This is a genomic window from Pseudomonas coronafaciens pv. oryzae str. 1_6 (assembly GCF_000156995.2).
Classification (GTDB): domain Bacteria; phylum Pseudomonadota; class Gammaproteobacteria; order Pseudomonadales; family Pseudomonadaceae; genus Aquipseudomonas; species Aquipseudomonas tremae.
In genome coordinates this window covers 4,088,763-4,318,878 of record NZ_CP046035.1, presented here as the reverse complement: position 1 = coordinate 4,318,878, position 230,116 = coordinate 4,088,763, and the positions used below count along the sequence as shown (strand labels likewise).

The 230,116-nt window shown below is 58.1% G+C and carries 209 protein-coding genes, 2 pseudogenes and 1 riboswitch (1 of these 212 running past the window's edge); of the genes and pseudogenes, 94 read left to right on the top strand and 117 right to left on the bottom strand.

Annotation, left to right across the window (positions count from 1 at the left end):
- Nucleotides 1–136 precede the first annotated feature (136 nt).
- Both POR16_RS19355 and POR16_RS19350 read right to left on the bottom strand, forming a co-directional pair.
- Nucleotides 137–970 (bottom strand): amino acid ABC transporter permease, encoded by an 834-nt coding sequence (locus POR16_RS19355; protein WP_005891217.1) that lies wholly within the window; start codon nt 968–970, stop codon nt 137–139.
- Nucleotides 967–1,788 carry an ABC transporter substrate-binding protein gene (locus POR16_RS19350; RefSeq protein WP_005891219.1) on the bottom strand — a complete coding sequence of 274 codons (822 nt, stop codon included), beginning with the start codon at nt 1,786–1,788 and terminating at the stop codon, nt 967–969. Before POR16_RS19350 ends, POR16_RS19355 begins: the two co-directional genes overlap by 4 nt.
- A gap of 110 nt (nt 1,789–1,898) precedes the next feature.
- On the opposite strand from POR16_RS19350, the gene POR16_RS19345 reads away from it, so the two are divergent.
- Nucleotides 1,899–2,795: a homocysteine S-methyltransferase family protein gene (locus POR16_RS19345; protein WP_005891220.1), complete on the top strand. Its 897-nt coding sequence runs from the start codon at nt 1,899–1,901 to the stop codon at nt 2,793–2,795.
- Between the two features lie 79 nt (nt 2,796–2,874).
- Here the strand turns inward: POR16_RS19345 and mqo are convergent, their stop codons facing one another.
- Both mqo and POR16_RS19335 read right to left on the bottom strand, forming a co-directional pair.
- Nucleotides 2,875–4,428, bottom strand: a complete 1,554-nt coding sequence (gene mqo, locus POR16_RS19340) for a malate dehydrogenase (quinone) (protein WP_005891221.1) — start codon at nt 4,426–4,428, stop codon at nt 2,875–2,877.
- Nucleotides 4,429–5,148: 720 nt separating this feature from the next.
- Nucleotides 5,149–5,382, bottom strand: coding sequence for a hypothetical protein (locus POR16_RS19335; protein ID WP_005891223.1), 234 nt, complete (start codon nt 5,380–5,382; stop codon nt 5,149–5,151).
- A gap of 204 nt (nt 5,383–5,586) precedes the next feature.
- Here POR16_RS19335 and POR16_RS19330 point away from each other — a divergent pair, with 204 nt between their 5' ends.
- Complete coding sequence (locus POR16_RS19330; protein ID WP_005891224.1) at nt 5,587–6,168, top strand: YajG family lipoprotein; 582 nt, start codon at nt 5,587–5,589, stop codon at nt 6,166–6,168.
- Nucleotides 6,169–6,241: 73 nt separating this feature from the next.
- Here POR16_RS19330 and POR16_RS19325 read toward each other — a convergent pair whose 3' ends face one another.
- Both POR16_RS19325 and POR16_RS19320 read right to left on the bottom strand, forming a co-directional pair.
- A complete protein-coding gene (locus POR16_RS19325; RefSeq protein WP_005891226.1) occupies nt 6,242–6,448 on the bottom strand; it encodes a hypothetical protein in 207 nt (68 codons plus the stop codon).
- 197 nt (nt 6,449–6,645) lie between these two features.
- Nucleotides 6,646–7,812 carry a 1-acyl-sn-glycerol-3-phosphate acyltransferase gene (locus POR16_RS19320; RefSeq protein ID WP_032618611.1) on the bottom strand — a complete coding sequence of 389 codons (1,167 nt, stop codon included), beginning with the start codon at nt 7,810–7,812 and terminating at the stop codon, nt 6,646–6,648.
- A gap of 105 nt (nt 7,813–7,917) precedes the next feature.
- Here POR16_RS19320 and POR16_RS19315 point away from each other — a divergent pair, with 105 nt between their 5' ends.
- The 4 genes from POR16_RS19315 to POR16_RS19300 all read left to right on the top strand — a co-directional run bounded on the left by POR16_RS19315 (nt 7,918) and on the right by POR16_RS19300 (nt 10,022).
- Nucleotides 7,918–8,100, top strand: a complete 183-nt coding sequence (locus tag POR16_RS19315) for a CPXCG motif-containing cysteine-rich protein (RefSeq protein ID WP_005891229.1) — start codon at nt 7,918–7,920, stop codon at nt 8,098–8,100.
- Nucleotides 8,100–8,360, top strand: a complete 261-nt coding sequence (locus tag POR16_RS19310) for a putative signal transducing protein (RefSeq protein WP_005891231.1) — start codon at nt 8,100–8,102, stop codon at nt 8,358–8,360. Before POR16_RS19315 ends, POR16_RS19310 begins: the two co-directional genes overlap by 1 nt.
- Before the next feature lie 29 nt (nt 8,361–8,389).
- Entirely contained in the window at nt 8,390–9,019 is a 630-nt protein-coding gene (locus POR16_RS19305) for an SOS response-associated peptidase (protein WP_005891232.1), read from the top strand.
- Between the two features lie 184 nt (nt 9,020–9,203).
- On the top strand, nt 9,204–10,022 hold the full coding sequence (locus POR16_RS19300; RefSeq protein ID WP_005891233.1) for a M48 family metallopeptidase: 819 nt from the start codon (nt 9,204–9,206) through the stop codon (nt 10,020–10,022).
- 53 nt (nt 10,023–10,075) lie between these two features.
- Here the strand turns inward: POR16_RS19300 and POR16_RS19295 are convergent, their stop codons facing one another.
- Together POR16_RS19295 and POR16_RS19290 are read right to left on the bottom strand one after the other, a co-directional pair.
- Nucleotides 10,076–10,660, bottom strand: coding sequence for a TMEM165/GDT1 family protein (locus POR16_RS19295; RefSeq protein WP_005891234.1), 585 nt, complete (start codon nt 10,658–10,660; stop codon nt 10,076–10,078).
- Nucleotides 10,661–10,729: 69 nt separating this feature from the next.
- Nucleotides 10,730–10,868, bottom strand: a riboswitch (yybP-ykoY riboswitch).
- Nucleotides 10,869–10,907: 39 nt separating this feature from the next.
- Nucleotides 10,908–11,906: a class I SAM-dependent methyltransferase gene (locus POR16_RS19290; protein ID WP_005891235.1), complete on the bottom strand. Its 999-nt coding sequence runs from the start codon at nt 11,904–11,906 to the stop codon at nt 10,908–10,910.
- Nucleotides 11,907–12,167: 261 nt separating this feature from the next.
- On the opposite strand from POR16_RS19290, the gene POR16_RS19285 reads away from it, so the two are divergent.
- From POR16_RS19285 to POR16_RS19265, 5 genes are all read left to right on the top strand, one after another.
- Complete coding sequence (locus POR16_RS19285; protein WP_005891236.1) at nt 12,168–12,800, top strand: LysE family translocator; 633 nt, start codon at nt 12,168–12,170, stop codon at nt 12,798–12,800.
- Between the two features lie 193 nt (nt 12,801–12,993).
- Nucleotides 12,994–14,676 (top strand): fatty acid--CoA ligase, encoded by a 1,683-nt coding sequence (locus tag POR16_RS19280; RefSeq protein ID WP_005891237.1) that lies wholly within the window; start codon nt 12,994–12,996, stop codon nt 14,674–14,676.
- Between the two features lie 308 nt (nt 14,677–14,984).
- Entirely contained in the window at nt 14,985–16,922 is a 1,938-nt protein-coding gene (locus POR16_RS19275) for a DUF1302 domain-containing protein (RefSeq protein WP_005891238.1), read from the top strand.
- 27 nt (nt 16,923–16,949) lie between these two features.
- Entirely contained in the window at nt 16,950–18,314 is a 1,365-nt protein-coding gene (locus tag POR16_RS19270) for a DUF1329 domain-containing protein (RefSeq protein WP_005891239.1), read from the top strand.
- A gap of 221 nt (nt 18,315–18,535) precedes the next feature.
- On the top strand, nt 18,536–21,268 hold the full coding sequence (locus POR16_RS19265) for a winged helix-turn-helix domain-containing protein (protein ID WP_122381135.1): 2,733 nt from the start codon (nt 18,536–18,538) through the stop codon (nt 21,266–21,268).
- 12 nt (nt 21,269–21,280) lie between these two features.
- Here POR16_RS19265 and POR16_RS19260 read toward each other — a convergent pair whose 3' ends face one another.
- Nucleotides 21,281–22,477, bottom strand: coding sequence for a cyclic di-GMP phosphodiesterase (locus POR16_RS19260; protein ID WP_005891243.1), 1,197 nt, complete (start codon nt 22,475–22,477; stop codon nt 21,281–21,283).
- Nucleotides 22,478–22,926: 449 nt separating this feature from the next.
- On the opposite strand from POR16_RS19260, the gene POR16_RS19255 reads away from it, so the two are divergent.
- The gene (locus POR16_RS19255) at nt 22,927–23,616 is read left to right on the top strand and encodes a YiaD family glycine zipper/OmpA-like lipoprotein (protein WP_024670446.1); all 690 of its coding nucleotides are present in this window, start codon (nt 22,927–22,929) and stop codon (nt 23,614–23,616) included.
- Nucleotides 23,617–23,737: 121 nt separating this feature from the next.
- On the opposite strand, the gene POR16_RS19250 is transcribed toward POR16_RS19255, so the two are convergent.
- Together POR16_RS19250 and pta are read right to left on the bottom strand one after the other, a co-directional pair.
- The gene (locus POR16_RS19250) at nt 23,738–24,655 is read right to left on the bottom strand and encodes an acyltransferase (protein ID WP_005891246.1); all 918 of its coding nucleotides are present in this window, start codon (nt 24,653–24,655) and stop codon (nt 23,738–23,740) included.
- A 62-nt stretch (nt 24,656–24,717) separates the two neighbouring features.
- Nucleotides 24,718–26,808 (bottom strand): phosphate acetyltransferase, encoded by a 2,091-nt coding sequence (pta, locus tag POR16_RS19245; RefSeq protein ID WP_005891247.1) that lies wholly within the window; start codon nt 26,806–26,808, stop codon nt 24,718–24,720.
- 80 nt (nt 26,809–26,888) lie between these two features.
- Here pta and POR16_RS19240 point away from each other — a divergent pair, with 80 nt between their 5' ends.
- The 4 genes from POR16_RS19240 (at nt 26,889) to POR16_RS19225 (ending at nt 29,596) form a co-directional block, all read left to right on the top strand.
- Nucleotides 26,889–27,053 carry a hypothetical protein gene (locus POR16_RS19240; protein WP_005891248.1) on the top strand — a complete coding sequence of 55 codons (165 nt, stop codon included), beginning with the start codon at nt 26,889–26,891 and terminating at the stop codon, nt 27,051–27,053.
- A gap of 149 nt (nt 27,054–27,202) precedes the next feature.
- Complete coding sequence (locus tag POR16_RS19235; RefSeq protein WP_005891250.1) at nt 27,203–27,688, top strand: FKBP-type peptidyl-prolyl cis-trans isomerase; 486 nt, start codon at nt 27,203–27,205, stop codon at nt 27,686–27,688.
- 129 nt (nt 27,689–27,817) lie between these two features.
- Nucleotides 27,818–28,306: a glutathione peroxidase gene (locus POR16_RS19230; RefSeq protein ID WP_005891254.1), complete on the top strand. Its 489-nt coding sequence runs from the start codon at nt 27,818–27,820 to the stop codon at nt 28,304–28,306.
- Between the two features lie 186 nt (nt 28,307–28,492).
- Nucleotides 28,493–29,596 (top strand): NADH:flavin oxidoreductase, encoded by a 1,104-nt coding sequence (locus tag POR16_RS19225; RefSeq protein WP_005891256.1) that lies wholly within the window; start codon nt 28,493–28,495, stop codon nt 29,594–29,596.
- Here the strand turns inward: POR16_RS19225 and POR16_RS19220 are convergent.
- Nucleotides 29,565–30,776, bottom strand: a complete 1,212-nt coding sequence (locus POR16_RS19220) for a glycosyltransferase family 4 protein (protein WP_005891257.1) — start codon at nt 30,774–30,776, stop codon at nt 29,565–29,567. The genes POR16_RS19225 and POR16_RS19220 overlap by 32 nt on opposite strands.
- 344 nt (nt 30,777–31,120) lie before the next feature.
- Here POR16_RS19220 and POR16_RS19215 point away from each other — a divergent pair, with 344 nt between their 5' ends.
- A complete protein-coding gene (locus POR16_RS19215) occupies nt 31,121–31,543 on the top strand; it encodes a flagellar protein FlhE (protein ID WP_234887615.1) in 423 nt (140 codons plus the stop codon).
- A gap of 43 nt (nt 31,544–31,586) precedes the next feature.
- On the opposite strand, the gene POR16_RS19210 is transcribed toward POR16_RS19215, so the two are convergent.
- Together POR16_RS19210 and POR16_RS19205 are read right to left on the bottom strand one after the other, a co-directional pair.
- Nucleotides 31,587–32,084, bottom strand: coding sequence for a hypothetical protein (locus POR16_RS19210; protein WP_005891260.1), 498 nt, complete (start codon nt 32,082–32,084; stop codon nt 31,587–31,589).
- Nucleotides 32,081–32,389: a hypothetical protein gene (locus tag POR16_RS19205; RefSeq protein ID WP_005891262.1), complete on the bottom strand. Its 309-nt coding sequence runs from the start codon at nt 32,387–32,389 to the stop codon at nt 32,081–32,083. The genes POR16_RS19210 and POR16_RS19205 overlap by 4 nt, the downstream gene beginning before the upstream one ends.
- Nucleotides 32,390–32,708: 319 nt before the next feature.
- Between POR16_RS19205 and POR16_RS19200 the strand changes: the two genes are divergently transcribed.
- Nucleotides 32,709–33,305 (top strand): hypothetical protein, encoded by a 597-nt coding sequence (locus POR16_RS19200; RefSeq protein WP_005891263.1) that lies wholly within the window; start codon nt 32,709–32,711, stop codon nt 33,303–33,305.
- Between the two features lie 97 nt (nt 33,306–33,402).
- Here the strand turns inward: POR16_RS19200 and POR16_RS19195 are convergent, their stop codons facing one another.
- Both POR16_RS19195 and cysZ read right to left on the bottom strand, forming a co-directional pair.
- Nucleotides 33,403–33,747, bottom strand: a complete 345-nt coding sequence (locus tag POR16_RS19195) for a hypothetical protein (RefSeq protein WP_005891264.1) — start codon at nt 33,745–33,747, stop codon at nt 33,403–33,405.
- A gap of 187 nt (nt 33,748–33,934) precedes the next feature.
- Complete coding sequence (gene cysZ / locus POR16_RS19190; protein WP_005891265.1) at nt 33,935–34,696, bottom strand: sulfate transporter CysZ; 762 nt, start codon at nt 34,694–34,696, stop codon at nt 33,935–33,937.
- 363 nt (nt 34,697–35,059) lie between these two features.
- Here cysZ and trxB point away from each other — a divergent pair, with 363 nt between their 5' ends.
- Complete coding sequence (trxB, locus tag POR16_RS19185; protein WP_005891266.1) at nt 35,060–36,022, top strand: thioredoxin-disulfide reductase; 963 nt, start codon at nt 35,060–35,062, stop codon at nt 36,020–36,022.
- 152 nt (nt 36,023–36,174) lie between these two features.
- Here the strand turns inward: trxB and POR16_RS19180 are convergent, their stop codons facing one another.
- The 8 genes from POR16_RS19180 to POR16_RS26825 form a co-directional block, all read right to left on the bottom strand.
- Complete coding sequence (locus POR16_RS19180; RefSeq protein WP_005891267.1) at nt 36,175–36,516, bottom strand: HopJ type III effector protein; 342 nt, start codon at nt 36,514–36,516, stop codon at nt 36,175–36,177.
- Nucleotides 36,509–36,805 (bottom strand): DUF1244 domain-containing protein, encoded by a 297-nt coding sequence (locus POR16_RS19175; RefSeq protein WP_005891268.1) that lies wholly within the window; start codon nt 36,803–36,805, stop codon nt 36,509–36,511. The genes POR16_RS19180 and POR16_RS19175 overlap by 8 nt, the downstream gene beginning before the upstream one ends.
- Before the next feature lie 43 nt (nt 36,806–36,848).
- Nucleotides 36,849–37,220 (bottom strand): dihydroneopterin triphosphate 2'-epimerase, encoded by a 372-nt coding sequence (gene folX / locus POR16_RS19170; RefSeq protein ID WP_005891269.1) that lies wholly within the window; start codon nt 37,218–37,220, stop codon nt 36,849–36,851.
- On the bottom strand, nt 37,220–37,783 hold the full coding sequence (gene folE, locus POR16_RS19165; protein WP_005891270.1) for a GTP cyclohydrolase I FolE: 564 nt from the start codon (nt 37,781–37,783) through the stop codon (nt 37,220–37,222). Before folE ends, folX begins: the two co-directional genes overlap by 1 nt.
- Before the next feature lie 20 nt (nt 37,784–37,803).
- Nucleotides 37,804–38,514, bottom strand: a complete 711-nt coding sequence (folM, locus tag POR16_RS19160; protein ID WP_005891271.1) for a dihydromonapterin reductase — start codon at nt 38,512–38,514, stop codon at nt 37,804–37,806.
- 237 nt (nt 38,515–38,751) lie between these two features.
- Nucleotides 38,752–39,321, bottom strand: coding sequence for a putative antibiotic biosynthesis monooxygenase (locus POR16_RS19155; protein ID WP_005891273.1), 570 nt, complete (start codon nt 39,319–39,321; stop codon nt 38,752–38,754).
- 149 nt (nt 39,322–39,470) lie between these two features.
- Complete coding sequence (locus tag POR16_RS19150) at nt 39,471–40,076, bottom strand: hypothetical protein (protein ID WP_005891275.1); 606 nt, start codon at nt 40,074–40,076, stop codon at nt 39,471–39,473.
- 58 nt (nt 40,077–40,134) lie between these two features.
- A complete protein-coding gene (locus POR16_RS26825) occupies nt 40,135–40,263 on the bottom strand; it encodes a hypothetical protein (protein ID WP_005891277.1) in 129 nt (42 codons plus the stop codon).
- Between POR16_RS26825 and POR16_RS19145 the strand changes: the two genes are divergently transcribed.
- On the top strand, nt 40,262–40,714 hold the full coding sequence (locus tag POR16_RS19145) for a flavodoxin (protein ID WP_005891278.1): 453 nt from the start codon (nt 40,262–40,264) through the stop codon (nt 40,712–40,714). The genes POR16_RS26825 and POR16_RS19145 overlap by 2 nt on opposite strands.
- Before the next feature lie 287 nt (nt 40,715–41,001).
- Nucleotides 41,002–41,559: a hypothetical protein gene (locus POR16_RS19140; protein WP_005891280.1), complete on the top strand. Its 558-nt coding sequence runs from the start codon at nt 41,002–41,004 to the stop codon at nt 41,557–41,559.
- Nucleotides 41,560–41,781: 222 nt separating this feature from the next.
- Here POR16_RS19140 and POR16_RS19135 read toward each other — a convergent pair whose 3' ends face one another.
- The 8 genes from POR16_RS19135 to POR16_RS19100 form a co-directional block, all read right to left on the bottom strand.
- Nucleotides 41,782–42,285 (bottom strand): MEKHLA domain-containing protein, encoded by a 504-nt coding sequence (locus POR16_RS19135; protein WP_005891283.1) that lies wholly within the window; start codon nt 42,283–42,285, stop codon nt 41,782–41,784.
- Nucleotides 42,286–42,424: 139 nt separating this feature from the next.
- Nucleotides 42,425–43,228, bottom strand: a complete 804-nt coding sequence (locus tag POR16_RS19130; protein ID WP_005891285.1) for a SirB1 family protein — start codon at nt 43,226–43,228, stop codon at nt 42,425–42,427.
- Nucleotides 43,229–43,314: 86 nt separating this feature from the next.
- Nucleotides 43,315–44,187, bottom strand: a complete 873-nt coding sequence (locus POR16_RS19125) for an alpha-amylase family protein (protein WP_005891287.1) — start codon at nt 44,185–44,187, stop codon at nt 43,315–43,317.
- Between the two features lie 31 nt (nt 44,188–44,218).
- A complete protein-coding gene (locus POR16_RS19120; protein ID WP_005891288.1) occupies nt 44,219–46,183 on the bottom strand; it encodes a bacteriophage N4 adsorption protein A in 1,965 nt (654 codons plus the stop codon).
- Complete coding sequence (locus POR16_RS19115; RefSeq protein ID WP_005891290.1) at nt 46,180–48,300, bottom strand: glycosyl transferase family protein; 2,121 nt, start codon at nt 48,298–48,300, stop codon at nt 46,180–46,182. The genes POR16_RS19120 and POR16_RS19115 overlap by 4 nt, the downstream gene beginning before the upstream one ends.
- Nucleotides 48,301–48,312: 12 nt before the next feature.
- A complete protein-coding gene (locus POR16_RS19110; protein WP_042932355.1) occupies nt 48,313–50,526 on the bottom strand; it encodes a cellulose biosynthesis cyclic di-GMP-binding regulatory protein BcsB in 2,214 nt (737 codons plus the stop codon).
- Between the two features lie 171 nt (nt 50,527–50,697).
- Nucleotides 50,698–51,948, bottom strand: coding sequence for a non-hydrolyzing UDP-N-acetylglucosamine 2-epimerase (gene wecB / locus POR16_RS19105; RefSeq protein ID WP_005891293.1), 1,251 nt, complete (start codon nt 51,946–51,948; stop codon nt 50,698–50,700).
- Between the two features lie 707 nt (nt 51,949–52,655).
- Nucleotides 52,656–52,922, bottom strand: coding sequence for a YebG family protein (locus tag POR16_RS19100; RefSeq protein ID WP_005891294.1), 267 nt, complete (start codon nt 52,920–52,922; stop codon nt 52,656–52,658).
- Between the two features lie 399 nt (nt 52,923–53,321).
- On the opposite strand from POR16_RS19100, the gene POR16_RS19095 reads away from it, so the two are divergent.
- The gene (locus POR16_RS19095; protein ID WP_005891296.1) at nt 53,322–53,810 is read left to right on the top strand and encodes a phosphate-starvation-inducible protein PsiE; all 489 of its coding nucleotides are present in this window, start codon (nt 53,322–53,324) and stop codon (nt 53,808–53,810) included.
- Nucleotides 53,811–53,871: 61 nt separating this feature from the next.
- Here POR16_RS19095 and POR16_RS19090 read toward each other — a convergent pair whose 3' ends face one another.
- A complete protein-coding gene (locus POR16_RS19090) occupies nt 53,872–54,204 on the bottom strand; it encodes a YXWGXW repeat-containing protein (protein WP_005891297.1) in 333 nt (110 codons plus the stop codon).
- Nucleotides 54,205–54,447: 243 nt separating this feature from the next.
- Between POR16_RS19090 and POR16_RS26650 the strand changes: the two are divergent.
- Nucleotides 54,448–54,567, top strand: a pseudogene (locus tag POR16_RS26650) (sel1 repeat family protein); the annotation flags it as partial.
- 19 nt (nt 54,568–54,586) lie between these two features.
- On the opposite strand, the gene POR16_RS19085 reads toward POR16_RS26650, so the two are convergent.
- On the bottom strand, nt 54,587–54,919 hold the full coding sequence (locus POR16_RS19085) for a DUF3509 domain-containing protein (RefSeq protein ID WP_005891299.1): 333 nt from the start codon (nt 54,917–54,919) through the stop codon (nt 54,587–54,589).
- A 164-nt stretch (nt 54,920–55,083) separates the two neighbouring features.
- On the opposite strand from POR16_RS19085, the gene POR16_RS19080 reads away from it, so the two are divergent.
- The gene (locus POR16_RS19080) at nt 55,084–55,626 is read left to right on the top strand and encodes a sigma-70 family RNA polymerase sigma factor (protein WP_005891300.1); all 543 of its coding nucleotides are present in this window, start codon (nt 55,084–55,086) and stop codon (nt 55,624–55,626) included.
- On the top strand, nt 55,623–56,585 hold the full coding sequence (locus POR16_RS19075) for a FecR family protein (protein WP_005891302.1): 963 nt from the start codon (nt 55,623–55,625) through the stop codon (nt 56,583–56,585). The genes POR16_RS19080 and POR16_RS19075 overlap by 4 nt, the downstream gene beginning before the upstream one ends.
- Before the next feature lie 84 nt (nt 56,586–56,669).
- Here the strand turns inward: POR16_RS19075 and POR16_RS19070 are convergent, their stop codons facing one another.
- Nucleotides 56,670–57,098: an HPF/RaiA family ribosome-associated protein gene (locus POR16_RS19070; protein ID WP_005891304.1), complete on the bottom strand. Its 429-nt coding sequence runs from the start codon at nt 57,096–57,098 to the stop codon at nt 56,670–56,672.
- A gap of 245 nt (nt 57,099–57,343) precedes the next feature.
- Between POR16_RS19070 and POR16_RS19065 the strand changes: the two genes are divergently transcribed.
- Nucleotides 57,344–59,845 (top strand): TonB-dependent siderophore receptor, encoded by a 2,502-nt coding sequence (locus POR16_RS19065; RefSeq protein ID WP_005891306.1) that lies wholly within the window; start codon nt 57,344–57,346, stop codon nt 59,843–59,845.
- A 208-nt stretch (nt 59,846–60,053) separates the two neighbouring features.
- Here the strand turns inward: POR16_RS19065 and fecA are convergent, their stop codons facing one another.
- From fecA to POR16_RS19040, 4 genes are all read right to left on the bottom strand, one after another.
- A complete protein-coding gene (gene fecA, locus POR16_RS19055; RefSeq protein WP_005891308.1) occupies nt 60,054–62,402 on the bottom strand; it encodes a TonB-dependent Fe(3+) dicitrate receptor FecA in 2,349 nt (782 codons plus the stop codon).
- Nucleotides 62,403–62,621: 219 nt separating this feature from the next.
- Nucleotides 62,622–63,599: a FecR domain-containing protein gene (locus POR16_RS19050; protein WP_005891310.1), complete on the bottom strand. Its 978-nt coding sequence runs from the start codon at nt 63,597–63,599 to the stop codon at nt 62,622–62,624.
- The gene (locus POR16_RS19045; RefSeq protein WP_005891311.1) at nt 63,596–64,099 is read right to left on the bottom strand and encodes a sigma-70 family RNA polymerase sigma factor; all 504 of its coding nucleotides are present in this window, start codon (nt 64,097–64,099) and stop codon (nt 63,596–63,598) included. Before POR16_RS19045 ends, POR16_RS19050 begins: the two co-directional genes overlap by 4 nt.
- Before the next feature lie 88 nt (nt 64,100–64,187).
- Nucleotides 64,188–65,084 carry a helix-turn-helix domain-containing protein gene (locus POR16_RS19040; protein ID WP_005891312.1) on the bottom strand — a complete coding sequence of 299 codons (897 nt, stop codon included), beginning with the start codon at nt 65,082–65,084 and terminating at the stop codon, nt 64,188–64,190.
- A gap of 136 nt (nt 65,085–65,220) precedes the next feature.
- Here POR16_RS19040 and POR16_RS19035 point away from each other — a divergent pair, with 136 nt between their 5' ends.
- Nucleotides 65,221–66,135: a DMT family transporter gene (locus tag POR16_RS19035; protein ID WP_005891313.1), complete on the top strand. Its 915-nt coding sequence runs from the start codon at nt 65,221–65,223 to the stop codon at nt 66,133–66,135.
- Between the two features lie 167 nt (nt 66,136–66,302).
- Nucleotides 66,303–69,557: a TagA domain-containing protein gene (locus tag POR16_RS26160; RefSeq protein WP_005891314.1), complete on the top strand. Its 3,255-nt coding sequence runs from the start codon at nt 66,303–66,305 to the stop codon at nt 69,555–69,557.
- Between the two features lie 50 nt (nt 69,558–69,607).
- Here the strand turns inward: POR16_RS26160 and POR16_RS19025 are convergent, their stop codons facing one another.
- On the bottom strand, nt 69,608–70,582 hold the full coding sequence (locus tag POR16_RS19025; protein ID WP_005891315.1) for a 2-hydroxyacid dehydrogenase: 975 nt from the start codon (nt 70,580–70,582) through the stop codon (nt 69,608–69,610).
- An 87-nt stretch (nt 70,583–70,669) separates the two neighbouring features.
- Nucleotides 70,670–71,617, bottom strand: coding sequence for a LysR family transcriptional regulator (locus tag POR16_RS19020; protein WP_005891316.1), 948 nt, complete (start codon nt 71,615–71,617; stop codon nt 70,670–70,672).
- A gap of 199 nt (nt 71,618–71,816) precedes the next feature.
- Here POR16_RS19020 and POR16_RS19015 point away from each other — a divergent pair, with 199 nt between their 5' ends.
- The 4 genes from POR16_RS19015 to POR16_RS19000 are packed head-to-tail and all read left to right on the top strand — an operon-like array spanning nt 71,817 to nt 76,539.
- Nucleotides 71,817–73,283 (top strand): efflux transporter outer membrane subunit, encoded by a 1,467-nt coding sequence (locus POR16_RS19015; RefSeq protein WP_005891317.1) that lies wholly within the window; start codon nt 71,817–71,819, stop codon nt 73,281–73,283.
- On the top strand, nt 73,280–75,466 hold the full coding sequence (locus tag POR16_RS19010; RefSeq protein ID WP_005891318.1) for an FUSC family protein: 2,187 nt from the start codon (nt 73,280–73,282) through the stop codon (nt 75,464–75,466). The genes POR16_RS19015 and POR16_RS19010 overlap by 4 nt, the downstream gene beginning before the upstream one ends.
- A complete protein-coding gene (locus tag POR16_RS19005; RefSeq protein WP_005891319.1) occupies nt 75,456–75,656 on the top strand; it encodes a DUF1656 domain-containing protein in 201 nt (66 codons plus the stop codon). The genes POR16_RS19010 and POR16_RS19005 overlap by 11 nt, the downstream gene beginning before the upstream one ends.
- Before the next feature lie 22 nt (nt 75,657–75,678).
- A complete protein-coding gene (locus tag POR16_RS19000) occupies nt 75,679–76,539 on the top strand; it encodes an efflux RND transporter periplasmic adaptor subunit (protein ID WP_005891320.1) in 861 nt (286 codons plus the stop codon).
- Between the two features lie 50 nt (nt 76,540–76,589).
- Here POR16_RS19000 and POR16_RS18995 read toward each other — a convergent pair whose 3' ends face one another.
- The 16 genes from POR16_RS18995 to yaaA form a co-directional block, all read right to left on the bottom strand.
- A complete protein-coding gene (locus POR16_RS18995; protein ID WP_053931913.1) occupies nt 76,590–77,408 on the bottom strand; it encodes an SDR family oxidoreductase in 819 nt (272 codons plus the stop codon).
- 18 nt (nt 77,409–77,426) lie between these two features.
- The gene (locus tag POR16_RS18990) at nt 77,427–77,891 is read right to left on the bottom strand and encodes a hypothetical protein (RefSeq protein WP_024671352.1); all 465 of its coding nucleotides are present in this window, start codon (nt 77,889–77,891) and stop codon (nt 77,427–77,429) included.
- A gap of 134 nt (nt 77,892–78,025) precedes the next feature.
- The gene (locus POR16_RS18985) at nt 78,026–78,379 is read right to left on the bottom strand and encodes a hypothetical protein (RefSeq protein WP_005891328.1); all 354 of its coding nucleotides are present in this window, start codon (nt 78,377–78,379) and stop codon (nt 78,026–78,028) included.
- Between the two features lie 268 nt (nt 78,380–78,647).
- Nucleotides 78,648–80,099 carry a mannose-1-phosphate guanylyltransferase/mannose-6-phosphate isomerase gene (locus POR16_RS18980; RefSeq protein WP_122381134.1) on the bottom strand — a complete coding sequence of 484 codons (1,452 nt, stop codon included), beginning with the start codon at nt 80,097–80,099 and terminating at the stop codon, nt 78,648–78,650.
- 119 nt (nt 80,100–80,218) lie between these two features.
- Entirely contained in the window at nt 80,219–80,887 is a 669-nt protein-coding gene (locus tag POR16_RS18975; RefSeq protein ID WP_005891331.1) for an alginate O-acetyltransferase AlgF, read from the bottom strand.
- Between the two features lie 12 nt (nt 80,888–80,899).
- Nucleotides 80,900–82,075: an alginate O-acetyltransferase gene (locus POR16_RS18970; protein WP_005891333.1), complete on the bottom strand. Its 1,176-nt coding sequence runs from the start codon at nt 82,073–82,075 to the stop codon at nt 80,900–80,902.
- A gap of 10 nt (nt 82,076–82,085) precedes the next feature.
- Nucleotides 82,086–83,642 carry an MBOAT family O-acyltransferase gene (locus POR16_RS18965; RefSeq protein ID WP_005891335.1) on the bottom strand — a complete coding sequence of 519 codons (1,557 nt, stop codon included), beginning with the start codon at nt 83,640–83,642 and terminating at the stop codon, nt 82,086–82,088.
- 187 nt (nt 83,643–83,829) lie between these two features.
- Nucleotides 83,830–84,966, bottom strand: a complete 1,137-nt coding sequence (locus POR16_RS18960; protein ID WP_005891336.1) for a mannuronate-specific alginate lyase — start codon at nt 84,964–84,966, stop codon at nt 83,830–83,832.
- An 8-nt stretch (nt 84,967–84,974) separates the two neighbouring features.
- Nucleotides 84,975–86,414: an alginate O-acetyltransferase AlgX-related protein gene (locus POR16_RS18955; protein ID WP_005891338.1), complete on the bottom strand. Its 1,440-nt coding sequence runs from the start codon at nt 86,412–86,414 to the stop codon at nt 84,975–84,977.
- A 14-nt stretch (nt 86,415–86,428) separates the two neighbouring features.
- Nucleotides 86,429–88,036 (bottom strand): mannuronan 5-epimerase AlgG, encoded by a 1,608-nt coding sequence (gene algG, locus POR16_RS18950; RefSeq protein ID WP_054990409.1) that lies wholly within the window; start codon nt 88,034–88,036, stop codon nt 86,429–86,431.
- 26 nt (nt 88,037–88,062) lie between these two features.
- Complete coding sequence (locus tag POR16_RS18945) at nt 88,063–89,544, bottom strand: alginate export family protein (RefSeq protein WP_005891342.1); 1,482 nt, start codon at nt 89,542–89,544, stop codon at nt 88,063–88,065.
- Nucleotides 89,541–90,953, bottom strand: coding sequence for an alginate biosynthesis TPR repeat lipoprotein AlgK (gene algK / locus POR16_RS18940; RefSeq protein WP_005891343.1), 1,413 nt, complete (start codon nt 90,951–90,953; stop codon nt 89,541–89,543). Before algK ends, POR16_RS18945 begins: the two co-directional genes overlap by 4 nt.
- Nucleotides 90,954–90,955: 2 nt before the next feature.
- On the bottom strand, nt 90,956–92,128 hold the full coding sequence (locus POR16_RS18935) for an alginate biosynthesis protein Alg44 (protein WP_005891344.1): 1,173 nt from the start codon (nt 92,126–92,128) through the stop codon (nt 90,956–90,958).
- Nucleotides 92,129–92,168: 40 nt separating this feature from the next.
- Nucleotides 92,169–93,650 (bottom strand): mannuronan synthase, encoded by a 1,482-nt coding sequence (gene alg8, locus POR16_RS18930; RefSeq protein WP_005891345.1) that lies wholly within the window; start codon nt 93,648–93,650, stop codon nt 92,169–92,171.
- 101 nt (nt 93,651–93,751) lie between these two features.
- Complete coding sequence (locus POR16_RS18925; protein WP_005891346.1) at nt 93,752–95,068, bottom strand: nucleotide sugar dehydrogenase; 1,317 nt, start codon at nt 95,066–95,068, stop codon at nt 93,752–93,754.
- Between the two features lie 806 nt (nt 95,069–95,874).
- Complete coding sequence (gene yaaA / locus POR16_RS18920; protein ID WP_005891347.1) at nt 95,875–96,654, bottom strand: peroxide stress protein YaaA; 780 nt, start codon at nt 96,652–96,654, stop codon at nt 95,875–95,877.
- A gap of 203 nt (nt 96,655–96,857) precedes the next feature.
- On the opposite strand from yaaA, the gene POR16_RS18915 reads away from it, so the two are divergent.
- From POR16_RS18915 to moaE, 5 genes are all read left to right on the top strand, one after another.
- Nucleotides 96,858–98,036, top strand: coding sequence for a polysaccharide deacetylase family protein (locus POR16_RS18915; RefSeq protein WP_005891348.1), 1,179 nt, complete (start codon nt 96,858–96,860; stop codon nt 98,034–98,036).
- Between the two features lie 294 nt (nt 98,037–98,330).
- On the top strand, nt 98,331–99,725 hold the full coding sequence (locus POR16_RS18910; RefSeq protein ID WP_005891349.1) for a PhoH family protein: 1,395 nt from the start codon (nt 98,331–98,333) through the stop codon (nt 99,723–99,725).
- Between the two features lie 251 nt (nt 99,726–99,976).
- Nucleotides 99,977–100,462 carry a cyclic pyranopterin monophosphate synthase MoaC gene (gene moaC, locus POR16_RS18905; RefSeq protein ID WP_005891351.1) on the top strand — a complete coding sequence of 162 codons (486 nt, stop codon included), beginning with the start codon at nt 99,977–99,979 and terminating at the stop codon, nt 100,460–100,462.
- On the top strand, nt 100,459–100,704 hold the full coding sequence (gene moaD / locus POR16_RS18900) for a molybdopterin converting factor subunit 1 (RefSeq protein WP_005891353.1): 246 nt from the start codon (nt 100,459–100,461) through the stop codon (nt 100,702–100,704). Before moaC ends, moaD begins: the two co-directional genes overlap by 4 nt.
- Nucleotides 100,705–100,706: 2 nt before the next feature.
- Nucleotides 100,707–101,156, top strand: coding sequence for a molybdopterin synthase catalytic subunit MoaE (gene moaE, locus POR16_RS18895; RefSeq protein WP_005891354.1), 450 nt, complete (start codon nt 100,707–100,709; stop codon nt 101,154–101,156).
- Between the two features lie 3 nt (nt 101,157–101,159).
- Here moaE and rhlB read toward each other — a convergent pair whose 3' ends face one another.
- Both rhlB and POR16_RS18885 read right to left on the bottom strand, forming a co-directional pair.
- The gene (rhlB, locus tag POR16_RS18890; protein WP_162010105.1) at nt 101,160–102,620 is read right to left on the bottom strand and encodes an ATP-dependent RNA helicase RhlB; all 1,461 of its coding nucleotides are present in this window, start codon (nt 102,618–102,620) and stop codon (nt 101,160–101,162) included.
- Nucleotides 102,621–102,735: 115 nt separating this feature from the next.
- Complete coding sequence (locus POR16_RS18885) at nt 102,736–103,395, bottom strand: alpha/beta hydrolase (protein WP_005891356.1); 660 nt, start codon at nt 103,393–103,395, stop codon at nt 102,736–102,738.
- A gap of 483 nt (nt 103,396–103,878) precedes the next feature.
- On the opposite strand from POR16_RS18885, the gene POR16_RS18880 reads away from it, so the two are divergent.
- The 8 genes from POR16_RS18880 (at nt 103,879) to POR16_RS18840 (ending at nt 111,333) form a co-directional block, all read left to right on the top strand.
- A complete protein-coding gene (locus POR16_RS18880; protein ID WP_024671340.1) occupies nt 103,879–104,907 on the top strand; it encodes an amino acid ABC transporter substrate-binding protein in 1,029 nt (342 codons plus the stop codon).
- A gap of 70 nt (nt 104,908–104,977) precedes the next feature.
- Entirely contained in the window at nt 104,978–106,159 is a 1,182-nt protein-coding gene (locus POR16_RS18875) for an amino acid ABC transporter permease (protein WP_005891358.1), read from the top strand.
- A 10-nt stretch (nt 106,160–106,169) separates the two neighbouring features.
- Nucleotides 106,170–107,267 (top strand): amino acid ABC transporter permease, encoded by a 1,098-nt coding sequence (locus tag POR16_RS18870; RefSeq protein WP_005891360.1) that lies wholly within the window; start codon nt 106,170–106,172, stop codon nt 107,265–107,267.
- Between the two features lie 10 nt (nt 107,268–107,277).
- Nucleotides 107,278–108,042 (top strand): amino acid ABC transporter ATP-binding protein, encoded by a 765-nt coding sequence (locus POR16_RS18865; protein WP_005891362.1) that lies wholly within the window; start codon nt 107,278–107,280, stop codon nt 108,040–108,042.
- A 166-nt stretch (nt 108,043–108,208) separates the two neighbouring features.
- Nucleotides 108,209–109,438, top strand: coding sequence for a CynX/NimT family MFS transporter (locus POR16_RS18855; RefSeq protein WP_005891364.1), 1,230 nt, complete (start codon nt 108,209–108,211; stop codon nt 109,436–109,438).
- A gap of 73 nt (nt 109,439–109,511) precedes the next feature.
- Nucleotides 109,512–110,003 carry a nuclear transport factor 2 family protein gene (locus POR16_RS18850; RefSeq protein ID WP_005891366.1) on the top strand — a complete coding sequence of 164 codons (492 nt, stop codon included), beginning with the start codon at nt 109,512–109,514 and terminating at the stop codon, nt 110,001–110,003.
- Complete coding sequence (locus tag POR16_RS18845) at nt 109,996–110,337, top strand: GIY-YIG nuclease family protein (protein ID WP_005891369.1); 342 nt, start codon at nt 109,996–109,998, stop codon at nt 110,335–110,337. Before POR16_RS18850 ends, POR16_RS18845 begins: the two co-directional genes overlap by 8 nt.
- Nucleotides 110,338–110,400: 63 nt before the next feature.
- Nucleotides 110,401–111,333, top strand: coding sequence for a glutathione S-transferase family protein (locus POR16_RS18840; protein WP_122311940.1), 933 nt, complete (start codon nt 110,401–110,403; stop codon nt 111,331–111,333).
- Nucleotides 111,334–111,390: 57 nt separating this feature from the next.
- Here the strand turns inward: POR16_RS18840 and POR16_RS18835 are convergent, their stop codons facing one another.
- Both POR16_RS18835 and yejK read right to left on the bottom strand, forming a co-directional pair.
- The gene (locus POR16_RS18835) at nt 111,391–111,741 is read right to left on the bottom strand and encodes a glutaredoxin family protein (RefSeq protein WP_005891375.1); all 351 of its coding nucleotides are present in this window, start codon (nt 111,739–111,741) and stop codon (nt 111,391–111,393) included.
- A 5-nt stretch (nt 111,742–111,746) separates the two neighbouring features.
- Nucleotides 111,747–112,748 (bottom strand): nucleoid-associated protein YejK, encoded by a 1,002-nt coding sequence (gene yejK / locus POR16_RS18830; protein WP_005891376.1) that lies wholly within the window; start codon nt 112,746–112,748, stop codon nt 111,747–111,749.
- Nucleotides 112,749–113,140: 392 nt separating this feature from the next.
- Here yejK and POR16_RS18825 point away from each other — a divergent pair, with 392 nt between their 5' ends.
- Nucleotides 113,141–113,422 carry an HU family DNA-binding protein gene (locus POR16_RS18825; RefSeq protein ID WP_002552279.1) on the top strand — a complete coding sequence of 94 codons (282 nt, stop codon included), beginning with the start codon at nt 113,141–113,143 and terminating at the stop codon, nt 113,420–113,422.
- A gap of 135 nt (nt 113,423–113,557) precedes the next feature.
- On the opposite strand, the gene rlmF is transcribed toward POR16_RS18825, so the two are convergent.
- Together rlmF and POR16_RS18815 are read right to left on the bottom strand one after the other, a co-directional pair.
- A complete protein-coding gene (gene rlmF / locus POR16_RS18820; protein WP_005891377.1) occupies nt 113,558–114,544 on the bottom strand; it encodes a 23S rRNA (adenine(1618)-N(6))-methyltransferase RlmF in 987 nt (328 codons plus the stop codon).
- 145 nt (nt 114,545–114,689) lie between these two features.
- Nucleotides 114,690–117,536 carry a valine--tRNA ligase gene (locus tag POR16_RS18815; protein WP_005891378.1) on the bottom strand — a complete coding sequence of 949 codons (2,847 nt, stop codon included), beginning with the start codon at nt 117,534–117,536 and terminating at the stop codon, nt 114,690–114,692.
- A gap of 168 nt (nt 117,537–117,704) precedes the next feature.
- Here POR16_RS18815 and POR16_RS18810 point away from each other — a divergent pair, with 168 nt between their 5' ends.
- Complete coding sequence (locus POR16_RS18810) at nt 117,705–118,772, top strand: RHS repeat-associated core domain-containing protein (RefSeq protein ID WP_005891379.1); 1,068 nt, start codon at nt 117,705–117,707, stop codon at nt 118,770–118,772.
- A 43-nt stretch (nt 118,773–118,815) separates the two neighbouring features.
- Here POR16_RS18810 and POR16_RS18805 read toward each other — a convergent pair whose 3' ends face one another.
- From POR16_RS18805 to POR16_RS18795, 3 genes are read right to left on the bottom strand one after another with little or no spacing between them, the layout of a single operon-like run.
- A complete protein-coding gene (locus POR16_RS18805; protein WP_005891380.1) occupies nt 118,816–119,268 on the bottom strand; it encodes a hypothetical protein in 453 nt (150 codons plus the stop codon).
- A gap of 7 nt (nt 119,269–119,275) precedes the next feature.
- Nucleotides 119,276–119,704 carry a DNA polymerase III subunit chi gene (locus POR16_RS18800; RefSeq protein WP_005891381.1) on the bottom strand — a complete coding sequence of 143 codons (429 nt, stop codon included), beginning with the start codon at nt 119,702–119,704 and terminating at the stop codon, nt 119,276–119,278.
- A 59-nt stretch (nt 119,705–119,763) separates the two neighbouring features.
- Nucleotides 119,764–121,254 (bottom strand): leucyl aminopeptidase, encoded by a 1,491-nt coding sequence (locus tag POR16_RS18795; RefSeq protein WP_005891382.1) that lies wholly within the window; start codon nt 121,252–121,254, stop codon nt 119,764–119,766.
- 317 nt (nt 121,255–121,571) lie between these two features.
- Here POR16_RS18795 and lptF point away from each other — a divergent pair, with 317 nt between their 5' ends.
- Both lptF and lptG read left to right on the top strand, forming a co-directional pair.
- Nucleotides 121,572–122,699: an LPS export ABC transporter permease LptF gene (gene lptF / locus POR16_RS18790; protein WP_005891384.1), complete on the top strand. Its 1,128-nt coding sequence runs from the start codon at nt 121,572–121,574 to the stop codon at nt 122,697–122,699.
- Nucleotides 122,686–123,747, top strand: a complete 1,062-nt coding sequence (lptG, locus tag POR16_RS18785; protein WP_005891385.1) for an LPS export ABC transporter permease LptG — start codon at nt 122,686–122,688, stop codon at nt 123,745–123,747. The genes lptF and lptG overlap by 14 nt, the downstream gene beginning before the upstream one ends.
- Nucleotides 123,748–123,889: 142 nt before the next feature.
- Here the strand turns inward: lptG and POR16_RS18780 are convergent, their stop codons facing one another.
- The 11 genes from POR16_RS18780 to gap form a co-directional block, all read right to left on the bottom strand.
- Nucleotides 123,890–124,102 carry a cold-shock protein gene (locus tag POR16_RS18780; RefSeq protein WP_005891387.1) on the bottom strand — a complete coding sequence of 71 codons (213 nt, stop codon included), beginning with the start codon at nt 124,100–124,102 and terminating at the stop codon, nt 123,890–123,892.
- Nucleotides 124,103–124,506: 404 nt separating this feature from the next.
- A complete protein-coding gene (gene gcvT, locus POR16_RS18775) occupies nt 124,507–125,631 on the bottom strand; it encodes a glycine cleavage system aminomethyltransferase GcvT (protein ID WP_005891389.1) in 1,125 nt (374 codons plus the stop codon).
- A gap of 97 nt (nt 125,632–125,728) precedes the next feature.
- On the bottom strand, nt 125,729–128,593 hold the full coding sequence (gcvP, locus tag POR16_RS18770) for an aminomethyl-transferring glycine dehydrogenase (protein WP_122381133.1): 2,865 nt from the start codon (nt 128,591–128,593) through the stop codon (nt 125,729–125,731).
- Between the two features lie 10 nt (nt 128,594–128,603).
- Complete coding sequence (gene gcvH / locus POR16_RS18765) at nt 128,604–128,987, bottom strand: glycine cleavage system protein GcvH (RefSeq protein WP_005891392.1); 384 nt, start codon at nt 128,985–128,987, stop codon at nt 128,604–128,606.
- Between the two features lie 308 nt (nt 128,988–129,295).
- Complete coding sequence (locus POR16_RS18760; RefSeq protein ID WP_024691771.1) at nt 129,296–131,413, bottom strand: putative bifunctional diguanylate cyclase/phosphodiesterase; 2,118 nt, start codon at nt 131,411–131,413, stop codon at nt 129,296–129,298.
- A gap of 9 nt (nt 131,414–131,422) precedes the next feature.
- A complete protein-coding gene (locus tag POR16_RS18755) occupies nt 131,423–131,809 on the bottom strand; it encodes a response regulator (RefSeq protein ID WP_005891398.1) in 387 nt (128 codons plus the stop codon).
- Nucleotides 131,794–133,524, bottom strand: a complete 1,731-nt coding sequence (locus POR16_RS18750; protein WP_005891401.1) for a PAS domain-containing sensor histidine kinase — start codon at nt 133,522–133,524, stop codon at nt 131,794–131,796. The genes POR16_RS18755 and POR16_RS18750 overlap by 16 nt, the downstream gene beginning before the upstream one ends.
- 174 nt (nt 133,525–133,698) lie before the next feature.
- A complete protein-coding gene (locus tag POR16_RS18745; protein WP_005891402.1) occupies nt 133,699–135,207 on the bottom strand; it encodes a sigma-54-dependent transcriptional regulator in 1,509 nt (502 codons plus the stop codon).
- Nucleotides 135,208–135,450: 243 nt separating this feature from the next.
- Nucleotides 135,451–135,807, bottom strand: a complete 357-nt coding sequence (locus tag POR16_RS18735; RefSeq protein WP_005891403.1) for a DUF5064 family protein — start codon at nt 135,805–135,807, stop codon at nt 135,451–135,453.
- 104 nt (nt 135,808–135,911) lie between these two features.
- Nucleotides 135,912–136,370 (bottom strand): YbaN family protein, encoded by a 459-nt coding sequence (locus tag POR16_RS18730; RefSeq protein WP_042932423.1) that lies wholly within the window; start codon nt 136,368–136,370, stop codon nt 135,912–135,914.
- 233 nt (nt 136,371–136,603) lie between these two features.
- Entirely contained in the window at nt 136,604–137,605 is a 1,002-nt protein-coding gene (gap, locus tag POR16_RS18720; RefSeq protein ID WP_005891405.1) for a type I glyceraldehyde-3-phosphate dehydrogenase, read from the bottom strand.
- 219 nt (nt 137,606–137,824) lie between these two features.
- On the opposite strand from gap, the gene edd reads away from it, so the two are divergent.
- From edd to POR16_RS18665, 10 genes are all read left to right on the top strand, one after another.
- Entirely contained in the window at nt 137,825–139,651 is a 1,827-nt protein-coding gene (gene edd, locus POR16_RS18715) for a phosphogluconate dehydratase (protein ID WP_005891406.1), read from the top strand.
- Entirely contained in the window at nt 139,648–140,613 is a 966-nt protein-coding gene (locus POR16_RS18710; RefSeq protein ID WP_005891407.1) for a glucokinase, read from the top strand. The genes edd and POR16_RS18710 overlap by 4 nt, the downstream gene beginning before the upstream one ends.
- A gap of 50 nt (nt 140,614–140,663) precedes the next feature.
- Nucleotides 140,664–141,401, top strand: a complete 738-nt coding sequence (locus POR16_RS18705) for a response regulator (protein WP_005891408.1) — start codon at nt 140,664–140,666, stop codon at nt 141,399–141,401.
- 61 nt (nt 141,402–141,462) lie between these two features.
- Entirely contained in the window at nt 141,463–142,869 is a 1,407-nt protein-coding gene (locus POR16_RS18700) for an ATP-binding protein (protein WP_005891409.1), read from the top strand.
- A gap of 170 nt (nt 142,870–143,039) precedes the next feature.
- Nucleotides 143,040–144,326, top strand: coding sequence for an ABC transporter substrate-binding protein (locus POR16_RS18695; RefSeq protein WP_024671320.1), 1,287 nt, complete (start codon nt 143,040–143,042; stop codon nt 144,324–144,326).
- Nucleotides 144,327–144,425: 99 nt separating this feature from the next.
- Nucleotides 144,426–145,334, top strand: coding sequence for a carbohydrate ABC transporter permease (locus tag POR16_RS18690; RefSeq protein WP_005891414.1), 909 nt, complete (start codon nt 144,426–144,428; stop codon nt 145,332–145,334).
- Nucleotides 145,327–146,172, top strand: coding sequence for a carbohydrate ABC transporter permease (locus tag POR16_RS18685; protein WP_005891416.1), 846 nt, complete (start codon nt 145,327–145,329; stop codon nt 146,170–146,172). Before POR16_RS18690 ends, POR16_RS18685 begins: the two co-directional genes overlap by 8 nt.
- A gap of 2 nt (nt 146,173–146,174) precedes the next feature.
- On the top strand, nt 146,175–147,335 hold the full coding sequence (locus POR16_RS18680; RefSeq protein WP_005891418.1) for an ABC transporter ATP-binding protein: 1,161 nt from the start codon (nt 146,175–146,177) through the stop codon (nt 147,333–147,335).
- Between the two features lie 132 nt (nt 147,336–147,467).
- Nucleotides 147,468–148,829, top strand: coding sequence for a carbohydrate porin (locus POR16_RS18675; RefSeq protein WP_005891420.1), 1,362 nt, complete (start codon nt 147,468–147,470; stop codon nt 148,827–148,829).
- A 109-nt stretch (nt 148,830–148,938) separates the two neighbouring features.
- Nucleotides 148,939–149,814, top strand: coding sequence for a D-hexose-6-phosphate mutarotase (locus tag POR16_RS18665; protein WP_005891423.1), 876 nt, complete (start codon nt 148,939–148,941; stop codon nt 149,812–149,814).
- 158 nt (nt 149,815–149,972) lie between these two features.
- Here the strand turns inward: POR16_RS18665 and POR16_RS18660 are convergent, their stop codons facing one another.
- Nucleotides 149,973–150,830, bottom strand: a complete 858-nt coding sequence (locus tag POR16_RS18660) for a MurR/RpiR family transcriptional regulator (protein WP_174518517.1) — start codon at nt 150,828–150,830, stop codon at nt 149,973–149,975.
- A gap of 227 nt (nt 150,831–151,057) precedes the next feature.
- Here POR16_RS18660 and zwf point away from each other — a divergent pair, with 227 nt between their 5' ends.
- Genes zwf through POR16_RS18645 form a run of 3 tightly spaced genes read left to right on the top strand, consistent with a single transcriptional unit; the run spans nt 151,058 to nt 153,919 of the window.
- Nucleotides 151,058–152,527, top strand: a complete 1,470-nt coding sequence (zwf, locus tag POR16_RS18655) for a glucose-6-phosphate dehydrogenase (RefSeq protein WP_005891426.1) — start codon at nt 151,058–151,060, stop codon at nt 152,525–152,527.
- Nucleotides 152,514–153,227: a 6-phosphogluconolactonase gene (pgl, locus tag POR16_RS18650; protein WP_005891427.1), complete on the top strand. Its 714-nt coding sequence runs from the start codon at nt 152,514–152,516 to the stop codon at nt 153,225–153,227. The genes zwf and pgl overlap by 14 nt, the downstream gene beginning before the upstream one ends.
- Nucleotides 153,228–153,244: 17 nt before the next feature.
- The gene (locus tag POR16_RS18645) at nt 153,245–153,919 is read left to right on the top strand and encodes a bifunctional 4-hydroxy-2-oxoglutarate aldolase/2-dehydro-3-deoxy-phosphogluconate aldolase (protein ID WP_005891428.1); all 675 of its coding nucleotides are present in this window, start codon (nt 153,245–153,247) and stop codon (nt 153,917–153,919) included.
- 133 nt (nt 153,920–154,052) lie between these two features.
- Here the strand turns inward: POR16_RS18645 and POR16_RS18640 are convergent, their stop codons facing one another.
- Nucleotides 154,053–154,292 (bottom strand): DUF3820 family protein, encoded by a 240-nt coding sequence (locus tag POR16_RS18640; RefSeq protein WP_007248394.1) that lies wholly within the window; start codon nt 154,290–154,292, stop codon nt 154,053–154,055.
- A 219-nt stretch (nt 154,293–154,511) separates the two neighbouring features.
- Here POR16_RS18640 and POR16_RS18635 point away from each other — a divergent pair, with 219 nt between their 5' ends.
- Entirely contained in the window at nt 154,512–154,982 is a 471-nt protein-coding gene (locus POR16_RS18635; RefSeq protein ID WP_005891432.1) for a PA2169 family four-helix-bundle protein, read from the top strand.
- A gap of 68 nt (nt 154,983–155,050) precedes the next feature.
- Here the strand turns inward: POR16_RS18635 and POR16_RS18630 are convergent, their stop codons facing one another.
- The 5 genes from POR16_RS18630 to POR16_RS18610 form a co-directional block, all read right to left on the bottom strand.
- Nucleotides 155,051–156,583, bottom strand: coding sequence for a sensor domain-containing diguanylate cyclase (locus POR16_RS18630; RefSeq protein WP_122381132.1), 1,533 nt, complete (start codon nt 156,581–156,583; stop codon nt 155,051–155,053).
- Nucleotides 156,584–156,732: 149 nt separating this feature from the next.
- The gene (locus POR16_RS18625; protein WP_005891435.1) at nt 156,733–158,097 is read right to left on the bottom strand and encodes a heavy metal sensor histidine kinase; all 1,365 of its coding nucleotides are present in this window, start codon (nt 158,095–158,097) and stop codon (nt 156,733–156,735) included.
- Nucleotides 158,087–158,764: a heavy metal response regulator transcription factor gene (locus POR16_RS18620; protein ID WP_024691763.1), complete on the bottom strand. Its 678-nt coding sequence runs from the start codon at nt 158,762–158,764 to the stop codon at nt 158,087–158,089. The genes POR16_RS18625 and POR16_RS18620 overlap by 11 nt, the downstream gene beginning before the upstream one ends.
- 10 nt (nt 158,765–158,774) lie before the next feature.
- Entirely contained in the window at nt 158,775–161,882 is a 3,108-nt protein-coding gene (locus POR16_RS18615) for a multidrug efflux RND transporter permease subunit (protein WP_024691762.1), read from the bottom strand.
- Nucleotides 161,879–163,045, bottom strand: coding sequence for an efflux RND transporter periplasmic adaptor subunit (locus POR16_RS18610; RefSeq protein ID WP_055004063.1), 1,167 nt, complete (start codon nt 163,043–163,045; stop codon nt 161,879–161,881). Before POR16_RS18610 ends, POR16_RS18615 begins: the two co-directional genes overlap by 4 nt.
- 290 nt (nt 163,046–163,335) lie before the next feature.
- Here POR16_RS18610 and POR16_RS18605 point away from each other — a divergent pair, with 290 nt between their 5' ends.
- The 7 genes from POR16_RS18605 to POR16_RS18575 all read left to right on the top strand — a co-directional run bounded on the left by POR16_RS18605 (nt 163,336) and on the right by POR16_RS18575 (nt 170,253).
- The gene (locus tag POR16_RS18605) at nt 163,336–163,716 is read left to right on the top strand and encodes a hypothetical protein (RefSeq protein ID WP_005891439.1); all 381 of its coding nucleotides are present in this window, start codon (nt 163,336–163,338) and stop codon (nt 163,714–163,716) included.
- Between the two features lie 361 nt (nt 163,717–164,077).
- Nucleotides 164,078–164,662 (top strand): fimbrial protein, encoded by a 585-nt coding sequence (locus tag POR16_RS18600; protein ID WP_024671310.1) that lies wholly within the window; start codon nt 164,078–164,080, stop codon nt 164,660–164,662.
- A gap of 62 nt (nt 164,663–164,724) precedes the next feature.
- The gene (locus POR16_RS18595; protein ID WP_024691760.1) at nt 164,725–165,477 is read left to right on the top strand and encodes a fimbrial biogenesis chaperone; all 753 of its coding nucleotides are present in this window, start codon (nt 164,725–164,727) and stop codon (nt 165,475–165,477) included.
- 130 nt (nt 165,478–165,607) lie between these two features.
- On the top strand, nt 165,608–168,151 hold the full coding sequence (locus tag POR16_RS18590; protein ID WP_080268265.1) for a fimbria/pilus outer membrane usher protein: 2,544 nt from the start codon (nt 165,608–165,610) through the stop codon (nt 168,149–168,151).
- Nucleotides 168,148–168,930 carry a fimbrial biogenesis chaperone gene (locus POR16_RS18585; RefSeq protein WP_005891452.1) on the top strand — a complete coding sequence of 261 codons (783 nt, stop codon included), beginning with the start codon at nt 168,148–168,150 and terminating at the stop codon, nt 168,928–168,930. The genes POR16_RS18590 and POR16_RS18585 overlap by 4 nt, the downstream gene beginning before the upstream one ends.
- Nucleotide 168,931: 1 nt before the next feature.
- Nucleotides 168,932–169,924 carry a fimbrial protein gene (locus POR16_RS18580; protein ID WP_005891454.1) on the top strand — a complete coding sequence of 331 codons (993 nt, stop codon included), beginning with the start codon at nt 168,932–168,934 and terminating at the stop codon, nt 169,922–169,924.
- Between the two features lie 104 nt (nt 169,925–170,028).
- A complete protein-coding gene (locus tag POR16_RS18575) occupies nt 170,029–170,253 on the top strand; it encodes a hypothetical protein (RefSeq protein ID WP_005891455.1) in 225 nt (74 codons plus the stop codon).
- 17 nt (nt 170,254–170,270) lie between these two features.
- On the opposite strand, the gene POR16_RS18570 is transcribed toward POR16_RS18575, so the two are convergent.
- The 3 genes from POR16_RS18570 to POR16_RS18560 form a co-directional block, all read right to left on the bottom strand.
- The gene (locus tag POR16_RS18570) at nt 170,271–171,023 is read right to left on the bottom strand and encodes a YkgJ family cysteine cluster protein (protein WP_024671306.1); all 753 of its coding nucleotides are present in this window, start codon (nt 171,021–171,023) and stop codon (nt 170,271–170,273) included.
- Nucleotides 171,024–171,137: 114 nt separating this feature from the next.
- A complete protein-coding gene (locus POR16_RS18565; RefSeq protein ID WP_042932424.1) occupies nt 171,138–171,611 on the bottom strand; it encodes a GNAT family N-acetyltransferase in 474 nt (157 codons plus the stop codon).
- A gap of 65 nt (nt 171,612–171,676) precedes the next feature.
- Nucleotides 171,677–172,573, bottom strand: a complete 897-nt coding sequence (locus POR16_RS18560) for a chemotaxis protein (RefSeq protein WP_024671304.1) — start codon at nt 172,571–172,573, stop codon at nt 171,677–171,679.
- A gap of 566 nt (nt 172,574–173,139) precedes the next feature.
- Here POR16_RS18560 and POR16_RS18555 point away from each other — a divergent pair.
- The 9 genes from POR16_RS18555 (at nt 173,140) to POR16_RS18515 (ending at nt 181,927) form a co-directional block, all read left to right on the top strand.
- Complete coding sequence (locus POR16_RS18555; protein ID WP_005891461.1) at nt 173,140–173,649, top strand: disulfide bond formation protein B; 510 nt, start codon at nt 173,140–173,142, stop codon at nt 173,647–173,649.
- 463 nt (nt 173,650–174,112) lie between these two features.
- Complete coding sequence (gene cyoA, locus POR16_RS18550) at nt 174,113–175,054, top strand: ubiquinol oxidase subunit II (protein ID WP_024671303.1); 942 nt, start codon at nt 174,113–174,115, stop codon at nt 175,052–175,054.
- A gap of 3 nt (nt 175,055–175,057) precedes the next feature.
- Entirely contained in the window at nt 175,058–177,070 is a 2,013-nt protein-coding gene (gene cyoB, locus POR16_RS18545; RefSeq protein ID WP_005891464.1) for a cytochrome o ubiquinol oxidase subunit I, read from the top strand.
- A 2-nt stretch (nt 177,071–177,072) separates the two neighbouring features.
- On the top strand, nt 177,073–177,705 hold the full coding sequence (locus tag POR16_RS18540) for a cytochrome o ubiquinol oxidase subunit III (protein ID WP_024671302.1): 633 nt from the start codon (nt 177,073–177,075) through the stop codon (nt 177,703–177,705).
- Nucleotides 177,705–178,037, top strand: a complete 333-nt coding sequence (gene cyoD, locus POR16_RS18535; RefSeq protein ID WP_002552345.1) for a cytochrome o ubiquinol oxidase subunit IV — start codon at nt 177,705–177,707, stop codon at nt 178,035–178,037. The genes POR16_RS18540 and cyoD overlap by 1 nt, the downstream gene beginning before the upstream one ends.
- A gap of 10 nt (nt 178,038–178,047) precedes the next feature.
- Nucleotides 178,048–178,935, top strand: coding sequence for a heme o synthase (gene cyoE, locus POR16_RS18530; protein ID WP_005891467.1), 888 nt, complete (start codon nt 178,048–178,050; stop codon nt 178,933–178,935).
- Nucleotides 178,936–179,188: 253 nt separating this feature from the next.
- Nucleotides 179,189–180,073, top strand: coding sequence for a glycosyltransferase family 2 protein (locus POR16_RS18525; RefSeq protein ID WP_024671300.1), 885 nt, complete (start codon nt 179,189–179,191; stop codon nt 180,071–180,073).
- A gap of 41 nt (nt 180,074–180,114) precedes the next feature.
- Nucleotides 180,115–180,756: a CatB-related O-acetyltransferase gene (locus tag POR16_RS18520; RefSeq protein ID WP_005891473.1), complete on the top strand. Its 642-nt coding sequence runs from the start codon at nt 180,115–180,117 to the stop codon at nt 180,754–180,756.
- A gap of 151 nt (nt 180,757–180,907) precedes the next feature.
- Entirely contained in the window at nt 180,908–181,927 is a 1,020-nt protein-coding gene (locus POR16_RS18515) for a branched-chain amino acid aminotransferase (protein WP_005891474.1), read from the top strand.
- An 88-nt stretch (nt 181,928–182,015) separates the two neighbouring features.
- Here the strand turns inward: POR16_RS18515 and POR16_RS18510 are convergent, their stop codons facing one another.
- Both POR16_RS18510 and POR16_RS18505 read right to left on the bottom strand, forming a co-directional pair.
- The gene (locus POR16_RS18510; RefSeq protein WP_005891476.1) at nt 182,016–182,996 is read right to left on the bottom strand and encodes a hypothetical protein; all 981 of its coding nucleotides are present in this window, start codon (nt 182,994–182,996) and stop codon (nt 182,016–182,018) included.
- A gap of 116 nt (nt 182,997–183,112) precedes the next feature.
- On the bottom strand, nt 183,113–183,901 hold the full coding sequence (locus POR16_RS18505; RefSeq protein WP_005891478.1) for a transporter substrate-binding domain-containing protein: 789 nt from the start codon (nt 183,899–183,901) through the stop codon (nt 183,113–183,115).
- Between the two features lie 144 nt (nt 183,902–184,045).
- Between POR16_RS18505 and POR16_RS18500 the strand changes: the two genes are divergently transcribed.
- The 3 genes from POR16_RS18500 (at nt 184,046) to sodC (ending at nt 186,195) form a co-directional block, all read left to right on the top strand.
- Nucleotides 184,046–184,354: an ArsR/SmtB family transcription factor gene (locus tag POR16_RS18500; protein ID WP_080268074.1), complete on the top strand. Its 309-nt coding sequence runs from the start codon at nt 184,046–184,048 to the stop codon at nt 184,352–184,354.
- 56 nt (nt 184,355–184,410) lie between these two features.
- Nucleotides 184,411–185,421 carry a zinc-dependent alcohol dehydrogenase family protein gene (locus tag POR16_RS18495; protein ID WP_005891482.1) on the top strand — a complete coding sequence of 337 codons (1,011 nt, stop codon included), beginning with the start codon at nt 184,411–184,413 and terminating at the stop codon, nt 185,419–185,421.
- 255 nt (nt 185,422–185,676) lie between these two features.
- Nucleotides 185,677–186,195, top strand: coding sequence for a superoxide dismutase family protein (sodC, locus tag POR16_RS18490; protein ID WP_005891483.1), 519 nt, complete (start codon nt 185,677–185,679; stop codon nt 186,193–186,195).
- A 122-nt stretch (nt 186,196–186,317) separates the two neighbouring features.
- On the opposite strand, the gene POR16_RS18485 is transcribed toward sodC, so the two are convergent.
- Nucleotides 186,318–186,527, bottom strand: a complete 210-nt coding sequence (locus tag POR16_RS18485) for a hypervirulence associated TUDOR domain-containing protein (protein ID WP_005891484.1) — start codon at nt 186,525–186,527, stop codon at nt 186,318–186,320.
- A 153-nt stretch (nt 186,528–186,680) separates the two neighbouring features.
- Here POR16_RS18485 and POR16_RS18480 point away from each other — a divergent pair, with 153 nt between their 5' ends.
- A complete protein-coding gene (locus POR16_RS18480; RefSeq protein ID WP_122381131.1) occupies nt 186,681–187,106 on the top strand; it encodes a GNAT family N-acetyltransferase in 426 nt (141 codons plus the stop codon).
- Between the two features lie 93 nt (nt 187,107–187,199).
- On the opposite strand, the gene POR16_RS18475 is transcribed toward POR16_RS18480, so the two are convergent.
- Both POR16_RS18475 and POR16_RS18470 read right to left on the bottom strand, forming a co-directional pair.
- Nucleotides 187,200–188,174, bottom strand: a complete 975-nt coding sequence (locus tag POR16_RS18475; RefSeq protein WP_005891487.1) for a DUF6508 domain-containing protein — start codon at nt 188,172–188,174, stop codon at nt 187,200–187,202.
- A gap of 77 nt (nt 188,175–188,251) precedes the next feature.
- Nucleotides 188,252–189,232, bottom strand: coding sequence for a YiiG family protein (locus POR16_RS18470; protein ID WP_024691748.1), 981 nt, complete (start codon nt 189,230–189,232; stop codon nt 188,252–188,254).
- Nucleotides 189,233–189,517: 285 nt separating this feature from the next.
- Here POR16_RS18470 and POR16_RS18465 point away from each other — a divergent pair, with 285 nt between their 5' ends.
- Both POR16_RS18465 and POR16_RS18460 read left to right on the top strand, forming a co-directional pair.
- Nucleotides 189,518–191,257, top strand: coding sequence for a dipeptidase (locus POR16_RS18465; protein ID WP_005891489.1), 1,740 nt, complete (start codon nt 189,518–189,520; stop codon nt 191,255–191,257).
- 153 nt (nt 191,258–191,410) lie between these two features.
- Nucleotides 191,411–192,430, top strand: coding sequence for an SMP-30/gluconolactonase/LRE family protein (locus tag POR16_RS18460; RefSeq protein WP_005891491.1), 1,020 nt, complete (start codon nt 191,411–191,413; stop codon nt 192,428–192,430).
- 33 nt (nt 192,431–192,463) lie between these two features.
- Here the strand turns inward: POR16_RS18460 and POR16_RS18455 are convergent, their stop codons facing one another.
- Entirely contained in the window at nt 192,464–193,729 is a 1,266-nt protein-coding gene (locus POR16_RS18455) for a sensor domain-containing diguanylate cyclase (RefSeq protein WP_005891492.1), read from the bottom strand.
- A gap of 364 nt (nt 193,730–194,093) precedes the next feature.
- Here POR16_RS18455 and POR16_RS18450 point away from each other — a divergent pair, with 364 nt between their 5' ends.
- On the top strand, nt 194,094–195,464 hold the full coding sequence (locus POR16_RS18450; protein WP_005891494.1) for a GntT/GntP/DsdX family permease: 1,371 nt from the start codon (nt 194,094–194,096) through the stop codon (nt 195,462–195,464).
- 106 nt (nt 195,465–195,570) lie between these two features.
- Here POR16_RS18450 and POR16_RS18445 read toward each other — a convergent pair whose 3' ends face one another.
- The 13 genes from POR16_RS18445 to POR16_RS18385 all read right to left on the bottom strand — a co-directional run bounded on the left by POR16_RS18445 (nt 195,571) and on the right by POR16_RS18385 (nt 210,236).
- Nucleotides 195,571–197,814, bottom strand: coding sequence for a putative bifunctional diguanylate cyclase/phosphodiesterase (locus POR16_RS18445; protein WP_005891496.1), 2,244 nt, complete (start codon nt 197,812–197,814; stop codon nt 195,571–195,573).
- Nucleotides 197,815–198,178: 364 nt separating this feature from the next.
- Entirely contained in the window at nt 198,179–198,865 is a 687-nt protein-coding gene (locus POR16_RS18440; RefSeq protein ID WP_005891498.1) for a GntR family transcriptional regulator, read from the bottom strand.
- Nucleotides 198,862–199,257 carry an oxalurate catabolism protein HpxZ gene (hpxZ, locus tag POR16_RS18435; RefSeq protein ID WP_005891500.1) on the bottom strand — a complete coding sequence of 132 codons (396 nt, stop codon included), beginning with the start codon at nt 199,255–199,257 and terminating at the stop codon, nt 198,862–198,864. Before hpxZ ends, POR16_RS18440 begins: the two co-directional genes overlap by 4 nt.
- Entirely contained in the window at nt 199,257–199,934 is a 678-nt protein-coding gene (locus POR16_RS18430) for a cysteine hydrolase family protein (protein ID WP_005891502.1), read from the bottom strand. The genes hpxZ and POR16_RS18430 overlap by 1 nt, the downstream gene beginning before the upstream one ends.
- Complete coding sequence (locus POR16_RS18425; protein WP_005891504.1) at nt 199,931–201,463, bottom strand: ABC transporter ATP-binding protein; 1,533 nt, start codon at nt 201,461–201,463, stop codon at nt 199,931–199,933. Before POR16_RS18425 ends, POR16_RS18430 begins: the two co-directional genes overlap by 4 nt.
- Before the next feature lie 2 nt (nt 201,464–201,465).
- On the bottom strand, nt 201,466–202,152 hold the full coding sequence (biuH, locus tag POR16_RS18420; RefSeq protein WP_024671285.1) for a biuret amidohydrolase: 687 nt from the start codon (nt 202,150–202,152) through the stop codon (nt 201,466–201,468).
- 5 nt (nt 202,153–202,157) lie between these two features.
- A complete protein-coding gene (locus POR16_RS18415) occupies nt 202,158–203,174 on the bottom strand; it encodes a formamidase (RefSeq protein WP_122381130.1) in 1,017 nt (338 codons plus the stop codon).
- A gap of 25 nt (nt 203,175–203,199) precedes the next feature.
- A complete protein-coding gene (locus POR16_RS18410) occupies nt 203,200–204,120 on the bottom strand; it encodes an ABC transporter permease (protein ID WP_122311927.1) in 921 nt (306 codons plus the stop codon).
- Nucleotides 204,113–205,225: an ABC transporter permease gene (locus POR16_RS18405; protein ID WP_005891510.1), complete on the bottom strand. Its 1,113-nt coding sequence runs from the start codon at nt 205,223–205,225 to the stop codon at nt 204,113–204,115. The genes POR16_RS18410 and POR16_RS18405 overlap by 8 nt, the downstream gene beginning before the upstream one ends.
- A 9-nt stretch (nt 205,226–205,234) precedes the next feature.
- A complete protein-coding gene (locus tag POR16_RS18400; RefSeq protein WP_024691737.1) occupies nt 205,235–206,344 on the bottom strand; it encodes a BMP family ABC transporter substrate-binding protein in 1,110 nt (369 codons plus the stop codon).
- Between the two features lie 15 nt (nt 206,345–206,359).
- Complete coding sequence (atzF, locus tag POR16_RS18395) at nt 206,360–208,165, bottom strand: allophanate hydrolase (RefSeq protein ID WP_005891513.1); 1,806 nt, start codon at nt 208,163–208,165, stop codon at nt 206,360–206,362.
- A gap of 228 nt (nt 208,166–208,393) precedes the next feature.
- On the bottom strand, nt 208,394–208,774 hold the full coding sequence (locus POR16_RS18390; RefSeq protein ID WP_005891514.1) for a glyoxalase superfamily protein: 381 nt from the start codon (nt 208,772–208,774) through the stop codon (nt 208,394–208,396).
- A gap of 37 nt (nt 208,775–208,811) precedes the next feature.
- The gene (locus POR16_RS18385; protein ID WP_005891516.1) at nt 208,812–210,236 is read right to left on the bottom strand and encodes a sugar porter family MFS transporter; all 1,425 of its coding nucleotides are present in this window, start codon (nt 210,234–210,236) and stop codon (nt 208,812–208,814) included.
- A 139-nt stretch (nt 210,237–210,375) separates the two neighbouring features.
- On the opposite strand from POR16_RS18385, the pseudogene POR16_RS18380 reads away from it, so the two are divergent.
- The 3 genes and pseudogenes from POR16_RS18380 to POR16_RS18370 all read left to right on the top strand — a co-directional run.
- Nucleotides 210,376–210,579, top strand: a pseudogene (locus POR16_RS18380) (ester cyclase); the annotation flags it as partial.
- 106 nt (nt 210,580–210,685) lie between these two features.
- Nucleotides 210,686–211,312 carry a glutathione S-transferase family protein gene (locus tag POR16_RS18375; protein ID WP_005891518.1) on the top strand — a complete coding sequence of 209 codons (627 nt, stop codon included), beginning with the start codon at nt 210,686–210,688 and terminating at the stop codon, nt 211,310–211,312.
- Nucleotides 211,313–211,458: 146 nt separating this feature from the next.
- The gene (locus POR16_RS18370) at nt 211,459–211,905 is read left to right on the top strand and encodes a GNAT family N-acetyltransferase (protein ID WP_005891520.1); all 447 of its coding nucleotides are present in this window, start codon (nt 211,459–211,461) and stop codon (nt 211,903–211,905) included.
- Between the two features lie 66 nt (nt 211,906–211,971).
- Here POR16_RS18370 and POR16_RS18365 read toward each other — a convergent pair whose 3' ends face one another.
- The 8 genes from POR16_RS18365 to POR16_RS18330 form a co-directional block, all read right to left on the bottom strand.
- Nucleotides 211,972–212,133 carry a DUF2986 domain-containing protein gene (locus POR16_RS18365; RefSeq protein WP_005891522.1) on the bottom strand — a complete coding sequence of 54 codons (162 nt, stop codon included), beginning with the start codon at nt 212,131–212,133 and terminating at the stop codon, nt 211,972–211,974.
- A gap of 106 nt (nt 212,134–212,239) precedes the next feature.
- Complete coding sequence (locus tag POR16_RS18360) at nt 212,240–212,725, bottom strand: P-loop nucleotide/nucleoside kinase family protein (protein ID WP_005891523.1); 486 nt, start codon at nt 212,723–212,725, stop codon at nt 212,240–212,242.
- 86 nt (nt 212,726–212,811) lie between these two features.
- Nucleotides 212,812–213,099: a YceK/YidQ family lipoprotein gene (locus POR16_RS18355; protein ID WP_024691733.1), complete on the bottom strand. Its 288-nt coding sequence runs from the start codon at nt 213,097–213,099 to the stop codon at nt 212,812–212,814.
- Nucleotides 213,100–213,234: 135 nt separating this feature from the next.
- Nucleotides 213,235–214,194 (bottom strand): alpha/beta hydrolase, encoded by a 960-nt coding sequence (locus tag POR16_RS18350; protein ID WP_005891527.1) that lies wholly within the window; start codon nt 214,192–214,194, stop codon nt 213,235–213,237.
- A 47-nt stretch (nt 214,195–214,241) separates the two neighbouring features.
- Nucleotides 214,242–215,261 (bottom strand): transketolase family protein, encoded by a 1,020-nt coding sequence (locus POR16_RS18345; RefSeq protein WP_005891529.1) that lies wholly within the window; start codon nt 215,259–215,261, stop codon nt 214,242–214,244.
- Entirely contained in the window at nt 215,258–216,106 is an 849-nt protein-coding gene (locus POR16_RS18340; RefSeq protein WP_024691731.1) for a transketolase, read from the bottom strand. Before POR16_RS18340 ends, POR16_RS18345 begins: the two co-directional genes overlap by 4 nt.
- 18 nt (nt 216,107–216,124) lie before the next feature.
- Complete coding sequence (locus POR16_RS18335) at nt 216,125–217,426, bottom strand: MFS transporter (protein WP_005891533.1); 1,302 nt, start codon at nt 217,424–217,426, stop codon at nt 216,125–216,127.
- A gap of 100 nt (nt 217,427–217,526) precedes the next feature.
- Nucleotides 217,527–218,276, bottom strand: a complete 750-nt coding sequence (locus POR16_RS18330; protein WP_005891534.1) for an SDR family NAD(P)-dependent oxidoreductase — start codon at nt 218,274–218,276, stop codon at nt 217,527–217,529.
- A 186-nt stretch (nt 218,277–218,462) separates the two neighbouring features.
- Here POR16_RS18330 and POR16_RS18325 point away from each other — a divergent pair, with 186 nt between their 5' ends.
- Nucleotides 218,463–219,380: a LysR substrate-binding domain-containing protein gene (locus POR16_RS18325; protein ID WP_024671272.1), complete on the top strand. Its 918-nt coding sequence runs from the start codon at nt 218,463–218,465 to the stop codon at nt 219,378–219,380.
- Nucleotides 219,381–219,502: 122 nt separating this feature from the next.
- Here the strand turns inward: POR16_RS18325 and POR16_RS18320 are convergent, their stop codons facing one another.
- Nucleotides 219,503–220,447: a bestrophin family protein gene (locus tag POR16_RS18320; protein ID WP_005891536.1), complete on the bottom strand. Its 945-nt coding sequence runs from the start codon at nt 220,445–220,447 to the stop codon at nt 219,503–219,505.
- A 352-nt stretch (nt 220,448–220,799) separates the two neighbouring features.
- Here POR16_RS18320 and POR16_RS18315 point away from each other — a divergent pair, with 352 nt between their 5' ends.
- A complete protein-coding gene (locus POR16_RS18315; protein ID WP_024671270.1) occupies nt 220,800–222,260 on the top strand; it encodes a hypothetical protein in 1,461 nt (486 codons plus the stop codon).
- Between the two features lie 93 nt (nt 222,261–222,353).
- Here POR16_RS18315 and POR16_RS18310 read toward each other — a convergent pair whose 3' ends face one another.
- On the bottom strand, nt 222,354–223,217 hold the full coding sequence (locus POR16_RS18310; protein WP_053931939.1) for a hypothetical protein: 864 nt from the start codon (nt 223,215–223,217) through the stop codon (nt 222,354–222,356).
- Between the two features lie 295 nt (nt 223,218–223,512).
- Here POR16_RS18310 and POR16_RS18305 point away from each other — a divergent pair, with 295 nt between their 5' ends.
- The 3 genes from POR16_RS18305 (at nt 223,513) to POR16_RS18295 (ending at nt 226,716) form a co-directional block, all read left to right on the top strand.
- Nucleotides 223,513–224,013: a CesT family type III secretion system chaperone gene (locus POR16_RS18305; RefSeq protein WP_005891539.1), complete on the top strand. Its 501-nt coding sequence runs from the start codon at nt 223,513–223,515 to the stop codon at nt 224,011–224,013.
- 32 nt (nt 224,014–224,045) lie between these two features.
- The gene (locus tag POR16_RS18300; protein WP_005891540.1) at nt 224,046–226,247 is read left to right on the top strand and encodes a hypothetical protein; all 2,202 of its coding nucleotides are present in this window, start codon (nt 224,046–224,048) and stop codon (nt 226,245–226,247) included.
- A 79-nt stretch (nt 226,248–226,326) separates the two neighbouring features.
- Entirely contained in the window at nt 226,327–226,716 is a 390-nt protein-coding gene (locus POR16_RS18295; protein WP_005891541.1) for a type III secretion system chaperone, read from the top strand.
- A gap of 60 nt (nt 226,717–226,776) precedes the next feature.
- On the opposite strand, the gene POR16_RS18290 is transcribed toward POR16_RS18295, so the two are convergent.
- Nucleotides 226,777–230,116, bottom strand: the 3' portion of a protein-coding gene (locus tag POR16_RS18290; protein ID WP_420376867.1) for an AvrE-family type 3 secretion system effector. The gene runs 1,886 nt beyond the window's last position; the window shows 3,340 of its 5,226 coding nt (coding positions 1,887–5,226); its start codon lies beyond the right edge, outside the window; the stop codon is at nt 226,777–226,779.

Below are 230,116 nucleotides of genomic sequence, written 5' to 3'. Positions count from 1 at the left end.
CTTGTCCACGATCTGTCGGGAACCGGCAGTAAAACCAGTGCATACGATACATCAGGTATAACCGAAGTCACCGGTTTCAGGGGTTGTTCAAAGGCACTTGGCCCCCACACCCCCGCTGGCAGAAGCCTACCTTTGCTTACTTGCGCGCCTGATATGCCTTGCCGTAATGCCTCTCCAGCCTGGACTGCAATAGTTCCAGGCCGATCGACATGATCCAGTAGAGCACCGCAGCGGTGGTCAGCATTTCGATGTAGCGATAGCTGGACCGGCCATACGATTGCGCCAGAAACATCACTTCCCAGACCCCCATCACTGAGATCAGCGACGAGTCCTTGAGCATGGAAATGAACTGGTTGGTGGTCGGCGGGATGATGGTGCGCATCGCCTGAGGCAGGGTTACCCGCCAGAAGATCTGTGCCGGACGCAGGGCCAGGGCCAGGGCAGCTTCACGCTGCCCGGCAGCAACGCCAATGATGCCGGCGCGGAAGATCTCGCTCAGGTAAGCCCCGTAGTTGAGTGACAGGGCTATCACCCCGGCCATGATCGCGCCCGGCACGATTCCCACCTGCGGTAACCCCAGGTAAATCAGCAGAATCTGGATCAGCAAGGGTGTACCGCGAAAGAATGACGCGTAAAAGCTGGCGATACCGAATGCCACTGCGCTGCTGGACAGTCTCGCCAGCGCTGTGACAAAGCCCAGCACCACCGACACGATGATCGAACACAGCGACACAAACAGCGTCAGTGCTGCCCCCTGAAGAAACCCGTTGGGCGCAAGATGCAGGCCGATCAGGTTCGGCAGCTTGTCGAGGATGATCGACAGCTTCAGATCGAAGCTCAGGAAAAACCCGGCGAACAGCACAAACATGACCAGCCAGGTCAGGTAAAGCCGTGTGCGGAACCCTAAGATGCGCTTGAGCACGCTTTGATCGGCCTGCTCGGGTGGACGTTGCGGCTCGAAGGAAGTCATTTGCTGATGTCAGCACCGATCCACTTTTGCGACAGCTTGCTCAAGGTGCCGTCTTTCTTGAGTTCAGCAAAGACTTCACGCACTTTGGCATCCCATTCCGGGTCATCTTTCTCGATCGCCACCGAGTTGGGCTCTTCGTAAAGCGACTCGTCCGCCAGCTTGAAACGTTTGTCTTGGTCCAGGCGCGGTTTTGCCGTCACCAGGTTGGTCAGTATCGCGTCCAGACGCTTGCCCGCGCCCAGCCCGAGGTCCTGAAACGCTACGTTGTCGTTGTCGTAAGGGGCGATCTGCACGTCTTCGAACGGGTATTGCAACGGCTTGTCTTCCGCGCCGTCGATCACCAGGTTCTTGTTCAGGTAGCTTTCGTAGCTTGATGCGCTGGTCAGGCCGACCTTTTTACCGCTCAGGTCCTTGGCCGAGTGAATGCGGTCATCCGTAGCGTTGACCACGATCACCGCTGGCGATGCGTAGTACTCGACCGGAAAACTGAAGACTTCAGCGCGGGCCTTGCTTGGGGTCATTGAGCAGACGCAGATGTCATAGCGCCCACTCCAGTGGCCTGCAGCGATCACGTCCCAGGAAGGTGTCTCAAGGCGCAGCTTGACGCCGAGTTTTTGCGCCACGGCCTTGGCGACGTCCACATCGAAGCCGTCCAGTTCGTTCTTGTCATTCAGGAAGGAGAAGGGCGGGTAACTTTCCATGAGGACGTTAACCAGCTCTTTGTTTTTCTGCACGCGGTCCAGCGTAGCGCCAGCCAGGGCTTGAGTCGAGGCAGCCAGAGTCACAAGGCCAATGCCCAGCAGAGCGCGATAGTTCACAGATATCCCCCGAAAAAGTGTTTGTAGTTTGATGTAAGGGCCGTATTAAATACGTTATACAAGACTGACTCATAATGAGTTTTTTTCATATACATATAAGCAGATCACCTATGACCCAAGGCACCACTGTAATTCTCGATGGCGGCATGGGCCGCGAGCTACAGCGTCGCGGCGCGCCTTTTCGTCAGCCCGAATGGTCGGCACTGGCGTTGAGCGAGGCGCCTGAGGCGGTCAGTGCGGTACACACCGCTTATATCGACAGCGGCGCGCAGGTCATCACCAGTAACAGTTACGCGGTTGTTCCGTTTCATATCGGTGAAGAGCGTTTCGCCCGCGAAGGTCAGGCACTGGCTGCGCTGGCCGGGCAACTGGCGCGTGCGGCAGCCGATGCGTCGGGCGGCCGCGCGCGGGTGGCGGGTTCCATTCCACCGCTGTTCGGCTCCTATCGTCCTGACCTCTACAAGCCTGAACAGGCGGCCGACGTGCTCAAGCCGTTGGTGGCAGGGCTCTCGCCCCACGTCGATCTGTGGCTGGCCGAGACCCAGAGCTGCATTCTGGAAGCGCAGACCATTCGTGCCGGTCTGCCTGCCGATGGTAAACCGTTCTGGCTGTCGTTCACCCTTCAGGATGAAGACACCGATGAAGTCCCGCGCCTGCGTTCCGGCGAGCCGGTTGCCGACGCCGCCAAGGCTGCTGTCGAGATGGGTGTTGCAACGTTGTTGTTCAATTGCAGCCAGCCTGAAGTGATCGGTGGCGCGATCGATGCGGCGCGTGAGGTGTTTGAAGCGTTGGGCGTCGATATCGCTATCGGCGCCTACGCCAATGCCTTTCCCCCGCAACCCAAGGACGCCAAGGCGAACGACGGTCTGGATGAATTGCGTGAAGACCTCGACCCTGAGGGTTATCAGCAGTGGGCGGCGGACTGGGTGAAGCGCGGTGCCACGCACATTGGTGGTTGCTGCGGAATTGGCCCGGAGCACATTGCGGTGCTGTCGCGAAGTCTCTGATCCCGGCAAGCAACCGGCAAACAAAAAGCCCCGTGACTCGCCAGGTGTCACGGGGCTTTTTGTGGGCAGGCCTGGTGATTTACGGCGTATTCAGCTTGTGCCGCTCGTCGATGTGCCCCTCAGTCGTGGAGAAACTCTGCACCTGGCTGCTTTTATCCAACAGTTCCAGGGCTTCGTCGTTCCGGGTGCTGACACGCTCATACAGCTGCGCATCGGTTTCCAGAATCTTTTCCCGGGCCGGGAAAATCTCGTCGAGCTTGCCAGCCCATTCAGTGCGGGTTTTTTCCGGGAAGCAGCGTTCCAGAAGTTCGAGCATGATCGACACGGTCACCGAGGCGCCAGGTGAAGCGCCGAGCAGGGCGGCCAGCGAACCGTCGCTTGCAGAAACCAGCTCTGTACCGAATTGCAGCACACCGCCCTTTTTCGGGTCTTTCTTGATGATCTGCACCCGCTGGCCAGCTACTTCCAGGCGCCAGTCTTCAGCCTTGGCTTCCGGGTAGAAGCGCCGCAGCGATTCGAGGCGTTGCTCCATCGACTGCATCACTTCGCTGACCAGGTATTTGGTCAGGTCCATGTTGTCGCGAGCGACTGCCAGCATCGGCTTGATGTTGGCGATGCGAACCGAGAGCGGCAGGTCGAGGAACGAGCCGTGCTTGAGGAATTTGGTGGTGAAACCGGCATAAGGTCCGAACAACAGGGACTTCTTGCCGTCGACCACGCGAGTGTCCAGATGCGGAACCGACATCGGCGGCGAACCGACGGCTGCCTGGCTGTAGACCTTGGCCTGATGGTGCTTTACCACTTCCGGGTTGTCGCATCGCAGCCACTGGCCGCTGACCGGAAAACCGCCGAAGCCTTTGCTCTCTTCGATGCCTGACATCTGCAGCAAGGGCAGCGCTGCACCGCCGGCACCGAGGAACACGAACTTTGCGTCGATCTCACGCGTGCCGCCGCCGTTCACGTCCTTGACGGTCACTGTCCAGCCAGCACCCTTGCGGGTCAGGTTGGTGACTCGGCTGCGGTACTTGATTTGCGCGTCCGGCGCGCGTGAGAGGTGATCAAGCAACTGGTTGGTCAGCGCGCCGAAATTGACGTCCGTGCCGTTCATCATGCGCGTTGCGGCGACTTTCTCGTCTGCCGGGCGGCCGGGCATCATCAGCGGCATCCACTCAGCCAGTTTCGCCTTGTCCTCGGTGTACTCCATCGAAGAAAACGCGTGATGCCTGCTCATCGCTTCAAAACGGGTCTTGAGGAAGGAGATGCCTTTTTCACCCTGTACGAAGCTCAGGTGAGGGACCGGATTGATGAATGATTTTGCCGAACCGAACGTGCCTTTGCGCATCAGGTGAGCCCAGAACTGTTTCGAGACCTCGAACTGGGTATTGATGTGCACCGCTTTCTTGATGTCGATGGAGCCATCTGCCGCAGGTGGCGTGTAGTTCAACTCGCACAGACCAGCGTGACCGGTGCCGGCGTTGTTCCAGGGGTTGGAACTCTCTGCAGCACCGGAATCCATCAGCTCAACGACTTCCAGCTTGAGGCCGGGGTCGAGCTCTTTGAGCAATACCGCCAGAGTGGCACTCATGATGCCGGCTCCGACCAGTACTACGTCGACTGCTTCGTTATGCGCCATTAACGCGTCTCCAAAATCTGCAGCACCAAATTGACGGCATACGATCCTGAGGCTGTTTGCCAGGTGTCGGGGCTTGAATCAAGGTAGTGCCCTCGTTTTCCTGGCCAGGATCGCCTGACCGATTCTTCGCAATTTTTCGCATCTAAAGCGCAGGTCCCGGTCAGGTTCGTTGATGGTTCATTATTAGCTCATGAACGCATTTTCAAGCCTGCAAGGCCATTCGACCAACGTCAGGGAGCCTGTCGCAAGACGGGCCCGCGACTAGGACGTCAGGCGCCGGACATGGAGGCGCAGTCGCGGCCGGTCCCGTTCAAAAAGGCCGGTTCAGACGCTGATGGTGCATGTTCAACCGCATACCTATTCATTTGCTCGCCACACTCTTGTGAAGTAGTGAAACTCGTTTTTCACGTCCTTTTGGGAACGTGAACCAAACCTCAAAATGGCTGCGATGACAGCGCTGGCAGGTCAGGTGCATAAAGAGTGAGGCGCTGGCAGGTGAGAAAGGTTCGATATGATTCGAGCATTCTTCACCTTTCATCGAGCACACTCGTGCGCAAATGACCTGTGTGGGCGGCTCTCTGTGGGCGATACGGAGGTGCTAATACAGTGATTAGCGATGCTGCGAGGCCCGATCAGGAGACGTCCTTATAATCGGGGGAAGATTATAGCGATGAAATGACAGGAATTGATCGGTTTAAATGACTTTTATTCGCCGTCGGGTCAGGCGGTGAGCAACTGACCGCGAGTTGAACGCGCGCTACGCTGCGCAACGCGTGCGCTGGCGGGCAGTGGCTGATTCAGCCAGCTCAGTCGCTGCTCGGTCACTTCGACCCACTCGATGCCGGATGGACGCTGGGCGCAGTGTTTGAACGCGCGGCAGATGCCAGCCTGGTCGATGTGGGCATAGTGGCGATGCTGACGACGGGCAGTGAACAGAGAACGGAACAGATTCATGGCGCAGCTCCTGTGACGTGGATGAACGTCTGTGCGATGAGGGCGAGTCTGCCGCGCGCATGTTACGCCCTGATTACATCGTGAGGCTTCGACCAGCAGCGGCTTGCGGCAATCCGGGCTTACCCGTCAGAGGCCACTGGTGAGTGCAGTGCGCACGCCGCTATACTGCTGCACATTCAGTGTCTGGCCCATGGAGAAATGAGCATGCTGCGTCGCATTTTGTTCGGTTTGCTTGCTGTAAGCAGTTTGACCCTGGTGGGGTGTGCCCACAGTCCGCAACAATTGAGTCCTACCCCCAAGATCAATGCTCAGCTTGCGGCCGTAGGTCGCGGCCAGCCTGTGGTGGTGCGCGTGGTCGACGGCCGTCCAGGTCCGACCCTGGGCACGCGTGGCGGGATGTACCCGGAAACCAGCGCTATCAGCGTCAACGGCGCGGACATCGTGCCCAAGTTGCAGGCCCAGGCCGAAGCAGCCGTACGTCTGCTGGGCTTCACGCCAACCCAGGGTGGCAGTGCTCCACAGTTGACGGTGACCCTGGCGGACCTGAAATATCAGTCGCCTAAAGAGGGGCTGTACGTGACCGAGGCGACCATCAGTTCGACTTTCCGCGCTGACGTGCGCAACAACGGTCGTACCTACAGCGGTCGCTACGCAGCGTCCCTGGACCAGCGTTTCGGCATGGCGCCGAATCAGGAAACCAACACGAAGCTGGTCAGTGACGTGTTGAGCGACGCGCTGACTCGCGTGTTCCAGGACCCGACCATCGGTTCGACCCTGTCGCAGTAAGCGTCGGCGCTAAAAAGGCGCTAAACAAAAAGCCCGGCCCTTGTAGAAAGGGCCGGGCTTTTTGGTTTCTGGTTCAAGCCGCCTGCTGGTAAAAATCCAGAAAGCTGAAGCCGGTGTCCTGATCCAGATCCGGCAGATCATGATGAACGTGCCCACCCAGAGCGCAATAGACCAGCCAGTGGCGATCCTGAACGTTGAAGGCCAGACCATCGATCAACTCCTGCTGCTCATCGCTCTGGGCAATGAGGTACAGGCGGTCCTGATTGTTTGCATGCAGCATGACAAGCTCCAAAAAGAGTGAAGTCCGTTTCTCGAGGAGCCACACAATGCAGCCGCCGCGTTACGCTTCGGTGACAGCGGCAGAGAATTTTCATGCAGGATATTTCCGAGAGGCGTTCAAGATCGGACGCAGAGCGTCCAGAACAGCATGCCCACGCTGGAGCATGGGCACGATAGGCGATCTTTTGGGCATCTATCTTATGGCAGCGCCAGCCCGGCCTTGACGCGGTACTGGTTGCGGACCGGCGTTGCATATTGCTGGATAAGGTAAGGGCGGTGCTCAGGAGGCACACCTGCCAGTCGGCCGTCCCACTCGTCTCGGGCGCGCTCCAGCTCATCGGCCGGGAATAGAGCCTCTGCCTTTGGCACCTCTATCGCCGGATCGGCATCGTTCCATTGTGCGTAAGCCAGGTAATGCACCGGAAAGAGTCGGTAGCCGCCGAGAATTTGCCGGTCCATTTCGATGGCCAATTGCTTGGTGTCCTCGAAATGCTCGGTTATCGGCGGTGCGAAGTTCACGTGTACCCGGCCCTTGTAGCCCGTGATTCCCAGCGCGATGCTGACATCGTCTTCGCCGGGCGTCTTGGCGTAGGAACCCGTCGTCGCCCGAATATAAAGCTCGCGGGCCTTGGCGCTGTCGCACGGATCGTACTCGTAGCTGATCGATACCGGGATCAGGTTAAGAGAGCGAATCACGTCGCCAAATGGTTCTTCCTTGCGGCTCATGTGGAACATCTTGAGGATCGCCGATTCGGTTCGGTCATCTCCGTCCTTCGCCCGCCCCTCAGCCTGAGCGATCCAGATCGACTGGCAATCCTTGGTGATCGAATGGTTGATGTAGGCCGACAACAGCTGGTAGGCCGCCATCTTCTCGCGGCGCCCGATGATTGAGCGATGCACGATGAAACTCTTGTTCAGGCGCATCAGGTCGCTGACAAACGGCTTTTGCAGCAGGTTGTCGCCAATCGCAATACGCGGTGTAGGCAAGCCTGCGTGGTACACGGCATAGTTGACGAACGCCGGGTCCATCACGATATCGCGGTGGTTGGCCAGAAACAGATAGGCACAACCGGACTTGAGCTGCTCCACGCCGGTATAGGTCACGCCGTCGGTAGCGCGTTCGATGGTGTGGTCGACATAGTATTCGACCTTGTCCTGCAGGGAGGCGACCGAGTCGATACCTGCGAACTCACGGCGCAGCTTGCGCGCCAGGGTGGGTTGCAGGATCCAGCCGAGTGCGCCCGCGAGGCGGGGGAAGCGGAATTTGGTCAGAATTGCGAGAAAGGCTTTGTCGCTCAGCAGGCGTGCCAAGACGGCGGGGACTTCTGCATCGTTGTAAGGTCGAATGGCATCGAATTCGCCCATCATGCTCTCTTGTCGGAAACGTGTAGGGTAAAAGAAGACAGTTTTGTTAAAACAGCCGTCTGAAGAATAGGCCAATTATACGCATAACTGATCCCGGAGACCCTGATGCAGGAATTACAGAGCTACGACTGCCCTTATTGCGGCGAACCTGTCGAGGCCGTGCTGGACTTGTCGGGTGGTGATCAGCAGTACATCGAGGACTGCCCGGTGTGTTGCCGCCCGATCATTTTCGATCTGCAGACCGATGGCCAGGACTGGAATCTGGATGTTCGCAGCGAGAACGAATGATGCAGAAAATCTACGAGCCCGAGAACCTGATGGAGGCCGAATTGCTGCAGACAATGCTCGCCAGTGAGGGCATCAGGGCGCATCTGGCCGGCCGTGACCTGCTCGGTGCGATGGGCGAGCTGCCAGGGCTTGGGCTTCTGGCAATCAAGGTGGAAGATGCGCAGGTCGAACGGGCGCGTGAGCTGATCACTGCGTACAATAGCGCTTCGCCCGTGTCTGGCGATGAGCCGGATGATTTTCCCGATGTACTGGTGTGCTGAGCACCCTCAAAAGAGTCTGATTAGCCCCCATGTGTGGACGCTTCGCCCTGTTTCGCTGGACCCCTGCCTTTGCTGCCTTGCCCGGTTTTCCGGCTGACCAGAAGGCGCAATGGAACATTTCGCCAGCGGACTGGGTGTTGATCATGCGCGCTGCCGAAAACGATCAGGGGATAGAACTGGTTCGAGCCCGTTGGGGTTTGACCCCGGCCTGGCTCACCGACTTGTCGAAAACTCCCGCTCATGCGCGTGCCGAAACCGTCGCCGAGCAGCCGATGTTTCGCGACGCATTTGCCCACCGCCGCTGCCTGCTCCCGGCCAATGGCTTTTACGAGTGGCGTGGCACAGTGCGCAAGCGCCCGTTCTGGCTGACGCCGGGCGAGGGCGCCGCGTTGTTTTTTGCTGCTATCTGGGAAGCATATCCGGTGCAGGGGCACACGTATCTGAGTGTGGCTGTGGTCACCCAGGCCGCCGCGACCCAGCGCCGTCCGCTGATCCTGGATGCCAAAGGCCAGAAAGACTGGCTGGCTGCCGACACTCCGCTCCCGACCCTTCAGGCGTTGCTGGCCGCGCCGCAGCTTGCCCTCAGAGAACGTCCCTTGGCGAACCTGGTCAACGACCCCAAGCTCGACGCCCCCGAATGCCTGACTCCCTTGAGTTAGGCGAGCAGGGCTAAAAGCGGCGAATAAAACAAATCCGATATCCGCCTCGAAGCGCATCTGATACAAACGTGCACACACGTCCGGGAACCTTCCACCTCTCTCGAAACCGAACATGCCATTTGGTCTGTATCTGGCGCGGAGGTCTGCCCCGGGAATGACCGTTTCACAAACAAGGAGATTCACCATGCGTCAGTCATTTGCCCTCTGTGCCTTGAGCGCTGCGTTGCTGCTCGGCGGGTGCCAGGCAGTCAATACCACCAGTGGCGACTCGGTCGGTGTGGAGCGCAAACAGTACATGTTCAGCATGCTTTCCACCGATGAAGTCAACAAGATGTACGCTCAGTCCTATCAGCAGACGGTGGGTGAGGCGACCAGCAAAGGTATCCTCGATACCACCAGCGCCAACGCCAAACGTGTCCACGCCATTGCGGATCGGCTGATTGCCCAGGCCCCGAAACTGCGGCCCGACTCGGCGCAATGGAAGTGGGAAGTCAACCTGATCAAAAGTGACGAGCTGAACGCCAACTGCGGCCCTGGTGGCAAGATCTTCGTTTACACCGGTCTTATCGACACCCTGAAACTGACTGACGATGAACTTGCGGCTGTCATGGGCCACGAGATTGCTCATGCCCTGCGCGAGCATGGCCGCGAAGCGATGTCCAAGGCATACGGTGTGGCGATGGCCAAGCAGGGTGCTGGCGCCTTGTTGGGGCTTGGTCAGGACAGCCTGGCGCTGGCCGACACCGTGGTGAACTACAGCCTGACGCTGCCCAACAGCCGCAGTAACGAAAACGAAGCCGACCTGATTGGTCTGGAGCTGGCCGCGCGTGCCGGTTACAACCCTAACGCCGCCATTACCCTGTGGCAGAAAATGACTCAGAACTCAGGCGGTTCGCAGCCCGAATTCATGAGCACTCACCCGGCGTCGGAAAGTCGTATTTCTTCACTGCAGGCGGCGATCCCCAAAGTGATGCCGCTGTATCAGCAGGCTGCCAAGTCCTGATTGAATGATTGTCCTGCGCTGCGGCATTCGCCGCAGCGTCCTTGCAGTGCCGATCAAACCCAGCCGCTGACCTGCATCGCCTTGTAGACAGCCACCAGTGCCAATACGAAAAACGCGCACGCCGCCAGACGGCGGATCAGCGTCAGCGGCAACTTGTCGGCTGCAAAATTACCCGCCAGAACTACCGGGACATTGGCCAGCAGCATGCCGATGGTGGTGCCGAGAATGACCAGCCACAGGTGCGAATATTGCGCCGCCAGCATGACGGTGGCGATCTGCGTCTTGTCGCCTATCTCGGCGATGAAGAACGTTATCAGCGTGGTCATGAACGGGCCGAATTTTCGCGCTGTGCTGGCCTCGTCATCGTCCATCTTGTCCGGGACCAGTGTCCACAGCGCCGTGGCGGTAAAGCTGGCGGCAAGAATCCAGTGCAGGACTGCGTCGGAAAGGAACGTGCTGAACCAGGCGCCCACAGCGCCAGCTGCCGCATGATTGGCCAGTGTCGCGGCGACAATGCCGGCGATGATCGGCCAGGGTTTGCGAAAGCGTGCGGCGAGAACAAGCGCTAGCAGCTGCGTCTTGTCACCGATTTCGGCGAGTGCGACGACAGCGGTGGGGACCAAAAATGATTCCAGCATCAGGATTCCTTGGGGGCGGGTCGACACGGCTATGACACGTACAGCCTTCCCGCCCCGGGTAAGGTGTTCGTGTCATAGGTCTGGTCAAACCACTGATCCGTCTGAGCGGATTCCGGGTCGCACGTACCATGGTCTGAGGACCAAGTATGTTGATACGTGCCGGACGAGCATGGCGCTCGTGGGAGACTACTCCCCTAGGACGGAGCGGATTCTGCCTTCGCGAATACGTTTGGGCAAGCGCTTATTTTCAAGAGCGTTTGGCGCTGTAGATCTTGAAACCATTGCCTTGAGCCTTGACGTGGCAGAACCCTACATGCTCTTCGATCAGTGGCTGATAACGCAGAAAGTTATTCGCAACCACGCGCAGTTCGCCACCTGATTTCAGATGTTGGCGTGCTTTTCTCAGCAGGTTTTCTGTTGCCATGTAGTCGGTATGCACCCCGACATGGAACGGTGGATTGCTCAAAATGGTGTTCAAATCCATCGGTGCGGCATCGATTCCGTCCCCGGTCAGGACTTGTGCTTCCAGGCCATTGGCGGCAAGGGTCAAGCGCACACTGGCGGTGGCGAATGCATCCACGTCGAGCATGATCACTTCGTTGTGCGGGTAGCGGCGCTTGACCGCTGCGCCGAGCACGCCGGCGCCACAACCGAAGTCGAGCAGGTTGCCACTGGGCAGTTTGTCGATGTTTTCCAGCAAGAGCGCCGAGCCACGATCAAGACGACCATGACTGAACACGCCCGGCAGGCTGACGACTGTCAAAGGGCCATCCTGCAGTTCGATATGGTAGGGCTTGGCGAGGCTTTCCAGTGCAACGGCTTGCGGGGCGTGTTCGACGGTGACCTGCCAGAGCTGGCAGTGGCGGGCGCTGTCGAGTTTGCGCGCGCGTCCGAAGGGGCTGAGTTGTTTGGCGGCGGCTTCGATCCCGCCACGTTTTTCACCGACCAGAAACAATTCACGTCCGTCGAGGCGGGCGGCTAGCGCGTTAAGCAGGTAATCGGTCAGGTCACGGGCTTTGGGCAGAAACAGTACGGCGGCATCAAAAGCAGCCTGTGGAACCTCGACGCCGAAATCGACGCGCCCCTCGAAACGCGCGTCCAGCGCAGCTTGATCGCCCGCATGCCAGCACCATCCACGCGCATCCGGCAGTTTTCCGAGCAGGTCGTCGGCGGGCAAGCCGACCAGCAACAGCGGGCCTTGAAACAGCTCGGGCTGACGGAGTAACACTTCACTGCGCGGGTCCATGGACTGGCTCCTGAAAAAGCGCGCAGTCTAACAGGATACGGCGGGGCAAACGCAGAGCGTCCAGAACGGCATGCCGACGCTTAGCGTCACACGACAGGCGTCCGAAATAACGTCGCACGATAGTAGAGGTTATCGTTCCTCACGCTCAGCGGGGGAATACCGTTCACGACGCTCTGCGTCGCAAAAAGGCTGGCACCTTTTAGGCAGGCATCAGACAGCGTAATCTGCCGAGTCAGACTTGAACCCTCCAGGAGGTCCCACATGTATTTGGCAGAATTTCTCACCGTCGCGCTAATCCACCTGCTGGCCGTCGCCAGTCCCGGCCCCGACTTCGCGGTCGTGGTGCGGGAAAGCGTGACGCACGGGCGCAAGGCGGGCACCTGGGCGGCGCTTGGCGTTGGCTCGGCCATCTTCCTGCATGTGGGTTATTCGTTGCTGGGCATCGGGATTATCGTTTCCCAGTCCATCGTGCTGTTCAACGCTCTGAAGTGGGCTGCCGCCGCGTACCTGCTGTACATCGGCATCAAGGCCCTGCGCGCCAAACCGGCTGCGGCGAATGACGAGGCGTTGACCAAGGCCGTCCTTGGCGAGCGCACCGCTCGCGGCGCCTACATCAGTGGCTTTGTCACCAATGGCCTGAACCCCAAGGCGACGCTGTTTTTTCTGTCGCTGTTTACCGTGGTGATCAACCCGCACACGCCGCTGCTGGTGCAGGGCGGCTATGGCGTTTACCTCGCGATAGCAACGGCCTTCTGGTTCTGCCTTGTGGCGCGGCTGTTCAGTCAGGCGCGGGTGCGTGCCGGTTTCGCGCGCATGGGGCACTGGTTCGACCGAATCATGGGCGGTGTACTGGTCGCGCTGGGGATCAAGCTGGCACTCACCGAGGTGCATTGAAACGTACAGGCCAGAGGGCCTTCGTCTCTCGGGGCGCAGGCCGGGCCGCTGCGCCCGAAGGCCCATTCGAGGCAGCATAAAGTCAGGTCGATGCTCTTCAAAAAATCATACCTTTGAGCGATTCCGATGGCAGCCGACGGCTCTAGAGTCCATATTTCCAGCCTTGCCCGTGGACTTTGAAAAAGGTACCCATATGTTACAGACTCGCGTTCTTCCGCCAGCCGATGGCGCTTACCAGTACCCTCTGTTGATCAAACGCCTGTTGTTGTCCGGCAGCCGTTATGAAAAGACGCGTGAAATTGTCTACCGTGATTCCGTTCGCTACACCTATGCGACGCTCAACGAGCGCATCTGCCGCCTGGCCAACGCACTGACTGCCGCAGGTGTCAAAGCCGGCGATACGGTGGGCGTCATGGACTGGGACAGCCACCGTTATCTGGAGTGCATGTTCGCGATTCCGATGATTGGTGCGGTGATTCATACCGTCAACGTTCGGCTCTCTGCGGAGCAAATCGCCTACACCATCAATCATGCTGATGACCGCCTGTTGCTGATCAACAGTGAGTTCGTGGGGCTTTACCAGGCGATGTCTGGACACCTGAGCACCGTCGAAAAGACCCTGTTGCTGACCGATCAGCCGGAAAAGACCGCCGAGCTGCCCAATCTGATTGGCGAGTATGAAGCGTTACTGGCTGCAGCCAGCCCCACCTACGAATTCGAGGATTTCGACGAGCATTCGGTCGCGACCACGTTTTATACCACTGGCACCACCGGCAATCCCAAGGGCGTCTATTTCACCCACCGCCAACTGGTCCTGCACACGCTGGGCGTGGCAACCATCATGGGTTGCATCGACAGCACCCGGCTGCTCGGCACCGATGATGTCTACATGCCCATTACGCCGATGTTCCACGTGCATGCCTGGGGCATTCCGTATGCAGCGACCATGCTGGGCCTCAAACAGGTCTACCCAGGCCGTTATGAGCCTGAGTTGCTGGTAGAGCTGTGGCGCCGAGAGAAAGTCACTTTTTCGCATTGTGTGCCGACCATCCTGCAAATGCTGCTCAACGCCAAGTCTGCTCAGGACGTCGATTTCGGCGGCTGGAAAATCGTCATTGGCGGCAGCTCACTGAACCGCGGCCTGTATCAGGCGGCCAAGGCCAAGGGCATTCAGCTCACTGCCGCCTATGGCATGTCGGAAACCGGCCCCCTGATTTCAGTGGCGCACATCAACGAAGAGCTGAAGGCCGGCAGTGAAGACGAGCAGATAACCTACCGAATCAAGGCTGGCGTTCCGGGGATGCTGGTAGATGCTGCGATCATCGATCAGCAAGGTAATTTTCTCCCGGCCGATGGCGAAACCCAGGGCGAACTGGTGCTGCGCGCACCGTGGCTGACCGAAAGCTATTTCCGTGAACCCGAGAAAGGTGCCGAACTGTGGGCGGGCGGATGGTTGCGCACGGGCGATGTGGCCACGCTGGACGGCATGGGGTTCATCGATATTCGAGATCGTATCAAGGACGTTATCAAGACCGGAGGCGAGTGGATCTCTTCTCTGGAACTCGAGGATTTGTGCAGCCGACATCCTGCGGTTCGCGAGGTCGCGGTGGTGGGAATAGCCGATCCGCAATGGGGCGAACGACCCTTCGCCTTGCTGGTGATTCGTGACGGTCATCAGCTGGATGCCAAGGGGCTGAAAGAGCATCTCAAGCCTTTTGTCGAGCAAGGTCACATCAATAAGTGGGCCATTCCCGGCCAGATCGCGCTTGTTACGGAAATTCCCAAGACCAGCGTCGGCAAGCTTGATAAAAAGCGCATGCGTCTGGATATCGCAGACTGGCAAAATAACAACAGCGCGTTTCTTTCCAGCCTTTGACGCCGGTGTCAGCCGTAGCTGCTGGTGCGGCGCGTGTCTGCGCCGCAGGTTCTGATCGGTGACTTGCCAAATTTTCAATTTCAGCCATCCTCCCCGCCATACGCTTTGCGTGCCTTCCCGGAAACGGGCGGGCCAGACGCGCTGGTCCTGCAAATCACACTTTAGAGTGATCTAGTGGCCAGCCCTGCTGGCTATAGTCGGCACAGGGAACGAGCAAGAGCGGACCTGGCAACGTGAGTTGATTCGATGACCGAGTCGGTTTTGAGTTATCCCACGGCCATAACAATAAAACACACGGAGTAGCGTCGATGACAACCACATACCCCTTCTGGCGCCGGGCAAAACTGCCGCTGGCCGTTAGCCTTGCTTCGTCACTGGCCGGCCCGGCGTTCGGCGTGACATTCAACGTTGGCGAGATCGAAGGCAGCTTTGACTCCTCGCTGTCGGTGGGCGCCAGCTGGTCGACCGAAAACGCCAACAAAAACCTGATTGGTGCCAACAATGGCGGGCGTGGGTTGTCGCAGACCTCCGATGATGGTCACTTGAATTTCAAGCGTGGAGAGACGTTTTCGAAGATATTCAAGGGTATTCATGATCTGGAACTGAAATACGGCGATACCGGTGTGTTTCTGCGCGGTAAGTACTGGTATGACTTCGAGCTTAAGGATGAAAATCGCGAGTTCAAGGACATCAGCGATTCAGGCCGTAAAGAGGGTGCCAAGTCCTCCGGGTTCCAGCTGCTCGACGCTTTTGTGTATCACAACTATTCGATCGCGGATCAACCGGGCGCCGTGCGTTTCGGCAAGCAGGTCATCAGTTGGGGCGAAAGTACCTTCATCCAGGGGGGGATCAACAGCGTCAACCCGGTCGATGTCTCGGCCTTTCGGCGTCCAGGTTCGGAAATCAAGGAAGGCCTGATTCCGGTCAACATGTTCTACCTGTCCCAGAGCTTGACCGACAACCTGTCGGCCGAAGGCTTTTATCAGCTGGAATGGGACCAGACGGTCGTCGACAACTGCGGCACCTTCTTCTCGCAGCCGGACGTGATCGCCGATGGCTGCAACAACAACCTCGCGGTACTGCGCAGCCGCAGCGGCCTGAACAGTTCGTTGAGTGCCGCCGGACTGCCGGCGGGTGCGCGTGGTGCAGTGTTCAACTCGCTGTCGCAGCAGGGCGTGGTGTTCGGCAACCCGGATGAAGGCGCCGTCGTGCGCCGTGGCCCTGACCGCGATGCGCGAGACAGTGGCCAGTTCGGGTTTGCCTTGCGTTATAACTACGAACCGCTGGACACCGAGTTCGGTGCCTACATGATGAACTACCACAGCCGCGCGCCGATTTTCAGTGGACGCGGTGGCTCGGCTGCATCGTTCAGCCCGCAAGGGCTGGTCGGCTCGCTGGTGCGCAACGGTCTGCCTGCAAGCACTGCTGCAGCGCTTGCCCCGACCCTGCTGCCGGTGGTGGTGGCGGGCAACTCCAGCTACTACGTCGAATACCCTGAAGACATCCGTTTGTACGGTTTGAGCTTCTCGACCACCTTGCCTACCGGCACCGCGTGGAGCGGCGAGATCAGCTACCGCCCGAACGCACCGATTCAGGTCAATACCACCGACATCCTGTATTCCGGCATTTCCCCACTCAACCCGAATGTATCGCTGCTGAACGGGCAACCGAATACCGATCAGCCCGGCTACCGGCGCAAGGAAATCACCCAGCTGCAGACCACGTTCACCCAGTTTTTCGATCAGGTCATGGGCGCAGAGCGTCTGACCCTGGTGGGCGAAGTGGGCTGGACTCACGTCGGTGGCCTCGAAAGCACCTCGAAAATCCGCTACGGCCGCGACCCTGTCTATGGGCCGGGTCCATTGCCTGGCGGCCAGTGCGCAACCCTGAACGCGGGTACGCTGACTGGTGCCGAGCAGAACAACCTGACCCGTTACTGCGAAGACGACGGCTTCACCACGTCCAACTCCTGGGGTTATCGCGGGCGCGCCATCTGGGATTACAACAGCGTTTTTGCCGGGGTCAACCTCAAGCCCAGTGTTGCCTGGTCACATGATGTGAAGGGTTATTCGCCCGGCCCTGGTGGCAACTTCGAAGAAGGACGCAAGGCCGTCAGCCTCGGCCTTGACGCCGAGTACCAGAACACCTACACCGCGAACCTCTCCTACACCAACTTCTTTGACGGCAAATACACCACCGTCGATGACCGGGACTTCGTGGCGCTCAGCTTTGGCATGAACTTCTAAGCACATGTTTTCAGGATGACGACGAACATGAAAATAACAAAAAATCTGTTGCAAGCCGGTGTATTGGGGCTGTCATTGCTGGCCACCGGGGTGATGGCGGCGGTGTCCGCATCGGACGCGGCAAAGCTGGGTACAACCCTGACACCCATGGGGGCGGAAAAGGCCGGTAACGCCGCCAATACGATTTCAGCCTGGAGCCCGATGCCGAAAAACGCCGGGGCGGTCGATAGCCGCGGTTTTCTTGCCAACCCTTACGCCAGTGAAAAACCGTTGTTCATCATCACGGCGGCCAACGTCGAGCAATACAAGGACAAGCTGGCGCCTGGCCAATACGCCATGTTCAAACGTTACCCGGACAGCTACCGTATCCCGGTTTATCCGACTCATCGCGGTGCCACAGTGCCGGATGAAGTGTTTGCTGCGATCAAGAGAAACGCCACCACCAGCAAGCTGGTCGGTGGCGGCAGTGGTCTCGAGAATTTCGATACGGCTGTTCCGTTCCCGATTCCTGCCAGCGGTGTCGAAGTCATCTGGAACCACATTACCCGTTACCGCGGCGGCAGCGTGAAGCGTCTGGTTACCCAGGCTACTCCGCAGCCGAACGGCTCCTACAGCCTGGTGTACTTCTCCGACCAGTTCGTGTTCCGCGACAAGATGAGGGATTTCGATCCGAAAAATCCAGGCAACGTGTTGTTCTACTTCAAGCAGGAAGTGACTGCCCCGGCACGTCTGGCCGGTGGTGTGCTGCTGGTACACGAAACCCTGGATCAGGTGGCCGAACCTCGCTCGGCCTGGCTGTACAACGCCGGTCAGCGACGTGTGCGCCGCGCGCCGCAGGTGTCCTACGATGGGCCGGGCACGGCGTCCGACGGGTTGCGGACCTCCGATAATCTGGACATGTACAACGGTGCCCCTGACCGCTACGACTGGAAGCTGATTGGCAAGCAGGAAATGTACATCGCAGCCAACAGCCACAAGCTGGACGACCCGACGCTCAAGTATGCCGACATCATCAAGGCCGGCCATATCAACCAAGACCTGACACGCTATGAACTGCGCCGCGTCTGGCACGTGACCGCCACCCTCAAGGAAGGTCAGCGGCATATCTATGCCAAGCGTGACTTCTTCATCGACGAAGACACCTGGCAGGCTGCAGTCATCGACCATTACGATGGGCGAGGTCAGCTATGGCGCGTGGCTGAAGCGCACTCCGAAAACTACTACGACAAGCAGGTGCCGTGGTACGCGATCGAGACCCTGTATGACCTGCAGTCCGGTCGCTACGTGGCGCTGGGCATGAAAAACGAAGAGAAGAAGGCCTATGAGTTCGGCTTCACGGCCGGTACCAGCGACTTCACCCCCAACGCACTGCGTCAGGAAGGCGTGCGTTGAGCAGAGGGTTGTAACGCAGGTCGATACAGGCCGCAGGCCGATCAGTGACCGATACACAGGAAAGCCCCTTGAGTGGGGCTTTTTTGCGCATGTGTATCGGCCTTATAAGCTGTAGGAATTTTGTTACAGTCTTTTCGGTGATGAACTTTCAAAAGTGCAGATTTAACCGCTAGTCTCCGAACACCGCGATGCCGAAACACTGATCCCCACACGAGCCGGCCATGACTGATCTGTCCCGAATGCAAGGGTTCACAGACAGCGCGATTCCTGCGTTGGAGGGGCGTTTTTTTCGCCCACCACTTCCCGAAGGTTACGTTCCCCGTTCCCGCCTGTGCCAGCGCCTCGACGAGGGGCTGGGCGGTCGGTTGCTGCTGGTGTGCGCCCCGGCCGGCTTTGGCAAGAGTTCGCTGGCAGTCGAGTTCTGTGAGGGGCTGCCGGGTAAATGGCAAACCGTGTGGCTCGGACTGAGCGCACGCGACAGCGACCCTGGCCGTTTTCTGGAGCGGCTTCTGGCTAGCCTTCAGCAGTTGTTTCCACAGTTGGGCGCCCAGGCGATGGGGCTGTTGAAGATGCGTCAGCGTCATCAGCCGTTCGCATTCGAAGAATGGCTCGACAGCCTGCTCGACGAGCTGGCCCTGCATTTGCTGTTGAGCAAACCGCTGTTGCTGGTGCTGGATGATTACCACCTGGCTCAAGGCCCGGTGCTTGACCGCTGTTTGCAGTTCTTCCTCACCCACCTGCCGGTCGGCCTGGTTGTGATGGTCACCAGTCGGCAGCGTCCGGAGTGGCACCTTGCACGTTTGCGTCTGACCCGGCAGTTGCTTGAAATCAATGAACAGGACCTGCGCCTGACCCATGCGGAGTCCGTTGCCGTGCTGGCCCGGCCAGGTCGTTCGCTGGACGGCGAGGCGCTGCAAAGCCTCATTCAGCGCAGCGAAGGCTGGGTGGCCGGTTTGCGATTCTGGTTGCTGGCAGCTTCCGAAGCTGACGACGAAAGCGCCTTGTCGCAGGCGCTGCGTGGCAGTGAGGTATTGATTCGCGAGTACTTGCTTGAAGAAGTGATCGACTGCCTGCCAGCCGATGTTCAGGCTTTTTTGTACGACACTGCCTGTCTGGAGCGTTTTTGCGCCGAGCTGTGCAATGCGACGCGGGACACTCATGACAGCGGCGAAATGCTGCGCTACCTGCAGGCGCATCAAGTGTTTCTCGTGCCGCTGGACGAGCAGGGCCACTGGTTTCGCTATCACCACCTGTTTTCCGATCTTTTGCGCGCGCGACAGGCAGCAGGCCCGCAGCCCACTCGTCTGCACCTGAATGCCTGCCGCTGGTTCAGTGCTCAGGGCCTGCTCGACGAGGCGGTCGAACAGGCCCTGCGCGCAGGGCATCTGGACGTTGCGGCCAATCTGGTGCAGAACCTTTCCGAAGAACAACTGCTGGCCGAGCAGAATGTCGGCATGTTACTGCGTTGGAAAATGGACCTGCCGGATGAGCTGCTGACCAGTACCCCGCGCTTGATCGTCCTTTACGCATGGGCGCTGGGGCTGGCCTGTCAACTGGATGCTGCCGAGGAACTGGCCAATCAACTGAGCCGGTTTCTACCTGCGCCTTCGGCAACTGCTCAAAAATCGATGCTCGCTCAATGGCTGGCCCTCAGCGGTGTCATTGCGCGGGGACGCGGCGACAGTGAGCAGGCCGGACGCTATTGCGCCGAAGCCTTGCTGAGCCTGCCTGAAAAACGTTACGGACAGCGATTGGTCTGTCTTTCGACGTTGGCCAACCTGGCGGTTGCAGAGGGCGACCTGTGGCGAGCGAGGGTGCTGAACCGAGATGCGCTCGAGCTGGCCCAGAGGGTCGCCAATCCGCTGTTCGAAGCCCTGGCGCATTATGACCGCGCCAGAGTCCTGCAGGCCCGGGGCGAGGTACTTCGCGCGCTGGAAGAAGTTCGGCGCGGTCTGCAGCGCCTCAAAGGGCTTTCCACTGTGCGCTTGTATGCCGTGCGTGCACGCCTGACGCTGTATGAAGGCTATTTATCGACACTGCGTCTGCAGGTCAGCGAAGGGCGGGTATTGTTATTGGCCGGGCTGGCCGAAGCGCGTGCCTGTCGAGACATCAGTGTGCTGATAGGGCACTGCGTGATTGCCACAATGGACGGTTGCGATGGCCGGTTTTCCGAAGCGTTCGCCGAACTGGCCGAGGCCGAGCGGCTGATGCACATTTGGGATGTGCCGCCTGTCTACTACCTGGCCATGATCACGCTGGTCAAATGCGAGCTGTGGTTGCTGCAGGGACGTAGTGACTTGGCCGAGGCGTGGCTGCTGCGTCTGACCCAGACCTATAACGGCGGCCTGGGTGTCGCAGCCCCGGAGTGTCATCCGCAGTTGCCGCAACACATTGAACTGCAGCGTGCCGTGCTGGAGCGAACGCAGGGCGATAGCGTTACCAGCGAACAGCGCTTGCAGGCACTTGAGCAGCGTGCGCGGTGCGTGGGTGCGCAACTGCTCGAGTTGATCGCGATGACTCAGCAGATCGACCTTTTGCTGGGTCAGTCGCGTCTCGACGAGGCTCGGGTGTTGCTGCTGCGCTGCCTGCATGCGGCTGCCGGTGGGGCGCTTTTGCCGTTCAGAACGCTGCTTGGCGAACATGCCCAGTGGCTGCACGAGCAGTTGCTGCAAGCGCCGCACTGCAAAGTGCGCAATGCGCTGCTGGAAAAATTCCCTGCGTGTTTCATACCGCTGACGCCTGAGCCTGCTCATGGCAGCGACTGCCTCAGCGTGCGTGAACTGGGTGTGCTGCAATTGATTGCAAAAGGTTGCTCGAATCAGGAAATCAGCGAGCAGCTGTTCATTTCCCTGCACACCGTCAAGACTCACGCCAGCCACATCAACAGCAAACTGGGGGTCGAGCGGCGTACGCAGGCGGTGGCGCGGGCGAAGATTCTGGGCCTGCTAGGGTAACGGGCGGTCGGATCAGCTTGGGCTTCCTGCCCACATTGCATCAATGTTCTTCAGCCCCCAGTCAGCGGGCAACTCGATTTTAACGATCACGTCGTGTTCTGCGGGGTCCTCCAGATCAAGAATCTGTGCCGCAAAAGTCTTGCCGGTATGAGCTGACATGAACACCTTCACGATCGGCTTCAGCAAGGACTGGCCGCTCTGGTCGATCACTATGCCCAGACGTCCGCTTTCCAGTCTCACCAGCGTGCCGACAGGGTAGATACCCACGGTTTTGACGAAGCTTTGAAATACCGCTTCATCAAAGTGGCCTTTCCAGGTGGCCATCTGGCGAATCGAATGGGCAACGCCCCAGCCTTTTTTGTACGGGCGTTCTGAGGTGATGGCGTCATACACATCGCAAACCGCGCCCATACGCGCAAAAATGCTGATCTGATCGCCTTGCAGGCCGTGTGGATAACCTGTGCCGTCGACTTTTTCATGGTGATGCAGGCACACATCCACCACCGCCTCCGCGACCGGTTGACTGTTGTTGAGGATGCCCACACCCAGTTCCGGGTGAGCCTTGATAAGCTCGAATTCTTCATGGGTCAGCCGCCCGGGTTTGTTGAGCACGTCCGGGTCAATCATCATCTTGCCGACATCGTGCATCAGACCGGCCACGCCCGCCTGACGTATCTGTTCGTCCGGCATGCCCATGCGCCTGGCCAGTGCGACCATCAGCGCGCAAACGGCCACTGAATGCATGTAGGTGTATTCGTCGGCCGTCTTCAGGCGCGACAGGCTGATCAGCGCATGGGGGTGACGCAGGATGGAGCTGGATATTTCTTCGACCAGCAATTGCATGTTTTCTGCGTTCATCGCCTTGCCCATGCGGGCTTCGGTGAACATGTGCATGACCGCGTCTCTTGCCTTTGCGCAGATCATCCGGGCGCGCAGCACCTCCTTGTCGAGGCTGACCGGGTCGGTATCAGACACAAATGTCTCAAGCTCGGAAGAACCGCCGGCGGCAGGTGGCTCGATGACGCGAAATTTACCGGTTTCTATCCAGACTTCTTTGGTGCCCGAGGCTTTAATGCGCTTCAACACCTCGGGATCATCGAGCATGACGTCGACCAGGCTCGTCCAGAAAGGGTCATTGGTCAATCGGCGGCAGAATTTGTGAATGTGCATGCCCAGAACAAGCTGGCTAACGGGAATTTTTTTCAACATGATCAAGGACCCGCGTGCAGAGGCATGAGCGTGCAAGGTGCGACACAGCGTGTATGCAACCGACCGCCGGAGGGTGTGCGCAGTGTGTGTCCGTTATGGATAGACATGATTTCACCTCACCGAGTGCATTGATCATGACGATCTCAAAATGCCAGTATACGGGGCGGTCAGGTAAAAAATCATGTCTATTTACGGCCTGCCGATCACACCTCGAAAGCTTCACATTCTGCGCAATGTAACGCCACGCGCCCACGTCTCTGAGATGGCATGCTTGCGCAAATGTCCTGGTCTCTGACTGGCGCCCCGATGCCTGATGTCCAGCACTTCGCTGCTGCCAATTCGGTCCTGGACGCCTGTACGGCGGGCGGTTCAGCCGGGGTTAAGGAATTTTTGACAGTCGGCATGCTCTAATCCGGTTACCAGCGTTCGTCAAAACCAGGAGCTCCTGAATGTTTACCTCGCGTCGTTTGATTATTGTTGCCACTGCCGTTGCCATGCTTTCGGGCTGTGCGACATCCAACCCCTATGACAATCAAGGACAGGCGCAAAGCTCCGGTGGCATGAGCAAAACAGCCAAATACGGTGGGCTTGGCGCATTGGCTGGTGCTGTCGCTGGCGCGGCCATCGACCACAACCATCGTGGCAAGGGCGCATTGATCGGCGCCGCTGTTGCGGGCGCTGCTTCCGCAGGTTATGGCTATTACGCTGACAAGCAGGAAGCTGCATTGCGTGAGAGCATGGCCAATACCGGGGTAGAGGTGCAGCGTCAGGGTGACCAGATCAAGCTGATCATGCCGGGTAACATCACTTTCGCGACCGACTCTTCGGCGATTGCCAGCAGCTTCTACTCGCCGTTGAACAACCTGGCGAGCTCGCTGAAGCAGTTCAACCAGAACAACATTGAAATTGTCGGCTACACCGACAGCACCGGTAGCCGTCAGCACAACATGGACCTGTCACAGCAACGTGCCCAGAGCGTGGCTACCTACCTGACATCCCAAGGCGTCGATCAAACTCACCTTTCAGTGCGCGGTGCAGGGCCTGATCAACCGATCGCCAGCAACGCCGACGTCAACGGCCGCGCCCAGAACCGCCGCGTAGAAGTCAACCTCAAGCCGATCCCTGGCCAGCAGTACTGACACGCGCCGCTGCGTTCGCATCAGAGCGGACGCAGCGCCTCTGTAATTGCATCCTCTCGCGGAGCACGGGCCGGTTCAGGCCTACACCCAGGGGGCGGAGTGTTCTTGGTGACGCTCTACGTCACACGTCTGCGCCGCGATGCTCTGGGTACTGCTCGTGCAGCCTGTCCAGCAGTCGGTCTTTTTCTTCCCACAATGCATTGATCCACTGCTGGAATTCCAGACGGTACTCGCCATCCTGGTCGTAGTTTTTGCCTAGAAACTCCTGCGGAATTTTGATTTCTTCGAAGTGGGCGACGACTTCCTTCACGTTGCCGCACAGCAGATCCCAGTAACCGGGTTGTCCGCCGGGGTAGTGGATGGTCACGTTGATGATCGATGCCAGCTGTTCGCCCATCGCATCAAGCACAAAGGCAATGCCGCCAGCTTTCGGTTTCAGCAGATGACGAAAGGGCGATTGTTGCTGCGCGTGTTTGCTGGCTGTAAAGCGCGTGCCCTCTGCAAAGTTGAAAATCCCTACCGGGTTATGACGAAACTTCGCGCAGGTGCGGCGGGTGGTTTCCAGGTCTTTGCCTTTCTTTTCCGGGTGCTTGGCCAGATACGCTTTGGAGTAGCGCTTCATGAACGGAAAACCCAGGGCCCACCATGCCAGGCCAATCACCGGCACCCAGATCAGTTCCTGTTTGAGGAAGAATTTCAATGGGCGGATGCGCCGGTTGAGTACGTACTGCAACACCATGATATCCACCCAGCTCTGATGGTTGCTGGTGACCAGATACGAGTGCTGGTAATCCAGCCCTTCCAGGCCGCTCAGGTGCCAGCGGGTGTGGCAAAGCAGTCTGATCCAGGCATTGTTGGTGCCGATCCAGGTTTCATGGATGTGGCTCATCAACCAGTCGGTGAAACGCTGGGCGGCGGAGAAGGGCAGGCAGAGCTTGAAGATGGCGACCACGAACAGCACCGAACAACAGACGATGGTGTTCAGCGCCAACAGCAGCGAAGCAATGACGCCGCGCAGTGGGGCAGGCAGGAAATCCATGACAGGCAGTGCTCCGGAAGTTGTCGAGCGCCGCAGGCTGTCCTGCGGCATCTCGGTGTGTATCAGGAAAGTGTGTCGGCCTGTATGGCCGTCAGTGCGATGGTGTAGACGATGTCATCAACCTGCGCGCCGCGGGGCAGGTCGTTCACCGGTTTGCGCAGCCCCTGCAGCATCGGCCCAAGGCTTACGCAGTCGGCACTGCGCTGAACCGCCTTGTACGTTGTGTTGCCGGTATTCAGGTCCGGGAACACGAAGACATTCGCGCGTCCTGCCACCGGGCTGTCCGGCGCCAGTTGCCGGGCGACGTCTTCATTGGCTGCGGCATCATACTGCAGAGGCCCGTCGATCAGTAGATCACGGCGGGTTTCCCGTGCCAGCTGAGTCGCTTCACGGACCTTCTCGACCTCTTCACCGCTGGCCGAGTTGCCGCTGGAGTAGCTGATCATCGCCACGCGCGGCGAGATGCCGAACGCGGTCGCCGAGTCGGCACTTTGCAGGGCAATTTCGGCCAGCTCGCTGGCACTCGGGTGCGGGTTCATGATGCAGTCGCCATACATCAGCACCTGCTCGGGAAACAGCATGAAGAACACCGAGGAAACCAGCGTGCAGCCCGGTGCGGTCTTGATCAGTTGCAGGGCCGGGCGGATGGTGTTGGCGGTGGAATGAACAACGCCTGACACCAGCCCATCGACCTCGTCGAGCGCGAGCATCACTGTGCCTATCACCACCGGGTCTTCAAGCTGTTGCTCGGCCATCGGCGCGTTCAGGCTCTTGCTCTTGCGCAGTTCCACCATCGGCGCCACATAGCGCTCGCGAATCACCTCGGGGTCCAGAATCTCGAGCCCTGGCGGCAACTCGATACCGTGCGCCCTGGCCACCGCCTGCACTTCCTCGGGCCTGGCCAGCAACACGCAACGAGCGATTCCGCGGGCCTGACAGATTGCTGCAGCCTGAATGGTCAGCGGTTCGTTACCTTCCGGCAGGACGATGCGCTTGTTGGCCGTCTGTGCGCGCTGGATCAACTGATAGCGAAACACAGCAGGCGACAGCCTCAGCTCGCGCGGGGTGCCGCAACGCTGGTGCAGCCAGCCGGCATCCAGATGGCTGGCGACGAAATCGGTGATGTTTTCCGCGCGTTCGCGGTCATCGATAGGGATTTCCTTGTTCAACTGATTGAGGCGGTTCGCCGTGTCATATGAGCCGGTGCTGACAGACAGCACCGGCAGACCGGCCTGGAGCGCGCCCCGACACAGTTCCAGGATGCGCGGGTCGGGCAGGGTATCGCTGGTCAGCAGCAGGCCCGCCAGCGGGACACCGTTGATGGCCGCCAGACTCACGGCCAGAATGATGTCGTCGCGGTCGCCCGGCGTGACCACAAGCACACCTGGCTTGAGCAGCGGGACGGTATTGAGCACGGTGCGCGCGCAGATAATGATTCTGGACATGCGTCGCTGGTCGTAGTCACCCGCGTTCAGTACCTGCGCGCCGAGCAGTTCGGCCACGTCGCGGGTGCGCGGTGCATTCAGTTCGGCGCGATAGGGGATGCAGCCCAGCAGCCGGAAATCGCCATTACGCAGCAGCGGCGAGTGGTCTTTCAGGCGCGCGGCGAAAACTGCCATGCTCTCGTCCGTGCGGACTTTGTTGAGGATCACGCCAAGCACCTTCGGGTCCTTGGGACCACCAAACAGCTGGGCCTGCAGTTCGACCCGCCCCGAAAGCTCGGTCAGCACTTCGTTTTCCGGTGCCGAAACCAGAATGACTTCGGCATCCAGGCTCTTGGCCAGGTGCAGGTTGACCCGAGCGGCGTAACTGGCGCTGCGAGTCGGCACCATGCCTTCGACGACCAGCACATCCTTGCCGACAGCTGCCTGTTGATAAAGATTGATGATTTCTTCGAGTAGCTCGTCCAGTTGACCGTCACCCAGCATGCGCTCGACATGCGACAGTGCCAGAGGCTTGGGCGGCTTGAGCCCATGCGTTCGGGCCATCAGTTCGGTCGAGCGCTCTGGCCCCAAGTCACCGGGGTGCGGTTGGGCAATCGGTTTGAAAAAGCCCACTTTCAGGCCTGCGCGCTCCAGCGTGCGCACCAGGCCGAGGCTGATGGAGGTCAACCCCACACCAAAATCCGTGGGGGCGATAAAAAACGTCTGCATACGGGCTTCTCGATTGGGCAGTGCAAGGGGCGCAGCAGATATGGAACAGCGGCTGGCCAAAAAAGTCTGGAAATCGTCTGGTGCGAATTCTCGTCGGCAAGATTATCGTTATCTGCGGCATTCGCACACTGCCGCATCGCAAGGCCAGCCAGTCACCTGTCGCTGCGCACCGAGTACTGGATCGGAGCAGGCACCTGCCAGCGTTGCGACTGAAGTTGGCGCTGCATGTGGCAGCAGGACAGTAGCGCATTTCAGCAGGCTTGCTCGTCCTGTCTCCAATCGAAAACAGTTGAACTTTCCAATCCGGGCCGTCCGTCAGAGTTGCGTTCGCTTTCGGGCGATGGCTTGGTTAAACTTGATCATTCTTCAATCTTAAGCAAAAGGTCTTGTCCCCATGCCGATCGCCGCCAATAAGGCTGTCTCCATTGACTATACCCTGACCAACGACGCTGGTGAGGTCATCGACAGCTCTGCCGGTGGTGCGCCGCTGGTTTACCTGCAAGGTGCAGGCAACATCATCCCGGGCCTCGAAAAAGCCCTTGAAGGCAAGGACGTCGGTGACGAACTGAAAGTTGCCGTCGAACCAGAAGATGCCTACGGTGAATATTCCGCCGAACTGGTCAGCACCCTGAGCAGCAGCATGTTCGAAGGTGTCGACAAACTGGAAGTCGGCATGCAGTTCCATGCATCGGCACCCGATGGCCAGATGCAGATCGTGACCATTCGTGATCTGGACGGTGATGATGTTACCGTTGACGGCAACCACCCGCTCGCTGGTCAGCGCCTGAACTTCGACGTGAAGGTCGTGGCCATTCGCGACGCCAGTGAAGAAGAAATGGCTCATGGCCATGTTCACGGTGAAGGCGGCCATCAGCACTGATTTTTGCTGTCAGGCTCAGGTCACTGAAAAGGCGCCCTGGCTGTTCTGCGATGACGATTTCGTTACGCGTTCAGCCAGGGTGCCTTTTAAAGTTGTGGCCGAGGGCTACTTGTTTCAAAAGAGGTTCTCATGAGTGCTTTTCACGACATCAAATTGAAGGCGCTGGGTGGTCAGGAACTGCCACTGGCTGATTTCAAGAACAAAGTTGTTCTGGTGGTCAACGTCGCCTCCAAATGCGGGCTTACACCTCAGTACGCGGCGCTTGAAAACCTGTATCAGCAGTACAAGGACAAGGGGCTGGTGATATTGGGGCTGCCCTGCAACCAGTTCGCCGGACAGGAACCGGGTAACGAGCAGGAAATTGCCGAATTCTGCCAGCTCAACTATGGCGTGACCTTCCCGTTGGGCGAAAAGCTCGAAGTCAACGGGCCAAATCGGCATTCGCTTTACCGTTTGCTGGCAGGCGAGGGGGCCGAATTTCCAGGGGATATCACCTGGAACTTCGAAAAGTTTCTGGTTGGCAAGAATGGTGGTGTCAGCGCACGTTTCTCGCCACGCACACCACCAGACGATGCTGCCGTGATTCAGGCGATCGAAAAGGCCTTGGCGCACAGCTGAATACTTGGTCGGGAAGGCAATCCTGCTCGCCCGACTGACCTACTCATACCGGTCATACCGGCTTCTGAACCAAAATCATCTAAATCAATAGTACTGGGCCACTGCATACGCCCAGCGATACCCTGCGGGTCTTGTTCTGGCGCGTTCCGCTGGTAGTCATAGACTCTTTTCCCCTTGGAGTTCCGCATGTCGGCAGAAGCCTTGTTCACACCTTTTCGTCTGGGCAGTCTTGAGTTGTCTTCAAGGGTGGTGATGGCGCCGATGACCCGGTCGTTCTCGCCGGGGCATGTGCCCAATTCCGATGTGGTCGAATACTACCGGCGTCGAGCGGCAGCAGGGGTTGGCCTGATCGTGACCGAAGGTACGACGATCAATCACAAGGCTTCCAACGGCTACCCGAACGTTCCGCAGTTTTTCGGTGAGGCGCCATTGGCCGGCTGGAAAAAAGTGGTCGACGCTGTCCATGCCGAGGGCGGCAAGATCGTACCGCAGCTCTGGCATGTGGGCGCGGTTCGTCGTCTCGGCACAGAGCCGGATGGCAGCGTGCCTGCTTATGGACCGATGGAGAAAATCAAGGACGGTCAGGTACTGGTGCATGGCATGAGCAAACAGGACATCGATGAAGTTGTCTCTGCTTTCGCCCAGGCGGCAGCCGATGCCAAGGCTATTGGCATGGATGGTGTGGAGATCCATGGCGCTCATGGTTATCTGGTTGATCAGTTCTTCTGGGAGGGCAGCAATCAGCGCGCTGATGAGTACGGCGGCAGCCTGGGCGACCGTTCGCGTTTCGCCATCGAGCTGATCAAGGCCGTGCGCGCGGCTGTAGGGCCTGATTATCCGATCATCTTCCGTTTCTCGCAATGGAAGCAGCAGGACTACACTGCGCGTCTGGTGCAGACACCTGAAGCGTTGGGCGAATTTCTCCAGCCATTGTCTGAGGCAGGCGTGGATATCTTCCATTGTTCTACCCGACGTTTCTGGGAGCCTGAATTCGAAGGCTCCGAATTGAATCTGGCAGGCTGGACACGCAAGCTGACCGGCAAGCCGACCATCACCGTTGGTAGCGTAGGGCTGGATGGCGAATTTCTGCAGTTTATGGTCAACACTGACAAGGTCGCCCAGCCAGCCAGTCTCGAAAACCTGCTTGAGCGGCTGGGCAACGACGAGTTCGACCTGGTGGCGGTAGGGCGGGCGCTGCTGGTCGACCCGGACTGGGCCGTCAAAGTTCGCGACGGGCGTGAGCAGGACATTCTGCCGTTCAGTCGAGAGGCACTGACGACACTGGTCTGATACTTTTCCCGCGCACCGGTCTGATCTCTTTGGTATTTGCGCTTGGGCATGCCTCGCGCAATTGTCGTTCGAACTGATCGATGATAGCCGTCCAGCCCTGGCGGCTAGCATGCTGCCGGGCATTCAGGCGCACTCGGCGCAGGGTTTCGCTGTCTTCAAGCATCCAGCGGGCGGCGTCTATGAATGCGGCCTCGTCGCCCGGCATCGCCAACGCGCCGTTATGCCCATGACGAATGTGCTGCCCGGCAGCCGCTTCGTCATAAGCCACGACACCCAGCCCTGACGCCAGCGCTTCGAGCACCACATTGCCGAACGTTTCGGTCAGGCTCGGAAACAGAAACATATCACCCGAGGCATAGTGCGTCGCCAATACTTCTGCGCGTTGAGTCCCGCAGAAAATCGCGTCGGGTATCTGTTGTTCGAGCTGGGCACGCTGTGGTCCATCGCCGACCACGATCAGCTTGAGAGTGCGCTGCGGGTAGCTTTCCTTGAGCGCTTCGAAGCTGGCCTTGAGCAAGCCCAGGTTCTTTTCCGGCGCAAGACGCCCGACGTGCAGGACTCCCACATCGTTCGCTTGCAGCCCCCAACTGTCGCGCAGCGTCTGCGAACGCCTCGACGGGCTGAACAGCTGGCTGTCCACGCCGCGAGATAACAGCTCTATCCGCTCGAAGCCGCGACGCTCAAGCTCGACTTTCTGGCTGATACTCGGCACCAGCGTGACGCGCGAACGGTTGTGGAACCAGCGAAGGTAGTGCGTCAGCAGGCGGGTTATGAAACCCATGCCGTACTGTTGAGTGTATTGCGGGAAGTTGGTGTGAAAACCGCTGATTACCGCAATCCCCAGACGCCGCGCAGCCCTCAGCGCCGATAGCCCCAGCGGGCCTTCAGTGGCGATATACAACACGTCAGGCCGACGCCGCTGCCAGCGCCGCAAGAGCTTGTGCATCGAAGACTGACCCCATTGCAGCCCTGGGTAGCCGGGTATCGGCCAGCCCCGGCACAACATCAGGTCGTCGGCCGCGCCAGAAAGAAGCTCTTCACTCTGGCGTGGGCGAACCAGCTCGACCCGGTGCCCGCGCAACCGCAACCCGTCACAAAGCCGCCCTAGGGTATTGGCAACGCCGTTGATCTCGGGAGTGAAGGTTTCAGTGATCAGGGTGACATTAAGAAATTGGCTCATGAGAGCAGTTTCGGCTGGTTATATTTCGGTTATGTGGCGGTTGTGTGATGGATTGGTGATGGGGCGTTGGCAAGAGGGTTAAGCTGGTTTAAAACTGCGCTGAATAGCTAACAGGGAAAAATAGTGGCTGTAAATGGCTTTCTATAAAGTCCACGATTGGTTTTGGTGGTGTCCTACAAATATTTAAATGCTTTCCTAAAGGCATGTAGTTCGCTTGAACAGGTGTTGATATTATCCGTCTCCCTAGTAATGTCTGGTTATCGAACTTTGTGGTTCGTTACTTTCGAACTGGAAAGACTGATTTTTCAGTTGCTCTTGCGTACCAAAAAAATTGGGAAAATAAAATGAAATTCAACACTAAAAAGTTGGAGCGGGTTCGTTCGGCCTCAGGAATGGCTTTGGCGCTTTTAGCCTGTTCAAATCTTGCATTGGCTGGGAACTATCAATCATCGGTCGCTCTGCCGGTTATTCATTCGAAGGGCTACCTTCACACTGCCGAGCTGCCAGTGAGCAGGCATGCGCCTGCGGCGGCAGCGATCAAAAATGTCAGTTGGAACTGGAACGTGGCGGGTTGGCCTCAGCGGCTTGAGGTCCATTTGTGTCAAGGGGACAGCTTGTGCTTGAACGTCTCACGCCAGCGAACGGGCTCCACAGCGTTTTTCGATAATCAGTTGGCAAGTCGCAAGTTTTATTACACGATGAGGATTGGAAATGCAGGAAGGGTCCCCGTAGCTGGACAGCAAGGACGAATCACTGTCGATTGGTGATTCTTCAAAGTTGCCCTCCCCTCAGGAGGGGAGGGCACTCATGCTACCAATTTGCCATGCCTCGGAATGCTTCAGGAAGAGCGTCATTAAAGTTTAATATTTTCTCAAGAATTTTAGCAGCAGGCGTACCTTTCAAGTATTCCTCTTCATAAAGAGCTGTTCTCTCTCTCTGCATCCAGCGCTCTGTTTTCTGGAAGTAAGCGCTTGACTCGGGTGTCACGATTTCTCCAGTGGCACAGTAACGAATGACAGGATAATCAGATAGATCCACACCTTCACCATTCAATGAGTTGTGAGCATATTGCTTGGCAAGGAAGCTTGCTTCATTTGGGTTGTTTTCAGCTTGTGCCATCAGTTTGTGCCTGAGCTCTCCCCCTCGGAAAATTGTCTTTCCGCAATGGGGCGTCTCTTTATCGTGGATGGCTTTTTGGAGCGCGTTAGCGAAGATTCCAGGTGTCGATGTGGTGGTAAGTGATGTTGTTTTTTGGCGTATCCCCAACGGTGTAACATTCAGAAACGGCGTGGGACTACTGCAGGTCATTTCAGCGTTCCTCTTTTGCTTTCCATTGCTGCGGGCATAGGAAAGAAGTCTTTGTCCTCCACAGCGGATCTGCGTTGGCTGATATCCATGGTATTCATGAAGCGAGTCGAGCGCGGCGTCGCTGGCTTGCCGAGTGCTGCGGGATCTGCAACCGAAGATTTTTCCTCTTCCTGAGCGTGTCTATCTCTCAATATCTGAGCAAACCTATCTGATCGCGACTGCGGGATGGTCTCGAGACCGGCAGGTCGGGTGGTGTTGATTGTGTTGATTGTGTTGGCTGTAGCAATATTTACGGTGTTTTCCATTGTTCTACAACTCCTGTTGTTTAGAGGCAATAGAGCAAGCGCAATGCCAATATAGATAATTGGTTGAGTCCTACACACTTGAGTCAAGCGGACGGGATGCTGATTTAGTTAGCCTACAGACACGGACTACATAACACTTTTTGAAACGCTGGCAACGTTTGGTCTTTAGCGGCAACAGTTTGCCGGCAGCCATTTATTAGCTTTTGGCTTTGATTGTGAGACTTGGAGTTTTCTTTTGTAGGAAACGTCTCTATGTTTATCTTTTTTGCAGGGTTTCTGTTGGTCTGATAGAGTCGACCCCTTTTCAGAAGGACATAAAATGTCGGATTTAATGTATGCACCCCCCAAAGCCAGTCTGGATAAGGATGAATCGGACAGTGCCGGCCCAGAGTTTTATGTCGTGTCGTTACAGAAATTTCTCATTCTGTATTTTTTGACATCCGGTTTTTACGCGACTTACTGGTTTTATAAAAACTGGTCGCTGAACAAGAAGTTTTTGGGCAGTAATGTGTGGCCCGTGGCGCGTGTTATGTTCGCCGCTATTTACGCTTTTCCACTGTTTCGTAATGTGGATAGAAGTCTGCGGCGACAGGGGCTTGGTCACATGGCGTACTGGCCGGTTAGCGCGTCGGTGTTGCTTGCCTTGACTATTGCGGGAATCCTGCTGGCGCAGGGTGTGTCAGGGAACTTGCGATTTGAGCTGGTCGGTGGCTGGCTGGTATGGGTCGTTCTGTTGGCCACTGCGCAGACGCTTAATATGATGCTGGTGCAGTCAAAGATAAATCTCGCCGCGCATGATCCGGATGGGAGCAGCAACTCAAGATTGACACTTGCCAATGGGTTGTGGATTGTTATCGGATGCGCCATATGGTTGGTCAGTATACCGACCTATCTTTCCGCTTCTGCTTTAGGTTAGACAGTTTTGATACCAGAAGAAGTACCGGACAGCTAATCCATTAGCTGTCCGGTGCTCTTTCAGGCGTTGTCGTCACTCGGCCTGTCAATCAGAACGATCAGCCCAGGTCGTTGACCAGTTGGCCGATCAATTCGCCTACCTTGGCCAGATCCGGTGCAGCCAGGCGATGTTCGTCAGCATACGAATAAGCGACGCTGAACAGACCTGCTGTGCGGGTGGAATAAGACGGAGCGTCTTTTTCGAAAACGCGAGCGATTGCTTCGGCAGTCAGGGAAGTGGAGCTGATGACAATGCGCTCTTCGGGGTCGTTTACGCCATTGATGTAAACGTTGTCCGGATTGATCGACCATTCGGCCAGTTCAATGACCAGAAAAGCACGAATCTTTTCTTCGACTGTTGCGTTTTCGGCGGCAAATGCAGCGGGGTTTACCGGGGTGTTCATGATTTAACTTCCTTGTTAAGTTCATGTGTCGCATGTTCTATGGAAGCGAGCTTCACATGAACGGGTTGGTTGAGGCCCTATTTAGCCCCGGTCGCCAGTGCTGTGTGCGGTAAATAGTTATAGCGCATGAATTTTTTTGCCCTTCAGTCAAGCCGGGCGCGCGGTGCACGCCTCGGCAAGTCTGCATTCAGCCGCGTGCGTGTGTCACCGGCAGTGCATCGGCGCCGCGTTCACGCACCCAGAACAACGTGGCGCCTGCCACTGCGGCGGGCATCATCAGCAGGTTGACCACCGGGATAAGCAAAGCGACGTAGACGATGCCGCCGAAGCTCAGGCTCTGCCAGCGTTTGCTTTTCAGCCAGCCGAGCATCTCGTTCCAGCCCAGTTTGTGGTTGTCGGCCGGGTAGTCGATATACTGGATCGCCATCATCCATACGCCGAACAGCAGCCACAGCGGTGCGGCGATAATGTTGGCCACCGGAATAAATGACAGGATGAACAGCCCGAGCATGCGCGGCAGCATATAGCCCAGCTTGCGCGCTTCGCGGGCCAGTGTGCGTGGGACCATTGCGACCAGTTCGGCCCAGCTGAAGTCCGGCGATTCATCCACGCCGCGAATCACGGCTTCGACTTTTTCAGACAAAAATCCGTTGAAAGGCGCGGCTATTATATTGGCGACCATGGTGAAAGTGAAAAACACCATCAGCAGTACCAGCGCCACGAACAGTGGCCAGAGGATATAGCTGAGAAAACTCAGCCAGTGAGGCAGGGTGGGCATGAATGTATCGACCCACAGCTCGAACTGATGCACCGCCAGGTAGATCAGGCCGCAGAACAGCACCAGGTTGATGCTCAGCGGCAGCAGGACAAACAGGCGCAGGCCGGGACTGAGAACCAGTTTCAGGCCTTCCCTCAGGTATTGCGGGCCGGACAGGGCAGGAGCGGGCATGGCAGCCTCCGAATGCTGAAAGGCGTGACCTTACCGGCTTTGTGATAGCCGTGAAAGAGCTGATAGATGTTGACGGTCAAGACCGTTCGCCGCGTGTAGCGCGCGTCGCGAGTACGAGTGCCCACGCGAGTACACTCTTGTCTGCCGATCGCTCTATAGAAGTGACCTATGGGGTGGATTGTGAAACGATATTTCCTTAACCTCTGCTACCCCGATAGGCTTGGCAGCAATTTCAAGACTTGTCTCAGGAGTCAGAACTTTCAGGACCTGCCGGGTTGATGCACTTCCCCAAGTGTTTCGGCAGTCCTTTTTTATCCAGCGGTACGACCGCGGCGTTATACAGCCGGTCGACAGGAGTGTGTCATGTCAGACGTACGTCATTCCCGAGTGATTATTCTCGGCTCCGGCCCTGCCGGTTACAGCGCGGCGGTTTATGCTGCCCGCGCCAATTTGAAGCCACTGCTGATCACCGGCATGCAGGCTGGCGGTCAATTGACCACGACCACTGAAGTCGACAACTGGCCGGGTGACCCCCATGGCCTGACCGGCCCCGCGCTGATGGAGCGCATGCGCGAACATGCCGAGCGTTTCGAGACCGAAATCGTCTTTGATCACATCAATTCCGTGGACCTGGCCGGCAAGCCCTTCAGCCTGCAAGGTGATAGCGCAACCTATACCTGCGACGCACTGATCATCGCCACAGGCGCAAGCGCTCGTTATCTGGGCCTGCCTTCGGAAGAAGCGTTCATGGGCAAAGGCGTTTCCGCCTGTGCGACCTGTGACGGTTTCTTCTATCGCAACCGTGAAGTGGCCGTTGTCGGCGGCGGCAACACCGCCGTGGAAGAGGCCCTGTATCTGGCCAACATCGCCAGCAAAGTAACGCTGGTTCACCGTCGTGAGACGTTCCGTGCCGAGAAGATCCTGATCGACAAGCTGCACGCGCGTGTTGCCGAAGGCAAGATCGAACTCAAGCTCAATGCCACGCTGGACGAGGTGCTGGGCGATAACATGGGCGTGACTGGTGCGCGTCTGAAAAACAATGACGGTAGCAGCGACGAATTGAAAGTCGACGGTGTATTCATTGCAATCGGCCACACGCCGAACACCTCGTTGTTTGAGGGGCAGTTGGCCTTGAAAGATGGCTACATGGTTGTGCAGGGTGGCCGTGAAGGCAATGCAACTGCAACCAGTGTCGAGGGTGTATTCGCGGCAGGCGACGTGGCTGACCACGTTTATCGCCAGGCGATCACCTCTGCCGGTGCCGGTTGCATGGCTGCACTGGACGTCGAACGTTACCTGGACGGCCTGGCCAACGTTTCTTTTTAATCAGCCATACTTGCCGCACATGACTCGCATGCCAATGCTCTGCATTGGCATGCATCTGGCTGGGCTACGTGTCACAGATCTGCGTCGCGTCGCGCGTCCCAGTCTGGACATTCCCACCCTGAGGGTGAGGCACGATAGCCATGGGGCTCCGATCAAACCTTGCGCTTGAGCGGCTCGCCTGCAAATTGCACACCCGCCAAACCCTTCGCGATCAGCGCACGGATGTTGCCGTGATCGCTGTCTTCCGGCGTCGCTTGTACCGAGCGATAGTGTTCGCCAAATGCCAACAGCGCTTCCTCATCACTCAAGCCTTCCAGTAACGCCAGGCCCAGTGTCTTGCATGAACCTTCGTTCTGCCCGGCAACGTTTTCAACGTCGCCATTTTTGAAAGGCTGAGGCTGGTAATCGTAGCCTGCTGAAATAAATGCCAGCGTGTCAGCAAACATGTGTTCGCCGCTGTGCAGGCTGGCACGCAGGGTGTTCAGATCAGTCATGTCTGGTTTCCTTGGCAAACGCGGCCTGCTGTTCGGTGCTGGCTTCTTTCTGGTACTGGGCTTTCCATTCGCTGTACGGCATGCCGTAGACCACTTCGCGAGCATCGTCGAGGCTGATGTCGATGTGTTTTTCATCGGCAGCGGCCTTGTACCATTTGGACAGGCAGTTACGGCAGAAGCCGGACAGGTTCATCAGGTCGATGTTCTGGACATCCTTGCGGCTGTCCAGATGCGCGACCAGTCGGCGAAAGGCTGCGGCTTCGAGTTCGAGGCGTTCTTGTTCGGTCATGACGGGCTCTGTTCAGTCAGTAAGTCGCGTCATGATAAGAGTTTCAGCGTTGACCGGCGAGCGTGATCGACACCGATTCGGCGAAACGCAGGGCATGTGGCTTGTCGACTTCCACTTCGGCGTAGATAACCGCCTGGTGGGTCATCACCAGGTCCAGCACTTCCTGCGTCAGTCGTTCCAGCAATGCAAAGCGATTGCCCTCGACATGCTGAATGATGGCTTTGGTGATCGTGCGGTAGTTGAGCGCATGCTCGATATCGTTATCGCGAACAGCTTCCTGTGCCGCGTAAAGAATCGTCAGGTTGATCAGCACGTCCTGCTTGTTGACGATCTCGTCCTCGTTTATACCGATATAGGTACGCAGGCGCAGGTCCTTGACGCGGATGCGGGCGGTGCCGGGCTCGAGTCTTGCCATTATTGTCTGCTCCGTCCGATCAGTTGCAGAAACTCCATACGGGTGGTGCTCGACTCGCGGAAGGCGCCCAGCATGACCGAAGTGTTCATGGTCGAATTCTGTTTTTCCACGCCGCGCATCATCATGCACATGTGCTGGGCTTCAATGACCACCCCTACACCTGCTGCGCCTGTGACGTTCTGAATGGCATCGGCAATCTGCTTGGTGAGGTTTTCCTGGATCTGCAGGCGCCTTGCAAACATGTCAACGATACGAGCGATCTTCGACAGGCCCAGTACCTTGCCGGTCGGAATATAGGCCACATGCGCCTTGCCGATGAAGGGCAGCAGATGGTGTTCGCACAGTGAATAAAGCTCGATGTTCTGGACGATGACCATTTCATCGTTGTCGGAGGCGAACAGCGCACCGTTGACGATTTCTTCGACGCTCTGGTTGTAGCCGTGACACAGGTATTGCATCGCCTTGGAAGCGCGCTTAGGTGTGTCCAGAAGACCTTCGCGGTCCGGGTTTTCACCCAGTCCGAGCAGAATGTCCCGGTAATGCTGTGGCAGTGATGAACTCATCAGAAGGTCCTCGGGGCGGCTTACTTTACGTGCCGTCCGCCGTTTACGGTCAGTGTTGTGCCGGTGACATAAGTGCTGTCCAGAAGGTAGCGCAGGCTCTGGTAGATCACTTCTGCACCAGGCTCTATGCCCATGGCCGATTTGGCCAGGGCGTTGGCGCGGTAGGCCGCATCGTCCTTGGGTTGGAACATCAACAGCGCCGGAGCTATGCCGTTGACTTTGACAAGCGGGGCGAACCGGGCGGCGAAGGACAGCGTGAGGCTTTCCAGCCCTGCCTTGGTTGCGCAATAGGCAATGTGCTTGCTGCTGCCCTTGCGAGTCACGTCATCGCTGATATGCACGATGTCTGCAACTTCGCTCGCGGTGAGCAGTGCCTCGCAATGAAGATTGATCAGATAGGGCGCCAGCATGTGAACACTGAACATCCGGGTAAAGTTCTCGGCTTCGTCGCCCGGTGCCTCTGCCAGCCACTCTGACGCGTTGTGCACGATCGCGCGCAGGCTGGAGGTGTGCGCCTTAAGCAACTCAATGAAGGCCATGACCCCGGCTTCGCTCGAAAAGTCGCCATGGATCGCCACTGCACCTGCCTGACGCAACTCGGTCACGCTTGCGTGCTCGGTGCGATAGCTGATGATCACCCGATGCCCATGCTCCAAAAGTCGCAGCGCACAGTGCTGGCCGACACGCTGGCTGGCGCCGGTAATCAGGATGGGTGCAGAAGATAATGGCATCGACAGCTCACGTATCAGAGGTCCGGGAAGGACGCGGGTTTTACGGTCGATTGTGTCTTCCGGTTGAGAGGCAAAGTTATACCAGAGAATTTTTTTGTACAACCCTGCCCAACATTAAACTCGCCCACAACGCTGTCCAGACCTGCTTGCCGTCCGCTTATCGAGTGGGGAGAGCCTGTTCTGAGCAGATCAAGACCTGTACCTGAGCACGGAGCGTGTACAGGTCTTGAAGGGGGGCTATCGAGGGGAGGGTGACTGCGTTGACTGTGCAGGCGATGCAGGCGTGGTGTGCAACCAGGAGGCGAGCAGGCGTGTGGACAATGGAATAAACAGATAGACCATCAGCGGGGTGAGCACCGCCGTGCTGATCATGATTCGCGGCAACAGGTCCAGATGGTTGAGCAGCGGACCCAGCAGAAAGTTGAAGATCAACGACACCGGAAAGAACGCCAGCCAGATAGCCACGGCCTGCTTCCAGCGTGGCGGGCGCTGATCGACCGCGCCGAACCAGCCATCGATCCCGCTGACCCGGTGCTCGGAAGGTTGTGCAAACAGGCCGCTGCCGCGCATCAGCCAGGAGCGCCGAGAGGCTGAATGCTCCCAGGCGTGCATGGTGTGCTGATCGGTGAAGCGGAAAATGATCTGAAATTCGTCATCTCCGGGCGGCGGCGCTAACACGCCTGACCCCAGGTAACCTGGAAAATCCGTAGCTAAAAGCTCGCCTTCATGCAGCCAGGCCATCATTTCCTGGTAACGACCGTGCGCGACCCGGCGGGCGACCATCAAGGTGACGGGTGAGGTAGACATCGTGTATCTCCGGTAGAGGCGTGAGGTTCCCGTGTAGGGAGGTCACATGCCGCGATCCGGGGTGGTGGGTCGCGACAGCTTCACTGAAAAGCAAGCAAGGATTATTCCTGAAACCACGCTGTACCGGTAGCGCTTCGACACATTGACGTTTACTTGTGCAGAGAGGGGTGTTTACGGCGATGCTCTTGCAAGATGTACTGGCGCAGACGCTCGCCATCTTCCTTGCCATGTTTGCTGAAGTGATACGCGCCGAAATTCGTGTCGATCATTCGTTCAAGCTTGCCGCGCATCGGAATCGGCGACTCACCCTCAGGGTTGAACCAGGCCGAAAAACTCCTCGGCAGCTTGCCGTCTTTCCGGTACTCGAGAAGAACCCCCTTGAATGACAACTCGTGAACCCAGAGTGCCGTCTGCGAGCCCTTTGCTGTTTCAAGCGGTACAGGTTCCGACAGCACGAGGCGCCAAGGACGAATCTTCGGGCCTTCCTCGAAAATGCTGGGCGCACCCAGTTCGAGGTGCAGCGCATGAAACTCGTCTTCCACCAGATGCAGCGGAAAATTCATCTGCTGGTTTTCGAACTGTGCGTGAATCGTGACCTGTTCATGTGCTGCGAGCCGGGTCAGCAGATCCTGGATCTGCACGCCGCCATTGACCAGCAGGCTGCGCGTGCTGTCTCGCACGTTTAACTGCGGGTTACGCTGCATGCTCTGAATGAAATCCAGTTCAGCCTGGGTGAGAAGTGACTCGGGTTGCATGACGGTGCTCGGTCTAACCGGTTATTGAGAACAAAGACCATTGTTTCCGCAAAGTGTTTCAACCGCTGGTCATTTTTTCGAATTTCAGCATTTCTGTTGCTGGGCGATAGCGTCGGGGCAACAGAAAAATCAGACGGTATTCTAAGGCATAATGTTTCAATTTTTTAAGCTGCAAAGGAATAGCCATGAAAATCGCCATCGTGTGTGGATCCGTCTACGGGTCGTCCGAGGAAGTCGCCAGGCACGCAGCCACGCTTTTGCGGGCCGCTGGGCACGAGACGCTGGTAAACCCCCGGCTTGCGCTGCCGGACTTGCTGACGTTCGAACCGCAGGCTGTGCTGGCCGTGACCTCGACCACTGGTATGGGAGAATTGCCCGATAACCTCATGCCCCTTTACGTGCAACTGCGTGATCTGTTGCCTGCCGCTTTGCGTGGCTTGCCAGGCGGCGTGATCGCGTTGGGTGATGCCAGTTATGGCGACACTTTCTGTGCCGGCGGCGAGCAGATGCGAGAATTGTTCGCTGAACTGGGCATTGTCGAGTTGCAGGACATGCTGCGTCTGGACGGCAGCGAGAGCGTCACTCCTGAAACCGACGCTGAACCCTGGCTGGCAGCGTTCATTGAGCTTCTTGGCTGAAGCCATCCCGCTCCGTTAGCAAAGATGATTCAGTACAGCGTGTGTTGATTGTGGCGTGCCCCATGGGAGCTGTGCGGGATATATCTGTCAGCCTGCCGTCCATGATCAATACGTGCCTGTTTTCTGACTGCCTGTGTTAAATGAACACTGTTTATAGGAAGCTTTACTTACCCATGTAAGAAGTGTCCTATGGCTATGTAGTCTTTGTATGGATTTGTCTTTGGCTATCAACTAAGTTCGCCCCACTCCGATATGAGTCTTGTATGCATTCATATCGGAGTTATCACATGACAAGATCAATCTGGGGTGAGTTTCCACAGCTGACCTTTGCGGAGCCGCCTGCGAGGATCACGCTGAAGAAGGCGGAGGCACAGGTAGGGAAAGTACTGCAGGACATAGGCGAGAACTCGATAGCACTTAACGTTCTGGCCATGGAAAAACGCAAGATGAAGCCTTTGTTCAAGGGCTTTAACCCCGAGCAGATAACCCCTAAAGACCTGAACAGAGCCGGCATGATTCTGTACAAGTTTGGCATGATCGACAATCATACCGCTGAACTCTTTAGCCGAACCGGCGACGAGTTCGACAAGAGTGGCAAGCTGGTCGACGCCAGTAAAGAGATCAACGCCGTGGAGTTTTTTGCCAAGCAGATTATCGAAATGAAAGAGCGGGTATTGGGCGGCGACCCCTACGCCAAGCTATTACTGCCCGATTACATCAAGGCCATTCATATAATGCAAAACCTTCAGGCTTTCGCTGAATCAGGGGACAGTCGTGAAATGCTCAAGATAAAGGGTATGGAAAAGAATGGGCTGGTGAAAAAGACGCCTAATGCCAAAGGGTAAGTGATGATCAAAACCCGCAGCCATAAAAAAGCCGCTGCATGTATACGCAGCGGCCAAACAAAACGCAGGATCAAGGGAGCTTGCAAATCCACGTCTATTTCAACGTGCGCAGGGTAACTGCCTGCATGCTTTAGAAAAATCCCTGCGCAGGATATGCAGCGTTACTGTGCAGGTAACAATCGTCGGCGGGCTGCACCCCTGGGCAGCGACCAGCCGCCATGCTCAGGCTGGAGGAGGTGCCAGTTGTTCTGAAAACTCTTGATCCAGCACACCGATGCGCTGCTCATCCGGCCAGAACAACGCGGCTTGTCCGCAGACCTGCCCCTGTGTGTCCAACAGGGTCCACACCACGCCGGCGTAGATCATGAACGGTTTATTATCCGCATCCACTCGCCAGCCGCTGTAGCCATCGGCGATGCCGTTGGCGGTCACTTGCTCCAGCAATACCTGTCGCGCAGCGCGATCGAGCTCCGAAGCGCTGAAGCGTGAGGGCATGCCGATGAAGCTCTCGCGCGGGTACTTGAAGCATTGCAGTGCGCATTCGTTCACGTAGGTAAAACGCGGGTCTGCGGCGCCGTCATGGGCTAACAGGCTGTAGGGCGCCTGGGTATGCAGCCAATTCAGGCGTTGTTGCGGGTCCAGTTGCCCAGGCGAAGGCAGTCCTTGGCCGGTCCAGTGTCGGTAGCTTTCATCGATCACGTTTATGAAATGTTCTTGCAGGGACACACATCACCTCGCATCGTCAGTCGGAAACGTTTGCCCGTCAGCAGCGCACCCCGGCCACCGCGCCTATTTAGGCCAACGGCGGGATGGTCATCATGGGCTTCGGGCGGCAATTCTACTCGCGCCGACTTTTCAGACCAATCTAATGAACGCTGCGCCTCGACGGCAACTGGCTGAGACGCTCTGTCAGCCTGAGCCGCTGGATCGGATCTTCGCTGAGCATCAATGCGTGTTCCAGATCGAAACGCTCGGCCTGCGGGCACTCGAGGAGATTGTAGAGGGTGGCGCGGGCCAGATGATCACTGCTGGTTGCCTGCCCCAGTTCGATGATTCTGTCAGCGTCCTTGAGCGCCGCGACAGGGTTGTCATTGATCTGGTGCAAGTGCCGCAGATTGCGCGATAGCCGCTGCAACATGTTGACCGGCGTGGCGCGCACCATGTGTTCGGCACGCAGATGCATGGTCGGACCGAATTGCCGAATGAGCAGTTCGCGACAGTCTGCGGGGTAGAGCCTGCGTCCACCACAGGGGTCAAGCAGATGGTCGGCGCCGGGCACGCGCAACAGGAAATGTCCCGGGAAGTTGACCCCTTCCAGCGGGATCTCGAGCCTTCGTGCTATTTCCAGAGTGATGAGTGCCAGCCCGAGGGGCTGGCCTCGTTTGCGCAGCACGATTGCATGCAGCAACGCCGCTTCCGGCCTAGGCGGGTTCCAGTCGTCCTGTTGAAAACCCAGCGCGGCGAGCTGTCTCAGCAGTGGTTGCGCCAGTTCAGATGCCGGCAATACCGGCAGTGCCGCACCGGCCTGGCGCTGCAGATGGTCCAGCTCGCCCATCACGTCTTGCCGTGCAAACTGCGCGTCATGTTCTGCCGAGACCCACAGCGCGGCATCAAACACCGCAGGCGGCGTTCGTTGCAGACAAGCCAGGCAATGCTGACGTGGAGTCATCGACCACTCCGTAACCGACGTTCGGGCGTTGAGTTCAGAGACTCTTTTTAGCCCTGTATGCAGGTTTCGTCCAGCGCCGCCTGTACCTACCGGCTCAGTGCCTCCACCAGTTCAGGCGTCACGTAATGCGGGCCGTCGAACAGGTACAGCGGATAGCCGTCATAGGCGTCGATTTGCGGTTGCAGTTCGGCGGCGGTCGCCGAGCGAAAACCGCCACCGACCTGTGGGCGAAACGCTTCGACGATGATCCTTACCCGGTTTTTGCCCAGCCGTTTGCGCAAGGCATCGGCATAGTTTCGGGCGACTGGTGCGGTTCGGGCATAGACACCCACGCCGTCCTGAAAGAACACTCCGATGTCATCCGGCAGCCAGGTTTTCAGCCAGTCGGCAGTGGCGGCAGGGCCGATGTTGGCACCATCGTAAACACTGATCCACAACGGTCTTGGCAGTTTTGCCAGCAGGGCAGGTAACTCCTTGGCGCGGCTCCAGCTGGGGTCGACCTCGGCCGGAAAGTACCAGCCCGTGACATTGAGCGGGGTTTTGGCCTTGGCCATTTGGGCGGAGAGCAACGCCAGCTGTTCGATATTGTCCCGCGAGCGATTCTCGCTGAAGTACCCAGCCAGGCCCAGAATCACTTCCTGCGCCCAAGGCTGTTTGCCGATGCGCGACCAGTCCGGCACTACCGGCACGGTCGGCAGGCCTGCGCCGGGTATGAAGGATTGATCATCGACCGCCGTCCACTGTACGAGCAATTGTCGTGCGCCGAGCTTGTCCCAATCGCCGCTGATACCTACCGTCGCATTATCCGGTTGCCAGACAATGCCGACGATTCCAGGCCCCTTGGGCTGTATCAACTGGTACAGCTCGCTGGAAACAAAGGTCAGCGCACTTATCAGCACGGCCGCCAGCGAGGTCTTGACCAGCGTTGTCTGGCGTAGCAGTGCGGTCAAAACCTTCAAACATTACTCCCTGATAGATGATTCGCGATGGTCACCACGAAAATGTCATGCGTGCGAAGACGCCTTCTGCACGATCATCACCGAAGATTTTCTCGCGGTATTGCACCGAGAAATCGACATACGACTGCGGTGCCTTGTACGTATCCTCGCGGAACCAGTAGCGTACGCCGGTCCCCACGCCCAAACCGCCGGCGTTGCCTGATGACGTGCTGCTGCGGCCGAGGGTGTCGACCTCGCTGCGCATCTTCGAATCGTAGTCCACTGCTGCGACCACATGCGGAAACACCACCAGCCGCGGGCTGATGCTGTCCAGGCGGAAGCTGCGGCCGACCTGCCATTCGCTGTTGAAATAGTTGCGTTTGTCCTGCAGATAACGCCCACCTTCGCCGTAAAGCTGCGAGGTCCACCAGCTCGGGACATCGACCCGCAGGTCGGTGCCAATGCTGGAACCATAACCCAGGCGCACCAGCCAGTCGCCATCGGCATTGGAGTTACCCAGAGGGAACGTGCGTTCGAACGCGCCGATAATGTTGACTTCGCTGAACGGCTTGGCCCGTACCCCGAGTGCGCCTTGCAGGGCATCGGCGCCCGTATCGGACTCGCCGCTCTTGCTCCAGAGGGTATCGGTCACACGTCCATAAAGCTCGACGAAGCGCGCATTGCGATAACCGAACGGGCGCCAGAACACTTCGGTGCTGTTCTGCACGCTGTCGGTGTTGCTGGTCGGCGCGCCGTTGAGCCCGCTGCTGGTGCTGGCACCGCGATAGGTCGTGGTATTGGTCAGGCCCCAGACGCGAGACAGGTCGGAAACGGCGCGGCGAGTGTCGAACACTTGCTGGGCCGGCATCTGCAAATCGCCGGCTCGCTGATAGTCGAGCACTCGTTTGAACCAGGCGATGGCCTGAGCATCTTCCGATGTGCGCATGGCGGTGTAGGCCGCATCTTGAACTTCACGAGGCTTCAGGCCTGCCTGGCGATCAACGCGCTTGAACGTGTCCAGCGCGCCCTGATCATCGCCTGCCTGGCTTAGGAAATACGCAATCTGTACCTCGTCGCCCGGTTGCAGCTCCCCGGCATCGCGGGCTTGCTGCAGACGTTGCAGGGCCTCTCGCGGCTGGCCCATCGCGGCATACAGCGAGGCTTGTTCGCGCAGCGGCAGGTTGCCGACGGCCAGTGCCTGAGCAAAGTCCTGACGCGCACCGTTCTGGTCGCCGAGGCGTTGACGCAGTTGCCCGCGCTGGGCGAGCAGGGTGGCATCGTTGCCATTGAGCGCCAGGGCTTCGGTGGCGGCAGAGCGCGCCTCTTCGTATTGCCCTTGCGCCATCAGCGCGCTGACCAGAAGTTTCCGGTAAGCCATCTGTTTCGGGAAGCTGCGGACCGCATCCCGTGCCTCGCTGACAGCTGTTTCGTTGTCGCCGCGTGCCAGGGCTTTATAGCCTCTGGCCGCCTTGTCGACCGCGACCTGTTCCTGAATCGCCTGCAGACGTCGGGTCAAAGCCGGTTGCGGCCCCAGTGCCTGTTCGGTTTCCCGGATGGCTGTCTGTGCATCGTCGAGACGCTGCTGAAGTTGCAGGGCCTCGATCAGCATCATGCGGTAATCCAGGTTTTTCGGGGCCTGCGCAATGGCATTGCGGGCATGCCTTGCAGAGTCCTCGTAATCACGATTGGTGTATGCGCGCAGCGCCTGATTGCCTTCCAGGTAGCCGGGCTTCGGGCGTGCCTTGGGGAAGCGTTGCGGATGATCGCGACGGTATTTGTCGCGCTCGGCCAGAGCAATCAGATCGCGCAACTGTGCAGCATCGGCCCGCTGACGCAACGCTTCGTTGGCCTTGGCGATAGAAAGGTCGTAGTCCTTGCGGTTGTAGGCCATGTAGGCTTCGTTGGCAATGGCGTACGCAGGACCGGTCAATGGCAACGGCAGAGTTTCTGCCTGGCTGAACGGTGAAGAAAGGCTCAGGCCGGTCACCAGCAGCGACAGGATGAAGGGGCGCTTCATAGTGGCTGCTCCGTTTGAGCATCAGATTGGTAATGGTTGTGCTGACGTGCCACAGCTTCTTCGATAGTTGCGCGTGGCAGCACGCCGATATCGACCAGGTAATCGCCGATCCGGCCATGTACATGTGGTCGGTAGCCGAGCATGGCTTTGCTGAACACTTCGCGGTCCAACAAGCCTTGCTCGACCAGCAGATCGCCCAGCAACGGAGCTGCCGATGGCAATGGCAGCCCGTCAACTGCGTTGAGCTGACGCAGCTGCGTGACGATATCGCTTTCGCGTGCAATCAACTGCACCGGTTCGGCGCCCAGTTGCTCGGTAATCTGTTGCAGCCCCTCTTCTGAAAGCGGGCTCGCCACAGCGATTTCCTGGCGACCCAGCGCATTGATCTGCAACGGCACGACACGCCAGCGCACGCAGAACTCATCGGCCAGCGGGTTGTTCGCGGAGCGTTTGCCGGCAATGTCGAACACCCGTGGCAGATCATTTTGAAAGGCGATGGCTTCTGCCAGGGTTTCATCGTCAAGCCAGCCGTGGCTGAGCAGAATACGGCCCAGCGGCATCTGGCGAGTCTGTTGCTCGGCCAACGCGGTCTGAAGCCTTTCATCGTTGATGGCTTGCCAGGACAGCAGCACGCTGCCCAGACGCCGGGGTGCGACGGCTACCAGGTCGGTGGACGGGAAGTCGTGCATGGTCTTGTCCCAGACCAGTTTGCGATTGAGCACCTTGCCGACCAGAAACATTCGCCAGGCCCGTGCCGCGGCCATGAAATTGACGAAGTTGCCGACCACCATGCGCGGTATGGACAGCAAGCCGTGCTGCCAGCCATACAGCGCAGTGGTGAAGTAGCAGCGATGCGCAATCCGCCACAACAGTGCAATGCCGTTGGCCACCAGCAGGTATTGAATCAGCCCGGTGGTTTCGAACGGTGTCGGGAAACTGGTGTTCCAGACGCCACTGGAGCGCAGAACGATCAGCGCCAGCAACTGAATGAGGATCAGGTACGCGATGATGCTGATAAACGACGTCACTACGCCCTTGCGGTCGCGAAACAGCAGGTAACGGTTTGCCAGCGAGCCGGTCCATCCCATCTGCTCCCAGCCTTGCAGGCCGATGCCCAAGGTCCAGCGCGCTTTCTGACGAAACGCAGTGCGAAACGTGTCCGGAAAGAACTCGCGGACACAAAGCGGCATTTCCAGCGTTGATTCATATGGCTTGCGGAACCACGACTTGCGCAACACCCGAAACTGCACCGGGAAACGCACAAAGATCGCCTGCATGCCGTACTTCGCCAGTCGGGCGCCTACATCGTAGTCCTCGGTAAGGCTTTCGGTGTTGAACGGCTGATTCTGGTTTTCTTCGGCCAGCACCATCAGTGCACGCCGCGAGAAGCACGTACCGACACCGGCCGACGGCACGGTATCGGTCATGCTTTCGCGGACCACCAGGTCCTTGCCGTGCCATTCGGCAAACTCGTCCATGTAGGTGCCGGCTACCCATTCGTACCAGTTGCGCTCAAGCGATACCACCGGCAACTGGATCATGTCCTTGCGCGGCAACAGGTAATTGAACAGGCGCAACTCAAGCGGGTGCAATACGTCTTCGCTGTCGTGCAGGATGGTCCCGGCGAATTGCACGGCATGCGTCTTCTCGTACAGGAAGATCGCCTGAATTACCCAGTTCAGGCAATCAGCCTTGCAGGTCGGACCGTCATGCGGCACTTCCACACGGTGCAACTGCTTATAGCGACGGCGCATGCGCTCCACTTCATCTATGGTGCGCTGGTCGTTGATGTAAGTGCCGACGAAAACCACGTAGTTCTGGTAATCGAGCGTCGACACCATGTTCTCGATCATCGGCGCGATGACGTCGTATTCCAGCCATGCCGGGACCATGATTGCCAGCGGCTGTTCGTCGCGGGCAATCAGTTGTTCGGCGGTCAGCGGCCGGTAGCGGCGTTCGGCGGTGAACTTGCGGTACAGCCGCCTGGCCCAGTACCAGATGTCGATGATCAGGTCGTCAATACTCGAGACGAGAATGATCAGCCCGACGATGATCGTCGCGACTTCCAGCACGCTGTAGTAATGGGCCAGCCAGTAAGGCCAATAAAGCGACGTCATTGAGGCGACCCGTTACGAGCGATTGCGACGGGCGCTACGGCCAGCCAGCAACAGAATGAGAAAGAGCACGATGCCGGCCGGAATCAGCCACAGCAGCGACGGTTTGCGCCAGGCTTCAATGCCGGTGACTTCTTCGTCCTCGATCATCTGGCTGCCAGTCGGATCCTTGGCGTCAAAGGTGGCGAGAGAGCCGCTGTCGGACAGCAGTGCAGCATTGCCGCGCTCCAGCAATACCGGACGCTCGAAGACCGGCGCCTGACCGCCCAGGGTGCGATAGACCATGCCGTGCTGACCGCCAGCTTCGATCACTTGCAACGAGGCCACATGATTCAGGGACTTGAGGTCGAGCAGCGTTTGCTCTTTGTGATTGATCAGCAGGTGCCCATCGCTGCTTGCCTTGACTGACTCGGCGCCGTCTTTGATCGGCAACTCAAACGCCAGGAAGGATTTGCCCGGTGCTACCGCAACGCTTGCATCGTCGCTGACACTGAGTTGCGCACGCAGTGGCGAGACCCCTGAGGCACTGGCGATACGAATGACCTGCGGCAGGCTGCTGGCCGGGCGCTCGAGATAACCTTTAGGCACCATCACCTGAGTGTCGGTCGCAAACCGCGCCGCCATGCCCGAGAAATTCTCGTCGGGGGTGATCTTGTCCAACACTACGTGGCTGGTCGGCAGTACCGAAATCGGAAAGGCCTGAGGCGTTTCCAGGCACTGGTTGCTGACCGGCTGACGCTGGAAGGAGACCCGCAGGGTGTTCTGCGCTGCCAGCGCGTATTGCGGAATTCTGGCTTCGATGCGTTCCTTTTTGCCGTCGGCAGTCAGTTGCATGGCGCCGATCAGGTAATCGTTGAGGAACAGCGTCGCAACCGGCGGTGTTCCCGACGCGCCGGGTGCCGCGGCGACGTCTATCATCGCGGTCACCGGTACGCGACCGTCATAGGCCACACTGCCCAGCGGGAACGAGGCGCTCCAGTCGGTTTTCGCCAGTACATCGACCGTACCCGGCTTGCCGCCGAGACGGGTCAGCGCAACACGACCGTCTTCGCTGAGGGGCATGGCTGCCTCTTCGCCAATGGTCAACTGGCGATTGCGTGCCAGTTTGTTCCACGCCGAGCTGAACAGGCCGATGGCCTTGCTGGCCGACTCAGGCTTGATCATCAACAGCGCACGATTGCCCAGCAGGGCCAGGCTTACGTCCTCGGAGCTGTTGGCGAGCGGTTGCTTGATATGACGCTCGCGCCACTGGCCCAGCGCGCTGGCAGCCGATGCATCGAGGCCCTGCACCTGTGCCTGAAGGGCGTTCAGTGCATCATCGATTGCCTTGAGCAATTGCGGATCGCTGATGGCCATGTCCGCCTGCAACGCAGGGGTTTGACCGAGCATCAGCAAGGCGCCGATTTCTGCCGGGTCGCGCAACGTGTACTGGCCTTTGCCGTCGAGGCTGGCAAACGCGGGTATTTGCTTGAGTTCTGCAGGGATGTTCAGGTTGCTCAGGTCCACGCTGTCCTGAACTGCCGGGAATGGCAGGATGCGCGCCTGTTTGCCGATTCTTTCCAGCGCCACACCCAGACGCCATGCGGCGTCGTAGCTGGCACTGGACAACGTGCCGGGCGCGACCATCAGGCCCGGCTTGCCCGGCATGGCATTCCATGCCGCACCTACATCCTGCAACTGGCTTGCGTCGTAGCTGTAAGTCAAGCGCGTGTGCGGATCGATGCGCAGTACGTTACCGATGGCGCGCTGGTCTTCGCAGAGCACCTTCGAAATGACCGAGGACCAGGCAATGCCCAACCGGACCGAGCCGTTTTCCCGCGCCGCCTTGTCAACACCCAAAACCGTACTGGCATTGCCCTGTTCTTCGTTGAGGCCCATTGCACGAACCGGATAACCGTCCAGCGACAGCAACAATGTGTTGCGGCCAGCTTCACCGTTCAGGTAGCTGGCGTCGAAGTTCAGCGTTGCATCGGTCAGCGGCACATTGGCTGGCACCGGCAGGTAAAGCTCCCGGCGCGCGTCAGTGGCTCCGAGGATGATCGGGCGATCAATACCCAGCTCGCTCAGCTCGATCACTCGTTCCTGACGATTGTCGGCAGTGATCCTGTTGATCGCCTGGGTCAGAGGGCTTTCTGCAGCCAGGGCAAATGCAGGCATCAGCGCCAGCAGGGTCATCCCGCAGGCAAGGACGTTCAACGCGCCCGTGTTTACGGTAACGGAAGATTTCATCGGACAGATCTCGCTAAGGGCTCAAGGCCCTGGGTCTTGATGCAGGCTACTGATCCGCATAAACGTTTTCGGGTACCTGACCAAAGTCAGATACCCGTTACGCTTGCCGACTGCATCCTGCGAATTCGTTAGGTGTTGGTGTGTGCTGAATGCGCAATGCGCAGTTTTTATCTAGCCGGCCATCGAGCGCATCTGGACGTGCTGGTGTTGAGGCTTGATGTGGGTGTCAGGCTGAGCACTTTGCAGGTCGAGACGTTGACGCGGCAACTCAGCGACAAATTCTTCTACCGGACGGCCCATCAGCGCGTCTACGATGCGCGCACTGGCTCTGCCGTCTCCGTACGGGTTGGCTGCACGTGACGCGTTCTGCCAGAGAATCTGGTCATCAAACAGCGCATTCACGCCGCGAATAATCGCGTCCGGCTCTGTGCCTACCAAGCGCACGGTACCTGCAGCAACGGCTTCCGGGCGCTCGGTGACGTCGCGCATGACCAGCACCGGCTTGCCCAGCGACGGTGCTTCTTCCTGCACGCCGCCGGAGTCGGTGAGAATCACGTGGGCGCGCTGCATCAGACGCACGAACGACAGGTAATCAAGCGGCTTGATCAGATGAACGTTGGGCAGATCACCCAGATGTTCGGTCACCGGACCCAGAACATTGGGGTTCAGGTGCACCGGGTAAACGATCTGGATATCGTCGCGCCGGGCCAGCTCAGCCAGGGCTTTGCAGATATTAAGGAAGCCATCACCGAAGTTCTCGCGACGATGTCCGGTGACCACCAGGACCTTGCGTTCAGGCACCAGAAACGAGAATTGGCGATCAAGCGCATGGCGCAACTGGCGGTTGCTGTCGATCCGCTCGGCCGTCAGATGCAATGCGTCGATGACCGTATTACCTGTCACAAAGGACACACCTTGCAGGCGCTCGCCCAGCACGTTGCGGCGCGACTCGGCAGTGGGGGCAAACAGATGATCGGAGATCAGGTCGATGCAGCGACGATTCATCTCTTCAGGCCAAGGCTGACGAATGTCGCCCGTACGCAAGCCGGCTTCGACGTGACCAATGGGAATGCGGCGGTGAAACGCCGACATGGCAGCCACCATTGCTGAGGTCGTGTCGCCGTGTACCAGAACCTTGTCTGGCTTCAACTCGTCAAGAATCGGGTCGATGGCCGCGTAAAGCGCAGCGGTCAGGGAATTCAGAGTCTGCTCAGGGCGCATCACATCAAGGCTGTAATCAGCCTTGAGCTCGAACATGTCCAGTACCTGCTGCAGCATGCTTTGATGCTGGCCAGTGATGCAGATTCTCGAATCGATACCTGGCTCGGCGGCCAGAGCTCTGACCAGAGGAGCCATCTTGATGGCCTCTGGACGAGTGCCAAAGATTGAAAGAACCTTCATTCTGGGGTGCTGACCAGCCATTGATTTCCTCCAGCGCTGTCTAGCGCTCTGCACAGCAATGAGTCCGGGCTGCGGACAGCTCGTTGGGTGTGCGAGTTGATGAATTTCTCGGGCGGGAAAAATCGGAGTTAATACTCGATGTTCACTTCAGTGTGATGTAGCCATTTGCCTTGTTACCCGGATTTGGTCGGATTATTAGCAGAAGAAATTAGCAAAGCCAAACTTTTTATTAACTATTTTTCAATGTGTTGATTGGTCTGAACTTTCATTTTTAAGCACGGTCAGTGGAAGGTTTAATGGCCCTGGTTGGGCGTTTCGGCCAGTGATTGCAGGGGTTTAGCTCCGCAGTGGCGCGGGCTTGATGAGTTTTAAAGTCTGACTAGGTGTGATGCAAAGTGTCGGTGATGGCAAAAAGTTTAAATAAAAAATGGCGCACTGTGAAGTCCCTCACTACAGCAAAATCCTGACGCCTGTTTAATGACATTTACAGAAATGCGGTTCACAAAAATGGCGCTGCTATTATGACGGTGAGGAACTTTAATATGTAAGGTTGCCGAAGCGAAGGGGCAAAGCGAGGAGTGCATATGTCGCGTTACATACTGTTGGCGTGAAACTATTCATTTGAATGTATGAGGGGTGGAGTTGTAGCAGGTGCCACGCCTCTGAGCAATCTATAAATGAGAATGATTAGCGACCCCCCTGCGAAAGGCCGCTATCCACGGTGGCTGTCAGCTCTGCGCAGCGGAAGGCTCCGACAGCTCGTTGAGCGCCGTGGCGTTGTTTTTGAACGCCGCTGCGAAGACAGCCCGGTTTTTCGCCATGTAAATGCTCGCGTCCTCTGCGTGCTTCTCGGAAATCCCCGGTACGTTCTTGACCAGGACGTCAGTGAGAAGCTCGGCCAGCTCGAGCATTTGATCGTGCGCATCGGCGAGTTTACGGTCCACGAAAGTAGTCTCCAGATCGCGGGTACTGCGGTAAAGGGTTTCAACAGCCATTTTGGCCTCGTCGTCTTATCCAGTGTTGAAAGGGCTAGACCCGGACGTTCAGCGCTTCACGCTCTGACCAGCGGGTGATGCAACAGCAGTGATCGTGCATGACCAGCGTGCCGGTCAGGTAGAGCAGGGCACCCCGTTGAAGGCTGTTCACCGACGCGTATGCATGTGAATTCCTGAGTACTGTGTTTTTATACAGTAAAAACAGGATTGCAATCAAGCACTGTATGAATGATGGCCTTTGACTACCTTTTTTCCGCTGCAAATGTGCCTTGCGACATCCCGTCACGCTCTCAACCATAGCCTATGGCCCTGTTCCTGCTTTAGAAAGCAGGCTACAAAAGGTCATCAGTCCTCGGCATCATCCGATCGGCATAAACGAAGGTTCAGAGGTAGAGCGTCATGGGAAACAAATGGGCAGTAAAGATAAGGCACCGTGTGCATGGCCAGGCCGAGTCACTGGGCAACCTGTGTGTCGAAAGCTTTCACTTTCTGGCGCTGTTCGCGATCGGCGCAATCACCGCCTGGGCATCAGTAGTCGCTTTTTTGGGAATGATCGAGAAAGGCAACGTCACCGTTGATGACATTCTGCTGCTGTTCATCTACCTGGAGCTGGGGGCGATGACCGGGATTTATTTCAAGACCAACCACATGCCCGTGCGTTTTCTGATCTACGTCGCGATCACCGCACTGACTCGCCTGCTGATTTCCGACGTGTCCCACCACAACCCGCCCGACATCGGCATCATCTACCTGTGCGGCGGTATTCTGCTGCTGGCGTTCGCGATTCTGGTTGTACGCTATGCATCGTACAAATACCCTTCGGCAAAAATCCCCGACTCATCCAGCGCGGTCAAAGGTGCCGTGACGGAAGAGAAAGGCGAGGTCTGATCGACGCACTGGCGGCATCCATGAAAGATGTCGCCAAGCGCCTGTCACCGATAAGAGATGCCTAGTTGAGCCAGGCTCCGGCATGCCAGTGCCAGCCATCACCCGCGCTTTCCCAGTGCGGATGCACATAGCGATAACCGGGACGTTCCGCTTCCCAGTGACCGTGAACCGGCACGTATCGCTCACCGTTCCAGTGCCAGTAACCGCGTGCCCATACATAGCCGGCGCGAGGCGCAGGCTCCACTTCGATCACGCGTTCTGGTGGCGCTTGCGGCGCAATCACTTCCTCGACGTATTCATGATGTACGTGTGATCGTTCATGCACGACCCGCTCCTCGACACAACCTGACGCTATCGCAAGCGATGCGATCAATACCCCGTAACGTATGAACATGTTGCCTCCTCGGAATCATCCGCAGGTGCAGTGGCGCTGAACGTCATGCCCAGTCGCTCGAATGTTTCTGCAAGGATTGTTTTAGCAGGTCGTATCTGTACTTTTGCTGAACCTGAGGGAGGGCACGTGGTGGCGCAAGGCCTTGATTATGTTCGCTTCCGAGATGGCTTGCTGCTTCAGGGGCGGGTTACATCAACTTGCAAAACGGCAATATGCTTGGACATTTCAAGCTAAGCGATGCGGAGCATCCAGCCACCCAAGCACTCCGAAGCGTTGATCGAGCAACTGGCCAAGGCCATGATGCTCGACCCCGAAACAGGCAAGCCAATGCCAGGCTCACCTGTTTACAGCAAGAAAGACTGATGGTCAGGGTGAGTGCGCATCAAGCCCCGGCGGTCACCGTTGCCTGATTCCGTGACCACGGACCATTCGCAGGCATTGTTGTTTTCTGCAGTGTCGCGTTATCGGTCATCGCCGCGAGGAACTTGATCGCACTCTCGCCGCGCTCGATGGCGATGCCGAACTGCACGCTTTCGATAAGCTTGCGCAGGCGTTGTGGGTCGTTTCGCTGTGCGGCGCTGATCAGGCGCTTGGCAACAACTCCGCACTCGTTGGAAAGAGTCAGCATGATGCTGCCGTCCAGCCCTTGAATGCTCAGATTCACCCGATAATCGGGGTGAAAAGTGTCCGTGATCATCTGAAAAGGATTGTCCATATCATTCACCTGCTCAATGGTTCTGCGTAAGTTGACCGGGTATTCGTCCTTTTGGTTCTCGATGACAGATCAGCGGTTGCGTTACTCCTGCGCTTGCTGCTGATGGGTTTTGATGTCATCTTTCGCGTTAATGATAATTTTTCGTGTTTGAGAAGCGTTGACGTATGCGTGACTTTTCCGCCGTTGATGACGATTTGCGTCGTCGCCAGCAAATGACCGAGCTCTATAGCGATCACCATGCGTGGTTGCACGGCTGGCTGCGGAAAAAGCTGGGCTGCTCGCACCGGGCCGCTGACCTCGCGCATGATGCTTTTGTGCGAATTCTTGCTCTGACCGAACCGCTCAATTTCAAGGAGCCGCGCGCTTTCCTGGCGACGACCGCCACGCGGCTGCTGATTGACGGGACCCGGCGACGCAAGGTCGAGCGTGCTTACCTGGACGCACTGGCGTTGCATGCCGACGAAGCCAGCATTCCTAGCCCTGAAGCGATCCACGTCGCACTGCAGATACTGGAGCGGGTCGCCCGGATGCTCGAAGGCTTGCCCGAGAAACCGCGGCAGGCCTTTTTGCTCCATCGCCTTGATGGACTGACGTACAGCGAAATCGCCACTCACTTGGGTGTGTCCTCCAGCATGGTGAAGCAGTACATGGCAAGCGTCATGGTGCACTGCTACAAGACACTGCACGGTTCGGGCCATTTTGCATGAGCGACACGCGTGAACCCTCCGAGCTGATGATCACCGAGGCCGCTTCCTGGTTGGCTTTGATGCATGACGAACCGGTAAGCGCGGCTGACAGAACGGCCTTCGAACAATGGCGCCAGGCTGACCCCGCACACGAGCTGGCGCTGTCGCGGATGCAGTCGCTGTGGGGCAGTTTCGATGAGTTGTCCGACCCTCCGAAGCGTGCTGCACTGCGTCAGACTTTCGTGTCTGCGGGACCGAAACCGACCTCCCGCATTGTCCGGGCAGTGGCATTGATCGGTGTTCTGGTGTGTGGCTGGATGGGCGCTGAACAACTGCCGGTATGGATGGCCAATCAACACACTGAGGTTGGCGAAAGACGACAATTCGCTCTCGCCGATGGCAGCCAGGTGCAGCTCAACAGCGGTTCGGCACTGAATGTAAAATTCGATGGACGGCAACGCGTGGTCGAGTTGCTGCAAGGCGAACTGTGGGTTGAGGTGGCCAAAGATGTGCAGCGACCGTTTGTGGTGCGCACCGATCAAGGCACGATCACCGCACTGGGCACACGCTTTCTGGTGCAGCGGGGAGAGGAGGGCACCACTGTCAGCGTGCTGGAATCGGCTATTGCCGCTCAAGCCAACACGGCAGACGTGGTGAATGTGGCCATCGGTCAGCAGGCTTTGCTCAAGGATGGGCGAGTGCAGGTGCCGCATCCCCTGGACAACCAGGATCCTGCGGCCTGGACACGTGGCTTGCTCAAGGTGGATGACCGTCCTTTGAGTGAGGTGTTGCGAGCCCTGGCGGTTTACCGCCACGGTATGTTGCGTTTTGATGCACAGGCGCTGGAAGGCCTGCGCGTATCAGGCGTATTCCGCCTTGATGACACCGACGCTGCGTTGGCTACTCTGGCCGATAATCTGCCGATCATGGTCGATCGCTTCACCGACCTGCTGGTAATCGTCAAACCGACGAATCGATAAGCCGCGGGTCAACGGCGCCGACAATGAAAAAGGGCGAACCCTCGCAGGTTCGCCCTTTTATTTGCAAAACGTGTCAGCCATACCTCAGCTCAGACGAGCAGCTTCTTTCTCCTGCTCTTTTTCCAGAAATTCTTCTTCAAGCAATGCATCCGGGCTGACCGGATCGTCGTCCTGCTCGGCCAGAGCAGGCGCGGCACTGCGCTTGCCGCGCAGCTTGCCAAACAGGTGCTCCAGAGCGTGATCAAGCTTCACGGCAGCACCGTCCACGGCCTGATCTACCGTATCGGCCTTGTGGGAAACAGAAATGGGCTGGTGACCTTTGGGCCGGGCTTCCATCTGGCACTTGATGTCGTGCGGGCCGGGCTTGTCGCCGTTTTCATCGCGGATATGGACTTCCACGCGAGTCAGGTTTTCATCGTAATGTGCGAGCGTGCTTTCAACGGTGGTACGAACCCACTCCTCCAGTCGGATACTGCTTTCGATGTGATTATCGCTATTGACCTGGATTTGCATAGTTAATCCTTATTAGGGCTTGCTCGTGTGAGGCTGGACAGTGCGATCCCGTGCGGAATCGATTTCGTTTGCGCTCATTCACAGTGTTGGCGCCAATGGACAGACAATTCAACCCCAATGTGTAAGAAATATTTCGACGTAAAATTTCTGACGATCATTTGAATGTAAATCCCTCTCATTCCCTGTCCGTTTTGCGACCGTGTGCGTCATGGCTAAGGAAACCCAATCGATACCAAGGATCTGTCATGCCCCGTCCCGCCAGTTCGCTGCACCCCTTGGCACTTGCCGTTCTGATGGCCTGTGCAGCGATGCCATTGCACGCAGCCGAATCCTCAGTACCGAATCAGGACGTCACTGCGGCGCGCAGCTTTTCGATGCCGGCCGGGGATCTGGGCCAGGTGCTCAATAGCTTTTCGGAGCAGGCGGGCCTTGCGCTGGCATTCGACCCGGCGCTTACGCGGGGTAAGCGCAGCACCGGGCTGCAGGGTACGTACAGCACCGACGAAGCGATTGCCCGGTTGCTCGGCGGCAGTGGCTTGCGCGCGAGGGCATTGTCGGCCAATCGCTATCGCATCGAGGCGGCGCCGGAGGCTATCGAGGGTTCGATGGAGTTGCAGGCCACCAACATCAGCGGCGCGTCTCAATTCGAGACCGCCACCGGGCCCGTGACCGGTTATGTGGCTACACGCGGGCTGTCGGCGACCAAGACCGACACAGCGCTGATCGAAACCCCGCAATCGATTTCGGTCGTGACCAAGGATCAGATGAAAGCTCAAGGGGCGGAGAATCTCAGTCAGATGTTGCGTTACAGCGCCGCTGTGGTGCCTGAGACACGTGGCTCTACGGCGTCGCGTCTGGACATGCTGAGCATCCGTGGCTTCTCGCCCGAGTTGTATCTGGACGGCCTGCGCATGCCAGGCAATCGCGACGCCGCGCCGCAAAAGGACGCGTTCGATCTGGAACGGGTGGAAGTGCTGCGCGGTCCTGCATCTGTGCTGTACGGTCAGGCCAGCCCCAGCGGGGTGGTGAACATGGTCAGTAAGTTGCCTACCGACACGCCATTTCATGAGATCGGCCTGACCTACGGCACCTTCAACAAGAAACGCACCACCTTCGATTTTGGCGGCCCTGTCGATGATCAGGGCGTTTACTCTTATCGTCTGTCCGGTCTGTACGATGATGCCGACGGCCAGATCGAACACACCGAGACGCGTCGTCAGTCTATCGCCTCGGCATTCACCTGGCGGACTGATGACGCCACTTCGCTGACCTTGCTGGCCAATTATCAGAGCGACCCCAAGGGCGCTTCTTATGGCTCCATGCCTGCTTACGGCTCAGTCGTGAACAGTCCGACCGGGCGGCACATCGACTTCGATTTCTATGATGGCGAGAAAGACTTCGAAAAGAGTGACCGTGAATATCACGCAGTGGGTTACATGTTCGAACATCATCTGAACAACGTCTGGACCTTCCGCCAGAACGCCCGCTATATGCGCAGCGAAGGGCTTTATCGAAGTATCTATAACGGCTGGGGCACTCTGGAGACCGACTATCGCACCTCCCGGCGGGCCACCATCGCCACTGACGTGAACCTGGATTCGTACACGCTCGATAATCAGATGCAGGCCAGTTTTGACACCGGCCCGCTGCAGCACACGCTGTTGCTGGGTGCGGATTACCAGAACACCAGCACCGACACCAAGGCCGGCTACGGCACAGGGCCGACGCTGGATATCTTCGATCCGGTCTATGGTTCGCCCGTCGAGGTGCCTGCCTATACCGAGTCCGGCACGCAGCGTGATCAGCAGAAAGGCTTGTATCTGCAGGAGCAGTTGAAGTGGGACAAGTGGGTGCTGTTGATGGGCGGTCGCTACGACTGGGCAGAGAGCAGCAACAGTTCCAGCAACCTGACGTCGCGCGTAAAAACCCGGTCTTCTGCCGACAGCGAAGCATTCACCGGGCGCATGGGCCTGGTTTACCTGTTCGATAACGGGTTAGCGCCTTACGTCAGTTATTCGGAATCCTTCGAGCCGCAGAGCGGTACAGGGCTGGATGGCTCATTGTTCGATCCGACCGAAGGCACGCAATACGAACTGGGCGTCAAATACCAGCCGCCTGGCAGCAACAGTTTTATCACTGCCGCGATTTTCGACCTGCGCCGATCCAACGTGCTGACCCAGGACCCGGAAGGCAACATGTGCAATGGCTCGGTGTGCCAGGTGCAGACCGGCGAGGTGCAGTCTCGTGGTTTCGAACTGGAAGGCAAGGCCAGTCTGAACGACAACCTGGACATCACCGCTGCTTATGCCTACTTGGACAACCGGGTGACCAAGTCCAATAACGCGGTCAACGTGACGTCAGGCATCATCGATGACGCGCCGGGACGTGAAGTGGCGGTCAAGGGCACCACCGCGCCTGCGATCCCCCGCCACACGGCATCGGCATGGGCTGATTACACGTTTCATGACGGGCAACTGAAAGGTGCTGGCGTGGGCGGCGGGGCGCGTTATGTGGGCGCAAGCTGGGGCGATGAAGCCAACACCTTGAAAGTGCCGGGTTACACCTTGTTCGACGCTGTCGTGCATTACGACATTCCAAACATCAGCAACACGATGGACAACCTGCGACTGACGCTGAACGTCACCAACCTGACCAACAAGGAATACGTCGCGTCCTGCTACACGTACTCATGGTGCTGGTACGGCTCGCAACGCACCGTGCAGGCGAGTGCTACCTATCGCTGGTAACAGGAGTTTGCTTCTCGTTACTCACGCTTCAGCGTGGTACTGCATTTCGTGACGCCCCGCGTCTGCGCGGCGCCACTTGCTGAGGATCGGACGCAGAGCGTCCGGAAATGCATGCCCACGCGGAGCATGGGCACGATTGTTTCTCCAGACCGTAAGTGTTTCTCCAGGCCGCATGGTACTGCTCTTGAGCCCTGTGTTTTTCTGAAAACTAGAATGCGACCGAGGTCTGCACATACACGGTGCGTGGTTCGCCGACGTATTTGCCGCGGTTGTTGTCGTCAAACGAGCGGGTGTAATACTGGCGGTTGAAGATGTTTTTCATCCCGACTGCGACGTTGAGGTCCGACAGCTGCGGACCGAAATCGTAGTTGGCGCGGGTACTGAACAGCATGTAGCCAGGGATCTTCCCGGTGCTGCCATCGGTGCTTTCCGCTGCCGTGTTGGCGTTGTCGGCAAACTGGTCGCTCTGGAATGAACTGTCGAAATTCAGCTTCCACGGCCCTTCGGTATAGCTGACGCCCATCGTGCCTTTATGCTTTGACGAGAACGGCACACGATTGCCCTTGTTCGGCCCGTCTTCGCGAATAGTCGCGTCAACGAACGCATAAGTTGCGTAGACATCGTAGCCCGCCAGTATCGGGCTCAGGCCTTCCAGTGCGTAGTTGACGCTGGTTTCGATCCCTTGATGACGTGTCTCGCCGCGTGCAATCACCGTGTCGTTGGTCTGGTTGCTGTCGTACTGGTTGTCGAAGTTGATCAGGAACGCGCCGATTTCAGCCCGCAGGTTGCCGTTGTCGTAGCGTGTGCCCAGCTCCCAGGTGCGTGCTTTTTCCGGTTTGACCTCATCCCCGGTAACGCGATTGGGCATCTGGCTGTACTGCACGCTGCCGAACGAGCCCTCGGTGTTGGCGTACAGGTTCCAGGTGTCGGTCAGGTGATACAGCACGTTCAATGCAGGCAGCGCGGTGCTGTAGTCGCCTTGGTATCGGGCGTTGGTCAGGTTGTTGTTCTGCGCAGTGTCGATCATCTCGTAGCGCACGCCCGGCGTGATGGTCCACTTGCCGATGTCGATCCGGTCATCGATATAGAATGCATGCGCTTCGGTGGCGCCCCGAGTATCGCGGTCGTTGCGGCTGGCGGTGGTCGGCAGGTCGCCCGTCACAGGTTCGCGATAGCGCAGTTCATGACCGGCTTCGTTGATGTAGCGATAGCCGACGCCCACTTCATGCCAGGTTTCACCCAATGCGAAGCCTTGCGAAAAGCGTGTTTCCAGACCGCGCACCCAGTATTCACGGGGCGACAGGGACACAAAGCTGCCTTGGTCAAGGTAGCCGCTGCGCAAGGTCTTGGTGAAAAACGTGTTGGCGGTGAACACGCGTGCATCCTGTTCGTAGCGATAGCCGAAATTGAACATCGTGCGACGGCCCCAGAATTTGTCTTTGAGACGCGTCGACTGGTACGGGTCTGCATCGTAGTCAGCCACGTTCAGCCCGCCGGGCATCTGCGCTTCGCCGTCGTAATACTGAGCCATTGCATTGAGGCTATTGGCCTCGTCGATCTGGTACTTGCCTTTGAGGATCAAGTCGTCGATCTGGGTATCGCTGTGCTCGCGCCAGTCACCGCCACGTACACCGGAATACAGAATCGCGCCGCCCAGGCCATTGTCTGCCGTGCCGCCTGCCAGCAAGTTACCGGTGGTCTTGAAGCCGTCATGGCTGGACGACGGGCTGGTTTCGGTCTGTATGCCGCCTTTGAGCGTGGGTGCGTCGGGGATGGCGCGGGTCACGAAGTTGACGATGCCGCCCACGTTCTGCGGGCCATAGCGCACTGCGCCACCGCCACGCACCACGTCCACTGCGTCCATGTTGCCCATGCTGATCGGCGCGAACGACAGCTGTGGCTGACCATAGGGCGCGAACGGCACCGGGATACCGTCCATCAATACCGTGGAGCGTGACGCCAGGCGCGGGTTGAGGCCGCGGATGCCGAAGTTCAGCGCCATGTCATGGCTGCCGGTGCCGTTATTGTCCGGTGCATTGACGCCGGGAATGCGATTGAGCACCTCGCGCGCCGACGTCGCCCCGACACGCTCGAACTCCTCACGGCGGATCACGTCACGCGCCCCGGGGTGTTCGAAAACATTGGTCTGCTGCGCCTCGCCCAGCCAGTCACCGACCACTGTGGAAACGCCCAGCTCAATCGGTGCGCCAGCTGCACTGGCCGATTGCAGCGTGAAACCGTTGTTGCCATCACCCACCGCCTGCAGACCGGTCCCTTCAAGCAAGGCATTGAGACCTTGTTCTGGCGTGTATTGACCTTCCAGCCCACGACTTTTCAAACCGCTGGTGACCTGCGAACCATAGGAAATCAGCACGCCCGACTCTCGGCCGAACTGGCTCAGCGCAGCTTCAAGCTCGCTCGGCGCAATGTGATACACCTTGGGCGCCACTTCCGCAGCGTATGCCATGGATAAGCTGCCGACCGACAGGCTGGCGCCAAAAATGACATGGCGCAACGTGCGCACCAGCGGTGAAAGTTGGGTAGGGCGGGCTGACATGCAAGAGTCCTTTGACCGGAAGGTTGAGAGATGCTTTCCCTGTCTGTCACGCGAGCAACAGAAAACGGCTCACGGTTTTTGAAATTATTTTTCAAGGTCCAACTTTCGTTTCTCGCGCACGTAAAAGCGCTTTTTTATCGCGAAGGAATCTGACGAAGTCGGGCTGGAAACTGGAGCGAGGCGCTTCTGCGCGTAGGGCGTGGGAACCAGCAATTACTATCAAGCCCGCGCCTGCACGTTCACCCAGTACCGGGTGAAACGCTGCACGCGCACGGGGAGGGCGAGCTGGAGCATGTCGAGGATGCGCTCGCTGTCGGCCAGCGGATAGCTGCCGGAGATCAACAGGTCGGCCACCTTCGCGTCGCAGTTCAAACGGCCGCGCCGATAACGACTCAGCTCTGCGAGGAAGTTGGACAGCTTCATGCGCGACGCCACCAGCATGCCGTCGGCCCACGCACCGTTGCTCGCATCCACCGTCTGCACGCTGGTCCAGGCATCTCGGCTGAACGTCACCTGTTGACTGGCGCGCAGTATCAGGCTCGGGTCGCTTCTGTGGGCCGGGGCGATTTCAAGCGTTCCGGCAAACACCGCCAACTGCGTCTGGCCGTCCAGTTGACGCAGATTGAAACGGCTATTGGCTGTCGAAGCCCTGATTGTGCCCTCGGCGCTCAGCAGGTTCAGCGGACGCGCGTCTGCCGACGCGGTCATGAGGATTTCGCCCTGCAAGAGTTTGATCAGACGCTGCTGTTCATCGAACCGCACATCGACCGCGCTCGCTGTATTCAATTGCACCTGACTGCCATCGCCCAACGCCACTTTGCGTTGTTCGCCAACAGCACTGCTGTAGTCGGCCAGCATCGGTTGCAGGGCAATCTGCTCGCGCAGACTCCAGCCTGCCACCGAACCCGCGCCGAGCAGCAACAGGAGCTTCAATGCATGCCGGCGGCCCGCGGATTTCGGTGCGCCGAGTGCCGCATGGGCCAGCGGCGAGGACAGACCGCTCAGGCGCTGATTGACCCGTTGCATGTGCGCCCAGGCCCGCTGATGTTCAGCGTGGCCGTTGAGCCACGACTGCCAGGCGTGCTGGCGTCGGGCATCCAGCGCACCCTCCTGCATTTCCAGCAGCCAGCCGACTGCCTGCTGCGCGACGGCAGGCGAAATGTCGGATTTGTTCAGGGAGTCGTTGCTCAGGCTCATAGGGCGAAGTAGCAGCGCAGCGCGGCCTTGTTCAGGTGACGTTTGACCGTGGCGATGGAAATATCCAGCTCGGCGGCGATCTGGCCGTGGCTCAGGCCATCGACCTGCGACATCAGAAACGCGCGCTTGACCACTGTCGGCAGGCCATCCAGCAACTGGTCAAGCTCCACCAGGGTTTCGAGGATGATTGCTCGTTCTTCTTCCGAAGGCGCCACGCTTTGCGGCAGCTCGCACAGCGCCTGATAGTAGGCGCGCTCCAGATCCTGGCGGCGGTAGTGATTGCTCAATACGCGTTTGGCGATTGTGGTCAGGAATGCACGAGGCTCTATGATCTGCGCGCTGTCTCGTGCGCCGAGCACCTTGATGAAGGTGTCCTGGGCAAGGTCCGCAGCGTTGTGAGGGCAGCCGAGCCTGCGCCGCAACCAGGTCGTCAGCCAGGTGTTATGTGCCTGATACAGGCTTGCGACAGAGTGATTGAGGGCAGAATGGGCGGTGTGCATCTCGGAGAACAATCCACGCGATTCGATAATGGCGTCGATTCTGGCAGACTCTTTTGCGTATGAGAATATTTATCATTCATATTGCGCTTCATTTTTCCAGGCCGTGATGGACAGCGCCCAGCACCTGCCGGTATTCGCCGGGCGTTGCCCCCACGGTTTGACGAAAGCGGTTGCTGAAATGGCTGGCGCTTGCGAAACCACAGGCCAGTGCTATTTCGCCAAGGGGTATGACGGTGTGCCGCAGCAACTGGCGAGCCAGTTCGATGCGCCGTGCCAGCAGGTATTGATGCGGCGGCAGGCCGAAGCTTTCACGAAACATGCGAGCGAAGTGGTATTCCGAGAGCGCACACATGCCCGCCAGTTGACCAAGGCTTAGCGGGTCGGCCAGGTGCATTTCGATGAAGTCCACCAGATGACGGCGCAGGTGCGGAGCCAGCCCGCCTTTCAGGCGCAGCCCCTCCCGCATGCCCGCCTGACTGAGCAGCGCATGGCTGACCATCTCGTGCGCCAGGCTGCTGGTCAGCAAGCGCTCAGCGGGTTCTGTCCAGTTCAGGCGGATCAGTTGCTGGAAGCGATCAGCCTGTACTTCATCGTCGAGAAACGTGTGCTCGCGCAGTTGCATCTCACGGGGCTCGCGATCCAGCAACGTCACGCAGCCAAGGGCGAAGTGTTCCGGGCTGAAATACAAATGCGCCAGGCGGATCTCTCCATTCACCACCCAGGCCGACTCATGGCCTGCAGGCAATACACAGAGTTTTCCCGGTGAGCCTTTCTGATCAGGCTGGTCGCGGCGGAAAGTGCCGGTGCCGTCTGCGACGTAACACGACAATGTATGGTGAGTCGGTGCGTGATATTCCTGCGAGTCATGCCGATTGTTCCACTGCGCAGCCATCAACCCGTCGCCCAGCGGCGCGCTCTGCTCCAGACGGGCATGGGGGGAGCTGCTCAAGGCCTGAAAGACCTGAATGGAGTCGATGGCTGACATAGTGATTCCTCTAGGCTTCGTATCCTACCCGCAGCCCATGCCGCTGCCATTACCTGTTGAATCAAAAGCGCAAGATTATGCAAACGGGTTGCATGCCCGACGCAGCAGACTGATGGCTCATTGAGGAGCCTGCATCATGAACATTTCGCTTTATCTGCTGACAGTGCTGATCTGGGGCACGACCTGGATTGCCCTGAAACTTCAGCTCGGTGATGTCGCCATTCCGGTCTCAATCGTGTATCGCTTCGCACTGGCGGCGCTGGTGCTGTTCGCGTTTTTGTTGCTGAGCAAACGTCTGCAACCGGTCAATCGTCGTGGTCAGTTGATCTGTCTGGCGCAAGGCGTGTGCCTGTTCTGTGTCAACTTCATGTGCTTCTACACCGCCAGCCAATGGATACCCAGCGGCCTGATCGCTGTGGTGTTCTCGACCTCAACCTTGTGGAATGCACTGAATGCGCGAGTATTCTTTCGCCAGAAAATCGCTGGCAATGTGCTGGCTGGTGGCGCGATGGGCTTGCTGGGGCTGGCGTGTCTGTTCTGGCCCGAGCTGTCCGGGCACAGCGCCAGCCGCGAGACCCTTGTAGGTCTGGGCCTGGCCCTGCTGGGCACGCTGTGCTTCTCGGCAGGCAATATGCTGTCGAGCCTGCAACAGAAAGCAGGGCTGCGCCCGCTGACCACCAATGCCTGGGGAATGTTCTACGGGGCAAGCATTCTGGCCGTTTACTGCCTGCTCAGCGGCACACCGTTCACGTTTGAGTGGAACACGCGCTACGTAGGCTCATTGCTGTTTCTGGTGATACCCGGCTCGGTGATTGCCTTCACCGCCTACCTGACCCTGGTCGGGCGTATGGGCCCGGAACGCGCTGCTTACTGCACCGTGCTGTTCCCGATAGTGGCGTTGAATATTTCGATGTGGGTCGAAGGTTATCAATGGACGCTGGCGGCCCTGCTGGGGCTTGTGCTGGTAATGGCGGGGAATGTGCTGGTGTTCAGAAAACCGCGTGTCAAACCTGTCGTTGCCATGAAGCTGGCTGCCGGAGGCGTGTCCTGAAAGACGGAGATGTGGGCGTGATGCCTAGTACTTCTGCTAGTTGAGCGACGGCAATGCTCGTCCGATTATGAGCGGGTATCTGCCGTCATCACCGGCTCGTGGCCATGGAATGGCAACAGGACTGAGGGCAGCTTTCAATGTGCGCTCACTCCTGAAAGGACTCGTTAATGGACAGGGTATTCTTGCGTGTAGGTTCGCTGGCATTTTTAATCAGTTGTTCTTTGGTCTATTCGTCATTGCAGGCAGAGGTTATTGCCGAGACTGCTACCGAGGTGACTCCGGCCTTGGCAGAGTGGCGCAACGATCTTCATGGCCCGGTGAGCGGGCAGATAGATTTCGCGCAAACGCACGTGGTCAGCGCACAGCGCGAAGTGTTTGATCCACTTCTGGTCCCTGATCGCGAGGCGCTGGTAGTACTTACACCGCCTCCGCAGGTGTGGTACACGGCGGTGAACATGGTATTGAGCCATCGGGGCAGGAGAACCGTAATTCCCATGGCTCCGTATCAATGGATGCCTGAGAGCGCTGTGTACGACCAAAGCAACACTTTTTCGGGAAAGCCCATCGTGGGGATGTATCCGAAGTTCAAAAGATGGACATTCACCGCGACGATTCCGTACGACCAGTTTTCTGCTGACACAAGCCTGAGCTTTTATAACGTCGACTTTCCGAATGAAGTGGCGACGTTGGCCAAGAGCAAAATGATATTTCTGAACAGCGAAAGCGATGGCCTGGTGTTGATGAACATCAAAGGCTGTATTTTCAAGAGTGAGAGCACCTGCAAGACCACACTCGATCAATACGATATCGAAAAAAATCCGCAACTGGCGAAAATCGCGGCCCGGGAAATGTTCTCCGAGCTACCGATCAGGCAGTTGGTTTTGGGTATGGGTCAGAGTTACTGGCCCTATATCATTGCCCGGGGTAAGGATAGCAGGCCTCATCGTTATTCAACGTCAGACACCGACTACCGAGAGTGGGCCGAGCTTGGCGGCAAGACATTGCCTGCTGAAGTCGGCATGGGTATTTACTGGAGAGCAGCCTCCGACCTTGGATACAAGCAGCCCGGCAAGTTTGTAGCGATCTCGGGACAATTACTGGATGTGCCAGATGACATCCCTGTTTTACCGCCTGGCGTCGGGGCAAGTTGTGGAGGAAACAGCTGCAATTACCCTTCGAGGCCCGAGGGCTTCTGGCACGAAACCGGCCACGGCCTTGGGCTACCCCATGACACACCGCCGCGTTATGAAAAGTGGGCCTATCGTTCCTACGATCGGAAGTTATTGCCTAATTATCATGTTGATCCGAAGAAATATGGACTCGGAGTAGACTACCTTGGCTACCACTACTTCGGTCATGTCATGGGTGCGCTGGAACTGCCTGACTGGCCATCCGCTACAGCATCGGCCCCACAAGTAGATGAGTTTGAAGCGTTGCGCAGTAAAAATCCTCCTGCGACTGCTGACTGGCTTCACTACATTGCGCCTTACACGCATCAACAGATGTTGCGTGTGCAGCAGCGTTTTGGCAGTTTTCCGGCGAACCTGAAGTATGCCGGGCTATGGGATGATCATCGGCAGCCTCCGAACGCTGCGCAGGCTCAAGGCCTGAAAACGCAGGTGGCTCCAGAGCAGTTGATCGATCCGGGCATTGATGAGTCGGCTCATGACATTGGAACGCAGTTGAAAATGATGCAACCGCGGCAGGTCCCTCTGCTGAAAGGCGTCCCTGTACAGACCTTGGTGATGACACTGGCCGACGCGCAGCATGACAGTCAGACGCTGAGCCAGATATACCCGCCTATCATCTCCAACTATGGCAACGTGTTTTCGCCTACAGCCCAGCCTTTATCCGTGAGTGACGTACCCAAGGCAAATGCCATTGTGAATGCGGAAACTCAGCCCTCCCAGGCAAGCCTGAAGGATGGAAGTGTTTCAATGGTTCGTGACATAGCTCTTTCAAAGACCTTTACGAGTGAAAGAATCCAATCTGCGCCGACAGGCCTGTGTCTCTCGTTGTTGACTAACAATATACCTGGTTTTGAACGGTGTTCGGTAACGTCGTATCAGCAGCGCTGGACTGCCGTTAAAACCGCTAATGAGCAATTGGTTAACCTTGTCAATGACGTAACTGACAAATGCCTTGACGGTAATTTGATGATGGTCAGTTGTAGGCAGAACCGGGCTCATCTCTGGACATTTCGCGAGGATATTACCCACAGCAAAACGATACTCAGACTGCAGAATGAGCAGAACGGCAAGTTTATAACGGCGGGTGATGGAAGCACGGCGTACATGACAGGTTATAGTGGCAAAGAGCAGGAGTTCTACACGACGCCAAGCAATACTGCACCGGACAACTATACGTTACGCGTTCAGTATGCCAACGGTCTTACCGACACTTGGTCGCTTTACTCAGGAAACGTGGATGCTGGGGATGTTGTTTCGGTTGCCATCAATGTGTCTTCCGCGCGCAAGCCGGTTTCTGCCGAGCTGCGGAGAAACAACCTTAGTCTCAACAAGAGAATGCTCGACACTCAGCCCGAATTGCCGCCTGCCATCCTGGTGGGCGCTGAGGCAGGCTACCCTGTCATTACACCTCAGTATCTGCGCTCCAGACTTAACAAGCTGTGCCTGTCACGTGCAGCGACCGGTTTGACTCAGGAGACCTGCAATGTGGGTGACGCCAGACAGCAGTGGGCCATGTCCAGCTTTTTCAACGGTTCAGGGGAAGCGTTTATATTGACCGGCCCCACGTCAGCAGCGTGTCTGGGCAAAACGTTGACCCTGTCTGCGTGCGATATCAATACGCTGCAATTTCAATGGAGGGTGCGCCCGGATATAGCACCGTCTGGGGCGGTAGTACTTCAAGGAGGGGAGGACGGTAAGTTCATCACCGCAGAGCAGAGCGGTAGAGTAGTGATGCAAGGCGTTACGTACGGTGCGGAGCAAAACTTTGACCGTCTCGGGCCCGATGATATTTCGCCTTTAATAAAGATTAATTCAATCGGCCAAAAATGTCTGACGCGTCTTGGGGAGGGGGTCATTACACAGCCTTGCGTCAATAACATTAACCAGCAATGGCGAACTGGCGGACTCAAGGATTATGACGCACGCGGGCCGCACTTCAATCTCGTCACCCCTGATGGCAGTCGTTGCTTGGTGGAGGGTTTGAAAATGAGGGAATGTCAGGTCAGTCTTGATACTCATCAATGGACTCGGCGAGCGGACTTTCCGGGTCTGCCATGGTCTCAAGTGCAAAATATTACTACGGGCACTTTCATAACGGCATCGCCCACTAACTCAACCGTGACGCAAGCACCCTTAAACAATGATTCAACGCAGAAATTTTTATTCGGGTCAGTGGCGTTATCCGGGACAACTGCCGAGGAGCAAACACCTGCTGACCCTGCTTCCAGGTAATTGAATGTCAGGCAGCCTGTGGCCATAAGGATGGCCAAAGGCTTCCTGAATCAACCTTTCCAGACCTGCGGGTTGACCAGATCCTGCGGGCGCTCTCCCAGCAGTGCGCTGCGCAGGTTGTGGTAGGCGCGGTCGGCCATGGCCTGACGGGTTTCGGTGGTGGCCGAGCCGACGTGGGGCAGGGTGACAGCGTTCTTGAGCTGGAAGAGTGGCGATGCGCTCAGCGGTTCTTTTTCGTAAACGTCCAGACCAGCGCCGCGAATGGTGCCGTTCTGCAAGGCTTCGATCAGTGCCGGCTCGTCGACAATCGGGCCGCGGGCGATGTTGATCAGGATAGCGCCGGGCTTCATCAGGCTCAACTCGCGACGGCCGATCAGATGTTTGGTCTTTTCGCTCAATGGTACGACCAGGCAGACGAAGTCCGCTTCGGCCAACAATTGGTCCAGCCTGCGAAACTGTGCGCCCAGTTCCTGCTCCAGCTCGGTTTTGCGGCTGTTGCCGCTGTACAGGATCGGCATGTTGAAGCCCAAACGACCTCTTCGCGCAATGGCCGCGCCGATATTGCCCATGCCGACAATGCCCAGTGTCTTGCCATACACGTCTGTACCGAAGTGTGGCGCTTCGATGCTGCGCGTCCATTGACCGGCCTTGGTGTAGGCGTCCAGCTCGGCGACACGGCGAGCGCTGCTCATTATCAGCGAAAAGCCAAGGTCTGCGGTGGTTTCGGTCAGTACGTCCGGAGTGTTGGTCAGCAGAATGCCGCGCTCGCTGAGGTAGCCGACATCGTAGTTGTCGTAGCCCACTGAAATGCTGGAAACCACTTCCAGTTTTGCTGCGTGCTTGAGCTGGTCAGGGCCCAGTTTTCGGCCTGCGCCGATCAGACCGTGCGACTCGGGCAGGGCTTCTTCAAACTGAGCGTTGATGTCGCCCTTTTTGGAGTCGGGCACGATCACATTGAAATCTTGCGCAAGGCGCTCGGCCATTTCCGGTGAAACACGGCTGAAGGCGAGTACGGTTTTTTTCATTGGACTGTCACTCTTGAGCGGTTGAATGAGTAGCACGCTAACATTCCTGCCCGCTCTTTGGCAGCCGCTTTTTGCAGTTGTACGATGTCAGGACGATGCTTTCAGGGCTTGCACATGCAGGTCGGCCTCATCGGCTGCGAGGATTTCAGGCAGCGAGCCTCGCAGGTATTCGACCCAGGTTCTGATCTTCGCATCGAGATACTGGCGCGACGGGTAGATGGCGTACAGGTTCAGCTCCTGCGAGCGGTAGTCAGACAGCACGCGCACCAGCGTGCCGTTGCGCAGCCCGTCGATGGCCGAATAGATCGGCAAAATACCGATGCCCATGCCACTGGAAATCGCGGTTTTCATTGCGTCCGCCGAATTGACCAGCAATGGCGAGCTGTTGATGGTGACCATTTCCTGGCCATCCGGGCCGTCGAACAGCCACTTTTCCAGCGGAAACACCGGGCTCACCAGGCGCAGGCACGCGTGATTCAGCAGGTCGGCGGGTTTGTGCGCCATGCCGAAGGTCCTGACGTATTCGGGGGATGCGCAGACGATGCTGTAAGTGATGCCCAGGCGTTGCGACACGAAACCCGAGTCTGCCAGTTCGCTGGCCAGCACGATCGACACGTCAAAACCCTCTTCGAGCAAGTCCGGCACCCGATGAGTCATAGTCAGGTCGAACGCGACGTCCGGGTGATTACGTCGATAGCGGGCGATGGCGTCGATCACGTAATGCTGGCCGACACCTGGCATCGAATGCATCTTGAGCTGTCCGGCGGGGCGTGCATGGGCATCGCTGGCTTCGGCTTCGGCTTCTTCGACCGACGCGAGAATCTGCTCGCAGCGCAGTAAATAGCGTTTTCCTGCTTCAGTGAGGGCGATGCGGCGGGTGGTGCGGTTGAGCAGTCGGGTCTGCAGATGCGCTTCAAGGTTGGAGACTGCGCGCGAGACGTTGGCCGTCGTGGTGTCCAGCACTGCGGCGGCGGCGGTGAAGCTGCCCGCCTGGGCCACGCAACTGAAGGCACGCATGTTTTGCAGGGTGTCCATGAGTACTTCTCTAGTGGGTACTTCTTTGAAGTGATGGCAAATTGTGACATGAAGTAACGAGCGCATGTCAGCCAGACCAAAGCATTATCACCGTTTCTGTAACAAAGATTCACATAACTCCCTGCTTATCGCCGTGCAGAGCGCCGCCTAGAATCGCCGCCATTCAAGGTGTATCACCTCCTGTCGGGAACTCGCAGCTGTGCCGTCGCGCATCATCAGAGGGCTCAAGCCCCTCGGTAGTCTGGCTTTGACGCTGATTGTCAGCGGTTGTATCGGGACTCACGGAATCAAACCGCACGAAAGGCTGCTGCCCGCCGCCACTTTGGCGACTGACCAGGCTATCCAGCACGCTGCACTCGACGCACGTTGGCCCACAGCGCAATGGTGGCGTGCTTATGGGGACGCACAACTTGATCGCTGGGTCGAACTTGCAACGCTCGGCAGCCCGAGTCTGGCAATGGCTGCGGCACGAGTCAGGCAGGCGAAGGCGATGGCGGGCATTGCCGAGTCGGACGAATCGCTGCACATCCAGAGCAATGCCAGCCTGCAACGTCACGACTGGCCGAACGATCAGTTTTATGGTCCAGGCGCGCTGGCCGATACTCGCACCTGGGACAACAATGCGTCGCTGGGCCTGAGTTACTCACTGGATATATGGGGGCGTGAGCAAAACGCCAGTGAGCGGGCGCTCGACATGGCGCATGTGAGTGCTGTCGAGTTGCGCCAGGCACAACTCGAATTACAGGAAAATATCGTTCGCGCCTATATTCAACTGGCGCTGAATTACGCGCGCCTGGACATCGCCAAGGCCGCGCTGGACCAGCAGCAACAGATACTCGAGCTGGCGCAACGTCGTCTGAAGGGCGGGCTTGGTACGCATTTCGATGTCAGTCAGGCCGAAACGTCGTTGCCTGAAGCCCACCGGCAGATCGATGCGCTGCAAGAGGCCATCGCGCTAAACCGCAATCAACTGGCAGCGCTGGCTGGCAAGGGGCCTGGGCTGGGCGCCGGTCTGCAACGGCCCGCGCTATCGTTGCACAGCGCATTGAGCCTGCCTTCCGCGTTGCCGGCCGAGCTGCTTGGGCAGCGCCCTGACGTGGTAGCTGCGCGCTGGCAGGTCGAGGCGCAAACGCGGGGTATTGATGTGGCCCGCGCAGGCTTTTATCCCGACATCGATCTGGTTGGCAGCCTGAGCTTTATGGCCACGGGCGGCGGCATGCTGGAGTTTCTGACTGGCAGCAAGCTGGGTTACAAGGTTGGCCCGGCGATCAGCCTGCCGATCTTCGATGGTGGACGTTTGCGAGCGGAGCTGGGCGAGGCGTCGGCCGGGTACGACCTGGCGGTGGCGCGTTACAACCAGACGCTGGTGACAGCGCTGCAGAGCATTTCCGATCAGTTGATTCGGCGCGCATCGATGGGCAAACAGCAGGTGTTCGCTGCCCGCTCGGTGGCCTCGGCGCAGAAGACCTATGACATTGCGCTTATTGCCTGGCAACGCGGTTTGACCGATTACCTGAACGTGCTCAACGCACGCACGCGACTCTTCCATCAACAGGAAATCCAGCAGCAGGTCGAGGCGGCGCGATTGAATGCGTATGCCGGTCTGGTGGTGGCGCTGGGAGGCGGGTTGTCGGCAGGCGATGATCGCGGGACTGCGCTGCAATGATCACCACCCTGCAACGCCTTCACGTTTTGCCCTGGCGCCGAGAATTCAATAGCTGGGCGCGCAGTGACGGGGTGACATGGATATACATCTTCAAGGTGTTAATCGCTGCATTTCTGACCTACTGGCTGGCACTGCGGCTGGAGTTGCCGCAACCGCACACTGCGATAATTACGGTGTTCATCGTCATGCAGCCGCAGAGCGGGCAGGTGTTCGCCAAGAGTTTCTATAGACTGCTGGGCACATTGGCCGGGTCGGCCATGATGGTGCTGTTGATGGCCCTGTTTGCCCAGGACCCGGTGCCGTTTCTCGGCTGTCTGGCGTTGTGGGTCGGCACCTGCTCTGCGGGCGCTGCGCGTTATCGTAACTTTCGTGCTTACGGTTTTGTGCTCGCCGGGTATACCGCCGCCATGGTCGGCCTGCCTGCGCTGGCGCACCCTGAAGGGGCATTCATGGCCGCCGTCTGGCGCGTACTGGAAATTACACTGGGGATTCTCTGCGCCACGGCGGTGAGTGCTGCTATATTGCCGCAAAGCGCCAGTGCCGCCATGCGTAACGCGCTGTATCTGCGCTTCGGAGTATTTGCGCGTTTCGTGACAGAAGGCTTGCGCGGCGATACATCACGCGCTGCGTTTGAAACCGGCAACGTACGCTTCGTTGCGGAGGCTATCGGTCTGGAGGGCATGCGCAGCGTCACGGTATTCGAAGACCCGCACATGCGGCGGCGCAATGGGCGGCTTAATCGGCTGAACAGCGAATTCATGGCTGTCACCACGCGCTTCAACGCGCTGCATCAACTGCTTGAACGGCTTCGCAACGGGCAGTTCGGGGCCGTGTTGACGCATATCGATCCTGGTCTTGAACACTTGGCCGGCCTGCTGGACAGGTTCGCTGGCCTCGCCCTGACCCCTGATGATGCCTGCGCACTGGTCAGTCAGCTGGAGTATTGCAAAGCGCAATGGCCCGACCTCGTCAGACGCTTGCGTGCCGAGCTTGAGCAAGCGGCAACGAGTGATGCCGAGCGGCTCGATTTCCATACGGCATTCGAGCTGCTGTACCGGCTGATCAGCGAATTGCTTGATTACGCGCGCACCCATGCATCGCTGGCCGAGCACACGCATGTTCGCGAGCAATGGAAAGAGTCGTTCGTGCCGCGTACCCATTGGTTGACTGCACTGGCCGCGGGTGCGCGCGCAACCAGCGTGGTCGGGCTGATGAGTGCCTGGTGGGTGCTGACCGCCTGGCCCAGCGGCGCAAGCATGACCCTGGCTTCGGCGGCGACGGTTGCGCTGTCATCGACCACCAATAACCCGAAGCGCATGTCGTTTCAGATGGCCTGCGGCACGCTGCTCGGGGCGTTGCTGGGGTTTGTCGAAACCTTCTTTCTGTTCCCGCTTATCGATGGCTTTGCGCTGTTGTGCATGCTGCTGGCACCGGTATTCATGTTCGGCGCGTTCCTCGGTTCGCGCCCGCAGTGGGCGGGTTATGGGTTGGGACTGCTGATCTTTTTCAGCCTCGGCTCGGTGCCGGATAACCTGACCCTCTACAACCCCTATACCTTCATCAACGATTACCTCGCGATGGTCATCGGCATGCTGGTCTGTGCAGCGGCGGGGGCGATCATTCTGCCGCCCGATAGCCACTGGATGTGGCGGCGACTGGAGCAGGCGCTGCGCAATCAAGTGGTGTTCGCCATCAGCGCACCGCTGAATCGCCTCGGTTCAAGCTTTGAAAGCCAGACTCGCGACCTGATGCACCAAGCCTATGGTCTGGCCGTCAGCAGGCCGCTGGTGCAACGTGAATTGCTGCGCTGGATGTTCGTGGTGCTGGAAGTCGGCCACGCGATCATCGAACTGCGTCGTGAACAGGCCACGCTGCCTGTTCATCCTGCTTACGCTGAATATCAGCCTTGGCGTGTCGCATTACGGGTGATGGGGCGGGCCTTGATCCGGCTGTTCATTAAGCCCGATGCCGTCAATCTGCAGCGCGGCCTGCTGGCTGTCGATCAGGCGATCAAACGCGTGCAGGAAGCGGATGAGCCATTTGCCTCGCACTTCGATACATCCGTGTTGCGTCGAGTGAAGAGCTACCTGCACTTCATTCGCACCTCGCTGCTGGACACACAGTCACCGCTGGCCGTCTACGGCGTGCACCCAGCGGCTTCAGGACAGGCCCATGCCACGTGAAATAGCGTTCCACGGGGTATACATGCCGTCCCTGACACTGATGTTTCTGCTCGCGATGGTCCTGGGCTGGACGCTGGACCGGCTGTTGGCCGGCTTCGATCTGTATCGGTATTTCTGGCACCCGGCTTTGCTGCGGCTGAGCCTGTTCGTCTGCATTTTCGGCGCTTTGGCGCTGCCCCTTTATCGTTGATGCCTGGGTCGAGAACTCCCTGATGAAAAAGCTTTTCAGCCTGATTGCCACCTTGCTGGTGCTCGCCTTGGCACTGTGGGTCGGTCGGGCGCTGTGGGTCGATTACATGGATACACCGTGGACGCGTGATGGTCGGGTGCGTGCCGATGTTATCAACGTGGCCGCCGATGTGTCCGGCAGGGTGGTGGAGGTGCCGGTACGCGACAATCAGCAGGTGAAACGCGGCGATCTGTTGATGCAGATCGATCCCGAGCATTACCAGATCGCCGTCAGGCAGGCGCAGGCCTTGCTGGCGTCGCGCAAGGCAACCTGGGAGATGCGCAAGCTCAACGCCAAGCGCCGCGCCGATATGGATGAGCTGGTGATTTCAGCGGAAAATCGTGACGACGCCAGCAATGTGGCCACCTCGGCGCTGGCCGATTACCAGCTGGCGCAAGCGCAACTGGAGGCCGCTCAACTGAACCTGTCACGCACCCGGGTAGTGGCCGCGGTGGACGGTTATGTCACCAACCTGAACGTTCATCGCGGTGACTACGCACGCATTGGCGAAGCGAAAATGGCGGTGGTCGACATGAACTCGTTCTGGATTTACGGTTTTTTCGAGGAAACCAAATTGCCGCACCTGAAACCGGGTGATCCGGCGGATATGCAACTGATGAGCGGCGAAGTGCTCGCGGGCCATGTCGAAAGCATCGCGCGCGGTATCTATGATCGCGACAATCCGCAAAGCCGCGAGCTGATCGCTGATGTGAACCCGACCTTCAACTGGGTACGCCTGGCCCAGCGCGTGCCGGTGCGCATTCATCTTGATCACGTGCCTGAAGGTGTACTGCTGGCAGCGGGGATGACCTGCACCGTGATCGTCCGGCCAACAGGTGGCTGATCATCAAGGATGCGGAGCGTGCAGAAAACTGCCTGTCGTGAAGCTCTACGCTACAAATCAGTATCCAGACCAAAGCGCTTTCTCAAGCCTTTTTCCAGCAGCCCCTTGGGCAACAGCCACGCCATCAGCGGCAGGATGCGCGAGCCGTTGCCTATGCGCAGCAGGCGTGGCGGGTTGGCCTGTTGCACCGCTTTGAGCAGTTCGCTAGCCAGAACGGTGGCGGGTGTCGGGTTGTCCAGCGACGCCTTGGCACGTGCGCGGATACCTTCGCGGATCGGCCACCAGGGTGACTGCTCGCTGATCGACTGTTCGGCTTCGTGGCTGGCGTTTTTCGCGAAACTGGAGGCAATCGCGCCCGGTTGTACTTCCATCACTTGCACGCCAAACGGCGCTAGTTCCAGACGCAGCGCATCACTGAGGGCGTGAACGGCTGCTTTGGACGCGCAGTAAGCCCCCGCAAACGGCGTGACCAACACACCTGACACGCTGCCTATATTCACCACCAGCCCTTTGTTGCGACGCAGCGCCGGAAACAGCGCCCGGGTAACACCGATAACCGAAAACACATTGGTTTCGAACTGCCGCCGCATGGCATCCACGCCGCCGTCCAGCAAAGGTCCCATCGCACCGTAGCCCGCATTGTTGATAAGCACGTCCAGCCCGCTGTGTTCAAGCCCTGCGGCGAGTTGCGCCAGCGCCAGCGCGTCGTTGACGTCCAGCTGCACCGCGATAAACCCGGCAGTACTCAGCGCTGCAACATCCTCGGTCTTGCGTGCCGTCGCCCAGACTTCATAGCCCGTGGCCTTGAACGCGTCGGCCAGGGCGCGGCCGATTCCACTCGAGCAGCCGGTGATCAGAGCAATGGGCATATGTGAAGTCCTTGAGGGTCAGTCCGAGAAACTGCCTTGCAGATGTTCGGCGCGAAATTCCAGGGTTTGTGGACGATAGCCGCTGCGCAATACAGGCAACGGCACGCAATCCTTCCACGCGCCCTTTGCCTGAAGTTCGCCGGGGCCGCGATAGCGGGCGGTTGTGTAAGTATTGTCCGCCAGATTCACCGAGTCCCCCGGCGCATAGGCAGCGATCCGCCAGCGCAGTTCCTGCAGAGCGACCTGGTTGGTGTTAGTGATGCTGACCTGTAACGGGCGATCTGCCGGGCAGCCTTGCGGATCGTAACTCAGGCGCATTTCCAGATGCTCGAGCTGGCGCGCCTCGCGGCTGTCCTGCCAGATCACGATGGCCGCCACGATCCCCAGCCCGGCCGCCGCTGCCAGCGAGACCTGCAAGGCCTTGGCCGGGTAACGGAGCAGCAGGATTAGCCAGGTCAGGATCAAAAGGATGCCGATAAACATACGAGTCTCCAGCAGGGGCAGTGCTGGATATCCTACAGACATTGAGGATGGGTTGACCAATGGGGCGGCGAGGCAGAACGACAAAAAAGACGCCTGGGGAGGCGTCATTGAAGTCCTGATGTATTAAAACGGTTTTAGTCGATAAACGTGTAAGTAACAGACTCAGGCGTTTCAATCCACTGGCCGTTACCGGCGTCTACGGAACCTGAAATTTTAGCCTTATGCGACGATTCGAAGATCTTTTTCCCATCCTTGAGATTGGACACGGTCACAACAGTATCTTTATCTTGCATTATCTCAACCAGTTGATTGATCTGACGGTTGAAGTCTTCCGGCTCACTTATCAAAGTCAGCATTACCTGCGTACAGGTGGGCCCAGTAAATGCTGGAAGTACCAACGTGATATCTGCGTTCGACGGAACTTCGTTTTTTGCTGAGGCGCCTTTTATAAAGGGGACTGGAAGGCTTGGTGCAGATTGCGTAGTCATATCTGATAGCTCCTGTTTGAACGTGTAGCTTTGGCTGGAGAGGGACTGGCCGTTACGTTCAAGCAATCCTAAAGATGATGAGGAGCGGTTTCTACTGACAGAAATGACAGTGGCTATTCGCCGCGTATTTCAGGTTGCAGTGACTTGAAATTCACAGCGCTGTCAGTACCGAGCCGTTTACAAATATGTGTAGGCACGCAAAAAAAAGCCCCCGGCAACAATGAGTCGCTGGAGGCTGTGTAGCTTGTAGCTTGTAGCTAAAACCCTATCAACGAGCGATAGTCTGTGTCTTGACACCCGCTTCCAGTACATTCGAGCGACCATAGATATCTTCGAAACGCTCGATATCGTCTTCACCCAGGTAGCTGCCCGATTGCACTTCGATGATTTCCAACGGGATCTTGCCTGGGTTCTTCAGGCGATGTACCGAGGCAATCGGGATGTAGGTGGACTGGTTTTCGGTGAGCAGGAACACGTTATCGTCGCAGGTCACTTGCGCAGTGCCCGATACCACGATCCAGTGCTCGGCACGGTGGTGGTGCATCTGCAGCGACAGGCAGGCGCCTGGCTTGACCGAGATACGCTTGACCTGGAAACGGCCACCCATGTCTACCGAGTCGTACGAGCCCCACGGACGGTACACTTCAAGGTGGTTCTGGGTCTCGGTGCGGCCCTGTTCATTCAGGGTGGTGACCATCTGCTTGACGCCTTGGACCTTGTCCTTGTGGGCAATCATCATGGCGTCCTTGGTTTCGACAACGACAATGTTGTCCAGACCGATGACCGACACCAGCTTGCCGTTGCCGTGGATCATGCAGTTGCGGCTGTCCTGAATAACCACGTCACCCTTGGTCACGTTGCCGTTGGCATCCTTGGCATTGACTTCCCACAGCGACGACCAGCAGCCGACATCGCTCCAGCCAGCCGACAGCGGCACAACGCAGGCGCGCTGGGTTTTTTCCATGACGGCGTAGTCGATGGAGTTGTCCGGGCAGCAGGCGAAGGTGGAGGCATCGATTTCAAGAGCATCGTCATCCAGCACGCTGCGCTCGAGCGTCAGCAGGCAAGTGTCGTAGATGTCCGGATCGTGCTTTTTCAGCTCTTCGAGGAAACGGCTGGCACGGAACAGGAACATGCCGCTGTTCCAGTAATAGCCACCGGCGTCGACAAACTCTTTAGCGCGTTTCTCGTCAGGCTTTTCGACGAACTGCGACACGCGGCTGACGCCTTCCGGCAGCAGGGCATCGGCAGTGGACTTAATATAGCCATAGCCGGTTTCCGGTTTGTTGGCCGGTACGCCGAACAAGACCATTTCGCCACGTTCTGCAGCGACGGTCGCCAGTGCCAGCGCGCGTTGCAGGGCTTTCTGGTCTTCGATGACGTGGTCGGCAGGCAGCACCAGCATCAGGCCGTCGTTGCCTTCGTTGACCAGTTTCATGGCGGTCAGCGCAACGGCGGGCGCCGTGTTGCGGCCGAAAGGCTCCAGCAAAATGGACTGGGTCTTCAGGTTAAGTGCGGCGAGTTGCTCGTTGACGATGAAGCGGTGGTCCTTGTTGCAGACCACTATAGGCTCCTGCATGCCCTCGAACACCAGACGCTCCAGTGTTTGCTGGAACAGGGTGTGGTCGCCGGTCAGTGCAAGGAACTGTTTAGGAAATTGTTTACGCGAAAGCGGCCAGAGTCGTGAACCACTACCGCCTGACAAGATAACTGGAATCATTTTGTTTCTCCAAAAGCATTCAATTAGGGCTGTACGAGGTGTCTGTCGTTTCAGTCTTGTTCTTGTTCCGCGCGGGCCGGTTCAACGCTGATGCCTTGAACCGACCGGCATAATCCGTATTAGCGGGTTGCGACCGGTGGCTTGACCCACACTGGCGAGAGGCTGCTGCCACTGCCGGTGATGTAGAGCACGGCGGCTTCGCCACGCTCCAGCGCCACTGGTTTCACATCGGTGACTTTCTTGTCGCCGTCGTACAGCGCCAGGCTGACCTTGACCGGGTTGATTTCACGCTCGCCGGTGCCTTTGGCCGCTACAGCCTTGACCACATCGGTCTTGCCATCTGCGGTTTTCAAGGTCAGTGACTTGTCGCTCAGGTTCTGAACGCGAACCAAGGATTTCTGCTTGTTCTTGAACGGAGGTTCTTCAACCAGTTGTGGCTTGCCGCTGGCGTTGTTGACCAGGGTGTAATAGTGATCACCCGCCAGCTTGACCGGCAGGCTCTGGCTGCCCAGCTTGGCTGTGTAGTCGCCCTGTGGCATGAAGCTGAACGCAGTACTGCCCAGTGGCGCCACTTCGTTGAGGTTGGTGTTGCCGACGCTGGCGCTGATTTCTGCGCTGCTGGCGTTGTAGACACGCACGAACGTCGAGCCTTTAGGGGCAGTCGGGCCGTAGAGGGCGGAGTCGCCAGCAAATGCTTGCAGGGACATCAGGCCCAGACCGGCAGCCATTGCGCAGGTCTTGAAAAGGCGTTTTGCGGTCGAACGGTTAGCAGTAGTGTTAAAAGTCATGAGTCAGTCCTCTCAGTTTTGCGCCCGGTTGGGCGACTCGGATTGTTTGGCGTTGAGTGCCACATTTTCTTGGGTGTCACGCGACTTCTTGAGCTCTGCGATCCACTTGGGATCGAACTCGCCAAGGTCGTTGTGGGCCGGCAGGTAGCGCTCCGGGAATTCCCAGATCACGACTTGCGGCGGGGTGTTCTTGAACGCATCGGTCTGCAGGTACTTGAGCATCGGCAGAATCGGACCGTGGCCGTCTTCGGCGTAGTTGACGACGTCACTGCGCAGCGCCTGCTTCAACGCACCGACAAAGTTCCAGTTAGGGTTTGCGCTGTAGCTGGTGCCCACCAGACCCACCGGGATATCACTGTCTGCAAACAGGGCGTCATCGCCTGCCGCAGCGCCTTCTACCGGATCAGTGCTGCGTTTCTGCAGCTCGTCGGGCTTGGGCAGCAGATTGCTGAACAGCGGATCGAGTGGCAGGAATGTAGTCAGGTCGCCTTTGTAAGCTTCAGTTCCCTTTGCTTGTGTGACGAACTGCTCAGGTTCGCCTTCCAGCGGGGTTTGCCGGGCAATTGCAGCGCTCAGTTGCTGCGCGGCAACTTCGGCACCCATCGGCGTCCAGTGGGTATCGGTACGCAGGAAGACCTGACCTTGCTGTTTGGCCGCCTGCAGCGGTGCCAGCAGGTCCGGGGCAAAGATGCCGGCCTTGGCCACCTGATCGTGGAACTGTTGATACAGATCGACATGCAGGCTGGCAGGTTTGGTGTCACCGATGTGTTCCGGGTACAGACGGGTTTTTGCCGGAACGATTGCCAGGACCAGTTTAGTGCCATGCTTTTCCAGTGCGTCGCGAACACCCTGGATCAGCGCCAGGTTGTCGGCTTCGTTCTGCTCACCATTGGCAACCGCATCGAACTCTTCATCGGTGTACAACCACTGGTCCTTGCCGAGCACTACGCCCGGACGACCTTCGTTGAACAGTTTGAAGTCCAGCGCCGCCCAGAGGTTGGTGCCCAGACGCTTGATCGGGAACTCATCGTCATAATGGGTTTCCGCCGCCTTGGTCCATTTGCCGTTAAGCACGGTGGTCTCGGCCGAGGTCGAGAACGTGCTGAAACTGCGCAGCGACCAGACGCCCAGGACCAGCAGAATGGCCAGGAAGATGGCGATATAGAGGATTCGTAATGAACGTGTCATGTCAGGCTCCTCAGAACTGGAAGTAAAGGAACGGCGAGAAGCTTTGCGCCGAGAGTTTGAGAATCGAAGCCACGAACAACAGCAGAATCAGCGCGCGCATGGCGTAACGTGGCCAGTCGGCTTCCCAATAAGCCGGTTGCACCTGGGCTTCGCTGCCCACGGTGTAACCAGGCATGTGCAGACTGCCGGGAGCATCACCAGGAACCGCCTTGATGGTGCCCGGTTGCGCCGTCGCAGGGCCGTCGGCCTTGCTGTTCTTGCCGCTGTCGGCTTCACGGTTCTGGTAGAAGTCACGCAGACCGAAGAACGCCAGAGTGAGGTAGGCCACCACCAGAGTTGCTACTTGCAGCCCGGTCAGGCTGGCGCGGTTGAGTTCGGACAGCTGCCATTCGCCGAAGCTGAACATGGCGCCGTACATACGGCCGGCAACGTGCAGGTTTTCTGCGCGGAAGATGACCCAGCCCACGATCACCAGCAGGAAGGTCAGTGCCCAGCGAATGACATTGAAGCTGTAAGGCTTGGTGTTGATGCCTACCGCTTTTTCGATCGCCAGCCACATGCCGTGCCAGGCACCCCAGATGATGTAGGTGACATTGGCACCGTGCCACAGACCGCCCAGCAGCATGGTCAGGAACAGGTTGCGATAGGTCGCGACCTTGCCGCCGCGGTTGCCACCCAGGGTGATGTACAGGTAGTCACGCAGCCAGGTCGACAGGCTGATGTGCCAGCGCCGCCAGAACTCGGTGATCGACTGGCTGATGTAAGGCTGTTTGAAGTTTTCCATGAAGCGAAAACCCATCATCAGGCCCAGACCGATAGCCATGTCGCTATAACCGGAGAAGTCGAAATACAGCTGTGCGGTGTAAGCCAGAGCACCGAGCCAGGCATCGCCAGTGGTCGGGTTCTGCAGGGCGAAGCAGTGGTCGGCGACCACGGCCAGGGTGTCGGCAATGAACACTTTCTTGATGAAACCCTGCATGAATCGCGTGGCGCCTTCGGAGAACTTGTCCAGCGTGTGGGTACGGTTGTTGAACTGGTCGGCCAGATCGCGGAAGCGCAGTACCGGCCCGGCAATCAAGTGCGGGAAGATTGCAACGAACGCAGCAAAGTCGATCAGGTTGCGTGTCGCCGGCGTGTCGCCGCGATAAACGTCGATGATGTAGCTGATGGACTCGAAGACATAGAACGAGATACCGATCGGCAACAGCACGTGGGTCAGGATGAACGGTTCCAGACCCATTGAGGTCATGGCCGCGTTGATGCTGTCCACGCCGAAATTGGCGTATTTGAAGTAGCCCAGAATGCACAGGTCCACTATGACGCCGAGCAGCAGCCAGCGCTGCGCCGGTTTGGTCCGCACACCTGCTGCGCCCACCTTCAGGCCGATCCAGTAGTTCCAGACCGTCACGCCGACGAAAAGCGCCAGAAAGTCCACACGCCACCAGGCGTAGAAGACATAGCTGGCAATCAGCAGCAGCAGGTTGCGATAGCGTTGCCCGCTCAGGTAGTACAAGCCGAGAAAGATCGGCAAGAACAGGAACAGGAACACGTTGGATGAGAAAACCATCCTTATCTCTCCGTTGGTCCAACATTCAAGGGCTCAAAGCCCCCCCAAACCCCCCGTAAAAAAGGGGGGTAAATTACGTCACTTCACGGCTTGTCGGCGAAGCTGCCCGAACGAGACCTGATCTCGTTCAGGCGTCGTCTGGTGCTACGTCTTCGCCGACAGGCCCGCACCTGCAATCAACGGCGCATCACTCACCGATGTTGTCGCCCTTGTCGCCTTTTTCATGCGAAGGGTCGTAGACCTTGGTCAGGTCGCCGCCCAAGCGGAAAGTCTTGAAGGGCTGCTTTTCGTGTTTCTCTTCCAGCACATCCGGGCTGCAGTTGTAGAGCGAGCAGTACGGTTCGAGCCAGGCGAATTTCGGGTCTTTCTTGAGGTCCGTCATGTCCTGTTTCTCGCCGTTGTGGTCAGCGAAAATCGAAGGATCCTTGACGCCAGCCAGCACCCGGTCGCCCAGACGCTTCAAGGCACCGTTGTTTTCCGGACGCAGGTCCACGCCGTTGGCCTGAGCGAAACTGGCAATCATCGCCAGCGGCGGCAGGGCATAGTTGTGATACGACAATGCGCGTTGGCGGCGCTTCATCTCGTTGGGCAGGAAGCCGTCCTTGTCGACTTGATTGGCGGCAACCTTGAACTCTTTGACTGCCCAGTCGAACAGGTCCTGGCGGTTGGTCGCGACGGCTGTTGCCATCACCGACCAAGCGGCCCAGTACGAGTGATTGTTAATTTTTTCCATCGGCAGGTTGCTCCAGTCGCTGACCACTTGATCGGCCAGCTTGCTGAACCAGCCTTCAATGATCTTTGCTTCCTGCTGACGATTGGCCAGCGGGTGCGAATCAGAGAACTTCAGGCGCAGATAAGCCGAGGACATGCTGCCCAGTGCCCATTTGCGCATCGACTTGCCGGTATGGTTGAACTCGCGGGACTCCAGCGCATCGGCTTTGGCCCACGTGGTCATCATGTTCAGCGCGCAATCGAGCTGCTCAGGACGGCCGTCGCGCATGTACTGCATCACGACTTTGCTGACGCCACGCTCAAGGTCGGTGATGTCCTTGGTTGCGTCGCGAAAGGCTTCTTCCGACACCGCATTGAGAGTTGCACGCGCCTTGTCAGAACCTTCGTACTTGCTGCGGAAAACCAGTTTGTCGGTGTACGGCTTGGGAACGGCGGCACAACTGAAGTTGTGATCGCCAGTCTTCATTTTTTCGATCGGGGCGTCGTAGCCCTTGGGTGGAACCAGCGCGGCGGACGCGCCCGTCGCCCAGGCCATCGATGACAGGATTGCCAGCGACAGCAGGGTAGGGCGGATCAGTTTAGGAGTCTGCATAATTCACCTCATAGTCCAGCTTGAGCGTTGTGTTTCGCATCGCTCGGGAACACGTTGCGTTTGCATACTTTGGCTTCGACTTTCTGTGGTGCTGCGCCTGCTTCCGGTCCCTGGATTTCCAGTGCCAGCAATTGCTGGTCGGCCCAGTCCTCGTCTTCGCGTAGTTCGAAGGCGAAGCGTCCGTCTGTATCAGACGTTTCCGGTTTTTCGATTTTCAGGTCCTCGTGGCGGCCGTTCATGTACCAGAGTCTGGCTTGAAGGGTTTTGACCGAGGTGTCATCGAACTTGATATCGATCTGGTTGCTGCCGTTGCGGATGTTCTTGATACCGTTCTTGCCGTTGACCAGTACTTCGTTGGTGCCCGGCTTGAGGGTGGTGCTGGCGCTCATCACTGCAGGTTTGCCTTCGCAACCGTTGTCCAGCAGAGACATCATCTGGCGGTAGATGGTTTCCTGGTCCAGGCGGTACAGCGGCGAAAACTCCCAGATGAGGATCTTCGGTGGACGCTTCTGGAAGTCTTCACTGCCCAGGTACTGCAGCATCGAACCTTCCAGACCGCCGCCGGGGAAGGCCACGTTCAGTACGTCGGCGCTTAGGTCTTCCTGCAGGAAGCCGCCGAAGTTGTAGTTCTTGCCACTGTGGCTGGTGCCGACCAGAGTGATTTCCGGGTTGCCGGAATCGCCGAACAGGTCACCGTCAGCCGCCTCGCCTTTGGGTTCGGTGCTGAACTGGTCCATGTACTGCACGGCGTAACTGGTCCCGCACAGTTGGCCGGCCATGTTGTGCAGCGTGCCGTTCTTGCCCATGCGGCCAGAGATGTGGCTTTCGAATTCGCGTTTCGGAATGTCGGAATACGCAGGGATTTTCTTGACCGTCTCGGCGACGATTTTCGCGGTGCGTTGAGCGCCATACGGCGTCCAGTGCTGGTCACCGCGGAAATAGAAGTCGTGCGCCTGTTGTTCGTTTGTCAACGGCGCCAGGTCAGGCACCCAATAGCCCATTTTGCTGAACCGACCGAGCATGGCCTGATAGTTTCTCAATGCCTTGTCGTAGTCGAACTTGTCGCGGTCTGCCGGGAACAGCTTGTTGCGATCTACCAGACCGCGAGTCGGCTGATAGACCACAACCAGTTCAACACCTTTGCTCTTGAACGCATCGTGCAGTTCTTTCATGCGACGGTAGCCGGAAGGCGACGTGTCGAATTCTGTACGCAGGTCTTCCTGGGTACGGAACAGCCAGTCACCTTGCGCCTGGATCAGCGTGGTGAAGTTCTGCTGATAGCGCGAGACGTAGTTTTTTGCGTCGTGCGCGGCCGGGCACAGGCTGCAGCATGGCTCGGCCTTGAAGGTCGGCGCTTGCGAGTCGTCCGCGCGAGCGACACCGGCGGCGGCCATCAGCGCGGCGGTGAGGCTGGACAGGCTCAACAGCTTGATCAGATGTGCGTGCATAACAATACCCTTCCTCATTCCCGCAGCTCGGTCTGGCTTTCGACGGGGTCGATCAATACGGCTTTCTTCTGGCGTACCAGCAGGTCGAGGATTTCGTCCTGGCGATCACCGAGGATGCCGTTGAGGCTGATGCCCACTTCTTTAGTCGGCATCAGCATCGAGACGCGATACAGCTCGACGCTCAGTGGCGAGTCGATGGACAGCGGGCCAGAGCCGTTGCCGGCCAGTTCGCCGCCCACCATGATCAGCGACACCTGGGCGTCGAACGGGTCGAGCTCGATGTCGCGGTCGGTGTCGCTCAGGTCCTTGATGTGGCCATACACGCCCATCAGGCCGTTGCCGGTGGCAACGTTTTCGTACAACTTGATGTTCACACTGTTGCGCACGCGAATGCCGTGGCGGCGGTTGGCGATGACGCGGTTGCCCCACAACAGGTTGTTGCCGCTTTCGTACAGGGTGATGCCATCAGTGTGGTTCTGATAGATCTCGTTGTAGGCGACGATGTTGCCGACGCTGTTACGGTCCAGAACCACGCCGGACAATTTGTTGCCGTGGCTCTTGTTGCGGAAGATGAAGCTGTTGTCCACTTCCCGGGAAATAATGATCCCGTGCTTCTTCTTGGTTCCGTAAACGTCGTTCTCGGCGATGATCAGACCGTGTGAACGGTCATGCGGGTCAATGCCGTACACGATGTTGTCGCGGTAGGTATTGCCCTTTACCACGAAGTCGCGGGTTTCGTAGCAGTAGAAGCCGTACCACATGTCCGAGAACTCGGAGTCGACGATCCAGCCAGTTGGCTCGGGACGCTTGAGCACCTTCGCAGTGTTAGGCGTGTACTGGGAAATACTGATGCCGTACGACTTGCTCTGGTTGTAACCCATGCTCGCCATTTTGGTGTTGGCGATCCAGGTTTCCGAGCCGCCCCAAGTCAACAGAAACGGGCGAAACTCGTCGGGCTTGCGATAGGTCGCCAGGCCGTTGCGGGTTTCACTCCAGGCGTTGACCTGCGTGTGGGTGATCAGCATCTTGCCTTCGCTGACAATGAACGAACCCTTTTCCTGAGACAGACGCAATTCCTTGGTCTTGCTGTCGATCTCGAAAATCCCGGTCTCTTTGACGAGAATCGGCAGGCGCGCCACGTAGACACCCGGCGACACTTCGTTGAGGAACTGTTTCGGGACCTTTTTCGCCAGGTCCTGCAGGCTCACGTAGCCGTCGGAAATCATGATGGCCTGCGGGATACCCTTCTGGCGGGCCACCCATTCAGTCATCTTGTTGTCACCGCCGATGAATTCCTTCAGGCCGGTTTCTTCCATCATCCGCGAGACAGTGACCTTGCCCGGCTTGTTGCGCACGATCTTCTTCAGTGCCGCCTCGGCGGTGTAGCCGCTGAGGTCCGGCAGCACCGGTTTGGCCATTTCCAGCGGCGCGGTGGGCGGGCTGGTGATGGTGTAGGTCTTGGCCTGTTGCAGCCCTTTGACCAGCTTCGGGGTCTCGGGTACGACAGGCGCATTGGCCAGCGCCAGACTGCTGGCCATCAGCAGGGCGCTGGTCAGCACTGCGCTTTCGAGCAGGGCGTGTGACCAGTTGCGGCTGCGCCCGTTGCTAGCTTGACTGTTCATCTCTGGCACTCCTTTGGCGGTTCGCATCAGAAGCGCCAGATGACGTCGACGACAGCGCGGTGCATGTAGCTGTCCACGTTGTTCTGATAGGCGTCGCCGGGCTTGAAGACACCTGCGCGCAAACGCACCAGGGCCGAAGGTTCATCGAACGACTGGCTGAGCGCCGCTGGCAACAGACCTTGCTTGAAGTACTTGGTCACAACCAGGTCCATCTCCTGACCCAGGTCCTTGCTTCCGTCTTCCAGTGGCAGCGAACTGAACGTGCCGTCCTGATTGTCGTTTACCGCGTTGATGCCCGAACCGCCGATACCGGTGTTGCCGTCCACACGACGGAACTTGTGGTAGATCAGCGACGCGTCGTATTCCTCGTTCATCTGCCAGGAAGCGAACAGCGAACCGGTTTCCACGTTGGCCATTTCGCCCTGGAAGGCTTCACCGAAGCGATGGATGCGCGAGCGTGTGCCGGTCCAGTTGGAGCGGTTACTTTCCAGACCGTTCTGGACGTAATCCCTGCTGGCGCGCGAATAGGCCGCGCCGACTTGCCACTGCGGGTCAAGACGCAGGCGCAGGCCCAGGTCAGTGGCCCAGCCGTTCATGTCGCGGCTGTTCTTCTGGCCCGCGATGAACTGGTCGTTGGCTGCGGAAGTCACGCCGATTTCGTCGCGCGTGCCGTCCAGCCAGGTCAGGCTGCCCCAATAGTTGAGCTGATGGGTGTTGTTGCGATAGTTGTAGGCATCGCTGTCAGCTTGCAGGCCGACCCAGGTCAGATCGCCATTCGAGGTCTTGTCCAGGTCGTCGAGCACCTGGCCTTGCGACTTGAGCTTGCCGTCGTCAGCGCTGTGGTGCGCTCGGATACCGGCCCAATGGCCAGGTGTCCACTGGTAGCTCACCGAGCCGAACAGGTGCTTGCGGTCTTCATCGTCAGGCGCCAGCTCGGTCAGGTCGGTGCGGTATTCGCTGAAACGCTGGGCGGCACCCAGTTCAGCGCGCAGCAGCGTGGTGTCGAACGACCAGTTGATGGCTTCGATGTTGGTGTCGTGCCACTGGCCGTCATCATTGCGCAGACGCTGGCGACCGACTTTCAGGATCTCGCCAGGGTAGGGCGTGAAGCCGCTGTAGCCAATCCAGAATTCACGCAGTGCGGCGTAGGTCTTGTCGGTCTCACGCTCGCTGGCAGTGCCGCGCGAGGTTTGCGTACCGCTACCGTCGGCGTTGCTCTGCTCCAGCGGGTCGGTCTGAATGATGTCAGTGGCGGTGACCACTTGGCCCATGGCATAACCGCTCCAGTCGCCGCGTTCGCCATATACCCAGGGACGCAGGTCCAGACCCACACCGTTGACGTCGCCGCCCGAACGGGTGCCCAGATCGCGATCATCCTCGGCCTGTGCCGTGGCCTTGATCTCGATACCGAAATTCTGTTGTTCGGTCAGCGCTGCCAGCGTCGGGCAGGCCCACAACAGGGTGAAGCCAAGGCCCATGCCGGCGGCCATCAGGGGATTCAACTTCATAATGCTTCCTCACCGTCTTTTTCTTCTTGCAGGGCTTGCGCTGCCATCGCGTTCTGAGTGGCGGTAGCGCCCCGGACTTTTTGCTCGCGCGCCAACAGATCTTTGGCGGTGGCAAGCTTTTCAGGCGGCAGTTGGGTGTTGAGGGCTTCGGCAAGCTCGGTGGCTTGCGGGGTCTGGCTGGCCAGTGCCATCTGGGCGAATACCCAGGCATTGACGGGGTCAGGTTTGGTGCCTTTACCCTGCGAGAACAGCTGCGCAAGGGCGAAGTCAGCGCTGTTCTGGCCACCGCGTGCGGCGGTCAGCAGTTCGTCCACAGCTTTTTGTGGATAGACCTGGCCCAGGTAACCGCGGCGATAGATCTGACCCAGGTAGTAATGGGCGGAGATCTCAGTCGCTGTGGCTTTCTTGAGGTGTTCTTCGGCCTTGAATGCGTCAGGTGTGACCCATTTGCCTTCGTAATACAGGCGACCCAGCAGCAGTTCGGCGCGGGGCTGATCTGCGGCACGGCCGTTGTTCAGGTATTCCATCATCTTGTTGACGTCGCCCAGTTCGGGGAAGTCGTAAAGCAGTTTGGCCAGCGTCACCCAGGAAATCGGGTAGCCCGGCGCGATGCCTTCCAGCAATTGCTGGGCGGTTTTCTCGTCCGGTGTACCGATCGTGGAGTCGCCCAGTACGCGCGCGACACTGTCCACTCGTTGAGCGTTGACGCGGCCTGCCGCATGTTCGCTCTTGAGTTTTTCGATCAGTGCAGCCTGCTGTTCGGCCTGGCCGCGCGTCTGATAGACCGTGGCCAGTTCGACGTAACAAATGTCAGTCGCCGACAGCGCCTGCTTGCAGATGCTCTCGACTTCATCCAGATGCTGCGCATAGGTGCCTTGAGTGCGGTACAGCAGTACCTGAGCCAGACCGGCCTCCGGGTAACCTGCCGCGCGCCACTCGCTGATTTTCTGCTGCGCATTCACTTCCGGGAACGTGTGCGGGTATTGCAGGTACAGCATGGCCAACGGGATCAGGGTGCCGGACTCACCATTGGCGAATGCTTTTTTCAGCAGGCGTTCGGCTTCGCGGTGTTCAGCTTCAGTTGCATCGGGCTTGGCCGCCAGCAACCGGCCAAGGCGCGACTGCGCACGAGGCGAAGTCTCTGCCGCAGCGCGGTAAGTGGCCTCGGCCTGCTTGAGCAGGGCCGGGTCGCGAGTGTTCACCTGAATGTCGGCCAGACCGACCTGTGCATCGCTGTAGCCCAGGTCCGCCAGCTGCCGATAGTTCTGCTCCGCCAGCGCAGTGTCACCGTTTTTCAGGGCTTCATTGGCAAGGCGTTGATCAGGCAGGCCGGCACAGCCGCTCAGGCCGAGCGCGACGGCGAGGCTCAATAGCGTGGGGGTCGACAGGCGTCGTAGTGGGCTGTTCATGGTTACAGACCCGCAGCCATGGCTTTGTCGAGCAGCCAGTTCACGGATGGGCCGCGATCGCTGACAACTTCTACAGGACGACCGGCCAGCGCGCTGCTCAGGGTTTCGTCAGGCTGGATCTGCACACGAATGTCGGTAGACAGGTCGGCATCGCTCAGGTTGGTGCTGCTGATGATCTTGCCGGTACGAAGCTTGTCTTCGCCCGCGATCTGGAAGCTCACACGGGTGCCTGGCTTGACGTCGTTGAACTGACGATAGGTAAAGCGTGCTTCCACTGTGGCCGGTGCGTTGCGTGGGACCAGTTGGAAGATGACCTGACCCTTGGAAGCGAACTGACCATCGGCAACCAGCTGGCGACCGACAACGCAATCACATGGGCTGGTGAGGGTGCCGCTCATTTGCTTGCCGTAAAGCTCTTCGATCTTGGCTGGCTGCAGGTCTTCACCGGTCAGGCTGCCCTTGAGCATTTCCAGCATGCTGGTGTTGAAGGTTGCGAGTGGCGCGCCTTTGGTGGCTTCGCCATTCGGACCGACCAGGCTCTGCACGGTGCCTTCACGTGGCATGGTTACATCCATGCTTGGAATCGACACCAGACCGGCCGAAGCGTGGCTGACGAAATACAGGCCGTAGACGGTTTTGAAGATAAAGCCGAAAGCAGCCAGACCGACAATGAACACGCCGAGGCTGAAGGTGACTGCGCGCAGACGTCCCATTGTCGACATGCCGCCGTCCTTGCCCTTGACCTTGCGCGCCTTGGTGAAGTTGTCGCGCTGCAGCGTAGCGAGTACTTCGCCCAGAGTAACGACTTCGCCTGAGAGGTGCGAAGTGATCAGGTGACGCAGGGTAGCGATGTCCTGAGGCTCCAGGTTCTGGAACTGGCAACCGATACGATTACTGGCGTTGTCTATGGAGCGAACCTGTAGATCGACGTCCATGGCCAGGCCAAGGTTGTCGATGATGAACTGCAGGCGTCCTTTTACAATTTGACCTTCAGTGAATTTCTGCCCTGCTGGAGCAACGAAGCTCAGGCCACCGGCTGACAGGTCTTCGATGCGCACCAGCGGCGCGTTCGGCTGATCATTCAGCAGGCGCAGCTTGGCAGGAATCTTGATCCGGGCGTGTTGGCGCTGTGCTTCGGATTCATGTACGACGTTCGCATTCACGGCTGTATTCATGGCTATTTTTCCTACTTAAGCAATTAATCCGTTGGCCCGGTCAAACCATCGTCAACAGCACGGCGACGAAGATGGTGCCAGCCGAGAAAGTCATGGTTCGGGACGACCACGTGTTGAACCAGCCCTGAAAGCTGGCCATGTCGCGGCTGAGTTTTGTGTCCTGGCGCGTCCAGGACTGGCGGTCCAGGCGGAAGAAGACGTAAATCTTCATCAGGGCGCCGACGATCTGGTTGTAATAGAGAATTATCGGGTAGGCAGGCCCGATCCTGTGTCCTGAAAGGGACAGCAGCATGGTCAGGATCAGACGGGTCATGCCGATCCAGAGCAGGTACATCAGCAGGAACGCGCCGCCGTATTTGAAACTGGCGATGATGGCGACGGTCAGGCCGAGAATGGAGGTCCACATCGACACACGCTGGTCGAACAGCACGATGCTGGTGAAAATCCCCAGACGACGAACGCCCAGGCCCAGTGCGCGCGAGTTCTGACGCAGGTTGTTGCCGTACCAGCGATACATCAGTTTGCGGCTGGCTTTCAGGAAGCTCTTCTCGGGCGGGTGCTCGACTGTGTTTATCGCCGCATCCGGCACGTAGAAGGTGTCGTAGCCCAGACGCATCAGGCTGAACCAGCTGGACTTGTCGTCACCGGTCAGAAACCTGAACGTGCCCAGACGCCAGTGGTTGAGCGAATCGCTTTCCACGTCGGCGATGAACTCCGGGTCGGTGACCACCGTGGCGCGGAATACCGACATGCGGCCAGTCATGGTCAACACGCGCTTGGACAGGGCCATCGAGCACATGTTGATGTGACGCTGAGCGAAACGCAGCTTGTGCCACTCGCTCATAATGTAGCCGCCACGCACTTCGCAGAACTCGTTGGTGGTCAGACCGCCGACGTTGTCGAACAGCTGGAACCAGGGCACGGTTTTGGCAACCACACCTTCGTTGAGCACGGTGTCACCGTCGATCACTGCAACAACCGCGCGGCTGTCGGGCAAGTGACGCGAAATGGCGCGGAAGCCGTAGGCAAGGCCATCGCGCTTGCCGGTGCCCGGAATTCGTACGAAGTCCAGTTTGACGCGTTCCGGCGGGTTGAACTTCGCCCACATGCTCTTGACCAGCAGCTCATCGGACATTTCCACCAGCGAGCAGACGATGGTGGTCGGCAGTCCGCAGTCGATGGCTTCTCGGATTACCGAGTTGTACACCTGAGCGGTGGTCAGTGCGTCGATACGAAAGCTGGTGACCATCAGAAACACGTGCGAGGGGTCTGCAGCGCTGCCCAGCTTGCGTACCTTGCGGCGCAAGTGAGGGTAGACGATGTACAGAAAGATCATCCCGCGCACGAAGTGCGTGATCCCCATCGAGTAGCGCCAGATGCCGACGGCGCCAATCAGGAAGATAAAGTTCTTCGACTGTGAGTCGAAGATACTGGTTGGCAATGCAGTTGCAATGCCCATTAATAAACTCAGATAGAACAGCCAACCGGCGGCCTGTAACAGGCCGTGCTTGAGCCTCTGCATAATCTGTATCCCTAAGTCAGTTGCAAGCCTCAAGCCCCAGGCTGCAAGCAGTTGGCTTGAGCTTGTGGCCTGGAGCTTGGCGCTTGTGGCTTGCGGCTGATTTACCAGCAGATACCTTCGGCACGACCGTCTTCGGTGGTGGCATTGGACATGAAGCCCACCAGGTCGATCACACGCTTGCCTTCAGGGGTCTTGTTGGCGAGGGCGCGGAAACGCTCGTCGCGGTTGCCCAGGATGATGACGTCAGAGTCATTGATGACTTGATCGAAGTCCGAATTCAGCAGCGACGAAACGTGCGGAATCTTGGATTCGATGTAGTCCTTGTTGGCGCCGTGAACGCGTGCATATTCAACGTTGCTGTCGAAGATGCTCAGGTCGAAGCCCTTGCCGATCAGCATTTCGGCCAGCTCTACCAGCGGGCTTTCACGCAGGTCGTCGGTACCGGCTTTGAAGCTCAGGCCCAGCAGTGCAACCTTGCGCGAATCGTGGCTTGCAACCATGTCGAAAGCGTTCTGCACTTGCGACGTGTTGCTGCGCATCAGCGAGTTGAGCAGAGGGGCTTCAACGTCCAGGCTACCGGCACGGTAGGTGAGGGCGCGAACGTCTTTCGGCAGGCAGGAACCGCCGAATGCGAATCCTGGGCGCATGTAGTACTGGGACAGGTTCAGAGCCTTGTCCTGGCAGACCACGTCCATTACTTCACGGCCATCGACGCCTACGGCTTTGGCAATGTTGCCGATTTCATTGGCGAAGGTCACTTTGGTGGCGTGCCATACGTTGCAGGTGTACTTGATCATTTCGGCAACGGCGATGTCCTTGCGGATGATCGGCGCGTCGAGTTCTTCGTACAGCGATTGCAGGACGTCGCCCGAGGCTTTGTCAAATTCGCCGATGACGGTCATTGGCGGCAGATCGTAGTCCTTGATGGCGGTACTTTCGCGCAGGAACTCAGGGTTTACCGCCACGCCGAAATCAACGCCGGCTTTCTTGCCAGAGCAGTCTTCGAGGATAGGGATAACCACATTGGCGACAGTGCCCGGCAGTACAGTACTGCGAACAACGATGGTGTGACGCGTGGATTTGTCGCGCAGGACATAACCGATTTCGCGGCACACGGATTCAATGTAATCCAGTTCCAGGTCGCCGTTCTTCTTGCTAGGCGTGCCGACGCAGATCATCGACAGGTCGGTGGCGCGAATGGCTTCTGCGAAGTCGGTAGTACCGCGCAGCTTGCCGGTAGCAAGGCCTTTTTGCAGCAGTTCTTCCAAGCCTGGTTCAACGATAGGCGACTTGCCGTTATTGATCAGGTCGATCTTGGTGCTGGAGATATCCACGCCCACTACATCGTGACCGCGTGCAGAAAGGCAACCGGCACAGACGGCACCGACATAACCCAAACCAAATATGCTGATACGCATCGTATTCTCCTCGATTTTTCACGCCATTAAGTGGCTGGATATAAATTTTTGCCAGCAGGTATCACGCGTCAGTGCACACGGCTTATAAACCGTTCAACTAACACAGGCAGAGTTAATGAGTGAGTGCCCAAACAAACGAGGCGAACTCAAATGACACTAAGTGCAAGCGGCAAGTGTCCTGTCCGGCGGGCAGGGCCCTGCTCTCCTTGGATGCAGTAAACCACTCCTTGTCTGACGATCGATGGCGGACCTCGCTTGGAAAGCCCCGGCCAGAGCCGTAGCGTCCCTCTCGGATCCTGCGCATGCCACCCGTTCGGCGTCGCCTGTCTACCAACATCAACTAGTGATGTGAGTCTGATTCCAGATACCGGGTACCCGGAAGATCATGCGTCCCTGTCAGTAACTTTCCGATTTTCTGCCCACCTGTAAGTGATCTCTTACAGGTTAGCCCTGAATTGTTACGGGATGTAGGAGCGCATGAATTCGTATTTAGTTCCGGGCCACTCGTCCTGATTTGCAGATTTTGATGTATCAACCCCGTGACAAAGACGTAGACAAGGCGTGGTGAATTTTTACCAAAGCCTTATTTTGCAGGGGGCGCAGCGGGCAGAGGGCGTAAGTGCTACTACAGCGAAAAGCTAAAAGGCCACTACTTAAAAAAATTGATTATTTTTTCACGAAAAAAAGACACGTTGCATGAAGGCGTTGTTTTGACGATTCCTTGGCGTCACTAACTTGTCGTCAGCGGGCGCGGAACAGCAGATCAAGGCTGTGTAACAGTAGCCTGTTACACATTTTTGACGGCGTTAGTGGTTAGCAGTGTCTCGCAGAAACACCAACTTGTCGGGGGTTGACTGTTCGCTGCTATAACGATAGCCCTGCACGTCAAACTCCTTTAGTGCAGCCGGCGTATTGATCCGTTCTTCGATAACAAAGCGGCTCATCATGCCGCGTGCTTTCTTGGCGTAGAAGCTGATGATCTTGTACTGGCCGTTTTTCAGATCCTTGAACTCGGTGTCAATGATCCGCGCCTTCAGCGCCGCACGTTTGATGGCCGAGAAGTATTCAGTGGACGCCAGGTTCAGCAGCAGGTCATCGCCCTGATCGGCAAGTGCCTCGTTGAGCCATTCGCTGATCCTTGTTCCCCAGAACGCATAAAGATCCTTGCCCCGGGCGTTGGCCAGCTTTGTTCCCATCTCCAGGCGATAGGGCTGCATCAGGTCCAGCGGGCGCAGCAGGCCATAAAGGCCTGACAGCATTCGCAAGTGATGCTGGGCATAGTCCAGTTGCGCATCGCTCAGTGTTTCGGCCTGCAGACCGGTATAGACGTCACCCTTGAACGCCAGCAGCGCCTGTTTGGCATTGTCGAGGGTGAAGGCCGGGTCCCAACTGCCAAAGCGTGCTGCGTTCAGCCCGGACAACTTGTCGGACAGGTGCATCAGTTCACCGATCTGCGCGGGGGTCAGCTCTCGCAACTGAGTGATCAGCTCTTGAGAGTGCTCCAGATACTGTGGCTGAGTGAAGCGTGCGGTAGTGGGTGGCGTCTCGAAATCGAGGGTTTTCGCTGGGGAAATCACCATCAGCATGAAGTCGTCTCCTTTGATCGTCCTGCGATTCTAGGGGTTGACGACCCATGACTCCAGCGATGGCGATGGCGATGGTCGATGATGCATTGTCAGTGATGTCATGCAGGTGCGCGTTGTATGGATCTCGACATAAGAAGCCGTGGCTATATCGGCTATAGTGGCACGCCGGTCATCGGCCAGGGCTCATCAAGAGGGCGTCGGGTTTGCGTATTGTTTTAGCTGTGTGTGCGAGTCTGCTGTGGCTTCAGGCTCAGGCGGCCGCGCCAGTCATTGCCACCATCGACCGTAGTGTTTGGCCCGAGCGGCTGGAGACGCCGGGCTTGTTCGACGTGGCGTCGCGTGCAGAGATCCTCTCCTTCGCCCATGAGTTGTATCTGAGTGAGAAGCTCGACGAAGAGGGGCTCAAACAACGGCTGGGTCTGCGATTTGTCAATGTGCCTTCACTGAACGTCGTCCGCCATCGCCTGTGGCTGCGCCTGCTCGAGAACTATCAGGCTGCTCAGAAGAGCTGTGAAGAAGATGCCAACTTCTGTGTGCTGGTCGAGGACATGGACCAACTTCGCCTGCGCGCCGAGGAGTATCAGGTATCGAACGATTCGTTCTATGCCGGCTGGGCTGGCCCCGGTGCGGCGTTTCATCGCCGCTACCTGAATGAGTTGCTGTTCATGGCCGCGCTGTTTCCGCAGACCAGCAGCGAGATCGAGCGTTATAACTCCGATGAGATGAGCGGCGACGAGCTGCCTGATCGCACGTTCATGCTCAATTTCGAAGGCGGCCCTAGCCCGTTGGATGGCGGAACCGACTGGCTGGCCGACTTCATGCGTCAACAAAAGATGACTGCCACCTTCTTTGTGCTCGGCAAGAGCCTTCAGGAGCGCCTCGACACCAGCTCGGCTGTCGGCCTGCAGGCGCTTTACCGCCAGCAGTGCGTCGGCCTGCAGGGCTGGGAGTACCGTTCGCACAGTCAGTGGCTGGACTGGCAGGATTCCATCCTGCGCAGTGAGGCGCTGGTTCAGCAGGTGCTGCCGGATAACTTCGTGCCTTTGTTTCGCCCGCCTTATGGTCACCGTCGGGCCGACAGTGGCGACTTCTTTCGTGACCGGCACCTGCGTGTATCGCTATGGAACATCGACGCGCAGGATGACACCGGGCGGCTCACCGCAGAGCAGGTCAGCGACCGCGTGCTGACCTTGATGCTGCTTTGGCGCAAAGGCACGGTCGTGTTTCATGACGTCGCCAACAAGGCGCAGTCTGCGCTGCCATTGCTGCTGGCCAATACGGCGCAAAGCGAGCTGATTTGGGATGACTGTCGAAATATCTCTGAAACGACCGTGGAGCAAGGGCCGGAGAGTAGCGAGGAGGCTGCGCCGGAGGGGGAATGAAGGCTGATTCGGCGTGGGCGGACTTCCGACTTTAAACGTGCTGCGGACGCCCGCCAAGTCCTATTCGTCATCCTGTGAAATAAACTTCAAAAAACTGTCAAAACGCTTTTTTCTGTCATCCCTTTTGCTGTATTACGAATACAGACCGCCGAAACCTGCAACACAGGTGGCGTCTTCCAAGACCCACCTTGAGCGACATTTCTACCCTGCCTCAAGGGAAGAATCCGGCGGCCTTTTCGTGGCGCAGTACTGTCTTGGTTCTGCGTCGCCCGGCTTTTGAAAAGGTGAGCGAGTATGGATGATCACGGACGCACCCCCTCCACTAACCAGCCAATCCTTTACGTGCTCGATACCAACGTATTGATCCATGATCCAAACGCTTTGTTGAACTTCGAAGAACACCACGTCGCCATTCCCATGACGGTCCTGGAGGAACTGGACAAACTGAAAGCCGGCAAACATTCCGTTGCCGCCGAGTGCCGCCAAGCCATTCGTCTGATCGACAAGACTCTGGGTGAGGCCTGCCCTGCAGATGTCGAAAAGGGAGTGCCCATTGATCGCGGGACCGGTGTTTTCAAAGGCTTTTTGTCTATTCTGATGAGCAAGCGCGAGGAACCCAACAGTCTGTTGCCCGAGCACCTCAATGACAACATCATCATCAACCAATTGATCGACCTGCACGCGCGCAACAAGGACTTGAGCGTCGTACTGGTGACCAAAGACATCAACATGCGCCTCAAGGCGCGTGCCTGCGGCATTGCAGCAGAGGATTACAGCACCGACCAGCTGGTGGACGACGTTTCACTGTTGTCGCGTGGCTACCATGACATGACCGGCTCGTTCTGGGACCGGGTCAACAAGGTCGATACCCGCCAGGAACGAGGCCGTACCTGGCACCGAGTGCAGCTCAATGAAATGCTGCCGGCTGTTCATATCAACGAATTCATTGTCGACGAACAGGGTTTCGTGGGCTGGATCAAGGGCGTCAAAAACGACGAGTTGCTGATTCTCGATATGCACCAGGAGCCTTTGCTGCATCAGGAAGCCTGGGGTTTGAAGCCGCGTGACATCTATCAGGGGCTGGCGCTGTTCGCCCTGCTTGATCCGGATATTCATATGGTCAACCTGTCAGGCGCGGCGGGTTCGGGTAAAACCATCCTTGCCTTGGCGGCTGCCATCGAACAGACGATGGTCACCAAGCGCTATCGCCGCATCATAGCGACGCGCAGCGTTCAGGGTCTGGATCAGGAGATCGGCTTTCTGCCGGGTACCGAGGCCGAGAAAATGGAGCCGTGGCTCGGCGCGATTACCGATAACCTCGAAGCCCTGCACATGGATGACGAGAATACTCACGGCAGTGTCGATTACATCCTGAGCAAAGTGCCACTTCAGTTCAAATCCCTTAACTACATCCGGGGTCGCAGCTTCCAGCAAAGCCTGATCCTGATCGATGAATGCCAGAACCTGACCCCGCACCAGATGAAAACCATCATCACCCGCGCCGGTGCCGGTTCCAAAGTGGTCTGCCTGGGCAACCTGGCGCAGATCGATACCCCTTACCTGTCAGCCACCAGCTCTGGTCTGACCTATCTCACGGAGCGCTTCAAAGACTTCCCGAACGGCGTACACATCGCCCTGCAAGGCGTGCCACGCTCAATACTGGCCGAATACGCAGAGAGTCATCTGTAGAGCGAAAGCTTCAAGCGGGGGAGCCTCGTTTTACGAGATCCCTTTGCTTGCATGCTCCAGCTCACACGTATAACAAGTTCGCTCCTGGCCGAAGGCTATAGGAGCGAACTTGCTCGCGAAGAGTGTTGTGCATTCAAAAATTCTTTATCACCCGAAACATAGCCTTCGCTCCTACGCCCTCCGAGCTTGCTGCCGGTAGCCTGTAACTGCCACACCCTCTACACTTCTTGCATCTGCCAAGGAGTAACGCTGTGCTCACTCATCTCGATTCCCAGGGTCGCGCCAATATGGTCGATGTCACTGATAAAGCCGTGACGTCCCGTGAGGCTGTGGCTGAAGCGTATGTGCGTATGCTGCCCGCGACGCTGCAAATGATTGTCAGCGGTGGTCATCCAAAGGGTGATGTGTTTGCTGTCGCGCGTATTGCAGGTATCCAGGCCGCCAAGAAAACCAGCGACCTTATCCCGCTGTGCCATCCGCTGATGTTGACCAGTATCAAAGTGCATCTCGCCGCCGAAGGCGATGCTGCAGTGCGCATCACCGCAAGCTGCAAACTGTCCGGACAGACCGGCGTGGAGATGGAAGCGCTGACTGCGGCCAGCGTCGCGGCGCTGACCATTTACGACATGTGCAAGGCGGTCGACCGCGACATGGTTATCGAGTCGGTTCGTCTGCTGGAAAAGCTTGGTGGCAAAAGTGGTCATTTCACTGCCGATCAGGCACAGGTTTCGTCATGAAGATTCAGGTCCAGTACTTTGCCCGCTATCGTGAATCGTTGGGCCTGGACGGCGAGTCTGTCGAAGGCCGGTTCGCCACTATTGAAACACTGAGGCAGGCGCTGTTGCAGCGCGGTGAGGCCTGGCAGGTTCTGGCCGAGCAGAACCTGATGTGCGCTCGCAATCAGGAATTGTGCAAGCCGACCGAGCCGCTGGCTGACGGCGATGAAGTCGCGTTCTTTCCGCCCGTGACCGGAGGCTGATCATGGCGATTCGTGTACAGGCAGCCACCTTTGATCCTGGCGCTGAAGTCAACGCGCTGCACGCCGCCAATCGTGGCATCGGTGCGGTGGTCAGTTTTGTCGGCTACGTGCGTGATTTCAACGACGGCCGCGAGGTGTCCGGCATGTTCCTGGAGCATTATCCGGGCATGACCGAGAAGGCGCTGGCGACGATCGCCGAAGAGGCGGGGCAGCGCTGGCCGTTGCTCAGGGTTGATGTGCTGCACCGGGTAGGTGCGCTGGAGCCGGGCGAGCCCATCGTTTTCGTCGGCGTTGCCAGTGCTCATCGGCAGGCCGCATTCGAGGCCTGCGATTTTGTCATGGACTACCTCAAGACCCGGGCGCCGTTCTGGAAGCGTGAAAACACACCTGAAGGTCCGCGTTGGGTAGAAGGCCGCCACAGCGATCACCAAGCGGCTGATCGCTGGAAATAACCGTCAGGCGTTGTTGCGCACCACGGACCTCAGCAAGTGAGTCGGCGGTGTTTCACAGCTGATCTTGCGGCCCAGTTTTTCCTCGATGGCGGGTAGCTGATACGAATCGTCTTCGCCGGCAAAGCTGATCGAGACGCCGTCGGCACCTGCACGACCGGTACGGCCTATGCGGTGGACGTAATCGTCCGGCACTTCCGGCAGGGTGAAGTTGATCACGTGGCTGATGCCATCGATGTGGATGCCTCGACCTGCTACATCCGTGGCGACCAGCACGCGAATCTTGCCTTCGCGGAAGCCTTCGAGGGTCTTGATGCGCTTGTGCTGCGGCACGTCGCCTGACAATTGCGCAGCGTTGACGCCGTCGCGCACCAGGCGTTCTTCGATGCGGCGTACTTCGTCCTTGCGATTGGCAAAGACCATGACCCGTTCCCAGCCGTTGTCGGTCACCAGGTTGTACAGCAACTTGTATTTGTCGGCACCGGCCACGGCGTAGATATGCTGCTCGACGTTATCGCTGGCAACGTTCAGCGACTCGATCTCGACGATGGAAGGCTCGGTGGTCCACTGTTTGGCGAGGTTCATCACATCTTCGGTGAATGTCGCGGAAAACAGCAGGGTCTGGCGTTCGCCCTTGTGCGGGGTCTGGCGAATGATCTGCCGTACCTGCGGGATGAAACCCATGTCCAGCATGCGGTCGGCTTCGTCGAGGACCATCACTTCGACCATGTCCAGATGCACTTCGCCGCGCTGGTTGAAGTCCAGCAGGCGGCCAGGTGTGGCTACCAGAATGTCGCAGTGGCGCGCTTCAAGCTGCTTGAGCTGCTTGTCAAAGTCCATTCCGCCGACGAAGGTCATGACGTTCAGGTTGGTGTACTTGGTCAGGTCGGCGGCGTCCTTGGCGATCTGCACCACCAGTTCGCGGGTCGGCGCGATGATCAGCGCGCGGGGCTCACCCATGTAGCGCTCGGCCGGTGGTGGCGTCTGGGTCAGTTGCTCGATGATCGAGATCAGGAATGCAGCGGTCTTGCCGGTGCCGGTCTGGGCGCGGCCGATTGCGTCCTTGCCCTTGAGGGTGAACCCCAGCACGCCTGCCTGGATGGGCGTGCAATACGGAAACCCCAGGTCCTGAATAGCGTGCATCAGCTCGGGAGCCAGGTTGAAATCGTGGAAACGGGTTTTTCCTTCCTGCGGTTCTACGGCAAAATCTTCGAGCTTCCATTCCGGCGCAGGCGGCTTGGTCACACGTTCGCGACGTGGGCGCTCGGCCCTTGGCTTGTCGGCACGCGGCGCTGTGACTTTGGAGTGCTCGGCGACGGTGTCCAGAGCCTGAGTCTGGACAGCATGATCCGGTGGGGCGCCCTTGTCAGGCGAAGGGGAAGCAGGGATGGAGGCTGTCGGTATAGGCGCGCGTTGCTCAGCGTCACTCTTACCGAACATCTTTTTAAGTGCTTTGAGCACGGTCATCTCGTCAATTGGTTAAGGAATGTACGCCGGGGAGTGTAAAGCAAGAACCGTGCTCGGCGTAGTGCCATCCTTGGCGAGCTACAGAAGCGGTCCGTCCCGAGAGGAAAAACCGGTCTTAGCGAAGCTTTTCAGCGAGCCAGACACCGATGTCATGAATTTCCTGCGGTAACACTTGATGGCCCATTGGGTATTCCTGCCATTGTGCGGTTACACCCTGAGTCAGCAGATGCTCGTAAGCGGTGCGTCCCATCGCATTGGGGACCACCTCGTCGTGCTGACCGTGCAGGCAATACGCCGGTGTGCGTTGCTGGCTGGCCGACAATTGCATCTGGGCGCTGAATGTCGGGGCATAAGTGGAGAGGGCAAGCACGCCACCCAGTGGACCCTGCCAGCGCTTGTAGCCGGTATGCAGCACTACTGCGCCGCCCTGGGAAAACCCTGCGAGAAATATCCGCGCCGGGTCTATGCCGCTGTCACGCTGTTGCTCGATCAGCTCCAGAACACTCTGCGCCGAGGCGTCCATTTGGTCGTGATCAATGGCACGAGCCTCGCTGCTCATGGCCTTGATGTCGTACCAGCTGGGCATTTCATAGCCGCCGTTGACCGTCACGGCGCGTGTCGGCGCCTGTGGCAGAACGAAGCGGGTAGTCAGCAGCGTCTCCTGCAGGGCTTCAGCGACCGGCAGAAAATCGTACCGGTCGGCGCCCAGTCCATGCAGCCAGATGACGCACGCATCTGCGGTGCCGGAGGGTTGGATGACTAGTGGCTCACTCATGACTGCTCCATTTGTGTGCGCGGGCGCGTTTAGAGCGCTTTAATAAGGTGCGCAGGTAGATTAAAAATGAAAGAAGATGTCGCAAGGTTACAAGTTTTTGTCTTGACCTGTCGCTAATTCGACATCGCCAGCATGCTGGTACGGGCTTTGCTACAGCAGAGCTGGAGTCCAGGCATTCTCATCGTTCGGTAACACTATAAGGCTATTACTTGTAGCGATCGAAAAGCGGCCCGGGAGTTCCTGCGTCAGGATTCGCGGCACGGTTCGACCCGTACCTCTCTGGTTCGGGAAATCATGAAGCTTCAGTCCACGGGGTCGATTCTGAATGACGAAAAGCAATGGCAGGGCGATCCTGCGGCAGACTCGATATTCATACTCGGTACCGCATGACCCAAAAATAAGCCAGCACGGGTTATAAGCGCCTCACAAAGGTGCGATGCGGCTGAAGCTTCCACACAACAAAGAGCAAACTGGAGTTTTTGAATGAAGATGTTGAAATCCACCCTTGCTGTTGTCACGGCGCTTGCCGCATTCGGTGTGGCCGGGGCTGCCAATGCAGGCGCCACCCTTGACGCAATCCAGAAGAAAGGCTTTGTACAGTGCGGCGTCAGCGACGGCCTGCCGGGCTTTTCCGTTCCGGACTCTACCGGCAAGATCACCGGTATCGATGCTGACGTCTGCCGCGCAGTGGCCGCTGCTGTATTCGGCGACGCTACCAAGGTCAAGTTCAGCCAGTTGAACGCCAAGGAACGCTTCACTGCGCTGCAATCCGGCGAGATCGACATCCTTTCGCGTAACACCACCTGGACCAGCTCCCGCGACGCGGGCATGGGCCTGGTCTTCACCGGCGTGACTTATTACGACGGTATCGGCTTCCTGGTGAACAACAAGCTGGGCGTCAAAAGCGCCAAGGAACTGGACGGTGCGACCATCTGCATCCAGGCCGGTACCACTACCGAGCTGAACGTTTCCGACTACTTCCGCTCGAACGGCCTGAAATACACCCCGATCACCTTCGACACCTCCGATGAAAGCGCCAAGTCGCTGGAAGGCGGCCGTTGCGACGTACTGACCTCCGACCAGTCGCAGCTCTACGCACAACGCAGCAAGCTGGCCAAGCCAGACGATTACGTCGTTCTGCCTGAAGTGATTTCCAAGGAGCCTCTAGGCCCTGTCGTACGTAAAGGCGACGAAGAGTGGTTCTCGATCGTTCGCTGGACCCTGTTCGCAATGCTCAACGCCGAGGAAGCGAAGATCACTTCCAAGAACGTCGAAGCTGAAGCCAAGTCGACCAAGAACCCTGACGTAGCGCGTATGCTGGGTGCCGACGGTACTTACGGCAAGGACCTCAAACTGCCGAAGGACTGGGTCGTACAGATCGTCAAGCAAGTCGGCAACTACGGCGAAGTGTTCGAACGCAACCTGGGCGAAAACACCCCGCTGAAAATCAAGCGTGGCCAGAATGCTCTGTGGAATGCCGGCGGCATCCAGTACGCTCCACCGATTCGTTGATTGACCCGGCGCCCGACAGGCTTTCCAGCCTGTCGGGCGTTGTTCTGTTGGATTTTTCCTGGGGCCTTTCATGGAAAAGCAAATCGTCGCACCCAAGCAAAAGCTCACGCTGAGCGATCCGAAAGTGCGCGCGTGGTTATTTCAGATCATCACTGTCGTGGCGGTGATCTCGTTGGGCTGGTTCATATTCGATAATACCCAGACCAACCTGCAACACCGTGGTATTACCTCGGGTTTCGGTTTTCTAGAGAACAGTGCCGGTTTTGGTATTGCTCAACACCTGATCGACTACACCGAATCGGACACGTATGCACGTGTGTTCGTCATCGGCCTGCTGAACACCCTGCTGGTGTCGGTTATCGGTATTGTCCTGGCGACCTTGCTGGGCTTCATCATTGGCGTCGCTCGTCTGTCTCCGAACTGGATGATCAGCAAGCTGGCAACCGTTTATGTAGAAGTCTTTCGCAACATCCCGCCATTGCTGCAAATTCTGTTCTGGTACACCGCTGTATTCCTGACGCTGCCCGGTCCGCGTCAGGCGCATGGTTATCTGGACATGTTCTTCGTCAGCAGCCGCGGGCTCAACATGCCCAGAGCCTTGCCTGCCGAAGGTGCCTGGGCATTTCTGATCAGTCTGGTGGTCGCAGTGATCGCGATCGTGATGATGGTGCGCTGGGCCAACAAGCGTTTCGAAGCCACTGGCCAGCCGTTTCACAAGTTCTGGGTCGGCCTGGCGTTATTGCTGGTCATTCCCGGCCTGAGCATGCTGATTTTCGGCAGCCCGGTGCATTGGGAGCTGCCGCAGCTCAAAGGCTTCAACTTCACGGGCGGCTGGGTGCTGATCCCGGAATTGATTTCCCTGACCTTGGCACTGACCATCTACACCGCAGCGTTCATTGCTGAAATCGTGCGGTCGGGTATCAAGTCGGTCAGCCACGGTCAGACCGAAGCTGCCCGTTCACTGGGGCTTCGCCCTGGGCCGACGTTGCGTAAGGTCATCATTCCGCAGGCTCTGCGGGTGATCATTCCGCCGTTGACCAGTCAGTTCCTGAACCTGGCGAAAAACTCTTCGCTGGCAGCGGCCATCGGTTACCCGGAAATGGTTTCCCTGTTCGCCGGTACGGTGCTCAACCAGACCGGCCAGGCCATTGAAGTCATTGCCATCACCATGAGCGTGTACCTGGCGATCAGTATCAGCATTTCCATGCTGATGAACTGGTACAACAAGCGCATTGCGCTGATCGAGCGGTGAGGAAACGCGCATGACAACTCATACTTTCAAACCTGATATGCCACCACCGGGCAAAGTGTTCGGCCCGGTGGCGTGGATGCGGCAGAACCTGTTCTCCAGCTGGCTCAACACCCTGCTGACCCTGCTCTCGCTGTACCTGATCTATCTGATCGTGCCGCCGATTCTCAGTTGGGCCTTGCTGGATGCCAACTGGGTCGGCACCACCAAGGAGGACTGCACCAAGGCTGGCGCCTGCTGGGTGTTCATCGAGCAGCGCTTCGGCCAGTTCATGTACGGATACTTTCCCAATGAACTGCGCTGGAGAGTCGATCTGACTGCAATCCTGGCGATTGTCGGTGCTGCGCCGCTGTTCATTTCGAAGTTTCAGCGCAAGGCTGTCTACGGCATCTGCTTCCTGGTGATCTACCCGGTCGTCGCGTTTTACCTGCTGCACGGCGGCGTGTTCGGTCTGACCAACGTACCGACCAGCCAGTGGGGCGGCCTGATGCTGACCCTGGTGATTGCCACTGTGGGTATCGTCGGTGCCTTGCCGTTGGGTATCCTGCTGGCGCTCGGCCGTCGCTCCAACATGCCGGCTGTGCGTGTGGTGTGCGTGACGTTCATCGAGTTCTGGCGCGGCGTGCCGTTGATTACCGTGCTGTTCATGTCTTCGGTCATGCTGCCGCTGTTCATGCCTGAGGGGATGAACTTCGACAAACTGCTGCGGGCGCTGATCGGCGTCATCCTGTTCCAGTCGGCGTACATCGCCGAAGTGGTGCGCGGTGGCATGCAGGCCATCCCTAAAGGTCAGTACGAAGCCGCTTCTGCGATGGGCCTCGGTTACTGGCGCAGCATGGGCCTGGTGATTCTGCCGCAGGCGTTGAAGATGGTCATCCCCGGTATCGTCAACACCTTCATTGCCCTGTTCAAAGACACCAGTCTGGTGATCATTATCGGCCTGTTCGACCTGCTCAACAGCGTCAAGCAAGCCACCGCCGACCCGGCCTGGCTGGGTATGGCCACCGAAGGCTACGTCTTCGCGGCCCTGGTGTTCTGGATCTTCTGTTTCGGTATGTCCCGCTATTCCATGCATTTGGAACGTAAGCTGGACACAGGCCACAAGCGTTAGGAGTTTTGTGATGAGTGAAGCTATCAATAAGCCTCTGGGCGCTGAAGGCATGATCCGCATGGAGGGCGTCCATAAGTGGTACGGCCAGTTCCACGTGCTCAAGGACATCAACCTGAACGTCCGCCAGGGTGAACGTATCGTGCTGTGCGGCCCGTCGGGCTCGGGCAAATCCACTACCATTCGCTGCCTCAACCGTCTGGAAGAGCACCAGCAGGGTCGTATCATCGTTGATGGTACCGAGCTGACTTCCGACCTGAAGCAGATCGAAACCATCCGCCGTGAAGTCGGCATGGTATTTCAGCATTTCAACCTGTTCCCGCACCTGACCATCCTGCAGAACTGCACGCTGGCACCGATGTGGGTACGCAAGATGCCGAAGAAGAAAGCCGAAGAAATCGCCATGCACTATCTGGAGCGTGTGCGTATTCCGGAGCAGGCCCACAAGTTTCCGGGTCAGCTTTCCGGCGGTCAGCAGCAGCGTGTGGCGATTGCCCGTGCCTTGTGCATGAAGCCGAAAATCATGCTGTTCGACGAACCGACCTCGGCGCTGGACCCGGAAATGGTCAAGGAAGTACTCGACACCATGGTCGGCCTGGCGGAAGAAGGCATGACCATGCTCTGCGTGACTCACGAGATGGGCTTTGCCCGCACCGTGGCGAACCGGGTGATCTTTATGGACAAGGGCGAAATCGTCGAGCAGGCCGCGCCAAACGACTTCTTCGACAACCCGCAAAGCGACCGTACCAAGCTGTTCCTCAGTCAGATCATTCACTGAGTCGCAGAGGCTGCACAGCAAACCGGGCCAGGCGCCCGGTTTTTTTGGGCCGTCTTTTGCTGTCGGCCTTGTGTGCAATTTCAGCTGAACCTTGTATTCAAGACGATTCTCCAACAGGATACCGCCCCCCTGAAACGGGTCGACATACCTGATTACCGAGAAACCGATGACTGCCAAGGCTCAATCCAGCCCTCAACCGAATCCTGCTCAACCCCATCCTGTCCTGAAGCGTCCCTGGCTTTTGCTGCTGGGCCTGGTGCTGGTAGCGCTCAACCTGCGCCCAGCGTTGTCCAGTATTGCGCCTCTGCTCAATAACGTGTCCGAAAGCCTCGGCATGTCGGCAGCCGAAGCTGGCCTGCTGACCACATTGCCAGTGCTGTGTCTGGGTCTGTTTGCGCCACTGGCACCGATTCTGGCCCGTCGTTTCGGCAGCGAGCGTGTGGTGTTGATGGTGCTTTTGACGCTGGCAGGCGGCCTGGCGCTGCGTAGCCTGGCTGGCGAAGTCGGGCTGTTTGGTGGCAGCCTGCTGGCAGGCGCGAGCATTGGGGTGATCGGTGTGTTGCTGCCCGGTATCGTCAAGCGCGATTTCCCGCACAAGGCCGGTGCAATGACCGGGGTCTACACCATGGCGCTGTGCCTGGGCGCTGCGATTGCCGCAGGTTCGACCGTACCGTTAAGCCAGTACTTCGATGGAAGCTGGCAGATTGGCCTGGGTTTCTGGCTGATTCCTGCGCTCATCGCTGCGTTCTTCTGGTTACCGCAAACGCGCGAAGTACATGGCACGCATCGCGACGTCTATCGAGTGCGCGGTTTGCTGCGTGACCCGCTGGCATGGCAGGTCACGCTGTACATGGGGCTGCAATCGTCGCTGTCTTACATCGTTTTCGGCTGGTTGCCGTCTATCCTCATCGGCCGCGGTATGACACCGACCGAGGCCGGGTTGCTGTTGTCCGGCTCGATCATTGCGCAGGTCATCAGCTCTCTGGCCGTACCGTATCTGGCGACCCGCGGGAAAGACCAACGCCTGGCGATCATGCTGGTCATGTCGTTGACCCTGACCGGCCTGTTCGGCTGCCTGTACGCGCCGCTGGGCGGGCTCTGGGGCTGGGCGATCCTGCTCGGAATCGGGCAGGGCGGCACGTTCAGTCTGGCGCTGGCCTTGATCGTTCTTCGCTCACGGGATTCCCATGTGGCAGCCAACCTGTCGAGCATGGCGCAGGGCTTTGGCTACACCATTGCCTCGACCGGCCCGTTTGCGGTGGGCGTGGTACACGACATGACCGGCAGCTGGAACGCGATTGGCTGGATTTTCGCCGTACTGGGCCTGGGCGCGATGATTGCTGGCATGGGCGCCGGTCGAGCGCTGCATGTGCAGGTCAGCAGCGAGAAAGTATAAGGCCATCAACCCCTCGCCATTTTTCGCTGCGCCGCTTATCGTGCACGGATAAATCGCCAAGGGATTTGCACGCATGAGTTACGAAGAAGAAAGTCAGGCCAACAGCGCACTGATCGCCCGTTTTTATGAAGCGTTCGCGCAGCTGGATGCCGAGGCAATGAGTGCCTGCTACACCGAAGACGTGGTGTTCAGTGACCCTGCGTTTGGCGAATTGCGCGGGCCTCAGGTGAGCGACATGTGGCGCATGCTGACCTCGAAGGCGAAGGATTTTTCGGTGATCTTCGATCAGGTGCGGGCCGACGATCGTGCGGGCAGTGCCCATTGGGTGGCGACTTATCTGTTCAGTCAGACCGGGCGCACGGTGGTGAATGACATTCAGGCTCGCTTCGTGTTTCGCGATGGCAAGATCTGCGAGCATCGCGATCATTTCGATATGTGGCGCTGGTCGAGGCAAGCCTTGGGCGTCAAAGGCCTGCTGCTTGGCTGGACGCCGCTGGTACGCAATGCAGTCAGGGCCCAGGCGCTCAAGGGCCTGAAGGCCTTTACCGAGAGCCGCCGTGCCTGAGGTTTTGACTGATGCCACAGCCCAGGTTGCCGAGCAGATAACCGCCAAGCCCTGGTTTGTCTATCTGGTGCGAGCTGCCAACGGCTCGCTGTACTGCGGCATCAGCGACGATCCGCAGCGACGCTTCGCCGCGCACCAAAGCGGCAAGGGTGCGCGCTTTTTCTGTTCCAGTCCGGCGACTGCGCTTGTTTACGTTGAACAATGGCCCAGCAAGGGAGAAGCGCTGCGCCACGAGCGGTTGATCAAGAAGCTGAGAAAAAGCGCCAAGGAGTCACTGGTAGCCAGCTACGCAAAACTGCCGATTCATGCGCGTGATGGCGCCCCATCAGTTTGAGCCTGTGGGCGGGCAGGGCGCAGGGCGTTAAGCTGAATGTTTCCACCTGCGCAGAGGCTGAACATGTCCGAATTGATTCTTCACCATTACCCCACGTCGCTGTTCGCCGAAAAAGCCCGTTTGATGCTGGGTTTTAAAGGCCTTGCATGGCGCTCGGTGACCATCCCTTCGATTATGCCCAAGCCTGACCTGACCGCACTGACTGGCGGCTATCGCAGAACGCCAGTTTTGCAGGCCGGTGCGGATATCTACTGTGACACGGCATTGATGGCGCGGCGTCTGGAGCAGGAAAAGGCCTCGCCCGCGTTTTTCCCGCAAGGTCAGGAATTTGCGGTGGCCGGTCTGGCTGCCTGGGCCGATTCGGTGCTTTTCATGCACGCCGTGAGCCTCGTGTTTCAGCCTGAATCAATGGCGGTGCGGTTTGCCAAAGTGCCAGCAGATGCTGCCAAAGCCTTCATTGCCGATCGCTCGACGCTGTTCAACGGTGGTACGGCGTCTCGTCCGCCGGTCGAGCAGGTCAAACATCAATGGCCGACACTTATGTCGCGGCTCGAGCTACAGCTTTCACGTGGTGGTGCTTTTTTGTTCGGCGAACCTTCGATTGCTGATTTCTCGGTCGCCCACACGCTCTGGTTTCTCAAGCAGACAGCCGTGACGGCGCCATTCGTCGATGATTACCCAAGCGTCAGCGTCTGGCTGGATCGCGTTCTGGGCTTTGGTCACGGCACATTTACCGACCTGAGTTCGACCGAGGCCATCGACATCGCCAGAAACGCCACGCCTACGCCGCTGCCCGACGAAGTGCTGGTTGACCCGAGCGGCTTCAAGGCGGGTGACAAGGTTGCCATTGCCGCGGTCGATTATGGGGTTGAAGCGGTTGAGGGCGAGCTGGTGTTTTCAGGGCGCGAAGAGCTGATCCTGCGCCGCGAGGACGATCGTGCGGGTGCTGTACACGTACACTTCCCGAGAATGGGGTACCGGATCGAGAAGCGCTGACTTAGAGCGTCCTGAACGACATGCCGACGCAGAGTACTGGCCGATAGCCACGGTGGCCTATTTCAAGGCCGCCAATATCTCATCCGGGGCGAAACCGCGGATGAGTGTGCCGTTCACGTCGATCAGCGGGATGCCTCGTCCGCCCAAGGCCTCATAGGCCTTGCGGCCTTCCTCGGACTTCTCGATGTCGAACTCCTGATACGCAATCCCTTTGCTGTCCAGAAAACGCCGCGTCTGTTTGCAGTAGCCACACCAGTCGGTGGCGTACATCACCACCTTTGCCTGGCTGTAGCTCTGTGCGACGTCCGCCGGGGGCGGATTGACGAAGTTTTCGATTCTGCCCCAGTTTTGGTAAATGACCACCACCAGCATGATCAGGGCAAACTTCTTGAGGGTGCGCATCAGCATGCTGGTTACCGTCGCTTCAACTGGTCGGTCAGCTGGGTCGGCAACCCCTTGATGATCAGGGTGCCTGCAGTTTCGTCGTACTCGATCTTGTCGCCCAACAGGTGCGCTTCGAAGCTGATCGAAAGGCCCTCTGCACGACCGGTGAAACGGCGAAACTGGTTCAGGGTGCGCTTGTCCGCCGGGATTTCCGGCGACAGGCCGTAATCCTTGTTACGAATATGATCGTAAAACGCTCGAGGTCGATCTTCATCGATCAGCTCGGAGAGCTCTTGCAGGCCCATAGGCTCGCCCATCTTGCTCTGGCTGCTGGCGTAGTCGACCAGCGTCTTGGTCTTCTCGCGAGCCGACTCTTCGGGCAAGTCTTCGCTTTCGACGAAGTCACTGAAGGCCTTGAGCAGCGTGCGGGTTTCGCCGGGACCGTCCACACCTTCCTGGCAACCAATGAAGTCGCGGAAATACTCCGAGACCTTCTTGCCGTTCTTGCCCTTGATGAACGAGATGTATTGCTTGGACTGTTTGTTGTTCTGCCACTCGGAAATATTGATTCGCGCGGCGAGGTGCAACTGGCCAAGGTCGAGATGCCGGGACGGGGTCACGTCCAGCTCGGCATTCACAGCCACGCCTTCGCTGTGGTGCAGCAGGGCGATGGCCAGGTAATCAGTCATGCCTTGCTGGTAATGCGCGAACAGCACATGGCCGCCCACTGACAGGTTGGATTCTTCCATCAGCTTCTGCAGGTGTTCGACGGCCACCCGGGAGAACGCTGTGAAGTCGCTGCCGCCGTCGATGTATTCCTTCAGCCAGCCGCTGAAGGGATGCGCGCCGGACTCGGGATGAAACAAGCCCCACGCTTTGCCTTGTTTGGCGTTATAGCTTTCGTTGAGGTCTGCCAGCATGTTCTCGATGGCCTGGGACTCAGCGAGTTCGGAGTCGCGGGCATGGAGAACAGCGGGCGTACCGTCGGGTTTTTTTTCGATCAGATGAACGATGCAGTGACGGATCGGCATGGGCGTCTCGGTTGAAAAGGGTGAAGAGCATGCAGCTCGTTGCAGGCGCCAAGTGTAACGCACGCATACGTCAGTGACCTCCGGGCTGACGGGATTTCGCCTACAGTGTGTGTGTGTTGAGCGTTTTTTGTGCGATTACCACTAAAACCTGACCAAAAGGATAGGTAGAGGCGGATATTTGCCCGGCTCTGTGCTAGTTTTGCGCGGTCTTGCGCACTTAGCGCGTCAAGCATGCAGTTAGCGCACACGTAGGTCGAACCATTGCCAGGTTTCAGTATCTACACTTTCGCGATTAATCGTGGCTGCTAGCGGGTGGCCAGGTTCTTTGCCTGGCCACGGGCCGACGTTGCGCTCTGCAATCCAAATGAATTTGATAGGGAAGGAACACCACCATGGCTCTTACTAAAGACCAATTGATCGCCGATATCGCTGAAGCCATCGACGCGCCAAAAACCACCGCGCGTAATGCTCTTGAGCAATTGGGCCAAATTGTTGCCGACCAATTGGAAAACGGCGTGGAAATCACTTTGCCAGGTATCGGCAAGCTGAAAGTTGCAGAGCGTCCAGCTCGCACTGGCCGCAACCCTTCGACTGGCGCTGCCATCGAAATCGCTGCCAAGAAAGTTATCAAGTTCGTACCAGCCAAAGTGCTGACTGACTCGATCAACAAGTAAGCATCCGCTTGCTGTAAAAAGCCGTGCGCCGGTCAACCGGGCACGGCTTTTTTGTGGGCGCGCGCTACTCATTCCTCACGCGCCAGCCCTGGCACCATTGTTCCTCACGCCAAGCAGCGGTGCGGCGGCGCGAGATCAGTGGGGTGTACGCTGTGCCTTGTCGAGAAAGGTCCAGGCCACGAAGCGACTTTGTTTCTGGCCTTGGCCCATCTCCACGACCTTCACCTCAAGCACGCCGGCTTTTTTCAGAGCGCTCTGGATAGGCGGCAGGTTGGATGCTTTGGACACCAGTGTGCTGAACCAGACCACCTGGGCAGGCAATTTCGCGCTTTCCTGGATCAGTTGCGTCACGAAACCTATTTCGCCGCCTTCGCACCACAGCTCTTGGGACTGACCGCCGAAATTGAGTACCGGCAGTTTGCGCTTGGGGTCGGCTTTGCCCAGTGCGCGCCATTTGCGCTGGCTACCGCGTTGTGCTTCGTCCAGTGAGGCATGGAACGGAGGGTTGCAGAGGCTCACGTGGAAGCGTTCGCTGTTGTCGAGCAACCCTAGCAGGATCTGTTTGCGATTGGCCTGCTGGCGCACGCTGATGGCCTTGTGCAGGCCGTTGGCTTTGACGATTGTGGTGGCTGCAGCGATGGCTACGCTGTCAATGTCCGAACCGACAAACTCCCAGCCATAGTCGCTGTGCCCCAACAGCGGGTAAATACAGTTGGCCCCGGTGCCGATATCCAGTGCCTTGACCGACGGCCCGCGTGGGATTACCCCCTGATTGTCCTCGGCCAGCAGGTCGGCGAGGAAATGCAGGTAGTCCGCACGGCCCGGAATGGGCGGGCACAGGTAATCTGCCGGGATGTCCCAATGCGCGATGCCATAGAACGCCTTGAGCAATGCGCGGTTGAACACCCGCACTGCCTGCGGATTGGCAAAGTCGATGCTTTCCTTGCCGTAGGGGTTGAGGATCACGAATGCTGCCAGCTCGGGGCTGGATTTGATCAGCTTCGGAAAATCGTAATGCCCCTGATGACGATTGCGCGGGTGCAAAGTGGCCTTTTCGCGTGGCGCTGCTGGTTTTGCCGGGCGCTGAGGCTTTTTGCGCGGTGGTTTCCGGGTATCGGTCATGGGTTCGATTTTTCAGCCGTGATGTTGAGTTGTCCGGCTTATTCTCGAGCAAGCCGGTAATACGCCTTGCTCGAGAATAAGTCAGTAGAGAAACTTCAGATAACAAAAAGCCAGCCCATATTATGGGCTGGCTTGTCTGGCCACCTTACAGGCTGGCGATGCGTGCGTGCTGCTCGGCCAGTTTGCCCAGAGCCTGTTCGGCTTCGGCCAGCTTGGCGCGTTCCTTGGCGATCACTTCAGGCGGCGCCTTGTCGACGAAGGCTGCGTTGGACAGCTTGCCGCCCACACGCTGCACTTCACCCTGCAGGCGCTGGATTTCCTTGTCGAGGCGTGCGAGTTCGGCGCCCTTGTCGATCAACCCGGCCATTGGCACCAGCACTTCCATGTCACCGACCAGAGCGGTGGCGGACAACGGCGCTTCGGCACCATCGGTCAGCACAGTCATGGACTCGAGCTTGGCCAGCTTCCTGAGCAGGTAGTCATTCTCGCTCAGGCGACGCTGGTCTTCGGCGCTGACGTTCTTGAGGAACAGTTGCAGCGGTTTGCCCGGACCAATGTTCATTTCACCACGGATGTTACGCACGGCGAGCATCAGGCCCTTGAGCCATTCGATGTCATCCTCGGCAGCCTGATCGATGCGTGCTTCGTTGGCCACCGGCCAGGCTTGCAGCATGATGGTCTTGCCTTGCACGCCGGCCAGCGGCGCAAGGCGCTGCCAGATTTCTTCAGTGATGAACGGCATGAACGGGTGCGCCAGACGCAGCGCGACTTCCAGCACACGAACCAGCGTGCGACGCGTGCCGCGCTGGCGTTCGACCGGCGCGGTTTCGTCCCACAGCACAGGCTTGGAAAGCTCCAGATACCAGTCGCAATACTGGTTCCAGATGAACTCGTACAGCGCCTGCGCCGCGAGGTCGAAACGGAACTGATCCAGCTGACGGGTCACCTCGGCTTCGGTGCGCTGCAGTTGCGAGATGATCCAGCGATCAGCCAGCGACAGTTCGACAGCTTCGCCGTTCTGGCCGCAGTCTTCGCCCTTGTCCAGCACGTAGCGCGCGGCGTTCCAGATCTTGTTACAGAAGTTGCGATAGCCTTCGACGCGGCCCATGTCGAACTTGATGTCGCGACCGGTGGAAGCCAGCGAACAGAAGGTGAAGCGCAGCGCGTCGGTGCCGTAGCTGGCGATGCCGTCGGCGAACTCCTGACGGGTCTGCTTCTCGATCTTCTTCGCCAGTTGCGGCTGCATGAGGCCGCTGGTGCGCTTTTCTACCAGGGTTTCGAGGTCGATACCGTCAACGATGTCCAGCGGGTCGAGGACGTTGCCCTTGGACTTGGACATCTTCTGGCCCTGGCCATCACGTACCAGGCCGTGCACATAAACAGTCTTGAACGGAACTTGCGCCGTGCCGTCTTCGTTCTTCACCAGGTGCATGGTGAGCATGATCATCCGGGCGACCCAGAAGAAAATGATATCGAAGCCGGTAACCAGCACGTCGGTTGAGTGGAAGGTTTCCAGTGCCTTGGTCTTTTCCGGCCAGCCGAGCGTGGAGAAGGTCCACAGGCCCGAGCTGAACCAGGTATCGAGTACGTCGTTGTCCTGCTGCAGCGCGATCTCCGGGCCAAGGTTGTTTTTGGCGCGAACTTCGGCTTCGTCACGACCGACATAGACTTTGCCGGACTCGTCATACCAGGCCGGAATGCGGTGGCCCCACCAGAGCTGACGGCTGATGCACCAGTCCTGAATGTCACGCATCCACGAGAAGTACATGTTTTCGTACTGCTTGGGCACGAACGCGATGCGGCCGTCCTCGACAGCGGCAATCGCAGGCTCGGCCAATGGCTTGGTGGACACGTACCATTGGTCGGTCAGCCACGGTTCGATGATGGTGCCGGAGCGGTCGCCTTTCGGCACCTTCAGGGCGTGGTCATCAACGCTGACCAACAGGCCGGCAGCATCGAACGCAGCGACAATCTGCTTGCGCGCTTCAAAACGATCCAGACCGGCATAGGCCGCAGGCAGGCTGCCATCGACGCTTTCGTTCAGTGTGCCATCAAGGTTGAACACCTGGGCTACCGCGAGAACGGCGGCGTTCTTGTCGAAAATGTTCAGCAGCGGCAGGTTGTGGCGCTTGCCGACTTCGTAGTCGTTGAAATCGTGGGCCGGGGTGATTTTCACGCAGCCGGTGCCGAATTCAGGGTCGCAGTAATCATCCGCGATGATCGGGATGCGACGGCCTACCAGTGGCAGTTCGACGAACTTGCCGATCAAGGCCTGGTAACGCTCGTCCTGCGGGTTCACGGCAACGGCCGCGTCACCCAGCATGGTTTCCGGACGGGTGGTGGCGACGATCAGGTAATCCAGGCCTTCGGCGGTTTTTGCGCCATCAGCCAGCGGGTAGCGCAGGTTCCACAGGTGACCTTTTTCGTCGTGGTTTTCCACTTCGAGGTCAGAGATCGCCGTGTGCAGCTTGGTGTCCCAGTTGACCAGACGCTTGCCACGGTAAATAAGACCGTCTTCATGCAGGCGCACGAACGCCTCTTTCACGGCCTCGGACAAGCCGTCGTCCATCGTGAAACGTTCACGGCTCCAGTCGACGGACGAACCCAGGCGGCGGATCTGACGGCTGATATTGCCACCGGACTCGGCTTTCCATTCCCATATCTTGTCGAGAAACTTCTCGCGGCCCAGCTCATGGCGGCTCACGCCCTGAGCTTCGAGACGACGCTCCACCAGCATCTGCGTGGCGATACCGGCGTGGTCGGTGCCCGGTTGCCACAGCGTGTTGCGACCCTGCATGCGACGGAAACGGATCAGCGCGTCCATGATCGCGTTATTGAAACCGTGGCCCATGTGCAGGCTGCCGGTGACGTTCGGCGGCGGGATCATGATGGTGTACGAGTCACCCACGCCTTGCGGAGCGAAGTAATTCTCGGACTCCCAGGTCTGATACCAGGAAGTTTCGATGGCGTGCGGCTGGTAAGTCTTGTCCATGCGCGGCGGGAACCTGTGGCATTGATTCGGAAACCGGTAAGTATAGACCTGACGGCAAGCGACAAGCCATAAGCGCCGGGCCACAACTGGCAGATCTGTCAGTAGGCGGCGAGTGGGCGAGGGAGCATTATCCGCTATTCAAACCTTTGATTGCCGGGCGCACCCGCCATGAACGAGACACCTGAAAGCAGCCGCATACTGTGTCGATATCGCTACGACGCGCTGGACCGGATAGCTGTAGTTGATCCCGGGGTGAAGGGCGCAGTGTCACGCTTTTATCAAAAGAACCGTCTGACCGTCGAGATACAGGGCGCGGTGCATCGTCGTGTATTTCACAGCCAAGTACACTTGCTGGCAGAGTATAAGACTGGCGGCACAAGCGCCCGTCTGGACCTGCTGGGCACCGACCTGCAAAGCACTGTGCTGCAAGCGGTGAGTTCGCAGGGGCAGCATTCGCTGGCCTATAGCCCTTATGGACATCGCTTGCAGAGCAGCCCCATGTCGGGCTTCAACGGAGAGCGCCCGGACCCTGTGACCGGGCATTACTTGCTGGGTAACGGCTATCGGGCTTTCAATCCGGTGCTGATGCGGTTCAATAGCCCGGACAGCCTGAGCCCATTCGGGCGGGGAGGCATGAATGCATATGGGTATTGTCAGGGCGATCCGGTGAACAGGAGTGATCCTGATGGGCACGCCGGGCTATTGGGCTTACCGGATTTGCCGCTCAGAAGCATACTCAAAAAACTGACGTCCAAAGATTTGGTCAACCTGTCTTTAACATCCAAGGCGATGGGGAGGCGAGTATCTGGGGCTGTGGACCGCTGGCCAATCGATGTGACTGATCCAAACGCACTGTTTGCAATTCATAATGTTTTGAAAAGCAAGATGGGCATTTCGACCGGCGTGTTCAAAAATGACGCATTCAAAGCAAAGTTCAAACGCGCAGCGGCCAACATCAAGCAAGGAATAAGCGAAGAAATCCAGAGTGTTGATCGTCGAACACAATCCATTCTTGATGACATGGCGAGAGTGACAGGTGCCAGCGAGCTGCAGGCTACGCGCGCTTTAGAGCGTGCCCAGCGCTTTCAGGCAGCTGCTCCTGAAAAACTGGCACAAATCACTCGGCAAATGGCCGAATATAAACAGTTGCGCAATGAATGGGGTGCACTCATCAATCATGAAGCAGGTGCGGGCCAGCGGATAGCCGAGATCCGCACCGCATTGAACTCTCCCTGATAGAATCTCTGCGCGCGTGTGTTCCGGATTCCTGACCACCCCTTTACTTCTGCTGCTGCGCCAACAGCCGCTCCAGCCTTGCCTCCAGCCGCCGCTTGATTTCGTTTTCGATGTGCGGGGCGAAGTCGTCGATCACATCCTGCATGATCAACTGCGCAGCGGCACGCAGCTCGTTATCCAGATGCAGCAACGCATCGGGATTGGGCAGCGCTTGAGGCTGGGGGGCAGGGGATGCCTGTTGAGCCTGCTGCACTTGCTCGACTTGCGCATCAGGCGCATCAAGCGTCAGGGTCGGAATATCGTCTTCGTCGAAGTCCTGTTGATGCGCGGTGTCGGAGCGGGCGCCGACCACGTCGAACAGCAGCGGGATCTGGCCTTCAGAGCGAGCGGGGTCGTTCGGCAGGGTGGAATGAGTGGAGTCTTCGCCGAGCAATTGACGGATCGATTCAAGGTCGTCCAGCAAATGCGCGGATTCAGCTTTTTTTGAAGTGTCCATCGTGTCCTCAAAGACGCTGCAGTCGGTGATCTTGCGGAGGATAGCCTCGTTCCCGGTAGGAACGGAAACTCTCGCGTGCGGCAAGGCGTATGGCCGGGTCTTCGACAACCACTTCGGCCACGCGGGCAAAGCGGTTGAAGAACGCCGGAATGTTCAGGTCCAGATTGATCAGCAGGTCCTGATGCGTGCCCGAGTCATCGCCCAGGCCCAGCACCACTGCGGCATCGTGATCGCTCTCGGCGTCGCCGTGGGGCAGGAACACTTCGCCCTTGAAACGCCAGAGCCGGGCATCAAGGTCGGTACGCTGCGCTGCATTGCTGCAATGCAGATAAACCTTGTGGCCCAGGCGCCAGGCCTTTTCCGTGAGCTTGCAGGCAAAGTCCAGGCGCGCTGCTGGATCGGCGCTGGGCAGAATGTAAAAGTCGACTTGGGTCATGTGCGGTCCGGAACCTGTGGCGTATCAGGGGGCAGCCCGATACGCCAGGGTTGCTTTACTTAAACGCCTGCGCGGTCGATCAGGTATTGAGTGAGCAGAGGAACCGGACGCCCGGTGGCGCCTTTTTCCTTGCCGCCGCTCAGCCACGCAGTGCCGGCGATGTCCAGGTGAGCCCAGTCATAAGCCTTGGTGAAGCGTGACAGGAAGCAGGCTGCGGTGATGGTGCCGCCTTTCGGGCCACCGATGTTGGCGATGTCGGCGAACGGGCTGTCCAGCTGTTCCTGATACTCGTCGAACAGCGGCAGTTGCCATGCACGGTCATCCGCGAGCTTGCCCGCGTCGAGCAACTGATTGATCAGCGCATCGTTATTGCCCAGCAGGCCGGAGGTATGGCCGCCCAATGCAACCACGCAGGCGCCGGTAAGGGTTGCGATATCGATCACCGCCTGTGGCTTGAAACGTTCGGCGTAGGTCAGTGCATCGCACAGCACCAGACGGCCTTCGGCGTCGGTGTTGAGGATTTCGACTGTCTGGCCGCTCATGGTGGTGACAATGTCGCCCGGTCGCGTGGCGGTGCCGCTTGGCATGTTCTCGGCGCAGGCCAGAATGCACACCAGGTTGATCGGCAGTTTCAGTTCGAGTACGGCGCGCAGGGTGCCGAACACACTGGCAGCGCCGCACATGTCGAACTTCATCTCGTCCATGCCGGCAGCGGGTTTGATGCTGATACCGCCCGTGTCGAAGGTGATGCCTTTGCCGACCAGCACGAAAGGCTGGTCGCCTTTCTTGCCGCCCTGATAGTTCATGACGATCAGGCGAGGTGGCTGGGCGCTGCCCTGGGCCACTGCGAGAAACGAGCCCATGCCCAGATCGGCAAGTTTCTTCTCGTCGTGGACTTCCACTTTCAGATTCTTGTGCGCCTTGCCCAGCGCCTTGGCTTCTTCGCCCAGATAGACCGGGTGGCAGATGTTCGGCGGCAGGTTGCCCAGGTCGCGGGTCAGCGCCATGCCGGTGGCAATCGCCTGAGCATGAGTGGCCGCGCGCTCGACATCAGCCACGCTGACCTTGTCAGTCAGCAAGGTGATTTTCTTGAACGGACGGGCTTCGGCTTTCTGGGTCTTGAAACGGTCGAAGACGTATTCGCCATCTGCCAGTGCTTCGACCAGCAAGCGAGCCTTGCCGTAGGTGTCGCGGTTTTTCACGGACAGGTCATCGAGAGCAATCGCAGCATCACTGCCGCCCAGGCCTTTAAGGCACGTCAGGACGCTGCCGACGACTTTCTTCAGTTGGCGGTCCGACAGGTCGCCGTCCTTGCCGGTGCCGATCAGCAGTACGCGTTCTGCCTTGATGTTAGGCAGCCCGGACAGCAACAGGCTCTGGCCGGATTTGCCCGCCAGATCGCCACGCTTCAGGACTGCGGAAATGGCGCCGCCGCTGAGGATGTCGACAGTCTTCGCTGTACCGGCCAGCACCCGGCTTTCACTGACGGTGACCACCAGCGTTGCGGTTTTCAAGGTTTCTGGGCTTACGCTTTTAACAACCAATTCCATGTGGGGTCCCCGAGTAGGCGATGAGAATCGCTGTATGAATGACGTACGCTGCACGGCCGATGTGTTTCAGAGGCGATGCCTGCGATAAGCCTTGCAGTTTGACCCCGCTGCATGACTGCTGACAACCCCGCAAAGCTGGCTGCTTTACGTGTATCTGCGAACTATCCCCGGTGCGCAGTGACAGAAACGTACATTCACAGGATAATGCCGCATATTTTTTGATGCCCACGCCTTTTGCCGGCGTGAATTTCTGGTTGCCGTGGCTCACAATTTTCCCTGTTTGGCTGCCTGAGCCTGACAACTCTGGAGTGTCTGGTTTGATTGTCTTCCGTTATCTGTCCCGAGAAGTGCTGCTTACCCTGAGCGCGATCAGCGCCGTATTGCTGGTGTTCATCATGAGCGGGCGCTTCATCAAGTACCTGGCGCAAGCCGCTTCCGGTGCGCTTGATCCGGGCGTGCTGTTCATGATCATGGGCTTTCGCCTGCCGGGCTTTCTGCAGGTGATCCTGCCGTTGGGCCTGTTCCTCGGAATCCTGATGGCCTACGGCCGCATGTACCTGGAAAGCGAAATGACCGTGCTGGCCGCAACCGGCATGAGCCAGCAGCGTCTGCTCGCCATGACCATGGGGCCGGCTGCGCTGGTCGGGCTGGTGGTCGCCTGGCTGAGTTTCAGCCTGGCACCGCAGGGCGCTACGCAGTTTTCGCTGCTGATCAATCAGCAGGACGCCATGACCGAGTTCGATACGCTGGTACCGGGCCGCTTCCAGGCGCTGCGTGACGGCACGCGTATCACCTACACCAAAGAATTGTCGGAAGACCGTTCGCAACTGGGCGGTGTGTTCATTTCCGAAAAGCGCATGTCCAGCGACAAGAGCAAGGACAACGGCATCACCGTGCTGGTCGCCGAGAAGGGCCACCAAGAGGTCCAGCCCAATGGCAGTCGTTTCCTGATCCTCGAAAACGGCTATCGCTACGATGGCAATCCGGGCGCTGCCGATTATCGCGTGGTCAAGTACGACACCTACGGCGCGGCGTTGCCCAAGCCTGAAATCAGTGAAGAAATCACCGACCGCGAAGCCATCCCGACCAGCGAACTGTTCGGCAGCAGCACGCCGCGTAACGTTGCCGAGTTGCAATGGCGCATTTCGTTGCCGCTGTCAGTGTTCATCGTGACGCTGATGGCGATTCCCCTGTCACGGGTCAATCCGCGTCAGGGCCGTTACCTCAAGCTGCTGCCGGCCATCCTTCTGTACATGTCTTATCTGGCCATTCTGATCTCGGTACGCAGCTCGCTCGAGAAGGGCAAGCTGCCGCTCAGCCTCGGCATGTGGTGGGTGCATGCCATTTACCTGTGCATTGGTCTGGTGCTGTTCTATTGGGAGCCTCTGCGTCTGAAGATGGCGAGTCGTCGTAGTGTCACGGAGGTGACTCGTGGTCAAGCTTGATCGGTACATCGGTAAAAGCGTATTTCTGGCGATTCTTGCGGTATTGGGGATCATTCTGGGACTGGTTTCGCTGTTCGCCTTCATCGACGAGATGGGCGATATCAATGACACCTACACACTTGCGGATGCTCTCAGCTACGTCTTTATGACTGCACCACGGCGCGTCTATGACACGCTGCCGATGGCAGCCCTCATCGGCTGCCTGATCGGTCTGGGTTCTTTGGCCAGCAGCAGCGAACTGACCATCATGCGTGCCGCCGGTGTGTCCATCGGGCGTATTGTCTGGGCGGTCATGAAGCCGATGCTGTTCCTGATGGTTGCCGGTGTGCTGGTAGGCGAGTACGTCGCGCCCTACGCTGAAAACCAGGCTCAGGCAGCGCGTTCGCTGGCTCAGGGCTCGGGTGATGCGCAGAGCGCAAGGCATGGTCTGTGGCATCGTCAGGGTGACGAGTTCATTCACATCAATACCGTGCAGCCCAACGGGCTGATGCTGGGTGTGACGCGCTACCGCTTCGACGATCAGCGCCACATGCTGACCTCGAGCTTCGCCAAAGAGGCCCATTTCAAGACCGACTACTGGGAATTGAAGGACGTCAGCACTACGCATTTCAATGAAGGCAGCACACAAGTCATCAATACACCGGAAGAGCGCTGGGATGTGTCGCTCAGCCCGCAACTGCTGAGCACCGTGATCATGCCACCCGAGTCTCTGTCGATCAGCGGGCTCTGGAGCTACGCCCACTATCTGGCCGATCAGGGGCTGAGCAATGGCCGTTACTGGCTGGCGTTCTGGACCAAGGTCTTGCAGCCTGCCGTGACCGTGGCGCTGGTTCTGATGGCGATCTCTTTCATCTTCGGCCCGCTGCGTTCGGTCACCTTGGGGCAGCGGGTGTTCACCGGTGTTGTGGTCGGTTTCACTTTCCGCATCATTCAGGACCTGCTCGGCCCATCGAGTCTGTTGTTCGGCTTCCCGCCGTTGCTGGCGGTACTGCTGCCTGCCGCGGCGTGTGCGCTGGCCGGCTTGCTGTTGCTGCGTCGCGCCGGGTAACGTCCGCAGGATTGAAAAAGCCGACATCAAGTCGGCTTTTTCATAGGCGCCTGTTACGCGCGTAGAGAACAGATTGCACCCATAAAAAAACCCTTGGCAGCAATGCCAAGGGCTTTTGTGTGTAGCCGAAGCTGAGTAGGAGTCAGCCTTCAGCCTGTACTTCGTCAGCCTGCAGGCCTTTCTGACCCTGTACGGCAACGAAGGTCACTTTCTGGCCTTCTTTCAGGCTCTTGAAGCCGTTGCCCTGAATAGCGCGGAAGTGTACGAACAGATCCGGGCCGCTCTCAGGCGTGATGAAACCGAAACCTTTCTCGTCGTTGAACCACTTGACGGTACCGCTCTGACGTTCAGCCATTGTCTTATTTCCTTTGACGCTTTAATTAGTGACAGCCTTTCTCAAACAAGAAAGCACTGGGGCTGGTTGCAGGAAGTAAGAAACGTAGAGCGGGTTGTAGCAACCTAGAGCTACTGCCCAGGCCCAGATTCAGCGACCCATGCAAACACAGTCCGGAAACTCTACGCCAACTTCAGTTACAAAAACAAGTCCCTGATGTTTACCGCTCCGGGACCCTGTTTCCGGGGCTTTGGCGCGGTGAGCAGGCGCTCACTCATACAGTGCATTCAGAAAACCGATATAACTTTTTGCACTTTATAGGTGCGTTTTTCGTCTATTTATTAATGCGCTGTTTCCGAGTGTCGGGAGTACTGGAAACAGCGAAGTTGCTGACATTCACAGAGCTGTTTTTTTGACGCCTTTATTTAGCCGCGGAAGTAACGCTGCGCAACGAAAGGCATTTTGCTAACCCGCATGGGCACTTTCTTGCCGCGCACCATCGCCCAGACAGGTGTATCCAGCGCTGTGTAATCGCTGTGCAGGTAACCCATCGCCAACGGGCCGCCGAGACTTGGCCCGAAGCCACCGCTGCACACCTTGCCGATAACCGAATCCTGCTCATCGACGATTTGCGTGCCTTCCCGGACTGGCGTGCGTTCCTGAGGCAGCAGGCCGACACGTTTTTTATCCACGCCGTTGGCTTGCTGGGCAAAAATCAGTTCGGCGCCCGGAAAACCGCCAGCGCGCGCGCCGTCGGCGCGTCGCACCTTCGATATTGCCCACAGCAGGCTGGCCTGAATCGGCGAGGTTTGCGCATCCATGTCATGACCATACAGGCACAGACCTGCTTCCAGGCGCAGGGAATCGCGCGCGCCCAGACCGATCGGTGCTACTTCCGGCTCTTTCAGCAGACACCGGGCGAGGGTTTCAGCGTGTTCCGCAGGGACCGAAATCTCGTAGCCGTCTTCGCCTGTGTAGCCCGAACGGCTGACGTAGCATTGCATGCCCAGCAGCTTGACACTGGCAAACTGCATGAACGTCATGCCCGCGACCTCGGGGGCCAGGCGTGCCAGGACGGTAACAGCGGCCGGACCCTGCAGCGCGAGCAGGGCACGCTCCTCGAACAGCGGCTCAATCTTGCAATGACCTGCCAGGTGCTTACACAGGTGAGCAAGGTCCTGATCCTTGCAGGCGGCGTTGACCACCAGCATCAGTTGATCGTTGCCGAGATTGGCAACCATCAGATCATCGAGAATACCGCCGGTCTCGTTGGTAAACATGGCGTAGCGTTGCATGCCGACCGGCAAGTCGATGATGTCCACTGGCACCAGGGTTTCCAGCGATCTGGCGGCATCGGCGCCGCTCAGGCGGATCTGACCCATGTGCGATACATCGAACAGCCCGGCCTGAGCGCGAGTGTGCAGGTGTTCTTTCATCACGCCAGCGGGGTACTGAACCGGCATATCGTAGCCAGCGAAAGGCACCATTTTGGCGCTGAGTTCGAGGTGCAGGTCATGCAGAGGCGTGGTCAACAGGGTTTCAGTAGACATGTTCAATTCCTTGGTAGACGGGCCATGCCGCATTGCCCGCTTGCGCTTCTCAGGCCCATGAATCAGGCAGGAAGGGTGCGAGCGGGCAGCGGGGCGATCAAGCTTCCTGATAACTCTCGATGGACGGGCAGGCGCAGACCAGATTGCGGTCGCCAAACACGTTGTCGACACGCCCGACCGGAGGCCAGTACTTGTTCTCGATCAGCGAGTCGACCGGGTACACCGCCTGTTCACGGCTATAAGGATGGCTCCACTGACCGACGATTTCTGCGGCAGTATGTGGCGCGTTTTTCAACGGGTTGTCGTCCTTGTCCAGCGAGCCGTTCTCGACCGCGCGGATTTCTTCACGAATCTTGATCATGGCGTCGCAGAAACGGTCCAGTTCTTCTCGGGACTCGCTCTCGGTCGGCTCGATCATCAAGGTCCCGGCAACCGGGAACGACATGGTCGGAGCATGGAAACCGAAGTCGATCAGGCGTTTGGCCACGTCATCGACACTGATGCCGCTGCTGTCCTTGATCGGCCGCAGATCAAGGATGCATTCGTGCGCAACCAGGCCGTTGGTGCCGGTGTACAGCACCGGGTAGTGTTCTTCCAGGCGACGCGAGATGTAGTTGGCGTTGAGGATCGCCAGCTGCGAGGCACGCTTGAGGCCTTCGCCGCCCATCATGCGGATGTACATCCAGGTGATCGGCAGAATGCTAGCACTGCCGAACGGTGCCGCGCATACCGCGCCTTCCTTGCGCTCCATGCGTGCATGGCCGGGCATGAACGGTGCCAAGTGCGATTTCACGCCGATCGGGCCTACGCCCGGGCCGCCGCCGCCGTGGGGGATGCAAAAGGTTTTGTGCAGGTTGAGGTGCGACACATCGCCACCGAACTTGCCCGGCGCACACAGGCCAACCATCGCGTTCATGTTGGCGCCGTCGATGTAGACCTGGCCGCCGTTGTCGTGAACGATGCCGCAGATTTCGCGAATGCCCTCTTCGAATACGCCGTGGGTGGACGGGTAAGTGATCATCATGGCCGCAAGCTGTTCGCTGTGCTGAATGGCCTTGGCGCGCAGGTCTTCGATATCGACGTTGCCGCGTGCGTCGCAGGCGGTTACCACCACGCGCATGCCGGCCATGTTGGCGGTCGCCGGGTTGGTGCCGTGGGCCGACGACGGGATCAGGCAGATGTCGCGATGTTCATCGCCACGGCTCTGGTGGTAAGCGCGAATGGCCAGCAGGCCGGCATATTCACCCTGCGAACCGGCATTGGGTTGCAGCGAAATGGCATCATAGCCGGTGGCTGCGCAGAGCATGGCTTCCAGCTCATCGGTCAGTTGTTGATAACCGGCGCTTTGCTCGGCAGGTGCGAACGGGTGCAGGTTGCCGAACTCGGCCCAGGTCACCGGAATCATTTCGCTTGCAGCGTTCAGCTTCATTGTGCATGAGCCCAGCGGGATCATGGTGCGGTCCAGCGCCAGGTCCTTGTCCGCCAGCTTGCGCAAGTAGCGCATCAGCTCGGTTTCGGAGTGATAGCGGTTGAACACCGGGTGGCTGAGGATTGCCGACTTGCGCAGCAGGGCTGCGGGCAGGCGCGACAGGCCGCTTTCAGCCAATACAGAGAAGTCAGGCAGTGTCTGGCCATCGCTGGCGAAGATCTCCCACAGCGCTTCGACAGCCGATTGCGAGGTAGTTTCATCAAGCGAAAGGCCCAGGTGCTGGTCGTCGATCTCGCGCAGGTTGATGTGTCGGGCGCGGGCGGCAGCGTGCAGGGTAGCGGTTTTGTTGCCGGTGTTCAGGGTCAGGCTGTCGAAGAAGAACGCCTGTTCGGCTTTGAAGCCCAGCTGGCTCAAGCCCTTAGCCAGGATCACAGTGAACTGATGAACCCGGTTGGCAATTTGTGTCAGGCCGCGCGGGCCATGATAGACGGCGTACATGCTGGCGATGTTGGCCAGCAGCACTTGCGCGGTGCAGATGTTACTGGTGGCTTTCTCACGACGAATATGTTGCTCGCGAGTCTGCATGGCCAGGCGCAAAGCCTGTTTGCCATGACGGTCTACCGACACGCCGACCAGGCGGCCCGGCATGTCGCGTTTGAACGCATCGCGTGTCGAGAAATAGGCCGCATGCGGTCCTCCAAAACCCAGTGGCACACCAAAGCGCTGGGCGCTGCCGATGGCGACATCGGCACCGAATTCGCCCGGCGGGGTCAGCAAGGTCAGGGCCAGCAGGTCAGCGGCGACAGCCACCAGCGCGTGGGCAGCGTGGAAGCGCTCGGCCAGTTCGCGATAATCGAAAATGTCGCCATTGCTGGCCGGATACTGCAGCAGCGCGCCGAAGTAATCGCTGACATCGCCCAGCTCGGTTTCATCCGCGACCACGACGGTAATCCCCAGCGGCTCGGCACGGGTGCGCAATACATCGAGGGTTTGCGGGTGGCAGTGGCTGGAAGCGAAGAACTGTTGGCTGCCCTTGTTCTTGCTCAGGCGTTTGCAGAAGGTCATTGCTTCTGCGGCGGCGGTGGCTTCGTCTAGCAGCGATGCGTTGGCAATCGGCAGGCCGGTGAGGTCGCTGATCAGCGTCTGGAAATTGAGCAGGGACTCCAGACGACCCTGGGAAATTTCTGGCTGGTATGGCGTGTAAGCGGTGTACCAGGCCGGGTTTTCCAGCAGGTTGCGCAGAATAGGCGCAGGGGTGTGAGTGTTGTAGTAACCCTGGCCGATGTAGGTCTTGAACAGCTGATTCTTGCCGGCAATGGCTTTGATCGAGGCCAGCGCGTCAGCTTCGCTTTGCCCGGCTGGCAGGTTCAGAACGCTGGTGCCCTTAATGCTTTCCGGGATCACGCTGTCGCTCAAGGCTTCGATGGAGTCAAAACCCAGCGTCTGCAGCATGGCTTGCTCGTCTTCGGTGCGTGGGCCGATGTGACGGGCGATGAATTCGTTGGCAGTGCTCAGTTTAATACGGTCAGTCATGGCTCGCTCCTCAGGCTTCGGCGTTGGCTTTGATCAGGCGGTCGTAAGCGTCTTGATCCAGCAGGCCATGAATGGCGTTGGCATCTTGCGCAATGAAGCGAAAGAACCAGCCTGCACCGAGAGCATCTTCATTGACCAGCTCGGGCGTAGCATCAAGCGCGGAATTGACCTCGACGACTTCACCGTCCAGTGGCATGTTGATGCTGCTGGCGGCTTTCACCGATTCCACCACCGACACTTCGGCGTGTTGAGTGTAGGTCTGCAAATCCGGGAGCTGCACAAAAACCAAGTCGCCCAGTGATTCCTGCGCATAGGGCGTGATCCCGACCGTGATACTGCCGTCTGCTTCGGCACGCAGCCATTCATGGTCAACGGTGAATCGCAACTCGCTCATACAAACTCCTCGAAGAACAGGGCCCGCGCAGAACGCGAGCTATATGAGTTAACGCTAGCAATTTCGCGGCCATATTTATTTTTTCTTTTTGAATCATGAGCTTGCGTATAAAGCCGGAAGCCTGAGCAGTCTGAGCTGTAGCGAAATCGCTACAGCTGGTTCGCTCTGGAAATGCTCGCACGATCAATGCCTTGAAACGAGGGGAGCTCAGGGTGTTGGAATGAAATCATTACGACGTAACGGTTTCGTTCCGGCGGCGAATGTGGCCGGCCAGCACGTCACCTGACGATTGACGATTGACGATGCCGTTAGCCGAACTGTGTTTCCGACCTGCTCAAAAATGCTTCGAGCTCTGCAAGTGGCAGTGGCTTGCTAATCAGGTAGCCCTGAATCTGGTCGCAGCGGTTTTCGCGCAGGAACGTCAGCTGCTCCGGCGTTTCAACCCCTTCGGCAATGACTTTCAATGCCAGGCTGTGCGCCAGTTCGATGATCGCTTTTGCAATCGCTGCGTCTTGTGGGTTGCTGGTGACTTCGCGAATGAAGGCGATATCGATTTTAAGCTTGTCGATGGGGAAGCGGCGCAGATAAGCCAGACTTGAATAGCCGGTACCGAAGTCATCAATGGAAATACTTACGCCGCTGGCCCTGAGCGTTTCCAGTGTGGCGATGGTATGTGAGGTGTTTTCCATCAGCGAGCTTTCCGTCAGCTCTACCTCCAGCCATTGCGGCTCGACCTGGTGCCTTGTCAGCGCCAGGCGTATGTCGGCGACCAGGCTGCTGTTGGATATCTGCTGACCAGACACGTTGACCGCCACTTGAAACAGCCCCAGCCCAGAGCGATGCCACTGGGCAATCTGTGCGCAGACGCGGTCGAGCACCCAGTTACCGACTTCAGCGATCAGGCCGAGGTTTTCCAGCACAGGAATGAATACGGCAGGTGAAACGCCGGGTAGCCCGTGACGCGGCCAGCGCAGCAATGCTTCCAGTCCGCAGATACGACCATCAGCCAGGTTGAGCTTGGGCTGATAGACAATCTCGAATGCCTCTTTTTCCACGGCATCCCGCAGCGCGGCTTCGAGGTCCAGGCGTGCCGACACTTCGGCGTTCATTTGGGCGGTGTAGAACCGATAGCTGTCGACGCCGAATTTTTTCGCGCTGTTCATTGCCGTGTAGGCGTGGCGGATCAGTTCACGGGCGTCTTCGCCATCCTCCGGATAAAGGGCGATACCGATGCTGGCGGTCATGACTATGCTCTGGTCTTCGACCTTGATGGGCACGCGCAAGGCCTTGCGGATGCGTTCAAGTGTCTGTCGGGTATCGGTCTGGCCATCACGGATCATCAGAATGAGGGCAAATTCGTCGCCGTCGACGCGTCCCAGGGTATCGCTGGCATTCAAACAATCCGACAGACGATGGCTGACTTCCAGCAACACCTGATCGCCCAGAACGTGGCCCCAGGTTTCGTTGATGGTCTTGAAACCGTCCAGATTGACTGTCAGTGCCGCAAGCTTCCAGCGGCTGATGGCGGCCTGAGTAAGACCCATCTGCAGGCTGGTGAAAAACAGATCCCGATTCGGCAGCCCGGTCAGCGTGTCGTAATGGGCCATGGTCAGCAGGCGTTGATCGCTTTCCTTGCGCCGGGTGATGTCGCGCACGATGCCGACAATGACCCAGTCTTCACCGGTGCGATAGGCCTGGCGGTGGATCTCCACCTCGACATCCCGCCCGCTTTTGTCACGGATCTGCGTTTCGAGCGGTTCGCTGGGGCCTTTGCCGGCAATGATCTGGTCGTACACCTCTTCCAGGTTTTCCATGGACGTTTCGCCCAGCTCGGCAGGGGTCTTGTGCGACAGTTCTTCAGCGGAGTAGCCCAACAGCTGGCATGCCCTGCGGTTGAATTCGATCAGGCTCATGGTGTTGCGATTGATCAGGAAAATAGCATCGTCAGACGCGTCCATCACTGTGCGGAAGCGCTCCAGGTCGATGGTGCGCTGCTGCAATTGATCTTCAAGGATCAGGCTGTGGCTTTTCAGGTAGTCGCCAAACGCCTTGAGGCGCAGCAGGTTACGCACGCGCAGCCACAGTTCGGCGCTTTCCACCGGTTTATTCAGGTACTCCTCGGCACCTGCTTCCAGGCCTGACAGACGAGCACTTTGCTCATCGAGCGCCGAGAGCATGATGATCGGGATGTTGGCCGTGCCTTTCCTGGCCTTGAGCTGGCTGGCGACCTCGTAGCCATCCATGCCTGGCATCATGATGTCGAGCAGGATCAGGTCGGGCGCTCGCTCGTCGATCATGGCCAGCGCCTGCTCACCTGACTCCGCCGTCAGCGTCTCGTAGTGCTGATTGCGCAGCAGAACCTCAAGCAGGTCACGGACGTGAACGTCATCATCGACTATCAGGATGGTTGCTGCGGGTAGGGTCATGACGAGTGCTCAGGTGATTGGCCGTGAGGGTGGATTTTCAAGCAAGGCGTCGATGACCCGGTAAAGCTCCTGATAACGCAGGGGCTTGATGATGTAGGCATTACAGCCAGCCCGCCGGATTTTTTCTTCGTCTTCCTTCATGGCCATTGCGGTCAGGGCAATGACCGGGATTGCCGCAGTTGCAACATCTTGTTTGAGCAGAAAAGTCGCGCTCAGGCCATCCATTTCAGGCAACTGGATGTCCATCAGAATAAGGTCCGGCTGACGCTCGCGGGCCAGCTTGAGGCCTGTTTCTGCGTCCGTCGCGCACATCACGCCATGACCAGCGCTGTTGAGCAGCAATTCGGCCAGGCGCATGTTGGCAGCGTTGTCCTCGATAATCAGGATCTGGGCCATTGAGCTTCCTCGCTGGCAGGAGGGCGAATCGGCAGCCAGACCACAAAACGCGTACCGAGATCCTTGACGCTGGCGACCGCGACGCAGCCGCCGTGCAGTTCGGTCAGTTGTTTGACCATCGCCAGGCCAAGCCCGGTCCCCTCGAATTTGCGCGCCAGGCCGCTGTCAATCTGGCTGAAAGCCTTGAACAGCTTGTTCATATCGCTTTGGGCGATGCCGATTCCAGTGTCGCTGACACTCAATTCCAGAAAATGCTCGTTGTCACTGCTCGGCAGCTCGAAGCCGTATGTTGGCCAGTCACCTTCCAGAACACCTGCCTGCGAGCGTGGCACCTGACGCACCGCAAGGATCACCCAGCCGCCGGGCTGGCTGAACTTCACGGCGTTGGCCAGCAAGTTGTAAACGATCTGCTTGGTCTTGCGCCGGTCCAGCTCGAGCAGTCCGAAGTCTGCGTCGGTCTCGAGCTTCAATTGAATGCGTTGTAGCGCGGCCTGTTCGCGAACGATCAGCAGGCTGTTGCTCAGCAATTCGTCCAGATCGACGGGCTCCAGCTCCAGCGTCATCATGCCGGCTTCGACCTTGGACAAGTCGAGAATGTCGTTGATCAGTGACAGCAGGTGCTGGCCACTGTTGAAGATGTCACCAATGTAACGTCGCTGATCGTCGGTCATGTCGCCGACCATGCCGTCCTTGAGTGCCTCTGAAAAGCCGATGACAGCGTTCAGCGGCGTGCGCAACTCATGGGACATGGTGGCCAGGAACTCGGACTTCATATGGCTGGCGTGTTCCAGCTCGATATTCTTTTCTTCCAGCGTGCGCTCGAAACGCTTGCGCTCGGTCACATCGCGGGCGGCGGCGAACACGCCCTTGAGCTTGCGGTCACGGTCGTGAAAGGTCGCCGCGTTGTAAGACACGACAGTTTCGGTGCCATCGTAGGCGCGTACGGTGAGTTCGTAATCACTGACCTTGTGTTCGCTGAGCACGCGCTTGATCGCAGCGTCGGCGCTTGCCGGGTCAGTGAAAAAGTTCTTGCAGGGCGCGCCGATCAGTTCATCCCGGGTGCGCCCGGTCAGCGCCATCATCTGCTTGTTGACGTCGGAAATGATGCCCTGCGGGTCGGTCATCATCAGTGCATCGATGTTCGATTCGATCAACGAGCGGGTGTAGAACTGCTGGTCGCGTAACCGCTGATCCAGCAACGCCTGGGTTTCTTCTTCCTGTTTGCGTGCAGTGTTGTCGGTGCCGATCAGCAGGTAGCCAATGATGGTTTCTGCACTGTCGCGCAACGATGTCACCGACACCATGGCCGACAGACGGCTGCCGTCCTTGCGGATGTAAGTCAGCTCATAGATGTCTTCAATGCCGCGCGAAGCCTTGAACACCAGCGCTTCAAAGCCCGGTGTGATAGGGGTGTTCAGTTCATGACTAAGCGCAGCTGCGCGAATGATCAGCTCGGCAGGGTCGGAGATGTCGGCCGGGGTGATCTTGTCGACCACATCTTCCGAGTGATAACCGAGCATGCGTTCGGCGCCGACATTGAATATCTGAATGACCCCGTGTTCATCGGTCGCGATACTGGAAAAATAGGCGCTGTTGAAAATGGCGTCCTGGAGGGCACTCGTCTTGATGAGTGTTTTCTGCCGGCGAGACTCCACGATCTTTTCGGCACGAGACTGAGGCTCGGCGGTTGAGTAGTCGAGCGGCGGGTTTTCCATTAGTTCTTTCCCGTAACTACATGACCCCCGTTTTCCAAAACGGCCGCAAGAACATCTACGGACATCCATTCAAATGGATGATAAGAGGTTTATGGACCATACCAGAACGCTATCGGCAGATTTGATAATTAAATGAATCTATTCGGAAGTATTTTTCCGTCGAGCATCAATCGACTATGACTTGCCGGATATTCCATACTTTCGAAGCCGGTGAGCGATGGCCGTGTGTGAGGTGTGCAGGCGGGCTGCCAGTTGGCGGGTCGAAGGGTAGTCGGCGTAGAGTTTTTCCAGCAGATCCTTTTCAAATGTTTCGACAGCGTTTTCCAGGCTGTCGATCGGGCTGTCGTTCTGGCGAGCCACGGCGGTGCCTGCGATGTCCAGGTCGCCTATATCCACTTGAGTGTGTTCACAGATCGCGGCAGCACGAAAGATGACGTTCTGCAGTTGACGCACATTGCCTGGCCAGCGGTTGCCCAGCAGGGCAGGGTAGGTGCTGTGCGCCAGGCGGCACATCGAACGCTGAATCTGGGCGCAGGCCTGCTCCATGAAGTAGCGGGCCAGCAACAAAATGTCCTGGCCGCGTTCGCGTAGCGGCGGGACCTCGAGGTTGAGGACATTGAGACGGTAGAACAGGTCTTCACGAAAGGTGCCTTCGCTGACCATTTTCTCCAGATCGCGGTGGGTGGCGCTGAGGATGCGCACATTGACCCTCACCTCTCGATCCCCGCCGACGCGCCGAAAGCTGCCATCGTTGAGAAAGCGCAGCAGTTTGGCCTGCAGATAAGGCGACATTTCGCCGATCTCATCGAGAAACACTGTGCCTTGGTTAGCCAGTTCCATCAGCCCCGGCTTGCCGCCGCGCTGCGCCCCGGTAAAGGCGCCGGGGGCATAGCCGAACAATTCGCTTTCTGCGAGGTTTTCCGGCAACGCCGCACAGTTCAGCGCCAGAAACGGTTCGCCGTGGCGGGCGCTGCTGGCGTGGCAGGCGCGGGCGACCAGCTCTTTGCCAGTGCCGGTCTCGCCCTGAATCAGCAACGGTGCGTCCAGCGCTGCCACCCGTTGTGCCCTGGCTTTAAGGGTCCGTATAGCGGTCGAGTCGCCCAGCAACGCGTCGAAACCTTCGGCGTGATCATGGTGCAACGCCGACAGGCGTTCGCCGATGCGACTGGGCAGGTACAGGGTAATCAGCGCGCCTGCTTCGGTGATTGGTGTGGCGTCCAGCAGCAGCGCTTCGCCGTTGAGCGTGATCTCGCGCAATGGCAGACGAAAGCCGTTTTCCAGCAAGGCCGTTTGCAGGCCAGGGTCGGCAAACAGCTCGGCGATGGGTTCGCCCGCAGGTTCCCGACCAATAAGGGCAATAAGCGCGGGATTGGCCAGCAGTACATGCCCGGCGCTGTCGAGCGCCAGCACCGGGTCGGTCATCGCCGCGAGCAGCGCGTCCAGTTGCAGGTGTCGGCGCTGCCCGGGGAGGATGTCCACTACCGTGATCGCTTCCACGCCGCGCACCCTAAACAGCGCGTCCTTGAGCTCTTCGAGCATCTGGTGGCTGAGGGTCGGCGCATCGATGTAGACATTCGGCGGTACCATTTCCACTGCATCCAGGTTCAGATTGCGCCCACCCAGAATGGCCAGTACTTCCTGGGTGATGCCGACGCGGTCGATGAAACTGACGTGGATGCGCATGGGACAATGACGATTTGCAGAGGGGAGGGCGGCAAGTATGCCTTGTGGCGGCAGGTTTGGTGAAATCCGCTGATGTTCTAGCGGACGTCTATCGTTCCTGGCGCTCCAGCGCGAATGACGCTATGCGTCATGTATTTACGCGATGCTACTCATTCAGGAACGGACGCATAGCGTCCAGAAGGGCATGCCCACGCGGAGCATGGGCACGAGGGTGTTTTCCGGGCCGCATTCTCCAGCGTTGGCTTATTCCAGATGCTCCGGCTTTACCGGATCGCCTGACTTGACGTTCAGCTTGTCGCGGATGTCCGCGAACATCCGGTCGTAGTCCTTGTGCTGGGCGATGGGCAGAGAGGCAGAGTTGGGCAGGCCGTGCCTGATGGCGATGCGGCTCGCGTCATGAGCGAAATTGAACGCCAGGTCGCGGGTCAGCTGGAATTGCTCTTCGAAAGGCTTGCCATTGATCTGGCCCTGCATGCTGAAATGCATGCTGGTGCCTTGTTTCGGGTCTTCGTTTACTTCATAGCGCAAGTGGATGTCATAGCTGATATCCGAAGGCTGAAGCGCGACGTGGCTGAGGTGTAGATGACCTGGCTCGTACATGGACGTGCTCCATCAAACGATGAGTGTGCTCACTCAGACACTGGCTGTGTCTGCGCGGTTCAGCCTGATGCGCGGCGGTCTTGCGACTGCCCGCGCCTTGCTCGTCAATCTGCTTTTTTGGCGGGTTCCGGTCTGGACCATATCCATAGGTTACCCAACGCCATGCCGGTCAGAGCCAGGTAGAGCCACCAGGTGTGACCGATCAGGCTCAACATCACCACGGCGCACACCAGCATACTGATGGTGGCGCTGATCTTGGCCTTGCGGGCGACCAGTCGGCCATTACGCCAGTTGTACAGGATCGGCCCGAACACACGATGGTTTTCCAGCCAGGCGTTCAGTCGCGGCGAGCTGCGTGTGGCTGCCCAGGCCGCCAGCAGAATGAACTCTGTGGTCGGCAGGCCAGGAACGAAGATCGCAACGATACCTATGCCAAGAGCGGTATAGGCGAGGATGCCATATAAAAGGCGTGAAAGTCGGGAGCCGGGTGGTTTGTACGTCATGGTCTCTACAGGCAGGTTCGGAAAGCCCGGCCAGCTTAACAGCACCGGGCGCTTTTTCATGCCTGTGGCCGTTTCGGAGTCGATGCGTTTGCATGAACGTTCTGTAGAAGCACGTTGGTCAAGTGGCGGTTGGCGTTGCGTCACACTTTTCGGGAGCGGACGCAGAGCGTCCAGAGCTGCGTGCCCAAGCTGGAGCGTGGGCACGATGGTCATCGTGCCCAGACACTTATCGTTCATCACACTCCAGCGCGGGAATACCTTTCGTGACGCCCCGCGTCAGCTTTACGCGCTTGTTACTGCGCGTTATGCAGAGCCAGGCAGTTATCCAGCATGCGGTTGGAGAAGGCCCATTCGTTGTCATACCACGACAGCACTTTGAGCAACTTGCCGCTCACTTTGGTGTGATTGGCGTCGAAGATCGACGAAAGAGGGTTGTGGTTGAAGTCATGCGAAACCAGCGGCAGGGTGTTGTAGCCCAACACTTTGGAATGCTGGCTGGCTTCTTTCATCAATGCGTTGACTTCATCGGCAGTGGTTTCGCGTTTCAGGGTCACGGTCAGGTCGACCAGCGAAACGTTGATCACCGGAACGCGCACCGCCATGCCGGTCAATTTGCCAGCCAGTTCAGGCAGCACCAGGCCTACCGCTTCGGCAGCGCCGGTCTTGCTCGGGATCATGGACTGCGTGGCCGAGCGGGCGCGGTACGGGTCGGTGTGATAGACGTCGATCAGGTTCTGGTCGTTGGTGTAGGCATGAATGGTGGTCATCAGGCCGTTTTCGATCCCCAGTTCGCGGTGCAGCACCTGCGCGACCGGCGCCAGGCAGTTGGTGGTGCAGGATGCGCTGGAGATGATCTGGTGCGACTGGCGCAGCGTGTCGTGGTTGACACCATAGACGATGGTGGCATCGGCACCGCTGGCCGGGGCGGAGATAATCACCTTGCGGGCGCCGGCGGTCAGGTGTGCAGCAGCTTTGTCACGGCTGGTGAACAGCCCGGTACATTCGAACACCACATCGATGTCCTGAGCTTTCCAGGGCAGCTCGGCCGGATTGCGAATGGCACTGACCGAAATACGGTCGCCATTGACGGTCAAGCTGTCCTTGTCGCACTCGACCGTGCCGCTGAACGGGCCGTGTACGGTGTCGAAACGCAACAGGTGTGCGTTCATTTCGCTGTCGCCAAGATCGTTGATGGCGACGACCTGCAGGTCCTGGCGGTAGCCTTGGGTATACAGTGCGCGTAGGACGTTGCGGCCGATGCGGCCAAAACCGTTGATTGCGATACGAAGAGTCATACAGCCGTCCTTCTGAATTTGTTGTTGGAATTACAAGATTATTCTCATAGAAATAGAAAACAAGCCTTTTTAGTGGCAATATTTTGTTTTATCTACAACTACAAGCCTGAAAGGCACTCCCAGTTGATCGAGATCAGGGTTCTGCTTCCTGACAATCGCTGCTCGAAAACCGGAGCTGTCTTTACGGGTGACCTTAGACGTTAGCCTGGAGTTCATCACATGCACCCCCGCATCCTTGAAGTAACCGAGCGGCTCATCGCTCGCAGTCGCGATACCCGTCAGCGCTACCTTCAATTGATTCGCGGCGCAGCGAGCGATGGCCCGATGCGCGGTAAGCTCCAATGTGCCAACTTTGCACACGGGGTCGCCGCCTGCGGCCCGGAAGACAAGCAAAATCTGCGTCTGATGAACGCCGCCAACGTGGCCATCGTCTCCTCCTACAACGAGATGCTCTCGGCGCATCAGCCCTACGAACACTTTCCTGCCCAGATCAAACAGGCTTTACGTGACATTGGTTCGGTCGGCCAGTTTGCCGGTGGCGTGCCTGCCATGTGTGATGGCGTGACCCAGGGTGAGCCCGGCATGGAACTGGCCATTGCCAGCCGCGAAGTGATCGCGATGTCTACGGCCATTGCGTTGTCGCACAACATGTTCGACGCCGCGCTGATGCTGGGCATCTGCGACAAGATCGTCCCGGGCCTGATGATGGGCGCGTTGCGTTTTGGTCATTTGCCAACGGTATTCGTCCCAGGCGGGCCCATGGTCTCGGGCATTTCCAACAAACAGAAAGCCGACGTGCGGCAGCGTTATGCTGAAGGCAAGGCCAGCCGCGAAGAGCTGCTGGACTCCGAAATGAAGTCCTATCACGGCCCCGGCACCTGCACGTTCTACGGTACGGCCAACACCAATCAGTTGCTGATGGAAGTCATGGGGCTGCACCTTCCCGGTGCTTCGTTCGTCAACCCGTACACGCCGTTGCGCGATGCGCTGACCGCCGAAGCCGCGCGACAGGTGACACGCATGACCATGCAGAGCGGCGACTTCATGCCGATCGGCGAAATCGTCGACGAGCGCTCGCTGGTCAACTCCATCGTGGCACTGCACGCCACTGGCGGCTCGACCAACCACACGCTGCACATGCCGGCCATCGCGCAGGCCGCCGGTATTCAACTGACCTGGCAGGACATGGCCGATCTGTCTGAAGTGGTGCCGACCCTGAGCCACGTCTATCCCAACGGCAAAGCCGACATCAATCACTTCCAGGCGGCCGGCGGTATGTCGTTCCTGATCCGTGAGCTGCTCGCCGCCGGCCTGTTGCATGAAAACGTCAACACCGTGGCCGGTTATGGTCTTAGCCGTTATACCCGCGAGCCTTTCCTGGAAGACGGCAAGCTGGTCTGGCGCGAAGGGCCGCTCGAAAGTCTGGACGAGAGCATTCTGCGCCCGGTGTCCCGTCCGTTTTCTCCGGAAGGCGGGCTGCGGGTGATGGAAGGCAATCTCGGTCGCGGGGTTATGAAAGTCTCCGCCGTCGCTCCGGAGCATCAGATCGTAGAAGCGCCTGCCAGAGTGTTTCAGGACCAAAAAGAGCTGGCCGATGCGTTCAAGGCTGGCGAGCTGGAGTGCGATTTCGTCGCCGTAATGCGTTTTCAGGGGCCGCGCTGCAATGGCATGCCCGAGCTGCACAAGATGACCCCGTTTCTGGGTGTCCTGCAGGATCGCGGGTTCAAGGTCGCGCTGGTGACCGATGGGCGGATGTCGGGCGCCTCGGGCAAGATTCCCGCAGCGATTCATGTCTGCCCTGAAGCATTCGATGGCGGACCGTTGGCACTCGTGCGCGATGGCGACGTCATCCGCGTCGATGGCGTAAAAGGCACGTTACAAGTGCTGGTCGAAGCGTCAGAATTGGCCGCCCGAGAACCAGCCGTGAATCAGATCGATAACAGTGTCGGCTGCGGTCGCGAGCTTTTCGGGTTCATGCGCATGGCCTTCAGCTCGGCAGAGCAGGGCGCCAGCGCCTTTACCTCTAGTCTGGAGACGCTTAAGTGAAGTTGGCCCTGGTCGGTGATATAGGCGGTACCAATGCACGTTTTGCCATTTGGGAAGACGACACGCTGCATTCTGTCCGGGTGTTCCCGACCATTGACTATGCTGGTCCGGAAAAAGCCATCGAGGTTTATCTTCAGGATCTTGAGCTGCAGCGTGGCGATATCGGCCATGTGTGTCTGGCTGTTGCCGGACCGGTCGATGGCGATGATTTCGAGTTCACCAACAGCCACTGGCGACTGAACCGCAAGACCTTCTGCGCTGATCTGCAAGTCGATCATCTGCTATTGATCAACGATTTCACTGCGATGGCGCTGGGCATGACCCGGCTCAAGGACGACGAGTATCTGACTGTCTGCCACGGCCAGGGTAAGCCGGATCGTCCGTGCGTGGTGGTCGGGCCTGGCACAGGGCTGGGCATTGGCACATTGATCAAGCTGGAAGGCAGCCGCTGGATGGCCTTGCCGGGCGAGGGTGGGCATGCCGATCTGCCTATTGGTACTGCGCGTGAGGCCCTGTTGTGGGCGCGCTTGATGGCCGAGCATGAACACGTCAGTGCTGAAGTTGTTTTGAGTGGCGCAGGGCTGCTGTTGTTGTACCAGGTCAGTTGCGCGCTGGACGATATCGAGCCGGCGCTCAAGTCGCCTGCTGCGATCACGTCGGCAGCGCTGGCGGGCGATCCGGTTGCCGCAACGGTGCTGGAGCAGTTTTGCGTATTCCTCGGCAGGGTGGTGGGCAACAACGTCCTGACGCTGGGCAGCCTGGGCGGGGTGTACATCGTCGGCGGTGTGGTGCCGCGTTTCTCTGACTTCTTCATCAACAGCGGTTTCAGACGCGCCATGGCCGAAAAGGGTGTGATGAGCGACTACTTCAAAGGCCTGCCGGTGTGGCTGGTCACTGCCGAGTTTCCTGGCCTGACCGGCGCTGGTGTTGCCTTGCAACAAGCTTTTGGGGCACAGATCTGAGTAAGATCGCATAACAACAAGGTTCTACAGCCCAAAAAGGACGCTCCAACGTGAGTTCAGTCAGTAAATCGATCCTGCTGGTGGACGATGACCAGGAGATCCGTGAGTTGCTGGACACCTACCTGAGTCGCGCCGGTTTTCAGGTGCGCACGGTGGGTGACGGCGCTGATTTTCGCCGCGCGTTTAACGAGGCGTCGAGCGATCTGCTGATCCTCGACGTCATGTTGCCGGATGAAGACGGCTTCAGCCTGTGCAAATGGGTTCGTCAGCATCCGCGACAGCCGCACGTCCCTATCATCATGCTGACCGCCAGCTCTGACGAGGCTGATCGTGTCATCGGCCTGGAGCTGGGGGCCGACGACTATCTTGGCAAGCCGTTCAGCCCGCGCGAGTTGCAGGCACGGATCAAGGCGCTGCTGAGGCGTGCACAGTTCGGACAGGATCGTCCAGGCGGCGACGTGATTCTGTTCGATGAGTGGCGGCTGGACATGGTCAGCCATCGACTGTTTCACAACGATGGCGAAGAAGTGATTCTGTCCGGTGCCGACTTTGCGCTGCTCAAGCTGTTTCTCGATAACCCCCAGCAGATTCTCGACCGAGACACCATCGGCAACGCCACCCGCGGACGGGAATTGATGCCGCTGGAACGCATCGTCGACATGGCCGTCAGCCGCCTGCGCCAGCGCCTGCGTGACACCGGCAAGTCGCCGCGCCTGATTCGTACCATTCGCGGCAGTGGTTATTTGCTGGCGGCGAACGTCAACTCGCAAGCGGGTAACGGCTATTAACCCGCCCGCTGCAGGCCCGAAAAAAAACGGCTTGCCGCTACCGCGCTCGTTGCTGGGGCGCATGTTGCTGTTGACGTTGCTGGCGGTGTTCATGGCGCAGGCCCTGTCCAGCGTGATCTGGCTGTCCCAGCTGCGCGCTACGCAAATGGAAGGGCTAGTCACCAGTGCCCGCAGCCTGGCGTATTCGATGGCTGCCAGCGTCAGTTATTTTCGTTCGCTGCCGCTGGCTTACCGGCCGATGGTGCTGGATCAACTGCGCAGCATGGGCGGCACACGCTTCGTGGTCTCGCTCAACGATCACCCGCTGGACATGCAAATCATGCAGCCCACACCCCGCAAGCAGGCGGTGCTGGATGTAGTGGGTGACGTACTGCGCCAGCGCCTTGGCAACGGCCCGGACATTACCGTGTGGTTTGCCCGTCCGGACGAACTGCGAATTTTCAACAGCGGCCTGAAGCTCGATGAGCTACCGCGCTCCTGGGCGCATTACGCGCTGACACTTGAGCCGGTAAACCCGCCGGTGCTGGTCACGCAGATCGACATGGCCCCCGGAGAGTGGTTCTACATCGCCTCTCTGCTGCCCGAACCCTATACCTCGCTGGAAGAGCAGGAACTGCCGCTGCAGCAAGTGTCTTTCATTGTCCTGACCAGCGCATTTCTGTTGTTGTTCATCGGTTTGCTGGTGCATTGGCAAAGCCGGCCGCTCAAACGCCTGGCGAGCGCTGCACGAGACATGTCGCTGGGTGCGGATGTCGAGCCGGTGGTCGAGGGCGGAGGGAGTGAAGTGGTCGAGGTGAGTCGTGCCTTCAACGCCATGCGCACCCGTATCAGCCGCTACCTGACCGAGCGGGGGCAACTGTTCAGTGCTATCTCCCATGACCTGCGCACACCCATTACCCGTTTGCGACTGCGCGTCGAATTGCTCGAAGACGAACCTTTGCAGCGCAAGTTCAGCCGCGACCTGGATGAGCTGGAATTGCTCGTCAAGGGCGCGCTGCAGTGCGTCAAGGACACCGACATCCACGAGAACATAGAGCCCGTGGACCTGAATGCACTGATCGAATGCCTGGTCGAGCCCTGGCTGTATCCTGAAGGTGACGGGCGTGTCACGCAGCATGGCGAGGCGCTGGCGGCCTATTCCGGCAAACCGCTGGCCCTCAAGCGCTGCATCGGCAATCTGATCGATAACGCCCTCAAATACGGGCACCGGGCGCATCTGAAGGTCGAGGACAGCGCACAGGCATTCATTCTGCACGTGGATGATGAAGGTCCAGGGGTGCCGGAGCAGCGTCTGGAACATGTCTTCGAGCCGCATTTTCGTCTTGCAGGCAGTCAGCAGCAGGGCTACGGCCTGGGTCTGGGGATCGCCCGCAACATCGCTCACAGTCACGGCGGCGAAGTCAGTCTGCAGAACCTGCGTGACGGCGGGCTGCGAGTGACGTTGTACCTGCCGAGGACCGCAGATTGACCCGTAGCTCAGTGGCTTTTGGCCCATTGCGGGCGAGGTGTCGTCGAATGTAACAATGCTGTGACATTTGCGCATCCCTTCGTTACTGTCGCAGCGTCTGTCTTGGTTAGACTCCCACGAAGCGCAAGCACCAGACTTGCTCATGCATAACAACAAGAAAGGTCAATTCGATGAATTCCATGTCACGTCTCGCTGTTGTCATCTCTCTCGCTTCGTTGTTCCCTCTGAGCGCCACTGCCGCTGAATCCAAAGGCACTGTTGAAGTCGTGCACTGGTGGACGTCGGGTGGGGAAAAAGCTGCGGTTGATGTCTTGAAGGCACAAGTTGAAAAAGATGGCTTCGTCTGGAAAGACGGTGCTATTGCCGGTGGTGGTGGTGCCACGGCCATGACCGTACTCAAAAGCCGCGCCGTTTCTGGCAACCCGCCAGGCGTCGCGCAGATCAAAGGTCCTGATATTCAGGAATGGGCCTCTACCGGTCTGCTGGATACTGACGCGCTGAAAGACGTCGCCAAGACCGAAAAGTGGGACTCCCTGCTGGACAAGAAAGTCTCCGATACCGTGAAGTACGAAGGTGATTACGTCGCTGTCCCGGTGAACATTCACCGCGTCAACTGGCTGTGGATCAACCCTGAAGTCTTCAAGAAAGCAGGTATCGACAAGGCGCCCACCACTCTGGAAGAGTTCTACGCTGCGGGCGACAAGCTGAAAAAAGCCGGTTTCATTCCACTGGCACATGGTGGTCAGCCTTGGCAGGACAGCACCGTGTTCGAAGCTGTGGTGCTCTCGGTCATGGGGGCTGATGGCTACAAGAAAGCCCTGGTCGATCTGGACAAGGATGCGCTGACCGGCGAAGGCATGGTCAAGTCGCTGACCGAACTCAAGAAAGTCGCGACCTATATGGATGCCGACGGCAAGGGTCAGGACTGGAACCTCGAAGCTGCCAAGGTCATCAACGGCAAGGCCGGCATGCAGATCATGGGCGATTGGGCCAAGAGCGAATGGACAGCTGCCAAGAAGGTCGCTGGCAAGGATTACCAGTGCGTAGCCTTCCCTGGCACCGACAAGGCGTTCACTTACAACATTGACTCGCTGGCCGTCTTCAAACAGAAAGACAAGGGCACGACTGCTGCTCAGCAGGATCTGGCCAAGGTTGCGATGGGTGAGGACTTCCAGAAAGTCTTCAGCATAAACAAGGGGTCGATCCCGGTTCGTGAAGACATGCTTGCCGACATGAACAAGTACGGTTTTGACTCATGTGCGCAAACTGCTGCCAAGGACTTCCTGGCTGACTCGAAGACCGGCGGTCTGCAACCAAGCATGGCGCACAACATGGCGACTACGCTGGCAGTGCAGGGCGCGTTCTTTGACGTGATCACCAACTACATCAACGACCCGTCAGCTGATCCGGCGGCAACAGCCAAGAAACTGGCGACTGCGGTCAAGTCGGCGCAGTAATACTTACCGTTCAGCCTGTATCCGCAGTTCATGGTGCTGAAATCCTTTGTGGATTTCACCCATTGCTGCGGCCTGAATTCGACATAAGGGATACTCCCGATGAGCTCTGTCGCTGCGCACAGCAAAGCCTCGCCAATGGATGCGCTGCAACGCTGGCTACCCAAACTGGTGCTGGCACCCAGCATGTTCATCGTGTTGGTCGGCTTTTATGGCTACATCCTCTGGACATTTGCGCTTTCGTTCACTAACTCGACGTTTCTGCCGTCCTATAAATGGGTCGGTCTGGCGCAATATGCGCGCCTGATGGACAACGACCGCTGGTGGGTCGCGAGCAAGAACCTTGCAGTGTTCGGCGGAATGTTCATCGCAATCAGCCTGGTGATCGGGGTGCTGCTGGCTGTCCTGCTGGACCAGCGCATCCGACGCGAAGGCGTGATTCGCACTATTTATCTGTACCCGATGGCGCTCTCGATGATCGTCACCGGTACGGCGTGGAAGTGGTTGCTCAACCCCGGCCTGGGCCTGGACAAGATGCTCCGCGACTGGGGCTGGGAAGGCTTCCGCCTCGATTGGCTGGTTGATCCGGATCGCGTCGTGTACTGCCTGGTCATTGCCGCCGTGTGGCAATCTTCCGGCTTCGTCATGGCATTGTTTCTGGCGGGCCTGCGCGGCGTCGATCAGTCCATCATTCGTGCGGCGCAAATGGATGGCGCCAGCCTGCCGATGATCTACTGGCGGGTGGTTTTGCCCAGTCTGCGTCCTGTGTTCTTCAGCGCGGTCATGATTCTGGCGCACATCGCCATCAAGAGCTTCGACCTGGTGGCCGCGATGACTGCAGGCGGCCCTGGTTACTCCTCGGACCTGCCGGCAATGTTCATGTATTCGTTCACCTTCAGTCGCGGTCAGATGGGCATGGGCTCTGCCAGTGCGATTCTGATGCTCGGCGCCATCCTGGCGATTCTGGTGCCGTACCTGTATTCCGAGCTGAGGACCAAACGCCATGACTAGTCATGTTGGCAAACCGGGCATCAGCTTCAGTCGCGTTCTTATCTACGCTGTGCTGACGCTGGCCTGCCTGATTTATCTGGTACCGCTGGTGGTGATGTTGTTCACCAGCTTCAAGACGCCCGAAGACATCGGCACCGGCAACCTGCTGAGCCTGCCGAGCGTGGTCACCGCCATTGGCTGGATCAAGGCCTGGGACCTCGTCGACGGCTACTTCTGGAACTCGATCAAGATCACGGTTCCGGCGGTACTGATCTCCACGGCAGTCGGTGCGCTCAACGGCTATGTCCTGTCGATGTGGCGCTTCAAGGGCTCGCAGCTGTTTTTCGGGCTTCTGCTGTTCGGTTGCTTCCTGCCCTTCCAGACCGTCCTGCTGCCGGCGTCCTTCACGCTGGGCAAGATGGGCCTGGCCAACACCACGGCAGGGCTGGTGTTCGTCCACGTCGTGTATGGGCTGGCGTTCACCACGCTGTTTTTCCGCAACTACTACGTCAGTATTCCGGAAGCGCTCGTACGCGCCGCACGCCTTGATGGCGCGGGTTTCTTCACCATCTTCGGGCGCATCATTCTGCCGATGTCGACACCCATCGTGATGGTCTGCCTGATCTGGCAGTTCACCCAGATATGGAACGATTTCCTGTTCGGCGTTGTGTTTTCCAGCGGCGATTCCCAGCCGATCACTGTGGCGCTGAACAACCTGGTCAACACCAGTACAGGCGCCAAGGAATACAACGTTGACATGGCGGCGGCGATGATCGCCGGTCTGCCGACACTGCTGGTCTACGTACTGGCTGGCAAGTATTTCCTGCGTGGGCTCACGGCCGGCGCGGTCAAGGGGTAATCATGGCGACTCTCGAATTACGCAACGTCAACAAGACCTACGGCAGCAACTTGCCGGACACGCTGAAGAACATCGAACTGTCGATCAAGGACGGTGAGTTTCTGATTCTGGTCGGACCGTCCGGCTGTGGTAAGTCCACGCTGATGAACTGCATCGCCGGGCTTGAAAGCATCAGCGGTGGTGCGATCCTCATCGATGGCGAAGACGTCAGCGGCACCAGCCCGAAAGACCGTGACATCGCGATGGTGTTCCAGTCCTACGCGCTGTACCCGACCATGACGGTCCGCGAAAACATTGCCTTTGGGCTGAAGATTCGCAAGATGCCGCAGGCCTCCATCGACGAGGAGGTCGCCCGCGTCTCCAAGTTGTTGCAGATCGAGCACCTGCTCAATCGCAAACCGGGGCAGATGTCCGGTGGTCAGCAGCAGCGTGTCGCGATGGGGCGTGCGCTGGCGCGTCGGCCGAAGATCTACCTGTTCGATGAGCCGCTGTCCAACCTCGACGCCAAGCTGCGGGTCGAGATGCGTACTGAAATGAAACTGATGCACCAGCGCCTGAAAACCACCACGGTCTATGTCACCCACGACCAGATCGAAGCCATGACGCTGGGCGACAAAGTGGCGGTCATGAAGGACGGTATCGTTCAGCAGTTCGGTACGCCCAAGCAGATCTACAACGACCCGGCCAACCTGTTTGTGGCCAGCTTTATAGGTTCGCCGCCGATGAACTTCATCCCGCTGCGCCTGCAGCGCAAGGATGGCCAATTGCTCGCAATGCTCGACAGTGGTCAGGCGCGTTGCGAATTGCCGGTCGGTGTTTCCGATGCCGGGCTGGAAGACCGTGAAATCATTCTTGGCATTCGGCCAGAACAGATTATGCTGGCGTCCGACGAGTCAAGTGGGCTGCCAACCATTCGTGCTGAAGTGCAGGTCACCGAGCCTACTGGCCCGGATACACTGGTTTTCGTGATGCTCAACCAGAGCAAGGTCTGCTGCCGTCTTGCTCCGGATGTCGCACCCCAGGTGGGCGAGAGCCTGACGCTGCAATTCGATCCTTCCAAGGTCCTGATTTTCGACGCCCAGAGCGGTGAGCGTCTTGGGGTTCTTGGAAAGCAACCGTCTGCCGAGCGGGTGAGCAACGTCTCGCAGTTGAACCGCAAGTGATAGATTGATTCAATACCGGGTACTGCTGGCCGGCCATTTACCGCACAGGTAAACGGCCTGTCATTGGACACAAGCAGTGAATGAAGCAAGACGTTTACCGAAGCTAATAACAATAAAACGAGGATTGATGGGATGAAGAAGATCACCAAAGGTAAATCGCTTTCCCGGCTCCAGCTGGCATGCAAGCTGTCGGCGTTGGGTGCGATGGGGCTGGCCAGCAGTGTTCACGCTGCCGAGCCGTTTGCCGCTGACTCACCGTGGATGTCCGGCGACTGGGGCGGCAAGCGCACCGAGTTGCTGGACAAGGGTTATGACTTCTCGCTGGAATACGTTTCCGAGATGGCCAGCAACCTCAAAGGTGGTTCCAACGACGACACCACCGGCCGTTACAGCGATCAGTTCGCGCTGGGCATGAAAGTCGATCTGCAGAAGGTTCTCGGCTGGCATGATGCGGAGTTCAAGCTGGCGATCACCGAACGTAGCGGGCGCAACATCTCCAATGACCGGATCGGCGATCCTCGTGCCGGCACGCTCAGTTCCTCTCAGGAAGTATGGGGCCGCGGCCAGACTTGGCGTCTGACCCAGATGTGGGTCAAACAGAAGTATTTCGACGGCGCGCTGGACGTCAAGGTCGGTCGTTTCGGGCCGGGCGAAGACTTCAACAGCTTCCCGTGCGACTTCCAGAACCTGTCGTTCTGTGGTTCGCAGGTCGGTAACTACGTAAACACCTGGTACAACTGGCCAGTCAGCCAGAACGCTCTGCGTATCAAATACAACATCACCCCGGAAGTGTATGCACAAGTAGGTGTGTACGAGCAGAACCCTTCCAATCTGGAAACCGGTAACGGCTTCAAACTCAGCGGTAGCGGCACCAAAGGCATGATCCTGCCGGTCGAACTGGTATGGACGCCCACTATCAACTCGTTGCCAGGTGAGTACCGTGTTGGTTACTACAAGAGCACGCCTAATGCCGATGACGTCTACAAAGACGTAAACGGTCAGCCGCAAGCGGCTACTGGCGCTGCGTTCAAATCGCATGACAGCAAGCATGGCTGGTGGGTCGTGGCTCAGCAACAGCTGACCACTCACGAAGGCGACGCATCGCGCGGGCTGAGTATCTTTGCCAACGCCACCGTGCATGACAAGGCCACCAACTTCGTCGACAACTATCAGCAGATCGGCTTTACCTACAAAGGTCCGTTCAACTCACGTCCGAAAGATGACATCGGTATCGGTATCGCCCGTATCCACGTCAATGACGATGTGCAGGATCGCGTACGTCTGGCCAACCAGATCAGCGGTATCAATGATTTCGACAACCCAGGCTTCCTGCCGGTCCAGAGCACCGAGTACAACTCGGAAATCTACTACGGCTTCCACGTTACCAATTGGTTGACCGTGCGTCCTAACCTGCAGTACGTCAAGCATCCAGGCGGTGTGGATCAGGTTGATGACGCTCTCGTGGCGGGCATCAAGATTCAATCGAAGTTCTGAATATTGATTGACGCGTAACGCGATCAAAGGTCGTGTGTGCTTTACGGGCAGCCTGGCTGCCCGTTTTTTTATGGGTTGATCCTTTTATTTTTCAGGGACGCGATTGGCGATGACCACTCACGACGCGCAACTGCCTGAACATCCATTGCAACGCTTCTTCCGATCCCGACGTGCCAGACCTATTTTCGAGTGGGAGCGTTGTCAGCTGCGCGACGTTCTGGTGATTGACCATCCGCAGTGTCAGGCAGTCTTCAGTCGGCAAGGCGCGCAATTGCTGCATTTCCAGCCGCGTGACCAGAAGCCCTGGTTGTGGTGCGCTGCGCAATGGCCACAGGTGGGTGCCATTCGCGGCGGCGTACCAGTCTGTTGGCCGTGGTATGGCCGGCATCCCGGCGAGAGCGGCTGGCCTGCGCATGGCTGGGGGCGCCTGCTCGACTGGAAGCTGATCGACAGTCGCGAAAGCGAGGAGGGCGTGAGCCTGCACTGGCGTTTGCAGCTGTGGGATTGGCAGGCAGATCTGCATGCCGAGCTGGGGCAGGGCATGGAACTGCGCCTTAGCACCTGTCACGAGGACAGTGAGCCTTGCCATTTCAGCCATGCATTGCATGCCTACTGGCGGATCAGCGATGTTGCCGAGGTGGCGCTGGACGGGCTCGATGGGGCTCAGGGGTATGACGAGCTCAGCCGTCAGACGTGTCAGCAGCAAGGCGAACTGCGCGTGGCAGGTGGCTGCCAGCGGGTCTTCGAGCATGCCGGGGCCTTGCAGCTCCAGGACCCGACCTGGCAACGCCGGCTGAACATCGACACCGGCGACAGCGCCAATACCGTGGTCTGGCACCCCGGCAGCAGACCGCTGCTGGGTGTGTGCGGAAGTGAAACCACAGGCTTCGTACGCGTCGAAGCCGCCTCAGGCTCCGGCGATGCCTTCAGCCTGCAACCGGGCGAGCAAGTGCAGCTCAAGTTGCAGGCCAGCCTGGCGGGTTAGGGCCACGAGGGGGCGCAAATGTAACCTGAGTCGAACCCCGATCCATCTGATGCCTCAGAGCCTCCGTGTGACGCAGAGCGTCCCGAACTGCATTCCCGCGCGAAGCGTTGGAACGATAGTTTTGTGGCTGATGCTCTGCGTCCGGTCTTGAGCCTGTCTCAGCCCTGTTCCTCTAGCGGATAGCGGCTGTCGTTCAGGCTTTCCTTGATCTTGCGCAGGTGCGGCTGGAAGTCGACGCCGCGGCGCAGTGTCATGCCAGTGGCCAGTACGTCGAGGACGGTCAGCTGAATGATCCGCGAGGTCATCGGCATGTAGATGTCGGTGTCTTCGGGCAGCGGGATGTTCAGGCTCACTGTGCTGGCCTGGGCCAGCGGCGAACCTGCAGCAGTCAGGCCTAGTACCGACGCGCCGTTGGCTCGTGCGATACGCGCCACTTCCACCAGTTCGCGGGTGCGGCCAGTGTAGGAAATGATCACGAACAACTCACCGGTGTGTGCCACCGACGCAATCATCCGTTGCATCAGCACATCGGCGTGCGCCGTGACCGCCAGATTGAAACGGAAGAACTTATGCTGCGCATCGAGCGCCACCGGAGCCGAAGCGCCCAGCCCGAAGAAGTGGATTTGCCGCGCCTGGATCAGCATGTCCACCGACTTGCTGATCAGCGCCGGGTCCAGCTGCTGGCAAGCGCTGTCCAGCGATGCAATGGCGCTGCCGAAAATCTTCTGGGTGTAGGCCTCGGGATTGTCGTCGGCTTCTACTGCACGGCTCACATACGCTGCGCCACTGGCCAGGCTTTGCGCCAATTGCAGCTTCAGTTCCGGGTAGCCACTGACACTGAACGAACGGCAGAAACGATTGACCGTGGGTTCGCTGACTTTCGCCGCCTGAGCAAGCGCTGCAATACTCAGCCGCGTGGCCATCTGCGGGTTGAGCAGAATCACCTCGGCCACTTTGCGTTCGGCCTTGTTCAGCTCGTCGAGTCGGCTCTGGATCTGCTCCAGAAGGTTTCTAATGCGGTCCATTCAAAGTCCTTGTCGGGGCTGATTCACCAACGGTTTTGGCCTGAGCTTTTATTAGCCCTTTAGCCTGTAGCAAAGGTGGCCTATCGTACTGAGGGCCTGTGTTGATCACCACTGGAATATGCTTTTAGGCAGAATGTTGTGGTTATTACTACATATGGCCTTGAGTAACGCCTTTAAAAAAGGTATTTGTAGCCTAACTTGATAAAAGAACCAACATTATGCCCTTGATTACGGTTGAACCGTGTACATTTGCCCTGTTTGGTGCCCTGGGGGACCTCGCGGTACGCAAGCTGTTCCCGGCTCTTTATCAGCTTGATCGCGCTGGACTGCTGCATGAAGACACACGAATTCTTGCCCTGGCGCGTGAGCCGGGCGACGAGCAGTCGCATCTGGCCTACATCGAAAAATCCATGCGCCGCTTCATTCCCGAGGCGGAGCTCGAAGCCGAGAACGCTCAGCGCTTTCTGGCGCGCCTCAGCTACCTGCACGTCGACTTCCTCAAGGCCGAGGACTATGTCGCTCTGGCCGAGCGCGTTCGTGATGCCGAGACCCTGATCGCCTATTTCGCCACGCCGGCCTCGGTGTACGGCGCGATTTGCGAGAACCTCGCGTCGGTCAACCTAGCCGAACGTACGCGTGCGGTGCTGGAAAAGCCCATCGGTCATGACCTGGCTTCTTCACGCCGGGTCAACGATGCGGTTGCGCAGTTCTTCCCGGAAAACCGGGTCTATCGCATCGACCACTATCTGGGCAAGGACACGGTACAGAACCTCATTGCCCTGCGTTTTGCCAACAGCCTGTTCGAGACCCAGTGGAACCAGAACCATATTTCCCATGTGGAAATCACCGTCGCCGAGAAAGTCGGTATCGAAGGCCGCTGGGGTTACTTCGATCAGGCCGGTCAGCTGCGCGACATGATTCAGAACCACCTGCTGCAACTGCTTTGCCTGATCGCCATGGACCCGCCCAGCGACCTGTCGGCTGACAGTATCCGCGACGAGAAGGTCAAGGTGCTCAAGGCCCTGGCACCGTTTACCCCTGAGCGCCTGGCGACTCAGGTGGTGCGAGGCCAGTACACCTCCGGTTACAGCGAAGGCAAGGCCGTGCCAGGTTATCTGGAGGAAGAAAACTCCAACACCCAGAGCGATACCGAAACCTTCGTGGCATTGCGTGCCGACATCCGCAACTGGCGCTGGTCGGGCACACCGTTCTATCTGCGTACCGGCAAGCGCATGCCGCAAAAGCTGTCGCAGATCGTGATCCACTTCAAAGAGCCGCCGCACTACATCTTTGCCCCTGAGCAGCGTTTGCAGATCAGCAATCGCTTGATCATCCGCCTGCAACCTGATGAAGGCATTTCTCTGCAGGTGATGACCAAGGATCAGGGGCTGGACAAAGGCATGCAGTTGCGCAGCGGCCCTTTGCAACTGAATTTTTCCGACACCTACCGCAGCGCTCGTGTCCCCGACGCTTATGAGCGGTTGTTGCTGGAAGTCATGCGTGGCAATCAGAACCTGTTTGTCCGCAAAGATGAAATCGAGTACGCCTGGCAATGGTGCGATCAGTTGATCGCCGGCTGGAAGAAGGCGGGCGATGCGCCCAAGCCTTACCCGGCTGGAACCTGGGGGCCGATGAGCTCCATTGCCTTGATTACTCGCGACGGGAGATCCTGGTATGGCGATATGTGACCTTGAGCTGCCAGCAGGGCTGGTGGCACGTGACTTCGACACCCCGCAGCAACTGGCCGATGCGCTGGCAAGCGATGTGGCCGGGCGCCTTGAGCAGGCGATCAGCGAAAACGGTCAGGCCACTCTGGTGGTGTCGGGTGGACGCAGCCCGGTGGCGTTCTTCCAAAGCCTGGCTGTGAAGCCACTTGAGTGGTCGAAGGTGGTCGTCAGCCTTGCCGACGAGCGTTTCGTGCCGACCGAACATGCCGACAGCAATGCTGGCCTGCTACATCGTCACTTGCTTCAAGGCCCTGCGTCGAAAGCGAAGTTTCTTGGCCTGTACAACGTGGCAGCCAGCGTCGAAGACGCGGCACAAGTTGCTGATCAGGCATTGGCCGAGCTGCCGCCTATCGATGTCTTGATTCTGGGCATGGGCGACGACGGGCACACCGCGTCGCTGTTCCCCGCCAGCCCGAACCTGGCAGAAGCGCTGGACCTCAATGGCGAGCGCCGCTGCCTGCCGATGCTCGCACCAAGCGTGCCGCATCAGCGTCTGACCCTGACGCGTCGTCTGTTGGCGTCTGCGCGTTCGCCGATCCTGTCGGTGTCCGGTCAGGCCAAACTAGACACCCTGCGTGCGGCGCTGGCAGGTGATAACCTCGCCGAAATGCCGGTGCGCGCCTTCCTTAACCCGTCTCTCGAGATTTACTGGTGCCCATAAGCAAAGGAACCGTCGCCATGACACAGAACGAAAATAATCAGCCGCTCACCAGCATGGCGAACAAGATTGCCGTGATCGACGAACTTTGCGCCAAGGCGAAGATTCTGCCGGTCATCACTATTGCACGTGATCAGGATGTATTGCCTTTGGCCGACGCCCTGGCCGCTGGCGGCATGACTGCTCTGGAAATTACCCTGCGCTCGGCGTTCGGTCTGAGCGCCATTCGCATTTTGCGTGAACAGCGTCCTGAACTGTGCGTGGGGGCAGGGACCATTCTGGACTGCAAGATGCTGGCTGACGCCGAGGCGGCGGGTTCGCAGTTCATCGTGACCCCCGGCAGCACCCAGGAGCTTCTGCAGGCGGCGCTCGACAGCCCGCTGCCCTTGCTGCCAGGCATCAGCAGTGCGTCGGAGATCATGATTGGCTACGCCATGGGCTATCGTCGCTTCAAGCTGTTTCCGGCCGAGATCAGCGGCGGTGTGGCGGCTATCAAGGCGCTCGGCGCGCCATTCAATGAGGTGCGCTTCTGCCCGACCGGCGGCGTCAACGAGCAGAACCTCAAGAGCTACATGGCCTTGCCTAACGTCATGTGCGTGGGCGGGACCTGGATGATCGACAACGCCTGGGTCAAGAACGGCGACTGGGGTCGCATTCAGGAAGCCACCGCTCAGGCACTGGCGTTGTTTGACTGATTTTTCTGATCGAAAGCTTTTCGGGGGCCAGCCACGCTGCTGGCCCTGACAAAGAAGTTGTTGTTGGTTGTATGGCTTTGCGGTGCTCCCTGGTCCGGAGCACCGATTTTTTCCGGCTAGACCGTTCTCTTCTCTATCCCCTGTCCTTGAACGACTGCCGCGGACGCGTGCGTAACGGGTCCAACAGCGCGCTCAGGCCGTTGTGATCGATTTCCTGCATCAGCGCCAGCAGACCGCCCAATTCTCCTTTGGGAAAGCCTTCCCGCGCGAACCAGTTCAAATAATGCCCAGGCAGGTCGGCGATGAGTCGTCCCTTGTATTTGCCGAACGGCATTTCCTGAGTGACCAGCAATTTGAGTTTTTCGGGATTCATGTGGGGTTGGCTCTGTTCATTCATCTTGACGTGAACGATACGTGCATTCTGCATGCAGGCCAAATGACAGTTCATGCAGATATCACGATAAAGGAGATGTGAAAATTTCGTAAGTTACTGAATTTTAAATGAAAATAATTTTTAAAAAATTGGCATGACGACTGCAATCTTCTAGGCAGAAGCAATTTTCGTATCAACCTGCCATTAGGAAATTATCAAATGACTGATATCAACAAAGAAACGATCTCTATCCTGAATGACCTGATCGAAACCAGCATCGACGGCAAGGAAGGCTTCGAAACCGCAGCCCACAACGCCAAGAACCCAAAGGTGAAGGAGTTTCTGGCTCGTCGTGCCGGTGAGGTTGCCACTGCTGTTGGCGAACTGCAGCGGCATGTAAACCAGTTGGGTGGCAAGCCGGAAGACTCCACCAGCGTATCGGCTGACGTGCATCAGGCATGGGTAAAGCTGAAAACTGCTTTCACCAGCAACGATGACAAAGCCGTACTGGAAGAAGTAGAGCGCGGCGAAGACGTCGCCAAGAAAGCCTATAGCAAGGCTATCGAGAAGGCGAATGAGAAAGGCGTTTCCCCAGACGTTATCGCTGTGATCAAGAAGCAGCATGAAGGCGTTCTGAAGAACCACGACGAAGTCAAAGCTCTGCGTGACTCAGCCCGCGCCGCATCGTAATTCGATGCCCTTGCGGTGACGAAAAACGCCAGCCAGTCTGGCGTTTTTTTATGCCTGCACAAAACTTGTCAGGCTTTGTTCGGGGTCTCCGAATCGGAAGCGGCTGCCCACTGTTCTACCCGGTTACGACCATTGTTCTTGGCCCGGTAAAGCGCCTTGTCGGCAATGCCGAAAAACGTCTCCAGCTTGTCGCCTTGGCGAACGATCCCCGAAGCAACGCCGATGCTCACCGTTAACGAGTGCTCCGCATTCTTGAACAGCGGCAGTGATTCAACCGAGCGGCGGATGTTTTGCGCGATGATCATGGCCCCGGTGACATCGGTTTCCGGCAGCACCACCACAAATTCCTCGCCGCCATACCGCGCCAGACGGTCACCTGGCCTACGGATATTAAGAGCAATAGTCTGCGCAATCAGCCTCAAGGCCTCGTCGCCACCTTGATGACCATGGCGCTCGTTGAATGCCTTGAAATGATCGACGTCGATCATCAACAGCGAAAGGCGCTTGCCCGAACGTTGCGCACGCGCCCATTCGGTTTCCATGGCTTCGTCAAGCTGGCGGCGATTGTCCAGCCCGGTCAGACCGTCAGTTGCGGCCAGATCTGCCAGCGCATCTTCGGCACGACGGCGGCGTCGCAGTTCGCGAGACAGCAGCCAGGTCAGCCATAGAATCCCTATGCACAACACGCCGGTTGCCGTTGCGACCAGCCATGCGTTGCGTGTCCAGACGGCATAGACCGCTTCTTCGGACTGGCCAATCACTACGACCAGTGGAAGAGTGCCCACTCGCGAGAACGTGTACAGGCGAGGCGCATTCAGTTGAGACGATATGCCAGTGAAACTGCCATCGCCTTCCTTGAGAATGCGCTGGAAGTTGGCCGTATGGCTGTAGTCCTTGCCGATCAGGTCCTGACCCTCAAGGTCGGGGTAGCGCACGATCAGAATGCCGTTGGCATTGATCAGATTGATGCTGCTGCCTGCGCCCAGGTTCTGGCTCATGAACAAGTGTTTGAAATATATCAGGCGCATGGCCGCGCTGGCGATTCCCTGGAACTCGCCGTGCGGGCCTGAAATGCGTCGGCTGAAGCTGATGCACCAGTCCTTGTAGCCCCAGCGGGTTTTATAAGGCGTGCTGACGTGAAGGTCCGGCGACGGGTCCGCAGCATGATCTTTGAAATACGCACGGTCAGAGAAGTTATCGTCACGCGGCGTGACCGATAGCGAGTCCGCCAACAGGTTGCCCTTGTTGTCGAGCAGGACCAGGTCGCCCTTGTAGGAGGCGGCCGTGGAGCGATCAAACAGTACAAGCTGGCGAAGCTCTGGCGACAGATTCTTTATGTCCGGGCGCTGCCAGCTGCTGATCATGCCTTGCAGGGAAGAGTCGTAAAGTTCTGCGTTGTGCATGACGTCTGCGTCAATCAGTTGCACGATGTTGGCCGCCGCACGCGCCGCAGTCTGCGCGGCGTCTTCACGCTCCCGGAGCAACAGCGACGCAACAATGGCGAGGATGGCAAGCATCGCCAGCAAGCTGCCGAGGATCAAAATGAGCTCAGGGCGAGGCCAGTTGGGCCGGTCCGGCCGAGAGGACGCAGACAACATCATCGGTTGCTTTACCTGCAGGAAAAGGTGCTGGGAAGTGACAGAGTCGGAGAAAATTGTTTCGGCTGAGTATAGAGCAGGCTATATAACATGCCGCCTGCATTCTTATAAGACGGCAACACGAATATATTCAGGCGGCGTACAGCGGGGCGTCAGCGAGGAAGTTGAAGGCCGAATGTATTGGTGCCCTGATGGCTGCTCACGAAGACTGTGCCGCCGTGCATCAATGCAATCGCCTTGACGATGGCCAGTCCCAGACCATGATTGGCGCCACTGTTGCTGCGCGAGGCGTCTACCCGATAGAAGCGTTCGAACAGCCTGGGCAGATGTTCTTCGGCAATCTGCAGGCCCGGGTTGCTGACGGCGATGCTGACGTACCCGGCATGCGATTCGATAGTGACGTCAATGACTTGCCCGGCGGCGGTGTGCTGCACAGCGTTGTGGAGCAGATTGATCAAGGCGCGGCGCAGATGAGCTTTCTCGATCGGTGCGCTGGCATCGCCCTGAACATCCACCCGAACCTGCGCGTCTTCCAGAATGAAATCCAGATAATCAAGGGTTGTGGCCACCTCTTCAGCCAGCGACGCGCAGGTCAGCGCCTTGACCCTGGTGCCCTGATCGGCGCTGGCCAGGAACAGCATGTCATTAATGATCGAGCGCAGCCGCTCTAGCTCTTCGAGATTGGATTGAAGCACCTCGAAATAATGCTCCGCAGAACGGCCACGGGTCAGCGCCACCTGGGTCTGGCCGATCAGATTGGTCAAAGGCGAGCGAAGCTCGTGCGCCACGTCGGCGTTGAATGACTCCAGCCGCGAGTAGGCTTGTTCGACGCGCTCCAGCGTCGAGTTGAAAGAGGCGACGAACTGTTCAAGCTCGGGAGGCAATGGTGAAAGCTGCAGACGCCCGGAAAGGCGCGGCGGCGCCAGCTTCTGGACTTCCTCCGAAAGCGTGGTCAACGGGCGCAGGCCGATGCGTGCGACCCAGTAACCGAGTGCCGAAGCCAGCAGAACGCCAAGGGTGGCCAGGCTGATCAGCGCGACCAGCAGTGAGTGCTGGGTGTGCCAGAACGTCTCGGTATCGATAGCCGTCAGAAAGCGCAGTGCCGGGCGTTGCTCCTTGGGCGGGAACTCGCTGACCAGCACTTTGAAGGCAAAAGGGTGGTCTGCCAGTTTCAGGTCGTGCATGCCCGGCGGCCCCTGCGCGAATCGACGAATATCAGCACCAGGATTGCCGAACTCATAAACCGGATCGTCGCTGACCACCCAGAAACGCAGGCGCTTGTCTTCCTCACTGAGCAACTTCAGTTTTGCCTTGATCTTGCCCCAATGCTCGGGATTGCCGTAACGCCCCACCGCTGATTCCAGCACGCTGTAGCGTGCATCGACCTCGGCGCGAGGCAGCAGATCCAGGCTCTTGTCGACCTGCAGGTACAAGGCCCAGCCGATCAGCATGAATACCGACAGAGCGACCAGCGCGAACAATCCGCTGAGGCGCAGGGCGATCGAGTCAGCCCGCACTGCGGTTCTCCAACACGTAGCCCATGCCGCGAATGGTGTGCAGCAGCTTGTGTTCGTGCGGGCCGTCGAGCTTGGCACGCAGGCGTTTGATGGCGACTTCGACCACATTGGTGTCGCTGTCGAAATTGATGTCCCAAACCATCTCGGCGATAGACGTCTTGGAGAGGATGTCGCCCTGACGTCTGGCCAGAACACTCAGCAGCGAGAACTCCTTGGCGGTCAGGTCCAGGCGCATCCCCGCACGTGTCGCCTTGCGGCTGATCAGATCTATCCACAAGTCGGCGATGGTGATCTGCACCGGCTCGTGGCCACCGCTGCGGCGGGTCAGTGCTTGCAGGCGGGCGACCAGCTCCAGAAACGAAAACGGCTTGCCAAGATAGTCATCAGCACCTTCGCGCAGGCCGCGAATGCGGTCATCGACCTGCTCGCGAGCGGTCAGCATGATGACAGGCGTCTGCTTGCGCGCGCGTAATGCACGCAGTACGCCGAAACCATCGAGGCCTGGCAGCATCACGTCGAGAATGATGATGGCGTGGTCATTCTCCAGCGCCAGGTGCAGGCCTTCGATACCGTCGCGCGCCACATCAACGGTGTAGCCCTGTTCGGTCAGGCCGCGGCGCAGGTAGTCTGCGGTTTTCTCTTCGTCTTCGATAATCAGCACGCGCATCGGGCGACTCTCACTTGTGCAGGGCCGGTGCCGGTACGGCGGCGGGCGCAGGTTGGCGTCGATGGAACAGCCGCTCCAGCTGCAGGTAGATGACCGGCGTGGTGAACAGCGTCAGCATCTGGCTTACCAGCAGACCGCCCACTACGGCAATCCCCAAGGGCTGGCGCAACTCGGCCCCGACCCCGAAACCCAGCATCAGCGGCAACGCGCCGAGCAGGGCCGCGAGGGTGGTCATGATAATCGGTCGGAAACGCGTGATACAGGCTTCGTAAATGGCGTCCTGCGGCGAGAGGCCTTGCTCGCGTTGCGCCTGCAACGCGAAATCCACCAGCAGAATGCCGTTCTTCTTGACGATGCCGATCAACAGCACCACGCCGATCAGTGCCATGATCGAGAAGTCCTGACCCATCAGCCACAACAGTAACAGTGCGCCGATACCCGCCGAGGGCAGGGTGGAAATGATCGTCAGCGGGTGGACGAAACTCTCGTAAAGCACGCCAAGAATGATATACACCGCCACCAGTGCGGCGAGGATCAGCCACGGCTGATTGGCCAGAGAGCTCTGAAAAGCCTGCGCCGCGCCCTGGAAGCTGCCGATGATCGAGGCCGGCATGCCGATCTCGTTCTTGGCTTGATCGAGCATGCGCACTGCGTCGCCCAGCGCGACGCCCGATGCCAGGTTGAACGACAGGTTTGCGGCAGGGAACATCCCGTCGTGACTGATCGACAATGGCCCCATGCGCGGAGCACTGACCTTGGCCAGTGCCGACAGGGGCACCATTTCGTTGGTCAGCGGCGAGCGCAGGTAAAAGTAGGCCAGGCTTTCGGCCTTGCCACGCTGCTGGGCGTCGAGTTCCAGGATGACCTTGTACTGGTTGACCTCGGTCTGGTATTCGCTGATCTGCCGCTGTCCGAATGCGTCGTAAAGAGCCTGATCGACATCGGCAGTGGTCAGGCCGAAACGTGCGGCAGCGCTGCGATCGATATCGATGTGGGTCACGCTGCCGCCCAGTTGCAAGTCGTTGGACATGTCGCGAAATGCCGGGTTGCTGCGCAGTTTCTCGGTCAGGCGTTCGGTCCAGGTGGTCAGCAGGGCGCCGTCATTGCTTTTGAGCACGTACTGATATTGGCTGCGGCTAGGGCCGGAACTGAGGTTGATGTCCTGCCCGGCGCGCAGGTACAGAACGATGCCGGGGACTTTCGCCAGCTTGGGACGCAGGCGGTCAATGAATTCACTGACCGAGACATCGCGCTCGGACCGCGGTTTGAGCGAAATCCAGAAGCGTCCATTGGCGATGGTCTGGTTGCTGCCAGATACACCCACCGAATGAGAGAACGCCAACACCGCAGGGTCTGCACCGACGATCTTTGCCAGTTGCAGATGCTTTTCCACCATGTCCGGGTAGGAAATATCCGCAGCGGCCTCACTGGTACCCAGCGCAAAAGCGGTGTCCTGGACCGGGAAGAACCCTTTGGGAATAAGAACGTAGCCCACCACTGCAAGTGCGAGGGTCAGGCCGAATACGCCAAGCATCAACCGCTGGTGCGCCAACGCCTTGCGCAAGCCCCGTTCATAGGCCGCGAGCAAGCGTTCGCCGAACCCCGGCTTCTGGTGCGGGTGGTGCGTGGGTGCGCGCATGAACAACGCTGCGAGCGTCGGAGCTAGGGTCAGAGAGACCACGACCGAGATCAGAATGGTCGCTGTGGCGGTCAGCGCGAATTCCTTGAACAGCCGTCCGACCACGCCCCCCATGAACAGCAACGGAATGAACGCGGCCACCAGCGAGAAACTGATCGACACCACGGTAAAGCCGATTTCCCCGGAGCCTTTGATGGCCGCCTCGCGCATGCCTTGCCCGGCTTCGAGATGACGATGGATGTTTTCCACCACAACGATGGCGTCATCCACCACGAAACCGACTGCGACCACGATGGCCACCAGCGTCAGGTTGTTAAGGCTGAAGCCGAACAGGTACATCATCGCGAAGCTGGCGATCAGCGAGACGCCAAGCACCGCGCTAACGATCAGCGTGGCCGACAGCTGGCGCAGAAACAACGCCATGACGGCGACCACCAGCAACACTGCAATCAGCAGGGTCAGTTCCACTTCGTGCAGCGACGCCCGGATAGTCCGGGTACGGTCGTTGAGCACCGAAACGTCCACCGCTGCAGGCAGCATTTCCTGCAAGCGCGGCAGTTCGCGCTGGATGCGGTCGACGGTTTCGACGATATTGGCGCCGGGTTGACGAAATATGGCGATATTGACGCCTTGCTGATCGCCAGACCACGCCTTGACGTAAGCATTTTCAGAACCTGCCACAACCCGCGCCACGTCCTTCAACTGCACCGGAGCACCGTTCTTGTACGAGACGATCAGTTGCGCGTAGTCCTGCGGTTTGAACAGTTGGTCGTTGGAAGACAGGGTCGAAATACTGTCCTTGCCATACAGGGCGCCTTTGGCCAGGTTCAAGCTGGTCTGCTGCACGGCAAGGCGGATGTCTGCCAGGGTCAGGCCCAGCGCAGCGAGTTTTTCCGGTGCAGCCTGCACCCGGATTGCGGGACGTTGCTGACCGGTGATGTAGACCTGACCGACGCCCTCGATCTGACTGAGCTGACGCGCCAGGATGGTTTCGCTGACATCGCTCAGGTCGGTCCCCGGCATCAGGCTGGAGCTCACACTCAGAATCAGTACCGGACTGTCAGCCGGGTTGACCTTGCGCCAGGTTGGCAGGCTGGGCATGTCGGCTGGCAGGCGGCCCGCAGCGGTATTGATCGCGGCCTGGACTTCCTGAGCAGCTGTATCGATGCTCTTGTTCAGCGTGAATTGCAGGGTCAGGTTGGTGGAGCCCAGTGCGCTGCTAGAAGTCATTTGGGTCATACCGGGTATCGCGCTGAACTGCACTTCAAGCGGTGTAGCTACCGAGGAGGCCATGGTCTCCGGGCTGGCACCGGGGAGCTGCGCGGTAATCTGAATGGTCGGGAATTCCGCTTCCGGCAATGGCGCAATCGGCAAGCGCGGAAAGGCAATGACGCCCAGCAGCACGATTGCAAAGGTCAATAACAGCGTGGCGACCGGGTGGTCGATACACCAGGCCGAGACCGAGCCGCGGCACGTCATGGTGCTCGGTCCGCTTGCGCGCTTGCCACTTCGGCTGTCGGGGCGCCGACCACTTCGACAGTCGCGCCAGGCCTCAGCCGCGACTGCCCGTCGCTGACCAGAACGTCGCCCGCCTGAGGTCCGCTGATCAATGTCTGCTCACTGTCCTGATAAAGCACTTTGACCGGCACGACCTCCACCTTGTTGTCGGCAATGACCCGGTAGACGAAATGCTGGTCAATGCCACGCTGCACCACCTGTGGTGGCACCTTGAGCGAGTTGAGTTCGATGCCGGTCTGGATCTTCACGGTGACCAGTTGCCCGGGCCAGAGCTGCTCGCCGGGATTTTTGAATTGCGCCTTGGCGCGGATCGTGCCGGTGGTTGCCGACACTTGGTTGTCGATCAGCGAAAGTGTGCCTTCGCCCAACAGCAGGCCGTTGGCTGCACCGTCGCCTTGATAGGCTTTGACCGCTGCCGCTGTGTGCTCGGCAACCAGCCCCTGCAGCGTGGGCAACATCTGCTGGGGCAGGGAGAACTCCACCGCAATCGGATCGATCTGCGTCACCGAAAACAGCCCGTTGGCGTCGCTGACACGCAGGAAATTGCCCTCATCGACATTGCGAATACCGACACGTCCCGCGACCGGTGAGCGAATCTGGGTGTAGGAAAGCTGTACTTGCGCGGCATTGATGCTGGCCTCATTGCCCAGCGCCGTGGCAGCCAGTTGCTTGACCAGAGCCTGTTGCTGATCAAAGGTCTGTCGCGAGATGCCGTTGTCTTCGGTGAGCTGGCGGTAGCGCTTGAGGTCCAGTTGCGCGACGTCCAGTTGTGCCTTGCTTTGCGCAAGTTGTGCGCGTGATTGCTCCAGCGCGGCGCGAATGGAGCGATCATCCAGTGTCGCCAGCAGCTCGCCAGCCTTCACCTGTTGACCCTCTTTGACCAGCACGCGAGTCAGCACGCCATCGACCTGGGGGCGGATCACGACACTCTGCAGTGACAGCACCGATCCGATACCCGTCACGAAGCGCGGTACGTCTTCGACACTTACGGTGATCACCTTGACCGGCACCGCCGCAGCAATATGCCTGGGGATTGTGGTCGAGCGTGTCAGCTTCCAGCCGGCCACGGCGGCGCACACTACCAGCAGTACAACAAGGGAGACGGTCAGGGTCTGTCTGCGCATGTGAAGAAAACGCCAAAGGTCGCTGTGGGAATGATGTCTTTATCGCTTACTTATAGCCTGCAAACACGGTCAGCAGAATGACTTTCAGCTGTCAGGTTTGTCAGAAAGCGCTCCACGGGTGTGGTACTCGGTCAAGAAATGCAGACAGCAGACGATATATTTGTTGAAGGGCGATTTGTCCAGATGTTTATAAAGTCCTAGGGCAATTCCTACCTGCATCGGGAAAACTTCTGACAGCTGATTCTCCCGCCAACTTAACTCGATAAATGATCCTGTGAGTGGAGTACGCCATGAGACGTGAAAAATCAGGCTGGAAAGTAATGTTGAACATGTTGACTCGCCCTAAAGGCCTGCTGGCAGCAGTGATAACGCTGCCGTTAATGGTTGCGCCGTCGGTCTCTTCGGCAAAAGACGGCATGCTTAGCCTGCACGGCAGTATCGTCAACAGCAGTTGTCAGGTTTCACGTCCTGACGGGCATGCCGCTGCCGCCCGCACTCGTATGCTCGAAGTTGCACCGGGCATTGATGTATACGTCAGCACGGACGGTAATGCATGCACCGCCTACGCTGTTCCATTCGTTGCGTATTATCAAGTCTTGCCTGACACACTCAAGCCTGACGGAACGTCGTCACAGGGCCGCGCTGCCGTGATTACCCTGAACTACCAATAAGCAGTCGGTGTTCGCTGTATGCTTTTCTCTTGCTAACTGTCTCGCGTCAGCGCGGGACAGTTCAAAGCTTGATTCGAGCGTCCCTTATATACGCTTGCCGATAACACTCCTGCCATGACCGTCAATGAAGTGCAGCCGCAAACAGCAGGCTGACCTTTTCCGTCTGCTGTTGCTTGATGCCCTTGTTTATCGCGGCCTGCGAACGACTTGTCGTTATTCCTACAGACCCATCCTGCGCAATATGTTGCATTGTCTGCGGGGCAAAAGTTATTACCCTGACAGCGATCAAAGAGCGCGATCTTTATAGTGATTGGCGTCCGATAGTGGGCACACACGACATAACACAAGGAAGGTCGTTAGCATGAAAAAGCTTTCTCTTACATTGGCAGTTCTGGGCGTCATGGGTCTTGGGATGGCGGGCACCGCCAACGCTGCCAACAACGGTAAACTGGTGTTCAGCGGGACACTGACCAATATCTCTTGCGATGTGGGACCGGGCACGGGCGTCACGGCCGGCTCTGGAGCGGGTGAAATAAATGTCGACCTGGGCAACGTCTCTTTCTCGGACATTGGCCTCTCCAGCGAAAGTCGCTTTGAAACAGCATCGCCTATTCAGTTGCTGGTCAACTGCAGCGCGGGCGCCGACCAGTACAACATGGTGAAAATGCGCCTCACTGCCCGTAATGGCAGCGGTCTGGATAATAACGACGCCAAACTTCTGCGTACCACCGGGGCGGCGGACGGTGTGGGTATCGGCCTGCTCAATGCTTCCAACGTACTGATGGACCTGAGCGGCGGCGAAACCATCGACACCACGCTGGTCAAGGAAAGTGCCAGCGGGGCGACCGCAGAAATCAATTTCGGCGCGGTGTACGTGCTTAACGGCACCCCGACCAATCCGGGTAACGCTGACGGTTTCATGCCGTTCGTGCTGGATTACGAGTAACAGTGTCGGGCAGGGCGGGCGCTGCCCGCCTTGTTCTTTATCGAATCAAGGCGAACGTTAGTATGTCGGGTTACTTATCGCGCTGCGTGATACTCACGGTGCTGCTGTTGTCGGTTGTCTCCGCGCAGGCAGGCATCGTGTTGAATACCACGCGCGTCATTTATCAGGGCAATGAAAAGGAAGTCAGCCTGGGGGTTCATAACAGCGGCAGCGGCGAAATTCTCTTGCAGTCCTGGCTTGAGTCGCCGACGCCGGAAAGTGCTCATCAAGAAAGCGCATCGCATGTGCCGTTTATTGTGACACCGCCGTTGACACGTATGGCGGGAGGCGGGCGGCAACTCGTGCGCATCATTTACTCGGGGGCGGATATGCCGAAGGACCGTGAGTCGGTGCTGTGGCTCAATGTTCAGGAAATACCTCAAGCCGCAGCGGTGAACACGTTGCAGATTGCGATACGCCAGCGAATAAAAGTATTTTTCCGACCCGACGGGTTAGTGGGCGACCCACAGCAGGCGCCCGAAAAGTTGCAGTGGCAACTCAGTGATCCTGACAACCTGTCGGTCGTAAACCCGGGGCCTTATCATGTGTCCATGCTCGGTATCTCTCTGCACCGGCAAGGTACTGAACTGGCGGTTATCGACAGTCAGATGCTGGCGCCGCTTCAACGCCTGACTATTCCGTTGCTGCACAATTCCGGTACCGCCCCGTGGGTGCTGAAGTTCGTCAGTATCAATGACTACGGTGGACAAGTGCCTTATCAGGCAACGTTGTTTAATCAACAACCCGGCTACGCGAACAAGGTGTTATCCCGATAACCTGACGCACAGTCAGCAGCTTTCACTATTCAAACCGTTGGGCTTACGCGATATGTCGGCCCGGCAGACCTGCGCCTGCGCAAAAGGATTGCGCGGCGCGCGAAACAGCCGAAGTAGAGTGAAGACCGCTATGGAATGGCGCAAGAAAGATCATAAAGGGGCTATCGCAGCGTTAGCGTTCCCTCTCCCCGGACGCTGTCATTTGCATATCTGCATGGGGTTGACGTTAATGGCTTCGATCAATGTGTTCGCGGCCCAGCCCGAGGTATCCCGTGGCGATGAGCCTGTCAGGTTCAATACGGCGTTCATTCAGGGCAGCGATCAGCCTCCAGACCTGCAGGCGTTCTTGCGTACCAGCAGCGTATTGCCCGGTACTTATCGGGTTGATATCTACGTCAACCGAACATTGAGTGGCAGACGCGATATCACTTTTTCGAAAAACAGTGTGTCCGGTCTTGTTGAACCTTGCCTGTCGCTTGAACTGTTGAACAGTCTGGGTCTGGACCTGAGTCGTCTGCCCGACACTACCGAGGCTGATCAGGCCTGTTTCGACCTTCCTGCACGGGTCGGGTTTGCGCGTGTCGATTATCAGCCCGGTGCGCTGCGACTTGCTATCAGTGTGCCGCAAGCCGTCATGGCGCGGGGCGCCCGTGGTTATGTATCTCCTGAACTATGGCAGCAAGGCGCGACGGCAGCATTCGTCAATTACAACTTCAATGGCAACAGGCGCCGTAACAAAGGTCTGGCGACACATCAGTATTATATGGGGCTGCGCAATGGCCTGAACCTGGGGGCCTGGCGACTGCGCAACGAGTCTTCACTGGCGCAGGGCAGCCATCAGACCTGGCGATACCGCAGCAACCGCACCTTTGCGCAGCGCGATGTCACGTCGTTGAAAAGCCAGTTCACGGTAGGGGAAACATTTACCGACGCGCAAGTGTTCGACAGTGTTCGCTTTCAAGGCGCTGCGCTGACCTCCGATGAGGGCATGCTGTCTGACAGTGAACGGTCCTATGCCCCGGTCATTCGCGGGATTGCCGAAACCAACGCCACGGTGGAAGTTCGTCAGAACGGCTTTCTGCTGTATAGCGGCAGCGTGTCGCCCGGGCCCTTTGAAATCACCGATATCTACCCCAGTGGCTCCAATGGCGACCTGTCGGTTTCGGTCATTGAAGCTGACGGGCGCGTAAGGTCGTTCACCCAGGCCTACGCGTCCTTGCCGATCATGGTGCCCTTCGGATCGTTGCGTTACAGCCTGGCTGTCGGGCAGGTCGACAACAACGATGATGGCCAGGCATCGCCGGGGTTTACCAGCGGGGCTTTGATCTACGGGCTTTCCGAGCGAACGACCGGTTTCGGCGGGTTACAGCTGGCGGAGGATTATCAGGCCGCCAACCTGGGCGTCGGTATCAATACCGGCGTGGGCGCGGTGTCGCTGGATGTAACTCGCTCGGTCAGTCAACCGGAGCAACGCTCCCGCAGCGGCCAGAGCGTGCGGGCGCGTTACGCCAACACCCTGGACGCGACCGATACGACATTGGCGATAGCCGGTTATCGCTATTCGACCGAGAACTACCGGACCCTCAGTCAGCACGTCAGCGAAACCGATCCGCAAGGTCGGGCGCTGGTCGCTGGTCTGGCCCGGGATCGACTCGAGCTCAGCGTCACCCAGATTCTGTCTGATCAGGACGCCTCGCTGAGCCTGACCGCATCCGAGCAACGTTACTGGAACCTGCCGGGCAAGACGCGACAGCTTTATCTGTCCTACAACGCGGCCTGGCATACCGTGAATTACAGTGTATCCATCGAGCGCAACGAGGATTTTGGTCGAAGTGGCCAGGCGCGCACTGACAATCGCGTCGCCTTGAGCCTGACCTTGCCGCTCGGGTCTAATTCTGCTTCGTCGCGTTTGTCTTTCAATGCCGTGCGCGACAGTTCCGGGGCGTACAACCTTCAGGCCGGGCTGAATGGTCAGGTACTGGCGGATCGGGATACGTTCTATTCGGTACAGACCGGTCAGGACAGCAATTCAGGCAGCTTCGGTGCTGGCAAGATCACCACTTCCACCGGGACCGGCCGCTTTGAAGCCGGGTACAGTCAGGGACGGGACTACGATGCCTTGAGCCTGTCGGCGTCGGGGTCGGTGGTGGCCCATGCCGGGGGTATCAACCTGGGGCAGGCGCTGGGCGAAACCTTTGCGCTGGTTCAGGTGCCAGGTGTCAGCGGCGCTCGACTGAGGTCGTTCGGTAACGTCGAAACCGCAGGCAACGGTTACGCGGTTCTACCTTATGCCCAAGCTTATCGGACCAACTGGGTCAGCCTCGATACCCGGCAACTGGGGGCCGATGTGGACCTGGAAAATGCCATCACGCAGATCGTACCGCGCCGCGGTGCCATTCCTGTGGTGCGGTTCAAGGCTGCGACAGGTCGCCGTGTCCAGTTCGAGCTGGTACGTGCAGATGGCAGCAAGGTGCCGCTGGGTGCCAGTGTCGAGGACGAGCAGGGCAGGGCGCTGGCGGTGGTCGATGCTGGCAGTCAGGCGCTGGTACTCAGCGAGCGGGACAGTGGCAGCCTGCTAGTACGTTGGTCCGATCAACGCTGTCAGGCAATCTTTTCGTTGCCTCCCAGAGATCCGGCCCGCGCTTATGAGCGCATCAGCGTGGCCTGCCAATGAACGTCAGCAACGGGCTGTGCGCGATGATTCTGATTGCGCTGCTGGCGAGCGGTGTCGATGCGCGAGGCGCGATTTCATTGAGCGGTACGCGGCTGATCTTCGACGGGCATGACCCCGAGGCCTTCATTGAAGTGCGCAATCGCGGCAAGGGCGAGGCGCTGCTTCAGACCTGGCTGAGCGATCCGCGAGATAACGACGATACGCCACACAATCTGCGCAGATCGCTGCCGTTCGCGATCACTCCACCACTAGTAAGACTGACGGCAGGTGGGCGTCAGACGCTGCGTGTCCTGTATCAGGGCCAAGGCATGCCGCAGCAACGCGAGTCCTTGCTGCATCTTTATGTGCTGGAAGTACCTCGCCGTCAGCAAGGTATTCGCCAACTGAACATCGCCGTGCGTCAGCGCATCAACGTGTTCTATCGACCTCCAGACCTGGACGGAGATCCGGCCGATACCGCTGGCAAGCTGTTGTGGACCTTGAACTCTGGCAATGCGGGCAGCCACTTATTCACTGTCAGTAACCCGACGCCTTATCACGCATCGCTGCAAGGCCTGCGCATGGACGGTGTTCTGTTCAGTGATCACCTGCTGCTTGCGCCTGGCGAACATTTCCAACTGGTTTTACCGAAGAGCTTTTTGCCTTCTGCAAATACTCTTTTTTCGTACGGAGCCCTGACTGATTACGGCGGTCAGCGAGGCTATTGCGTACGCGTGAACGGGCAGGCGACCTACAGGGCTCGTCTGCTGGAGAAAAACGTCTTTCAGGAAGAATGCTGATATGAAATTGCTGCCCGCCAGCCTCTGGCTGCGCCCCTTGCTATTGCTGGTGATGCTAACTCCTGCTTCCGTTTTCGCGCTGGTCTGTACTACTCAGGGGGCGGGAGAAACCGAGGTTCATGAGGATCTGGACAGTGCGGTGGCAATCCCCGAGTCGACGCCTAATGGGGAAGTGGTATGGCGCTCCGAGCCGAGGGCTGTTCAGGTCGAATGCACCCGGGACGGTTCGCAATCGACCGACGAAGAGGTTTTTATCCACCTGAACCCTGACAATCGTGAAATCGGTCAGGGCATAAGGGCCGGGCTGACACTCAATGGCGCCGACTATCTGCAAGGCAGTGGCCGAATCAGTACCGGTAATCGCCTGCCTGTTTGCACTGGAGGCACCCTCGACAATTGCCCTGCGGTACGTTTCAGCCTGCCGTTTTCCGTATTTATCCAGAAGTTCGGCGCAACGCCGCCTTCCGGGGTGGCGAGCAATCTGCTCGATTACCGGTTTTTTCAACTGGGCGGCGAGACAAATCCGAATACGGCGCCAGGACGAAGCTTGAGTTATGTCATCAATAACATGAGAGGACTGCGCTTTGTGGCGTGTGATGCCGATCTGAAAGTGCTCCCGGAAAACGTGGATTTCGGCGACGTCGCCATGCTTCAGGGGGGTATCGACGAGCCGGTGGCTATACAGCCCTTTTCCCTGTCGACCAGCCGGACCTGTGAATCTCCCTTCAGTATCGACGCACGTTTTCGGCCCGTATCTGGCACTCTGGAGGGCAATTTACTGGTTCCGGTCGATAACAATTCGGTGGGTTTCACGATCAACAGCGCGGTCAGCGGGCAGCCTGTGCCGTACAACGAGGCCTTTCATCTGGCTGATCTGCTGGGCGAAACCCAGGACGCCACGGCAAATTTCGAAGCCCGATTGTTCTGGACCGGCAAGCCCCGCCAGCCTGGGCCGTTCAGTGCGGAGATGATGGTGGATCTGTTCTACAAGTAAGTGCGTCAACGACTGGACAGGAGGCTCGCGCGGTAGCCGGACGTTTGATGTATGCTGCGCGACCGCGGGCATGTGCCCGGCTAATTCGACTTTCTGGTGACACCATGACCACGCCTGAACAAACTCCTGTTCAAGACGCCGCAACCGACTCCGTTGCAGACACTGAAAAGAAGGCGGTCATTGCGCCTTTCAGCTTTCCGTTCAAGCCTTCGGAGTTCGCTCAGGCGAAAAAGGAGCAGGCCTGGCATCAGAAAGCCAACAAACACGGCCACCACAAGACCCCAGGCGTGGCCCCGGCCGGTACCCGAAGGTCAATGGGTAAACGCTGATATCCGGGTTGTCGGTTTCAGGCCGCCTGTAACGGAATGAACAAGTAGGATGCCGGTTCCCGGTCTGTCACGTCAGCACCCTCCTGCTGCAAGGCCGCCAAGGCATCCTGTCCGGCCACATGAAACGCCCAGTCTGCGCGTTCTGTCACGGCATCGTTGCTGTCAGCGAGCTGCTCGATGGCGGCAGCGAATGCCTTCATGTCAGGCAGGTACGCGACAAATCCGTTGCCCTTGAGCGCAGTGGTACGCATGCCCAGTCGTTGGCATATGAGCTGTTTGGCCGCTATCTCGTCCCTGTCAGCCTGACGGGATTGTTCAATCAGGCTGGCCAGTTGGGTATCGACCAGCGTGCCGCCGACGATCAGGTCTGGGCCCTGTTCCCACGATTCAGGCGGGCAGCCCTTTAGCTCAGGTCGTAGCGGAATGTGAGGATTGATCTCCATCGGATAAATCCGGCATACCAGCGGTCGGCGCTCGTAAATCCGGCACAGGTTTTCTTCGTCAAGATTCCGGCAACGTCCGACGTTATAGGCTGCGAAGGTGATTGCCACGAAGGCTTTCGTATTGCCGCAGTCTACTTCGGTCGAGCGCCGGGAAGCATGGTTGCGTTGCGTCTCTGAAACACCGTAACCATTACTCAAAAACGCTTCGGTCAGCACGATCACGTTGCCGCCGTCTGCCGCCCATTGCGCGGCTTCGACGAGCGTGAGGGGCACGTGATGGTCAGTGCAGCATCCGCCGCAACCTACGCAGGAAAACTTAATGTCCATTGCTTCAATGATCCGTTCGAGAATAGGCGGCAAATGACGGTTATCAGTCATTTGTCCGGCTTATACGGCTCAGGAAGCAAGTTGTGCGCCAGCGAAGTATGGTTCGCTGAAGCCTCAGGGAGTCGGGAGAGGGAAACGCCTGACGTAGGACATGCCTGATTTTTCGTAGAGACGCCGGGCTACATGATTGTTTTCCGTCACGTGAAGGTCCACTGCCGCTTCGCCGCGGGTATTCGAAGGGTCGGCCAGATGCGCGAACAGGTGATTGAGCAAGGCAGAACCGATGCCATTGTTTCGCAGCTCGGGGTGCACCACCAGATCTCTGACGAAGGCGCTGGTCCAGCAGATGATCACCCCTGCGACTGTGTCTTCGGAAATGGCCAGAAAACACCGCGACAGATCGAACTCAGGATCGCGCTCGAATGCGCTCCGCCAGGTGTGATAATCCGGGACGCTGCCTTGCCCTGTGCGATAACCCGATGCCAGCAAACTGTGAGTTTCTGGCGCGCGCTCAAGTGTCAGTGCGCTGGGCAAGACACCCGAAGGCCAGGGCGTGGAGGGGATTGGTAGGCAGAGATCCCGACGCATCAACCAGTAGTGGTCAGCAGATGCATCGGTCATGTCAGTGCGTGTTTCGGCTGCGGCTTCAGGGATCAGAGCCCTTGAGCGACTACCGTTCGCGCGGCCTCGATCAGGCATTTGGTCAACTCGGGTGACGAGAACTTGGTCAGGACAGCGTTGGCCCCGGCAATCTGCGACTTCTCACTGTTCATCGCGCTATCGAGCGACGTATGCAGCAGAATGTAAAGGTCGCTGAAATCAGGTGTGTCTCTGAGTGTACGGGTCAGGGCGTAGCCATCCATCTCCGACATTTCGATGTCGGACACCACCACGTTGATCTGTCGCGCAGTACCCTGCAGATCCAGCAGCACGTCGATCGCTTCTTTGGCGCTACGAGCCGTGTGGCATTCGATACCGAGATTGCGCAGCGTGATGATCGACTGCTGCAGCGCAACCTGGCTGTCGTCGACGACCAGAATCCGCGCCTTGCCGAGCACCTCTGCATCTTCCTTCGCCAGTTCCGTAGACTGCACGGCGATCTGCGCCGGGGCAATACCGTGAATGACTTTTTCGATGTCCAGCACCTGAACCAGAACGCCGTCGACCTGGGTTACCCCGGTAATGAACGACTTGCTGCTGGACCCGTAGGGTGGCGGACGAATGTCTGTAGTCAGGCAATGCACAATCTTGCTCACCGCCTGAACGTGCAGGCCCTGTTTCGAGCGGCTGACGTCGGTGACAATCAGGCAGCCGCCGTCCGGGTCGGCCAGCGGACGCTCGCCGATTGCACGGCTGAGGTCAATGACCGACAGCGATGAGCCGCGCAATGTCGCGATGCCTTTGACGTGCGGGTGCGATTCAGGAAGATGGGTCAGGGGAGGGCAGGGGATGATCTCGCTGACCTTGAGCAGGTTGATCGCCATCAGCTTGCCGCTGCGCAACGTGAAGAGGAGCAGCGAAAGTGAATCTGCTCGGACGTTCTTGGACATATTAACCTTCTGGCTGTAGGTGTTTCGTCGCCTGGAAGCGGCAAACAACTTTCTATCTCAGGTTATCGACCTGTGGCGTGCTTGCTTGAGGATTTTTAACAGTCAGCCGTAAGCCGCGTCCAGAGAGCAGCGCTCGACTGAGTGGTCGATTGCCTCAGGTCAGGCGCCAATAGTGGCACTTTGGTTTCCGGAACGTCAAACCATACAGGGGTGCGACACGTTGTCGCTTCAGCGTCCGGCATAGGCCGTCCGCCTCTCCCACGGCCGGCTTGTTGACCAGAACTCAGCCTGCGGCAAAATACCGCAGCTATATATAGAAGAGGTGGTGCGACAAACTGACGCATCCTTCTATATATAGAAGGGCTCGATTTCGGTTTTCGGTAAAAAGCCCGCTAAAGACCATCCGGCTGGCAAATCAGCCCGTATGGATGGCGAATGCTTGAGTTGCCAGTCCAGACAGATGATCATCGCGCACGCATCAGAGCGTCTGGGCGGTGCCCTCCTGCTCAAACCTTTGCCCGCGACTGGCGCGGCAATGGCAAACCACTCATCAGTAAGGTATGTGAATGAGCGACAACACGTTGTACCTGAGACGCGAGAAGCGCTTTCTGGTTTTGCTGGGGATCATCTGCCTGGCCCTTATCGGCGGTGCCCTGTACATGCAGATCGTGCTGGGTGAGGCGCCTTGCCCTCTGTGTATCCTGCAGCGCTATGCACTGCTGTTCATCGCGATCTTCGCGTTCATCGGTGCCGCCATGTCCGGGCGTCGCGGTGTCACGGCGTTCGAAACGCTGGTGACCCTCAGCGCGCTGGGCGGTATCGCCGCCGCCGGCCGTCATGTCTGGATTCTCGCCCATCCGTCCGAGAGCTGCGGAATCGATGTGCTTCAGCCGATTGTGGATGGCCTGCCATTGGCTACACTGTTTCCTACAGGGTTTCAGGTGAGCGGCTTTTGTACGACGCCATATCCGCCAGTACTCGGATTATCTCTCGCGCAGTGGGCGCTGGTAGCGTTCGTACTGACTGCGGTTCTGGTGCCGGCGTGCATTATCCGTAACCGCCGCAAACCATACTAAATACAGGGGCTTTCGTGAAAACAGCCTCGTGATCACGAGGCTTTTTTCGGGCTTGAGAGAAGGTTTTCAGAGTTATTGTTACTGGCTACGAGATTAACTGTTACAAAATTAGGCATAGTCATTAAAAATTTACATATCTACAATCCCCAACACTTGTCGTCCAGCCTGGCTGAACGATCAGCATTTTGAGGCTTGGAGCGTCCCCTGTGCACTCTGAACAGGCAGCGCAACGCTTGCCTCGGAGGGCGTATAATGGCCGCGTCGAAAGCGTCTGCCCTGAATGACGGGCAGTTCCAGCAACTCAAAAACAAGAATCCATTGCTCAACCCGGACTTGTCGATATGCCGCTGTGCGTACTGGCAGGCTCTTGTTCAATTCAAAAAAATTAGCCGGCACTGGCAGGGCGAAGTGTTGGCGGTCGAAACCCAACTGCACCGCGCAAGCTGCTTTTAGAGGTCGTGAAATGAGTAAAAAAAGGTACCCCAGGTTTTTTGGCTTCTTGGCCCTTTTCGGTATGCTTCTGCTCACTGGATGCGACGGCGTACCTCTGCTCGATCCAAAAGGGCAGGTGGGTATTGAGCAACGCAACCTGATTATAATCGCTACGTTGCTGATGCTGATCGTCGTGATCCCGGTCATCCTGATGACCCTGATCTTCGCCTGGAAGTATCGCGCTTCGAACAAGGCTGCCAAGTACACGCCGGACTGGTCGCACTCCACCAAGATCGAAATCGCAGTCTGGGGCGTACCCATGCTGCTGCTGGTCTTCCTGGGGTACATCACTTACGTCTCTACGCACGAGCTGGACCCTTACCGTCCACTTGAGTCTGACGTCAAGCCGGTCACCATTCAGGCTATCTCGGTCGACTGGAAGTGGGTATTCATCTACCCGGACTACGGCATCGCCACAGTCAACAAGATCGTGTTCCCTGCCAAGACGCCGATCAATTTCCAGGTCACGTCGGACAGTGTGATGAACTCGCTGTTCATCCCCGGCCTGGGTGGTCAGATCTACGCGATGGCGGGCATGCACACCAAGCTGCACCTGATTGCCAACGAGAATCACGAGTTCAACGGTATGTCGGCCAACTACAGCGGCGCGGGCTTTACTGGTATGAAGTTCAAGGCCACTGCCACCAGTCAGGCTGATTTCGACGCCTGGGTCAGTGAAGTCAAGAACTCACCCAAAAAGCTTGGCACTGCTGAGTACGCCGAGCTGATCAAACCGAGCGAACGTAACCCCGTCGAACTCTTTTCCTCGGTCACCCCGAACCTGTTCCAGATCGTCATCGACAAGTATGAAGGTATGAATCCAGGCAAGAAGGTCGTCGCTGGCGAGAAAGAAGTGGCCGGTGACGCTGGTGCGGAAAAAGGCAAAAATTCAGCTGCTGGGGCAGAGGAGTAAACGATGTTTGGCAAATTAAGTCTGGAAGCGGTACCGTTCCACGAGCCGATAGTCATGGTGACACTTGCCATGATCGCGCTTGGCGGTATTGCGGTTGTCGGGTTGATCACCTATTTCCGCAAGTGGACATACTTGTGGTCTGAGTGGCTCACTTCCGTTGACCACAAGAAAATCGGCGTGATGTACATCGTCGTTGCCATGGTCATGCTGCTGCGCGGCTTTGCCGACGCAATCATGATGCGTACTCAACTGGCAATGGCCCAGAACGGTGCCGAAGGGTTCCTTCCGCCTGAGCACTATGACCAGATCTTCACCGCTCACGGTGTGATCATGATCATCTTCATGGCGATGCCGTTCTTCACGGGTCTGATGAACATCGTTCTGCCTCTGCAGATCGGCGCTCGCGACGTGGCGTTCCCGTTCCTGAACTCCTTGAGCTTCTGGTTGCTGGTAGCAGGCATGCTGCTGATCAACCTTTCTCTGGGTGTCGGTGAATTCGCCAAGACCGGCTGGGTTGCGTATCCGCCTCTTTCCGGGCTGCAATACAGTCCTGGTGTGGGGGTTGACTACTACATCTGGGCGCTACAGTTATCCGGGTTAGGTACGACGCTGACGGGGGTCAACTTCCTCGTGACCGTGCTGAAAATGCGTACCCCTGGCATGAAACTGATGGACATGCCGATCTTCACCTGGACCTGCACTTGGGCAAACATCCTGATCGTGGCTTCTTTCCCGATCCTGACCGCTACCCTGGCGCTGCTGACTCTTGACCGCTACATGGACTTCCACATTTTCACGAACGAAATGGGTGGTAACCCCATGATGTACGTGAACCTGTTCTGGGCGTGGGGTCACCCTGAGGTATACATTCTGATCCTGCCGGCCTTCGGTGTGTTCTCGGAAGTTATCTCGACGTTCTCCGGCAAGCGACTGTTCGGCCACAAGTCGATGATCTTCGCTTCCGGTGCGATCTGTATCCTTGGGTTCATGGTCTGGCTGCACCACTTCTTCACAATGGGTGCGGGTGCCAACGTCAACGCCTTCTTCGGTCTGGCGACGATGCTCATCGCGATCCCGACGGGTGTGAAACTGTTCAACTGGCTGTTCACGATGTATCAGGGCCGTCTGCGCTTCACCGCGCCAGTACTCTGGACCCTGGGCTTCATGGTCACCTTCTCGATCGGCGGCATGACCGGCGTTCTGTTGGCGATCCCTGGTGCTGACTTCGTACTGCACAACAGCCTGTTTGTAATTGCTCACTTCCACAACGTGATCATTGGTGGTGCGGTATTCGGTTACATCGCCGGCTTCGCGTTCTGGTTCCCTAAAGCGTTCGGTTTCAAACTGAACGAGAAGTGGGGCAAGGCAGCGTTCTGGTTCTGGATTGTCGGCTTCTTCGTCGCGTTCATGCCGCTGTACGCGCTGGGCTTCCTGGGCATGACCCGTCGCCTCAACGCTACCGACATGCCAGAGTGGAACATCTACCTGGACGTCGCGCTGTTCGGTGCCGTGCTGATTGCCATGGGTATCGCTTCGCAGCTCATCCAGCTGTTCGTGAGCATCCGTGACCGCGACAGCAACCGCGATCTGACTGGTGACCCATGGAATGGCCATACCCTGGAATGGTCCACTTCGTCGCCACCGCCGTTCTACAACTTTGCCGAGCTGCCCAAGGCTGACGACATCGATCCGTTCACCGATGCCAAACGTGCCGGTACCGCTTACCAGGTTCCTGCCCGCTACTCGGCGATCCACATGCCTAACAACACGGCTACCGGCCTGTACATGGGTATGTTGCTGACGGTCTTCGGCTTCGGGTTCATCTGGCACATCTGGTGGCTGGTAGGCGTAAGCCTGGTAGCAACCATCGCAGTCTTCGTCGCTCATGCCGTACGTGACGATCAGGGCTACATGGTGCCTGCTGAAGATGTAGCGCGTATTGAAGGTGAGCATCACAAGGTCCTGGCGGCCAATGGTGCATACACTCCTGTCAAGTCCTCGCTGGAACAGGTTTAAATATGTCAAATATTGCTATCAACTCCGGAGCCCACGATCACGGTCACGACCATGATCACGGGCATGACGATCACCACGACAGCGGTGGCATGACGGTCTACGGCTTCTGGCTGTACCTCATGACCGACTGCGTGTTGTTCGCCTCGTTCTTCGCGGTCTACGCCGTGATGGTCAACAGTGTCGCGGGTGGCCCGTCGGGCCACGACATCTTCCTGCTGCCATTCGTGGCAGTGGAAACCGCGTTCCTGCTGGTCAGTAGTATCACCTACGGCTTTGCCATGCTGGCGCTGTACAAGGGCAACAAGAGTCAAGTGCTGGGCTGGCTGGCACTGACCTTCCTGTGTGGCGCTTCCTTCATCGGGATGGAAGTCTATGAATTCCATCACCTGATCCACGAAGGCTTTGGTCCGAGCCGCAGCGGCTTCCTGTCAGCGTTCTTCGCGCTGGTCGGCCTGCACGGCGTCCACGTGACCAGCGGTCTGATCTGGATGGCAATCATGATGTTCCAGGTCCAGAAAAAGGGCCTGACCAACACCAACAAGACGCGCCTGAGCTGCCTTAGCCTGTTCTGGCACTTCCTGGACGTTGTCTGGATCGGCGTGTTCACCGTTGTCTATCTGATGGGAGCTTTGTAATGTCGAATTCGCATCACTCCGCTGAAGACAATAGTCACGGCTCCGTGAAGTCGTACATCATCGGTTTCGTACTGTCGATCATCCTGACCGCCATTCCGTTTGCCCTGGTGATGTCGCCTTCGCTGCCGAAGGACATGACGATTGCGATCGTCCTGGTCTTCGCGATCATCCAGATCCTCGTGCATTTGCATTACTTCCTGCACCTGGACTTCACCAGCGTGCAGCGCAACAACGTGATGGCCTTCGCCTTTACCACGATGGTTATCGTCCTGCTGGTTGGCTTGTCGCTGTGGATCATCTTCAGCGTCCACCGCGAAATGATGGCGCATTGAGGAATACCAGATGTCACTGAAGCACTTTATCCAAATCACCAAACCGGGGATCATTTTCGGTAACGTGCTTTCGGTGGCAGGTGGCTTTTTTCTGGCTTCCAAGGGAAATATCGACTTCAGCGTGTTCCTCGCTGCGGTAATCGGTACTTCCCTGGTGGTTGCGTCAGGTTGTGTATTCAATAACTGCATCGATCGCGATATCGACCAGCGGATGGAAAGGACCCGCAACCGGGTCCTGGTTCAGGGCCTGGTTTCTTTGAAACTGGCCTTGCTCTACGCCACCGTGCTTGGTGTTGCGGGCGTTGCTTTGCTGTACACCAAGGCCAACCCACTGGCTGCACTGTTCGCGGTGATTGGCTTCGTCATCTACGTCGGCTTCTACAGCCTGTACCTGAAGCGCAGATCCGTTCACGGCACACTTGTCGGTAGCCTCTCGGGGGCAATGCCTCCGGTCATCGGTTATTGTGCAGTGAGCAACAGCTTCGATTTCGCGGCATTGACGCTACTGGTGATGTTCAGCCTTTGGCAGATGCCGCATTCTTATGCGATCGCGATCTTCCGTTTCAATGACTATAGTGCGGCGAAGATTCCGGTTCTGCCGGTCAAACGCGGCATTCTGGTCACCAAGCGCCACATCCTGCTCTACATTCTGGCGTTCCTCGTGGCGACCCTTATGTTGACGGTAGGCGGTTATGCGGGGCTGAACTATCTCGCTGTCGCGGCGGGCATGGGTATGTACTGGTTGTACATGGCCTGGAAGGGCTACAAGGCCGTTGACGATACTGTCTGGGCTCGCAAGTTGTTCGTGTTCTCCATCTTCACCATTACTGCCCTGAGCGTGATGATGTCGGTGGACTTCCAGGTGACAAAGGAATTGTTGGTAACCTACGCTTTCTGATCGCACCTGACGAGAAACACCCAAGCCCATTTCGAAAGGAATGGGTTTTTTTTTGCCGAATATCCTGCCTTGGCTAACCTGAGCAGCTCGGCGAAAGACCTTCAAAAGGATGCATAAACGACCGGTTACAGGGTGTAAGTGCCCAAAAATGGAAAAAAGTATCAGCTTGCAGCATGATGTGCCGGTTTTCATACAATCTATTATAGATCTGGTTCCCGTTTTCGAGGGCCGATCAGTGGATTGGCAGGTACCCATGAGTTTTTCGGAAAGTCAGATCCGTATGCCCAAGCCCTTAGTCTCTATCATCGCGCCCTGTTATAACGCCGAGCGATTTCTGGAGGACGCGATTCGGAGCATCTTTGCCCAGGATTACGAAAATTTCGAAGTCATCGTTGTAGACGATGGCTCCACTGACAACAGCATCGCAATGCTTGAGTCCTTGCAGCAGCGCTATTCTTTTCAGCTCTACCGTCAGGCTAATCAGGGCGTCAGTGCTGCGCTCAATCACGGCCTTCAGTACGCGCAGGGTGTGTACCTTTCCACGCCCGACCTTGACGACATCATGCTTCCATCGTCGGTGCGCCTTCGTGCGGAGTATCTGGACAAGCACCCCGAGGTGGGCTGTGTCGGCGCGCTTGTCAGCTACATGGACTGTGACGGCAACATGATCAAGTGTCAGTCCCGGGATCACATCGAATACCTGAGTTTCGACGACGTATTACGTGGCGCGGTGGTGGTGGGAGCGCCGGTGGCGCTGTACCGAATGAAAGCCATGCGCGATGCGAACGGTTACGACCCGGAGATAAAGGTCCAGGATTTTCAGGCAACCCTGAGAATTGCTCATCTGGGATATGAAATGCACGTCATTCCCCAGATCGTGACACGCTACCGCCGTCATCCGAACAATCTTTCGCGCAAGTACAAGGTGTTGCTGGACGCCGATCTGAGGGCTATCGAGCCTTACCGCGACCATCCCGAATATCAGAGGGGCAGGACACTGCTGGTCAACAAGGCCCTCAAATACGCAGCGGTTGCAGACAAGCGATATGCTTGGAAACTGCTGCGCTCTATCCCGTTTAAATATGCCGATCGTACAACCTGGCGGCGCTGCATGCGTTTACTCTTCAGCTACCGGTAATGCGGTAAGGCTGTTCGAAATGGAAATGATTCAAGGTAACCATGAAATTCATCGAGCTTCTGAAAACAAGGAAAGTGCGCAGGCAGCTGCGCCAAATGGACAAGCTGGAGCGACATGCCGAAAAAATCAGATTGAAGTACCCGCGTGCGTTGGTAGGCGTGGGGACTTACGGCATACCGGAGATTGTCGATTTTGGTGACGACGCAATACTGAGGGTCGGTGCCTACACCTCGATTGCCGAAGGGGTGAAGATTCTGCTGGGCGGCGAACATCGTACCGACTGGATCACGACCTATCCGTTTCCGGCGATGGTCGAGCAAGTAGCGGATATCAAAGATTACGCGCCGAGCAAAGGCGATGTGGTGATTGGCAGTGACTGCTGGATCTGCGCCAACGCCATCATTGTGTCGGGGGTCACGATCGGTCATGGAGCCATCGTGGGCGCGGGCGCAATGGTCGTGCGGGATGTGGCGCCTTATTCGGTCGTTGGCGGCAACCCCTGCAAGTTCATCCGGTGGCGTTTTGAAGAGGACGTCCGCGAACTGTTATTGCAAGCCGCCTGGTGGGACTGGCCAATGGAAGAGGTCAAATCCGTGGCGCGAACCTTGTGCAGTGCGGACATGAATACGTTTGTCGACTACATTCGCCAGCGCCAGGCATCTCGTTCTCCTGCGGATAAATAACCGTCGTACACCGACAGCGCATGCTTTTGGCGACGCGTCATAAATGCCAGGTCGGTTTGCATTTATTTCAAACCTCAGACGCTGAATGATCTGGCAGAATAAGGCATTGGCCTGACTCGTCCAGGCAGTCGCTAAAATGATAGAGGGCGTTATGAGTCAAGAAAGCATCAACTGGGACACGCTGGGTTTCGATTACATCAAGACTGACAAACGCTATCTTTCTCATTGGCGCGACGGTGCCTGGGATCAGGGTGCGCTGACTGAAGACAACACACTGCATATCAGTGAAGGCTCGACGGCGCTGCACTATGGTCAGCAATGCTTCGAGGGGCTCAAGGCCTATCGCTGCAAAGATGGTTCGATCAACCTGTTTCGTCCCGACCAGAACTCGTTGCGCATGCAGCGCAGTTGTTCTCGTCTGCTGATGCCCCATGTTCCGACCGATGTCTTTATCGAGGCCTGCAAGCAGGTTGTCAAAGCCAACGAACGCTTTATTCCGCCTTATGGCTCCGGCGGCGCGCTTTACCTGCGCCCGTTCGTGATTGGTGTGGGCGACAACATTGGCGTGCGAACCGCGCCTGAGTTCATCTTTTCGATTTTCTGCATTCCGGTTGGCGCCTATTTCAAGGGTGGCCTCAAGCCGAACAACTTCGTGATCTCCGGCTACGATCGCGCCGCGCCGAACGGCACCGGTGCTGCCAAGGTCGGTGGCAACTATGCCGCCAGCCTGATGCCCGGTTCCGAGGCCAAGAAGCACAGCTTCGCGGATTGCATCTACCTCGACCCACAGACCCATTCCAAGATCGAAGAAGTGGGTTCGGCGAACTTCTTCGCCATTACCAATGACGATGTGTTCCTGACGCCTAAGTCTCCATCAGTGCTGCCGGGCATCACCCGCCTGTCGCTGATCGAGCTGGCGCAGTCCCGACTCGGTCTCACGGTCGAAGAGGGCGATGTCTTCATCGATCAACTCGACACGTTCAAGGAAGCGGGTGCCTGCGGAACAGCTGCGGTGATTACCCCGATCGGCGGGATCTCCTACAACGACAAACTGCACGTGTTCTATAGCCAGACCGAAGTTGGCCCGGTGACCCAGCGTCTGTACAAGGAACTGACCGGCGTTCAATCGGGCGACACCAAGCCGCCTGCCGGCTGGATCGTCAAGGTCTGATGAGCTGAGAACTTGCTACAGTTGACCGTTCCCACGCAGCGCGTGGGGGCGGCACTGGCGGCATCTGCATTGCTCAAAAGTTAGTTCATTATCCTGGCGGTTTCTCTAGCTCCTTCGCTGGCCCCAGCACGATCGACAAGTGCCGCAGGTCATTGACCTCGACGCTGTAACTCTTGCCCGACGGGCTCTGGGTAAGTGTTCCCAGTGCATAGATCGTGAAAAACTTTACGTCATCGGCATGGCTCAGCAACTCGCTGATATAGCGGCTGGAACGATAGGCCTGCATCTGCGCAGGTGACACGTACAGCGTGACCAGTTTGCCTTCGAGGCGGTCGAAAAACTTGAACTTGAAACCCAGCCCGTAGCGCTGCTCTATCAGCCCGCCGCCAAACAACACGCGGCCGTTGTCGCCTGGTTTGGCGAATTTGATGTGGCGAAAGTATGAGCGCAACGATACTTCGCCCTGACCGGGAATCTTCAGTTTCAGCAACTTGAAGTCTTCCAGCGGCAGTTCGGCCTTGGCTTGCCGATAGCTGTCCACGAGCCGTTCCAGGTTATTGGTGCGGGTCTCGCTGTAACGGGGCTTCTTGGGCGTGACAGTTTCTGCCGATGGGGTGGCTGCGGGGAGTCGGGGTTCGCGGGTGCCCGCTTTTTCCAGTCCAGACTCCTCCTTGGTCGGCTCCTTGATGGTCGGATCGAATACATCAATGTAATCATCCAGCTTGCGTTTGGCCTTGCGCAAGCGCGTCTGGACGTCAGTTTCTTCAACCGGATCCTCCGGCTTCTCGTCAGCGGTCTCGTCTACCCATTCGCAATCCGGATGGTGATCGTAATGTGGGTTGGCGCGAAAATGCGCGGCGACGAACGTCGGGTTGTCCTGGGGCTTCACGTCATAGCGGACCCCGGTCACCTTGGCACCGAGTGCCCGGCAAGCTTCGTTGGAGCAGAGAAATTCGAAGCGCGTACGTGGCGGCTCTTGAGAAAAGTACTCCCGCCGGGCGGCTGCAATCGACAGCTCTTGTTGCAGCTCGACGCAAAACGCGCGGGTAATGGGCTTGCTGGGCTTCATGCTCGTGGACTGCCTTCCGGGTATTGGTCTGCAACAAGCTATTTCACCGGGACACGCCTTGCAACCATTGTGCATCACGCACGCAGCAAGCCAATTCCACGGACCGCTCGGTCTGCCTATTCGACAGGCACCGCCAGCCACTCACCCAGCGCCTGCTGGTACTCACCGGTGGCCTTGCTCAGGTGCAGCCATTGATCCACATAGCTTTTCCAGGCCATGTCGTCGCGGGGCAGGAGGTAAGCCTTTTCACCGTATTGCATGTAACGGGTCGGGTTGACTGCGCACAGACCCGGTATGCGTTTCTGTTGGTAAAGCGCTTCTGAGGCGTCGGTGATCATCACATCGGCTTTTTTATCCAGCAACTCCTGGAAGATGGTCTTGTTGTCGTGAAAAGCCAGCGAGGCCTTCGGCAGGTGAGCACGAGCGAACGCTTCATTGGTGCCGCCGGCGGGTTCGATCAAGCGCACTGAAGGCTGGTTGATCTGCTCGACGGTCTGATACGACGCCTGATCTTCGCAGCGCACCAGCGCAATCTTGCCATCGACATCCAGGGTATTGCTGAAGAAGGCTTTCTTCTGCCGCTCCAGGCTGACTGAAATACCACCCATGCCAATGTCGCACTTCCCGGCAATCATGTCCGGCATCAGGGTCTTCCAGGTCGTGGGCACCCACTGCACTTTTACTCCAAGGCTCTTGGCCAGCGAGCGCGCCATGGTGATATCGATGCCTTCGTATTCACCATCTTCACGCAGCAATGTGTAGGGTTTGTAGTCGCCTGTGGTGCAGACCGACAGTTGGCCCTCCTGCAGAACCTTGTCCAGGTGCGAGGCTGAGTCCTCAGCCTGAGCCAGACCTGTGATGCCCAAAAGCAGGGCGGTCAGTGCGCTGTATTTCAGATTGATCATGGGGCGGGATGCTCGCTGCAGTGCATTTGATTTTATAAGGTCGACAGAGTGCTTCATTTGTCACACCGGTGTGAAGCAGTAATCAATTTCTGTGCCACGGGTATTTCTTCTACAAAGGGGTTGAACATTTCGTAAAAAAGCGTAATGTTGTCCCCCATGATTCTTGAGCAAATCAAAGCGGTCGGCAATGACACTCGCATGTTGATCATGGAGTGGCTGAAAGACCCGCAAGCCCACTTTCCTCCACAGGACCACGGTGATCCGGCGATAGGGGTGTGCGTGTCGCATATTCAGGCCAAGGCCAGTCTGTCGGCCTCCACCGCATCCGCGCACCTGGCCATTCTGCAGCGTGCCGGGCTGGTTCAGGCAACGAGGATTGGCAAGTGGACTTACTTCCGTCGTGACGAACAGGCCATCGACCGGTTTGCCGATAGGCTCAAGAAAGAACTATAAGTTTTATTTATACATTTCGTCATTTTGCGTAATGTTGAATTGATAGGAGATTGACCATGAGCAACACAACCATCTACGTGCAGGCTGGCGGCGGCTACGATCAGGTCAGCGTTGGCGAAAGCGAAGTGCTGGCACCGAAGTCCGGCGAAATCACCGTGCGTCTGCATGCCAATTCGCTCAATTATCATGACTACGCTGTCGTTACCGGCATGTGGGCACCGAGCGAGAACCGCATTCCCATGGCCGACGGTGCAGGCGTCGTGACTGCCATAGGCGAGGGCGTCAGCGAGTTCAAGGTTGGCGATTCCGTGGTCAGCACGTTCTTCCCTGAATGGATCAGCGGTGAGCCGTTGGTTGAGGGGTTCGTCACCGTTCCTGGTGATGGCGTCGACGGTTATGCCCGTGAGCAGGTGACTGCCCGTGCGACCTCTTTTACCCATGCACCAGTGGGCTACAGCCATGCCGAAGCATCTACCCTGACCACTGCGGGCCTGACTGCATGGCGCGCGTTGATGGTCGATGATGCGTTGAAAGCCGGTGACACTGTGTTGGTGCAAGGCACTGGAGGCGTGTCGATCTTCGCCTTGCAGTTCGCCAAAATGGTAGGCGCAACCGTGATCGCAACGTCTTCCAGTGATGAAAAACTTGAGCGTCTGCAGGCAATGGGTGCCGATCACCTGATCAACTATCGCAAGGACAGCAATTGGGGTGAGACGGCCCGCAAGCTGACTGGCGGCCGTGGTGTCGATCACATCATTGACGTAGGCGGTCCGTCTACGTTGCAGCATTCCATGAACGCAGCACGCGTTGCTGGCCACATCTCGGTCATCGGTATTCTGAGTGGTGTAGCCGGTCAACTGGAGTTCGTCCCGGCGCTGGTCAAGCAGCTTCGCATGCAGGGAGTTCTGGTGGGCAGCCGCACTCAGCAGCAGGATATGATTCGCGCAATCGATGCCAACGGCATGCGCCCGGTCATGGATCGTTCGTTCCCGATGACCGACATTGTCGAAGCGTTCAAGTATCAGGAGACCAACCAGCATTTCGGCAAGATCTGCCTGGATATCTGAGTAGCTTTCAGCGCTGGCCCTTTGCGCGGACAGCCGCGCAAAGGGCTCTATCACCGACCTGTCGACAAATGTCGGCAGGTCGGTTGTGACGTTTTGCATTACTTTCCCGAGCGGTCCTCGCTCATCTTTTTGCATAGAATTGCGCTGATTCTGGTCACACCCTCTGTGACCTCAAGGACGTTGCGCGGCTTACAGACTCACCTTGCCTGAAGCAACGTCCCTTTCGATTACCTGATCAGGGACGCATTGAAACCTATGAAACCTCATCTTTGGCTAGGCCTGCTTGGCGTATTTTCCTTCAGCGTTCAGGCTGCATCGCTGGACGTTCCGATCAATCTCGTCAGTGCAGATGGCGCACCCAAACCCATCGGCAGTGTCTCTGTGAGCGAAACGGAATATGGCTTGCTGTTCACGCCTAAACTGACTGACCTGCCCGCAGGCGTTCATGGCTTTCATGTGCATGAAAACGGCAGTTGCGATGCAGGCACCAAAGACGGCGTGAAGGTTGCTGCCCTGGCAGCGGGCGGCCACTTTGATCCTGCCAAGACCGGCAAGCATCTTGGTCCTTACGCAAATGGCCACTTGGGCGATCTGCCTGCGCTGTATGTCATGGCCGACGGCACCGCGAACTACCCGGTATTGGCTCCGCGCCTGAAAAAGCTGTCAGAAATCAAAGGCCACGCATTAATGGTCCATGCTGGCGGCGATAACCACTCCGACATGCCCAAGCCATTGGGCGGCGGCGGGGACCGTGCAGCGTGCGGTGTGATCTGATAAGGGCCTTCTGAAAAACAGTTCCGCCGTCTGGCGCTTTGAAAACACCCAAAGCGCCAGCACGTCAGGTGCTTACAACTGTTTTCAGATCGTGGCGCATGTGCCTCGTACTTTATTAACGCTCAAGCGAGCTTGAGCGCTTCCGCATGGTGCATCGCCAAATGCCCGGTCTTGTCGCTCTTCACTTCGAACTGCGGCTCATCCTTGGAGGCCGGCCGGTGTTTGCCCATGAATTCGACATCCTTTACATGCACTTTCGTGACCTTGCCGTGTATCTCGCCCGCTTCGGAATTCCAGCGTACAGCGTCGCCAACCTTGAATGCAGTAGTCATCGGGATGCCCTCGTAATAGATGAGCGGACGATCTGTTGCTGTCGCCCATTAATACTCGGACTTGTCAGTGGCTGAAGAATTCAGCATGTTGACCGTCTGGTTGGCCTTTATCTTGCTCATGTATTTTCTGCCGAAAATAAAGGAATAGATGACATGAGGGAGTGGCTTACAGGCGTACAGATTACCAATGATCAAATTCAGGTCGTGGGTGCCGAGGTCTTGAAACACGGTCGCGCAATGTCAGAGGCGAAAGGGGGGCTGGCTGACCTGATCGCCTGCATGGTCATGGAAAACGATCTACTGATTGGCGGTGCGACAGGTCGCACCGAGTTCCGGCGACTCTTTGTGAGCTACCTGTGGATTGACGCTCAGTCTCGCGGAAAGGGCCTGGGGGCAGAGGCGTTGCACAGGATTGAAGGTTTGGCCATCGAGCGAGGCTGTGTGGACGCTTTAATCGAAACGCTGGATGACGATGTCGCCAAGTGGTATGCGCGCTGCGGTTACAAGCTGATCGCGTGTCTCCCCGACTACTGCGGGCCCTGGAGCCGTCATACACTACTGAAGTCATTCGAAAGATAGAGTTTTATGTGATAAGCGCGATAAGCGTGCGCACCAGACACCTCTCATTCTCTCGTCGCAGTAGACGTTCGGTTCGCGATTAAGGCCCGAGCGTCAGTCGTGCATGCCGCGCAGTATGGTCAGTCTGTGCAGGATCTTGAGAATGTAGCCTTTCTCGATCATTCCGCCATGGTGTCCATCGCAAAAGCGTTCGCCCCTGGTGCAATAGGTGAGCATGGTTTGTATGTCTGCAAGGTTTGCCTGAGTGATATAAGCATCGTTTTCGAGCATGTCTCCTGCGCCATGACTTATATAATCAACGTCTGTCCAGCAGTCTTTACCTGCGGCACGATAGAAGTCGTTTACGACCTGGAAGTACTCCGGCCAATACGTGTTCTCCTTGACGACATACGTCTTGATGGCTATCCCGCAGGGGTACAACCGTGGCAGATACGACAACAGTTCATCGATATCCTCAGGCGTTGGTACAGGTTCGTCGGGTGAGCGCGTCTCGCTTGACGGGTGTGGCAGGAACGTCCTGACGTGCTTTGGCGTATGCCGTTCCACATAGATATCAAACGCCATTACTTGCCCGGCGGTCTTTCGTGCGTTCTTGTACTGCTGCAGTTGTTCTCTGTAATACTGAAACGCTTGCGATTGGACGCCGTCAGCAAACAGTGAGGCGATGGCTGCGGATTGTATCAGCCAGTACATAGAGGGCGAACTATCGGCTTTCATACTGGCCAAGGTGATTGCCGTATCGAGTAACTCTTGAGCTAACTTGCGCCCTGTTTCACGGGATGTATCGTCCTGCGTGGATCTGTCTGCATGTTCTACCTGCGTGATGTAAGCGCGGTAGCGGGCAAGCAATGGCTCGTTTTCCCTGCCCAAGGGCGGGCAGGCGGGGGGCGCTAGATTTAACGGCTCAGGCTCTTTATAAACCGGCAGCCAGGCCAGGTTCTGTTGCACGCGAGACATAAGTTGCCCCTGATTCACTGGCTCGGTAGCCGGGGCACTGGCAGACAGAGGCGGCGGTGCAGGAGGTTTGTGACCGAAGCGAGCTTTAAGGTAGCGCAGCAACATGATCATTCGAGCGCTCTCATGAGATGTCTCGCAGGATGCCCTTCAATGAAGTCCTCGCGCATCCTGCGAGTGACCGTGTGACGTTAAATGCACTCATCGTTGTTCATGCTGTTGATCAGGCGACCGAAAGCGCTTTGTACATCGTCGTAGCCACGCTTGATCGGGTTGGCCACTCTCCAGTGCATCTCGCTGCTGTTTTCACGTTTGTAATTACCGCTTCGCGCATCGCTGATGGCCTCCCGTCCTTTGCCGACGAAGCCGTTCAGGTCGTTCATGATGGAAACGCAGCCAATCGGACGTTTTTGCGCACGGGACTTCTTGTCCCAGTTCTCGATCATCTGCGCTGTCTTGTTCAGGCTTGCTTCGAAAGGCTTTGCTGTTTCTTCGCTTCCGGCGTTCTTGAAGAACTCACCGGCCAGTCGTGCAGACTCTTTTGCATACACTACGATGCCGGCTCGGTAGTAGGCCTGCGAGTCTTTTTCTGCGCTTTCAAATGCAGTGCGGATGTTGATGTCGTCGCGCTTGCTTATTCCGTCAAAAAAAGCGGCTTGAGAGGTTGCGACATCCTTCATCCCGGCTTCAAGTGCAGGTTCCATGTCACGGGCCTTTTTCCCATCGTCGGCAAGAAAGCCTTTGGACTGTGCATAGTTTTCAAGTTCGGCGTGGATTGGCTCCAGCCTGGCCAATGCATCCAGCATGCCTTTGGCTGGCTCATCCAGTTCCGGCATGGGGGACTCGATGGCGAGCGCTTCTTTCAGATTCTGTTGCCAGCCATTGATGGAGTAGGCTGTGAACAGATCGTAACTGGTCAGTTTTTTACCCGGCGCAAGCTTCTTCGGGTATTCGTTCAGACGACTCTCCAGCAACTCACCAAAGTCAGCGCCGTAATTGGCCGCTTTCACGTACTTATTGTACTTCTCGACCTCTGCCTGTTCGGCGCTCATTTGCTGTTGCGGCGGGCTGCCGGGCTGTACGACGTTTTGAGGTGCGTCGCTTTTGTCACACCCGATGAGGGAGAGGCTTATCGACATCAGTAACGCTGCCAGCCGGTTTCTTGAATGCACTTTGTTTTCCTTCCGTGTGTGGGGATATCGTCGTTCCATGGCCTGTGCAAATTCACAGACAGGCGTGGATGATGTCACAGTCGGGGCGGGGTCCAACAGTGTCTGCTGCGCTGTGCAACAGGACGTGAAGTCTTCAATGTGCGAGGAAAACAGTGCGTCGCTTCTCGCAGGTTCTGTATGCCATATCGGGGTTCCCGCAATGTTGTCTTGTGGTGTAAGTTTGAAAGCTTTCTGATCGATCGATCAGATATTCCTCTTCATGCCTGCCAAGGAATGCTTTCAATAATGAACTTTGCCCTCAAAAAACTGGCCGCAGCCACGCTGGTGCTGGCCAGTCTCTCGGTGGTTTCCACTTCGGCCTTTGCCAATCTCAGTGCGCAACAAAGTGCCGTCATCGTCAAGACGTTCAGTAATACCCCGGTCACTGACTTCAGGGAGTTTCTGGGAAGTCTGGCCAAGGATGACGTCGCTAAAAGTGCCAATATCGGTCCTGCGATTAGCGCCTTCCTCGACAACAAAAAGCTGTCTGAAGATCAGCAGAATGAAATTCATCGCCTGCTCGGCCTTTATGCGCGGATGAAATACGGCAGTGCCGCCACGGAGACCCTGCGCGAGCTGGTCGCCATTCCGACAGTTCGTGTAGACGGTGTGGCTCAGCATGAAAACCCTGAGTTCATCAAGATCGCCGACAAGATCAAGGGCCTCGCCGAAAGCTTCGGCCTGAAGTTTCGCAACATCGATAATCGCGTCTATGAAATCTCACTGGACGGCAGTGGTGATGAAGTCGTGGGTATTCACGTTCATGCCGACGTAGTGCCGGTGACGCCGGAGAACTGGGTATTGCCTGACGGCACCCGTCTGGACCCGTTCCACGTCACCTTGATCGGCGATCGCATGTACGGACGCGGCACTGAAGATGATAAAAACGGCATCGTTGTTTCGCTCTATGCCATGAAAGTTATCAAGGAAGAAAAGCTGCCGCTGGCGAGAAACTTCAAGTTGCTGATAGACACCACCGAAGAAACCGCTGGTGATGCTATTCCCTATTATTTCGAGCGTAATCCGACACCTGCTTACAACCTGGCACTGGATGGCGGTTATCCGGTTGTGATCGCGGAAAAGGGCTATGGCACTGTCATGGCGAGTTTTGCGAAGCGCGCCGCACAGGGCGAGGGCGCCGAGATCGTATCGATGACCGGAGGCATGGCCACCAATCAGATCCCGTCAAAATCGGTCGCTACGCTGGTGAGCGACAAACCTGCTGAACTGGCGGCCAGCCTGCAACAGGCCAGTGCCGATTATGTACAGCGCAATGGTGGCAACTTCGAAATCGCCACAAGGGTTGAAGGCAAAGACGTCAAACTGACTGTTACCGGTGTTTCCGCTCACTCATCAGAGCCCGAGTCCGGCGTCAATCCGGTAGCGAGAATGCTGGACTTCATCAACAGCCTCGAAGGCAAGGTCGCGCTCAAGCACAATCATATTACGGACGCCGCTCGCTATGCTGCCGAAAACTGGGGCCTGGACTATTTGGGCGAAAAGCTCGGCATCGGTTTTTCCGACGAATTCATGGGGCCGCTGACCGCTTCCCTGACGTACGTTGGACTGGATGACAAGGCATTCAAACTGGCGGTCAACTTGCGCGTGCCCAAGGGTAAATCCCCTGAAGTACTCAAGTCTGAAATAGCCGACAAGCTGGCGGCCTGGAGCCAGAAAACCGCTATCAAGCCAGCGTTCGACTATTCCATTGCCGAGCCCATGTATCGCAACCCTGAAGGTGAGTGGGTCAAGGCGTTGCTCGCCGTGGCCAGCGAAAACCTCGATATGAAACATGCGTTTGGTACTTCGGCAGGCGCCACTTCGGTACATGAACTGCCAAATGGCGTGCAGTTCGGTCTCGCCAGACCTGAAGTCAAGTACACCGGTCACACGGACAACGAGTTCAAGACTACCGAGCAGTTCTTGCTGGACCTGCAGATCGTTACCGAAATGATGGGGCGCATCGGGCAGTTGCCAACACTTTGATGTGACCCTTTCGGGCCTGCCGTCATGGGCAGGCCTTGTCTTTCCGGCTTATTGTTCAATACGGTTATGAATCTGCCCGTTGAAACTCAAGCCTGAAGCTGCTGCCAAACGTGGCTCTGGCCTTTGCGCCTATTGAATGACAGGACGAAGCACATGAATCGATTTTCAAGTCATCCGGGCAAGAAAACCTCAGTGCTGGTCTTGGGTGTTGCGCTTTTGGCTGCCGGCGCAGCGATGGCTGCTGATGTGACGTCGTCCGTAAAAGTCGAGGCGCTCGACACGCGGTTTGCGGCACTTGTTCAGCCCGATGCGCAAGCACACCTGCTGACTGCCGATGCGCAGTGGGCGGAAGGTCCTTTATGCCTGCCCGATGGTGGCGTGATCTGGAGTGACGTGAAGGCTAACAAAGTCATGAGCTGGAAAGAGCAGGGTGGCGTCAGCACCTTGCTGGATCCTGCTCATTATCAGAATGGGCGGGCGCGGGATTCCAAGGGCCATATCGTTGCAGCCTCCCACGGTGAGCGTGCGATTGTGCGCCAGGAGCCGGATGGTCAATGGCGCACGCTGGTCGATCGGTATCAGGGCAAACGGTTGAACAGTCCCAACGATGTCGTAGTCGATGATCGTGGCGGCATCTGGTTCAGTGATCCGACCTTTGGTGTCTTGAACGAGGCAGAGAGCTATGGCGGCAAGCCGGAGCAGGGCGGGGAGTATCTCTACCATTACGATCCGGAGCGCGACACCCTGACCAGGCTTGATACACCTGGACTTCATTCGCCCAATGGTCTGGCCTTTTCACCTGATAAACATCTGTTGTACGTGGCCGATTCCCAACTGGCTCATGACTTCAAAAACTCGAAGCTGGCTCACAGAATCATGGTCTATGAAGTGCGTGATGGCGCGCTGAGCGCCGGTAGAGTATTCGCTGACATTGCGCCCGGTATCCCGGATGGGGTCAAGGTCGATGCGCAGGGTAATGTCTGGAGCAGCAGTAAAGAGGGCGTTCAGGTGTTTTCTGCCAAAGGAGATTTGCTTGGCAGGCTAAAGGTTGATGCCGAGGACACAGGCAACCTCGCTTTTTGTTCGACAGGGTCACAGCACTGGGTTTACATCACCGCCGCCAATAAGGTGCTGAGAGTGCCCGTGCTGGTTGCCGGTAGCCAGCGGCCATAAGACCAGGGCGTCAGATCACGGCACGCGGTCGTATCAATAAGCCGTGTGGTCGGTCTTCGCACTCTCTACACGGTTCCGGCCAAGGCGCTTGGCTTGATAAAGCGCCTTGTCCGCTCGCTGAATGAGGCTCGCTGCCGTTTCTCCGGGGTCCAGTGCTGCCACGCCTAGAGAAATAGTCACCGAGCCGGTTTCCGGTATCTCCAGACCTTCAACGCTCTTGCGAACGCGCTCCGCCAGTTCGACTGCCTGTTTTAGTGAGCTGTCGGGCACATGGATCAGAAACTCTTCGCCGCCCCAACGGGCCGCCACATCGTGCGTACGAATCTGGTGTTTAAACATGGACGCAACGCTTTTCAGGGCGGCGTCGCCAGCAGGGTGGCCGTGCTGGTCATTGACTCGCTTGAAATGGTCGATATCACAGATGATGAGGCTGAACGGATTACCCGTTATCCACGCGGTACTGATCATGCGCTCCAGGGTATGTTCGGCGGATCTTCGATTGTCCAGGCCAGTGAGTGTATCGCTGTGAGCAATCTCCAGTAACTTCTGTTCGCGACCCAGCCGTGTCGTCACGTCTTGGCTGATGCTGACGTAATGAGTGAGGGTGCCTTCGACGTTGCGCAGCGGAGAGATGCTGTGTTCCGCATAAAACAGCGAGCCGTCCTTGCGCTTGTTGATGAAGGTGGTGCGAAACGGCTCGCCGCTTGCCAGCGCTTCATGGAACAGTTCATCGTGTTTGCCTGAACGAAGCATTCGCGGGTTTTGACCAATGATCTCTGTCGAGCTGTAGCCCGTGACCTGCTGAAAAGCTTCGTTGGCAAATACAATAAGCGCGTTGCGATCTGTGATGATAATCGGGTCTAACGCCGCATTCAGTGCTTGTGCCAACAGGTGTTGCTCGCGCTCAGCCTGGACGCGAGGGCTGATGTTTTGCTGGACCGACACGAAGTTGCACAGGTTGCCTGCATCGTCATGCACCGGAGAGATTTTCCACTCGACAATATACGGGCTGCCATCGGCGCGGTAGTTGACTGTCGATCCTTCAAAAAAGAGTTTATCGCTCAAACACTGGCGCATCCGCGCTATTACCTGAGGGTCGGTGTCCGCACCTTGCAGGAATTTTGGCGACAGGCCGATCAATTGCTCTGCTGTATAACCCGTCATCGCACAGAATGCCGGATTGACATAAACAATGAACGGACCCCCTTCGGTCAGCTTGGCGTCGGTTATCAGTACCGCATTGAACGACTGCTCGACCACGGCTTCAAGCAGGGCAAGACGCTGGCTGGATGAGGTCATCTGATTTCCTGTCGAGTGATCCGCTAACTGATCGTGGCGCTGACCAGACAAATGTGAGGCAATGCCGGGTTGATCGCAGGCCCTGTCGCTTTGACCGCACACTCTGAACGCTCGTTGCATTTCCACTATACCCACATCAGTTGTAGGGCGCATCTTGCCTGGAACGGATGGACTTCATGGCCCGGACGACTGCCGAAACTGCCAGGCACTCAAGTGCAGACGAAGTCGGCAAACTGAATATTTAGCTGCGACGCTTGTGGGTATTCCGGTATCTTTTGATGAATTGAAACCAATTGTTTCGAATCTTTCTGTCTCTCGGCGTTGAAAGCGCCTGAGCTGGATACCAAACGTTAGGGGTACTGTGTTGGATCTGTCTTCTGCGGCCTGGGTGTTCCATGACACCCGACTGATTATTTGTTGCCTGATTGCGATCACCACGATCATCGTGCTGATCAGCGCTACCAGGCTTCCTCCGTTTCTATCGATTCTCGTGGGTACGTTCATCGCCGGAATAGGCGCTGGTTTGCCCGCCGAGTCGGTTGCCAAGGCATTCAGCAAGGGTGCAGGCAGCATTCTCGGTGAAGCGGGGATCATTATCGCGCTGGGTGCGATGCTGGGGGCCTTGATGGCCGAGTCCGGTGCTGCGGACCGGATTGCTTCCACCTTGCTCAAGTTGGGCAAGGGCAGGACGCTGCCCTGGATTATGGCGCTGGTGGCAATGGTCATTGGCCTGCCGTTGTTCTTTGAAGTGGGACTGGTCCTGATGGTGCCGATCATCTTCGTGATGGCGCGTCAGTCCGGGCAGCCGCTGCTGAAAATCGCTATTCCGGCACTTGCTGGCATGACCACGCTGCACGCATTGATGCCACCCCACCCAGGACCGCTGATCGCGGTCAGTGCCTTGCACGCAGACCTGGGCCTGACCATGCTGTTGGGGTTCTGCATTGCGGTGCCAGCGGTGATTTTCGCAGGCCCGCTGTATGGCAATTGGTTGTCGAAGCGCATGCACATTGAAGAACCCGCCGAGCTGGGCGAGTTGTTCAGTGCCAGACCCGATAACCGTCGCCAGCCGGGGTTCGGCATCTCGCTGTTGATTATTCTGCTGCCAGTGATTCTCATGCTCGGCAGCACCCTGGCCAAGGTGACGATGGAGCCTGAAAGCAACATCGCACTGACCTTGAAGTTTCTCGGTGAGCCGCTGGTCGCTCTGGGTATCGCGGTGCTGGCAGCAACGGTTTGCCTGGGCTGGGCGAATGGGCTATCCCGCGAGCATGTCGGCGGGACGCTGCGTAAAAGCCTTGCGCCTATCGCCGTACTGTTGCTGACCATCGGTGCCGGTGGTGGCTTGAAACAGACATTGCTGGATGCCGGGGTCAGTCAGACCATCAGCAAGGTCGCAGAAGGCGCGCATATGCCTTACCTGCTGCTGGCCTGGCTGATCGCCGTGGCGTTGCGTCAGGCCACCGGTTCAGCCACTGTGGCGACCACCACCACAGCGGGCATTCTTGCACCGATGATGGCCGGGCTTGCGCCGATCCAGGCATCGCTGATTGCCCTGGTAATTGGTGCAGGTTCGGTGTTCTTCTGCCATGTAAACGATGCCGGCTTCTGGATGGTCCGTGAATACTTTGGCCTGCAACTGAAGCAGACCCTCTGGGTCTGGTCCGTGCTGCAAACGATTGTCTCGGTGACAGGGCTGATAGGAACGTTGCTGTTGTGGCACTGGCTGGTGTGAGGGGGTTGGCCGCCTCGGTGAAATGGCCGTTTATGTAACGGGGGGAGGCATACCTCTACCCCGCTTGATTGCCACAAACCCTGCAGCAAATCATTTGATTGCGGGGTCAGGCACCGCATACCGCGACAGACCTGATAACGTGCTCAAGTGCTTCTGACCGCATGGGTCTGTTCAGAAAGTAGCCCTGAAAATACGGGCAGCCCATTTTATGCAGGCGGTTGTACTGTTCCTCTGTTTCCACGCCTTCAGCGGTTATATCCAGATCAAGCGCCCGTCCCAGAGACAGGATACTGCTGACGATCGCCTCGCTCCGGTCGTAGGTCATCATGCGCGAGACGAAAGACCGGTCTATCTTCACCGCATCGATAGGGTAACGGTCTATGTAGCCCAGTGAGCTGTAACCGGTGCCGAAGTCGTCCAGTGCCACCCGCACGCCAAGCTGTCGAATCTGGCGGAGAATCTCTGCTATCTCGTCCGGTTGATAAAGAAAGACCGATTCGGTGACTTCTATTTGAAGTTGCGTTGCAGGCAACCCGGTTACCGCAATGATCCGGGTAACCTGATCGACGAATCCGGGATGGCTGAGTTCTTTCCCGGACACATTGACGTTGAGTCTCAAGTCCAGATGAGAGAACGCCTTGCGCCATGCCTGCACCTCGCTACAGGCTTTGTTCATGACCCATTCGCCCAACTCGTGAATGATGCCGAGGTCTTCGGCAATAGGGATGAACGCATCCGGTGAAATGATGCCCATTGAGGGGTGATCCCATCTGACCAACGCCTCGACGCCCACCAGGTCTTCACTGTCGCTGCTGTAGATGGGTTGGTAGAAGACCAGGAAGTCCTTGTCTTCGAGGGCCTGGCGCAGGGCGTTCTGGATCACCAGCGTATCAATCGCCGCTTCGCGCATCGAGGCGTTGAAGATGCTCCAGCGTCCTCTGCCTTGTTTCTTCGCAGAATACATGGCTACGTCTGCGTCACGCAGCAAGTCCTCCGGCTTTGAGTGGCTGTCGCAGGCGGTGACTATGCCGATGCTGCAGGATATGAAGATGTCCTGACCTTCGATCTGAATGGCTGCATGCAACTGACTGACAATGCGCTCTGCCATTCTGACTGCCGTCTCCGGCTGATCCTTGCCCATCAGCAATATTGCAAACTCGTCACCACCAATTCGTGCCAGCACATCATTGGAACGTACACAGTTTTGCAACCGGTTGGCCACGCGCTTCAGCAACTGGTCGCCGGCCAGATGGCCCATGCTGTCATTGACGACTTTGAACCCGTCCAGGTCCAGAAACAGCACCGTCGCACGTTCGTATTGCGGGTCAAGGTTTTCAAATGCCTGGGTCAACTCATTCATGAGGTAGGCGCGGTTGTAGAGTGAAGTCAGTTCATCATGAAACGCGATATAGGCGAGCTCCTCCGAGATGCGCTCGCGCTCTTCCAGGCGGCTCTGCAGGGCTAGTTTTTCTTCCCATTCCAGACGCGCTCGTTGAGCCAGGTGCTGAGACTCCTTGCGCTCGGTGATATCCCGCTGCACGGAGACCCAGTGAGTAAACCAGCCTTTCTCGTTGGCCACCGGCACGATGCTCAGTTCGACCCAGAACTGACTGCCGTCCTTGCGCGTGTTGACCAGTTCGACTTCGACCGGCCGCCAGTGAGTGAGCGCTTCGCGGATGACGTCCAGGGTTTCACGACTGGTGTCTTCGCATTGAAGTATCCGGGGTGTCTGCCCGATGACTTCTGCTTCGGTAAAACCCGTTATAGCCAGGAACGCCGGGTTGCAATAGACGATGCGAGGCCCCGGCAGATCGATCGGCTCGGCTTCGGTAATCAGAATCGCGTCGTTGGCATTGATGACCACTGATTCAAGCAGCCGCAGCCTTTCGATGGAGCCCAACAGCGGGTTGGCGGTTTCGGCCTCACGATCAGGTTGCAGGTAGGTGCTCAGGTGAGCCGCGTGGGTCTGAAGCGCGTACCGTTGCGCAGCACTGAAGCTTGCTTTGGGGTCGCTACTGCTCAGTAGAACAGCACCCAGCAACTCGCGCATCGACCCGCGTATGGCAACGTAGATCAGGGTGCATCGGTCGCTGTCTTGCAGAGGGGCCTTGGGGCTGTCGTGGCCTACCCATACCACATCGCCATAAGACGACAGCGTTCTTAGCGACACCTCGTCGACAGAACAGTCTCCGCTGCCAAAGCGGGCAGTCTGTTCCCAACCCGATGCCCCTGGCACCATCAGCGAACCCAGAGAACAGCACGCAGAGTGGGCGGCAGCCTTCAACACCTCTGCGATGCGGTCATGATTCGAAGGTGCGCTATGGTCGCGCTCGTCGCCCTGATGGCTCATCTGACTATTCCTGTAATTCACTCAACGGTGCCCGGTATTTCATCGCCTCAATGCCGGGTGATAACTAAATGCCATCAATTGCTGAATAGTCCGACCGGCACGCCAATGAAAGGTTGCAAAAGACAGCAACTGGCCTGACGGAGATGCGGAGCTGATGATGGCTTGCACGAAGAAGAGCATCGCTGACGGGAAATCAGGCTGCCTGAGTGGTCATTGCGACGAACGCGCAATCAGGCTGTTATTCATTGGCCCATGTGGCGGAGCACAGCGGGCCGCGCGCCATAACGGCCATGGCGCGGCGATGATCAACGGATGGTGAATGAGGCGTGTGAATGAAGTGTTCTAGAAGGCGGCAGCGTTCTTCTCACGCCTCATAGCGCCGTCGCGCGTCGCTGAGCATGGATATCGTCAGTTTGCGCACTTCCAGTTTGCTGATCTCCACGTGCGAGCGCAGTAGCAGGAGCGCTTCGTCGCGCTTGCGCGCCTGAAGTGCGTTGAGAATGGCGGCGTGCTCAAGGTAGGTGTGTTCGATGCGGGCGCTTTTGAAGAAGTCGAGCCGCCTGACGATGCGGATGCGTTCGGTGACTTCCTGATGAATACGGGCCATTTCCAGATTGCCCGAGGCTGCGACCAGTTGGGTGTGGAACTGTTCGTCGAGGTCGGCGACGACTTGCATGTCGGTCTGCCAACTGTCGCGATCAATCAACCAGTGCTCTCGCAGAGTGGTGAGCTCGGGATGCACGTCGGCGGATGCGCAGATACGTTCGATCGCCGCGCACTCAAGCACGATACGCAAGTCATAGAGCTGGTCGATCTGGTCGAAATCCAGCGGCCTGACCGACCAGCCGCGACGGAACTCCACGTCCAGGTAACCCTCGCGTTGCAGGCGGTACAGCGCGTCGCGCACCGGGGTTCGGGAGACCTGGTAACGGTCCGCCAATTGCGTTTCGGTGAACCTGTCATAGGGCAGCAGATAAAAGTCGAAAATCTCCTGTTTCAGCCGGCGATAGACGTCTTCTGCCAGTGCATTGGTGGTGTTCGGGGGATTCAAGGGCGTGGCTCCAGGCTGCTCAGGTCAATGCTGACATGTGCAGCAACGACTTTCCAGCCGCCGTCCAGACGTGCCCAGGTCTGCATTTGCCGCCCCAGACGCTGAGTAACGCCATCGTGAAATTCGGTGCTGACGGTGGCGAAGTCTTCTCCAAAAGTGCTGACCACCGTACGCAGCAGCGTGCGCCCCGGCCCGACTGGCTGACACTGGCGTCGATATCGCGCAATGCTGTCGGCACCGTGCAGGTTCTCTGCGACGCCGTAGCGCACAGCCTGTTCGGAGTTCCAGAAGTACGCATCCAGCGTGGTCAGTTCATTCGCCAGCAACGCGCGTTCGTAATCTGCGAAAGCATGGGTGACTTCGGCGACTACGTGAGGAAGGTTGATGTCCATTACTGCGTACTCCTTGCAGGTAGAGCCTGCTGCACGTCGGCGAGCGATGCCACTCGGCCGACGATTGCGTTCTGCGCTGTGATCATGTCCAGCGTGGCCTGTTTGAAGGCTGGAAAGTAGCTGTCGGTCGCGTCCTCGATCAGCAGGCAGTGATAACCCCGATCACAGGCCTCGCGCATGCTTGTCTGCACGCATACTTCAGTGGTGACGCCAGCGAAAATCAGATGAGTGATGCCCGCCTCAGTGAGGCGCAGGTGCAGGTCAGTGGCGAAAAACATGCCTTTGCCCGGCTTGTCGATGACCCACTCGCCGGCAACGGGCGTCAGCGCCTCGATAATCTGATTACCGGGTTCCCCTTGAATCAGTATGCGTCCCATCGGGCCAGGGTCGCCGATGCGCAAGCCTGGCAAGCCGTGATCAATTTTGGCCTGTGGGCAGTCGGACAGGTCCGCAGGGTGGGATTCTCGGGTATGAATCACGATCAGATCCTGTTCGCGAGCCAGCGCAAGCAGCCGCTGCACCGAAGGTACGATGGCTTGCAGCAGTGTGACGTCATTGCCCAGTGCAGCGCCAAACCCGCCGGGCTCGAGAAAATCTCGCTGCATGTCGATGATCACCAAGGCGGTCTGCGACAGCTCGCAACTGAAACTGTCCGGGCGCGCATTGATGCGGATCATGCCGGTTGCTCCGAAGGCTGATCGGCGCCGGCCATGTGGCGGCCCAGTTCGGTGCGATCGGCGACTGTTGCGCGGGTTTCAAAGACCAGTTCGCCGTCGTGGATGACCACGATCCGGTCTGCCAGGCTGAGCAGCTCGTCAAGGTCCTCACTGAGCAACAGGACCGCTGTGCCGTTGTTGCGCGCATCGATCAGACGCTGATGAATAAGCGCCACGCTGGCGAAATCCAGGCCGAAAACAGGGTTGGCGACGATCAGCACAGCCACGTCATGGGTCAGCTCGCGGGCCAGTACCGCACGTTGCACGTTCCCTCCGGACAAGGTGCCGATTGGCCTGTTCGGGTCGTTGGGCGAGACCTGAAACTGCTTGATCAAGGTTTTTGCCTGAGCACCGATGGCTCGTCGATCAAGGCGCCAGCCCTTACACAATGGCGCCTGATCGAAGTTGCGCAGTGCCAGATTGTCGGCGACGCTGAAGGTGCCGATGCAGGCGTTGCGCAAAGGTTCTTCGGGCAGGCTGAACACCCGCAGGCGCTGCATCTGCTCGCGCCGTGCGTGATAGGGCTGGCCATCAACCGCTATTTTCCCTGCGCTGAATGGCCGCTGGCCGAGCAGGGCTTCGGTAAGTTCGCGTTGGCCATTGCCAGAGATGCCCGCAATACCGACGATCTCGCCCGGATGAACGGCCAGAGAAAGGTTTTTCACGGCCAGGGTGCCCTTGTCACCAGGTACATCAAGGCGCTCTACCTGCAACTGAGGTGTACGTGAGGGCATCTCCGGGCGCTCGTTGCTTACGCCGCGAACCTCGGCTTCGCCCATCATCCAGGCGGCCATTTGCCGAGTAGTGGTCTTGGCCACTGCCGCTGTTCCCACCCAGCGACCCTTGCGCAGTACCGTCACGTCGTCTGCATAGGTGCTGACCTCACGAAATTTGTGGGTGATCATCAGCACAGTAAGTTCGCCACGGTGCGCCATCGCCTGCATAAGCCCCAGTACTTCGTCGGCCTCTTGGGGGGTGAGTACCGAGGTAGGCTCGTCGAGAATGATCAGCCGGCGTTCCAGATACAACTGTTTAAGGATCTCCAGCTTCTGTTTCTCACCGGCGGCCAGGCTGCTGACCGGCCGATGAATATCGAGCCGAAATGGCATTTTCGCCATGAACGCTTCGAGGCGTTCGTACTCGCTGGCCCAGTGGATACGCCACGGTAGATCATCCCGCGACAACACCAGATTTTCAGCAACGCTCAGCCCCGGCGCGACGGTGAAGTGCTGATACACCATACCGATCTGCAACTGGTGAGAGTCTCGAGGGCTGTTGATCGCGTATTCCCGGTTATTGACCAGAATGCTGCCTGATTGCAGCGCGCTGTAGCCGATGATGCCTTTGACGAGTGTGCTCTTGCCGGCCCCGTTCTCGCCGAGCAGGGCGTGGACGGTGCCGGCGCGGACTTTGAACGACACTGCGTTCAGTGCGCAAAAACTGCCGAAATACTTGCTGGCGCCGATCGTTTCCAGGCTCGGGGCACGCATACTCATGCTTCCCACAGGTCGTGAAGCATCGACGAATGGCCGACTGCGCCGAACACGCCGCCCTGCATCTTGACCATGCTCAATGCGGCGGCATGGTTGGCAGGGTCGGTCGCGCCGCAGCAGTCTTCAAGCAGCAGGCATTCGAAACCGCGGTCATTGGCCTCGCGCATCGTGGTGTGCACGCATACATCGGTGGTAATACCGGTCAGGATCAGGTTATCGATGCCCCGCGTGCGCAGGATCAGCTCCAGATCGGTGGCACAGAACGAGCCTTTGCCTGGCTTGTCGATCACGATTTCGCCGGGCAGCGGTGCCAGCTCGTCGATGATTTCCCAGCCCGGTTCGCCGCGTACCAGTATCTTGCCGCAGGGGCCTGCATCGCCGATTCCTGCACCGATGCGCTGCGAGCGCCAGCGTTTGTTGGCTGGCAGGTCACTGAGGTCCGGGCGATGGCCTTCGCGGGTATGGATGATGCTGAAGCCGAGCGGCCGCATCACGGCCAGTAGCGCCTTGATCGGCTCGATGGGCGCACGGGTCAGCGCCAGGTCATAGCCCATGCTGTCCACATAGCCGCCGACGCCGCAAAAGTCGGTCTGCATGTCGATCACGATCAGCGCCGTGTTGTGTGCATGCAGTTGACCGTTCCAGGGCCAGGGGTAGGGCGCCGAGGCAATATGACGTTCGCTCATGGCGTTTACTCCTTCCAACTGCTGGGCGTGGGTTTGAACTCGCGCTCGGGTGCGGCAAAACCGCATGAACGGCCGTCGGTGTGCACCACGTCGTTCTCCCATGGCAGACGGTACTGGCCAGCGGTCAGGTCGCGCATGTAGGTGTAAGGGCAATCCTGAGCTCCGCCCTTGACCGCCACATAGCCACGATGACCGAACTGATAGATGTTGTTCTCGACACCCCAATGCACACGCGCCTCGCGGACCAGATCAGGTCGCAGTTCGCAGCAGACGATTTCGTCGGCCCTACCACCACCTTCGGCCATGATCGTGCCGTCGAAATCGACGAACATGGCTTCGCCCATCGAATCGAACGTGCCATCGGAGCCGCACATGCACACGCTCGCGGTCTGCATGAGGTTGGTGAACGCGTTGCTCTGGTTGGTGATTTTCCACGAGTGACGGATCGGAGCCGTGTAGCCAGCGGTGCGCAGCATGATGTCGGCACCTTTGTAGGCGCACTCGCGGGCCATTTCCGGGAACATGCCGTCGTGGCAGATGATCAGCGCCAGCTTGCTGCCGCGCGGACCGTCGCATACCGGAATGCCCAGATCGCCCGGCTCCCAGGGCTCTACCGGTACCCACGGGTGCAGCTTGCGGTAGTACAGGCGAATGTCGCCAAGGTCATCGACGATCAGGCCGCTGTTGAACGGGTTGCCGTGGGGGTTGGCCTCCATGATCGAGAAGCAGCCCCATATGCTGTGTTCCTTGCACGCCTCGCGCAGCGCCATGACTTCCGGGCCATCGAGGCTGCACATGATGTCTGGCGCGGTGCTCATCGACAGGCCGTGCAGGGAATACTCGGGAAACACGATCAGGTCCATGCCTGGGTTACTGCGCCGCGCCTTTGCCACCATGGCGACCACTTTCTGGGTTTGCGCCCACAATGCCTCGCGGGTATGGGGATCGGGCAGCGCCAGTTGCGCCAGGCCGATCACCACGCCGTTGGGCGATTTGTTCAAACCACCAAGACCACTGGCCATGTCATGCCTCCTCGAAAAGATCGGTTCATCGCGTCAGGCTGAGTTCGCCGGGCGCGCCATTGAGCGTACGCCCGCGGCGGCAAGTGGCGTACATCACCACCAGCGTCAGCGCGTAAGGTGCTGCTGCAAACAGGTAGTAGCCGGTGCTGATGCCCACAGCCTGCAAGGCCGGTCCGATGGCCCCGGCGGCACCGAACAGCAGCGACGCCCACAGGCATGCCAATGGCCGCCAGCGGGCAAAAATCACCAGTGCAACCGCCATCAGCCCCTGACCGCTGGACAAGCCTTCGTTCCAGCTGCCGGGGTAGTAGAGCGACAGATAGGCCCCGCCAATCCCGGCCAGCCCGCCGCCGATTGCGGTGGCCACAACTCGTACCTTGAGCGGACGATAGCCCAGCGCCTGGGCGGTTTCGGCATGGTCGCCGACCAGCCGCAGCATCAGCCCCCACCGCGTAGTACGCAGCCCCCAGTGCAGGACGAACGCCAGTGCAGCGCCGACGAAGAACAGCACGTTGATGTTCAGCGCCGAGCGCACGCGCTCTTCGGTACTCCAGGCCCCCAGCGCCAGTGAAGGCAGCATCGGCGCTTGTGGCTGGATGAAGGCTTTGCCAAGGAAAAATGCCAGCCCGGTGCCGAGCAGAATCAGCGCGATGCCGAACGCGATGTCGTTGACCCTTGGCAGCGAACAGGCCAGGCCGTGCAGGAGGCCCAACAGAATGCCGACCCCGGCCGCTGCGCAGACCCCCAGCCATGCCGAGCCGCTCAGGCACGCTACGGCATAGCCCGACATCGCACCGGCAACCAGAATGCCTTCCAGCCCGAGATTGATCCGACCGCTTTTCTCGGTCAGGCATTCGCCCAGGCTGACGAATAGAAACGGCGTACCGACGCGGATCGCACCGGCCAGCAAAGCAAGCAGAAAGGTGCTCAGGTCGATGTCAGACATTTTGTAACGCTCCTTTGTCATCGACCGGTGGCTGCGGCGTCGTCAGCCTGATTTTCCAGGCGGCAATGCGCCCGCCAAGGGCTTCCCACAGCAGCAGGTTGGTGAACAGCAGCCCTTCGAGAATCAGCGTGGTGGCGTCCGGCAGCCCGAGCCGTCGCTGCAGCAGTCCGCCGCTGGCTTCCAGCCCGCCCAGCAGTACGGCGCAGACGATAATTGCCAGCGGATGATGGCGCGCGGCGAATGCCACAAGAATGCCGCTGGTGCCATAGCCTGCAATCAACGCGGCGTTCGCGCTGCCTTGCACCGCCGTCACCTCGAGCATGCCGGCCAGTCCTGCTGCCGCGCCACCCATAAGGCAACTGAGCAGAATCAGACGGTCCACCGGCAAGCCGATCATCAGGGCTGTACGCACGTTGCCGCCGACCACTGCCAGGGCAAAGCCCTTGACGCTGTGGCGCACCAGCACATACGCCAGCAGGCAGGCAACCACACCCGCCACCAGGCCCCAATGCACCTCAAAACCGTCGCTGATCGTACCGACCAGGTAGGCATCGTCCAGCGGTGGGGTCGAGGGCTTGTTCAGGCTTGCCGGATCACGCAGCGGACCCTCCACAAGTTGTCGGAAAAGCGCCAGAGCGATGTAGGAAAGCAACAGACTGCTGATCGTCTCATTGACCCCGCGGCGCTGGCGCATCCAGCCACTCAGGCCGATCCACAGAGCACCCACGGTCATCGCCGCCAAGGCCATGCCGCCGAGCATCAGTGCTGGAGGCAGATGGCCCAGCCATAGCGGTGTAACTGCCGCCGCCAGTCCACCGAGTACCAGCGCGCCTTCTCCCCCGATGATGATCAACCCGGCCCTGGCAGGCAGGGCGACGCAGAGCGCTGTGAGCATCAACGGCGCTGCACGCTGCAAGGTATTTTCCAGCGCGAACCAGGAGCCGAACGCGCCTTCGCCGACCAACTGCAAAGCCTGCCACGCGGGCTTGCCCTGAACAGCCAGAAACAGCCCGAACAGTACGCACGAGGAGCACACTGCCAGTAGCGTAGGCAGCCCCGGCAACAGCGCGCTGGCCAGACCGCGCAGACTTTTGGATGAACTCATGAACGTTCCTCAGAGCTGGCCAAGCACACCTTCGACCAGGTAATTCATGCTTTCCAGCGCAATGTCGGTCTGGGTTTGTGTCACGCCATCGGCAATCACTACCGCGCCCTTGTTGTCCTTGAGCGGCCCTTTGAAGATCACGAACTGGCCTGCCAGCATCTGCGCCTTGATGGCGTCTGCCTGTTGCTTTGCTTCAGCGTTGACGGCCGGGCCGTAGGCGGAAGTCTTTACAAAGCCTTCCTTGAGCCCGCCACGCAGAAAGTTGATCATCGGCGCGCCGCTCTGGGCTGCTGCGACGTGGGCGCGATAAGGTGTTTCCCAATTCCATTCGGCGCCTGTCAGGTAGCCTTTGGGTGCCAGCGCCGCCTGGCTGGCGTGATAGCCACAGGTCATGACGCCGCGTTTTTCGGCAGTCTCGACGATGACTTTGGGACCATCCACATGGCAGGTCAGCACGTCGCAGCCTTGATCGATCAAGCCGTTGGCGGCCTCGGCTTCCTTGACCGGCAACGACCAGTCTCCGGTGAAAATCACCGTGGTGACAATACTCGGGTCTACCGAGCGTGCGCCCATGGCGAATGCGTTGAGATTGCGCAGCACTTGAGGCACGGGTTTGGCGGCCACAAAGCCGAGCTTTTTGCTCTTGCTCATGTGCCCGGCAACCACGCCGTTCAGGTACTGCGCTTCGTCGATATAGCCAAAAAAGCTGCCAGCGTTCATCGGATCCCGGCCTTTCTGCCAAAGGCCACCGCAGTGGGCGAAACGCACGTCCGGGTACTTTTTCGCGACCTTGACCACATGCGGCTCGAAGTAGCCGAATGAGGTTGGGAAAATCAGTGTCGCGCCGTCCTGACGGATCATGGCTTCCATGGTTTTCTGCACCGCCACGGTTTCCGGGACGTTTTCCTCTTCGATGACTTTGACGTTGGGCAGCGTCTTGATAATGGCGGCTGCCTGAGCGTGGGCCTGGTTGTAACCAAAGTCGTCGCGAGCGCCGACGTAGATAAAACCCACCACCAATGGTGCGTCGGCTGAATAGGCACGACCAAAAGGCAGCGCTGCGCTCAGGCCGATAATGCCCGCCAACTTGATGAAACTGCGACGATCGACGTTCGACATGCGTGCTACCCCTGATCAATGAGCGATGAAAGATGTTTGCGCGGCGCGGTAGGCGCGCCAGCCTTTGAAATCAGTGATATCCAGCGCGCCTTCAAGGCCGGCGGGTTCACAGATGAAGCCCTTGACCCACTGGCCATCGGCCAATTGCAGCGAGCCGATGCCCAGCGGTGCAGGAATGGCCGCGACGAAAGCCCCGAACAGGCTCAGCGGGATCTCCCAGACTTCGACTTCGATGCAGGCGCCTTCGGCAGCCACGCGCACCAGGCCCGGTTTTGGCGGAGAAGTGCCTGCCAGTGCGTACAGGCGGTAGTCTGCGCTGGTGGTGGTCGCGCGCAGCAGGCGGGCACTGCTTTCCAGCAGTTGCCAATTGAGCGGTTGACCGACCAGGTGCGCGCCAACCACAGCGACCTGCACGGTCGGGCTGCTGCAGGGCAGGGGAGCCATCGCAATGGCCTCGCTCTGGTCTGCATTGCCGAACAGTGGCTGCCAGGCCGCTGCCATCTCTGCCAGACGCTGATCGGCACCCGCCGGCCCGATCAGGGTGATGCCCGCCGGTAAACCATCTGCACGATCTGTCGCCGGAATGGCAATGGCGCACATGTTCATCAGGTTGACGAAGTTGGTGTAATAACCGAGTCGGGAATTGAGTTCGACCGGGTTTTGCAACACCGCCTCGATGGTCGGCATGCACGGTGCGGTCGGCACCACCAGCACATCTACCTCTGCCAGCAATTGCTCTGCGGTGCGGGTCAGTTCTGCCAGGCGGTAACGGGCGTTGAAGGTATCCACTGCGTCGAAGGATGCAGCGCTCTGCATGATGCCGCGCACCACCGGATGGATATCGTCGGCGTTGGTGTCGAAGAATTTTCCCACTGCCGCACGCCGTTCAGCCACCCACGGTCCTTGATAGAGCAGGGCTGCTGCTTCGGCGAAAACGTCAAAATCGATCTGTGTAATGGTTACCAGTGGATCGTCGCGCAAGGCCTCCAGCGCTTTTGCATACGCCGCTTGCGCCTGTGTATCGCCGAAGAACTCGCAGTCCCGTGCGACCGCGACACGTCGGGCCCGGCGCAGCACCGGCAAAGCCTGAACAGCAACACTGCCTGGGTCCAGCGAATCGTAAGCCGCAATAACCTGCGCCACTTGCCAGGCCTGCATCACATCCCTGGCAAATATGGACGGGCAGTCCAGCGTACGGCAAGCAGGCACAACACCTCGACTGCTGAACAGTCCAAGACTGGGCTTGAGCCCGACGATGCCATTGAAGCCTGCAGGCACTCGGCCCGAGCCAGCCGTGTCTGTGCCCAGTGCAAAACTCACATAACCACGTGCTACCGCCACCGCCGATCCCGAACTGGAACCGCCGCTGACATAGGCCGGGTCAAGAGCGTTGCGCACCGGCCCGTAGGGCGACCTGACGCCTACCAGCCCGGTGGCGAACTGATCGAGGTTGGTCTTGCCGATCAGAATCGCGCCGCTGTCGAGCAGCAGCTGTACGACGTGAGCATTCTCCTTGGGCACATAGGCGAACGCCGGGCAGGCGGCCGTGGTAGGCATTCCAGCTACATCAAAATTGTCCTTGACCGCAAACGGCACACCGAACAACGGCAGTTGTTCATACACCGACTCGCCCAGCGCTCTGGCCAACTCATCCAGCGCTGCCGCCCGGTCGATGAGGTCTGGCAAGGACACGCGATGAATCCAGACTTCTGGTCGATCGTCCTTATCAATGTGCGTCGTCAGGGTGTTTACGAACGCTTTCAGGTTCACATCGCCTGAGCGTAAAGCCGACTGTAATTCGAAAATGTCGAGTGCGGTCATAGTGGTGTTCATTCATGTATACAAGATGAATAAACACATTTGCAGGTTATGGGCCAACGTTGGCCGAGCCTTGGTTTGCAGGGGAACGGAACGCGGGAAGAGACTTTTTCGACGCAATCATGCGTCATGCTTGCGCTTGAAAAACCCGACATGCCCAACGATGGGGCATGCCGGATTGGTTATTCGTAAGCTCAGACTCAGGACCTGAGCAACGTCAACAGCGTTTGCTCAGCTCTCGCAGAACCTGATCCGGTTGCCGAAAGGGTCACAGACTTCCAGTACCTTGCCCCAGCCTTGCTGAACAATAGCCGGGCGCGCATAACCATACCGTTTGCCGATCAGTTCATCGCGCAATTGCTCGATGTTCTGAGTCGGTATGAACACTGCCGCCCCTGGGCAGGCATCGCCATGATGTTCGGAAAGGTGCAGGTGCAGCCCGTTTCGGACGATCCCCAGATACAGCGGCAGATCAGCCTCGAAACGGTGCTCGAACTCTACGCTGAAACCGAGGAAGTCGAGGTAAAACTCACGCGCCTTGCGTTCGTCGAACATCCGCAGTATCGGGATGGCACTGCTGAAAGTGGCAGTGGCTTGCTCGGTCGTGGACATGGCTAATCCTTTAGGTGAGGGCGACTGTTCAAGAGGGTTAGAGCTCTTTCTTCAAGTGCTTCTCGATCTGCTCAAGCGACTTGCCTTTTGTTTCCGGCAGGCACAGGAAGACAAATATCAGTGAGCCGACGTTGATGGCCGCGAAGATAAAGAACGTCGGGTTGCCGATCGTATCGACTGCGATAGGGAAGGTAAACGCTACCGATGCGTTAAACAACCATTGCATCGACACCGCCGTACCGGTCAGCAATCCTCGTACCTGCATGGGAAACAGCTCGGACATCAGCAGCCAGTACACCGGCGAAATACACATCTGCATGAACAGCAGAAACACCAGAATGCAGGCGAGAGCGGTGTAGCTCTGCGTCAGGTTCTGCGGCATGAATTGCAATACACAGCCCAGTGCAGCCTGCATCAGAATCACGATAACCAGGCCGGTCATCAACAGATGCCGGCGCCCGTAACGGCCAATGGCCCATATCCCCAGCAGGGTCGCGATGACCGATACCACGCCGTTGCCGATGGTCGCGGTCAGCGCCGCGTTGGTGCCCATCCCGGTATTTTTAAGGATGATCGGTGTGTAGTACATGAACGCGTTCACACCTGTTAGCTGCGCGGTGAACCCCAGGCCAATACCGATCAGCAATAATTTGATGACCCAGCGCTGGCGCAATAACTCCTTGGCTTTTGGACGGTGGCGAGCCTGCTCGTCCTGCGCTTTCATCTCGTCTATTTCACGCTGCGCGTCTTCCTTGTTGGTGCGCAGTTGCCCCAGTACGTCATGCGCTTCGTCGAAACGACCCTTGGACGCTAGCCAGCGTGGCGAGGGCGGCACGAAGAATGTTCCGACCAGTAGCAACACGCCGGGCACCATCGCGATGGCCAACATGTAACGCCAGATGCCCGGTGTGTGCAGCAATGCCGCCATGACCGCGCTCAGCACATAGGCGAGCAACTGGCCACTGACGATCATCAGTTCGTTACGACTGACCAGCCGGGCACGACGTGAAGGGCCCGCGATTTCAGCGATAAACACTGGCACTGTTGCCGAGCCGCCGCCCACTGCGATACCCAGAAGAAGGCGCGCAGCCACCATGAACGGTATGGAAGGCGCAATGGCGGTGCCCAGCGCGCCGGCGATGAACAGCACCGACAGCAGGCGCAGCGTCAGACGCCGTCCGAAACGGTCAGAGATGTAGCCGCTGGCAAGCGAGCCAAATGCGGCACCGACGATCAGCGAGGCAGTGACCATGCCTTCGCTGTAAGCATCCAGACCGAGCCCGCCCTGATCGACAGGCAGCGTCATGAAGGGCAGGGCACCTGCAATGATGCCGGTGTCATAACCGAACGCGAGTGCGCCCATGGTTGCCACGAGCACGGAGATGAAGATGAGTCTGTTGGGTGAGATGTTTTGCCGACCTTGCTGATCAGCCGCTGATACTGAAGTGCTACCTGAAGACATGAATCTGAAGTCCTTCGTTTGAAACCAGCGTCGTGCCAGTACATAGATGTCAGGCTTAGGGCGGTGTCGGTCTTGCTAGTTCCCTACAAAAACGGTCGGGTATGCAATTACTGCGGGTTTCATTGCCCGAAAACCCCATGCCCGGCTGGTATTCAACTGCCCACCCAAAGGCCGGTTCACGGGGCTTGATGCCGAGGGCCGGCACATCAGCTTTTCAGAGAATGTTTTTTACACGTTTTGCGACGGCAAAATTATCGATGTCTGGTCGGTCATCGACAAGGCTGCCGTGGAACGCGAGCTACGTTGCGAGCCATTGGCTGCGCCGAGCGACCGAGGTATCTGAAGCCTCGGGTTCGGCAGCCTTCATCGAATGTCATTCATTTCAGGGCACTCCCTGGCTGTGAGGCAGTCTTTTCTAGACACATCACTCTCACCCGGCGGAGCCCTGCATGATTATTGTCCATCACCTTAACAACTCACGCTCGCAACGTATTCTCTGGCTTCTTGAAGAGCTGGGCCTGCCTTACGAGATCAAACGCTATCAGCGCGACTCGAAAACCAACCTCGCGCCACCGGAACTCAAGGCTATCCATCCGCTGGGCAAATCTCCTGTGATCGAAGACGGCCCGCACGTGGTAATCGAGTCGGGCGCGATTGTCGATTACCTGATTCGTCGTCATGGCGATGGCCGCCTGCAACCGGACCCGGCCAGCGCTACTTATGATGAATACGTGCAATGGCTGCACTTTGCCGAAGGTTCGGCCATCCTGCCGTTGATGCTCAACCTGTACGTTGGACGCCTGGGTGATGCTGGCGCGCCGCTGCACCCACGAATCGAGTCCGAGCTGGCCAACTACTTGGGCTACCTGAACAATTCGTTGGGGCTGACCCCTTACTTGTTGGGCGACGAGCTGAGCGGCGCGGATATTCAGATGAGCTTCATCGGCGAATTTGCCAACGCCCAAGGCATGCTGCAGCCGTACCCGAATGTCTCCGCCTGGGTGCAAAGACTTCAGGCCAGACCTGCGTATCGCAAGGCGCTGGAGCAGGGCGGTGAATACGCGTTTGCCAAGTAATTAGCCAGCCGCCACTAAAATGCTGGTGCTGCAGGCTTACAGAAGGTCAGGTAAGGAAAGTTTGTTTTTGCTCCCGCTGCCTGGCCTTGCGGTCTTTGACGTCGTGGCTCGCGAGTTGTGTAATCCACTTCCATAAAGGTTATCGGGTGAACAAGGTTGAGATCCGGAAAATCAGCTGTTTGCCTCAACAGGTTCTGATATTGAAAGAAGAGGCTGATGCGGAAGGGTTCAGGTTTCTTGCCCGGCTGGTGGAGGAATGGGAGTCCGGGACAAATCGGTTCGATGGGAAAGGAGAATGCCTCATGGCCGCATTTCTGGACGGCTGTCTGGTGGGCATTGGAGGTCTTTCACGCGATCCTTTTATCGAGGGGGAAGTTGGCAGGTTGCGCAGGCTTTATGTATCAAGCGCCTCAAGAGGCCAGAACATTGGAACAACGCTGGTGAACCATCTTGTCGAGCATGCGGCCGAGTGCTTCTCTGTCGTACGCCTGTTCACTGATACTTCAAGTGCGGCCGGATTCTACCTACGCTGCGGTTTTCAACCCGTGAACGACAGGCATGCGAGCCACGTCAGGGTTCTTGAAGATGCTTGAAGTCTGCCTTGCCTGATCTTCGCTCGCCTGTCGTTCCCACAGATCCTTACACCACGGCGTCATTAATCAGTGCTCGTTTGCTATAACGGGATCTTGATCCGACTCCGCTGCCATCTTCAACCGGTCAGCCTTGCTTACGTACTTTGTCTTGCTCGCTGGCGCCAGTTTGGCACTGGCCTTCTTGGCGTGAGCTTTCAACAGCTGTTGTATCTTTTTACGGCGATTCATATTGATCTACTCGGCGTGCAGGTCGCGCAATGGTATCAGCTTGAATATCGCTGCCGCGCCAATGCGTTGAACGGGTTTGCATGACATTAGGCTCCGCGTCGTTCATTCATTGAACGTGCACCCTGACATCCAGCCCTTCTGCTGCATCCGGAGCACGAAAGTAGCTGGTGATGAGCCTGAACTCCGCGTCAGTGGCTGAAAAGTCATGCTCGGCTTTCTCATTGCGGGCGTGCAGCCGGGCGAGGCAGACATCATCGTCGACGTCCAGATAATGCAGACAGTGCGGCACCTGCGCATCGTCCGCCAGACTGCGAAGCCACTTGCGATCTGCGACAGTGTTGGCAGGGAAGTCCAGAACCACCGCAACACCTGATCTCAAAATGCTGACGACCAGCGGACCGAGAACATCGCGAATCCTGCGTGCAAGCCTTATATAGTCCGCCACTGACTTGATGTCGTCAGGGTAAAGTCCTGAAAGCCAGCTGTCCTCGCTCAGCAGAATGGCTGAATGCTCTACGGAAAGTGCCTTTGCGAGTGTCGATTTACCTGATGCAATCTTGCCGCACATGAGGTGAAGTGCCGGAGCTGGCATGAAGATGCGTCCTGTTGTCGAACCGCGAAGTATGCATCCCTAGGGGAACGTTTAGACCGGGATGCTTCTGACACCTGCCATGCAGATCAACCCAACACGTTCAGCGAGTCACTGAATTCACACCGACGATCATCGCCGCCGAGGTTATCGGGCAAAAAAGCTGTGAGGTCATAGGGTAGCAACAGCGTATCGAGTGCCAGAGAAAACGGTACGTCTATCAGCCAGGGCCAGGTAGACGCCACATCTTTGGTGCCCCACGCCCATCCGTGTCGTGTACCGGGGTAGATGCAACGTTCACCATCCAGATGATATGCCAGGCTCCAGCAGCCGCTGAGTGATACAAACATGAAAATTAGCAGACATCTCGTGATCATACATTCCCTTGTCGCGTACTGATTCAGAGTGAGTGCCATTCTACTCAGTTGCTCGGACATCGATCCAGCCACCGCTGAGCACGGTGCAAGTTAGGGGGACGCTTCATGGGCCGCAAGCAAAGGCCGCTACACCACTCAAGCCGGGTTTGCGGCAATCATCCTGCCGAGCGCACGGGTAATGTCTTGCGTTGCCTGCCTGGTCTGCTCCCCTGGCAGTTGATCGAACATGTGCGGCACGCCCTGATAGACGTGCAGCTCTACGGGCACTCCCGAGCGCGACAAGGTCAGCCCGAAAGCCAGGTCCTCTTCCAGAAACAGATCGAGTGCGCCGACGCAGATAAACGTTGCAGGCAAGCCGCTTAAATCGTCGGCCAGCGCTGGCGAAAACAGTGTCGCGCGATCGTCATTCAGTGCGTAACTGCCCCGCAGGCATTCCCAGCAAAAATGGTTGGCCTGGCGCGACCAACTTAACGTGCCGGTAGTCGGGTTGGGCGATGACGAGTCGGGCGAGCCGGTTCTGTGATCCAGCATCGGGTAGATCAGGACCAGTCCGCCTATTTCATGGGTAGCTGTGTTTCTTGCAAGAATCGCCAGTGCGGCAGCAAGCCCGCCGCCTGCGCTGTGGCCCATGATCACCACGTTACGGATGTCGATATTCAGTTTCGGGCCGTTACAGAATGTCCATTCCAGCGCTGCGTGGCAGTCTTCGAGCGGGATCGGGAATGGATGCTCGGGTGCAAGCCGGTAATCGACTGCAACGACTATGGCCTGGAGCTCTATTGCCAGCTCTGCCAGGTAATCGTCGGCCATCTCCGGGCTGCCCAGGACAAAGCCGCCACCGTGGATATACAGGATGGCCGGGAGTTTGCTGTTATTGCTGTTGCCGGGCGGCAGGCCGGGCCTGTAGATACACAGCCTGATACCTTCGCCTGGCTCGCCGGCGGTCCAGTATTGTTCACTGCGAGACGCCGTTATCGTCGTCCATGCGGAGCCCACCCTGGTCCTGATGCCAGGCAGGGTTTCGGATGTCCAGTTGCTCGAAGGCTCATCCATGAACGAGTGATAGGCCGGGTCCAGCAATTCATGTGCGTCCAACGGTTACCTCCGATGCGCAGGGAAAGTATCCCTGCGCATGTCAGTGCTTAAAGCCAGGCTTTGATTTGCGTGCAGACTGCTGGTGTCGAAATGCCGTAACGATCATGCAGTGTAGGCAGCGCGCCAGCATCCAGAAAGGCGTCCGGCAGGGCGATTTGTCTGAAGGTCGGCGTCACGCCATTGCGCAGCAGTACCGTCGCCACAGCCTCGCCCAGCCCTCCGATAATCGAATGGTTTTCCGCGGTCACCACCAGTCGTCCCGGTTTTCCGGCTTCGGCCAGAATGGTCTGCTCGTCCAGCGGCTTGATGGTCGGCACGTGCAGCACTGCAACATCGACACCGTCAGCCTGAAGCGCCTTGGCTGCTTCCAGCGCACGCATGGTCATCAGACCGGTGGAAATGATCAGCACGTCGTTACCGGTACGCAAGGTCTTGGCTTTGCCGATCTCGAACGTGTAACCGTACTCGTCCAGCACCAGCGGTACGTTACCGCGCAGCAAGCGCATGTACACCGGGCCCTGATGCGCAGCGATGGCCGGCACGGCCTGCTCGATTTCCAGTGCATCGCACGGGTCGACAATCATCAGGTTGGGCATGGCCCGGAAGATCGCCAGGTCGTCGGTTGCCTGATGGCTGGGGCCGTAACCGGTGGTCAGGCCTGGCAGCCCGCAGACGATCTTGACGTTCAGGTTGTCTTCGGCAATTGCCATGCAGATGAAGTCGTAGGCGCGCCTGGACGCGAACACCGCGTAGGTGGTGGCGAATGGCACAAAGCCTTCCCGCGCCATGCCCGCAGCCGCACTCATCAACAGTTGCTCGGCCATGCCCATCTGATAGAAACGTTCCGGGTGAGCTTTGGCGAAGATATGCAGGTCGGTGTATTTGGACAGGTCCGCTGACAGCCCGACTATATCCTTGCGTTGGTCTGCCAGTGCCGCCAGCGCATGCCCGAACGGCGCCGGGCGAGTGGCCTGGCCTTCTGAGGCGATAGACGCAATCATCGCCGATGTGGTCAGTTTTTTCTTCGCGACGACGACCGGTGTCGCCTTTTGATCAGTGGAACTCATACGGTTTTCCCCTCGTCGAGGTTGCTCAGCGCAATGTCCCATTCATGCTCGTCCACACGAATGAAGTGGGTCTTTTCGCGGGTTTCCAGAAACGCCACGCCTTTGCCCATTTTCGTGTCGCAGATGATTACCCTTGGCTGCGCGCCCTGATGCTGTCGAGCCGCGTCGAAGGCTGCTACCAACGCGTTAAGATCGTTGCCGTCGACCCGCTGGGTGAACCAGCCGAACGCCTGCCAGCGGTCGACGATGGGTTCGAACGCAAGCACCTCACTGGCGTGGCCATCTGCCTGCTGGTTGTTCACATCAATGATCGCGATCAGGTTGTCCAGCTTCCAGTGCGAGGCCGACATGGCCGCCTCCCAAGTGGAGCCTTCGTTCAGTTCGCCGTCCGACAGCAGGTTGTAGACGAAGGAACGGGAGTTCTTGCGCTTCAGGCCCAGACAGGCACCTACGGCAATACCCAGCCCATGGCCCAGCGAGCCGCCGGTGATTTCCATTCCCGGTGTGTAAGTCGCCATGCCTGACATGGGCAGACGGCTGTCATCCGAGCCATAGGTTTCCAGCTCGTCAAGCGGGATGATCCCGGCTTCGATCAGTGCTGCATACAGTGCAATCGCGTAGTGGCCGATCGACAGGTAAAAACGGTCTCGCAGCTCCCATTCAGGGTCATCAGGCTTGTAGCTCATGGCATGAAAGTAGGACACGGCAAGCAGGTCGGCGGCGCCGAGTGCCTGTCCGACATAACCCTGGCCCTGGACCTGGCCCATGCGCAATGCATGTCGGCGGATATTGTGAGCCCGCTGCGCCAGCGAGCTGGAGGGGGTAGATAAAACTTGGGTTGTCATGTTGGTTACTCCGTTGACTCAACGATTGACCGAGGCGGCAGGAATACGCAGCACCAGGTACGCGCCGATGAACAGCACGCCGGTGATCAGGTACATGCCGATGGCGCTTGAGCCGGTCGTGGTGGTGATCCAGCCGATCAGGTAGGGCGAGCAGAAGCCTGCCAGATTGGCGAAGCTGTTGATCCCGGCGATGCCGGCGGCGGCAGACACGCCGCCAAGCAGGGTGGTGGGCAGCATCCAGAACATCGAGGACGCAGACAGGATGCCTGCCGCCGCGAGGCACAGGCTAAGCACCGAAAGCAGCAGATTGCCGCCGAACAGCGCCGCCAGGCTAAGCCCCAACGCACCCGCAATCATCGGGCCGACCAGGTGCCAGCGCCGCTCGCGGTGCTTGTCGCCGCTGCGGCCCATCAACAGCATCACGATGATCGCGCACAGATAGGGAAGACTGGTCATCAGGCCGATATGTAATGGGTCGGAAACGCCTGCATTACGGATCAGCGTCGGTAGCCAGAAGGTGATCGCGTACTGGCCCATCACCACGCAGAAGTAGATGCACGCCAACAGCCACAAACGGCGGTCGCGAATGAATGCTCCGACTGAAGCGTGTATCACCTTCTGGCTGTTGTCCTCTTCCAGCTCCTTGTTTAGCAGCTGTTTTTCTTCATCCGAGAGCCAGGTTGCCTGATGCACGCCGTCCTTGAGGTAACTCAGCACCAGCAAGCCGACAACGACCGTAGGAATCGCTTCCAGAACAAACATCCACTGCCAGCCCGCCCAGCCATGGAAACCTGCAAAGCTGGTCATGATGTAGCCCGAAAGCGGGCCGCCGATCATGCCGGACAGCGGAATGGCGATGAACCACAGCACGGTCATGCGCGCGCGACGATAGGAGGGGAACCAGTACGTCAGGTAGAGCAGCAGTCCGGGTGCCAGGCCAGCTTCCGCAACCCCGAGCAGAAAGCGCAGGGCGTAGAATTGCCAGGCAGTTTCGACAAAGGCGAAGAGTGCGGAAATGATGCCCCAGGAGATCATGATGCGGGCGATCCAGCGTCTGGCACCGACGCGGTGAAGGATCAGGTTGCTGGGCACCTCGCAAAGGAAATAACCGATGAAGAACATTCCGGCGCCAAGCCCGTAGACGGTTTCGCTGAAGGCCAGGTCGTTCATCATCTGCAGTTTGGCGAAGCCGACATTGACGCGATCCAGGTACGCGCACAGATAGCACAGCATCAGGAACGGCATCAGTCGCCAGGCGGTCTTGCGGTAGGCATTTGCGCGCGTGGTCGAAGCCGCGTCGAGCGTCATGGTGGTTATCATGATGGTCTGATCTCTTGTTTTTATAGATCGCCAGGCAACCGCCCGGCGTATCGGGGATCCAGAACAAACACGGGCTGTCTGCCAGCCCGTCTACTCGCGGTCAGTGAATCAGCATGCCGCCATTCACATCCAGCGTGATGCCGGTGAGGTAGGACGACAGGTCGCTGGCCAGAAATAGCGCGGCGTTGGCCACGTCCTGCGCTGCACCCAGACGGCCCAGCGGAATGCCGTCGATGATTGCGTGGCGTCGCTCATCCTGCATCAACCCGCCTGTGATGTCGGTATGGATAAGGCCGGGGGCGATGGAATTGACGCGTACCTGATCCGGCCCGAATTCCCGGGCCATTGCCTTGCCCAGGCCCAGTACGCCGGCCTTCGCTGCGCTGTAATGCGGACCACCGAAAATACCTCCGCCGCGCTGTGCGGAAACCGACGACATACACACGATGCTGCCCGAGGACTGAGCGCGCATGGCCGGTATCACGGCCTGCGACATTAGCAAGGTGCCGCGCAGGCTGACATCGAGCACTTTGTCGTAATCGGCAGGGCGGATGTCCAAGGTCTTGATGGGCTGGGTGATGCCCGCGTTATTGACCAGCACATCGATGCGGCCGTAGTGCTCGATGACCTTGGCGACGGCTGCCTGAACCTGTTGCTCGTCAGCGACGTTGGCCGCCAGTCCAAGATGCCCCTCACCCAGCGCGGCGGCAGCATCACGTGCGGCAGATTCATCGAGATCGATAATCACCACTCGGGCGCCGTGCTGAGCGAATGTGACTGCGGTGGCACGGCCAATACCGCGCTCGGATGCTGCGCCAGTGATGACTGCGATTTTGCCTTGAAGAAGCATGAGGGTTACCTCTGATTATTTTTATGGGGTCGATTCTGGTGATCGATGATTCAGAGTGTTCCCGGTGTGGGCTGTGAGCAATGCCGCAAAAATCACTGGATGCTGAAAAAAATTCACCTCTCGTCAAGCGGTCAGGCGAGTGGTTGAATGCATGAAATTCAAATAAACCGTTACAGCGGAGCGCTAATGCGGCCTGATGACGATGCACCTCTGAGCCTGCCACCGCTGAAAGCGCTTCAGGCCTTCGAGCAGACAGCCCGCTTCGGCAACCTGGCCAGAGCCGCCGAAGTGCTGGACCTGACCCCTTCAGCGATCAGTCATCAACTGGCCAGACTCGAAGCATTGATTGGCCGGCAACTGTTCGTCCGGGCTGCGCGTGGGGTCACGCTGACACCGGTTGGTGAGCAGTATCTGAAAGACGTCTCCGGAGTGCTGCACAGCCTGGCTGTCGCCACCGAGCGTGCAGCCAGCGACGTCAGTCTCGATTGCCTGCGTCTGCATTCTGCGCCCAGTTTCGGACTGCTCTGGCTGATGCCCAGGCTGGAGGCATTTCGGGTGAGCCACCCGGATATCCAGATCAACCTGTCGTGCTCGTATGAGTCGCTGCATTTCAGCCGGGATAAGATCGACGTCGATATTCGCCATGGCAGGCCAAACTGGCCCAGTTATGAAGTTCGCACTCTGCGCGACGAGCAGTTCGCCGTACTGGCGTCACCGACCCTGCTGGCGCGCCGCACGGTGGACAGCGCAGCTGATTTGCTCGACCGCGAGTTGATTCTTTCCGAAGCCACTTTGTTGAAGTGGCCCGAATGGTTTGCCCGACATGGGCTGGCTCGCCCGGAGAAGCCCTACGCGCTGAGTTTTGACCGATCGTACATGACACTTGAGGCGGCCAGTCACGGGTTGGGGTTTGCGCTGGAAAGTACTTTGCTGGCGCAAAAGTACCTGGCCACTGGCGAACTGGTCGAAGTGGCCCCGCAGGAACTGACTGCTCCGGTAGCCGCACATCATCTGGTGTTTCCCAAAGCCCATTCCAGCTTTCCCAGAGTCAGGCGATTTCTTGAGTGGATGGAAAGTGAACTGGGTCAGGGGTTTGTTTTTTAAGCTGCCGTTCTGATTGATCCGTAAGGTTCAGGGGTTCACCCCCGAACCGTCTACATCCGTCAGCACCGTAGATCAGAAACAACCGGAGTCTTTCGGCTTACCGCGCATGTCAGCGAGCATCATCAAACGGCAAATCGATGAGTTGGCCACGCGCTACCGTCCCGACCCTGCGGGTCAATCACCATTCTCTGTTTTTCGGGTGTCTCGAACATCGAGTGCAGGTTTTTTTCGATCGTGTTGCACAGGTCTTCCATGCGTATCCGGTGCTGACTGTTGCCGAACGGAGCCTGCAAGTCGGTACCGATACGGTCCATCGCCAGCAGCATGCAGCCGACTACCGTGGAGATCGCCGGCGTGAACCAGCCCAGAGTCGTTACCATGCTCAGCGGCATGATGATGCAGAACAAGGTGCTGAACAGCTTCGGGAAATAGACGTAAGGATAGGGCAGCGGCGTATTGGCGATGCGTTCCATCCCGCCCTGGCAGTTGGACAGCTCGACCATGGTCGACTCCAGCCTGGCCAGGCGGATGCTGTCTATGCGTCCGGCAGCGAACTCTTGCGAGATGATCGCTGCGGAGCCATTGAGAATGTCATTGGGAAAGTTATTGCTCTGCGCGGCCTTGTGAATTTCCTCCCGAGACAACAGACCGTCGAGTTTCGCCGTGCCGACATTGCCTTTCAGGTGCGCGCGCAGTGCGCGCAAGTAAGCTACGTGACGCTTGAACAGGGTGGCCTTGATCGGGTTGTCGCGGTCTTCACGTTCAGCGTCGATCAATGTCAGCACCTGGCGGCCAAAGCTGCGCGAACTGTTGACCATCGAGCCCCACAAGGTGCGCGCTTCCCACCAGCGATTGTAGGCACTGGAATTGCGAAAGCTGATCAGCACGATGAGCGCCGAGCAGAGCAGGGTGAGTGGCATCAGCGGAAAATCGATACCGGCGCCTTCTACCAGCATGACGTCTACGGTCACGGCCACGTCCCAGAGCAAAAGCCAGAACAGCGACCAGCCAACGTAAGTTACCGTTCTTGTGATGCACAGCCATTTTTTTTCGTAAGGACCAGGCATTGCGGCACTCCTTTGCTGGTTGGAAGAGGTTGTGTGCGATCAATGAACACGCCACGCCGCAAACTTACGCACTCAGCCTTAAAATTCGCTTAATTCTTCATTGTTTTTGAAATGAATTCGAGCAGGCCACGCGAGACCGCTTTTGGGGGCATACCACGCTGGTGTGGAACTGCAACGAATGTGAAACCACACAGTCTCGTCGGTCCTTTTCACTGACGGGCACCGGACGTTCGCAATCTCTGTCTCCGTTGGACCGACGCTTAATTGCCTTGCCTGTACGCATGCAAGTCGTCCGGATAAGCCCATCCCAGCGCGACGTCATAAAGCCTGCGCATACAGAGAGGGAATTTCCATGCCTATCAATCGATCCGACAGTCCCCGCCCCAGCATTGAAATAGAGAACTTTCAGAGCGCAAGAGAATCTTTCGCCTCCAGTTCGGTACGGTCGCTCAGTTCGGCCGAGCATGCCAATCTGCAGGGCATTACCGATTACCTGAAAGATCACGTGTTCGCTGCACACAAGCTGCCGTTAAACGATCCATCCGCTGATCAGGACGCCGTTCATGCTCACAACGAGCAGATCGATAACATTGTCGATTCGCGCGCCAGACGTTTGTTTGATGCGGGGGAAACCCCTGCAAGCATCGCCGAAACCTTCGCCAAGGCGGAAAAATTCGACAGGATGGCAGCCACTGCGTCGGCAGCGTTGCGGGCCGCACCCTTTGCCGCTGCGTCGGTGCTGCAATACATTCGGCCTGCGGTCAGCGAGGGCAATTGGTTGCCGGCTCCGCTCAAGCCTTTGGCACCGCTGCTTCCCGGCGCATTGTCGGGGGTCATGGATCAGGTCGGCACCACGGTCATGAACCGAGCAACCAGCGACCTGCATTACCTGAGCACATCGCCAGACAAGCTGCATGATGCAATGGCCGCGTCGGTGAAGCGCCATGCGCCCAGTGTCATGCGGCAGGCTTTGGATATGAGCTTAGGCGTTCAGACCTATACGGCCAGGAATGCGGTGCGTACCGTACTTGCTCCGGCGCTGGCATCCAACCCCGCTGTGCAGGGCGCTGTCGATATCAGTGTGTCGGCGGCAGGCGGGCTTGCTGCCAACGCAGCTTTTGGTAATCACATGGTCGGTGTGCAAGCGCGTGATCATCAGCGCGGCGGGGCATTTGTACTGGGTATCAAGGACAAGGAACCCAAGGCCGACTTGAATGAAGAAACCGACTGGCTCGATGCCTACAACGCGATCAAGTCCGCCAGCTACTCCGGCGCAGCGCTCAACGCAGGCAAGCGGGTGGCCGGTTTGCCGCTGGACGTCGCCACCGATGGCTTGAAAGCGGTGAGAAGTCTGGTATCGGCCACCAGCCTGGCGCAAAACGGTCTCGCACTGGCGGGTGGCTTTGCCGGGGTGGGCAAGTTGCAGGAAATGGCGACGAAAAATATCACTCACCCGGCTGCCAAGGCAGCAGTCAGCCAGGCAACCAACCTGGCAGGCTCTGTCGGGGTGTTTGCAGGCTGGACCACGGCAGCAGTAGTAACTGATCCCGCTGTCAAAAAGGCTGAATCGTTCATACAGGACAAGGTGAAATCCGCTGCGTCCAGTGCGACAGGCTATGTGGCTGAGCAGACAGTGCAGACAGCACAGTTGGCTAAGGCAGGCATAGACGCCGGCGGCGAGATGATTGCCGCTACGGCGACTTCCTTGCGCGACTCGTTACGTCGTCGAAACGTTCGTGAGCCTGATATCGAAGAAGGCGGTATCGCGGCAGGATCACCGAGCGCAATGCCTTTCCAGCCAGGCCGATCATAAGCATTTTGAAACATTGCAGTTAACGGAAAGGGGCGTATTCGAAAGAATACGCCCCTTTCATTTACCGGTGCTTTTACCGGAAAGGCTTCCCTGTCAGGCAGCTACCTTGGCTTTGTCGGATTCAGGCTTGGCGTCGGCTGCGGCGACGTTAGCTGTATTCTGCTTGTCAGCAGGGTCTCCCTTGGCCGCCGACTTGTCGACAGGCTCGGTCTGACCGTGCCCAGTGGCTGCGGCACCTGCACCAGCCTTGGAAGCGTCTTTTACCGAATCGACTTTGCCAGATGGATCTGTAGCGCTTGCCAATTCCGCAGCCGAGCCAGCGTGGCCTGGTTTAGCCGCTAGTTCTGTGAGCAGAGATTCAAGGGGATTGCTACCCTTGGCTGCATCGCCGGTGTTGTTCGAAGGGCCGTCAGCGCTTGCAAGGGATTGCGGAGCGCCTCCAGCGGCTGGTGCGCCGCCACCGCCCGCAGCAGCAGGTGCACCACCGCCGCTGTCGCCACCGCCTGCCGCAGCAGGTGCGCCGCCACCGCTGCCGCCGCCCGCTGCAGCAGGAGTACCGCCACCGCCGCCTGATGCTGGCGGAGTACCGAGTCCGCCATTGTTGCTGGGCGCCTGGTTGCCACCGCCACCACCATTGTTCTGCTCTTGGCCGGCGTCCTGTTTTTTATCCTTGCCCGAGAGCATATCCGACAGCGCCTGCAACAGCTCGGTAAGCAGCTTCATTATCTTCGACTGGCTGTCGCCTGCCTTGCCGCCGTCCTGCGAATTTTGAACAGAGTTGTCGGGCTGTCCGAAGTTGACGTCTTTCTGTTTGTCACTGGCAAACAGCAACGAGCTTGGGTCTACGGCTTTCTGAGTATTTTGCTCGCTAAGCGCCTTATTTTGTGACCCCTCGCTATTCAGCGCCGAGAAGTCCAGCGTGTTTGACGCTTGCATTGAGTTGATGCCGATGGTCATGGTGCTTTACCTCTATGGGATGGACAGATGAACCGGCGTTGTAGTCCGGATTTACCGGCGTTGTTCGCCGTGCCGCTGTCAGTTCTATAGATCGACGAGGACTTCGCCTTGGTGTTGCCTGAGGTGAGTGGCAACGCGAGATGATGGGTTCCACCGGTATCGCATGACAATTTCTGCGCTGCGGCGTTTTTTGTCAGGGTGCCGAACGCAAGGAACCAAAATGCTATTGGCTTCGACACAGTGCTAACACACCCATCGAATAGGGCGTGGCTTCATTCCAACCGGAGGCCGTGAGATGACCAACAATGATCAGTACCACACGCTTATCAACGAGATCTGTGCGCTCAGCCTGATCTCTAATCCCGAGCGCTTTTACGAATCTGCCAATTTCAAAATCAGCGACGTGGATTTCACCCTTCAATATCAGGACCGCGACGAGGGGAGTGCTGTGTTGATCTACGGTGACATGGGCGGATTGCCTTCACGCAATCGTGACACCGTGCTATTGGCCTTGATGGACATCAATTTTCACATGTTCTCCGGTGCCCACAGCCCGGTATTTTCCTTTAATGCTCAGACCGGCAGGGTGTTGCTGATGGGGTCGGTAGGGATCGAGCGTGCCTCTGCCGAAGGCGTTCTGCTGCTGATGAGATCTTTTGCCGAACTGGCCAAAGAGTGGCGTGAGCATGGCTTCATGGCCCAGGGCCAGACCGACGCGGCGAGCGCACCAGCAGCGCTGCCGGTGTCTTCAGCAACAAAGCGTGAAAGTGCTTCTGCTCTCGGGAGGTTCCAATGACTATTACACGAGTTGGCTCAGGCAATATCCAGATGGTTCAGGGGAGCCCGCAACATGCCGCAAGCCCTGTTGCTGCACCTCACCCTAATGCGGTCACCCCAGGCACTAACCCGCCGCTGACTCCCCGCCAGTCAATTGCAGAAGTGGGAGAGAGCTCGGCGGCTGGCGCAGCAAGGCTCAAAGTCGATCCGGAGCACGAAAAAATATTGAAGGAATTCATGGCCGAGCCGGCGACTTCAACCGAAAGTGGCGAGCCCCTGATCAGCCCGCGTGCGGCTTTATTGATCGGCAGTGCGCTATCTCGGCCGGGATCGGAAAAGGTGCCCTTCGAAGAGATGGCTCAAAGACTGTCACCTGAGCGCTATCAACTTAAAAAGTTTCACGGCTCGGACCTGCAGCAGCTGTTAGGCAAGTTTGCCCAGCCGGGTCAGGCGCCCGACAAGGCCGAAGTCGGGCAACTGATCAAAGGCTTTGCGCAGTCAGTCGCCGATCAGTTGGAGCACTTCCAGCTCATGCATGACGCACGGGCAAATTTATCCGGGCCTGACGGTTCGCGCCTGCCTGTCAGTCTGCGCGACCAGAATGCTCTGGCTATCAGTCAGGAAGCGCTGGGTAAATACGCGGGCCGTGCCAGCAAATCCATCGAAGAGGGGCTGAGCAAAAGTATTGCGTCGATCGATAGCCACATTGAGGATCTGAACACGGCGCTGGAAAATGCCGATGACGGTGGCCGACTCACTCGTGAGAATGACAAACAGGCGCTGGTCGACGCCAAGGCTACGCTGGTCGAACTGCGCGACGGGTTCCCCAAGTCACCGGAAGGCAAGCGTCTTCAGTCTGTGGCCGCTCATGCGCAGCTGGACACTCTGGTGCAGACGCTAAATTCTGATCGCAATTCGGTGGGTGGCTGGAAGGGGGCCGGGCCGATTGTGGCTGCCGCGATCCCGCAATTCATTGCGTCAATGACCCATCTGGGTGTCGTCCGCTCGGCCATGAACGATCTAATGAAAGATGCCGTACCCGGCAAGAGCAGCGACGCCAGCATGCTGAAGGCCACAGTCGTGGGGCTGGTAGCAGGCGTTGCTCATGAAGGTGTCACCAATCTGGTAAAACCCTTGATTCAGGCCGGGTGGCAGACGTCTGGCCTCAATGAGCGCTTGAACATGGTTCCACTCAAGGGCATCGACACCAACTCGGTCATTCCGGACCCTTTTGAACTCAAGAATGACAACGGCAAGCTGGTCAAGAAAACTGCCCAGGAAATGAGCGATGACAAAACGTTGGTCGAAGACGAGCGGGCTATCCTGAATCAGAAAAAAGTTCAGGTCACGTCCACCCACCCGCTGGGTGAAATGATTCCTTACAGCTCTTTCGGTGGCGGTCAGGCTGTTCGCCAGATGCTTCACGATCTCAATCAGATCAATGGCCAGACCTTGGCTGCCAGAGGCCTCACATCCGGGATGGCAGGTGGTATTTCGGCCACTACGCAAACGATCGCACAGTTGAACTCCACCTACGTCGATCCGCAGGGACGCAAGATTCCAGTCTTCACGCCAGACAGAAAAAATGCCGACCTGGCCAAGGATCTGGCTAAAGGCCTGGACCCGCGTGATCCCGCGGTTCGCACTGCGTTTTACAGCAAGGCTCTGTCGGGCATCCAGAGCTCTGCGTTGACCAGTTCATTGCCGCCAGTGGCAACCATGCCCAAAGGCGAGCAGGGCAGGCTGAGTGCAGGAACCATTCTGCGTAACATGGCTTTGGCTGCGACTGGTTCGGTGTCCTACCTGTCTACCCTGTATGCAAACCAGTCGGTGACGGCGGAAGCCAAGGCGCTGAAGGAGGCAGGCATGGGCGGTGCAACGCCGATGCTGGCTCGTACTGAAACAGCCTTGAACAATATCCGTCACCCGGACAGGGCATCGCTGCCACATACGTTCCAGCCGAGCACGTTGAGCGGCATTCCAAGAGCCTTGGAAAACGCCTATCACATGGGCAGAGGTACGTTGCAATTGCCGACCCAGATGGCTGTGGACACGGTTCGGGTCGTCGAGGAAGGTGTACTGAACGGAGTGTCGTCAGCCCGCGCTGCGCTTACCCCGGCAAAACCCCCGTCCGCCGATGAGCCCCAAGTCGTCGCGCAGACAACGCCACCGGGCAGCCCGCAGGCACCTGACGTTTCGCTCGACGATGCGCAGTTACGCGCGATGGAAGAAGGCCTGCCCACCTCACGTTAAACCCGAAGCCGGGCACAGGCTGCAGATGCCTGCTGCCCGGCTGATTCATAGCGCTTTCCCCCCTTAAAGGACTATAACGATGAAAACCCCGCAACCCGATTTCGCCCGTTTTATCAGTGCTCTTGGTGCCCAGCTTGACGCCCCGCTTATGCTGCAGAACGGCGTGTGCGCCCTGTACGACAGCCAGGACAACGAAGCTGCGGTCATCGAGTTGCCCGAGCATAGCGAGATGGTCATTTTTCATTGCCGCGTAGGGCGCTGCCCTGAGCGCTCTGCCGATTTGCAGCGCCTGCTGAGCCTTAACTTCGATGTCGCCCGCCTGCACGGTTGCTGGTTTGCCGTCGATCAGGGTGATGTAAGGCTGTGTGCGCAGCGTGAACTGGGGTCGCTCGATGAGCCGACGTTCTGTGACGTGACGCGTGGGTTCATTTCACAGGCACGTGAGGCGCGTGCCTTTCTGCACGCTTGATATTCCTCCTGCGATCAGGAAGAGCGCCGCTATGTGCGGCGCTTTCATGTGTTTCACTTATCAGCTTTTGACTTCAAAGCCTGCTTTCTTCAGCAAACCTGTCGCCTCTTTAAGTGACTCTGATGGCCGCGACAGCTCGCCGTCAAAGGTGTAACCGATGGGGGTATCCTGATTCTGACCATAAATGAAATTGATCCGCCCCAGCGTTTTGGTCACCGCCAGCGTCGCGCCGCTGTTATAGCTGACCATGGGTGTCGGCGAGATGAAGTTCTCCACCTGTGGGGGAGAGTGAAAAATCACCACCCGTTTGATCCTCATGTTGTCGCGATTTTCCAGGAGGCTGGAGAGCTCAGTCTGTGTAAGCGTACCCTTGCGGCAGCCCTCGTCTATGTCGTCGATTACAGCGTCTTTCGGCTCAAGTCTTACTCGGGCGAGTGTGCCAACGCTGCCCTCAAGCTGCTTGATAAGGTCTCTGAGAGTCGGGTCTTTTTTCATGAACTCGGCAACCCTTGTCGCGTTGCCATTAGAGCGTTCTTCTCCTACCAGAGCCTTGAGTCTGGTAACCAGGTTTTCATGACTAAGGCCGGCCAAGTTGGCCCTGCTTGTCTCGAAGCGGGCACCGTCCAGCACGCTGTGATTGTTGGCAGACGCTTCGTGTCGGGCATCCGCTCGTTTCAGGTCTCGAAGCGCTTTGTACTGTTTGTCGTTCTGCGCAAGCCTGTCGGCAAACAGTTCCTTCAACCCATCAAGGTGCGACTGGACGACTTGGTCCGGGCGCAGGCCCGTGTACCGATTGCTCAGAGGGTCTTTGAGTTCTGCGAGCCTGGCTGTGGTGCTTCTATCCTTGAAGGCTTCACCCAGACTTTTCGAGATTTTGTTCACGCCTTCGGCATTCACCGGTGTTGCAACGTTAAAGCGAAACTTGACCCGTTTGACGGTCTTGTTATCAATGGTCACGCCTAACGTCCCCCCCAGGTTATTGGCAGCTGATTGGCTGGCAGGTCTAGGCCCGGCAGCGGATGTCGGGGTCGCTGTGGTATTGGTATTGGTGCCACCTAGCTGCCCACGAGCCTGGGCGCCGAACGACAGGCTATTGAAGAACCGGGGTCGATTCTTGCCGCCTTCGCGCAACTCGGTCTTGTCGTTCTTCTGAGTCAGGGAATAGTCTGTATAGCTCAACAGGTTGACCGTGACGTTCGCAGCCACGCCCATGCGTGCCACTGCAGAAAGCGGCACACTGCCGTCCTTCGACAGGCCAAAGCCGACACGCAACTCGGCATTGCTGCCTGCCGTTATGTCGAAATTGAAGCGGCGAGCGGCATAGATTTCATGGTCCTTTGCCTTGTTCAATAACTGTAAAGGATTGAGCTTACCCTCGAACAGTTCGTCGACGAATTCGTCGATTTCATCGTCCGGAATATTGAAAATCACCCCGGCTCGCTGGCTGGCCGCCGCCGTCGCCGTCAGGTCTCCTCCCAAACGAAAGTTCGGTGTCATGCTGCGTTTGTTGCCTACGTTGACTTTGAGGGCAGGACTGTCTTTATCGAAAAAAGTAGGCCAGAAGTCTTTACCGCCCCCCACGCCGGCACTGATATTACCGGCCGCTTCTCTCATGACGTACATCGTTACACCACCTTCACAGCGCTCGGCATTGAGTATGTAGTTGCGATTTCCAGTGGTACTTGCGCTTGGCCACGGGCCTGTTGCCTTGTCGGAGAGAATGGCGAACGGACTGGTCAGATTAAGTCCGTAACTGCGCTGCAGACCTATTTCATCATCGTCATGTTCCAGGCTTTTAAGCATGGCCTTGAAGGTGTCGGCCAGTTCGGTCTGGTCCATGCTGCCGGTCGCCGCGCGCATGTTGACGCTGACTGCGTGGTCGGGTTTCTTGAATGCATTCGAGAACGCCTTGACCGCGTCATACGCGCCTTCCAGTGCCGCGTTATCGGTAAAGCCCATGTCGGTGACCTGCTTGACCGGATTTTCTCCATAGGTGACGTTGCGTAACGTTTCCAGCTGCTTTTTCAAACCGGACATGTCGCTTTGTGGCGTCAGCAGCTCAACTTTGTCGATCAGCGTGCCAAGATCTTTCAGGGTCACAAGGTCCAGCGCCAGGCGAGCCTTGCTCAAACCGTGATCGTCATTGGCATCGCGACGCTGCCCCAGACCAATGTCGGTCTTGGTGTGAGAAAGCTTTACTCCGTTTTCCTTCAATAGCTTGAGCGTTGTGGCGGTCGGGTTCTCTGCCGAAGGGGCAATACGCGACAGTGCGTCTTCCACCTCCTGAATAAAATCATGGCCGGAACTTTTGAAGTTCAACGTTGAATTCATTTTGGTCAGCTTTTTGCCGATCTGAGTTCTTATCGACGGCTTCGCCGCCTCACTGTGCTGGTTCAGTACGCCGTCGTTCTGTCTCAGGTTTTTGACCTTGCCGTAATCCTTGCCAATGTTTTCCAGTGCTGTTTTCGCGTGCTGTTCCAGTTCGTCGCGAAACGTCTCTAGTTCTTTCAAAAGGTCAGCGCCCGCAGGGCCGAGTTCCAGTCGTGCGATACGCGCTTTCAGATCGTTACCCTGAGCAGGCGGCTCGCCCCCGGCTTCATGAACCAGTTCAAGTTGCTTGAAAAGGATCAGTTCTTTTTTGTAGACCTCCTTCAATCCCTCTCGACCATGGTAACGATGCTGGATATTGTTACCGACGTTCTTCATCCAGCGAGGCGTTTCCAGGGTGTTCTTGTAAACATTGGCGCGGATGGCCTCACCGAGAGCGGGGCGGGAGCTTTTTTCCATGCCGCCGCGGCCTAAGAAATTGGCCTCCAGTTTCGCTGTGTAACCTGTTTTTGGAATACGCCAGGTTTTGTGCTTGCGCACTATCTTGTTGTAAACGTCAGTCAGGCCGTTTTTTTCCACGGGCCGTGGTTCAAAAGCCTGCCATTTGTCACCTTTAAGCTGCATCAGGCCATGCCCATCGGTGTCTTCAATCTGGACGCTCAATCTGTTGTCGTCATTGCTGTAAAGCGCTTTGACAGGTTGCTCCCCTTGCGCGGCAACGGGCGTCCATTTAGCGTTGAGCTGTTCTCCCAGCTTGGTCCCCTGCCATGCTGCTCTCGGCATGCAATAAAGCTTTCCAGTACTGGTCAGTGCGTGAAGATTGTGCTTTTCGTCCAGCGCCAGCGTTTTGATCTCACCATCAACTCCGGAAGTGTCCAGATCGATGGGCTTGTGGTCTTTGCTATGGGCGGTCAGCCTGTTCTGGTCATCAAGTGCGACAAAGCGCTTCTCGTTGACCATGGCAAAGGCGGTAACTATACGACCTTCCACACCTTCGACTTCTTTGCCCATCTCGATCTTGGTCGAGCGTTCTACCGGGGCAAGGGCTGTATTGTTGTCAAAGGCAATATTG

Bases quoted from the DNA above. Each gene is read 5' to 3' on its own strand.
- POR16_RS19355 (WP_005891217.1), bottom strand. From the start codon at position 970: ATGACTTCCTTCGAGCCGCAACGTCCACCCGAGCAGGCCGATCAAAGC.
- POR16_RS19345 (WP_005891220.1), top strand. From the start codon at position 1,899: ATGACCCAAGGCACCACTGTAATTCTCGATGGCGGCATGGGCCGCGAG.
- mqo (WP_005891221.1), bottom strand. From the start codon at position 4,428: ATGGCGCATAACGAAGCAGTCGACGTAGTACTGGTCGGAGCCGGCATC.
- POR16_RS19335 (WP_005891223.1), bottom strand. From the start codon at position 5,382: ATGAATCTGTTCCGTTCTCTGTTCACTGCCCGTCGTCAGCATCGCCAC.
- POR16_RS19330 (WP_005891224.1), top strand. From the start codon at position 5,587: ATGCTGCGTCGCATTTTGTTCGGTTTGCTTGCTGTAAGCAGTTTGACC.
- POR16_RS19325 (WP_005891226.1), bottom strand. From the start codon at position 6,448: ATGCTGCATGCAAACAATCAGGACCGCCTGTACCTCATTGCCCAGAGC.
- POR16_RS19320 (WP_032618611.1), bottom strand. From the start codon at position 7,812: ATGGGCGAATTCGATGCCATTCGACCTTACAACGATGCAGAAGTCCCC.
- POR16_RS19315 (WP_005891229.1), top strand. From the start codon at position 7,918: ATGCAGGAATTACAGAGCTACGACTGCCCTTATTGCGGCGAACCTGTC.
- POR16_RS19310 (WP_005891231.1), top strand. From the start codon at position 8,100: ATGCAGAAAATCTACGAGCCCGAGAACCTGATGGAGGCCGAATTGCTG.
- POR16_RS19305 (WP_005891232.1), top strand. From the start codon at position 8,390: ATGTGTGGACGCTTCGCCCTGTTTCGCTGGACCCCTGCCTTTGCTGCC.
- POR16_RS19300 (WP_005891233.1), top strand. From the start codon at position 9,204: ATGCGTCAGTCATTTGCCCTCTGTGCCTTGAGCGCTGCGTTGCTGCTC.
- POR16_RS19295 (WP_005891234.1), bottom strand. From the start codon at position 10,660: ATGCTGGAATCATTTTTGGTCCCCACCGCTGTCGTCGCACTCGCCGAA.
- POR16_RS19290 (WP_005891235.1), bottom strand. From the start codon at position 11,906: ATGGACCCGCGCAGTGAAGTGTTACTCCGTCAGCCCGAGCTGTTTCAA.
- POR16_RS19285 (WP_005891236.1), top strand. From the start codon at position 12,168: ATGTATTTGGCAGAATTTCTCACCGTCGCGCTAATCCACCTGCTGGCC.
- POR16_RS19280 (WP_005891237.1), top strand. From the start codon at position 12,994: ATGTTACAGACTCGCGTTCTTCCGCCAGCCGATGGCGCTTACCAGTAC.
- POR16_RS19275 (WP_005891238.1), top strand. From the start codon at position 14,985: ATGACAACCACATACCCCTTCTGGCGCCGGGCAAAACTGCCGCTGGCC.
- POR16_RS19270 (WP_005891239.1), top strand. From the start codon at position 16,950: ATGAAAATAACAAAAAATCTGTTGCAAGCCGGTGTATTGGGGCTGTCA.
- POR16_RS19265 (WP_122381135.1), top strand. From the start codon at position 18,536: ATGACTGATCTGTCCCGAATGCAAGGGTTCACAGACAGCGCGATTCCT.
- POR16_RS19260 (WP_005891243.1), bottom strand. From the start codon at position 22,477: ATGTTGAAAAAAATTCCCGTTAGCCAGCTTGTTCTGGGCATGCACATT.
- POR16_RS19255 (WP_024670446.1), top strand. From the start codon at position 22,927: ATGTTTACCTCGCGTCGTTTGATTATTGTTGCCACTGCCGTTGCCATG.
- POR16_RS19250 (WP_005891246.1), bottom strand. From the start codon at position 24,655: ATGGATTTCCTGCCTGCCCCACTGCGCGGCGTCATTGCTTCGCTGCTG.
- pta (WP_005891247.1), bottom strand. From the start codon at position 26,808: ATGCAGACGTTTTTTATCGCCCCCACGGATTTTGGTGTGGGGTTGACC.
- POR16_RS19235 (WP_005891250.1), top strand. From the start codon at position 27,203: ATGCCGATCGCCGCCAATAAGGCTGTCTCCATTGACTATACCCTGACC.
- POR16_RS19230 (WP_005891254.1), top strand. From the start codon at position 27,818: ATGAGTGCTTTTCACGACATCAAATTGAAGGCGCTGGGTGGTCAGGAA.
- POR16_RS19225 (WP_005891256.1), top strand. From the start codon at position 28,493: ATGTCGGCAGAAGCCTTGTTCACACCTTTTCGTCTGGGCAGTCTTGAG.
- POR16_RS19220 (WP_005891257.1), bottom strand. From the start codon at position 30,776: ATGAGCCAATTTCTTAATGTCACCCTGATCACTGAAACCTTCACTCCC.
- POR16_RS19215 (WP_234887615.1), top strand. From the start codon at position 31,121: ATGAAATTCAACACTAAAAAGTTGGAGCGGGTTCGTTCGGCCTCAGGA.
- POR16_RS19210 (WP_005891260.1), bottom strand. From the start codon at position 32,084: ATGACCTGCAGTAGTCCCACGCCGTTTCTGAATGTTACACCGTTGGGG.
- POR16_RS19205 (WP_005891262.1), bottom strand. From the start codon at position 32,389: ATGGAAAACACCGTAAATATTGCTACAGCCAACACAATCAACACAATC.
- POR16_RS19200 (WP_005891263.1), top strand. From the start codon at position 32,709: ATGTCGGATTTAATGTATGCACCCCCCAAAGCCAGTCTGGATAAGGAT.
- POR16_RS19195 (WP_005891264.1), bottom strand. From the start codon at position 33,747: ATGAACACCCCGGTAAACCCCGCTGCATTTGCCGCCGAAAACGCAACA.
- cysZ (WP_005891265.1), bottom strand. From the start codon at position 34,696: ATGCCCGCTCCTGCCCTGTCCGGCCCGCAATACCTGAGGGAAGGCCTG.
- trxB (WP_005891266.1), top strand. From the start codon at position 35,060: ATGTCAGACGTACGTCATTCCCGAGTGATTATTCTCGGCTCCGGCCCT.
- POR16_RS19180 (WP_005891267.1), bottom strand. From the start codon at position 36,516: ATGACTGATCTGAACACCCTGCGTGCCAGCCTGCACAGCGGCGAACAC.
- POR16_RS19175 (WP_005891268.1), bottom strand. From the start codon at position 36,805: ATGACCGAACAAGAACGCCTCGAACTCGAAGCCGCAGCCTTTCGCCGA.
- folX (WP_005891269.1), bottom strand. From the start codon at position 37,220: ATGGCAAGACTCGAGCCCGGCACCGCCCGCATCCGCGTCAAGGACCTG.
- folE (WP_005891270.1), bottom strand. From the start codon at position 37,783: ATGAGTTCATCACTGCCACAGCATTACCGGGACATTCTGCTCGGACTG.
- folM (WP_005891271.1), bottom strand. From the start codon at position 38,514: ATGCCATTATCTTCTGCACCCATCCTGATTACCGGCGCCAGCCAGCGT.
- POR16_RS19155 (WP_005891273.1), bottom strand. From the start codon at position 39,321: ATGTCTACCTCACCCGTCACCTTGATGGTCGCCCGCCGGGTCGCGCAC.
- POR16_RS19150 (WP_005891275.1), bottom strand. From the start codon at position 40,076: ATGCAACCCGAGTCACTTCTCACCCAGGCTGAACTGGATTTCATTCAG.
- POR16_RS19145 (WP_005891278.1), top strand. From the start codon at position 40,262: ATGAAAATCGCCATCGTGTGTGGATCCGTCTACGGGTCGTCCGAGGAA.
- POR16_RS26825 (WP_005891277.1), bottom strand. From the start codon at position 40,263: ATGGCTATTCCTTTGCAGCTTAAAAAATTGAAACATTATGCCTTAGAA.
- POR16_RS19140 (WP_005891280.1), top strand. From the start codon at position 41,002: ATGACAAGATCAATCTGGGGTGAGTTTCCACAGCTGACCTTTGCGGAG.
- POR16_RS19130 (WP_005891285.1), bottom strand. From the start codon at position 43,228: ATGACTCCACGTCAGCATTGCCTGGCTTGTCTGCAACGAACGCCGCCT.
- POR16_RS19120 (WP_005891288.1), bottom strand. From the start codon at position 46,183: ATGAAGCGCCCCTTCATCCTGTCGCTGCTGGTGACCGGCCTGAGCCTT.
- POR16_RS19115 (WP_005891290.1), bottom strand. From the start codon at position 48,300: ATGACGTCGCTTTATTGGCCTTACTGGCTGGCCCATTACTACAGCGTG.
- POR16_RS19110 (WP_042932355.1), bottom strand. From the start codon at position 50,526: ATGAAATCTTCCGTTACCGTAAACACGGGCGCGTTGAACGTCCTTGCC.
- wecB (WP_005891293.1), bottom strand. From the start codon at position 51,948: ATGGCTGGTCAGCACCCCAGAATGAAGGTTCTTTCAATCTTTGGCACT.
- POR16_RS19100 (WP_005891294.1), bottom strand. From the start codon at position 52,922: ATGGCTGTTGAAACCCTTTACCGCAGTACCCGCGATCTGGAGACTACT.
- POR16_RS19095 (WP_005891296.1), top strand. From the start codon at position 53,322: ATGGGAAACAAATGGGCAGTAAAGATAAGGCACCGTGTGCATGGCCAG.
- POR16_RS19090 (WP_005891297.1), bottom strand. From the start codon at position 54,204: ATGTTCATACGTTACGGGGTATTGATCGCATCGCTTGCGATAGCGTCA.
- POR16_RS19085 (WP_005891299.1), bottom strand. From the start codon at position 54,919: ATGGACAATCCTTTTCAGATGATCACGGACACTTTTCACCCCGATTAT.
- POR16_RS19080 (WP_005891300.1), top strand. From the start codon at position 55,084: ATGCGTGACTTTTCCGCCGTTGATGACGATTTGCGTCGTCGCCAGCAA.
- POR16_RS19075 (WP_005891302.1), top strand. From the start codon at position 55,623: ATGAGCGACACGCGTGAACCCTCCGAGCTGATGATCACCGAGGCCGCT.
- POR16_RS19070 (WP_005891304.1), bottom strand. From the start codon at position 57,098: ATGCAAATCCAGGTCAATAGCGATAATCACATCGAAAGCAGTATCCGA.
- POR16_RS19065 (WP_005891306.1), top strand. From the start codon at position 57,344: ATGCCCCGTCCCGCCAGTTCGCTGCACCCCTTGGCACTTGCCGTTCTG.
- fecA (WP_005891308.1), bottom strand. From the start codon at position 62,402: ATGTCAGCCCGCCCTACCCAACTTTCACCGCTGGTGCGCACGTTGCGC.
- POR16_RS19050 (WP_005891310.1), bottom strand. From the start codon at position 63,599: ATGAGCCTGAGCAACGACTCCCTGAACAAATCCGACATTTCGCCTGCC.
- POR16_RS19045 (WP_005891311.1), bottom strand. From the start codon at position 64,099: ATGCACACCGCCCATTCTGCCCTCAATCACTCTGTCGCAAGCCTGTAT.
- POR16_RS19040 (WP_005891312.1), bottom strand. From the start codon at position 65,084: ATGTCAGCCATCGACTCCATTCAGGTCTTTCAGGCCTTGAGCAGCTCC.
- POR16_RS19035 (WP_005891313.1), top strand. From the start codon at position 65,221: ATGAACATTTCGCTTTATCTGCTGACAGTGCTGATCTGGGGCACGACC.
- POR16_RS26160 (WP_005891314.1), top strand. From the start codon at position 66,303: ATGGACAGGGTATTCTTGCGTGTAGGTTCGCTGGCATTTTTAATCAGT.
- POR16_RS19025 (WP_005891315.1), bottom strand. From the start codon at position 70,582: ATGAAAAAAACCGTACTCGCCTTCAGCCGTGTTTCACCGGAAATGGCC.
- POR16_RS19020 (WP_005891316.1), bottom strand. From the start codon at position 71,617: ATGGACACCCTGCAAAACATGCGTGCCTTCAGTTGCGTGGCCCAGGCG.
- POR16_RS19010 (WP_005891318.1), top strand. From the start codon at position 73,280: ATGATCACCACCCTGCAACGCCTTCACGTTTTGCCCTGGCGCCGAGAA.
- POR16_RS19005 (WP_005891319.1), top strand. From the start codon at position 75,456: ATGCCACGTGAAATAGCGTTCCACGGGGTATACATGCCGTCCCTGACA.
- POR16_RS19000 (WP_005891320.1), top strand. From the start codon at position 75,679: ATGAAAAAGCTTTTCAGCCTGATTGCCACCTTGCTGGTGCTCGCCTTG.
- POR16_RS18995 (WP_053931913.1), bottom strand. From the start codon at position 77,408: ATGCCCATTGCTCTGATCACCGGCTGCTCGAGTGGAATCGGCCGCGCC.
- POR16_RS18990 (WP_024671352.1), bottom strand. From the start codon at position 77,891: ATGTTTATCGGCATCCTTTTGATCCTGACCTGGCTAATCCTGCTGCTC.
- POR16_RS18985 (WP_005891328.1), bottom strand. From the start codon at position 78,379: ATGACTACGCAATCTGCACCAAGCCTTCCAGTCCCCTTTATAAAAGGC.
- POR16_RS18980 (WP_122381134.1), bottom strand. From the start codon at position 80,099: ATGATTCCAGTTATCTTGTCAGGCGGTAGTGGTTCACGACTCTGGCCG.
- POR16_RS18975 (WP_005891331.1), bottom strand. From the start codon at position 80,887: ATGACTTTTAACACTACTGCTAACCGTTCGACCGCAAAACGCCTTTTC.
- POR16_RS18970 (WP_005891333.1), bottom strand. From the start codon at position 82,075: ATGACACGTTCATTACGAATCCTCTATATCGCCATCTTCCTGGCCATT.
- POR16_RS18965 (WP_005891335.1), bottom strand. From the start codon at position 83,642: ATGGTTTTCTCATCCAACGTGTTCCTGTTCCTGTTCTTGCCGATCTTT.
- POR16_RS18960 (WP_005891336.1), bottom strand. From the start codon at position 84,966: ATGCAGACTCCTAAACTGATCCGCCCTACCCTGCTGTCGCTGGCAATC.
- POR16_RS18955 (WP_005891338.1), bottom strand. From the start codon at position 86,414: ATGCACGCACATCTGATCAAGCTGTTGAGCCTGTCCAGCCTCACCGCC.
- algG (WP_054990409.1), bottom strand. From the start codon at position 88,036: ATGAACAGTCAAGCTAGCAACGGGCGCAGCCGCAACTGGTCACACGCC.
- POR16_RS18945 (WP_005891342.1), bottom strand. From the start codon at position 89,544: ATGAAGTTGAATCCCCTGATGGCCGCCGGCATGGGCCTTGGCTTCACC.
- algK (WP_005891343.1), bottom strand. From the start codon at position 90,953: ATGAACAGCCCACTACGACGCCTGTCGACCCCCACGCTATTGAGCCTC.
- POR16_RS18935 (WP_005891344.1), bottom strand. From the start codon at position 92,128: ATGAATACAGCCGTGAATGCGAACGTCGTACATGAATCCGAAGCACAG.
- alg8 (WP_005891345.1), bottom strand. From the start codon at position 93,650: ATGCAGAGGCTCAAGCACGGCCTGTTACAGGCCGCCGGTTGGCTGTTC.
- POR16_RS18925 (WP_005891346.1), bottom strand. From the start codon at position 95,068: ATGCGTATCAGCATATTTGGTTTGGGTTATGTCGGTGCCGTCTGTGCC.
- yaaA (WP_005891347.1), bottom strand. From the start codon at position 96,654: ATGCTGATGGTGATTTCCCCAGCGAAAACCCTCGATTTCGAGACGCCA.
- POR16_RS18910 (WP_005891349.1), top strand. From the start codon at position 98,331: ATGGATGATCACGGACGCACCCCCTCCACTAACCAGCCAATCCTTTAC.
- moaD (WP_005891353.1), top strand. From the start codon at position 100,459: ATGAAGATTCAGGTCCAGTACTTTGCCCGCTATCGTGAATCGTTGGGC.
- moaE (WP_005891354.1), top strand. From the start codon at position 100,707: ATGGCGATTCGTGTACAGGCAGCCACCTTTGATCCTGGCGCTGAAGTC.
- rhlB (WP_162010105.1), bottom strand. From the start codon at position 102,620: ATGACCGTGCTCAAAGCACTTAAAAAGATGTTCGGTAAGAGTGACGCT.
- POR16_RS18885 (WP_005891356.1), bottom strand. From the start codon at position 103,395: ATGAGTGAGCCACTAGTCATCCAACCCTCCGGCACCGCAGATGCGTGC.
- POR16_RS18880 (WP_024671340.1), top strand. From the start codon at position 103,879: ATGAAGATGTTGAAATCCACCCTTGCTGTTGTCACGGCGCTTGCCGCA.
- POR16_RS18875 (WP_005891358.1), top strand. From the start codon at position 104,978: ATGGAAAAGCAAATCGTCGCACCCAAGCAAAAGCTCACGCTGAGCGAT.
- POR16_RS18870 (WP_005891360.1), top strand. From the start codon at position 106,170: ATGACAACTCATACTTTCAAACCTGATATGCCACCACCGGGCAAAGTG.
- POR16_RS18865 (WP_005891362.1), top strand. From the start codon at position 107,278: ATGAGTGAAGCTATCAATAAGCCTCTGGGCGCTGAAGGCATGATCCGC.
- POR16_RS18855 (WP_005891364.1), top strand. From the start codon at position 108,209: ATGACTGCCAAGGCTCAATCCAGCCCTCAACCGAATCCTGCTCAACCC.
- POR16_RS18850 (WP_005891366.1), top strand. From the start codon at position 109,512: ATGAGTTACGAAGAAGAAAGTCAGGCCAACAGCGCACTGATCGCCCGT.
- POR16_RS18840 (WP_122311940.1), top strand. From the start codon at position 110,401: ATGTCCGAATTGATTCTTCACCATTACCCCACGTCGCTGTTCGCCGAA.
- POR16_RS18835 (WP_005891375.1), bottom strand. From the start codon at position 111,741: ATGCTGATGCGCACCCTCAAGAAGTTTGCCCTGATCATGCTGGTGGTG.
- yejK (WP_005891376.1), bottom strand. From the start codon at position 112,748: ATGCCGATCCGTCACTGCATCGTTCATCTGATCGAAAAAAAACCCGAC.
- POR16_RS18825 (WP_002552279.1), top strand. From the start codon at position 113,141: ATGGCTCTTACTAAAGACCAATTGATCGCCGATATCGCTGAAGCCATC.
- rlmF (WP_005891377.1), bottom strand. From the start codon at position 114,544: ATGACCGATACCCGGAAACCACCGCGCAAAAAGCCTCAGCGCCCGGCA.
- POR16_RS18815 (WP_005891378.1), bottom strand. From the start codon at position 117,536: ATGGACAAGACTTACCAGCCGCACGCCATCGAAACTTCCTGGTATCAG.
- POR16_RS18810 (WP_005891379.1), top strand. From the start codon at position 117,705: ATGAACGAGACACCTGAAAGCAGCCGCATACTGTGTCGATATCGCTAC.
- POR16_RS18805 (WP_005891380.1), bottom strand. From the start codon at position 119,268: ATGGACACTTCAAAAAAAGCTGAATCCGCGCATTTGCTGGACGACCTT.
- POR16_RS18800 (WP_005891381.1), bottom strand. From the start codon at position 119,704: ATGACCCAAGTCGACTTTTACATTCTGCCCAGCGCCGATCCAGCAGCG.
- POR16_RS18795 (WP_005891382.1), bottom strand. From the start codon at position 121,254: ATGGAATTGGTTGTTAAAAGCGTAAGCCCAGAAACCTTGAAAACCGCA.
- POR16_RS18780 (WP_005891387.1), bottom strand. From the start codon at position 124,102: ATGGCTGAACGTCAGAGCGGTACCGTCAAGTGGTTCAACGACGAGAAA.
- gcvT (WP_005891389.1), bottom strand. From the start codon at position 125,631: ATGTCTACTGAAACCCTGTTGACCACGCCTCTGCATGACCTGCACCTC.
- gcvP (WP_122381133.1), bottom strand. From the start codon at position 128,593: ATGACTGACCGTATTAAACTGAGCACTGCCAACGAATTCATCGCCCGT.
- gcvH (WP_005891392.1), bottom strand. From the start codon at position 128,987: ATGAGCGAGTTGCGATTCACCGTTGACCATGAATGGCTGCGTGCCGAA.
- POR16_RS18760 (WP_024691771.1), bottom strand. From the start codon at position 131,413: ATGACCCTACCCGCAGCAACCATCCTGATAGTCGATGATGACGTTCAC.
- POR16_RS18755 (WP_005891398.1), bottom strand. From the start codon at position 131,809: ATGGCCCAGATCCTGATTATCGAGGACAACGCTGCCAACATGCGCCTG.
- POR16_RS18750 (WP_005891401.1), bottom strand. From the start codon at position 133,524: ATGGAAAACCCGCCGCTCGACTACTCAACCGCCGAGCCTCAGTCTCGT.
- POR16_RS18745 (WP_005891402.1), bottom strand. From the start codon at position 135,207: ATGCGCATCCACGTCAGTTTCATCGACCGCGTCGGCATCACCCAGGAA.
- POR16_RS18735 (WP_005891403.1), bottom strand. From the start codon at position 135,807: ATGTACGAGCCAGGTCATCTACACCTCAGCCACGTCGCGCTTCAGCCT.
- POR16_RS18730 (WP_042932423.1), bottom strand. From the start codon at position 136,370: ATGAAAAAGCGCCCGGTGCTGTTAAGCTGGCCGGGCTTTCCGAACCTG.
- gap (WP_005891405.1), bottom strand. From the start codon at position 137,605: ATGACTCTTCGTATCGCAATCAACGGTTTTGGCCGCATCGGCCGCAAC.
- edd (WP_005891406.1), top strand. From the start codon at position 137,825: ATGCACCCCCGCATCCTTGAAGTAACCGAGCGGCTCATCGCTCGCAGT.
- POR16_RS18700 (WP_005891409.1), top strand. From the start codon at position 141,463: ATGTTGCTGTTGACGTTGCTGGCGGTGTTCATGGCGCAGGCCCTGTCC.
- POR16_RS18695 (WP_024671320.1), top strand. From the start codon at position 143,040: ATGAATTCCATGTCACGTCTCGCTGTTGTCATCTCTCTCGCTTCGTTG.
- POR16_RS18690 (WP_005891414.1), top strand. From the start codon at position 144,426: ATGAGCTCTGTCGCTGCGCACAGCAAAGCCTCGCCAATGGATGCGCTG.
- POR16_RS18685 (WP_005891416.1), top strand. From the start codon at position 145,327: ATGACTAGTCATGTTGGCAAACCGGGCATCAGCTTCAGTCGCGTTCTT.
- POR16_RS18680 (WP_005891418.1), top strand. From the start codon at position 146,175: ATGGCGACTCTCGAATTACGCAACGTCAACAAGACCTACGGCAGCAAC.
- POR16_RS18675 (WP_005891420.1), top strand. From the start codon at position 147,468: ATGAAGAAGATCACCAAAGGTAAATCGCTTTCCCGGCTCCAGCTGGCA.
- POR16_RS18665 (WP_005891423.1), top strand. From the start codon at position 148,939: ATGACCACTCACGACGCGCAACTGCCTGAACATCCATTGCAACGCTTC.
- zwf (WP_005891426.1), top strand. From the start codon at position 151,058: ATGCCCTTGATTACGGTTGAACCGTGTACATTTGCCCTGTTTGGTGCC.
- pgl (WP_005891427.1), top strand. From the start codon at position 152,514: ATGGCGATATGTGACCTTGAGCTGCCAGCAGGGCTGGTGGCACGTGAC.
- POR16_RS18645 (WP_005891428.1), top strand. From the start codon at position 153,245: ATGACACAGAACGAAAATAATCAGCCGCTCACCAGCATGGCGAACAAG.
- POR16_RS18640 (WP_007248394.1), bottom strand. From the start codon at position 154,292: ATGAATCCCGAAAAACTCAAATTGCTGGTCACTCAGGAAATGCCGTTC.
- POR16_RS18635 (WP_005891432.1), top strand. From the start codon at position 154,512: ATGACTGATATCAACAAAGAAACGATCTCTATCCTGAATGACCTGATC.
- POR16_RS18630 (WP_122381132.1), bottom strand. From the start codon at position 156,583: ATGATGTTGTCTGCGTCCTCTCGGCCGGACCGGCCCAACTGGCCTCGC.
- POR16_RS18620 (WP_024691763.1), bottom strand. From the start codon at position 158,764: ATGCGCGTGCTGATTATCGAAGACGAAGAGAAAACCGCAGACTACCTG.
- POR16_RS18615 (WP_024691762.1), bottom strand. From the start codon at position 161,882: ATGACGTGCCGCGGCTCGGTCTCGGCCTGGTGTATCGACCACCCGGTC.
- POR16_RS18610 (WP_055004063.1), bottom strand. From the start codon at position 163,045: ATGCGCAGACAGACCCTGACCGTCTCCCTTGTTGTACTGCTGGTAGTG.
- POR16_RS18605 (WP_005891439.1), top strand. From the start codon at position 163,336: ATGAGACGTGAAAAATCAGGCTGGAAAGTAATGTTGAACATGTTGACT.
- POR16_RS18600 (WP_024671310.1), top strand. From the start codon at position 164,078: ATGAAAAAGCTTTCTCTTACATTGGCAGTTCTGGGCGTCATGGGTCTT.
- POR16_RS18595 (WP_024691760.1), top strand. From the start codon at position 164,725: ATGTCGGGTTACTTATCGCGCTGCGTGATACTCACGGTGCTGCTGTTG.
- POR16_RS18590 (WP_080268265.1), top strand. From the start codon at position 165,608: ATGGAATGGCGCAAGAAAGATCATAAAGGGGCTATCGCAGCGTTAGCG.
- POR16_RS18585 (WP_005891452.1), top strand. From the start codon at position 168,148: ATGAACGTCAGCAACGGGCTGTGCGCGATGATTCTGATTGCGCTGCTG.
- POR16_RS18580 (WP_005891454.1), top strand. From the start codon at position 168,932: ATGAAATTGCTGCCCGCCAGCCTCTGGCTGCGCCCCTTGCTATTGCTG.
- POR16_RS18575 (WP_005891455.1), top strand. From the start codon at position 170,029: ATGACCACGCCTGAACAAACTCCTGTTCAAGACGCCGCAACCGACTCC.
- POR16_RS18570 (WP_024671306.1), bottom strand. From the start codon at position 171,023: ATGGACATTAAGTTTTCCTGCGTAGGTTGCGGCGGATGCTGCACTGAC.
- POR16_RS18565 (WP_042932424.1), bottom strand. From the start codon at position 171,611: ATGCGTCGGGATCTCTGCCTACCAATCCCCTCCACGCCCTGGCCTTCG.
- POR16_RS18560 (WP_024671304.1), bottom strand. From the start codon at position 172,573: ATGTCCAAGAACGTCCGAGCAGATTCACTTTCGCTGCTCCTCTTCACG.
- POR16_RS18555 (WP_005891461.1), top strand. From the start codon at position 173,140: ATGAGCGACAACACGTTGTACCTGAGACGCGAGAAGCGCTTTCTGGTT.
- cyoA (WP_024671303.1), top strand. From the start codon at position 174,113: ATGAGTAAAAAAAGGTACCCCAGGTTTTTTGGCTTCTTGGCCCTTTTC.
- cyoB (WP_005891464.1), top strand. From the start codon at position 175,058: ATGTTTGGCAAATTAAGTCTGGAAGCGGTACCGTTCCACGAGCCGATA.
- POR16_RS18540 (WP_024671302.1), top strand. From the start codon at position 177,073: ATGTCAAATATTGCTATCAACTCCGGAGCCCACGATCACGGTCACGAC.
- cyoD (WP_002552345.1), top strand. From the start codon at position 177,705: ATGTCGAATTCGCATCACTCCGCTGAAGACAATAGTCACGGCTCCGTG.
- cyoE (WP_005891467.1), top strand. From the start codon at position 178,048: ATGTCACTGAAGCACTTTATCCAAATCACCAAACCGGGGATCATTTTC.
- POR16_RS18525 (WP_024671300.1), top strand. From the start codon at position 179,189: ATGAGTTTTTCGGAAAGTCAGATCCGTATGCCCAAGCCCTTAGTCTCT.
- POR16_RS18520 (WP_005891473.1), top strand. From the start codon at position 180,115: ATGAAATTCATCGAGCTTCTGAAAACAAGGAAAGTGCGCAGGCAGCTG.
- POR16_RS18515 (WP_005891474.1), top strand. From the start codon at position 180,908: ATGAGTCAAGAAAGCATCAACTGGGACACGCTGGGTTTCGATTACATC.
- POR16_RS18510 (WP_005891476.1), bottom strand. From the start codon at position 182,996: ATGAAGCCCAGCAAGCCCATTACCCGCGCGTTTTGCGTCGAGCTGCAA.
- POR16_RS18505 (WP_005891478.1), bottom strand. From the start codon at position 183,901: ATGATCAATCTGAAATACAGCGCACTGACCGCCCTGCTTTTGGGCATC.
- POR16_RS18500 (WP_080268074.1), top strand. From the start codon at position 184,046: ATGTTGTCCCCCATGATTCTTGAGCAAATCAAAGCGGTCGGCAATGAC.
- POR16_RS18495 (WP_005891482.1), top strand. From the start codon at position 184,411: ATGAGCAACACAACCATCTACGTGCAGGCTGGCGGCGGCTACGATCAG.
- sodC (WP_005891483.1), top strand. From the start codon at position 185,677: ATGAAACCTCATCTTTGGCTAGGCCTGCTTGGCGTATTTTCCTTCAGC.
- POR16_RS18485 (WP_005891484.1), bottom strand. From the start codon at position 186,527: ATGACTACTGCATTCAAGGTTGGCGACGCTGTACGCTGGAATTCCGAA.
- POR16_RS18480 (WP_122381131.1), top strand. From the start codon at position 186,681: ATGAGGGAGTGGCTTACAGGCGTACAGATTACCAATGATCAAATTCAG.
- POR16_RS18475 (WP_005891487.1), bottom strand. From the start codon at position 188,174: ATGATCATGTTGCTGCGCTACCTTAAAGCTCGCTTCGGTCACAAACCT.
- POR16_RS18465 (WP_005891489.1), top strand. From the start codon at position 189,518: ATGAACTTTGCCCTCAAAAAACTGGCCGCAGCCACGCTGGTGCTGGCC.
- POR16_RS18460 (WP_005891491.1), top strand. From the start codon at position 191,411: ATGAATCGATTTTCAAGTCATCCGGGCAAGAAAACCTCAGTGCTGGTC.
- POR16_RS18455 (WP_005891492.1), bottom strand. From the start codon at position 193,729: ATGACCTCATCCAGCCAGCGTCTTGCCCTGCTTGAAGCCGTGGTCGAG.
- POR16_RS18445 (WP_005891496.1), bottom strand. From the start codon at position 197,814: ATGAGCCATCAGGGCGACGAGCGCGACCATAGCGCACCTTCGAATCAT.
- hpxZ (WP_005891500.1), bottom strand. From the start codon at position 199,257: ATGGACATCAACCTTCCTCACGTAGTCGCCGAAGTCACCCATGCTTTC.
- POR16_RS18430 (WP_005891502.1), bottom strand. From the start codon at position 199,934: ATGATCCGCATCAATGCGCGCCCGGACAGTTTCAGTTGCGAGCTGTCG.
- POR16_RS18425 (WP_005891504.1), bottom strand. From the start codon at position 201,463: ATGCGTGCCCCGAGCCTGGAAACGATCGGCGCCAGCAAGTATTTCGGC.
- biuH (WP_024671285.1), bottom strand. From the start codon at position 202,152: ATGAGCGAACGTCATATTGCCTCGGCGCCCTACCCCTGGCCCTGGAAC.
- POR16_RS18415 (WP_122381130.1), bottom strand. From the start codon at position 203,174: ATGGCCAGTGGTCTTGGTGGTTTGAACAAATCGCCCAACGGCGTGGTG.
- POR16_RS18410 (WP_122311927.1), bottom strand. From the start codon at position 204,120: ATGTCTGACATCGACCTGAGCACCTTTCTGCTTGCTTTGCTGGCCGGT.
- POR16_RS18405 (WP_005891510.1), bottom strand. From the start codon at position 205,225: ATGAGTTCATCCAAAAGTCTGCGCGGTCTGGCCAGCGCGCTGTTGCCG.
- POR16_RS18400 (WP_024691737.1), bottom strand. From the start codon at position 206,344: ATGTCGAACGTCGATCGTCGCAGTTTCATCAAGTTGGCGGGCATTATC.
- atzF (WP_005891513.1), bottom strand. From the start codon at position 208,165: ATGACCGCACTCGACATTTTCGAATTACAGTCGGCTTTACGCTCAGGC.
- POR16_RS18390 (WP_005891514.1), bottom strand. From the start codon at position 208,774: ATGTCCACGACCGAGCAAGCCACTGCCACTTTCAGCAGTGCCATCCCG.
- POR16_RS18385 (WP_005891516.1), bottom strand. From the start codon at position 210,236: ATGTCTTCAGGTAGCACTTCAGTATCAGCGGCTGATCAGCAAGGTCGG.
- POR16_RS18375 (WP_005891518.1), top strand. From the start codon at position 210,686: ATGATTATTGTCCATCACCTTAACAACTCACGCTCGCAACGTATTCTC.
- POR16_RS18365 (WP_005891522.1), bottom strand. From the start codon at position 212,133: ATGAATCGCCGTAAAAAGATACAACAGCTGTTGAAAGCTCACGCCAAG.
- POR16_RS18360 (WP_005891523.1), bottom strand. From the start codon at position 212,725: ATGCCAGCTCCGGCACTTCACCTCATGTGCGGCAAGATTGCATCAGGT.
- POR16_RS18355 (WP_024691733.1), bottom strand. From the start codon at position 213,099: ATGATCACGAGATGTCTGCTAATTTTCATGTTTGTATCACTCAGCGGC.
- POR16_RS18345 (WP_005891529.1), bottom strand. From the start codon at position 215,261: ATGAGTTCCACTGATCAAAAGGCGACACCGGTCGTCGTCGCGAAGAAA.
- POR16_RS18340 (WP_024691731.1), bottom strand. From the start codon at position 216,106: ATGACAACCCAAGTTTTATCTACCCCCTCCAGCTCGCTGGCGCAGCGG.
- POR16_RS18335 (WP_005891533.1), bottom strand. From the start codon at position 217,426: ATGATAACCACCATGACGCTCGACGCGGCTTCGACCACGCGCGCAAAT.
- POR16_RS18330 (WP_005891534.1), bottom strand. From the start codon at position 218,276: ATGCTTCTTCAAGGCAAAATCGCAGTCATCACTGGCGCAGCATCCGAG.
- POR16_RS18325 (WP_024671272.1), top strand. From the start codon at position 218,463: ATGCGGCCTGATGACGATGCACCTCTGAGCCTGCCACCGCTGAAAGCG.
- POR16_RS18320 (WP_005891536.1), bottom strand. From the start codon at position 220,447: ATGCCTGGTCCTTACGAAAAAAAATGGCTGTGCATCACAAGAACGGTA.
- POR16_RS18315 (WP_024671270.1), top strand. From the start codon at position 220,800: ATGCCTATCAATCGATCCGACAGTCCCCGCCCCAGCATTGAAATAGAG.
- POR16_RS18310 (WP_053931939.1), bottom strand. From the start codon at position 223,217: ATGACCATCGGCATCAACTCAATGCAAGCGTCAAACACGCTGGACTTC.
- POR16_RS18305 (WP_005891539.1), top strand. From the start codon at position 223,513: ATGACCAACAATGATCAGTACCACACGCTTATCAACGAGATCTGTGCG.
- POR16_RS18300 (WP_005891540.1), top strand. From the start codon at position 224,046: ATGGTTCAGGGGAGCCCGCAACATGCCGCAAGCCCTGTTGCTGCACCT.
- POR16_RS18295 (WP_005891541.1), top strand. From the start codon at position 226,327: ATGAAAACCCCGCAACCCGATTTCGCCCGTTTTATCAGTGCTCTTGGT.